The sequence below is a fragment of the Streptomyces sp. V3I7 genome (assembly GCF_030817495.1).
Taxonomy (GTDB): domain Bacteria; phylum Actinomycetota; class Actinomycetes; order Streptomycetales; family Streptomycetaceae; genus Streptomyces.
On the sequence record NZ_JAUSZK010000001.1, the window covers coordinates 4198699 to 4423118 of the forward strand.

The following is a 224420-nucleotide window of genomic DNA, read 5'->3' on the forward strand; positions in this document are numbered from 1 at the left end:
CCCCGCCGCCATCGCCGGCGACACCGCCACCTCCGAGGCCGCCGTCCTGCACGCCATGGACGCCCACGAGGCGCGGCACGGCGCTCCGGTGGACGCCGTCCTGCTGGTGCAGTGCACCAGCCCCTTCCTGATCCGCGAGGACGTGGACGCGGTCGCGGCGGCCGTCGTCGAGAACGGTGCCGACACCGCGCTGACCGTCGCGCCCTTCCACGGCTTCGTCTGGCGGGACGCCGACGACGACCCGGCGGTCGCCGAGGCCCGCGCCACCGCGGCCGTCGGCGGCTCGCTCACCGTCGCCAACTCCACGGAGAACGACGGTGGTTACGGCGTCAACCACGACAAGTCCTTCCGACCGCGCCGCCAGGACCGCCCCCAGGACCTGCTGGAGACCGGCGCCGCGTACGCCATGGACGCGGCCGGCTTCCGTGAGCACCGGCACCGCTTCTTCGGGCGGACCCAACTCGTGCGCACCGACCCCGCGCGGGTCCTGGAGATCGACGACCCGCACGACCTCGCCCGCGCCCGCGCCCTGGCCCCGCTCTTCGACGCGGCCCGGCCCGGCGCGCTGCCGACCGCCGCCGACATCGACGCGGTCGTACTCGACTTCGACGGCACCCAGACCGATGACCGGGTGCTGATCGACGCCGATGGACGGGAGATCGTCTCCGTGCACCGCGGGGACGGACTCGGCATCGCCGCCCTGCGTGACAGCGGGCTGAAGATGCTGATCCTGTCCACGGAACAGAACCCTGTGGTCGCCGCCCGCGCCCGGAAGCTGAGGCTTCCCGTGCTGCACGGCATCGACCGCAAGGACCTCGCCCTCAAGCAGTGGTGCGAGGAGCAGGGCATCGCGCCGGAGCGCGTGCTCTACGTCGGCAACGACGTCAATGACCTCCCGTGCTTCGCCCTCGTGGGCTGGCCCGTGGCGGTCGCGAGCGCCCACGACGTCGTGCGCGGCGCCGCGCGCGCGGTCACCACCGTCCCCGGTGGCGACGGCGCGATCCGAGAGATCGCCAGCTGGATCCTCGGCCCCTCTCTCGATTCCCTCACCAAGTAAGGAAATCTCTGCCATGAGCACCAACTCCCGCCTGCGCCAGTTCGGTTCGAAGACCGCCGGCCCCGGTCAGCCCGTCTACGTCTGCGGCGAGATCGGCATCAACCACAACGGTGAGCTGGAGAACGCCTTCAAGCTGATCGACGTGGCCGCCGAGGCCGGCTGCGACGCCGTCAAGTTCCAGAAGCGCACCCCCGAGATCTGCACCCCGCGCGACCAGTGGGACATCGAGCGCGACACCCCCTGGGGCCGCATGACCTACATCGACTACCGCCACCGCGTGGAGTTCGGTGAGGACGAGTACCGCCAGATCGACGAGTACTGCAAGACCAAGAACATCGACTGGTTCGCCTCCCCGTGGGACACCGAGGCCGTCGCCTTCCTGGAGAAGTTCGACGTCCCGGCCCACAAGGTCGCCTCCGCCTCGCTGACCGACGACGAGCTGCTGCGCGCCCTGCGCGCCACCGGCCGCACGGTCATCCTCTCCACCGGCATGTCGACGCCGAAGCAGATCCGCCACGCCGTCGAGGTCCTCGGCTCGGAGAACATCCTGCTCTGCCACGCCACGTCGACCTACCCGGCCCAGGCCGAGGAGCTCAACCTGCGCGTGATCAACACCCTGGAGCAGGAGTACCCCAACGTCCCGATCGGCTACTCCGGCCACGAGACCGGCCTGCAGACCACGCTCGCCGCCGTCGCCCTCGGCGCCACCTTCGTCGAGCGCCACATCACCCTCGACCGCGCCATGTGGGGCTCGGACCAGGCCGCCTCCGTCGAGCCGCAGGGCCTGACCCGCCTCGTCCGTGACATCCGCACCATCGAGTCCTCCCTCGGCGACGGCCTCAAGAAGGTCTACGAGTCGGAGCTCGGCCCGATGAAGAAGCTGCGCCGCGTCACCGGCGTCGTCGCCGAGGCCGAGATCGCCGCCGCCGCGGGCGAGCCGGTCGCGGTCTGAGCACCCCCTGACGGACGGGACGGTCGTACGCCGATGAGCCCCCGCGCCGGATCCACCGGCCCCCACACGCTCGCCTTCGTCGAGAGTCCGGTACAGCTCCTGAACGTGCTGGAGTGGGCGCACTCGCCCGCCCGCGGCGCCGCGGCGCCCGGCGCGGGGCTCACCCTCGTCGTCCTGTCCCCCAACGACCCGATGACCCGCGGCCAGCTGCGCCGGATGGCCGAGCTGGCCCGCGAGGAGGGTCACCAGGTCCGCTGGGAGGAGGCGCGCGGCGGCACCGTCGCGCCCTTCCGCACCATCGCCGGCCTGGCGCCGCTGCTGCGCCGGGCCCGGCGCGTGGTCATGGGGGACCCGTTCTCCCGCTACGTACAACTGCTGCTGACCATCACCCGCGCCCCGGACCTGGTGGTGGTCGACGACGGCACCGCGACGATGGAGTTCGTCGCCCAGCTCGCCCGGGGCGAGCGCCTGGTGCGCTGGCACCGCACGGGCGGCCGCCCCGGCCCCCGCGACCTGCTCTTCGCGCCCGTCTCCGGCGCGGCCCGGCGCCGTCTGACACCGAGCCCCGGCCGCAGCGTCGAGATCTTCTCCTCCATACCGGTCCGCGAGACGCCGGACGGCGTCACGGTCACCGCCAACGACTTCGCCTGGACCCGCTCCCGCTTCGGCCCGCCGCGCATCACCAAGGGCGCGGACCTCGTCGGCACGTCCCTCGTCGAGACCGGCGTGGTGGACGGCGACCGCTACCTGGAGGCCGTCCGCGCCCTGGCCCGCACCCACGGCACCACGCGCTACTTCGCGCACCGCCGCGAGAGCACCGACAAGCTCCACCGCCTCGCCGTCGAGACGGGCCTGGAGATCGTGCGCCCCGACCTGCCCCTGGAACTGATCGCCCGCCGCGGCCCCATCGGCCAGACGGTGCTCAGCTTCCCCTCCACGGTCGTCCACACTCTCCCGCTGGCCCTGGCCGGCACGGGCGTCCGCGTCGCCGTCTGCGACATCGACCCCTCCTGGCTCACCGACCACGCCTCCCCCCGAGCCCAGGGCTTCCTCTCGGGCGTCACGGGCTCGGCCCGCGAAGCGCACCGGCTGGCCACGGTGACGCCGGGCTAGCCCGCGGGGGAGGGACCGGGCTTGCGCGCCAGGACGGAACCACGGGGCAGCTTCTCCTCGCCCCGGGGCTCGCGCACCGTTGTGGAGCGGGGTTCCAGGTCTGCCTCGGCCAGGAGGCCGGCGACCTGGTCCGGGGTGCGCCAGTGGTAGGCGAGGTCGATCTCGTGGCCGTAGCGCTCCGTGAGGTGGAGGCCTGGGGTCTCGCTGCTCCACTGGAAGCCCAGCAGGACGTGGCCGCCGGGGACGAGGGCGCGGTGGAACTCCGCGAGCGCGGTCGGCAGGTGGTCGTCGGGGACATGGATGATCGAGTAGAGGGCGAGGACGCCGCCCAGCGTGGCGTCCGGGAGGTCCAGGGCCGTCATCGAACCCACGTGGAAGCGCAGGTGGGGATGGGTGCGGCGGGCCATGTCGACCATGGCGGGGGAGAGGTCCACGCCGAAGACCGGCACCCCGAGGTCGTGCAGGCGGGCGGTCACGTGGCCGGGGCCGCTGCCCACGTCGGCGACGGGAGCGGCGGCGGCGCGCGCCAGCTCCGCGAAGGCGGCGAGCAGCCCGCGCTCCAGGGGGCTGTCGGCCAGATGGTCCGCGTGCTCGCCCGCGTACTCCTTGGCGATGGCGTCGTACGAGGCGCCGGTGGTCCGGAGGAAGTCGGCGGCCGGGGCTGCTGCGGTGCGGGGATCGGTCACGTCGGCGCACCCTAGCGGCGCGATCCCCCGGAGGGAGACGTTCCGGAAGGTGGACAGCGCGGGCGGCTCCGGGCCGGGCGTGGTATCCGTGGAGGAAGAGCAGGAGAACTGGAGAGCAGGAGAACACAGAGAGAAGCGGGGCGGGTGCCGGGGTGCGGCGGTGGTCACGCTCCGTGGATCTCGTGATCGACTCGGTCGGAAACGGGCGAGTTTACCCATCTCCGTCGACAGCTATGCGCCCGGTCGTCAGATTTTCTTCCCCTAACGGGCTGAACTTTTGTTGATCGAGGGTCAGTTGACCGTCCAGGCGTCCTACCCTTCAGAGGGTGAACCAATTGACGTCCCGAGAGTCCGAGGTCGATCAACCCCGGGAAGCCGCGCTCCCCGGCACGCTGAGTGAGGCGCTGCTCGCCGAACTCGTGGCGTTCCGACGGGACTTGCACATGCATCCCGAACTCGGCAACCAGGAGTTCCGCACCACCGCAGCGATCAGGGCGCGGCTCGAGAAGGCCGGGCTACAGCCCCGTGTCCTCGCCACCGGAACCGGGCTCGTCTGCGACATCGGCGTGGAGGAGGGAGCCGACCCCTCCGGCCCCCTGTTCGCCCTGCGGGCCGACATCGACGGGCTGCCCATCCCGGACGCCAAGACCACCTGCCCCTACCGCTCGACCGTGCCCAACCGCGCCCACGCCTGCGGGCACGACGTCCACACCGCCGTTGTGCTGGGCGCCGGGCTCGTGCTGGCCGAGATGCACCGCGAGGGCCGGCTGCCGCGCCCGGTGCGGCTGATCTTCCAGCCCGCCGAGGAGGTGCTGCCCGGCGGCGCCACCGACGTCATCGAGTGCGGCGTGCTCGACGGGGTGGGGCGGATCGTCGCCGTGCACTGCGACCCCCGGGTGGACGCCGGCCGCATCGGTCTGCGCGCGGGGCCGATCACCAGCGCCTGCGACCGGCTGGAGGTCTCGCTGGACGGCCCCGGCGGGCACACCGCGCGGCCCCACCTGACCACGGACCTCGTCACCGCCGCCGCCCGCGTCGCCGTCGACGTCCCCGCGCTCGTCGCCCGCCGGGTGGACAGCCGCGGCGGGCTCGCGGTGACCTGGGGGCGGGTCGAGTCGGGGCACGCGCCGAACGTCATCCCGCAGCACGCCGAACTGTCCGGCACCGTGCGCTGCCTGGACCTGGACGCCTGGCGGCACGCCCCCGACCTGGTGCACGCGGCGATCGACGAGGTCGCGACCCTGCACCGGGCCAAGTCCGAGATCAACTACGTGCGCGGCGTGCCGCCCGTCGTCAACGACCCCGTGACCACCGAGCTGCTCCGGGACGCCATGATCGCGCGGCGCGGTCCGGACTCGGTCGAGGGGACCGAGCAGAGCCTGGGCGGCGAGGACTTCTCCTGGTACCTCGAACACGTCCCCGGCGCCATGGCCCGCCTCGGCGTGCGCACCCCCGGCGAGCGCACGGTGCGCGACCTGCACCAGGGGGACTTCGACGTCGACGAGTCCGCCATCGCGGTCGGCGTCGAGCTGTTCACCGCCGCCGCCCTGCTCGACATCCTGCTGTAGCAACCGCTGCCGCCCGCCCCGGCCCGGCCTGCTGGCCCCCGGTCGGGGGAGCGGACTTGTGCACGCAGGCGGCACGAATCGATAACAGCCAGGAAAAACCCCGTTCCCCTCCCCTTCTACGCGCGTTACTGTGCGCCGCATCGCCACCAGAGGCGGCACATTGAGGAAGCGGGCCGGTGACGGTGCCGTGGGGACGAAGGGGTCTTGCTGTGCGTCTGAACTCTCGAATGACGAGGTTCTCCCAAGTTGCGGTGGCCGTCTCGGTCCTCGCCCTCGCGGCCGCCGGTTGCGGCAAGTCCAGCAGCGAGTCCGTCGGCCAGTCCAAGGACGGCAAGTACGCGGGCAAGGGCATCGGCCTGGCGTACGACATCGGCGGCAAGGGCGATCAGTCCTTCAACGACGCCGCGTTCGCCGGCTACGACAAGGCCCGCAAGGAATTCAAGATCGGCGGCAACGACGTCTCGCCGCAGGACGGTGAGTCCAACGCGGACAAGACCCAGCGCCTGGCGACCCTCGCCAAGGCCGGCTACAACCCGGTCATCGGTGTCGGCTTCGCCTACGCCCCCGCGGTGAAGGAGGTCGCCGCCAAGTACCCGAAGGTCACCTTCGGCATCATCGACGACGAGACCATCCAGGCGAAGAACGTCGCCGACATGGTCTTCCACGAGGAGCAGGCCTCCTACCTCGCCGGTGTCGCCGCGGCCAAGGCCTCCAAGAAGCACCACATCGGCTTCATCGGCGGTGTGGACATCCCGCTGATCCACAAGTTCGAGGCGGGCTACGTCCAGGGCGCCCAGTCGGTCGACCCGAAGATCAAGATCGAGAAGCAGTACCTGACCGAGACCCCGCAGGAGGGCGGCTTCGCCAGCCCCGACAAGGGCGAGGCCGCGACGAACGGCCAGATCGAGTCCGGTGCCGACGTCGTCTACCACGCCGCCGGTCTCTCCGGTCAGGGCGTCATCAAGGCCGCCGCCACCCACAAGGTGTGGGCGATCGGTGTCGACTCCGACCAGTACCAGCAGGCCCCGCTGGCCAAGTACAAGAACTACATCCTCGGTTCGGCCCTGAAGAACGTCGGCGGCGCGGTGTACGACCTCGCCAAGTCCGTCGTCGACGGCAAGCCGCTCAGCGGCGAGGTGCGCGGCGACCTGAAGTCCGGCGGTGTGGGCTTCGCCGACACCAACCCGAAGTACCAGTCGATGAAGGACGTCGTCGACGCCGTCGCGAAGGCCAAGCAGGACATCATCGACGGCAAGATCACCGTCAACACCAAGTGATTCCGCGTCAGGTCCGCGTCGGATGACCTGAGGCTCCGCGCGGGCCGTTCCGGACCGCGGTCAGCCGTTGCGCCCCTTGCCTACCGCAAGGGGCGCACTGCTGTCCGTAACGGTCGCAGTGATAGTCGCCACAGACGGGTAACGGACCGGACAGAAAGGGTTTTCCGGCCCGTCTACGCGCGTTACGCTGCCGCGGAACCAGCGCCTCCTCCATGGCGCTTGCACGAAGGAGTCTCGTTCCATGCGCCGGGTGTCCCGACTCGCGATTGCAGGCGTTGCAACTGCAGCCCTCGCCGTCACTGTTTCCGCTTGCGGTAATTCGTCCACGTCGGCCGCGGGCGGTGGCACGTCCAAGGGCATCGGCCTGGCCTACGACGTCGGCGGCCGCGGTGACCAGTCCTTCAACGACGCGGCCTACGCCGGTCTGGAGAAGGCCGCGAAGGAGTTCGGCGTCACCGGCCGCGACCTGGAGCCGCAGGACGGCGAGTCCGACGCGGACAAGATCCAGCGCCTGGAGACCCTCGCCAAGGCCGGGAACAACCCGATCATCGGCGTCGGCTACTCCTACGCCCCGGCCGTGAAGGAAGTCTCCGCCAAGTTCCCGGACGTCACGTTCGGCATCGTCGACGACGAGACCATCCACGCGAAGAACGTCGCCGACCTCGTCTTCCACGAGGAGCAGTCCTCGTACCTGGCCGGTGTCGCCGCCGCCAAGGCTTCCAAGAAGCACCACATCGGCTTCATCGGCGGTGTGGACATCCCGCTGATCCACAAGTTCGAGGCGGGCTACGTCCAGGGCGCCCAGTCGGTCGACCCGAAGATCAAGATCGAGAAGCAGTACCTGACCGAGACGGCCCAGGAGGGCGGCTTCGCCAGCCCCGACAAGGGCGAGGCCGCCACCAACGGCCAGATCGACGCCGGCGCGGACGTCATCTACCACGCCGCCGGTCTCTCGGGCCAGGGCGTCATCAAGTCCGCCGCCGCGCACAAGGTGTGGGCGATCGGCTGCGACTCCGACCAGTACCAGCAGCCCGCGCTGGCCAAGTACAAGAAGTACATCCTGACCTCGGCCCTGAAGAACGCCGAGGGCGCGGTCTACGAGCTGTCCAAGTCGGTCATCAAGGACAAGAAGCCGGCCACCGGCGAGATCCGCGGCTCCCTCGCCAACGGCGGTGTCGGCCTCTCCGACGCCAACCCGGCCTTCAAGAACGACGCCGGCATCCAGGCCGCCGTGAAGAAGGCCACCGAGGGCATCGAGAACGGCAGCATCAAGGTCAAGACCTCCTGACCGACAGCGTCGGACGACCGGGACATCACGGTCGTAGACCTTGTTCAGGGCATGGCCAAAAGCGCGCCGTAATGGCAGCGTTGACGGCCACGGAACGGGGTGCGGGAAGGAAGCCGACCCGCACCCCGTTCGCGCGGCAGAATGCTCGGACCGGATCGAGCGCGACCCGGTTCCGGGCACTATTCACAGCAGGGGCGCTACGCGCATAGAGTGGCCCCTTCCCCAAGGAGAGTGCGCCATCGACGCGTCCAGCAGCCCTCCGCCCACCGCTCCTTCGACCGTCGCGGTGGAGCTCGCGGGTATCACCAAGCGATTCCCCGGTGTCGTCGCCAACCACGACATCCGTCTGACCGTCCGCAAGGGCACCGTGCACGCCCTGGTCGGGGAGAACGGTGCCGGCAAGTCGACCCTGATGAAGATCCTCTACGGCATGCAGAAGCCGGACGAGGGCACCATCACGATCGACGGCGAGCAGGTCAGCTTCCACAGCCCCGCCGACGCCATCGTCCGCGGCATCGGCATGGTCCACCAGCACTTCATGCTGGCGGACAACCTCACCGTCCTCGAGAACGTCGTGCTCGGCAGCGAGAAGCTGTACGGCATCGGCGGCGGCGCCCGCAGGAAGATCAAGGAGATCTCCGAGCGCTACGGCCTGGGCGTACGCCCGGACGTGCTCGTGGAGGACCTCGGCGTCGCCGACCGGCAGCGCGTGGAGATCCTCAAGGTCCTCTACCGGGGCGCCCGCACCCTGATCCTCGACGAGCCGACCGCCGTCCTCGTGCCGCAGGAGGTCGACGCGCTCTTCGACAACCTGCGCGAGCTCAAGTCCGAGGGCCTGTCCGTCATCTTCATCTCGCACAAGCTGGGCGAGGTGCTGTCCGTCGCCGACGACATCACCGTCATCCGGCGCGGCACGACGGTCGGCACGGCCGTCCCCGCCGAGACGACTCCCCGTCAGCTCGCGGAGCTGATGGTCGGCAGCGAGCTGCCCACCCCGGAGACCGCCGAGTCGACGGTCACCGACCGGCCCGTCATCTCGGTGCGGAACCTGACCGTCCACGCCAGCGGCGGCGCCTCCCTCGGTGACTTCGACGAGCCGGCGGCCGGCGGCCTCACCGACTTCGCGGGCGGCGGCGAGACCAAGCGCGTCCTCGACGACGTCTCCTTCACCATCCACGCCGGCGAGGTCATGGGCATCGCGGGCGTCGAGGGCAACGGCCAGACCGAGCTCATCGACGCGCTGATCGGCGTCAAGCACGCCGACTCCGGTGTGATCGAGTTCCTCGGCGAGGACATCACCGGCTGGCCCACCCGCAAGCGCCGCGAGCAGGGCGTCGGCTACATCCCCGAGGACCGCCACCGCCAGGGCCTGCTCCTGGAATCCCCGCTGTGGGAGAACCGCATCCTCGGCCATGTCACCGAGAAGCCCAACGCCAAGGGCTTCTGGCTCGACCCCAAGAGCGCCCAGGACGACACCCGCCGGATCGTCGAGCAGTACGACGTCCGCACGCCCGGCATCGACGTCACCGCGGCCTCCCTCTCCGGCGGCAACCAGCAGAAGCTGATCGTCGGCCGCGAGATGAGCCACGACCCCAAGTTCCTGATCGCCGCCCACCCCACCCGCGGTGTGGACGTCGGCGCCCAGGCGCAGATCTGGGACCGCATCCGCGAGGCCCGCCGCGAGGGCCTGGCCGTGCTGCTGATCTCCGCCGACCTGGACGAGCTGATCGGCCTGTCCGACACCCTGCGCGTGATCTACGACGGCAAGCTGGTCGCGGACGCCGACCCGGCCACGATCACGCCCGAGGAGCTGGGCACCGCCATGACGGGCGCCGCGTCCGGTCACCTCGAACACATAGAGACCACCGACGAAGACGCAGGCCCGGAGGACGAGGCCCGATGAAGAAGTTCGACAAGGAGCGCCTGCTCCTCGGCGTGGCCGGACCGGTCATCGCCCTCCTCCTGGCGATCGCGCTGACCTCGGTCGTCCTGCTCGCCTCGGGCAAGAACCCGTTCGAGCCGTACCAGCTGATGCTCGAGCAGCTGCCGTACTCGGACATCCAGGTCCTCATCGTCAACCAGGCGTCGATGTACTACATCGCCGCCATCGCGGTCGCCCTCGGCTTCCGGATGAACCTGTTCAACATCGGCGTCGACGGCCAGTACCGGCTCGCCGCCGTGATGACCGCCGTCGTCGGTGCGCACCTCGCGCTGCCGGGCTTCCTCCAGATCCCCGTGCTCCTGCTGGTCGCCATGGCCACCGGCGCCTTCTGGGCCGGCATCGCGGGCGTCCTGAAGATCACCCGCGGCGTCAGCGAGGTCGTCGCGACGATCATGCTCAACGCCATCGCCACCAGCGTCATCGGCTACGTCACCCTCGCCGACGTCTGGGGCGTCCAGGTCGGCAACAACATGACGACCGGCACGATGGCCGAGTCCGGCTGGGTCCCCGGCATCAACCTCGGCTCGGACGTCGGCGAGATCTACGGCCTGGTCTTCCTCGCCGTCCTGCTCGGCGTCGCGTACTGGGTCGTCCTCAACCGCACCCGCTTCGGCTTCGACCTGCGCGCCACCGGCGCCTCCGAGACCGCGGCCCGCGCCTCCGGCGTCAACGCCAAGCGCATGGTGCTCACCGCCATGCTGATCTCCGGCGCGGTCGCCGGGCTCTCCGGCCTGCCGCTGCTGCTCGGCGACACCCACACCTACAGCCTGAGCTTCCCGGCCGGTCTCGGCTTCACCGCCATCGGCATCGCCCTGCTCGGCCGCAACAACCCCGGCGGCATCGCGCTCGCCGCCCTGCTGTGGGCCTTCCTCGACAAGGCCTCGCCCGCCCTCGACTACGCGGTTCCGGAGCCGTACGAGAAGGAGATCGCGACGATCATGCAGGGCCTGATCGTCTTCTCCGTCGTCATCTCGTACGCCGCCGTACGCCAGTGGGGCCTGCGCCGCCAGCAGCGCCGGGTCGGCGCCGAGCTGGCCGCCGCGGCCGCCGCCCCGAACACCAAGAAGGAGGTGGCGGCGGCATGACCACCGCGACCGTCGCGAAGCCGAAGGCGAGCGCCCCCGCCAAGGGCCGCCGCCGCATGTCGCTCCCGGTGCTCCTGCTGATCATCGCGGGCGTCCTGGTGCTCACCTCCGCCGTCCGGCTCATCACCGGCGCCGACGGCATCACCTCCACCGGCCAGATGTCCACCGCCCTGCGCCTCGCCGTGCCGATCGGCCTCGCCGGCCTCGGCGGCCTGTGGTCCGAGCGCGCGGGCATCGTCAACATCGGCCTCGAGGGCATGATGATCCTCGGCACCTGGTTCGGTGCCTGGGCCGGCTACCAGTGGGGCCCCTGGGCCGGTGTCGCGCTCGGCATCATCGGCGGCGCTCTCGGCGCGCTGCTGCACGCCATCGCCACCGTGACCTTCAACGTCAACCACATCGTCTCCGGTGTGGCGCTGAACATCCTGGCGCTCGGCACGACCCGCTACCTGTCGAAGTTCACCTTCGAGAACGTCCCGCAGGGCTCCTCCAAGCAGTCCCCGCCGGTCGACTCGCTCGGCACCTTCGACATCCCCGGCCTGTCCGGCTGGCTGGAGACCCTCAACGAGAAGCACTGGTTCCTCGTCTCCGACCTCGCCGGCCTGATCGGCGGTCTGGTCACCGACCTGTCGCCGCTCACCGTCATCGCCGTCGCCCTGGTCCCGGTCAGCTGGTGGGTGCTGTGGCGCACCGCCTTCGGTCTGCGCCTGCGCTCCTGCGGCGAGAACCCGGTGGCCGCCGAGTCCCTCGGCGTCAACGTCTACAAGTACAAGTACCTCGCGGTGCTCATCTCGGGCGCCTTCGCCGGCCTCGGCGGAGCCTTCCTGTCGATCGTCGCCTCGAACGTGTACCTGGACGGCCAGACCGCCGGCCGCGGCTACATCGGCCTCGCCGCGATGATCTTCGGCAACTGGATGCCGGGCGGACTGGCGCTCGGCGCGGGCCTGTTCGGCTACACCGACAGCCTCAACCTGCGCGGCGGCACCGTGAACGTCCACGCGCTGATCCTGCTGCTCGCGATCCTGCTGGTGTTCGGCGCCGGGTACCTGCTGTGGAAGAAGAAGTACGTCAGTGCCGTGATCACGGTCGGGATCTCGGCGGCGCTCTTCCTCTGGTACCTCGGCACCAACGAGGTCCCGCGCCAGCTGGTCACCGCGACGCCGTACATCGTCACCCTGCTCGTGCTGTCGATGTCCGCGCAGTCGCTGCGGATGCCGAAGGCGGACGGCCTGCCGTACCGGAAGGGACAGGGCAAGTGACCACCCCAGCCGCCGGATTCGACTGGGAGACGCTGCGCGCCGTGGCGCGGGACGCCATGTCCCACGCCTACGCGCCCTACTCCGGCTACCCGGTCGGCGCCGCGGCCCTCGTCGAGGACGGGCGCACGGTCGGCGGCTGCAACGTCGAGAACGCCTCGTACGGACTCGGCCTGTGCGCCGAGTGCGGCCTCGTCTCCGAGCTCCAGCGCACCGGAGGCGGTCGGCTCACGCACTTCACCTGCGTCGACGGAACGGGCGCCCTGCTCGTGCCGTGCGGCCGGTGCCGCCAGCTGCTCTACGAGTTCGGCGGGCCGGACCTGCTCCTCGACACCCCGGCGGGCATCATGCCCCTGTCGGAGATGCTCCCCCAGGCCTTCGGCCCGGAGCATCTCACCAAGTAACGCCCTGCGGCCCCTGCGGCCCGCTCACCGAGCGGATCGCAGGGGCCGCGGTTTCTCGATCCCCGGAAGGAAACGCCAGCCATGGCCATGGACGCCATCTCCGTCATCCGCACCAAGCGCGACCGCGGTGAACTCGGCGACGACCAGATCGACTGGGTCATCGACGCGTACACGCGCGGCGAGGTCGCCGACGAGCAGATGTCCGCGCTCGCGATGGCCATCCTGCTCAACGGCATGAACCGCCGTGAGATCGCCCGCTGGACCGCCGCGATGATCGCCTCCGGCGAGCGCATGGACTTCTCCTCGCTCTCCCGCCCCACCGCCGACAAGCACTCCACGGGCGGCGTCGGCGACAAGATCACCCTCCCGCTCGCCCCGCTCGTCGCCGCGTGCGGCGCGGCCGTCCCCCAGCTCTCCGGCCGGGGCCTCGGCCACACCGGCGGCACCCTCGACAAGCTGGAGTCCATCCCCGGCTGGCGCGCGCTGCTGTCCAACGAGGAGATGCTGGACGTCCTCGACACCGTCGGCGCGGTCATCTGCGCCGCGGGCGACGGCCTCGCCCCGGCCGACAAGAAGCTGTACGCGCTGCGCGACGTCACCGGCACCGTCGAGGCCATCCCGCTGATCGCCTCCTCGATCATGTCCAAGAAGATCGCCGAGGGCACCGGCTCCCTCGTCCTGGACGTGAAGGTCGGCTCCGGCGCCTTCATGAAGAACCTGGACGACGCCCGCGAACTCGCCTCCACCATGGTCGGCCTCGGCACCGACCACGGCGTGAAGACGGTCGCCCTGCTCACCGACATGGCGACCCCGCTCGGCCTCACCGCGGGCAACGCGCTGGAGGTCCGCGAGTCGGTCGAGGTCCTCGCCGGCGGCGGCCCCGCCGACGTCGTCGAGCTGACCCTGGCCCTCGCCCGCGAGATGCTCGACGCCGCCGGCATCAAGGACGCCGACCCGGCCAAGGCCCTCGCCGACGGCTCCGCCATGGACGTCTGGCGCCGGATGATCGCGGCCCAGGGCGGCGACCCCGACGCCGCGCTGCCCACCTCCAAGGAGCAGCACGTGGTCACCGCCGCCTCGTCCGGCGTCCTGACCCGCCTCGACGCCTACGACATCGGCCTCGGCGCCTGGCGCCTGGGCGCCGGCCGCGCCCGCAAGGAGGACCCGGTGCAGGCGGGTGCGGGCATCGAGATGCACGCCAAGCCCGGCGACACCGTCACCGCCGGCCAGCCGCTGCTCACCCTGCACACCGACACCCCCGAGCGCTTCGCGTACGCCCTGGAGGCGATCGAGGGCTCCTACGACATCGCACCGGCCGGCACGGCGTTCACCGCGTCGCCGGTCGTGCTCGGACGCATCGCCTGACCGACCGATGAGTTGGCGCGGCCCGGCCGGTCTACAGCACGTGGACGCCAGGGCACCCGCCGTACTCGTACTGGACGGCCCCGTCACCCAGGACGCGGTGAGGGGGCTGTGCGACGACGTGACGCTCCTGCTGGAGGCCGCCGGCGCACCGGTCGTCGTCTGCGACGTCCGCGCGCTCGGCCCGCCCCGGCTCGGGACCGTCGACCTGCTCGCGCGGCTGGAACTGGCCGCGCGGCGGGCCGGCGGCCGGATACGGCTGCGCCGGCCCGACCGCGGCCTACTCGCCCTGCTCGACCTCGCCGGACTGCGCTTCGAGGTGGAGGGGCAGACCGAACAGCGGGAACAGCCGCTTGGTGTCCAGGAAGAAGTGGAACCCGGTCAGGCGCCCGTCTGAGATCTCCAGCACCTGGATCGACCACGGCGACAGACCGCCCGTCTGCGGGTCCGGCTTGTAGTGGGCGAAGCCCGGCAGGCCGTTCACCTCCACCGGCAGCAGACGCGAGCCCTCGCACTCGTGGCCGATCGACGTCATGAAGCCCGCGATGTCCGCCTGGCCGGTCAGCCACATCTCGAACGGCGGCATCGTCATGATGGCGTCCTCGTGCAGCAACGCCGTCAGCGCCGTCATGTCGTACCCCTCGAACGCCGCCACATAGCGCTCCAGCAGCTTCCGCTGCTCCTCGTCCAGGGGGTCGGAGACGGCCGCCCGCGCACCCTTCTCGTCCCGCTCCGAGAGCGTCGCCCGGGCCCGCTGCAGGGCGCTGTTGACCGATGCGACCGAGGTGCCCAGCAGCTCCGCGACCTCGCTCGCCCGCCAGGCCAGCACCTCACGCAGGATCAGCACCGCCCGCTGCTTGGGCGGCAGATCCTGAAGGGCGGCCATGAACGCCAGCCGCACCGACTCCTTCGCGACCGCCGCCTCCGCCGGATCCTCAAGCGACGGCAGCACCCGGGCGTCGGGCATCGGCTCCAGCCACGTGTGGTCGGGGCGCGGGGACAGGGCGTACTGCGCCAGCGGCGTGGACTCCGACAGGTCCACCGGCCGCGCCCGCTTGTTGCCCGCCGACAGCATGTCCAGGCAGACGTTCGTCGCGATCCGGTACAGCCAGGAGCGGATGCTGGAGCGGCCCTGGAAGTTCTCGTAGCCGCGCCAGGCGCGGACCAGGGTGTCCTGCACGGCGTCCTCGGCCTCGAAGGACGAGCCGAGCATCCGGTAGCAGTAGCCGGTCAGTTCGGTCCGGTGCTTCTCCAGTGCGACATCGAGTTCCGTCGTCGCCGTGCCGTTGCCCATCGTCCGCCCACCCCTGTGGCCGTTGTGTCGCGCGTCTTCGCGCCCCAGCACTTCGGAAGTTACCGCAGTGCACTGACATCGGTCCCCGAAGTGAGCGAAAGCCCTGACTTGGGCAGGGCTTTCGCTCACTTCGAAGAAAGGGGGGACGGGGGCTCAGGCCGCGGTGACCAGCTCCCGCCGCGCCGCCACCCGGGCCGCGCGCGTACCGAGCACGGTGATCGTCACGACGCCGAGGACCGCGAGCACGCCGACCGTGACCGTCCCGGCCCAGCCGCCCGCGTGGAAGGCCATCGCGCCCACCGTGCTGCCCACGCTGGAGCCGACGTAGTACGCCGACTGGTACAGCGCCGACGCCTGCGCGCGGCCGCTCGTCGCCGTCTTGCCGACCGCCGAGGACGCCACCGCGTGACCCGCGAAGAAACCGGCCGTGATCAGCACCAGGCCCAGCAGCACCGGGGGGAGGGAGTCGGCCAGGGAGAGCAGCAGGCCCGAGGCGGTCGTCCCGCCGGCCAGGTACAGCGCGCCGCGCCGGCCCAGCCGCCCGACCAGCCGGCCCGCCGCCGACGCCGAGACCGTCCCCACCAGGTACACCAGGAAGATCGAACCGACGATGCCCTGCGGCAGACCGAACGGAGCCGCCGTCAGCCGGTAGCCGATCACCGTGTACACGCCGCCGAACACCGTCATGAACAGCGCGCCGATCGCGAACAGGCGCCGCAGCAGCGGGTTCGCCAGATGACCCCGGACCGTACGCACCAGCACACCCGGGCGCAGCGAACCCGGCCGGAAGTGGCGCGGGGTGGGCAGCAGCAGCCGGAACGCCACCGCGCAGGCCACCGCCAGCACGCCGATCACACCGACCGCGATCCGCCAGCCCCACTCCTGCGCGACCCAGCCGGTGATGACCCGGCCGCTCATCCCGCCGACGCTGTTGCCCGCGACGAACAGACCGATCGCCGTGACCAGCGCCCGCGGCCTGACCTCCTCGGCCAGATACGCCGTCGCCGACGCCGGAAGCCCGGCCAGCGCCGCGCCCTGCACCGCGCGCAGCACCACCAGCGCGGGCAGCGAGGGGGCGAAGGGGACCAGCAGACCGACCGACACCGCGACCGCCAGCGAGGCCGTCATCACCGTACGGCGGCCGAAGCGCTCCGACAGGGCGCTCATCGGCAGGACGAACAGCGCCAGACCGCCGGTCGCCGCCGCCACCGTCCAGCTCGCCTCGCTCGCGGCCACCTGGAACTCGCCCGAGATCAGCGGCAGCAGCGCCTGCGTCGAGTAGAGGAGGGCGAAGGTCGCGACACCGGCGAGGAAGAGGGCGAGGCTCATCCGGCGGTAGCCGGGGCCGCCCGGAGTCATCCGGGTGTCGGGGACGTCGGAGGCGTCGGGGGAGGTGGCGGGGACAGCGGGGTCGGCGCCCATGAGGGTGGGCGCCCCGGTACTGGCAGGCATGCTTCGACGTTAGTGAGCGGCCCCTCATGCGTCCAATGCATGGAATCGCCATAATCGTTCCCATGGTGCATCAGCAGAGGTCAGCGGATCGACTGTCACGGTCCGGTGACACAGAAGACATGGCGATGTCGCTCGCTCCCCGGCTCGCGTACTTCGCCGGGGTCGCCCGCACCGAGCACGTCACCCGGGCCGCCCACGAACTCCAGGTCCCGCAGTCCACCCTCTCCCGGGCCATGGTCCGGCTGGAGGACGACCTCGGCGTCGAGCTCTTCGCCCGCCGCGGCCGCACCGTCTCCCTCACCCGCGCCGGCCGTACGTTCCTCACCTCCGTCGAACGCGCCCTCGCCGAGATCGAGCGCGCCGCCGAGGAGGTACGCGCCGACGCCGACCCCGCCGCCGGCAAGGTCGCCTTCGGCTTCCTGCACACCATGGGCGCCGAGACCGTACCCGGCCTCATCCAGGCATTCCGCGCCGACCATCCGCGGATCCGCTTCAGCCTCGTCCAGAACTACGGCGAGGCCATGCTGGAACGGCTGCGCGCCGGCGAACTGGACCTCTGTCTGACCTCACCCGTCCCCGACGCCCCCGACCTGGTCGCCCGCCGCCTCGACGAGCAGAAGCTGCGCCTGGTCGTCCCCGCCGACCACCGCCTCGCGACCCGGCGCCGCATCCGGCTGGCCGAGGCCGCCGAGGAGGCCTTCGTGACCCTCGAACCCGGCTACGGGCTGCGCCGCATCACCGACGACCTGTGCGCGGAGGCCGGCTTCCGGCCCCGGGTCGCCTTCGAGGGGGAGGAGACGGAGACCCTGCGCGGCCTGGTCGCCGCGGGCCTCGGCGTCGCCCTCCTGCCCCCGCCGGTCTGGCCCCGCCCCGGCGTCAGGGAACTCACGGTCACCGCGCCGCGCGCCGTCCGCGAGATCGGCGTCGCCTGGCTGGACGGTCACCCGGACACACCCCCGGTCGCGGCCTTCAAGAAGTTCCTGCTGTCGAGAAGGGGCAACCTGCTCGCCTGACCCTCAAGAAGGGGCAACCTGCTCGCCTGACCCCGTACGTCAACTCCCGCGCAGCGACCGCCCGAAGCCCGCCGCCAACGGCATCCGCAGCCCGATCGGCGGCGGCGCGGCCAGCGCGTCCTCCAGGGGCCGTGCCAGGGAGTGCCCGAACAGCGCGCCCCGCACGAAGTCCGCGGTGAGCGCGAGGACTTCGTCGCGGTGCTGGTGCAGCCCGTGCCCGTCGGAGTGCACCTCGAACCGGCACACGTCCCGGTTCGCCTTCTTCGCCCGCGCCGCCAGCCGGAACGACAGCTCCGGGTCGGCCCGCTCGTCGTTCGTACCGTGCACGATCAGCACCCGCCGCCCCGCCAGCTGCCTGACCGGCTCCGGCGTGGCCGCGGCATCCTCCTCAGGCAGCCAGGGGGCCACCGCCACCACGGAGTTGACGGCCTCGTGCCCGGCCGCCCGCAGCGCCGCCCGGCCCCCCATGCCGACCCCGACCAGACACACGGGCACGTCCCCGTACCGCCGTACGACCTCGTCCGCGGCCCAGGTCGCGTCCGCCGCGGGATGCGCCTCGCCGCCGTTCCACCCGCGGTACCGGTAGTGCACGACATGCGTGACCAGACCCTCTCCCCGCCCGGACCGCCCCACGGCCCGCCCGAACGCCCGCACGGAAGCCGCCGCCCACACGGCCGACGGTCTGCGCGCGGAGACCTCCTCGCCCCCGGGGAGCAGCAGCACCGCCCCGCACACCGCTGTCGGCCCCTGACCGACCGCCCTTCCCAGCCTGGCCGTTCGCATCGGCGTCGCTTGCTGTGGAGTCACAGCAGAACAGTGTCAGAAGGAACGGCGCACGCCACCCTTCCGTGCGGTCACCGTTGCGTATCGGCGGAACGGTTCGGCGGGGTGGTGGGGCGCGGGACTAGAGTGCGGAAATGACGAGCCAGACCGCACCGAACGGGAAGAACCAGACCGCACCGAACGGGACGAACCAGGCCGCGCCGAGCGGGGACGGCCAGGCGCCGGCGGGGGGCCTCAAGGCCGGGCCGGTGGCGCACGCGCCGACGGTGGAGCAGATCCGCCGGGCGCCCAAGGTGCTGCTGCACGACCATCTCGACGGGGGCCTCAGGCCCGGGACCGTCGTCGAACTCGCCCGGGAGACCGGGTACGACCAGCTGCCCGAGACCGACCCCGACAAGCTCGGCGTCTGGTTCCGGGAGGCCGCCGACTCCGGATCTCTTGAGCGGTACCTGGAGACCTTCACGCACACCGTCGGCGTCATGCAGACCCGCGACGCGCTGATCCGGGTCGCCCGCGAGTGCGCCGAGGACCTCGCCGAGGACGGGGTCGTCTACGCCGAGGTGCGGTACGCGCCCGAGCAGCACCTGGAGGGCGGGCTGAGCCTCGAAGAGGTCGTCGAGGCCGTCAACGAGGGCTTCCGGCAGGGGGAGCGGCTGGCCCGCGCGAACGGGCACCGCATCCGGGTCGGCGCCCTGCTCACCGCGATGCGGCACGCCGCCCGCGCACTGGAGATCGCCGAACTCGCCAATCGGTACCGGGACCTGGGCGTCGTCGGCTTCGACATCGCCGGCGCCGAGGCCGGCTACCCGCCCACCCGGCACCTGGACGCCTTCGAGTACCTGAAGCGGGAGAACAACCACTTCACCATCCACGCCGGGGAGGCCTTCGGGCTCCCGTCCATCTGGCAGGCGCTGCAGTGGTGCGGCGCCGACCGGCTCGGGCACGGGGTGCGCATCATCGACGACATCCAGGTCCAGGGCGACGGCTCGGTCAAGCTCGGGCGGCTCGCCTCGTACGTACGGGACAAGCGCATCCCGCTCGAGCTGTGCCCCAGTTCCAACCTCCAGACCGGGGCGGCCGCCTCGTACGCCGAGCACCCGATCGGGCTGCTGCGGCAGCTGCACTTCCGGGCCACCGTCAACACGGACAACCGTCTGATGTCGCAGACGAGCATGAGCCGGGAGTTCGAGCATCTCGTCGACGCGTTCGGTTATACGCTCGACGACCTCCAATGGTTCTCCGTCAATGCGATGAAATCAGCGTTCATTCCTTTCGATGAACGGCTGGCCATGATCAATGACGTCATCAAGCCCGGATATGCGGAATTGAAATCCGAATGGCTGTTCCAGCAGACGGCCGTGACCAGCAGTTCTCCGGAAAAGGGAGAGTGAACAGGCGTACGGCGAGCGCGCGTTGCATGAACGGGCTTCACGTGTCGTCCGCATTTCGGTGTTTGCGGCGGGAGGTCCACCGTGTTTACGGTCGAGGACCGCTCAAAGTCCCCCCGACGTCGCAATTCAAGGACGCATTCACGATGAAGCAGTCTGCTGCCAAGACCCTCGGTGTCGCCGCTCTCGGTGCCGCCTTCGCCGCCGCCGGCGCGGGCGCCGCGACCGCGGCCCCGGCGCTCCCGGACACCTCCCAGGCGCTGGACACGGTCACCCAGACCCTGCCCGCGCAGAACGTCGCGCAGGCGCTGCCGGGCGCCGGCCAGGCGCTCAGCCAGGGGCAGGGCGCCGTCGGCACCGGGCTCGCCGCCGCTCAGCCGGCCGTGCAGCAGGCGCTCTCCGACGGGCCCGCCAAGCCCGTCGCCGGGCTGCTCGGCGGCCTGCCGGTCCAGGGCCTGTCCGCGCACGGCCTGCCGGTCAACGGGGTCCCGCTCGGCTGACCGGGCCCCGCACGCATCGCGCCGTTGGGGCGCACCCCCTCGTCCCGGGGTGCGCCCCAACGGCGTTCGTGTACGGGCAGATCGCGACGTCTACCAGGCGGTGCGGGGGTTCTTCTCCGAGGGGAGCAGGATCCACAGCGCGATGTAGATGAGGAACTGCGGGCCAGGCAGCAGACAGGACAGCAGGAAGATCACGCGCATCGTCGTCACGGAGGTACCGAAGCGCCGTGCCAGCGCTGCGCACACTCCGCCGATCATGCGGCCTTCGGTGGGGCGGGCAAGGGCGGTCATCTTTTGTGGCTCCTTCGCGGACGATGCTCGGAGGCGACTCCGTGTGGCCGCCCCCGTCTGTCTTCCACAGTACGAACCCGCGAACCGTCCCGGCGTCGCTCTACGGGGCGATGCCGACCCTGGGAATCGTCGGGGTCCGTCCCTGAGACGCCTCTTCCTGGGGGCCGGGGCGGCGCAGGCCTCGCCGGCGGAGCCAGGAGCGGCCCGCCGGGACGACGGCGACGTGGGCCAGGGCCACGCCCGTGGTGTTCAGCAGCAGCGAGTCGATGTCGACGACGCGGCCGGGAACGCCGGTCTGGAGCAGGGCGATGCCCAGGGAGAGGAGGGCGCCCGCGGTGGCGGTACGGATCAGGGAGCCGAGCGGGGAGACGTTGAGCCGGCCCTGGGTCATCGGCAGCAGCACGCCGAGCGGGGCGAGGAGCGCGAGGCCCTCGCCGATCCGCCGGGCCGCCTCGGGCCAGCCCAGCGCCAGGTCGGCGCGGATGCCGGCGAGCGGGCGCAGATTGGCGGGCATCACCCAGGGCACGTCCAGGGGTCGCAGCATCAGCCAGGCGACGAACGCGAGATGCGCGACGAGGAGGACGCCCCCTGTCACCCGGATGCGGAACGCGGCGCTGCCGCCGATGGAGCCTTGACGCTGCACGCCCCCCTAGACGCGCCCGTGCGCGCCGACGGTTCCGGATCGCTCACCCGTACGGAAGAGGCGTACGGCACATCCCGCCCGGGTGCGTCGGTGTCTCAGCCCGCGGCCACGCTGCTCGAGGGGGGCCGGGCGGTGCCCGGCCTGGAGCGGACGTCGTCGGTGCACTCGTAGCGGCGGGGCGGTTCGTCGCCCGGGCCGCCGAGGATCACCGAGCCGTCGCCCTCGGCGGCCGCCGAGTCGGAGAAGGTGCAGACGATCTGGGCGAGGGCGTACGGGGTGAGGCGGTCCGGCGCGGTGCTGAGCCGCAGGGTGTCCTCGGGGTCGGTGCGCCGCGGTCCGCCCACGCCGATGCCGCCGCGGATGTACGTCGTGTAGCCCGCCGCCTTCTCGCTCGGTGACGGGTTCTCGGCGAGCTGGTCCAGCAGGCCGAGGGCGACGATCACGCGCCGCTTGGCGTCCGGGGTGCCCTCGGGGACGCGCACCGAGCGGTCGACGGTCACCAGCGAGGAGCGGCACAGCAGGAAGACCTGGACGGGCACGCCGTGCGCGGTCTGGGACGGTACGGCGGGCTCGGACAGGGAGCACGGCATCCGCGAGGGCGCCCCGCCGAAGTCGGTGGGCACCTCGGTGGCCCGGATCCCGCAGCCCGTGAGCAGGGCGGCGAGGGCCGGCAGGGCCGCCAGCGGGGCCAGCAGTCGTCGTACGCTCATCGCGCCTCCCCCTGCGCGCCGTCGGCCCCGGCGTCCTTGCCGCCGCGGCCGGTCTTCTCGCGGTCGCCGTCGCCCTCGCGGTCGCCGTCGCCCTCGCGGTCGCCGGTCTCCCGTGTCAGCTCCGAGGCGTCCAGGGGCAGCCGCAGCGTGAACACCGCACCGCCCTCAGGAGAGTTGGCCGCGGTGATCTCGCCGCCGTGGATGTGGGCGTTGGCCAGCGCGATGGACAGGCCAAGACCGCTGCCCTCGGAGCGCGGGCGGGAGGCGCTGGCCTTGTAGAAGCGGTCGAAGACGTGCGGCAGGACCTCCTCGGGGATGCCCGGGCCGTGGTCCCGCACCGCGATGACGAGCGCGTCGCCCTCTATGCGCACCGACACCCGGACCGGCGAGCCCCCGTGCTTGAGGGCGTTGCCGATCAGGTTGGCGAGTATGACGTCCAGGCGGCGCGGGTCGAGGCGGGCGTGGATGCCGCGCTCGGCGTCCAGCTCCACCGCGTCCAGCCAGGCGCGGGCGTCGATGCAGGCGGTGATCTGGTCGGCGAGGTCGACGTCGTCGAGGACGAGCCGGGCGGTGCCCGCGTCGAAGCGGGTGACCTCCATGAGGTTCTCGACCAGGTCGTTCAGGCGGCGGGTCTCGCTCACCACCAGCCGCACGGCGGGCTCGATCATGGGGTCGATGCTGCCGGACTCGAACTCCAGCTCCTCCTCCAGCACCTCCGTCACGGCGGTGATGGCGGTCAGCGGGGTGCGCAGCTCGTGCGACATGTCGGCGACGAAGCGGCGGGAGGCCTCGTCGCGGGCGGCCATGTCGGCGACCCGCTTCTCCAGCGCGGCCGCCGCGTTGTTGAACGTCACGGACAGATCGGCGAGTTCGTCGGTGCCCGAGACGCGCAGCCGGGTGTCCAGCCTGCCCTCGCCGAGCCGCCGGGCGGCCACACCGAGCCGGTGCACCGGCTTCAGGACGGTGGTCGCGGCGGCCTGGGCGAGCAGCGCCGAGCCGATCAGCGCGAGTCCCGTGGCGATTCCCAGCGACCAGGCAAGGGAGTTGAGGTCCTTGGCCTCCGGTTCGAGCGACTTGACCATGTAGCCGGTCGGGCCGCCGCCGATCACCTTCGTGCCGGCCACCAGATAGGGGGTGCCGTGGTCGACGACCCGCTGCCAGTACAGGTGGTACGGCGCCTTGTCGGCGCCGGTCTCCTTCTGCCGCTTGTCCACGGCCGTGCGCAGGGCCTGGGGCACGTCCTCCATCGAGAACCCGTTCAGGGCACCGGAGTTGCCGTACACCGTCTTGCGGTCCGCGTCCTCGGCGACCAGCAGCACGCTGAAGCGCTGACTGCTGCCGGCCATCTGGCCCGCGGTGCGCTGGAGTTCGTCCTGGGTGGGGTGCAGGGGCAGGGCGCCGGCGCGGTTCTGCATCTCCTGCCGGAAGTCGCGCAGCACCGCGTCCTGGGCGCGGGTGAGGACCGCCTCCCGGTTCAGCCAGTAGGCGATGCCCGACGCCGTCACGGCGGTGGTGAGGGCGACCAGTCCGAAGACCACGACCAGACGCAGGCGCAGGCTTGTGAAACGCAACCGCGACACAGCTCCCTTGCGGCCCGCGGCCCAGCCGCGCAGCCCCCCTTGCGATTCCGTCACTGGGGCGCGTCCAGCCGGTAGCCGACACCGCGGACGGTACGGATGAGCGTCGGCGACGACGGCACGTCCTCCACCTTGGCGCGCAGCCGCTGCACGCAGGCGTCGACGAGCCGCGAGTCGCCGAGGTAGTCGTGCTCCCAGACCAGGCGCAGCAGTTGCTGACGGGAGAGGGCCTGCCCCGGGCGCCGGCTCAGTTCGAGCAGCAGCCTGAGCTCGGTCGGCGTCAGCTGGAGGTCCTCGCCGTTCTTCGTGACCGTCATCGCCGAGCGGTCGATGACGACGTTGCCGAACGTCGCCGAGTCGGTGGACTCCCGCTCGCCGCGCCGCAGCACGGCCCGGATCCGGGCGTCGAGCACCCGGCCCTGCACGGGTTTGACGACGTAGTCGTCGGCGCCGGACTCCAGGCCGACCACCACGTCGATGTCATCGCTGCGTGCGGTCAGCAGGATGATCGGGAGCTGGTCCGTGCGCCGGATGCGGCGGCACACCTCGAAGCCGTCGATGCCCGGCAGCATCACGTCCAGCACGATCAGGTCCGGCCGCTGCTCGCGCAGCATCTTCAGACCGTCCTCGCCGGTGGCAGCGGTGGCAACCCGGTGTCCCTGGCGCGTCAGTGAGAGCTCCAGGGCCGTACGGATGGCGTCGTCGTCCTCGATCAGCAACAGGGAAGGCACGGGGCTCATTCTGGCCCATGCGGGGTCGGTCCCACGACCTCTGCGACGGCGCCCCGGCCTGTGACAGGTCTGTGACAGTCGGCGGACATGGCGATGAAGTCGCGGCGGCAAGCTGTTCGGCACAGGCACGGCAGCACGACGGGCCGGAACAACGGAAGTCCACGACGGGAGGCGCGAGATGAACACCCTGCACGGTATGAGCACCAGCGCAGTGGTCACGCGTCTGCACGACGTGCACCGGGGGAGTGAGAAGTCCGGCGCCGTGAGCCCGCGGGGGTGCGCTCGCGGCGCCGGGCGTCAGCACACCACGTACATGTCGGTGGTTGACGCGTGTACCGGGGGGAGCACGGGGGTCCACGGAAGTCACGGGGGCCACGGGGGAGCCGCGTACCGGGAGGACACGGGGGAGCGCCGCTCGCTGACGGAGGCGGAGTTCACCGCGTACGTCCAGGAGCGCCGCGCCTCCCTGTACGCGACCGCCTACCACCTGACCGGCGACCGCTTCGAGGCCGAGGACCTGCTGCAGAGCGCGCTGTTCTCGACCTACCGGGCGTGGGAGCGGATCAGCGACAAGGCGGCGGTCGGCGGATACCTGCGCCGCACCATGACCAACCTGCACATCAGCGCCTGGCGGCGCCGCAAGGTCAACGAGTACCCGACCGAGGAGCTGCCGGAGACGCCCGGCGAGACGGACGCGATGCGCGGCACCGAGCTGCGCGCGGTCCTGTGGCAGGCGCTCGGCCGGCTGCCCGAACTCCAACGCACCATGCTGGTCCTGCGCTACTACGAGGGCCGCACGGACCCGGAGATCGCGGACATCCTCGGCATCAGCGTCGGCACGGTGAAGTCGAGTATCTGGCGCTCGCTGCGCCGGCTGCGCGAGGACGAGGTCCTCAGCTTCGACCGTGACCGGGAGAACTCCTTCGGCGAGCTCGTCGCCTGAGGGGCAGGGGACGGGGGAACAGGGGGCTCCGCCACGGGGGAAGCGGCGGGGAGCACGGGGGAGACGGGGGAAAGGAACGGGACTGGAGGGCCGGGGGGGCCGTCCAGTCCCGCTTCCATGTGTACGGGGACACTCGTCCGCGTACGAGTGCAAGAGGCGGGAGCGGTACGGGCGCTACGCCGCTGTCCGGGTCCGCCGCGGGTGTCCGGTCGCGGCGGCCGCCAGTCGGCCGAGCGCCTCGTCCCGGTCGCAGGGGTGGGCGCCCAGCGACACCTGGCGGGCGACGATCGTCCGCTCCGCGCGCATCAGCCGCCAGCCGCGGCGCAGCAGGAACGGCACCGACTTACGGCCCTCCTTGAGGTCCCGCAGGAAGCGGCGGCGGAAAGTGGCGAGCGGGCCGCGGCTCAGACACAGCGCGTCGGCCAGCACGCCCCGATCGCGGCAGCGCTCCACGATCTCGGCCGCGAAGACCCCCTCCGCGATGAACAGCGGGGTGCGGCCTATGTGCAGCGTCTCCTCGCCGGTGCGGGCGCTCCTGGCGATGTCGTACACCGGCACGCTCGCCGACCCGGTGGCACACAGCCGGGCGATGGCCTCGACCGCGACGTCCGCGTCCCACGACAGCGGATGGTCCCAGTCGATGTCCGAACTGCCGGCCACCAGGGGCAGGGTCGGATCGTCGCCCTCCTTGTAGAAGTCGTCGAGACGCAGGACGGGCAGCCCGGAACGGGCGGCGACGAGTGACTTGCCCGAGCCCGAGGGGCCGCACAGCAGCACGACTCGGGCGGGGGACGGCGGATGAATGCTCACGGAACACCAGTTTGAGGCATCCCGCGGCCGTTGCCGACCCAGCGGGTCGGCTTTGGTACGTGCGTCACACCTCAACTACCCTGTGCGTCGACATCATTACCCTGTGCATCAGAAGGCGGCTCCCGTCATGGCCCGACACGCGTCCCCTCAAGCCCGCACCGCGCAGCGCGCCCTGATCGCCCTCGTGACCGCCGGGGCGGCCCTGGGCGCGGGCGCGGCGACGGCGTCCGCGGACAGCGCCCCGCTCGTCGACGTGCCGTCCCGTGCCGGGTCGGCGGGCAAGATCGACCCGCAGGCGGGCCTCGAGGGCCTGACCGGCTCGGTGGGGTACGTCACGGGGCCGCTCGCCGGCCTCAAGCCCAACCCGCTCGCGGGCACCGGCGTCGACCCGCTCGACAACGGCATCGGTACCCAGGTCGCCGACTTCAAGCCGCTGACGTCCAAGATGCTCACGGGCCCGGTCGCCCAGGCGTCGTCCATCGGGTCGGTCCCGGTGGTGGGGCAGGTGACGGGGCTGCTGGGCGGCGCCTAGGGTCTGTCGTTTGGATCAGGCCGGCTGTGAGGTGCGGTACTTCTCGACCGACCCGAGCGGGGTCTGGTGCGTGCAGCTGCAAGGCGGAGGAGGGCGTCGACGCGATGGGGGTCCCCCCCCCGCGCGAGCGGAGCCGAGCGTGGGGGAGTTGGCAACCGACGACAACGCGGCAGATGTGCGTGCCAGACCCCGCGACGCCGGGATGATCCAAACGACAGGCCCTAGGGCTGAAGCCGCCACCAGGGCTCCAGCAGGCCTCCAGCGCGCCGAGCCGCGCCGCCCGTTGCCGGGGTGGCGCGGCTCTCGTGCGTCGGGATCCGTCAGTACGACGAGCCGGACGCGCCCAGTGAACCCGTCGGGTGCCAGACGGTCTTCGTCTCCAGGAACGCCGTCATGCGGTCGATGCCCGGCGTCGCCGACCAGTCGACTTCATCCACAGGCTGTGGACGCAGAACGCGCTTGAGGTTGTCCGCCGCCGCGATCTCCAGCTCCTTCGCCAGCACCTCGTCGGCGCCCGCGAGGTCGATCGCGTTGACGTCCTGGTGCGCGGCCAGCGGGGCCGCGATCTCCGCCGTACGACCGGAGAGGACGTTGACGACACCGCCCGGCAGGTCGGAGGTGGCCAGCACCTCGCCCAACGACAGTGCCGGGAGCGGGGACTTCTCGCTCGCGACGACGACCGCCGTGTTGCCGGTGGCGATCACCGGGGCGATGACGGACACCAGGCCCAGGAAGGACGACTCCTGCGGCGCCAGGACCGCGACCACGCCGGTCGGCTCGGGGGAGGAGAGGTTGAAGAACGGGCCCGCGACCGGGTTGCCGCCGCCCACGACCTGGACGATCTTGTCGGTCCAGCCCGCGTACCAGACCCAGCGGTCGATCGCGGCGTCGACGACCGCGGCCGCCTTCGCATTCGACAGGCCCTCGGCGTCGGCGACCTCGCGGACGAACTGCTCCTTGCGGCCCTCCAGCATCTCGGCGACGCGGTAGAGGATCTGGCCACGGTTGTACGCGGTCGCACCGGACCACGCGCCGAACGCCTTGCGGGCGGCCACCACGGCGTCACGGGCGTCCTTACGGGAGGAAAGGGGCGCGTTCGCCAGCCAGTTGCCCTTCGAGTCCGTCACCTCGTACACCCGGCCGCTCTCGGAACGCGGGAACTTCCCGCCGACGTACAGCTTGTAGGTCTTGAAGACACTCAGTCGCTGCTGCTCGGACTTCTCAGACATCGAGGTACGCCTCCAGGCCGTGGCGGCCGCCCTCGCGGCCGAAGCCCGACTCCTTGTAACCGCCGAACGGCGAGGTCGGGTCGAACTTGTTGAACGTGTTGGACCAGACGACACCGGCGCGCAGCTTGTTGGCGACGGCCAGGATCCGGGAGCCCTTCTCGGTCCAGATGCCCGCCGAGAGGCCGTACTGCGTGTTGTTCGCCTTGGCGACCGCCTCGTCCGGCGTACGGAAACTGAGGACCGACAGCACCGGGCCGAAGATCTCGTCGCGGGCGATGGTGTGCGCCTGGGTGACGTTCGTGAAGAGCGTCGGGGCGAACCAGTAGCCGTTCTCAGGGAGTTCGCAGGCCGGGGACCAGCGCTCGGCGCCCTCCGCCTCGCCCGCGTCGGCGAGCGCGGTGATCCGGGCCAGCTGCTCGGCGGAGTTGATCGCGCCGATGTCCGTGTTCTTGTCCAGCGGGTCGCCGAGACGCAGCGTCGACAGGCGGCGCTTGAGGGAGTCGAGCAGCTCGTCCTGGATCGACTCCTGGACCAGCAGGCGCGAGCCCGCGCAGCAGACCTGGCCCTGGTTGAAGAAGATGCCGGTGACGATGCCCTCGACGGCCTGGTCGATGGGGGCGTCGTCGAAGACGATGTTGGCGCCCTTGCCGCCCAGTTCGAGCGTGAGCTTCTTGCTCGTGCCCGCGACCGTACGCGCGATCTCCTTGCCGACGGCCGTCGAGCCGGTGAACGCGACCTTGTTGACGTCCGGGTGCGCGACCAGCGCGGCGCCCGTGTCGCCGTACCCGGGAAGGATGTTGACGACACCCTTGGGCAGGCCCGCCTGGCGGCAGATGTCCGCGAAGAACAGGGCGGAGAGGGGGGTCGTCTCGGCCGGCTTGAGGACGACCGTGTTGCCGGTCGCCAGCGCCGGGGCGATCTTCCACGCCAGCATCAGGAGCGGGAAGTTCCAGGGGATGACCTGGCCGGCCACGCCCAGGGGCTTCGGCGCGGGGCCGAACCCGGCGTGGCCGAGCTTGTCGGCCCAGCCCGCGTAGTAGAAGAAGTGCGCGGCGACCAGGGGGAGGTCGGCGTCGCGGGTCTCCTTGATCGGCTTGCCGTTGTCCAGCGTCTCCAGGACGGCCAGCTCGCGGCTGCGCTCCTGGATGATCCGGGCGATGCGGAACAGGTACTTGGCGCGCTCGGAGCCCGGCAGCGCCGACCACTTCTCGAACGCCTTGCGCGCGGCCTTCACCGCACGGTCGACGTCGGCCTCGCCGGCCTGGGCGACCTCGGAGAGGACCTCCTCGGTGGACGGGGAGACCGTCTTGAAGACCTTGCCGTCGGCGGCCTCGGTGAACTCGCCGTCGATGAACAGGCCGTAGGACGGCGCGATGTCGACGACCGCGCGGGACTCGGGCGCCGGCGCGTACTCGAAGAGAGATGCCATGGTGATCAGTCCACCGTCACGTAGTCGGGGCCGGAGTAGCGGCCGGTGGCCAGCTTCTGACGCTGCATCAGCAGGTCGTTCAGCAGCGAGGAGGCGCCGAAGCGGAACCAGTGGTTGTCCAGCCAGTCCTCGCCCGCGGTCTCGTTGACCAGGACCAGGAACTTGATGGCGTCCTTGGTGGTGCGGATGCCGCCGGCCGGCTTCACGCCGACCTGGACGCCGGTCTGGGCGCGGAAGTCGCGCACGGCCTCCAGCATCAGCAGGGTGTTCGCCGGGGTCGCGTTGACGGCGACCTTGCCGGTCGAGGTCTTGATGAAGTCGGCCCCGGCCAGCATGCCGAGCCAGCTCGCCCGCCGGATGTTGTCGTACGTCGACAGCTCACCGGTCTCGAAGATGACCTTCAGGCGGGCCGACGTCCCGCAGGCCTCCTTCACGGCGACGATCTCGTCGTACACCTTCATGTAGTTCCCCGCGAGGAACGCCCCACGGTCGATGACCATGTCGATCTCGTCGGCGCCCGCGGCGACGGCGTCCCGCACGTCCGCCAGCTTCACCCCGAGGGCGGCGCGGCCGGCCGGGAAGGCGGTGGCGACCGAGGCGACCTTCACACCGGAACCGGCGACGGCCTCCTTGGCGACGGCCACCATGTCGGGGTAGACGCAGACCGCGGCGGTCGTCGGCGTCGTACGGTCGGTGGGGTCGGGATGGACCGCCTTGGCGCCGAGCGCCCGGACCTTGCCCGGGGTGTCCGCGCCTTCCAGCGTCGTCAGGTCGACCATCGAGATGGCGAGGTCGATGGCGTACGCCTTCGCGGTGGTCTTGATGGAACGGGTACCCAGGGAGGCGGCGCGCGCCTCCAGGCCGACCGCGTCGACGCCGGGCAGCCCGTGGAGGAAGCGGCGCAGCGTGCTGTCGGACACGGTGACGTCAGCGAGAGCCTGCGCTGTGAGGGCATTGGTGGGCATGGTCACCAGCCGAGCATATCTACGCGCGTAGCGGCTGTACACCCCGGGGACCTGTCACAGCACCCATGTGATGTCGGCAACCGGACCTCGGTGTGTCCGGGGACGTCGGGCAGAATCGGCACCATGACGACCCCGGACCACCAGCCCTCCGCGCAGCCCCCCTCGGGGCCCACCGCCGGGGACCGGATCTACCGCTCCCCCATGGCACTCGTGGGCGGCGCGCTGCTGCTCGCCATCGTGCTGTGGCTCGGCCTCGACGCGCTGTTCAGAGGAGAGGGGCGGACCCCGTGGCTGGCGCTCGCCTCGCTTGTTCTCGTCGTACCGCTCGCGGTCGCCTTCACCCTGCGCCCGGCCGTCTTCGCCAACGACGACCGGCTGCGCGTGCGCAACCCGTTCCGCGTGATCGTGCTGCCCTGGGGCGAGGTCGCCACCCTGCGCTCCGGCTTCTCCAACGAGGCGGTCGCCGAGTCCGGCGCCAAGTACCAGCTCTGGGCGATCCCGGTCTCCCTGGGCGCCCGCAAGAAGGCGGCGCGCCGGCAGGCCCGGGCGGAGGCGCAGAGCCGCGGCGGCGCGAAGCCCGGCCGCCGGGGTCTCGGCGGACTGGGCATGCTGGGCGGCGGCCTGTCGGCACCGGACCCGCAGACCGGTCAGGTCGACGTGGACAGCGGCCCGATCCGCGCGGAGACCGACAAGGTCATGGACGAGCTGCGCGAACTGCGGGAGCTGCGCGGACCGGCGAGGAAGTCCCAGGGCGAGGTCACGGTCCGCTGGGCGTACGAGATCGTGGCACCGGCGGTGGCGGGCGCGGTCCTGCTGGCCGTCCTGCTGGCCATCGGGTGACCGACTCGCCGACGCCGGCACGGCTGACGTAGGAGGGGTGGGGTCTACCGGGATCCCGGTAGACCCCACCCCTTCCGGCTGTCAGATTCCGGCGGCGGCCGACAGGTCCCGCTTGATGGCGGCGAGTAGCTCGGCGGCCTTAGTGCGGGCCGCCGGCAGGTCGGCGTGCGCGGTGACCGGCACGACGACCTCCAGGTAGCACTTCAGCTTGGGCTCCGTGCCGCTGGGGCGGACGACGACACGGGCGCCGTCGAGGGCGTAGCGCAGGCCGTCGGTGGGCGGCAGGGTGTCCGTGCCCCGGGTCAGGTCCTCGGCGCGGGTGACGGCGAGGCCGGCCAGCTCGGTCGGCGGCTGCTCGCGCAGGCGGCGCATGGCGTCGGCGATGAGCGACAGCTCCTCGACCCGGACCGGGAGCTGGTCGGTGGCGTGCAGTCCGTGCTCCACGGCGAGGTCGTCGAGGAGGTCGAGCAGGGTGCGGCCCTGCTCCTTCAGCTCGGAGGCGAGCTCGGTGATCAGGAGGGCGGCGGTGATGCCGTCCTTGTCGCGGACGCCCTCGGGGTCCACGCAGTAGCCGAGGGCCTCCTCGTAGCCGTAGCGCAGCCCGTCCACGCGGGCGATCCACTTGAAGCCGGTCAGGGTCTCCTCGTACGGCAGCCCGGCCTTCTCGGCGATCCGGCCCAGCAGGGACGAGGACACGATCGACTCGGCGAACGTGCCGCGCGCGCCGCGCCGTACGAGGTGGGCGGCGAGCAGCGAGCCGACCTCGTCCCCGCGCAGCATCCGCCACCGCTCCCCGTCCTTGACGGCGACGGCGCACCGGTCGGCGTCGGGGTCGTTGGCGATGACCAGGTCCGGCTCACTCGCGCGGGCCTGCGCGAAGGCCAGGTCCATGGCGCCGGGCTCTTCCGGGTTGGGGAAGGCGACGGTCGGGAAGTCCGGGTCGGGCTCGGCCTGTTCGGCCACGAGCACCGGCTCCGGGAAGCCCGCCCGTGCGAAGGCGGCGAGCAGGACGTCCTTGCCCACGCCGTGCATCGCCGTGTAGACGGTGCGGGCGCCGCGCGCGGAGCCGGGGGAGAGGACGGCGTCGGTACGGGCCAGATAGGCGTCCAGGACGGAGTCGTCGAGGATCTCCCAGCCCGCGTCCGGACGCGGCACGTCGTCGAGGGAGGCGATGGCGTCGATCTCGGCGGCGATCCCCGCGTCGGCGGGCGGCACGATCTGGGAACCGTCGCCCAGGTACACCTTGTAGCCGTTGTCACGGGGCGGGTTGTGGCTGGCGGTGACCTCCACGCCCGCGACCGCGCCGAGGTGCCTTATGGCGTACGCGAGGACCGGGGTGGGCAGCGGCCGCGGCAGTACGGCGGCCCGCAGCCCGGCGCCCGTCATCACGGCGGCGGTGTCGCGCGCGAAGTCGGCCGACCTGTGCCGGGCGTCGTAGCCGATGACGACCAGGCCCCCGGCCTGACCGTTCTTCTTCAGGTACGCGGCGAGACCGGCGGCGGCGCGGATGACGACGGAACGGTTCATCCGCATCGGCCCCGCGCCCAGCTCGCCGCGCAGCCCCGCGGTGCCGAACTGGAGGGTGCCGCTGAATCGCGCGGCGAGCTCCGTGGCGTCCCCGGCGTCGATGAGCTTGCCGAGCTCCTCACGGGTCTCCGCGTCAGGATCCTCGGCCAGCCACGCCGCGGCCCGTGCGATGAGATCGTCGTGCACGTTGGGTCAACCTCTCGTGTGTTCGTACCTGGGGGCTGTGCCCCGGCGCTTGCCCATCCGTCCGACAGGGGACCAGGGGCTCAGGGTAGGGGGAGCGTGATGCGGGGGCGGAGGCTCCCGCAAGGGGTGCGGACGGGGGCGGCGCCGTCGGGTACGGGCTGGGCGGAACCGTCGGGGGCAGGGGCGGAGCCCCGCGAGGGGTGCAGGGGACGCAGTCCCCGCCGGGGTCCGGGGCGGAGCCCCGGGGCGTCACCTTCCAACTAGCCGAGTCGAACGGGTGGGTGGGCGAACCCCCGGTGCCCCCGGCGGAGCCGCGCGTGGGCGAACCCCCGGTGCCCCCGGCGGAGCCGCGCGTGGGCGAACCCCCGGGCCCCCGGCGGAGCCGCGACCCCCCCCGTCACAGCCGCCCAAGCACCCGTGCCAACAGCTCACCCATCCGCGCGGCGGAGTCACGCCCGGCCTGCAGAACCTCCTCGTGGTTGAGGGGCTCACCCGTCATCCCGGCGGCGAGGTTCGTCACCAGCGAGATACCCAGCACCTCCGCGCCGGCCTCACGCGCGGCGATGGCCTCCAGCGTGGTCGACATGCCCACCAGGTCCGCGCCCAGCACCCGCGCCATGCGGATCTCGGCCGGCGTCTCGTAGTGCGGGCCGGGGAACTGGGCGTACACGCCCTCCTCCAGCGACGGGTCGACCTCCTTGCACAGCGCCCGCAGCCGCGGCGAGTACAGGTCGGTCAGGTCCACGAAGTTCGCGCCCACGATCGGCGAGGTCGCCGTCAGGTTCAGGTGGTCGCTGATCAGCACCGGCTGCCCGGGCCGCATGCCCTCGCGCAGACCACCGCAGCCGTTGGTCAGCACGACGGTCTTGCAGCCGGCGGCGACGGCGGTACGCACACCGTGCGCGACCGCGGCGACGCCCCGGCCCTCGTAGTAGTGCGTACGGCCGAGGAAGACCAGCGCGCGCTTGTCACCGATGGCGTACGAGCGGACCTTGCCGCCGTGCCCCGCGACGGCCGGCGGCGGGAAGCCGGGCAGCTCGGTGACCTGGAACTCGGCGTCGGCAGCGCCCAGGGCGCCGACGGCCGGAGCCCAGCCGGAGCCCATCACGAGGGCGACGTCGTGGGACTCGGCGCCCGTGAGCTCGCGCAGGCGCGCGGCGGCCGCGTCGGCGGCGGCGTAGGGGTCGCCCTGGATGTCGTCCGGAAGAAGAGATGCGTTCACGCCGTCGAGGGTAGCCGCTCTCGGCCTACGCGCGTAGATGACGGTGCTCACGCGTTTGCGATCGTTGTCCTGTCGTTTCCGACGAGTCCGGGGCGAAAGAAGCCCCTCAGCAAGGCCGCTTCCGCAGCTCCATCACGTAGTCGTGGGGCGCCCCGGCCGACTCGGCGGCGTCGGCGATCTCGCCCAGATAGCGGGCCGACGGCAGGCCGCCCTCGTAGCCGTTCAGGACGTACGCCCAGGCCGGCTCCTCGCCGTCGAGGGTGTGCACACGCATCCTGGCGCGGCGGTAGATGCCGAGGCCCACGCCCTCCCAGCGGTCCAGGGAGTCCTCGTCCGGGGGAGCGAGGTCGTACAGCCCGACGAAGACCTGGGAGCCGGGCTCCTCGACGAGTGTCACCAGCGCCCCCTCCCAGCCGAGCTGCTCGCCGCCGAAGGTCAGCCGCCATCCGTTCAGCCAGCCGGTGGCGCGCAGCGGGGAGTGCGGGGCGCGGCGGGACATCAGCCGTGCGTCGAGATTGCCGGCGTACGCGGCATAGAGCGACATGGACCGAGGGTACGGCAGCCGGAACTCCAGCTCGTTCCGGCCCCGAGGGCCACCCGTGCCCCCGCCGCGCCGTCACTTGGAGGCGTGCGGGACAATGGAGTACGTGACTCGGATCGTGATCATCGGTGGCGGACCCGGCGGATACGAGGCGGCCCTGGTGGCCGCTCAGCTCGGCGCGGAGGTGACCGTCGTCGACTGCGACGGCCTGGGCGGAGCGTCGGTGCTGACCGACTGCGTGCCCTCGAAGACCCTCATCGCGACGGCCGAGGTGATGACCAACTTCGACTCCTCCTACGAGGAGCTCGGCATCATCGTCGCCGACGACACCCCGCACATCGAGCAGGCGGCGCGCGTCGTCGGGGTCGACCTCGGCAAGGTCAACCGGCGGGTGAAGCGCCTCGCGCTCGCGCAGTCGCACGACATCACCGCCGCCGTCACCCGGGCCGGCGCCCGCGTCATGCGCGGCCGCGGCCGCCTGGAGGGCATGCAGGCCCTCGACGGCTCCCGTACGGTCGTCGTCACCGCGGCCGACGGCACCGAGGAGCGGCTCACCGCCGACGCCGTCCTCATCGCCACCGGCGGCCACCCGCGCGAGCTGCCCGACGCCCAGCCCGACGGCGAGCGCATCCTCAACTGGACCCAGGTCTACGACCTCACCGAGCTCCCCGAGGAACTCATCGTGGTCGGCTCCGGTGTCACCGGCGCCGAGTTCGCCGGCGCCTACCAGGCTCTCGGCTCCAAGGTCACCCTCGTCTCCTCCCGCGACCGCGTGCTGCCCGGCGAGGACCCGGACGCCGCCGCCGTCCTGGAGGACGTCTTCCGCCGCCGCGGCATGAACGTCATGTCCCGCTCGCGCGCCTCCGCCGCCAAGCGCGTCGGGGACCGGGTCGAGGTCACGCTCTCCGACGGCCGCGTCATCAGCGGCACGCACTGCCTGATGGCCGTCGGCGCCATCCCCAACAGCGCGGGCCTCGGCCTGGAGGAGGCCGGCGTCAAGCTGCGCGACTCCGGCCACATCTGGACCGACCGGGTCTCCCGCACCTCCGCGCCGGGCGTGTACGCCGCCGGCGACGTGACCGGCGTCTTCGCACTGGCCTCGGTCGCCGCGATGCAGGGACGTATCGCCATGTACCACTTCCTCGGCGACACGGTGAGCCCGCTGAACCTCAAGACGGTCTCCTCCAACGTCTTCACCGACCCCGAGATCGCGACCGTCGGCTACAGCCAGGCCGACGTCGACGCCGGCAAGATCGACGCTCGTGTGGTGAAGCTGCCGCTGCTGCGCAACCCGCGCGCCAAGATGCAGGGCATCCGCGACGGCTTCGTCAAGATGTTCTGCCGCCCGGGCACCGGGATCGTGGTCGGCGGCGTCGTGGTGTCGCCGCGCGCCTCGGAGCTCATCCACCCGATCTCGATCGCCATCGACAACAACCTGACGGTCGAACAGATCGCGAACGCCTTCACCGTGTACCCCTCCCTTTCGGGGTCGATCGCCGAGGTGGCGCGTCAGCTCCAGACTCGCAAGACGGCCGGCGAGGCCTGACGAGGCACGGTGAAGAGGACCCCGGCACGGGCGTCGTGCACTCCGGGTGAGGTGGGGCGATTCCTATACCACTTCGCACCCGCCCCTGCGAACAACATCTGTTATTCGGCGCAAACTGCTGAAACCAGACGATCGTTGGGGTTACTGTCAGTTTCGTGTTCGCTGCAGAACGTCGCCAATTGATCCTCGAAATGGTGCGAGCGAATGGAGCGGTGTCGCTCCGTGAGCTCGCCCGCGTCGTCCAGACCTCCGAAGTGACCGTACGGCGGGACGTGCGCGCACTGGAGGCAGAAGGACTCCTCGACCGCCGGCACGGCGGTGCGGTACTGCCGGGCGGATTCACGCGGGAGTCCGGCTTTCCGCAGAAGTCACATCTCGCGACCGCCGAGAAGACGGCCATCGCCGATCTCGCCGCGGGGCTCGTCGAAGAGGGCGAGGCCATCGTGGTCGGGGCGGGGACCACCACGCAGGAGCTGGCCCGCCGGCTCGCGCGGGTGCCCGGGCTGACCGTCGTCACCAACTCCCTGCTGGTGGCCCAGGCGCTGGCGCACGCCAATCGCGTGGAGGTCGTGATGACCGGCGGCACGCTGCGCGGCTCCAACTACGCCCTCGTCGGCTCCGGTGCCGAGCAGTCGCTCCAGGGGCTGCGGGTCTCCAAGGCCTTCCTCTCCGGGAGCGGCCTGACCGCCGAACGCGGGCTGTCCACGTCCAACATGCTCTCGGCGTCCGTCGACCGGGCCCTGGTCCAGGCGGCCGCGGAGGTCGTGGTCCTCGCCGACCACACCAAGCTCGGTACGGACACGATGTTCCAGACGGTGCCGACGGACGTCATCACCCGCCTGGTCACCGACGACCCGCCCGCGCACGACGACCGCGCCGCCACCGAGCTGCAGGCTCTCGCCGATCAGGGGGTGCAGATCGCCGTGGCGGGGGCGACCGGAAGCCCGGGGGGTGACCATGCCCCCGCGGCGCGTCAGCGGGCTTCCCTGCCGGGGCCCCGACGGGGGCAGTTGTCCGGGGGCGGGCTTCGGTCGGCCGCGACGCTGGCCGACCAGCCGGCCCCGGGCGGCGAACGGGGGCGGGTCGCAGACCTGCGCCGTCGTTAGCCTGCCGGCTGGGGGCGGTTCGGCGCCTGCCCGCCGTGGGGGCTGTGCTTTCGTGGCGGCTGCGGGTGGGGTGTGGCTTGTGGCTGGGCGCGCCCCACGCGGCGGAGCCGCATATCGGATACAGTCCCGCGCCCCTGGGGTGGTCCGGCCGGCCTATGTCGCAGGGCTCGCGTGGATTCGCCGTCAGGTTCTGCCGGCGGCCGGCCGCCGGGTGGGTCGTGGCTGGGCGCGCCCACGCGGCGGGGCCGCATATCGGATACAGTCCCGCGCCCCTGGGGTGGTCCGGCCGGCCTATGTCGCAGGGCTCGCGTGGATTCGCCGTCAGGTTCTGCCGGCGGCCGGCCGCCGGGTGGGTCGTGGCTGGGCGCGCCCACGCGGCGGAGCCGCATATCGGATACAGTCCCGCGCCCCTTTGGGGCGGCTGCCCTCGGGTGTCGGAAAAGCGTGACGCCCAGTAGACCGGAAGTCGGTCCACCGGGCGTCAGCGGGAATGGTGCCGTCAGTCCTTGATCTCACAGATCGGGGCGCCCGAGGTGAGGGACGCGCCTACTTCGGCGGTCAGGCCCTTGATGGTGCCGGCCTTGTGGGCGTTCAGGGGCTGTTCCATCTTCATGGCCTCGAGGACGACGATCAGGTCGCCCTCCTTGACCTCCTGGCCCTCCTCGACCGCGATCTTGACGATCGTGCCCTGCATCGGGGAGGCGAGGGTGTCGCCGGAGGCGACGGGGCCGGACTTCTTGGCCGCGCGGCGCTTCGGCTTGGCGCCGGCCGCCAGGCCCGTACGCGCCAGGCTCATGCCGAGGGACGCGGGCAGGGAGACCTCGAGACGCTTGCCGCCGACCTCGACGACGACGGTCTCACGGCCGCCGTCCTCCTCCGCCTCGGCGTCGGCCGGAGCGGCGAACGGCTTGATGTCGTTGACGAACTCGGTCTCGATCCAGCGCGTGTGCACCGTGAACGGGTCCTCCGAGCCGGTCAGCTCGGGCGCGAACGCCGGGTCCCTCACCACCGCGCGGTGGAACGGGATGGCCGTGGCCATGCCCTCCACCTGGAACTCCTCCAGCGCACGGGCGGCCCGCTCCAGGGCCTCCTTGCGGGTGCGGCCGGTGACGATCAGCTTGGCCAGCAGCGAGTCCCAGGCGGGGCCGATCACGCTGCCTGCCTCCACGCCCGCGTCCAGGCGTACGCCCGGGCCGCTCGGCGCGTCGAAGCGGGTGACGGTGCCGGGAGCCGGGAGGAAGTTGCGGCCCGGGTCCTCGCCGTTGATGCGGAACTCGAAGGAGTGGCCGCGCAGCGCCGGGTCGTCGTAGCCGAGCTCCTCGCCGTCGGCGATACGGAACATCTCGCGCACGAGGTCGATGCCGGCGACCTCCTCGGTGACCGGGTGCTCCACCTGGAGACGGGTGTTGACCTCCAGGAAGGAGATCGTGCCGTCCGCGCCGACGAGGAACTCGACGGTGCCGGCGCCGACGTAGCCGGCCTCCTTGAGGATCGCCTTCGAGGACGAGTACAGCTCCGCCAGCTGGGCCTCGGAGAGGAACGGCGCGGGCGCCTCCTCGACGAGCTTCTGGTGACGGCGCTGGAGGGAGCAGTCACGGGTCGAGACGACGACCACGTTGCCGTGGCTGTCGGCCAGGCACTGGGTCTCCACGTGCCGCGGCTTGTCCAGGTAGCGCTCGACGAAGCACTCGCCCCGGCCGAAGGCGGCGACCGCCTCGCGGACGGCGGAGTCGTACAGCTCCGGGACCTCTTCGAGGGTGCGGGCGACCTTCAGACCGCGACCGCCACCGCCGAAGGCGGCCTTGATGGCGATCGGCAGGCCGTGCTCCTCGGCGAACGCCACGACCTCGTCGGCACCGGAGACCGGGTCGGGCGTACCGGCGACCAGCGGCGCGCCGGCGCGCTGGGCGATGTGCCGGGCGGCGACCTTGTCACCGAGGTCGCGGATGGCCTGCGGCGGCGGACCGATCCAGATCAGACCGGCGTCCAGCACGGCCTGCGCGAAGTCGGCGTTCTCGGAGAGGAAGCCGTACCCCGGGTGGATGGCGTCGGCGCCGGACTCGCGGGCCGCGTTCAGCACCTTGTCGATGTCCAGGTAGCTGGTGGCCGGAGTGTCACCGCCCAGGGCGAACGCCTCATCCGCCGCCCGGACGTGCAGAGCGTCCCGGTCCGGGTCGGCGTATACGGCCACGCTCGCGATCCCGGCGTCCCGGCAGGCCCGGGCAACGCGGACAGCGATTTCGCCACGGTTGGCGATGAGCACCTTGCGCACGATTGAGGCTCCCTCCTTGAAACAAGCCGAGTTTAGGGACTGCCGACACGGCACTTCGACCCGTCCCCAATGGTGACCTTGCCCACACGGAGCGTGATGCGCGGCTCACTCGACCCACGAAAGCCCTTGTCGCACCTCGGTACGCAGGACTCCTCCGGAAAACCCTAGCCCTGTCATGTGGCCAAGGTCTCTGTGAGAGCGTGCCGCGCCCCACTTCGTTTCTTTGTGGAGTCCCTACGAATGGCCCAATGATTCCTTGGCGGCGGCCGGACCCTTGCCCCCCGCTTTACCCGTTAGTAGCCTTCGCGGTGCTCGCACGTACTGCAGGTAACAGCAGCCCTTGCCGGGCTGGAGCGAAGGTGGTGGGGACCGGTGGTACGTAGACCGGTGGCAGGGATCCTGGCGGTCGTCCTCTTTGCTGAGGCGTTCGGCGTCGCGGCGCTGAACTGGTTCCTCGGCGTCGTCGTCGGCCGGCAGGACATGTCCCTGGCCGGGCTCGACCCGGACATGATGTCGACGTCGTCGAAGATCGGCGGGCTGGTCTTCGGGTGCTACTTCGCGCTCTGCGGCCTGGTCGCGCTGCTCGTCTGCATACGCGACCGCGCCCCCGCGGGCTTCGGCCGCGTGCTGCTGATCAGCGCCGCCGTGGTGCACGCAGTGCTGGGCGCGCTCGTGTGGGGGCTGGTGGGCTGGGCCGCGTTCCTGTTCATGGTCGTCGTGCTGGCGCTGATCGTGCTGCTCCTGATGACGTACGACGCCCAGAGTGGGGCGGCGGGGCAGGCGTCCGGCACGGGCCCCGGGGACGACGGCCGCCCCGGAGCCGGAGGCCAGGCAGGAGCCGCGGGACACGATCCCCGCTCCGCTCATTCCGCCGGCGTCCACAACTCCGTGATGCCGACGCCCAGTTCGCTCAGCAGCCGCCGGACGAGGGGCAGGCTGATGCCGATCACGTTGCCGTGGTCGCCGTCGATGCCCTCGATGAACGGCGCCGAGCGGCCGTCGAGGGTGAACGCCCCGGCGACGTAGAGGGGTTCGCCCGAGGCGACGTACGCCGCGATCTCCTCGTCGGTGGGCTCGCCGAAGCGGACCACGGTGGAGGCGGTCGCGGCGACGTACCGCTTCTGCTCCGTGTCCCAGATGCAGTGCCCCGTCTGGAGCGTCCCCGCCCGCCCGCGCATCGACTTCCAGCGGGCGGTGGCCTCCTCGGCGTCCGCGGGCTTGCCCAGCGCCTGTCCGTCCAGCTCCAGCACCGAGTCGCAGCCGATCACCAGCGCGCCCTGCACCTCCGGCCGGGCCGCCACGACCGAGGCCTTGGCCTCGGCCAGAGCCAGTGCCAGCTCGGCCGGGGTGGGCGCGGTGATCGCGTCCTCGTCCACCCCGCTCACGATCACTTCGGGATCCAGCCCGGCCTGCCGGAGCAGCCCCAGACGGGCGGGGGACTGGGAGGCGAGCACGAGACGCCTGCGCGGCTTTGCAGTCATGCGATCAGGTTAGCCGGGACGCCGCGCTCGCCTCGGCCGGTCCTCATCTCAGCCGGTCCTCATCTCAGGATCTCAGCCGGTCCTCACCTCAGGCCGATCGTGATCATGGTGAGGACCATGGCCAGGGCGACGATGAGGCCGAGCCGCCGGAGCATGTCCTGCGCTGCGCGCAGTTCCTCCGGCGGCTCGTTCTCGGGGTCGGACCACAGCATGTGGTCCAGCGTGCGGGTGCCTCCGGCGGTTTGCCTGAGTACGGGTACTTAAATCGGAGGCCGGGGTTCTAGACTAGGGCCTGTCGTTTGGATCATCCCGGCGTCGCGGGGCCTGGCACGCACATCTGCCGCGTTGTCGTCGGTTGCCAACTCCCCCACGCTCGGCTCCGCTCGCGCGGGGGGACCCCCATCGCGTTGACGCCCTCCTCCGCCTTGCAGCTGCACGCACCAGACCCGCTCGGGTCGGTCGAGAAGTACCGCACCTCACAGCCGGCCTGATCCAAACGACAGACCCTAGTGACGTGCGCGGTTCCTCGCGCCCCTGAGGGGAACTGTCGCTAGCTTGGCCAGTAGGTGCGGGTCCATGTCGCGGGCCCTGGCTGGGGTAGGCGGCGGGTTGCGATGCGGGCGGGGTCGGACCAGGAGTCTCTGGGGCCCGGGGCGCCGGGCGGCAGGGACGCTGCCGCCGCGGCGCGGGCCTGGACCACCGCCAGGGCGGCGGCGAGCTCCTCGGGGGTCGGATTTCCCCGTACGACCTTGATCGTCACAGTGGCTCCCGGGCGGCCTAGAGGGGAATGTTGCCGTGCTTCTTCGGAGGAAGGGATTCCCGCTTCGTGCGCAGCTGACGCAGCCCGCGGACGATGTGGGCGCGGGTGTCCGACGGCATGATCACCGAGTCGACGTAGCCCCGCTCGGCCGCGACGTAGGGATTGAGGAGCGCGTCCTCGTACTCCTGGATCAGCCGGGCGCGCACCGCCTCCAGGTCCTCACCGGCGGCCTCGGCCTCGGAGAGGGTGCGGCGGTGCAGGATGTTGACCGCGCCCTGGGCGCCCATGACGGCGATCTGGGCGGTGGGCCACGCCAGGTTGATGTCGGCGCCGAGGTGCTTGGAGCCCATGACGTCGTAGGCACCGCCGAAGGCCTTGCGCGTGATGACGGTGATCAGCGGGACCGTGGCCTCGGCGTAGGCGAAGATCAGCTTGGCGCCGCGGCGGATGATGCCGTCGTGCTCCTGGTCGACGCCCGGCAGGAAGCCGGGGACGTCGACGAAGGTCAGCACGGGCACGTTGAAGGCGTCGCAGGTGCGCACGAAGCGCGCGGCCTTCTCGCTCGCGGTGATGTCGAGGCAGCCCGCGAACTGCATCGGCTGGTTGGCGACGATGCCGACCGGCTGGCCCTCGACGCGGCCGAAGCCGGTGAGGATGTTCGGCGCGAACAGCGGCTGGGTCTCGAAGAACTCGCCGTCGTCCAGGACGTGTTCGACCACCGCGTGCATGTCGTACGGCTGGTTGGCGCTGTCCGGAACCAGGACGTCCAGTTCGCGGTCGGTGTCGTTGACGGCGAGGTCGGCCTCCTCCGCGAACACCGGGGGCTCGGAGAGGTTGTTGGACGGCAGGTACGACAGCAGCTGCTTGACGTACTCGATGGCGTCCTTCTCGTCCCCGGCCATGTGATGGGCCACGCCGGAGGTGCTGTTGTGCGTGCGCGCGCCGCCGAGTTCCTCGAAGCCGACGTCCTCGCCGGTGACCGTCTTGATGACGTCGGGGCCGGTGATGAACATGTGCGACGTCTGGTCGACCATGATCGTGAAGTCGGTGATGGCCGGGGAGTAGACCGCCCCGCCCGCACACGGCCCCACGACCAGGCTGATCTGCGGAATCACGCCGGAGGCATGGGTGTTGCGGCGGAAGATCTCGCCGTACGCGCCCAGCGAGGCGACGCCCTCCTGGATCCGCGCGCCACCGGAGTCGTTGATGCCGATGACCGGGCAGCCGGTCTTCAGCGCGAAGTCCATGACCTTGACGATCTTCTGGCCGTAGACCTCGCCGAGGGCCCCGCCGAAGACGGTGAAGTCCTGCGAGAAGACGGCGACGGGACGCCCGTCGACGGTGCCGTACCCGGTGACGACGCCGTCTCCGTACGGCCGGTTCTTCTCCAGCCCGAAGTTGGTGGAGCGGTGCCGGGCGAACTCGTCCAGCTCGATGAACGATCCCTCGTCCATCAGCAGCTCGATCCGCTCACGAGCCGTCAACTTGCCCTTGGCGTGCTGCTTTTCCACAGCGCGTGCCGAGCCGGCGTGTGTCGCTTCCTGGATGCGGCGCTGGAGATCAGCCAGCTTGCCCGCGGTCGTGTGAATGTCGATCTCTTCCGGCTCGGACATCGGGATGCGGCTCCCTGCCTGCTCAAAAGGGGGGACGGTTACTCAGCCGTAGAGTAGTGCTGTGCCTACCGATCGGCAGTGCGGCGTTTCCCACACTCCGATCCTCTTCACAGTGGGCGAGGGGGATGCCCAGAAGCAGCGGCGGCCGAGCGCCCGTGAACCTCAGCTTCCAGGGGCTGGAACCTAGGCTGGTTCGCATGACGCCGCGAGATGCCTCAGACGACAACAGCAGCCGATGGTCCGACCTCGACCGCCCGCCCCTCGACGCCGCCGCGCTGCGGCGAGGCCTGGTGCGCGAGGGCGGACTGTGGTCCGAGGTGGAGGTGGTGCGGCGCACCGGCTCCACCAACATCGACCTGGTGGCACGGGCCCGGGAGGGCAAGGCCGCCGAGGGCGCGGTGCTCGTCGCCGAGGAGCAGACCGCGGGCCGCGGGCGGCTCGACCGCCAGTGGACGGCACCGGCCCGCTCCGGCCTCTTCTTCTCCGTACTGCTCCGGCCCGCCGAGGTCCCGGTGGAGCGCTGGGGCTGGCTGCCGCTGCTCACCGGTGTCGCGGTGGCGACCGGCCTGGCGCGCGTCGCCGGCGTCGACACGGCACTCAAATGGCCCAACGACCTGCTGGTGACCGTCGGTGACGAGGAGCGCAAGGCCGGCGGCATCCTGGCCGAGCGCGCCGGGGACGACGCCGTCGTCGTGGGCGTCGGCATCAACGTCACCCTCCGCGCCGACGAACTCCCCGTCCCGCAGGCCGGTTCGCTGGCCCTGGCGGGAGCCGGGAACACCGACCGCGACCCGCTGCTGCGGGCCGTCCTCCGCTCCCTGGAGGAGTGGTACGACCGCTGGCGCGCGGCCGGCGGCGACCCGCTGGCCAGCGGCCTCCAGGAGGCGTACGCCGCGGGCTGCGCCACCCTCGGCCGCACGGTCCGCGCCGAACTCCCCGGCGACCGCTCGCTCACGGGCGAGGCGGTGGCCATCGACGGCGACGGCCGCCTGGTCCTCGCCACGGAGAACGGCGTGCAGCAACCGGTGGGCGCGGGCGACATCGTGCACCTGAGGCCGGCGTGAGCCGTGGCCGTGCGGCCGGCAGCGGCGGTCACGGTCCCAGGGGGCTCCGCCCCCGGGACCCGGCCTAGGCCCACCCGCCACCGACTCGGTGGGTTCGAATCGCGCGGTGGGCCTGAAACGCTCACTTCTTGGCCGACCGTAAACGGGTGGTGGGTGGGCATGGCCCGGAGGTCTGGGGGCGGAGCCCCAGGTCGGCCACACCGACGCTGGGTGACATGACGACGCTGGACACCCCACCCATCCGCCAAACCCGACGGAGTGAGCTGGCGCACACCTGCCGTAGAGTTGAGGCCGGTCGATACGTGACCGCGGCAGATCGGAAGGGCAGCAGGCGTGACCGTCGACGACACGGGCTCCGGCGCGGACGCGGACGGCCGGGTGGACCCTCCCCTGCCCTCGGCTTCGGCCGAGGGGGAGGACGCTCCCGCCGCCGAGTCCGGCGACGACCCGCTCGCCCTGCGGCTCGAAAGCCTCATCCTGGGCGCCGAGCGCCGCTACACCCCCTTCCAGGCGGCCCGCAGCGCCGGCGTCTCCATGGAACTCGCCTCCCGCTTCTGGCGTGCCATGGGCTTCGCCGACATCGGGCAGGCCAAGGCCCTCACCGAGGCCGACGTCCTCGCGCTGCGCCGCCTCGCCGGCCTGGTCGAGGCGGGCCTGCTCAGCGAGGCCATGGCCGTGCAGGTGGCCCGGTCCACCGGGCAGACCACCGCCCGTCTGGCCGAGTGGCAGATCGACTCCTTCCTGGAGGGGCTGACCGAGCCGCCCGAGCCGGGCATGACGCGCACCGAGGTGACGTACCCCCTGGTCGAGCTGCTCCTGCCCGAGCTGGAGGAGTTCCTCGTCTACGTCTGGCGCCGGCAGCTCGCCGCCGCGACCGGCCGCGTCGTCCAGGCCGTCGACGACGAGGAGATGGTCGACCGGCGGCTCGCGGTCGGCTTCGCCGATCTCGTCGGGTTCACGCGGCTGACCCGCCGGATGGAGGAGGAGGAGCTCGGCGAACTCGTCGAGGCCTTCGAGACCACCGCCGCCGACCTGGTGGCCGCGCGCGGCGGACGCCTCATCAAGACCCTCGGCGACGAGGTGCTCTACGCCGCCGACGACGTGGGCGTCGCCGCCGAGGTCGCCCTCCGCCTCATCGAGACCATGGCGAACGACGAGACCATGCCGGAACTGCGCGTGGGCATGGCCTTCGGCACGGTCACCACCCGGATGGGCGACGTCTTCGGTACGACCGTGAACCTCGCCTCCCGGCTGACGTCGATAGCGCCCCGCGACGCCGTCCTCGTGGACAGCGCCTTCGCCCAGGAGCTCATCCGCACCGGTGAGGCACCCGCTTCGGAGGCGGAGGCGGCCGAGGCCGTCGCCGCCGCGGAGAAGGAGGGCGAGGACCCGCCGACGTACCGCTTCGCGCTGCGCCCGATGTGGCAGCGGTCGGTCCGCGGGCTCGGCGTGGTGGAGCCCTGGCTGCTCACCCGCCGCAACGGGGAGTCCTGACCCGGCTCGGACCGGATCCGGCGGGACCGCCCCCGGCGTTCTGCCTCAACGTTCCTGCACGGCGGGCAGCCGCAGCGGGCCGACGCACAGCCCGATGACGGGTACGCACACCGTTCCGGGCGAGGCCGGCCTCGGCGCGGGCGCGGGCGTGCTGTGACTCGGAGCGGTAGCCGGAGGCGGAGTCGACGGGCGAGCGGACGAGGTGGCCGAGGGCCGGGGTGCCGCACCGGTCGTCGCCGGGGCGCCGGGCGTCCGTACGACGGCCGTCGGGATGGTGGTCGGAACCCTCTCCGCGCCGCCGGGAAGGAAAGCGGGCAGCGAGGTGGCCGTGGCCGCCGGGGCGGTGGTGCCGGTGGTGGTCGGCACGGGTGCGCTCGCCCCGCCCATGACGGACGTGGCCGAGGGCCGGGCCGCGCCGACGGTGGCCGCCGCGTTCGCCGGCAGCTCGGTGACGCCGCCCCGTTCGTTCAGCCGGGGCTCGGCCTCCGCGGGACCCGGGCCACCGACACCGGACTCGGGGGCCGAGCGGACGAGGCTCAGCGCGCCCGCGGCGAGCGCGAGCCCTCCGGCGGCCAGCAGCGCCCGGCGGGGCCGGGGCCGGCGATGCCGTCCGCGGCGGGCGCCGGGCGCCGCCACGACATCGGCGCGTCCGCTCGCGGCACGGCCCTCGGATATGTGCTTCACGACGATCCCTCCCCTCGCGTGCCCCCGACGGGGCCCTGGCGGGCGCGGCGGACGGCACGGCGAGGGCACGCTATGCGCTCCCGTGGGCGGTGGGCGGGGAGTTGTCCCGGATGTCACTCGAACGGGGACACCCCGGCCGCCTCTTTTCCCGGCCGCTGCCGGCTGCGATGATCGGAGCCGAAGAAGTTAACCCGCGTTAACGCGTCGACCGGAGGATGTCATGAGCGAGGAGCGGTTCGGGGAGTTCGTGCTGGTGCGGCGGCACGGACATGTCGCGGAGCTCGTGCTGGACCGGCCCAAGGCCATGAACGCCGTGTCGACGGAGATGGCCCGCTCCATCGCCGCCGCGTGCGACGCGCTCGCCGCCGACCGGGACGCGCGCGTGGTCGTCGTGACGTCGACGCACGAGCGGGCGTTCTGCGTCGGCGCCGACCTCAAGGAGCGGAACTCCTTCACGGACGCGGAGCTGGTCCGGCAGCGGCCGGTCGCGCGGGGCGCCTACACCGGGGTGCTGGAGCTGCCCATGCCGACGATCGCCGCCGTGCACGGCTTCGCGCTGGGCGGCGGCTTCGAACTGGCGCTGGCCTGCGACCTGATCGTGGCCGACCGGACGGCCGTGGTGGGCCTGCCCGAGGTGTCCGTCGGCGTCATTCCGGGCGGCGGCGGTACGCAGTTGCTGCCGCGCCGGGTCGGGGCGGCGCGGGCGGCCGAGCTGATCTTCTCGGCGCGGCGGCTGGAGGCGGCCGAGGCGCGGGAGCTGGGGCTGGTGGACGAGCTGGTGGAGGAGGGGCGCGACCGCGAGGAGGCGCTGGCCCTGGCCGCCCGGATCGCCGGCAACTCCCCGGTCGGACTTCGGGCGGCGAAGCGGGCGCTGCGGCTCGGGCACGGGCTCGACCTGCGGGCCGGGCTTGAGGTCGAAGATGCTGCCTGGCGGTCGGTGGCGTTCTCCGGGGACCGGGCGGAGGGTGTGGCGGCGTTCAACGAGAAGCGGAAGCCCGAGTGGCCCGGGGAGTGAGCCGCGGGGGCGCGTGATCGGCCGGCCCGAGGGGCACCTGATCGCCGCACCGATGTCCCGAATCGCCCGGAATCTACCTAACCTGGAGTAATGGGTGAGGACGAGCGGCTCGCGGCTGTGGTTGCGCTGGCGCGGGGGATGGCGGCGGCGCACGACCCGCGTGCGTCGTGGCGCGCCGCGGCGGTCGGCGCGTGCCGGGCGCTGGACGGGACCTTCGCCGCGCTGTCGGTGTGGGAGCGGGGCCTCGGGCGGCTGCGCGTCCTCGTGAACGTGGGGGAGCGGGCCGAGGACGAGGAGGAGTTCCCGGACGCCGAGACCTACCCCGTCCACCGGTTCCCCGAGATCACCGAGTTCCTGCACGAGCGGTGGGTGGGCGGCGGCGGCCCCAACGCCTGGGTCGAGACCGCCGCCGGTGCCGCCGCGGGCCGCCCCGGCTACTCGCATCAGCGCGTCGACGCCCTGCGCCGGCGCGGGCGCGGCTGCTGCGTGGTCGCGCCGGTCGTGCTGCACGGCCTCGCCTGGGGCGAGTTGTACGTCGCGCGTGCGGCCGGGGCGCCCGTCTTCGGCCCGGCCGACGCCGACTTCGCGACCGTCCTCGCCGCGGTCGTCGCGGCCGGGATCGCGCAGACCGAACGGCTGGAGGAGGTCGAGCGGTTGGCATACACCGACGCGCTCACCGGGCTCGCCAACCGCCGCGCCGTCGACACGCGCCTCGACGAGGCCATCGAGCGGCACCGGACCGAGGGCGTGGTGGTCAGCCTCGTCGTCTGCGACCTCAACGGGCTCAAGCGGGTCAACGACACCCGGGGGCATGCCGTCGGCGACCGGCTCCTCGAACGCTTCGGCTCCGTGCTGTCGCTGTGCGGGGCGATGCTGCCGGGCGCGTTCGCGGCCCGCCTCGGCGGCGACGAGTTCTGTCTGCTCGTGGTGGGCGCCGCGGCCGACGACGTGGTCAAGGCGGCGGACGAACTGTGCCGCCGCGCCACCGACTTGGAGCTCGGCGAGGGGGTCGCGTGCGGTGTCGCCTCGACCGAGGACCTGGTCGGCCCGGTCCGCTCGGCCCGGCGGCTGTTCCGGCTCGCTGACGCCGCGCAGTACCAGGCCAAGGCCGTCCGCGCGGACCGGCCGGTGATCGCCGGCCGCGAGGGTCCGGACGATCCGGTCGTCCGGCTCGCGGACGCACCCGCGCCCGAGGCCCCGGCGGAGCGCCGCAGGTTCCGGGGACGGCGCCCCTGACGGGTAAGGGTCAGACCCGCCTCCCACTAGTGACATCGCGACATTCAGTGCGTACGCTCCCTGAATATGAATATGCACACTGTGGTGGTGGGGACGTCCGGGGTCACCGCGTCCGACGTTCTCGCCGTGGCCCGCGGCGGCGCGCGGGTCGAGCTGTCGGAGGAGGCGGTGGCGGCCCTCGCGGCGGCCCGGGAGATCGTGGACGCGCTCGCGGCCAAGCCGGATCCGGTCTACGGCGTCAGCACGGGCTTCGGCGCCCTGGCGACCCGGCACATCAGCCCGGAACTGCGTGCCCAGCTCCAGCGCAACATCGTCCGCTCGCACGCTGCCGGCATGGGCCCGCGGGTCGAGCGGGAGGTCGTACGGGCCCTGATGTTCCTGCGCCTGAAGACCGTCTGCTCGGGGCACACCGGCGTACGGCCCGAGGTTGCGCAGACCATGGCCGACCTGCTCAACGCCCAGATCACCCCGGTCGTGCACGAGTACGGCTCCCTCGGCTGCTCCGGCGACCTGGCCCCGCTGTCCCACTGCGCGCTGGCGCTGATGGGGGAGGGCGACGCCGAGGGCCCCGACGGGACCGTGCGCCCCGCCGGTGAACTCCTCGCCGAGCACGGCATCGCGCCGGTGGAGCTGCGCGAGAAGGAGGGCCTCGCCCTCCTCAACGGCACCGACGGCATGCTCGGCATGCTGGTCATGGCCCTCGCCGACCTGGAGAGGCTGTACAAGTCCGCCGACATCACCGCGGCCCTCAGCCTGGAGGGACTGCTCGGCACGGACAAGGTGCTCGCCCCCGAGCTGCACGCCATCCGGCCGCACCCCGGACAGGCCGCCGCGGCCGCCAACATGCTGGCCGTGCTGAAGGGTTCGGGCCTCACCGGGCACCACCAGGACGACGCGCCCCGCGTCCAGGACGCCTATTCCGTACGGTGCGCCCCGCAGGTCGCCGGCGCCGGCCGGGACACGCTCGCCCACGCCCGCCTGGTCGCGGAGCGGGAACTGGCCGCCGCCGTCGACAACCCCGTGGTGCTGCCCGACGGACGTGTGGAGTCCAACGGCAACTTCCACGGCGCCCCGGTCGCCTACGTGCTCGACTTCCTCGCGATCGCGGCCGCCGACCTCGGCTCCATCGCCGAGCGGCGCACCGACCGCCTCCTCGACAAGAACCGCAGCCACGGCCTGCCGCCGTTCCTCGCGGACGACGCAGGGGTCGACTCCGGGCTCATGATCGCCCAGTACACGCAGGCCGCCCTGGTCAGCGAGATGAAGCGGCTGGCCGTACCGGCGTCCGCGGACTCCATCCCGTCCTCCGCCATGCAGGAGGACCACGTCTCGATGGGCTGGTCGGCCGCGCGCAAGCTGCGCACCGCCGTCGACAACCTCACCCGGATCATCGCCGTCGAGCTGTACGCCGCCACCCGCGCCGTCGAGCTGCGCGAGGGCCTCACCCCGGCGCCCGCCACGCGGGCCGTCATCGAGGCCGCACGGGCCGCGGGCGTCCAGGGCCCGGGCCCCGACCGCTTCCTGGCCCCCGACCTGGCGGCCGCCGACGCCTTCGTGCGCGACGGGCGGCTGGTCGCGGCGGCGGAGACGGTGACCGGCCCGCTGCGCTGAATGGACTCGGGGCCCCGCGCGCGGTGCGGGGCCCGGGTCTCACGAACGTGCCGCCCGACTCAAGTCACGTACGAGCCGGGGCCGTTCAGAACTCGAGGCGCTCCCGGCGCACCGAGTAGACGACGAACCCCGCGCCCACGCCGAGGAGGAGTACTCCGATGGCGACGTACGGGGTGGTGTCGAAGCTTCCGGTGTCGGCGAGCCGGGTGCCGTCCGTTGCGGACTCGGCGGTGGTCCCGGCGGTCCCTGTGATCCCGGTCACCCCCGCGTCCTGGGCCGACTCTGCGCTGACCTGCGACATCGCTCTGGCCTGCTGGGTCACCTGGGGCGCGGAGGCCGCCGAGGACACCGCCTGTGCCGTGGCGTCCTGGGTCGCGTTGGCGGACGGGACGAACCACAGGGCGGCCAGGAGAGTTCCCGCGGCGGTGGCGGTCAGCAGCGGGCGGCGCGCGGATGACACGGAAGATCGATCCCCTTGTGACGCTGGCGAATTGGCCGTGTGAGGCGATGTTAGTGAAAGTCGCGGGTCACGGGAAAGTCACGGGAGGTTTCAGCCGTACTCTCCGGTCATGAGCACTCCAGAGACAACGCGTTTTGTGCGCCTTCGCGTCGAGCTGGTCCTCGAGGTGGAGGACGAGAAGGCTGTGACCAAGGCCGCACTGAGTCGACTTGCGGAGGAATCCGCCGATCCGGACCTGCCGGAGGAGGAGCGGGCCCAGGTCGAGGCCACTGTGACAGAGGACACAGCCGAGGCGCTGGCCTACCTCGTCGATCCGTTCGACCTGCTCGCCGAGGTGCCGGGCGTCGAACTCCACCAGGCTTCCTGGTCCAGCGAGCACATCGAGTACGACCCCGATTCGCCTGATGGGGACTTCGACGACGATGATGTCGAGGACGACGACGAACAGGGCGGCATCGGCTGAGCGTTCCGGGGAATCCGTGACCCCTGGCGGCAACCGCCGCCCGGGGTTTCGTCGTCTCAGGGGGCGCACGGATCGACCACTCATCACCCGTCGGCAGACGTGGCGTGTCCCACATCTCCGAGGAATGCGGAACGGGATGAACCGGTCTTGGCGTTGAAAGTTCTCAACGGGGATATCTCGTGTCTTTTCGGATTTCCGGCAACGATGGAGAAGCGTGTGATGACGAACAGTAAGCGGCGCAAGGGCCTGACGGCCGCGTCCGCACTGCTCGGCGGCGTGCTGGTGCTGACGGCTTGCTCCGGCGCCGACGCCGAGCAGTCGGGCGACAGCTCGCAGGCCCAGGTCGACGAGGCCGCTGCCAAGAAGTCCTCCGAGGCACAGATCACGATCACGCCCAAGGACGGGTCGACCAACGCGTCCATCAACAACTCGGCTTCCGTCACCGTGAGCAAGGGAACGCTCACGAACGTGACGATGGCGACCGCCGACGGCGACTCGGTCTCCGGAACCCTCTCCGCGGACAAGAAGACCTGGAAGCCCGACGCCCAGCTGGAGCGGTCCACGACCTACAAGGTCGCGGCGGCCGCCAAGGACTCCGAGGGCCGTGTCGCGCACGAGAACGCCTCGTTCACCACGGTCTCCCCGGCGAACAGCTTCATAGGCAGCTTCACGCCGGACGACGGTTCCACCGTGGGTGTGGGCATGCCCGTGTCGATCAACTTCGACAAGGCGATCACCAACAAGGCCGCGGTCCAGAAGGGCATCACGGTCAGCACCAGCAGCGGCCAGGAGGTCGCCTGCCACTGGTTCAACGCCAACCGCATGGACTGCCGCCCGGAGAAGTACTGGCAGGAGAACTCCACCGTCACGCTGAAGCTGGCGCTCGACGGCGTCGAGGGTGCCCCCGGCGTCCAGGGCGTGCAGCAGAAGACGGTGACGTTCCACATCGCGCGCAACCAGGTCAGCTACGTCGACGCCAAGACGAAGCAGATGAAGGTCACGCACAACGGCAACGTCATCAAGACCATCCCGATCTCCGCCGGTTCGCCCGAGAACAAGACGTACCAGGGCCAGATGGTGATGGCCGAGAAGTTCAAGGAGACGCGCATGAACGGCGCGACCGTGGGCTTCACCGACGACGACGGCAAGGGCGAGTACGACATCAAGGACGTGCCGCACGCCATCCGCCTCACCAGCTCCGGCACGTTCATCCACGGCAACTACTGGGGCGGCCCGGGTGTCTTCGGCCACGTGAACACCAGCCACGGCTGTGTGGGCCTGCAGGACAAGAAGGGCGCGAAGGACCCGAACACGCCGGCCGCGTGGTTCTTCGACCACTCGATGGTCGGTGACGTCGTGGTCGTCACCAACACGGGCGACAAGACCGTCTCGCCCGACAACGGCTTCAACGGCTGGAACATGGACTGGGCGCAGTGGAAGGCCGGTTCGGCCGTCTGACCCCACTCCCGCTCAGCGCATCGGTGCCGCCTCTTCGGGGGCGGCACCGCTGTTTCCGGTCGAGTGCGTCCCATCCTTGGTCGATCCCTTGAGCGCCGCCATCACTCCCTGCATACTGCGTACTCCGGGGGGTGATCGACGCACGCGTGTACGAGACTTCCCCCGGCCGGGCGAACGGGGAATTCGCCCGGTCTCTCATCTCCAGGGGGAGTCTTGCGCAGACAACTGAAGAGATCGGCCGCGACAGCCGTCGCCACCGCCGCAGCCGTGGCCCTCGCCGCCGGCATGACCAGCCCGGCGTCGGCGAAGCCCGAGCCGGGTGCCCGTTCCGCGGCCGCGTCGTTCGCCGCCCCGCACCACGTCACCCTGATCACCGGCGACCGGGTCGCCGTCGACGCCAAGGGGAGGGTGACCGGCCTGAAGCGGGCCGAGGGGCGTGAGCACATACCCGTCCAGGTCCGCCGGGCCGACGGCCACACCCTCGTCGTCCCCGCCGACGCGGCCCGCCTGGTCGCCTCCGGCAAGATCGACCGGCGGCTGTTCGACGTCACCGAGCTGGCCAAGGCCGCCACCCGCAGGTCCCAGAAGCACGGCCTGAAGGTCATCGTCGGCTACCAGGGCGCAGCCAGGGCCGCCAAGGCCAAAGTCCGCGACTCCGGCACCCTGCGCCGCAGCCTCAAGGCCCTCAACGCCGACGCGGTGCAGACCCCGGCCGGGGAAACCCCCGAACTGTGGAACGCGGTGACCGACCACGGCAAGGCCGCTTCCGGCATCGCGCACATCTGGCTGGACGGCGTCCGCAAGGCCAGCCTCGACAAGTCCGTGCCGCAGATCGGCGCCCCCACGGCGTGGGCGGCCGGCTACACCGGCAAGGGCGTGAAGATCGCCGTCCTGGACACCGGCGTCGACACGAGCCACCCGGACCTCAAGGACCAGGTGGTCGAGTCCCGGAACTTCTCGGGCGCCGACGACGCCGGCGACCACTTCGGTCACGGCACCCACGTCGCCTCCATCGCGGCCGGCACCGGCGCCGGGTCCGGCGGCAGGTTCAAGGGCGTCGCCCCCGACGCGAAGATCCTCAACGGCAAGGTCCTGGACGACTCCGGCTCCGGCGACGACTCCGGGATCCTCGCCGGCATGGAGTGGGCGGCCCAGCAGGGCGCCGATGTCGTCAACCTCAGCCTCGGCGGCTACGACACCCCGGAGACCGACCCGCTCGAGGCCGAGGTGAACAAGCTCTCCGCCGAGAAGGGCATCCTGTTCGCCATCGCCGCGGGCAACGAGGGCCCGCAGTCGATCGGTTCGCCCGGCAGCGCGGACGCCGCCCTCACCGTCGGCGCCGTCGACGGCAAGGACAAGCTGGCCGACTTCTCCTCCACCGGCCCCCGGGGCGGCGACGGCGCCATCAAGCCCGACGTCACCGCGCCCGGCGTGGACATCACCGCCGCCGCGGCCAAGGGCAGCGTCATCGACCAGGAGGTCGGCGAGAATCCGCCCGGCTACCTGACCATCTCGGGTACGTCGATGGCGACCCCGCACGTCGCCGGCGCCGCCGCCCTGCTGAAGCAGGAGCACCCCGGCTGGGGTTACACGGAACTGAAGGGCGCGCTGACCGGCTCCGCCAAGGGCGGCGACTACACGCCGTTCCAGCAGGGTTCGGGCCGTATCCAGGCCGACAAGGCCATCACCCAGTCCGTGGTCGCCGACCCGGTGTCGCTGAGCTTCGGCGTCCAGCAGTGGCCGCACAGCGACGACAAGCCGCTCACCAGGCAACTGACGTACCGCAACCTCGGTGACAGCGACGTCACGCTCGGCCTGACCAGCACCGCCACAGGACCCACGGGCCAGGCCGCCCCGGCGGGCTTCTTCACGCTCGGTGCGAGCAGCGTGACGGTCCCGGCGCACGGCACGGCCTCCGTCGCCCTCACGGTGAACACCAAGCTCGGCGGCACCGCCGACGGCGCCTACTCCGCGTACGTGACCGCGAGGGGCGGCGGGCAGAGCGTCCGCACGGCGGCCGCGGTGCAGCGCGAGGTGGAGTCGTACGACGTCACGCTGAAGTTCATCGGCCGCGACGGCAAGCCGGCCCCGTACTACAACACCGACCTGACCGGCGTCGCGGGCCTGGCGAACGGCACCTGGCTCGAGCCGTACGACCCCTCCGGCACGGTCAAGGTCCGCGCGCCCAGGGGCACGTACATCCTCAACACCTCGGTCTTCGGGGACCCGATGGACGCCGCCAAGGGCATCGACTGGATCGCGCAGCCGAAGCTGAGCCTCACCCGGAACACCACGCTCACCGTGGACGCCCGCAAGGCCAGGCCGGTGGACATCACCGTCCCCGACGCCGGCGCCGTGTCGGAGTTCGCCTCGCCCGGGTACGACATCACGGTGGGCGGCGGGAACAGCTACGGCTTCGGGTGGTTCCTGGACTCGTACCGCAACTTCCGCACCGCGCACCTCGGTCCGCAGATCACCGACGGCTCGCTGTACCAGCAGTGGGACGGCCACTGGAGCAAGGGCCGCACCCAGGAGTTCGACACCACGGCCGGCACCCACGTCAAGCAGCTCGCCACCGGTTACACCAAGCACTACAAGGCCGCCGACCTCGCCACGGTGAAGGTCGCCATGGGCGCGGCGGCGAGCGGCAAGAGGGGCTCGGTCAACGCGGTCGGCTGGCTGCCCGAGGGTTCCGGTGCCTCCTCCATCGGCATCAGCCAGTCCCTTCCCGGCACCCGCACGCTGCACCTGTCCGCGCAGGGCGGGGTGCGCTGGGCGCTCGAATTCGAGCAGGACGGCGGGACCGACGAGGACGGCTTCCCGATCGCCGACGCCGCCTACACGCTGGGTGCGCCGCAGTCCTTCGCGGCGGGCAAGAGTTATTCGAAGACGTTCAACACGGCCGTCTTCGGCCCGCACCTCAACTCCGTCTTCGGTCTGTACCGCGAGGGCAACGACCTCTACGGCTCGCTGCCGCTGTTCGCCGACGCCCACAAGCACGCCGGCTGGTCAGAGTTCACCTCGGCCACCACGACCCTGTACCGCAACGGAACCAAGGTGGGCTCCACCGACGACCCGCTGTTCGGCGTCAAGCCCTTCAAGGTGCCCTCCGGTGACGCCGAGTACAAGCTGACCACCTCGGTGAAGCGCAGCGCCGCGGTCGCCGCGGCGTCCACCCGGATCGACGCGAGCTGGACCTTCCGCTCGAAGGCCGCCTCCGGCTCCGCGCCGGTCAGACTCCCGGCGTCCACCGCCCGCTTCAACGCCCGCACGGGCCTGGACGGCCGGGTCCCGGCCGGCCGCATGACCACCTTCCCGGTCACCGTCGAGGGCGCCGCCGCGGGCGGCAACCTGGGCTCGCTGGGCGTGTGGGTGTCGTACGACTACGGGCAGACCTGGAGGAAGGCCGAGGTTCGTAACGGCCGGATCACCGTCCGGAACCCCGGTCGCGGCAAGGCCATCTCTTTCCACGCGAAGATCGCCGACAAGAAGGGCAACAAGTCGACGATCTCGATCTACAACGCGTACTACGGCAAGTAAGGCCTACGGCAAGTAAGGCCTACTGCAAGTAGGACGCAGGCGCGGAGTCTTCGTCGGACGGTCTGCCGGGAGCCCCGCTTCCGGCAGACCGCCGTGCGTCCGCGCCCCAGCTCGCCAGCAGGCGCAGGGCCTCGGCCGAGGCCGAGCCGGGCTCCGCGTGGTAGACCACCAAGCCCTGGTCGGCGTCGTCCGCCGTCCTCAGCGACTCGAAGTTCAGGGAGAGTTCGCCGACCAGCGGATGGTGCAGCCGCTTGATCCCGTGACTCTTCTCCTTGACGTCGTGCGTCGCCCACAGCCGCCTGAAGTCCGGGCTCTTCACGGACAGTTCGCCGACCAGCGCGGCCAGCCGCGGATCGTCCGGAGAGCAGCCCGCGTCCATGCGCAGGGCGCACACGATGTCGATCGCCTTCTGCTCCCAGTCGACGAACAGATCGCGGTAGTCCGGCCGCAGGAACACCAGCCGCGCCCAGTTGCGCTCCGCGTCCGGCAGCTCGCCCCAGTCGCCGAACAGCGCCACCGCCAGCCGGTTCCAGGCAAGGATCTCCGAGCGCCGCCCCACGACGTACGCCGGCACCCCGTCCATCGCGTCCAGCAGCTGCCGCAACGACGCCCTGACCTGCTGCGGCCGCCCTGCCAGCCGCTTCTTGTGCTGCTTGGGCCGGGCGAGATGCGTCAGATGCGCGTGCTCGGCGTCCGTCAGCCTCAGCGCCCGGGCGATCGAGTCCAGCACCTCCGCCGACACGTTCCGCCCGTTGCCCTGCTCCAGCCGCGTGTAGTACGCCACCGACACCCCGGCGAGCTGCGCCAGCTCCTCGCGGCGCAGCCCGGGGACCCGGCGGGCCCGGCCGAACTCCGGCAGCCCCACGTCCTGCGGCTTCAGCCGGGCCCGCCTGCTGCGCAGGAACTCGCTGAGCTCGGCGCGCCGGTCCAGGGCGCCGCCGACGGATGCGGGGCGTATGTCCATGCGCCCAGTATCGGTCGCGTCCGCCCGTCGCACGCCCGTCGTACGCACAGGAGCCTGACCCCGCCAGTGGTAGGACCGGCGGACGTAGGAAGCGGGGTGGTCTGGGTGGGCGCCGCCGCATGAGGCAGGCTGGACCATGTACCCGGTCAGAGGCGGCCGGGCACGCGTGAAAGCCTGCAAGGAGAACCCGCGCATGACCACTGTTGCTGCGTACGCCGCGCCCGCCGCGAAGGCCCCGCTGGAGCGGACCACCATCGAACGGCGCGAGGTCGGCGAGTTCGACGTCCAGATCGACATCAAGTACGCCGGCATCTGCCGCTCCGACATCCACCAGGCCCGCGAGGGCTGGGGCACGGCGATCTTCCCGATGGTGCCCGGCCACGAGATCGCGGGCGTCGTCACCGAGGTCGGCCCCGGCGTCACCAGGTTCGCCGTCGGCGACCGAGTGGGCGTCGGCTGCATGGTCGACTCCTGCCGCGAGTGCGACAACTGCCGGGCGGGCCTGCAGCAGTACTGCGAAAAGGGCGGCCCCGTCTGGACGTACAACGCCGTCGGCAAGGACGGCGAGCCCACCTACGGCGGCTACTCCGAGAGCGTCGTGGTCGACGAGAACTACGTCGTCCGCGTCCCCGACGGCCTCGGCCTCGACGTGGCCGCACCCCTGCTGTGCGCCGGCATCACGACGTACTCCCCGCTCAAGCACTGGAACGCCGGCCCCGGCAAGAAGGTCGCCGTCGTCGGCCTCGGCGGCCTCGGCCACATGGGCGTCAAGATCGCGCACGCGCTCGGCGCCGAGGTGACCGTGCTGTCGCAGTCCCTGCGCAAGAAGGATGACGGTCTGCGCATGGGCGCCGACCACTACTACGCCACCAGCGACCCGAAGACCTTCGAGGAGCTCGCCGGCACCTTCGACCTGATCCTCAACACGGTCTCGGCCCCGCTCGACTTCGACGCCTACCTGTCGCTGCTGCGCACCGACGGCGCCCTGGTCAACGTGGGCATCCCCGAGGAGCCCGTCCCGGTCCTGCTCTCCTCGGTCTTCGGCAACCGCCGCAGCCTGAGCAGTTCCGGCATCGGCGGCATCCCCGAGACCCAGGAGATGCTGGACTTCTGCGCCGAGCACGGCCTGGGCGCCGAGATCGAGCTGATCAGCGCGGACCAGATCAACGAGGCGTACGAGCGCGTCCTGGGCAGTGACGTCCGCTACCGGTTCGTGATCGACACGGCGACGATCTGACCCACGCGCCGGGCGGTCTAGCGGCCCTCACCTGGGGAAAACCTCCTCCGGTGGGGGCCGCTGTACGTTGGGTGGGAGGAGGTCACACGATGACTGTGCAGCTGAACCACACCATCGTCGCCGCGCACGACAAGCACGCCTCGGCCCGGTTCCTCGCCGACATCCTCGGCCTCGACGTGAGCCCCGAGTACGGCCCGTTCGTTCCCGTTCAACTGCCGAACGGCGTGACGCTCGACTACATGGAGACGAGCGAGGACATCGCGCCGCAGCACTACGCCTTCCTGGTCTCCGAACACGACTTCGACGAGATCTTCGGCCGCATACAGGACGCCGGGCTGCGTTACTGGGCCGACCCGTACCACGACCACCCGGACGAGATCAACCGCAACGACGGCGGCCGCGGCACCTACTTCGACGACCCCGACGGCCACCGGCTGGAGATCCTCACCCGGCCGTACGGGAGCGGCGGCTGACGCGACGGCTGCGGACGCGAGCGCAGGGATTTCCTGGGAGATTGGAGGCGTGGACGTTCTGGCAGACGGGGGTGCGAGCGACAGCCTGTTCTCCGCGTACCGGACGGTCGGGGTGGTGGGGGTGGACGCCGAGGGCGTGATCTCGGCCTGGGCCGGTGCGGCGCGGCACCACCTCGGATACACCGTCGAGGAAGCGGTGGGCATGCCCGCCGAGCGGCTGCTGGCCTCCCCCGGCGAGCGGGCGGCCGTACGCAGGGCCGTGGAACGCGCGGCCGCCGGGGCCGGGGCGAGCTGCTCGCTGGTCCTGCGGCACCGGGACGGCCGCCGGGTGACCCTCGGCGTGTGGGGCTGCCCGCTGCGCGACGTGTCCGGATCGCACGGCTGGATCGCCCTGCTGACCACGCTGGACGACCTGCGCTGGCGGGACGTGGAGGGCGCCGTCGTGGACGCGCTGTTCAGCCAGGGGCCGATCGGCCTGGCCGTCCTGGACGGCGACCTGCGCTACATCGCCGTCAACGCAGCCCTGGAGCAGATGTAGGGCGTCCCCAGCGGCGAGACGCTCGGGCGGCGCATGACCGACGGCTTCTCGGCCCCCGACGCCGCCGTCATCGAGGCCAGGCTGCGGTCCGTACTGGAGAGCGGCCGTACGGTGACCACCGAGCACCGCGGGCGTACGCCGGCCGACCCCGGCCACGACCACGTGTGGGCGACCTCCTCGTTCCGGCTGACCGACCGGACCGGCCGGACCCTCGGCGTGGCCTCCTCCGTCCTCGACATCACCGACCAGTACCGCAGCCGCGAGCGGCTGATGCTCCTCGACGAGGCCAGCGGCCGGATCGGCACGACCCTGGACGTGACGCGCACGGCCGAGGAACTGACCGAGGTCGCGATCCCGAGCGTGGCCGACTACATCGCCGTCGATCTGCTGGAGGGCCTCGCCCGCGGGGAGGAGTACATCGCCGGGTCGGTCGGCAGCGGCGCGCCGCTGCGCCGCGCGGCCATCCGGTCCGTCATCGCCGACGCCCCCGAGGCGAGCTACCGGGTCGGCGAACTGATCACCTTCCCGCCGGCCTCCCCGCAGGCCGAGAGCATGGCCACGGGAAAGTCCGTCCTGCTGCCGACGCTGGAGCACTCCCAGGAGTGGCTGGCCTACGACCCCGTGCGCCGCGACAAGATGCGCGCCGCCGGGATCCATTCCGTCGTCATCGTGCCGCTGCGCGCGCGGGACGTCACCCTGGGCGTGGTCCACTTCTACCGCTGGCAGAACCCCGACGCCTTCGACCACGACGACCTCCTCATCGCCGAGGAACTCGCCGCGCGGGCCGCCGTCTGCCTCGACAACGCCCGCCGCTACACCCGCGAGCACCACGCCGCCCTGACGCTCCAGCGGCGCATGCTGCAGGGGTCACTGCCCGAACAGACCGCCATCGAGGCCGCCTGCCGCTACCTGCCCGCCCGGGCGCACGCCGGGATCGCCGGCGACTGGTTCGACGTCATCACCCTCTCCGGCGCCCGCGTCGCCCTGGTCTCCGGCGACGTCCCGGGCCGGGGGGTCGCCGCCGTCGCCGGGGCGGGCCGACTGCGCCTGGCGATCCAGACGCTGGCCCAGCTCGACGTACCCCCCGACGAACTGCTCAGCCAGCTCGACGACACGGTCGCCCGCGCCGCAAGCGGACAGCCGGACTCCGAGGACCTGGCCGAGGAGGTCGGCACCACCTGCCTGTACGCGATCTACGACCCCGTCTCCCGGCAGTGCACCGTGGCCAGCGCGGGCCATCTGCCGCCGGTGATCGTCGACTCCCAGGGCAAGGCGGAGTGCGTCGAACTGCCCGTCGGACCGCCGCTGGGTCTGGGGGGCCACCCGTTCGAGACCATCGACGTGGAGGTCGCGGAGGGCAGCATCCTGGCCCTGTTCACCAACGGGCTGCTGGACGGCTACCGGGGCGACCTCATCGCCGGACTGGAGCTGCTGGGCCGGGTCCTCGGCGATCAGCGCGACCGCCCCCTGGACGAGATCTGCGACGCAGCCGTCGCCGTGCTCCAGCCCGACCGCGAACCCGAGGACGACGCCATCCTGCTGCTCGCCCGCACCCGCGCGCTGGGGGAGGACCGCGTCGCCTCCTGGGAACTGTCGGACGACCCCGCCGTCGTCGCCGAGAGCCGCTCCCTCGTCACCCGGCAGGTGCAGGAGTGGGGGCTCGACGAGGCCGCGTTCGAGGCGGAACTGGTGACCAGCGAACTGGTCACCAACGCCATCCGCTACGGCCGCGCGCCCATCCAGCTGCGCCTCATCCGCGGCCGCACCCTCATCTGCGAGGTCTCCGACGCCAGCAGCACCTCACCCCACCTGCGCGACGCCGCCAGCACGGACGAGGGCGGCCGCGGGCTGTTCATGGTCGCCCAGATCGCCGAACGCTGGGGCACCCGCTACACCCCGACGGGCAAGACCATCTGGGCGGAGTGCTCGGTCTGACCCGCCGCCGCTGACCGCCGTCGCTACTGGTCCGCGCCGCCGGGCGCGGGCGCCACGCCGATCGGGCAGGAGACACCGGTCCCGCCGATCCCGCAGTAGCCCGCCGGGTTCTTGTCCAGGTACTGCTGGTGGTACGGCTCGGCCGGGTAGAAGGGGCGGCCCTCGGCCGGGAGGATCTCCGTGGTGATCGTGCCGTGGCCCGAGTCGCTCAGCACCTTCTGGTAGGCGGCGCGGGACGCCTCGGCCGCGGCGGCCTGTTCGGGGGTGTGGGTGTAGATCGCCGAGCGGTACTGGGTGCCGACGTCGTTGCCCTGGCGGAAGCCCTGCGTGGGGTCGTGGGACTCCCAGAAGGTCTTCAGGAGACGGTCGTACGAGATCACCGCCGGGTCGTAGACCACGCGGACCGCCTCCGTGTGGCCGGTCAGGCCCGAGCAGACCTCCTCGTACAGGGGGTTCTCGGTGGAGCCGCCCTGGTAGCCGACCAGAGTGGTGTGGACGCCCGCCGGGAGCTGCCAGAACTTGCGCTCGGCGCCCCAGAAGCAACCGAGGCCGAAGTCGGCGGTCTCCAGGCCCTCGGGGTAGGGGCCGGCGAGCGGGGTGCCGAGGACCGTGTGGCGCTCGGGGACCTCGAAGGCGGGCTCGGGCCGGCCCTTGAGTGCCTGCTCAGGGGTGGGAAGCTGGGGCGTACGGCCGAAGAGCATGGGGTCTCCCTGTCGGTCTCGGGCGGAGCAGGTGGAGCACTCGGGACAACGTCCTCACGGGCGGGCGCATTCCGGTCGGACGCCCGGTACGTCAGCTGAGCAGCGTCGCCGGGCTGCCGCCGTTCGCCTCGTAGCCCGCCACCGCCAGCGCGCGGTAGACGGCGAACGCGGCGGCCGGGTCGCCGGACAGCGTCCAGGGGAGCGCGCCCACGTGGCCGTCGACGTGTATCAGCTGGCCCATGGCCTCCGTCCAGCGCTCGGCGCGGACCAGGAAGAAGACCAGCAGATGGCGGACATGCGCGAGCATCGGGTCGTCGTGACGCGCGGAGTGCGCCGCGTGGAGCGCCCCGTGGATCGCCTTGGTGACGACCTCGCTCTGGTAGAAGCCGCGCACCAGATTCACCTCGGGCAGGTGCTCGAAGACCGCGAACAGGGGCATCGCCGCCAGCAGGGAGCCCTCGGGGGCGCGGGCCGCGGCGGCCTCCGCGAAGGAGTACGCCTGCTCGCGCGAGCCGTGCCACTTCTCGCACCAGTGGTGCAGCGCCGCCAGATGGGCCCCCATGTGGTGCGGGGCGCGGTCCAGGATCTTGGCCCAGAGCCGGTCGAACTCCGGCTGCGGATAAGCCAGTCCGCGGGCCACCGACAGCTCGGTGATGTACGGGACCGGGTCGCCGGGAGCCAGGAGCGCCGCCTGCCCGCAGACGTCCCTGGCCTCCTCCATGATGATCCGGAAGTCGTCCGTGCCCGGCGTCGACGTACGCCACGCCTGCTGGGCCAGGAACTCGGCGTGCACCGCCGCGGCGCCCGCGTCCTTCGGCTGCTCGGCCCGCCACACCCGCAGCCACTGCCCGCCCGGGGTCTCGCTGACCCCGCCGGGCCGCTGCTGGAGCTCCAGCGCGGCCGCGCCCGCGAAGGCCTGCACCCGCTGCCAGCGCAGCTCGCCCTCGGCCTCGGTGCCGGCCAGCAGCTGCGCCGCCGCCCGGTAGTCCTGCGTGCGCTGCACCAGCTCCAGGACGTCCACCAGGTCCTGGTCGGGGCCGGGCATCCGCAGGTCCAGCTCCTCCTCGCGCACGAATCCGTACGCGGCCGGGTCCGCCGCGTCCGGGTGGCCCGGCGCGACCCGCTCGATCATCCCGCGCCTGCGCCGCAGGACGGGGAGCAGCACGAAGCTCAGCATGAGCAGTGCCATCAGGCCCCAGAGAATCTCCATGCCCCCAGCGAACCAGACGCCGCCGACAATTGGCCAACTCCGCCCGGCATCCTGTGGATAACCCCGCCCGGCGCCGCTGCGCGGCCGCTCCGGCCCGGTCCGCGAAGCCCCCTGCCGGCGCCCTGGACGACCGTGCCGTCCGACACGAGTCCCGCGGGCGCATTACGCTCGGTGCCCATGAGCGACACCCATAACAGCCAGCATTTCGAGACCCTTGCGATCCACGCGGGCAACACCGCCGATCCCCTCACCGGCGCGGTCGTCCCGCCGATCTACCAGGTCTCGACCTACAAGCAGGACGGCGTCGGCGGCCTGCGCGGCGGCTACGAGTACAGCCGTAGCGCCAACCCGACCAGGACCGCCCTGGAAGAGAACCTCGCCGCCCTCGAGGGCGGCCGACGCGGCCTCGCGTTCGCCTCCGGCCTCGCGGCCGAGGACACCCTGCTGCGCGCGCTGCTCAGCCCGGGCGACCACGTGGTCATCCCGAACGACGCGTACGGCGGTACGTTCCGTCTGTTCGCGAAGGTCGCCACCCGCTGGGGCGTGGAGTGGTCCGTGGCCGACACCAGCGACCCGGCATCCGTGCGGGCCGCCATGACCCCGAAGACCAAGGTCGTCTGGGTGGAGACCCCCTCCAACCCGCTGCTCGGCATCACCGACATCGCGGCCGTCGCTCAGATCGCCCACGACGCGGGCGCCAAGCTCGTCGTGGACAACACCTTCGCCACGTCCTACCTCCAGCAGCCGCTCTCGCTCGGCGCGGACGTCGTCGTGCACTCCCTGACCAAGTACATGGGCGGTCACTCGGACGTCGTCGGCGGCGCCCTGATCGTCTCCGACCAGGGCCTCGGCGAGGAGCTGGCGTACCACCAGAACGCGATGGGCGCGGTCGCCGGTCCGTTCGACTCCTGGCTGGTGCTGCGCGGCACCAAGACGCTCGCCGTGCGCATGGACCGGCACAGCGAGAACGCCACGAAGATCGCCGACATGCTGAGCCGGCACCCGCGCGTGACGCGCGTGCTGTACCCGGGTCTGCCGGACCACCCCGGTCACGAGATCGCCGCCAAGCAGATGAGGGCGTTCGGCGGCATGATCTCCTTCCAGGTCGCGGGCGGCGAGGAGGCGGCCGTCGAGGTGTGCAACCGCGCCAAGGTGTTCACCCTCGGTGAGTCCCTGGGCGGCGTCGAGTCGCTCATCGAGCACCCGGGCCGCATGACCCACGCCTCCGCGGCCGGTTCGGCCCTGGAGGTCCCCTCCGACCTCGTGCGCCTGTCCGTGGGCATCGAGAACGTCGACGACCTGCTCGAGGACCTTCAGCAGGCCCTCGGCTAGTCGGCTCAGCCGGTCACGGTTCACCAGCCGGTGACGGGTGGGGTCGTCCGGGAGGGCGGCTCCACCCACGGGCGTACGGTCAGCGCCCACACGGCGAACGCCACGGCCGCGGCGCCCAGCAGCAGCCAGAGCAGGAGCCGGACGGTGGCGCGGCGGCGCAGCATGCGGGCGCCGCGGCGCAGGGCCTCGGCGTACAGGTCCGGCGGCACCGGCGGCGGCGCCTGCTCCATGATCCGCCGCGCGGCGGCCTCCCGCTGGGGCCGGTTCACACGGGCCTCCGTCCTGCGGCCGGCAGGACCGCGCGGGCCGTTCTCCGCGGCCTCACGAGGAGGCCGCCTTCACTCCCGTCACCGCCGATGGGCGCCCCGGTGACGGATGCAGCAGTGTGGCCGTCGCCCGGTCGCACACGGTGTGTACCCTCTCCCTCGGCAGGCCGAGCAGCGCCGCGGCCTGCTCCTCGGCGACGCCCTCGTACAACCTCAGGACGAGGATCAGCCGCTCCTGGGGCGTGAGCGGGGCCAGCGGGCTCGCCGCGTGCGGGCGGGCGCGGCCGAAGCCGCCGTACTGGTGCCACGTCCCGCGCGCGAAGCGCGTCGCGAGGTACCGGCGGGCGCGGTCGTACGGATCGTCGCCGCGCAGCCGGTCCCAGGAGGCGTAGGTGTGGGCGAGCGCCAGGACGAGGAGCCGCCGCGCGCGCGGGTTGTCGTCCGGCGCCTCCGCGGTCAGCAGGGTCGCGGCATGCAGCAGCCGCCCTGCCGCGCCCGCGACGAACGCCTCGAACTCCCGGGCCCGGCGGGCTTCCTGGGACGCTCGCCGTTCACGCACCGCGCCTCCCGCCTGAGGCCCGCCGGCGTTCGGCACGGGATGTGGAAACGCGAACGACGGGGACCCGGTCTCATATGAGGCCAGCGGCGGCCCGGGGTCAAGGGCCCGGAACCAGGAGGCGGCCCGACCGGCGGCCCGGGTTTCCGGAGGGGCGCGCTCAGGAGGTGGGCGGCGTCTCCGGCCCGGGCACGCCCTGGACCGTCATCCGGGCGGAGAGCGCGCCGTTGAAGCGCGTGAGGAGCGTGCAGAACGACTCGCGCTCCTCCGGTGTCCATTCCCGCGTCAGCTCGGCCATCAACTGCCGCCTCGACGAACGTACTTCCTCCAGCCGGGCCAGCCCGCGCGGGGAGAGCTGAAGCACCACCGCCCGGCCGTCCTCGGGGTGCGAGGTGCGCTTGACCAGCCCGGTGTCGACCAGCGGAGCCACCTGCCGGGTGACCGTCGAGGAGTCGATGCCCATGCTCGACGCGAGGGCCTTCACACCCATCGGGCCCTCGTTGTCGAGCCGGTTGAGCAGCAGGTACGCGGCGCGGTCCATGGAGTTGCGCACCTGCCCGATGCCGCCGAGCCGGGTCTGCTCGGCACGGCGGGCGAACACGGCCACCTCGTGCTGGAGGGCGTCGAGGAGTCCGGTGTCGCCGACTGTCGTCATGTCCGTCGACATGTCAGGAGTGGTGGGCATGGCCGGAGGCTCACTTCACAGAAGAGTGCTGGATGGGGGACAGGGTACGCGGCCCGGGGGCGCCCCGTACCGGCCCTGCGCAAACCCGTTCCCGGGCTTCGTCACACTCCTCGCGCGGGACGGTGAACTGCGAGACTGGAGACATGAGCTACGGCACGGCTGACTCATGGGGCCCCGTCACTCTCGACGACGTACGAGGCGCCCAGAAGATGCTCACGGGCGTGGCGCGGGTGACCGCCATGGAGGGCAGCAGGCACCTGTCCCAGCTGGTCGGCGCCCCGGTCCACCTCAAGTGCGAGAACCTCCAGCGGACGGGATCGTTCAAGCTGCGCGGCGCGTACGTGCGGATCGCCGGGCTGCTGCCCGAGGAGCGGGCCGCCGGCGTGGTGGCCGCGAGCGCGGGGAACCACGCGCAGGGCGTGGCGCTGGCCTCGTCGCTGCTCGGCGTGCACTCCACCGTGTTCATGCCGAAGGGGGCGCCGCTGCCGAAGATCAGCGCCACCCGGGAGTACGGCGCGGAGGTGCGCCTGCACGGTGACGTGGTCGACGAGACGCTGGCGGCGGCGCGGGAGTACGCGGACCGGACCGGTGCGGTGTTCATCCACCCCTTCGACCACCCCGACATCATCGCGGGACAGGGCACGGTCGGCCTGGAGATCCTGGAGCAGTGCCCGGAGGTCGGCACGATCGTCGTCGGCATGGGCGGCGGGGGACTGGCGGCCGGGATCGCCGTCGCGGTGAAGGCGCTGCGGCCGGACGTGCGGATCGTGGGCGTGCAGGCGGCGGGCTCGGCGGCGTATCCGCCCTCGCTCGCGGCGGGGCGCCCGGTGTCCATCGAGCACCCGGTGACGATGGCCGACGGCATCAAGGTGGGGCGGCCCGGCGACGTGCCGTTCGGGATCGTCGAGTCGCTCGTCGACGAGGTCCGCACGGTCACCGAGGACGAACTGTCCGCCGCGCTGCTGCTGTGCCTGGAGCGGGCGAAGCTGGTCGTCGAGCCGGCCGGAGCGGGCCCGGTCGCGGCGCTGCTGATCGATCCCGGCGCGTTTCCCGGGCCGGTCGTCGCGGTGCTGTCCGGCGGCAACGTCGACCCGGTGCTGCTCCAGCGGGTCCTGCGGCACGGCATGGCCGCGCAGGGCCGCTACCTGGCCGTACGGCTGCGGCTGCCCGACAGTCCGGGGGCCCTCGCGGAAATGCTCGGGGTGTTGTCAGTGGCTGACGCTAACGTCCTCGACGTGAGCCATGTACGGACCGATCCGCGGCTCGGGCTCACGGAGGCGGAGGTGGAGCTGCACCTGGAGACGAAGGGGCCGGAGCACTGCACCGAGGTCGCCCACGCCCTGCGCGAGGCCGGCTACACGGTCATCGACTGATCCACCACGGTCACTCGTTCGAGTAAATCCGTTGTGAGACGCGATACATCGCGTTACTGTGTGTCGTGTGCTCGTCGCCGACGTGTCTCGGCTCCTCACCGCACCAACTCAGCTCTGTCAACGAATCCCTGACGACGTGGAGACTTATATGCCAGGCGCCATCTATGCCGAAGGTCTGGTGAAGACCTTCGGTGACGTAAGGGCACTGGACGGCGTCGACCTCGATGTCCCCGAGGGCACGGTCCTCGGCCTGCTCGGGCCGAACGGCGCGGGCAAGACGACGACCGTCCGCTGTCTGACGACCTTGCTGCGCCCCGACAGCGGCCACGCCGTCGTCGCGGGTGTCGACGTCCTCGAGCATCCGGACGCCGTGCGCCGTTCGATCGGCCTGTCCGGCCAGTTCGCGGCGGTCGACGAATACCTCACCGGCCGGGAGAACCTCCAGATGGTCGGCCGGCTCTACCAGATGAAGACGAAGCGGGCGAAGGCCCGCGCGGCGGAGCTGCTGGAGCAGTTCAACCTCACGGACGCCGCCGACCGCCCCACCAAGACCTACTCCGGAGGCATGCGCCGCCGCCTCGACCTCGCGGCCGCCCTCGTGGTCTCCCCGCCCGTGATGTTCATGGACGAGCCCACGACCGGCCTCGACCCGCGCAACCGCCAGCAGTTGTGGGAGGTCATCAAGCAGCTGGTCTCCGGCGGTACCACGCTGCTGCTCACCACCCAGTACCTGGAGGAGGCCGACCACCTCGCCCACGACATCGCGGTCGTCGACCACGGCCGCGTCATCGCCCAGGGCACCTCCGACCAGCTCAAGGCCCGCACAGGCGGCGAGCGCGTCGAGGTCGTCGTGCACGAGCGGGAGCACATACCGGTCGCCGCCGAGGTGCTGCGCGGCTTCGGCAAGGGCGAGACCACGGTCGAGGAGCACACGCGCAAGCTGACCGTTCCCGTCACCGGCGGTGCCAAGCTGCTCGCCGAGGTCATCCGCGAGCTGGACACCCGCGGCATCGAGATGGACGACATCGGCCTACGCCGCCCCACCCTCGACGACGTCTTCCTGTCGCTGACGGGGCACGTGGCCGAGGCGAAGGACGAAGAGGGCGGCGGCCAGGGCGGCCGCACCGACAGTGGCAAGGACAGCCGCAAGGAGGCCGTGAAGTGAGTGCCGTCACCGAGACCGCGCGGGTGGCGGCGCCCGCCAACCCCGTCAGCCAGCTCGTCCGCGACTCGCTGATCGTGGCCCAGCGGAACCTGATCCGCATGTCACGGATTCCGGATCCTGTTCGCTCGTCTCGGCGAGGTTCCATCTCGCCGCGCATCCAAGACCAGCGGTCCAACGCCTCGAAGGAGCAGGTGAAGTGAGCGCCATGAGCGATTCCCTGGTCGTCGCCCATCGGAACTTGATCCGCATGGGCCGGATTCCCGAAATGCTTATTTTTGGGCTGATCCAGCCAATCATGTTCGTGGTGCTGTTCACCTACGTGTTCGGCGGCTCGATCCAGGTCGGCTCGTCCAACGCCACCCAGGCCTACCGCGAGTTCCTGATGGCCGGCATCTTTGCCCAGACCGTCACGTTCGCCACGGCGGGCGCGGGTGCGGGCATCGCCGACGACATGCACAAGGGTCTCATCGACCGCTTCCGCTCCCTGCCGATGGCACGTGGTGCGGTGCTGACCGGCCGGACCATCGCCGACCTGGCTCAGACGGCGCTTACGCTCGTCGTCCTGGCGGTCGTCGCCCTGATCGTCGGCTGGCGCACGCACGAGAACTTGGGCAAGGCGCTCGCCGGATTCGGCCTGCTCCTGCTCCTCGGGTACGCGTTCTCGTGGATCGGCGCACTCATAGGCCTGTCCGTGCGCACTCCTGAAGCGGCGACCTCGGGCGGTCTGATCTGGCTGTTTCCGCTGACGTTCATCTCAAATGCGTTCGTCGACGCGAACCAGATGCCGTCCTTCCTGCGGCACATCGCGGAGTGGAACCCGTTCAGCGCCACCGTGCAGGCGTGCCGCGAGATGTTCGGCAACCTTCCCCCGGGCTTCCGGACGCCCGACGCCTGGCCCATGCAACACCCCGTGTGGGCCTCGCTGATCTGGTCGATCGTGATCATCCTGATCTTCCGCACCCTCGCGGTCCGCAAGTACCGCCGGGCGGCCGGTTGATGACTCCGCCTTCCCGGATCCTGTTCGCCAAGGTTGGCTAGGTGGCAATTGGCCCGCATACGGCGCTGACCAGGGACAGCAACATGCAACGGAGCCCCCTCCAGGGCGGAGGGGGCTCTTCTTGTACCTCGGGGTGCTGTCACCAGCACTACCTTTCGGACACCAAAAACCCGAACGGGTACTGCAGGCTGGGCGGGACGGGGGCCAAGCTACTGACCTTGAATGCGTGATGTCGTCATGGTGGCGGGCGTCGGAGGCCGGTGCTGGTGAGGCAGCCGTCGAGGACGTCATGGCGGTACTGGAGCTGGCGGAGGCCGCGTCGGACGGCAGTGATCAAGTCATCGGGGTCGGCGAAGGCGCGATTGGCCACGGTGGTGTGCCGTAGGACGGACCAGATGCCCTCGACCGGGTTGAGGTCGGGTGCGTAGGGCGGCAGTTGGAAGACGGTGAGCCAGTCGCGGTCGGCGATGTAGCGGCGCATGCCGGCGGTGAGGTGGGTGTTGAGGTTGTCTCAGACCAGCACCATCGGGCCGCCAAGCTGCTGGTGGGCGGTCTGGATCAGGTCGCGGTAGTCCTTCCAGGAGAAGCTTTTGCGCCCATCGGGCCGGGCGTCCGGGCAGGGATGGTAGATCAGCTTCGAGGGTTTGCCGGCCTTGTAGCAGGCCAGGGCGGCCACCGATAAGCGGCGGCGGGAGCGGCCCCGAACGCGGACCACGGGGGTGTGGCCGCGGCGGGACGAAGTGCGGGTGGTCGGCGGCGTCATCGAGAATCCGGCCTCGTCCTCGAAGACGAGCCAGGCGTCGAGCGCCGCCACGGTCCTTCCACCTGGAGCCAGGTCTCCTTCATCCAGCCGGCCACCGCGTTCTCGTCCCGCTCGATCGCCCGCCGGGCGGGGACCTGGCAGCTCCAGCCGTGCCGCTTGAGCAGGGCGGCCACCCCTTGCGGGGTGTAGCTCTTGTGGAAGCGGCGCCCGATCAGCGTCTTGATCCGCGACAGGGTCCAGGTCTGGTCCGGCCACCCATGTGCCACTGGCCCCTTGGCCAGCTCACGCTCCACCACGGCGAACAGTTCGTCGCTGAGCAGAGGCAGCGATGCCGGGCCCTTCGAGGCCAGGGCTCTCGGCCCGTCCTGCGACCAGGCCTTGCGCCAGCGCTGTACCGACCGGACGCTGACCCGCAGGTTGTGAGTGATGACCCTGTTCTCGTCGCCCTGCTGGAAGCGCTCGGCCGCCTCCAACCGCAACTCCTCGCGGAAGGCCCGCCGTTCGTCGGTCAGCCCGCCCCCTTGCGCATACCTCATGCACTTGGCGTACCGCAGGGATCACGGACCGTCAGCCCTACCGACACCACGCTTTGAAGGTCAGTGAGCCCTTTCCATCCTGGGTGAGCTGGCATGTGTGGTTGCCAGGTACTCGTGGCCGGCGGTTGCCCGTTCGCCATGGCGCTGGGTGGCGTTGTCGCCTTCAGGCACACGGGACGCCCATCTCGATGACGACTCCGGCAGTGCATGGCATCATGCGCAGGATGATCACTGAACGGGGGCTGCGGTGCCGGGTGTCTATCTGATGGGGTACATACCCTCGCTGGCCATTCTGGTGTTTGCCGTGGCGGCCAACTGGCCGCGTTTCATCCTCAAGCGGCGTGGCGTGCGCACGCAGGGGCAAAAGGGCGGCGACAGCTGGGGGTCCGGGATTCTCTCGGTGGACGTCATCTACCGAGACCACGAGGGGAAGCGCCACTACGTAACCGTAGCTCCCGAGTACCTACCCACAGGGGGGCGCTCGTCCGTCATCGAGGTCGTTTACGATCCACGGAATCCCAAGAGGGCGATGTCGGCGGGAGAGTTTGAGCGGCCCGCCTGGAAGACCACCGACGGCGGGATCCTCTTCGTCGCGGTCGGCATCGCCCTGCTCTATACGGTGTTCGTTTTGCTCCTGACGTGAAGGGACAGCCCCTCGCGGTCAGTCTCAGCTTCGCGGTGCACTTGAGGTTTGAGGGTAGCGACCACCCTGGATGAGGCTGGTGATCCAGGGTGGTGCACCGCAGCCTGCATAACAGGCGCCAGGTTTTCAGGACGGCTATGGCCTGTTCGCTGGGCGCGCGGATTTTCGCGGCGCCGTTCACAGCCTGCTGGCCTGCGGACAGCCTCTCCTGGCAGTGCCAACCTGCCAGGTAGCGACGGAATTGGGCTGACGACCAGGTGAAGCCCCTGGTAGATGGGATTTCGACCAAGAAATCCGTCTCCACCAGAGGCTTCGCATGCTTATCTACCGATCCGGGCTGGACCTGTCCAGCGCCGCCCTGCGCTTCCTCACCTCCCGGCTGCGCGCACACCGCCGGGTCCTTGGCACCCGATGGCGCCGCCTGAGCGCGGGCCGCCAGGCCCTGCTCACCCTCGCCCATCTGCGCAACGGACACCCCTACGCCCAACTCGCGGCCGGGTTCGGCGTCAGCACCACCGCCTACCGCTACATCACCGAAGCGGTGGACATCCTGGCCGCCCTCGCTCCGACCCTCGCCGAGGCAGTCCGGGTGGCGTCGATGAAGGCGTTCGTCCTGCTGGACGGGACGCTGCTGCCCATCGACCGGATCGCCATTGACCGGCCCTTCTACTCGGGAAAGCACAAGAAACACGGCATGAACGTGCAGGTCCTCGCTGACCCGTGCGGCCGCCTGCTGTGGGCCTCGCCAGCTCTGCCCGGGGCCCGCCCACGACGTCCGGGCGGCTCGCGATCACGGCATCATCGATGCCCTCGCCGAGGCTGGCATCGCCTGCTGGGCCGATAAGGGTTACCAGGGCGCCGACGGCACGGTCCGTGTCCCCCACCGCGGACGGTGGAAGACCCTTTCCGCAGGCCAGCAGGCTGCCAACCGGTCCCATGCGAAGATCCGGGCCCTAGTTGAACAAGCCGTCGCCGCCCTCAAGTCCTGGCGACTCCTCCGCAAGCTCCGCTGCTCGACCACCCGCATCACGAGCCTCGTCCAGGCCGTCCTCTCCCTGCATCTGGCCAGTTCAGATTGAGGATGGAAAACGCTCACTGGCGCGCTGTTGAGTGGGGGCGAACGCCAAGAGCAGCGCCTAGCGGACCTGTTGTTCGGTCATCTGCCCAACAAGCATAAAAATGGCGGAATTTGTCAGAGAGCGCCTGTCGAGTAGCAAGTGGGGCGGCTACCCTGAGGGGGATTCACATGGAGACCCCAGGGGGCGGCTACCCCCTGGGGCCAGGCCAGTCGTGGACCGGCCTGCCAGTCACGGAGGGACTGACATGGGGAAGGGTACCGTCATGCGCGGGCGTCGGACCGCTCGGGGCGTGATTCGGGTAGCCGTCTACCTTCGCGTATCTACCGCGAAGCAGGTCGAGGGATACGGCCTCGACACTCAGAAAAAGCAGTGCATGGCATGGCTGAACTACAAGCTCGGCCCTGGCAAGTACAAGATTCACAAGGTTTACGTCGACGGCGGAGAGTCCGGAAAGAAGGACTCGCGACCTGACCTCGACGAGATGACCGAGGCCATTGAGAAAGGCCTGATCGACCTCGTCGTGTTCGGCAAGCTGGACCGCATTGGGCGGACCATGGAGGACATCCACCTCTGGGTGTTCAACGCCACCAAGCACCACAAGATCAGGGTTGCTACGGCGGATGGTCGCCTGGACAGTGACGACGAGCTATTCGGCATCATGCTCAGCCTGTTGTCGTACATGGCGGAGCTGGAACACACCCTGATCCTTGAGCGAACCGCGGGCGGTCGGGATCAGAAGTTGGCCGCTGGCGGTTGGCCACTTGGCCAGCCTCCGTACGGCGTGATGCTCAGCGGTAAGGGCAGTAAGGCCGTTCCGGTCCTCTGTGAGGACGAGGTTCAGGTGATCGATATTGCCGCGAGTCTGCTTGTGGACCTCGGCTACTCGCGCGATGAGGCTGCCGCGCACCTGAACAATCTAGGCTCCCGCACTCGTAAGGGCCTGTCGTGGACAGGCGCGAACCTTGCCAAGCGTCTCAACTCCACAGCCCTTGACGGATACGTGGAGTTCCGCATCGAGCGCACCACCGAAGAAGACGAAGAGGAGACCTTTGAGGTCTTCCGGATCGAGGTTCCTCGGCCGATCAGTGATCCGAAGCGGGTGGAAGCTCTCCGAAGGGCTCTCAACCGGCGTTCGTTCAAGAAGAAGAACCTCACTCACTACCTGTTCACCGGTCGCCTGCACGCACTGTGCGGCGGCTACTACACAGGTGGAAAGCCTGCCGAGTCTCCCATCGCCTACTACCGGTGCATGGGAAAGCGGCTGGGACTGAAGTGCGAGTGCACGGAACTCCCCGCACCCGACGTAGAAAAGGCCATCTGGACTGAGGTTGAGGCTCTGCTCTCGGAGGTGGACAAGTTCAGGGCACTCGCCGCCAAGTGGTTGGGAGCGATCCCGGCACGCGCTGAGACGTACCGGAAGCGTCTCGCTGAGCTGGACGCGCAGATCGAGAAGAAGAGGGCCAGCCGCAAGGGTCAGCTCCTCGAAAAGCTCACCCAGATCTTCGAAGACGAGTTGGGTGAGGGCGCCGGAGACGGCATCGATGAGGAGACCATCCGAGAGGTGAAACAAGCCCTCCAAGCGAAGGAAGACGAACTGATCGCCGAGCGTGACCGTTTGGCTCGCTGGCTCAGGGAGGCCGAAGAACAGCAGCAACGGGCGGACGAGATCGTTTCCTTGGTGGAGGAGCGGGCGACCGAGATGGACTCCTTCACTCCTGTACAGCGCCGGGACCTTCTTGACCTCCTGGACATCCGCGTACAGGTAACCGGCAAGGGGCAGCCGCACCGGAAGGGGATCGCCGACCCCCTCACGGAGTGGCACAGGGAGACGGGCACGCTGGTGCCGCTCAAGATCAGCGATGGGGAGTGGGCCAGGGTTGACGCGGTCCTTCCCGACTTTCGCCAGACCGGGACGCCGAAGCGCGAGATGTTCGAGGCGATCTTGTGGAAGCTGCGGACCGCCGCGGGGTGGAGTGATGTGAGGATGTCCGGGAACTCCTGGGGTGCTGCGAGGAGGCGTGCGGAGGCCTGGCGTACCTCGGGCGCCTGGGAGGCCGCCATGGAGGCTCTGAAGCGCTGCGGTGGCGTTCCTGTGCCCCCGCTCATGGTCCTGCCACCCATGGAAGTTTGGGGCAGCATCGATCCGAGGTTCACGGCGCTGGAGCTGGAGGCCTGCGAGAGTGAGGGGGACGGCTGCAACCAGAACCACACCCACGCACAGTCTTCGGGCTCATCCAGCCGATCATGTTCGTGGTGCTGTTCACCTACGTGTTCGGCGGATCCATGCAGATCGGAGGCAGCACCAGCTCGGCCGCCTACACCAACTTCCTGATGGCCGGCATCTTCGCGCAGACCGTCACGTTCGCCACCGCCAGCTCCGGCGCGGGCATCGCCGACGACATGCACAAGGGCCTCATCGACCGCTTCCGCTCCCTGCCGATGGCGCGCGGAGCGGTGCTCACCGGGCGCACGCTGGCCGACCTGGTCCAGACGGCGCTGACCCTGCTCGTCCTCGCCGTCGTCGCCCTGCTGGTCGGCTGGCGCGCCGGCTCGGACGGCAGCACCGACGCCGTGAAGGTCGCGGCCGGCTTCGGCCTGCTGCTCCTGCTCGGTTACGCGTTCACCTGGATCGGCGCCCTGATCGGCCTGTCGGTGCGGACGCCGGAGGCGGCGACCTCGGGCGGCCTGATCTGGCTCTTCCCGGTGACGTTCATCTCCAACGCCTTCGTCGACACCAGCCACATGACCCCGTGGCTGCGGCACATCGCCGAGTGGAACCCGTTCAGCGCCACGGTCCAGGCCGCCCGTGTCCTGTTCGCCAACCCCGGCCAGTCGCAGTCGCAGGCCTGGCCGATGGAGCACCCGATCTGGGCCTCGCTGATCTACTCCGTGCTGATCGTCGTGATATTCCGGACGCTGGCGGTCCGCAAGTACCGCTCGGCCACCGCCTGACGCCGGCGGGCATGACGATGCCCTCGGTGTCCGCAGTGGACGCCGAGGGCATCGCCCGTGATCAGGGGCGGGGCTCAGCCCGAGTACGGCTCGGCCTTCAGGATCCGCACCGAGGCCATCTTGCCGTTCGGCAGCTCGTACTCCACGTCCTCGCCGACCTTGTGGCCGAGGACACCGGAGCCCAGCGGGGACTGCGGCGAGTACGTCTCGATGTCGGCGCTCGCGTACTCGCGCGAGGCGAGCAGGAACGCCAGCGTGTCGTCCTCGTCGCCGTCGAAGGCGATCGTCACGACCATGCCGGGCGCGACCGCCCCGTCGGCCGAGACCGGAGCCTCGCCCACCTTGGCGTTCTCCAGGAGCTGGGTCAGCTGGCGCACACGGAGCTCCTGCTTGCCCTGCTCCTCCTTGGCCGCGTGGTACCCGCCGTTCTCGCGCAGGTCGCCCTCCTCGCGCGCTGCCGCGATCTTGGCTGCGATCTCCGTGCGCGCAGGACCAGACAGGTACTCCAGCTCGGCCTTGAGCTGGTTGTACGCCTCCTGGGTCAGCCAGGTGACGTTCTCGCTGGTCTGGGTCACAGGTGCTCCTCGTCGGTACTGGGAATACAAAGCATCGCCCTACCCAGAAGAATGTTCCTTCACGGAAGGGCGAAACCACGAGCCTAACAATTCAATGGCCAAAGGGGGAGGACATAAGCCGCCAGAATCTCGTCCACGCAGGTCAGACCCTACGTATGGCGGATGTCCTCAGCGGGCGTGGCAGCCGAGCAGTTCGGCGGTCGTCCCGCGGGCCGTCGTACGGAGCGTGACGACCTTGTCGATGCGCGTGGCCGCTCCGGAGAAGGAGAAGTCCGCGCGGCCCACCTCGGCGCCCTCGCCGGTCTGGGAGCGCAGTGTGCAGTAGCCGGAGACGCCGGCGTCCTTGTGGACCTCCAGATGCGCCTCGACCGCGTCGTCCGAGACGGCCTTGAAGGCGATCACCTGGGCGTTGATCTCGTTCTGTCCGACGTAGTGGTAGGCGAAGAAACCGACCAGTGCGATCAGGACCGCGCCGAGCACCGCTCCGGCGGTCCTGAGCCGACGGTCCGTGCGCGCGTCCGCGTCCGGGGAACGGCCGTAGCGCCCCTCGGGCGGCCGCGTGCTCGCCGTACTCATGATCGTCCTCTCGGCCGAAGCGGGGACGAGTGTCCCGAAAGGGGCCTTTGGCGCCGGGCCCGGAATTATTCGCCCCCCGATTGGGTCACTATAGAAGCCGCCGAACGCACCCCCGGAAGTGGGGCGCCGACTTGCTGAGGATTGAGTCTTGACTGACCAGCTGCGACTGATGGCCGTTCACGCGCACCCCGACGACGAGTCGAGCAAGGGCGCGGCGACCATGGCGAAGTACGTGTCCGAGGGTGTGGATGTGCTGGTCGTGACCTGCACCGGCGGGGAGCGCGGCTCCATCCTCAACCCCAAGCTGCAGGGCGACACCTACATCGAGGAGAACATCCACGAGGTGCGCCGCAAGGAGATGGACGAGGCCCGGGAGATCCTCGGCGTGAAGCAGGAGTGGCTCGGCTTCGTCGACTCCGGCCTGCCCGAGGGCGACCCGCTGCCGCCGCTGCCGGCCGGCTGCTTCGCCCTGGAGGACGTCGACAAGGCGGCCGGTGAGCTGGTGCGGCAGATCCGCTCCTTCCGCCCGCAGGTGATCACCACCTACGACGAGAACGGCGGCTACCCGCACCCCGACCACATCATGACCCACAAGATCTCGATGGTGGCGTTCGAGGGCGCGGCGGACGCGGAGAAGTACCCGGAGAGCGAGTACGGCCCGGTGTACCGGCCGCTGAAGCTGTACTACAACCAGGGCTTCAACCGCCCCCGCACCGAGGCCCTGCACCGCGCGATGCTGGACCGGGGTCTTGAGTCGCCGTACGGGGAGTGGCTCAAGCGCTGGGACGAGTTCCAGCGCGCCGAGCGCACGCTGACCACGCACGTTCCGTGCGCCGACTTCTTCGAGACCCGTGACAAGGCGCTGATCGCGCACGCCACGCAGATCGACCCCGACGGCGGCTGGTTCAAGGTCCCCATGGAGATCCAGAAGGAGGTCTGGCCGACGGAGGAGTACGAGCTCGCCAAGTCCCTCGTCGATACCTCCCTCCCCGAGGACGACCTCTTTGCGGGCATCCGCGACAATGCCTGACATGAGCGCGAGCCTGGCACTGACGCATCTCCTCCCCCTGGCCAAGGAGGTCGACGAGAACAAGGTCACCCCCGGCGTCCTCGGCTTCATCGTCTTCGCGGTGATGGCCGTGGCCGTATGGGGCCTGATGAAGTCGATGAACAAGCACATGCAGCGGGTCGACTTCAAGGAGACCGACTCCTCCGGCGAGAAGGCCGGCACGGCGGGCGAGTCCTCCCGCCAGGAGTGACGCGGGAGTGACGGCGGCGTCATGTCCAACGCCTCACTCCGCCGAGGGCACGGGCACGCCCAGCACCTCGCGGGCGTGGCGGCTCGGTACCATGCCCAGCCGCCATGCCGGCCAGCCTGCCTCCAGCCTGCCTCCAGCCCGCCTCCCGGCCGGTCCGCGTTCCAGTACCAGAGCTCGATCCGGGGGCGTCCCCCCAGGAGTGGTTCGGGAACGAGCTGCGCAGACTGCGCTTGGAGCAGGGACTGTCGGCCAAGGAGCTGGGACGGTTAGTGCAGGTCAGCGACGACATGATCTTGTCGATCGAGAAGGGCAAGTACCCGAGCCGCCGTCGCGATGTCGTTCAACGGCTCGATGATGTCCTCCGCACGGGAGGGCTGCTTGACCGCGCGTGGCCGATGGCCTTCGGCAATCGCGATGCCGATAAAAAAACGGGCTGATGCCGATAAGGCTTCCACGCGCAGGGGGGGACACGTTCAGGCGCCGACAGGCCGCATCCTGGGCAGAGACGAACCGACTCTTCGCCCTGGGAGCCATGAGCCCGTGATTCGACGCTCGTTCCTCCAAATCAGCGGCATCGCCGCCATAGCCACTTTCGACCTCACCGACGTCTTCGCCCCCTCCGATCTGTCTCTCCCGACGACCGTCAACCCGAGCCACCTCGACCAGGTCTTGGCCGCGGCCACCGCCATCAGCGGCATGGACAACGAACTGGGTGGCGGTGGCATGGTGCGTGACGTAGCCAGTCGCTCGATGCAGTGGTCGGCCGGCCTGCTGCAAGCCCAGTGCCCCGAGCACCTGCGAACCGAACTGTTCGCCGCCGTATCGCGGCTCGGCATCGTGGTGGGTCAGGAGACCGCCTTCCGGAAGTGGCCCCGGTGAAAGGCTTCCGCAGTGGTCAATATGATGTCGTTGGCTTGGGGTTCTCCTATCGTGATGCGGACGCCTTCGGTGCCGTAGGGGCGGACGGACACCCCAGCCCGTTGGCACGCCGCGGCGAAGGCACTGGTGTGCTCACCCGGGCGCAGCCACAGGAAGTTGGCCTGGCTGTCGCAAACCGTCCAGCCCTGTTCGAGTAGTGCTGCGCGTACGCGTTCACGTTCGGCGACAAGGCGCTCAACCCGCGCCATCAGCTCGTCCTCGCGCCGCAGCGAGGCGATCGCGGCGTCGTGGGCGACGGTGGAGACGCCGAACGGGACGGCTGCTTTGCGGAGTGCTGTGATGACCGGCGGGTGGGCGACGGCGTATCCAACACGTAGCCCGGCAAGGCCGTAGGCCTTGGAGAAGGTGCGCAGCACGACGAGGTTGGGCCGGTGCCGGTACAGCGCCAGGGCGTCGGCGCAGTGCGGATCGCGGACGAACTCCGCGTAGGCCTCGTCGACGGCCACCAGCACGTCGGCAGGCACGCGGTCCAGGAAGCGTTCGAGTTCGCCGTGGTGCAGCGCACGACCAGTGGGATTGTTCGGTGTGCATACCAGGACAAGCCGGGTGCGGTCGGTGATAGCACGGGCCATGGCGTCCAGGTCGTGGGCTTCGTCGTGGGTGAGGGGGACCTGGATGGGCCGGGCACCGGTGAGACGGGTGACGATCCGATAGGACTCGAAGGACCGCCAGGGGTAGACGACCTCGTCGCCCGGTTCGGCGGTGATGTGCAGAAGCTGCTGCAGCAGTCCGCTGGAGCCGGTGCCCACGGCGATATGCCCGGCCGGGACGTTCAGCCGGGTGGCGAGTTCGTCGGTCAGGGCGCCGCAGGCCATGTCGGGGTAGCGGTTGAGCTGCTCGGATGCGGTCGTCACCGCTTCGAGCACGCCGGGCAGCGGTGGGAAGGGGTTTTCGTTCGAGGACAGCTTCCAGCCCGCCGCGGTGCCGGTTGCGGCGGCGGGGCCGGGCACATAGGCGGGCACGTCGTCCAATGCGGCACGCAACCGCAGTGACGGCTGTCCGGCTGTCGTGCAATGCAGCTCGCCCGGCGTGCGAAAGGTCATACCAGGAATCCATTCTGTGTCGTGGGCTCTACGCCCGTTCGGTCTGCTGTTCCCGATCCGCGTCCGGCACCACTGCCCACGGCGCCGCTCGGGCGCAGTAGCACACGGGCGTGCTGTACGGGGCCGCGCGGCGCGTACCGCCAGCGCTCGGAACGGTCACATGTCGGCAAGCAAGGTGGTCGGCCGTTCGACGCAGTCGGCGATGTAGCGCAGGAAGCCTCCGGCCGCGCCGCCGTCGCAGACCCGGTGGTCGAAGGTCAGCGACAGTTGGGTGACCTTGCGGACCTCCAGGGATCCGTCCACGGCCCAGGGTTTGTCGAAGACGCGGCCCACACCCAAGAGGGCGGCTTCGGGGTGGTTGATGATGGGGGTGGATCCGTCAACGCCGAAGATGCCGTAGTTGTTGAGGGTGAATGTTCCGCCGGTGAGAGCATCGGGGGGCAGGGGACCTGTTCGTGCCAGGCCGGTCAGCCGGGCCAGTTCGGCGGCGATCTGGGCGGTGGTCATGCGGTGTGCGTCGCGTACGACGGGGACGACCAGGCCGCGCTCGGTCTGCGCCGCGAAGCCGAGGTTGATGTGCGGGTAGCGGACGATCTCGCCGGCTGCGGTGTCGACGCTGGAGTTCAGCTCGGGGAAGCGCTTCAGGCCGGCGACGCAGATGCGGGCGAGGATCGCGAGCAGTCCGATGCCGAGGTCTGGGTGAGCTGCCTTCAGCGTGTTCTTCGCCTCCAGCAGTCCGGTAGCGTCGACGTCGACCCAGGTGGTGGCGTCGGGGATCTCTGTGCGGCTGCGGGAGAGCTTGTCGGCCACCGCGCGTCGCAGCCCGCGCAGCGGGATCCGCTCGACTGCCTCCCGGGCTGGGTAGGAAGGCGCGCCTTGGGGTGCGGGGCGGGCGGAGCGGGCGATGGCCTGTTCCACGTCGCGGCGCCGGGCCACACCGTGGGGCCCACTCGTCGGCAGCGCCGTGATGTCCACACCGTGGTCGCGGGCCAGTTTGCGCACCAGCGGGGAGATCGCTCGCGGTGCTTCGCCGACCATGGTCGGCCGGTTGGACGTGACTGAAGCTGCTGGCGTGGTGGCGCGGCGGCGCCGTCGGGCGGAGGGCCCGTGGCCGGTGCCGTATCCGATCAGGACGTTGCCGGAGCCGCCCTGTTCCTCTTCTCGGTAGCGGGTCGCCGCCGGATCCTCGGCCACCCCCGGGTTCTCGCCCGGGGCGCCGGTCTCGGGTGCCGGTGGCTCGGAGGGCGCCGGTGCTCCGACGGAGATGAGGGGTGCGCCGACGGCGAGTGGGGAGCCGGCATCGGCATGGAGGGTGAGCACAGTTCCGGCGTAGGGGACGGGTACCTCGACGGCGGCCTTGGCCGTCTCGACCTCCACGATGATCTGGTCGACGGTGACGGTGTCTCCGACGGCCACTTTCCACTCGACGATCTCGGCGTCGGTGAGACCCTCGCCGAGGTCGGGCAGGCAGAAGACCTGCTCTCGGGTGTTGTCGGTCACGATGCCTCCCGGGCCAGGTGCAGAAGGTCGGGTTCGTCGTCGAACTGCAGGCGGTCGACCGCGTCCAGGACACGGTCCACACCGGGCAGGTGCGCGTGCTCCAGCTTGGGTGGGGGATAGGGGATGTCGAATCCCGTGATTCGCAGAACGGGGGCGGCCAAGGAGTGGAAGCAGCGTTCCTGTACCCGGGCGACGATCTCGCCTCCGATCCCGGCGAAGCCCTGGGCCTCGTGGACGACGACGCAGCGGCCGGTGCGCCGCACGGAGGCGGCGACGGTCTCGTCGTCGAAGGGGACCAGGGACCGCAGGTCGACGACCTCCAGGCTGCGGCCCTCGCTCGCGGCGGCCTCGGCCGCCTCCAGGGCGACGGGGACGCTGGGGCCGTAGGCGACCAGTGTCGCGTCGGTTCCCTCGCGGCGTACGACCGCCCGGCCGAACGGCTCGGCGCGGCGTGTGGCGAGGTCGGTTTCCTGCTTGGACCAGTACAGCCGCTTGGGCTCCATGAAGACCACTGGGTCGGGATCCGCGATCGCGTCGCGCAGCAGCCAGTAGGCGTCCTCCGCGGTCGCGGGGGTGACGACTTTCAGGCCGGGGGTGTGGGCGTAGTACGCCTCGCTGGAGTCGCAGTGGTGTTCCACGCCGCCGATGCCGCCCGCGTAGGGAATGCGGATCACCATGGGCAGAGCGAGTTGCCCGCGCGTGCGGTTGCGCAGTTTGGCCACGTGGGAGGCGATCTGCTCGAACGCGGGGTAGGCGAAGGCGTCGAACTGCATCTCCACCACGGGGCGGAAGCCGCCCATGGCCATGCCGACGGCCAGCCCGACGATGCCGGACTCGGCCAGCGGGGTATCGAAGCACCGCTGGTCGCCGAACTCCTTCGTCAGTCCGTCGGTGATGCGGAAGACTCCACCGAGGGGGCCCACGTCCTCGCCGAAGACCAGCACCCGCTCGTCCTCGCGCAGGGCGTCGCGCAGGGCGGCGTTCAGCGCCTGCGCCATCGTCACCGTGGTCATGGTCAGTTCTCCTGGGCGTCGAGCTCGGATGCCAACAGCGCACGCTGCTCGCGTAGTTGAGGGGTGGGTTCGGCGAAGACATGCTCGAACAGCTCAAATGCGTCCGCCTGCACGTCGGCGTTCATGCCCGCGCGTACGGTCGCGGCCAGCGCCTCGGCCTCCTCCTGGACGGCGTCGACGTCTGCGTCGGTGATCACGCCCTGGGCGCGCAGATGGGTCTCCAGCCGGGTCAGCGGGTCGGCCGCCGCCCAGGTCTCCACTTCGTCGGCCTGGCGGTAGCGGGTGGCGTCGTCGGCGTTGGTGTGCGCGTCCATGCGGTAGGTGTGCGCCTCGACCAGGAAGGGGCCCTGTCCGGAGCGGGCGTGCTCGACCGCGGCGGTCAGCACGGACAGCACCGCGAGCAGGTCGTTGCCGTCGACCTGCTCCGAGCGCATGCCGTAGCCGATGCCCTTGTAGGCCAGGGCCGGGGCCGCGCTCTGCCGGGCAAGCGGCACGGAGATGGCGTACTTGTTGTTCTGGACGAAGAACACCACGGGCGCGCGCAGTACGGCGGCGTAGTTCAGCGCCTCGTGGAAGTCCCCCTCGCTGGTGCCGCCGTCGCCGATGAACGCCATCGCCACGCCGTCCTCGCCGTTGCGGCGCAGGGCCTCGGCCATGCCGACGGCGTGGATGGTCTGGGTGGCCAGCGGGGTGCACTGGGGGGCCACCCGTACCGCTGCCGGGTCGTAGCCGCAGTGCCATCCACCCCGCAGCAGGGTGAGCACCTGCATGGGGTCCAGTCCTCGGGAGACCAGGGCGACGGAGTCACGGTAGGTGGGGAAGAGCCAGTCCTGCGCGCGCAGTGCGAGGACGCCCGCGATCTGGCAGGCCTCCTGTCCGCGGCTGGAGGGATAGACAGCGAGCCGGCCCTGCTTGGTCAGCGCGGTGGCCTGGGTGTCGAAGCGGCGCCCGATCACCATCCGGCGCCACGCCTCGCGCAGCAGGTCGTCCGGCGGGCGGGTGTAGCCGGCCGGGGCCTTGACGGCGGTGCCGTCCTCGGCCACGAACCGCACCGGGGCAAGGGACGGCAGAAGGCCGTCGACTGCCTGGCGAAGGGCCCTCACGGACATGGCGACGCTCGCTTTCTGTGGACACTGAGTACACGGATGCTCGCCTGTGCTACATATGTGTTCAAGCCTTCGCGAAAAGCGGCGACGTATTGCCGTACATGCGACTTGATTGGGGAAAAGTGTCGACCGAAGAGGAGTCCGAGGTCGTTGGCGCCGGACGTTTTGCCGCCCATCTGGATCCGATCGACCGGGCGATCATCGCGGAGCTGCAGGGTGACGGGCGGATCTCAGTCCGGGCGCTGGCCGACCGGGCCCACATCTCGCGCGCCAACGCCTACACGCGGATCGCGCGGATGGTCGACGACGGCCTGATCTCCGGCTTCACCGTGCAACTGAACCCGGCCAAGGCGGGCCTGGGCACGACCGCCTATGTCTCGGTGACCATCGACCAGACGGCCTGGCGCACGGTGTCCGCCAAACTCCAGGAGATCCCGTTCGTCGAGCACATCGCCCTCATGGGTGGCGACTACGACGTCATGGTCCTGGTCCGCGCCCCGGACAACACTGCACTGCGGCACGTGGTGCTGGAGCGCATCCAAGGCACCCCCGGTGTGCGCGGCAGCCGCACCTGGCTGGTGTTCGAGGAAGCGCACGGACGTGGCGCCCCATGGGAGACCGCGGGCGTGTGAAAAGGCGCTTCACACCTGGCGGGACCGCATGCGGGCTTGCCGCACAGGGCCCTCATCGGCCCAGCCTGCCGAAGTCATCCCTCCTCGACCTTGGTGGTGTCCTCCCGGGCCCGGGGCTCAGCAGTGCCGCGCAGGCCATCGAAGAGGACGGTCACCAGGGCGTCGGCCAGGACCGTGACCGGTACTTCGCCGTCCGGGCGGTACCACTCGATGAGCGAGTTGACGCATCCGAACAGCAGACGACTGGCGAGGTGGGGGTCGATGTCGGCGCGCACACCACCCTCGGCCGCCGCGTCCGCCATCAGCACGGCGACACGGTGGTCGAACTCCCGGCGTCGCTCCAGCGCCCGCCGTTCGACCGGGCTGTTGCCACGGATTCTCAGCATCAGGGTCACGTAGGGGAGCTGAGCCGCCAGGACCTCCACGCTGCGGTGGACGATGTGCCGCAGACGGGCGGTCGCGCTGGTGGCCGACTCTTCATCTTCCTCGTCCAGGACGGCGAACAGGGCGTCCAGAGCGCGGGCGACGGCAAGGTCGAGGAGTTCCTCCTTGCCCGAGACATGGTGGTAGATGCTCGACTTGCTCAGGCCCAGAGCCTTGGCCAGGTGTTCCATGCCGGCGCCGTCGTAGCCGCGCTCGTTGAAGACGGCGACCGCGATCTCCAGGACGGAGTCGCGGTCGTAGACGGGGCGGCTGCGACGCTCGTTGCTCGGTGCGGGTATGGGGCTCATAGGGCCATTGTGGCAAGCAGGTCGTCAGGACCGGCGCAGGTCCCTGATCCGCTGGATCTTGCCGAGCGAGCGTTCGAGTGTCTCCGGTCCCACGATCTCCACTTCGACGCTCACGCCCACCCCGTCCTTGACGCCGCGGGCGATGGCACGGGCCGCCTCCTCCCGCTGCTCGGGCAGGGCGCCGGGACGAGCCTCCACGCGTACGGCCATGTGGTCCATGCGTCCGCGCCGGGTCAGCTGCACCTGGAAGTGCGGCGCCATGCCTTGCGTAGCCAGCACGATCTCCTCGATCTGGCTGGGGAACACGTTCACCCCCCGCAGGATGATCATGTCGTCGCTGCGTCCGGTGATCTTCTCGATCCTGCGGAAAGCGGGACGGGCCGTGCCCGGTAGCAGCCGGGTGAGGTCGCGTGTGCGGTAGCGGATGACCGGCAGGGCTTCCTTGGTGAGCGAAGTGAAGACCAGTTCGCCGCTCTCGCCGTCGGCAAGGACCGTGTCGGCGAGGGGGTCGACGATCTCGGGGAGGAAGTGGTCCTCCCACACGTGGAGCCCGTCCTTGGTCTCCACGCACTCCTGCGCCACTCCCGGCCCCATGACCTCGGACAGGCCGTAGATGTCGACGGCATGGATGCCGAGCCGGTCCTCGATCTCTCGGCGCATCGCCTCGGTCCACGGCTCGGCGCCGAAGATGCCCACCTTCAGGGATGTCGTACGGGGGTCGATGCCCTGACGCTCGAACTCGTCCAGCAGGGTCAGCATGTAGGAGGGGGTGACCATGATGATCTCGGGCCGGAAGTCCTGGATGATCTGCACCTGACGCGCGGTCATACCGCCCGACGCGGGAATGACCGTGCAGCCGGCCCGCTCGGCCCCGTAGTGGGCACCCAGGCCACCGGTGAACAGCCCGTAGCCGTAGGAGACGTGGACCTTGTGGCCGGGACGCCCGCCGGCGGCGCGGATCGACCGGGCCACGACGTCCGCCCACACGGACAGATCGCCCTCCGTGTAGCCGACCACGGTGGGCCGCCCGGTGGTGCCGCTGGAGGCGTGGACGCGCCGCACCTGCTCCATCGGAACGGCGAACATCCCGAACGGGTAGCTGTCGCGCAGATCGGCCTTCGTGGTGTACGGGAACCGGGCCAAGTCCTCCAGCGTGCGGCAGTCGCCCGGAGCGACCCCTGCCTGGTCGAACTTGCGTCGGTACAGTTCCACGTTCTCGTAGGCGTGGTGCAGGGTCTGCTTCAGGCGGGCGAGCTGGAGCTCGCGCAGCGCTTCGCGGTCCATCCGCTCGGCGTCGTCGCGCAGTCCGTCGGGCAGCGGTGCGCCCAGGCGCGGAGCGGGGGCAGGGGCGGTGGGCAGGGCTTGGCTCATGACGACTCCTTCGTCGTGGCGTGGGAGAGGGTGCGGCTGCGTCCGCGGAACTCCGCGGTCGGTTCCTGGCCGCGCAGCACGCGCACGTCATAGATGCCGCTGCGCCCGTACCGGGCCCGCTCGCGGGCCTCGGCATGGAGGACGTCGCCCTCGTGGGCGGGGCTGACGAAGTCGATGTCGGCTGCCGCTGCGACCGTGATGGGTCCGTAGCTGTTGCAGGCGCAGGCTGTCCGCGAGCAGGAAGAGATGGCCGCCGTGCGCGATGCGGTGCCCGTTGACCATGGCCGGTGTCACCGTCATCCGCACCACGGCCGTGCCCTCGCCGTGCTCCGGCAGTTCGATTCCCAGGCCGCTTGACGCCCGGTCGGCATCCAGCATCCTTCGCACCGGATCCGGGCCGGTCTGCGTGTTCTGCCTCACGTTGCTCACCCCCTTGCCTCCCGACCGAACGTTCGGTTAACGTGCGGCGGAGTCAAGTAATCAAGCAACGCCGCTGCCTGTCAAGAGGTGGAACGCATGCCATACGCCCCGTCCGCGTCGCCCGACTTCTTCGCCCGCCACAGTGATCTGCTGCAGCGGGCCGTCGAGGCGACGGCCCGCCGCGACTACTGGACGCCGTTCAAGGAGTCGCCGAGCACCAAGGCCTACGGCGAGCAGGCCCCCGCCGAGGGCGAGGCGGCCTTCCAGGCACACCTGGGCAAGCCGTTCGCGTTGGACGGCCACCCCGGCGAGGGCCTCGTCGAGGTCGCAGAAGTGTCGCCGTACGGGATGGAACTCCGCGTGTCGTACCCGAAGGTCACCGTCGAGCAGGCCCTGTCCGCGGCCGCTGCGGCGGCCGACACCTGGAGGGGAGCCGACCCCGATGTCCGCGTCGGTGTCGCGGCCGAGATCCTGGTGCGGCTGAACGCGGCGAGCTTCGAGATCGGCCATGCCGTGCACCACACCACCGGCCAGCCCTTCGTGATGGCGTTCCAGGCGGGCGGTCCTCATGCCCAGGACCGCGGCCTGGAGGCCGCCGTCTGCGCCTGGGCGGAGCAGAAGCGCCACCCGTCCTCGGCGCGCTGGAGCAAGCCGCAGCGCAAGGGCGGCGACCTGGCGATGCAGAGCCGGTACACCCCGGTGGGTCGAGGCAGCGCGCTCTTGGTCGCCTGCAACACCTTTCCGACGTGGAACGGTTATCCGGGCCTGTTCGCGTCGCTGGTGACCGGCAACCCGGTGATCGTCAAGCCGCATCCGGGCGCGGTGCTGCCGCTGGCGATCACGGTGCGGATCGCGCGGGAGGTCCTGGCTGAGGCGGGCTTCGACCCGAACGTGGTGGTCCTGGCCGCGGAGGCGGCGGGCGGCCGGGCGGCGGCCGAGTTCGCCCTCGACCCACGGGTGCGGATCGTGGACTTCACCGGCTCGACGCAGTTCGGCGACTGGCTGGAGGACAACGCCCGCCAGGCGAGCGTCTACACCGAGAAGGCCGGTCTGAACACGGTCATCGTCGACTCCACGGACGACTACCAGGGGTTGCTGCGCAATCTGGCGTTCTCGCTGTCCCTCTACAGCGGCCAGATGTGCACCACCCCGCAGAACCTCCTCGTTCCCCGGCACGGCTTCCCGACGGACCAGGGCCGCAAGAGCGCCGATGAGTTCGCCGCCGACTTGGGCGCCGCGCTGGACAAGCTGCTGGGCGATCCGGCCCGGGCCGCCGGCACTCTCGGAGCGCTCGCGAACGCGGACATCCTCAAGCGCCTGGAGGCGGCTGCCGGCCTCGGCACCACCGTCCACCCGTCGGCCGAGATCGCGCATCCCGAGTACGAGGGCGCCGCCCTGCATACTCCGTTGATCGCCCGCCTGGACGCGGCCGACCACGACACGTACACCCGCGAGTGGTTCGGCCCCATCTCCTTCGTCATCGGCGTCGACGACACCGCACACGCGCTGGAGATCTTCCGGCAGACGGTGGGTGCCCACGGTGCGCTGACCACCGCCGTTCACTCCACCAGCGAAGACGTGCTGGCCAAGGTGGAGCGTGCGGCGCTTCAGGTCGGTGTGCAGCTGTCGGAGAACCTGACCGGCGCGGTGTTCGTCAACCAGACGGCCGCGTTCGCCGACTTCCACGGCTCGGCCGCCAACCCGGCCGCCAGCGCCACGCTTACCGACGCGGCGTTCGTCACCGGCCGCTTCAACATCCTTCAGTGCCGCCGCCCGGCCACGAGCCAGGAGAACAGCCGTGTCTGACGAGGTCTACCTGATCGACGGGGTCCGAACCCCGCAGGGCCGCTACGGCGGCGCTCTCGCCGCGGCGCGGCCCGACGACCTGGCCGCCTTGGTGGTCGGCGAGGCGGTAAGCCGCGCCGCGATACCCGCCGAAGCGGTCGACGAGGTGATCCTGGGGGCGGCCAACCAGGCCGGTGAGGACAACCGTGACGTGGCCCGGATGGCGGCGCTGCTGGCGGGCCTGCCGCACACCGTGCCCGGCTACACCGTCAACCGCCTGTGCGCTTCGGGGCTGACGGCCGTCGCCTCGGCCGCGCAGGCGATCCGCTCCGGAGAGGCGGACCTGGTCGTGGCGGGCGGTGTGGAGTCGATGACCCGCGCCCCGTGGGTGATGGCCAAGCCCGGCACCCCGTGGGCCAAGCCGGGCGAGGTGGCCGACACCGCGCTCGGATGGCGGTTCACCAACCCCCGGTTCGCCGCCCGGGACACCCTCTCCATGGGGGAGACCGCGGAGGAGGTCGCCGCCCTGGACGGCATCACCCGCAGCGACGCGGACGCGTTCGCGCTGCGCAGCCACCAGCGCGCGATCGCCGCCCAGCAGGCGGGTCGCTTCGCGGGCGAGATCGTCCCCGTGGAGGTCACCGGCCGCAAGGGCACCACCACGGTCACCACCGACGAGGGCCCCCGCCCGTCCACCACCATCGAGCAACTGGCCTCCTTGCGCACCGTTTTCCGTGACGGCGGCATCGTGACGGCGGGCAACTCCTCGCCGCTGTCGGACGGCGCCGCCGCCCTGGTCGTGGCCGGTGCCGCCGCCGTGAAGAAGTACGGACTGACCCCGCGGGCGCGGATCACCGCCTCCGCCTCGGCGGGTGTCGAGCCGCATCTGATGGGCCTGGGGCCCGTCCCGGCCACCGAGAAGGTCCTCGCCCGCACCGGCCTGACGGCGGGCGAGGTGGACGCGGTCGAACTCAACGAGGCCTTCGCCGCCCAGGCCCTGGCCGTGATGCGCCGCCTGAAGCTGGATGAGGACAAGGTCAACGCGGACGGCGGGGCGATCGCGCTGGGCCACCCGCTGGGCTGCTCCGGTGCCCGCATCCTGCTCACCCTGCTGGGCCGGCTGGAGCGCGAGAACGGCCGGCGCGGTCTTGCCACCCTGTGCGTGGGCGTCGGGCAGGGCGTCGCGATGCTCGTGGAGCGCATGCGATGAGCGACTTCGAAACCCTTGACGTCGAAGAGCGAGCAGACCGCGTCGTGGTCACCCTGCGCCGCCCCGAGGCCCGCAACGCCATCAACGCGAAGATGATCGGCGAACTGCACCAGGTGTGCGAGCTGTTGGAGCGCCGGCCGCGGCTGCTGCTGCTCACCGGGCACGGTGGTGTCTTCGCCGGTGGCGCGGACATCGCCGAGCTGCGCGAGCGTGGCCGCGACGAAGCGCTGCAAGGGATCAACAGCCGGCTGTTCGAGCGGGTTCGCCGCCTGCCGATGCCGAGTGTCGCCGCGGTGGACGGCTGGGCGCTGGGCGGCGGCGCGGAACTCGCCTACGCCTGCGACCTGCGCATCGCCGGCCCTGATGCGGTGTTCGGCAACCCCGAGCCCGTTCTGGGCATCCTGGCCGCGGCCGGGGCGTGCTGGCGGCTGCCCGAACTGGTCGGCGAGTCGGTGGCCAAGCAGGTCCTGCTGGCCGGCCGCCGACTGGACGCACAGGCATCGCTCGCCTGCGGGCTGGTCCTCGACGTCGTCTCGGCCGGGCAGCTGCTGGAGGCCGCGCATGCCTTGCTGGACCGGATGGCCCGCTCCTCGGCGGCGGCCCTGCGCCTGACCAAGCTCGTCGTGGACCACCCCGGCGCCCATCCGGTCGCCGACGACCTGGCGCAGGCGGTGCTGTTCGAAGGGCCGGACAAGCAGGACCGGATGAGCCGGTTCCTGGCCAAGAGCACCCGAGGGAGCACCACATGACCAGCGCAGCACCCGCCCGCGTCGGCGTCATCGGCGCAGGTCGAATGGGCGGTGGCATCGCCCAGACCTTCGCGCAGGCAGGCTCCCGCGTCACCCTGGTGGACAACGGCGAGCAGGCCGCCCGGCAGGGGCTCGCCCGGATCACCGACTCGCTGCAGCGCGCCGCCGATCGGGGGCTGCTGAGCGAAGCGGCCGAGACCGTCGCGGCCCGCATCACCCCGGCCGCGTCCCTCTCCGACCTGCCCGCGGACACCGTCCTGGTCGTCGAGGCGGTTTTCGAGGACGCCACCCTGAAGGCCGGCATCCTCGCGGACGTCGAGAAGACGGTGGGGCCGCAGACGCTCCTGGCCACCAACACCAGCTCCCTGTCCGTCACGGAACTGGCCGCGGCCCTCGACCGCCCCGAACGCTTTCTCGGCATGCACTTCTTCAACCCTGTCCCGGCCTCCGCCCTGGTCGAGCTGGTCACCGCCCCGGCCACCGCCCGGGACACGCTCGAACGGACCCTGGATTTCGTCCACGCCTTGGGCAAGAAGGACGTGGTCGTCAAGGACTCGCCCGGATTCGCCTCCAGCCGCCTGGGCGTGGCCCTCGGACTCGAGGCGATCCGCATGGTCGAGGAAGGCGTCGCCGAACCCGAGGCCATCGACGACGCCATGACGCTCGGCTACAAGCACCCCATGGGCCCACTGCGCCTGACCGACCTGGTCGGCCTGGACGTGCGCCTGTCCATCGCCGAATACCTGCACGCCACCCTCGGCGAACGGTTCGCCCCGCCCCGGCTGCTGCGCGACAAGGTCGCCCGCGGCGAGCTGGGCCGCAAGAGCGGAAAGGGGTTCTACACATGGCAGTGAGCCAACGTGGTGCGACTCTTCGCCACCAGGACGGCGTGGCCGTCGTCGAGCTGCTGCGGCCCGCGCTGAACGTGCAGGTCAAGCAGGAACTTCTGGAAGCCGTCCGCCAGGCCGGTCAGGACGGCGCAGCGCGCGCGGTGCTGATCGCGGGCGGTACGAAGGCGTTCTGCGTCGGCCAGGACCTCGCCGAGCACGCGGCCGCCTTGGCCAAGGGCCCCGAAGCCGCGTTCGCCACCGTCCGCGCGCACTACAACCCGCTGATCGAAGCCGTACAGGCCATCCGGGTACCGGTGGTGGCCGCCGTCGAAGGCGCCTGCGTCGGCGCGGGACTCGGCCTCGCACTCGCTGCGGACCTGCGGGTGGCGGCCGAAGGCGCGAAGTTCGCCACCGCGTTCACCGGCATCGCCCTGGCCGCGGACAGCGGGCTCAGCGGCACCCTGGCCCGGCTGGCCGGCCCCTCCCGTGCGGCAGGGCTGATGCTGCTCGGGGAGCGCTTCACCGCGGCCGACGCCGAACGCTGGGGACTCGTCCACCAGGTCGTCGCCGACGGCACGGCCACCGAGGCCGGCCTGGCCATGGCCAACCGTCTGGCCCACGGGCCGACCCAGGCGTACCGAGAAGTGAAGGCACTACTGAAGGACGCCGCTACGGCGGACCCGGCCGAGATCCTTCAGCGCGAGGCCGACGCACAGACACGGCTCGGTGCCACCCGCGACCACCAGGCCGCCGTGCACGCCTTCCTCGCCAAAGAGCAGCCCCGCTTCAGCGGCCGCTGAACCACGACGTCTCCGGGCCAAGCCCGAACCCACACCCCCATCACACCAAACGACTGGCCCCGAAGGCCGGTCAGGAGGCTGATACCGATGACCACACCCGCATCGCCGCCGGATGCCGCTGAACCCCAGTTGCAGGAGGAGTTCGAGGCGACCATTGCCCACGACCAGCGGATCGAGCCGCGCGACTGGATGCCCGAGGGCTATCGCAAGACCCTGATCCGGCAGATCGCCCAGCACGCCCACTCCGAGATCATCGGCATGCAGCCCGAGGGCGAATGGATCACCCGCGCCCCATCGCTGCGCCGCAAGGCCATCCTGTTCGCCAAGGTCCAGGACGAGGCCGGCCACGGCCTGTACCTGTACTCCGCGGCCGAGACCCTCGGCGCCGACCGCGCCGACCTGACCGAACGGCTGATCTCGGGCCGCCAGAAGTACTCCTCCATCTTCAACTACCCCACCCCCACCTTCGCCGACGTCGGCGTGATCGGCTGGTTCGTCGACGGCGCCGCGATCTGCAACCAGGTCCCGCTGTGCCGCAGCTCGTACGGGCCCTACGCCCGCGCCATGGTGCGCGTGTGCAAGGAGGAGTCCTTCCACCAGCGCCAAGGCTACGAACTGCTCATGACGATGATGCGCGGCACCCCCGAGCAGCGCGACATGGTGCAGGACGCGGTGAACCGCTGGTGGTGGCCGTCCCTGATGATGTTCGGCCCGCCCGACGACAACTCCCCGAACTCCGCGCAGTCGATGGCGTGGAAGATCAAGCGGCACAGCAACGACGAACTGCGCCAGCGCTTCGTCGACATGACCGTGCCCCAGGCCGAGAAGCTCGGAGTCACCCTGCCCGACCCCGAGCTGCGCTGGAACGCCGAGCGAGGCCGCCACGACTTCGGCACCCCCGACTGGTCCGAACTCCAGCGCGTCATCGCCGGCGACGGGCCCTGCAACACCGAACGCGTCGCCCGCCGCCGCACGGCCCACCAAGAGGGCGCCTGGGTACGCGAGGCCGCGACCGCCCACGCCGCCAAGCGCGCCGACCGCTGCCGTAACGCGCAGGAAGGAACTGCCGCATGACCTCCGCCAACTCGACCACCACCGACGGCTGGCCGCTGTACGAGATCTTCGTGCGCGGCAAGCGCGGACTCAACCACGTCCACGTCGGCTCCCTGCACGCCGCCGACGACACCATGGCCCTCACCCACGCCCGCGACCTGTACACCCGCCGCAACGAGGGCGTGTCCATCTGGGCCGTGCGCTCGGACGACATCGCCGCCACCACCCGCGGTGAGAAGGACCCGTTCTTCACCCCCAGCGCGGACAAGGTCTACCGCCACCCCACCTTCTACGACATCCCCTCCGATGTCCCGCACATCTAGGAGCGCCGCGGCATGAGCGAGCACAGCGACGACCACGTCTACGCCTCCCTGACCGAAGACCACGGCGACGACGCCCGCTGGGCGTTCGGCACCGGCTTCGAGGACCCGCTGCACGGCGTCGACACCGCCGTGCCCGCCGGCACCGACACCACCGAACTGGCCGCGCTCTGCCTGGCGCTGGGTGATGACGCCCTCGTCGCGGCGCAGCGCCTGGCCCAGTGGTGCACCCGCGCCCCCGAACTGGAAGAGGAGGTCGCCCTGGCCAACATCGGCCTGGACCTGCTCGGCCAGGCCCGCCTGCTGTACGCCCGGTGCGGGCAGATCGACGGCAGCAAACGCGGCGAGGACGCCTACGCCTACTTCCGCGACGCGGCCGACTTCCGCAGCGTCACGCTCGCGGAACTGCCCAACGGCGACTTCGCCTTCTCCACCGTGCGCCTGCTGGTTCTCTCCTGCTGGCGGCTGGCCCACTTCACACGGCTGGCGGCCTCGGCGCCCGACCCGGTCGTCGCCGCGATCGCCGCGAAGGCGGTCAATGAACTCGCCTACCACCGGCAGTTCGCCGCCGACTGGACGCTGCGTCTCGGGGACGGCACTCCCGAGTCCCACCGCAGGATGCGTATCGCGCTGAACGACATCGCGCCGTACGTTCCTGAACTGTTCGTCTCCAGCCCCGGGTTCGGTGTCGCCGCGGCGGAGGTCGAGGATGAAGTTCGCGAAGTGCTGCGGCAGGTTCTGGAAGCCGCCACCCTCGCTCTGCCTGCGCTGCCACAAACGGCCGCGCGGGGCCGGGCCGGTGCTCACACCGAGCATCTCGCCCCGCTCCTGGAGGAGTTGCAGAGTGTCGCTCGCGCGCATCCGGAGGCGGCGTGGTGAGCACCGCCGACCTTGTGGAGCGCGCCCGGCAGGCGGCAGAACAGGTCCCCGACCCCGAACTGCCCATGCTCACCCTGGCCGACCTCGGAGTTCTGCGCGACGTCCTTGTCGCAGCGGACGGAACGGTCGTCGCCCGTCTGACGCCGACCTACTCGGGCTGCCCCGCGATGGCGGAGATGCGCACCGACGTCGCGAGGCGGCTGCGCGCGGCCGGGTTTCAGAAGGTGGAGATCCGCACCGTGCTGAACCCTGCCTGGACCACCGACTGGATCACTCCGGAGGGGCGGCGCAAACTCGCCGACGCCGGCATCGCACCCCCCTCCCCCGCACCGAAGCGGACCACGGGCCCCGTGGCGCTGGTGCTGTCGGCGACCCGCCCGGCCGTGGTCTGCCCGCGGTGCGGGTCGGCCGACACCGTCGAGACCTCACGCTTCTCCGCCACCTCCTGCAAGGCCCTGTGGCGCTGCGAGGCCTGCCTGGAGCCGTTCGAGTACCTCAAGGAGATCTGATGCCGCCCACCTCCACACGCGCTCCCCGAGCGGCGGTCGACGCCCCGGCGCCGCCCGCCTCTGCCCGGCGCCGCCCCGTCTTCCACCAGCTGCGCGTGGCGGCCATCACGCCCCTGTGCCCGGACGCGGCCGCCATCAGCTTCGAGGTGCCCGACGAACTGGCTGCCGCATTCGCCCACCGGCCCGGCCAGTCGCTCACCGTGCGCCGCACCGTCGACGGCCGCGACGAGCGCCGCTCCTACTCCCTGTGCTCGCCCGCGGGCGAGCCGCCGCGCATCGGCGTACGCGTGGTGCCAGGCGGCCTGTTCTCCTCCTGGCTTGTCCACGAGGTCCGCCCTGGCGACACCGTGGAGGTCATGACCCCCACCGGCACGTTCACCCCCGACCTGGGCGAGCCGGGCCACCACGTACTGATCGCGGCAGGCTCGGGCATCACCCCGATGCTGTCCATCGCGGAATCCGTCCTGGCCGCTCACGCCGACTCCCGTGTCACCCTGTTCTACGGCAACCGCAGCAGCGACACCGTGATGTTCGCCGACGAACTCGCCGACCTGAAAGACCTCTACCCCACGCGGTTCCAGCTCGGGCACGTCCTGTCGCGCGAACCCCGCGAGGCCGACCTGATGACCGGCCGCCTGGACGGCAAGCGGTTGACCGCCCTGATCAACGGTCTGATCGACGCCCACAGCGCGGATCACTGGTGGCTGTGCGGCCCGCACGGCATGGTCCAGGACGCCCAACACCTGCTGGCCGAACTCGGCGTCTCCGACGAACGCGTGCACCAGGAACTGTTCTTCGCCGACGACGCCCCCGATCCCGCCCCGCGCCGCGAAGAGGCCGCCGTCGACGGCCCCGTCAGCGAGGTCACCCTCGTCCTGGACGGCCGCACCACCACCGCTGCCCTGCCCCGCACCACGACGGTCCTGGACGCCGCCTCGCGCATCCGCCCCGACCTGCCCTTCGCCTGCAAGGGCGGGGTCTGCGGAACCTGCCGCGCGAAGGTCACCGACGGGGAAGCGGACATGCGCCGCAACTACGCCCTCGAACTCGCCGAAGTCGACGCCGGCTACGTGCTGACCTGCCAGACCTTCCCCGTCTCCGACACCCTCACCGTCGACTTCGACAGCTGAAAGCCCCCATGACACCCCGACTCGACATCGCCGACGGCGTGGCCACCCTGCGCCTGGACCGCCCGCCGCTCAACGCCCTCGACAGCGCTGTCCAGGACCGCATCAAAGAACTCGCCATCGAAGCCACGTCCCGCACCGACGTGCGCGCGGTGATCCTCTACGGCGGCGAGAAGGTCTTCGCCGCCGGCGCCGACATCAAACAGATGCAGGCCATGGACCACGCCACCATGACGGCACGCGCCCGCGACCTGCAGGACTGCTTCACCGCGGTCGCCCGCATGCCCAAACCAGTCGTCGCCGCCATCACCGGCTACGCCCTCGGCGGCGGCTGCGAACTGGCCCTGTGCGCCGACTATCGCATCGCCGCCGAGAACGCCAAGCTCGGCCAGCCCGAAATCCTGCTCGGCTTGATCCCCGGCGCAGGCGGTACCCAGCGTCTGGCCCGCCTCATCGGCCCGTCCAAAGCCAAGGACCTCATCTTCACCGGACGCCACGTCACCGCCGAAGAAGCCCTCACCCTCGGCCTGGTCGACCGCGTCGTACCCGCCAACGAGGTCTACGCGCAGGCACACGCCTGGGCGTCCCGGCTCGCCCGAGGCCCCGCGATCGCGCTGCGCGCCGCCAAGGAAGCCGTCGACACCGGCCTGTCCACCGACCTCGACACCGGCCTCACCATCGAGCGGGCGTGGTTCACCGGCCTGTTCGCCACCGAGGACCGCGAGATCGGCATGCGCAGTTTCGTCGAGGACGGGCCGGGGAGAGCCGAGTTCCGCTGAGCAGCCGGAGCGTGCGGTCATGCGGAAACCGGGCCCCGTCGGCCGTACAGGGGCAGGGGCAGGGGCGGGCTGCGGGCAGGCGCGCCCGCCTCCTCTCAGTGTTGAGCGACTCTCTGTGTGAGTACGGCGGCGGGGGCCGGCGACACTCTCGGTGTGCATGAGTGTTGATCTTGGTGGGGAGTGTGATCTCTGCTCGTGCGCGACGACACCGTGAGCACGGGCGGGGAGGCTGTACGTGCTCGTCGTCGATATCAGATGTCGTTCAGGTGGAACAGCAGCTGCAGCGTTGAGCTGCCCGTCATGCGGGGCGGTGTTGGCGCCGTGGGGACATGGCCGTCCGCGGGAGATACGGGGCGATCTGGCCTCGCGCGTGTTTCTGTGGCCTCGCCGTACGCGCTGCTCGTCCTCGCACATACTGCTCGCCCGTCCTTCGGGGCGGGCGGCAGCGCGAGAGGCTGCCGATCACGCCGGACACAGGGCGCACGCGTCCCCGGCGCGCCGCACGGGTGGGGCAGGATGGAGGTATGCCGAACCGCCTGGCTCATGAGACGTCCCCCTACCTCCTCCAGCACGCCGACAACCCGGTCGACTGGTGGCCCTGGTCGGACGAGGCCTTCGAGGAGGCGCGCCGGAGCAACAAGCCGGTCCTGCTGAGCGTGGGCTACTCCAGCTGTCACTGGTGCCATGTGATGGCGCACGAGTCCTTCGAGGACCAGGCCACCGCCGACTACCTCAACGAGCACTTCGTCAGCATCAAGGTCGACCGCGAGGAGCGGCCCGACGTGGACGCCGTCTACATGGAGGCGGTCCAGGCGGCCACGGGGCAGGGCGGCTGGCCCATGACCGTGTTCCTCACGCCGGAGGCCGAGCCGTTCTACTTCGGCACGTACTTCCCGCCGGCCGCCCACCACAACCTGCCGTCCTTCGGCCAGGTGCTGGAGGGCGTCCAGCACGCCTGGGCCGAGCGGCGCGACGAGGTCAGCGAGGTCGCCGGGAAGATCGTGCGGGACCTGGCCAGCCGCGAGATCGCCTTCCGGGCCGAGCAGGTCCCCGGCGAGGAGGAGCTGGCCCAGGCCCTCCTCGGCCTGACCCGGGAGTACGACGCGCAGCACGGCGGATTCGGCGGCGCGCCGAAGTTCCCGCCGTCCATGGTCCTGGAGTTCCTGCTCCGCCACCACGCGCGCACCGGCTCCGAGGGCGCGCTCCAGATGGCCCGGGACACCTGCGAGCGCATGGCGCGCGGCGGCATCTACGACCAGCTCGGCGGCGGCTTCGCCCGCTATTCCGTCGACCGCCACTGGGTCGTGCCGCACTTCGAGAAGATGCTGTACGACAACGCCCTGCTGTGCCGGGTCTACGCCCACCTGTGGCGGGCCACCGGCTCCGAGCTGGCGCGCCGCGTGGCCCTGGAGACCGCCGACTTCCTGGTCCGTGAACTGCGCACCTCCGAGGGCGGGTTCGCCTCCGCGCTCGACGCCGACAGCGACGACGGGACCGGCCGGCACGTCGAGGGCGCGTACTACGTCTGGACGCCGGAGCAGCTCACCGAGATCCTCGGCGCCGAGGACGCGCGGCTGGCCGCCCAGTACTTCGGGGTCACCGAGGAGGGCACCTTCGAGCACGGCGCGTCAGTCCTCCAACTCCCGCAGCAGGAAGGTGTGTTCGAGGCCGAGCGGATCGAGTCCATCAAGCGGCGGCTGCTGGAGGCGCGTGCCGCCCGGCCCGCGCCCGGCCGCGACGACAAGATCGTCGCCGCGTGGAACGGCCTCGCCATCGCCGCGCTCGCCGAGACCGGCGCGTACTTCGACCGCCCCGACCTGGTCGAGGCCGCGGTCGGCGCCGCCGATCTCCTCGTACGCCTGCACCTCGACGAACACGCCCACCTCTCGCGCACCAGCCGGGACGGCCAGGCCGGCGCCAACGCGGGCGTGCTGGAGGACTACGCCGACGTCGCCGAGGGCTTCCTCGCGCTCGCGTCCGTGACCGGCGAGGGGGTGTGGCTGGAGTTCGCCGGGCTGCTGCTCGACCAGGTGCTCACGCGCTTCGCCGACGCGGAGACCGGCGCGCTGTACGACACCGCCGCCGACGCCGAACAGCTCATCCGCCGGCCGCAGGACCCCACCGACAACGCCACCCCGTCCGGCTGGACCGCTGCCGCGGGCGCCCTGCTCGGCTACGCCGCGCACACCGGCTCGGCGGCCCACCGCACCGGGGCGGAACGGGCACTCGGCATCGTCAAGGCGCTCGCGCCGCAGGTCCCGCGGTTCATCGGCTGGGGTCTGGCCTCCGCCGAGGCGCTGCTCGACGGCCCGCGCGAGGTGGCGGTCGTCGGACCGCGCCTCGACGACGAGGGGACGCGGGCCCTGCACCGCACGGCACTTCTGGGCACCGCCCCCGGCGCGGTCGTCGCCGCGGGCGCCGAGGGCAGCGACGAGTTCCCTCTCCTCGCCGACCGCCCCCTGCTCAACGGCGAACCGACCGCGTACGTCTGCCACAACTTCACCTGCGACGCCCCGACGACGGACGCAAGCCGTCTCGGAACGGCGCTGAGCTGAGCCGAGCGGCGCCGGGGGATCGGTGGTGCGGAAGGGTTCGGCGAGCGCTCCGTGACTGTCCGGTGAGGTGGGTCGTGTCGGCGCGCGGCGCGGCGTCCTGTGCGTGCGGCTGCCCTGGGCGGGCGATGCCGCGTCTGTGGACGGTGCTGAGTGGCGCGGCGAGGGTGGGGACGGTCGCTGTGCGCCGGGCAGGCGGCGGGGATTCGGTGGTGCGGCTCCGGCGAGCGCTCCGCGGCGTGCCTGTGCGTGTGGCTGCTCGGTGCCGGACGATGCCCCGCTCCGGACGGCGCTGGGCTGAGCGACGCGAATCTCCGCGGCCGGCCCGTTCGTGCCACGCGTGCCACGGGGCGTAGGGCGAGTGTGCCGGGTGGGGCCTCCGTCGGTGCCTCGCAGGGCGCGGTGACGAGCAGGCCGTGGCCCGTGGCCTCGCGTCATGGGTGGGGGCTGAACTCCGTCAGGGCGCGTTCCACGATGGTCTCCAGTTGGTCGTGGTGCGCCCCCTTCCAGTAGGCGCGGCCGCACTGCGCGCACTGGGCGAAGACGTCGTACGAGCGCTGGGTGCCGCCCTTGAGGCGGTCCGCCACCTCCTCCTTGGTGGCCGGTCTCAGCAGGCCGTTGCAGGCGGTGCAGCGGCTCCAGGGGCGCAGTTCGGGGGTGAACCGGGCGAGGACGTCGCGGAGTTGGTCGTCGGGGCGGGTGCTGTAGACGTAGGCGCCCGCCCACAGCTCGCGGCGGCGCAGCAGGCCGCGGTCCCGGCTGAGCATGACCCGCCTCTCGGCCGCCGAGCGGGCGGAGAGCGCCGGGTCGCCGATGTCCGTGGACTCGTACGCCGTGTCGACGCCGAGCAGTCGCAGCCGGCGGGCGAGCGTGCCGAGGTGGACGTCGAGGAGGAAGCGGAGCGGGGCGCCGGGGACCCGCTGGGGCCGCTCGACGGCGCGTACGCGGACGGACTCGCCCGCGGCCGGGATGTGCGACACGGGCACCTCGCGGCCGTCCACGAGCAGTGCCCCGACCTCGGTCAGCGGCACGCCGAGGGACTCGACGGCATGGCCGAGCGTCGAGGCGCCGTCGGTCGCGAGCGCGGTGGCGCCGCGGCGCCGGGCGGGCGGGACGAACAGGCTCAGCTCGGCGTCGACTTCGACGAGGATCTCGGGACCGTCCACCCGGTCAGGATGCCATGGGAGGGCGGCGTCGGCTCAGGGGTTTTCCGTCGCCCCGGTCGCGGTGCACGGGCCGTGACCGGGTGTCGGCGTGGAGTGACGTAGGGGGGTACCTGAGCGGCGGGGCCGCTACCCATGCTGGTAGGCCACCAGCGAGATGCCGACGTAGTGGACGACGAAGGCGGCCAGGGTGAAGGAGTGGAACACCTCGTGGAAGCCGAACCAGCGCGGGGAGGGGTTGGGGCGCTTCATGCCGTAGACCACGCCGCCCATGCTGTAGAGGACGCCGCCCACGATCACCAGGACCAGCACGGCGATGCCGCCCGCGCGCATGAAGTCCGGCAGGAAGAAGACGGCCGCCCAGCCCATGGCGATGTAGCAGGGGGTGTAGAGCCAGCGCGGGGCGCCGACCCAGAAGACGCGGAAGATTATGCCCGCGGCCGCGGCGGCCCAGATGCCCCACAGCAGCCACTTCCCCTTGGCGCCGGGCAGGAGCAGCAGGGTCAGCGGCGTGTAGGTGCCCGCGATGATCAGGAAGATGTTGGCGTGGTCGAGCCTGCGCAGGACGCCGTCCATGCGGGGGCTCCAGTTGCCCCGGTGGTACAGCGCGCTCACGCCGAAGAGCAGGCACGCGGTCAGGGCATAGATCCCGCACGCCACCCGCCCTCGGGCGGAGTCGGCGAGGGCGGTGAGCACCAGGCCCGCGACGAGGACGGTCGGGAACATGCCGAGATGCAGCCAGCCACGGAGCTTGGGCTTGACGGGGTGCGGCAGGGAGAGCGCGACGGAACGGCGGTCGGCGGCCGGCGTGTCCGTGGGCGCGTCGGATGCGGACGCAGTCATGCGCCGCATCGTACCTACGTCACCGTAAGTTGCGGGTCAACGGGGGGCGGTGACGGAATGCCAGAAATGGGGCGCGATCGTCCGCCGTGTCGCCGTCAGGCAAAAGGGCTTCCAGGTGAACGCTATACGTACGCAAAGAATCACGGCGAGTCGCCGTAATCGTGGCCTTCCTCACGCTGCTCACCTGTGCGGTCCTCTGGACAGATGGGCGCAGGCGTCGGATGATCAAATGAGTGCGGTCGACACCGGATGAGCGGCTACGCGGATACGCGGCTACGAAGCATCCGGGTCGTAGCCCCCACGGGGCCAAGGGACACAATCCGTCGATCCATCGATTAGGAGCGATCGTGGCGCGCGACATCGCGGCTCCCCCCGTCATCCCCACCGACCATCAGGAACTGATCTCGTGGGTCAACGAGATCGCCGAACTGACGCAGCCGGACCGGGTGGTCTGGTGTGACGGGTCCGAGGCCGAGTACGAGCGGCTGTGCGAGGAACTGGTCGCCAGGGGCACCTTCAAGAAGCTGGACCCGGTCAAGCGCCCCCACTCCTACTACGCCGCCTCCGACCCGACCGATGTCGCGCGTGTCGAGGACCGGACCTTCATCTGCTCCGAGAAGGAGGAGGACGCCGGTCCCACCAACCACTGGATGGATCCCGCCGAGATGCGCGAGATCTTCACCGGTGAGCAGGGCGTCTTCCGCGGCTCGATGCGCGGTCGCACCATGTACGTCGTCCCGTTCTGCATGGGCCCGCTGGGCTCGAAACTCTCCGCGATCGGTGTGGAGATCACCGACTCCGCGTACGTCGCCGCCTCGATGCGCACGATGACGCGCATGGGGCAGCCCGTCCTGGACGAGCTCGGCTCCGACGGCTTCTTCGTCAAGGCCGTTCACACGGTCGGCGCCCCGCTGGCCGAGGGCGAGGAGGACGTCCCCTGGCCCTGCAACTCGACCAAGTACATCTCGCACTTCCCGGAAAGCCGCGAGATCTGGTCGTACGGCTCCGGCTACGGCGGCAACGCCCTGCTCGGCAAGAAGTGCTACGCGCTGCGTATCGCCTCCGTCATGGCGCGTGACGAGGGCTGGCTCGCCGAGCACATGCTGGTCCTGAAGCTCACCCCGCCCACCGGCGAGCCGAAGTACGTCGCCGCCGCCTTCCCGAGCGCGTGCGGCAAGACCAACCTCGCCATGCTGGAGCCCACCGTCTCCGGCTGGACCGTGGAGACGATCGGCGACGACATCGCGTGGATGCGGTTCGGCGAGGACGGCCGGCTCTACGCGATCAACCCCGAGGCGGGCTTCTTCGGGGTCGCGCCCGGCACCGGTGAGCACACCAACGCCAACGCGATGAAGACGCTGTGGGGCAACGCGGTCTTCACCAACGTCGCGCTCACCGACGACGGCGACGTGTGGTGGGAGGGCATGACGGAGGAGCAGCCGGCCCACCTCACGGACTGGAAGGGCAACGACTGGACGCCCGCGTCCGGGACCCCGGCCGCGCACCCCAACGCCCGCTTCACCGTGCCGGCTTCGCAGTGCCCGATCATCGCGCCGGAGTGGGAGGACCCGAAGGGCGTGCCGATCTCGGCGATCCTCTTCGGCGGACGCCGGGCCACGGCCGTCCCCCTGGTGACGGAGTCCTTCGACTGGAACCACGGCGTGTTCCTCGGCGCCAACGTGGCCAGCGAGAAGACCGCGGCCGCCGAGGGCAAGGTCGGCGAGCTGCGCCGCGACCCCTTCGCGATGCTGCCCTTCTGCGGCTACAACATGGGCGACTACATGGCCCACTGGATCGAGGTGGCCAAGGACAAGGACCAGTCCAAGCTGCCGAAGATCTACTACGTCAACTGGTTCCGCAAGAACGACGAGGGCAAGTTCGTCTGGCCCGGCTTCGGCGAGAACAGCCGCGTCCTGAAGTGGATCGTGGAGCGCCTGGACGGCAAGGCCGAGGGCGTCGAGACCCCCATCGGCATCCTCCCGGCCAAGGCGGCCCTGGACACCGAGGGCCTCGAACTGTCCGACGCCGACCTGGACTTCCTCCTCACGGTCGACCAGGACGTCTGGCGCGAGGAGGCCGCCCTCGTCCCCGAGCACCTCAACACCTTCGGCGACCACACCCCGAAGGAACTCTGGGACGAGTACCGGGCCCTGGTGCGCCGCCTGGGCTGACCCCGGCCCCGCCACGAACAACACAAGACCCCACGGCCGGTCGGGATGCCCTGACCAGTGATCGTCACGCCCGGCCGTGGCACTCGTCGGACCCCCGCACAACGGCGTGCGGGGGTCCGGTTGTTGAGCGGCGGCAGCGTCGTCAGCGGCCCGCGCCCACCTGCGTCGGTCCGGCCAGGGTGGCCGCGTGGGCGTCCATGCGCTGGGCGGAGAGGATCGCGGCCGCCGTGTCGGCGCGGGAGGCGGCGACGACCAGGGCGCGGCCGGCGAGCGCGTGCGCCCGCTGGTGCAGGGCCGCCGTGCGGGGGCCGGGGCCGGGGCCGGTGCCGGACGCGCGGACCGGCGGGTGCCCGGAGCGCAGCCGGGTCACCTGCTCGGCGAGGTGTGCGGCCGCCGCGTCCAGCTCGGGGGACGGATCCAGCGCGCGCAGCTCGTCCGTGACCTGGAGGAGGGCGGCGAGGTGGCCCGCGAGCTGGATGTCCAGCTCCTCCTCGCGCGAGCGGTGGGGGAAGTCCGAGGCACGGGCCATCGTGCGGTGGACCGACTTGCCGCGGATCGGTTCGTACATGGGATGGCCTCCTGTGCTCTGACAGGAAGCCATCCTAGCTTGGATTTCGTCTAAAGTTGAGCCCTGTCGCGGAACGTGGTCCGGCCGCTACGGCTGGCTGTAACCGTCCAGAAAGGCGCCGATGCGGGTGACCGCGTCGCGCAGGTCGTCGACCGTCGGCAGGGTCACCACGCGGAAGTGGTCGGGCTCCGGCCAGTTGAAGCCCGTGCCCTGGACGACCATGATCTTCTCCTGGCGCAGCAGGTCGAGCACCATCCGCCGGTCGTCCTTGACCTTGAAGACCTTCGGGTCCAGGCGCGGGAAGAGGTACAGCGCGCCCTTCGGCCGGACGCATGTCACGCCCGGGATCTGCGTGAGCAGTTCATGGGCGACGTCCATCTGCTCCTTCAGCCGCCCGCCCGGCAGCACCAGGTCCTGGATCGACTGGCGTCCGCTCAGCGCGGCCACGACGCCGTGCTGGCCCGGCATGTTCGCGCACAGGCGCATGTTCGCCAGGACCGTCAGGCCCTCGAGGTAGGAGTCGGCGTGGGAGCGCGGACCGGAGACCGACATCCAGCCGACCCGGTAACCGGCCACCCGGTACGCCTTCGACATGCCGTTGAAGGTGAGGGTGAGCAGGTCGGGGGCGACCTTGGCGGTCGGGGTGTGCGTGGCGCCGTCGTAGAGGATCTTGTCGTAGATCTCGTCCGAGCAGACCAGCAGGTTGTGGCGGCGGGCGATGTCCGTCAGGCCGCGCAGGACCGCCTCGTCGTACACCGCGCCCGTGGGGTTGTTCGGGTTGATGATGACGAGCGCCTTGGTGCGGTCGGTGATCTTCCGCTCGATGTCGGCGAGGTCGGGCATCCAGTCGGACTGCTCGTCGCAGCGGTAGTGCACGGCCGTGCCGCCGGCCAGGGAGACGGCCGCGGTCCACAGCGGGTAGTCCGGCGCCGGTACGAGGACCTCGTCGCCGTCGTCCAGCAGGCCCTGCATCGCCATGACGATCAGCTCGGAGACGCCGTTGCCGATGAAGACGTGCTCGACGTCCGTCTCGATGCCGAGGGTCTGGTTGTGCATCACGACCGCCCGGCGCGCGGCCAGCAGCCCCTTGGCGTCGCCGTAGCCGTGCGCCGTCGACACGTTGCGGAGGATGTCCTCCAGGATCTCCGGCGGGCACTCGAAGCCGAAGGCCGCCGGATTGCCGGTGTTCAGCTTGAGGATGCGGTGGCCGGCCGCCTCCAGCCGCATCGCCTCCTCGAGCACCGGGCCGCGGATCTCGTAACAGACATTGGCGAGCTTGGTCGACTGGATCACCTGCATAGGCGTGAGCTTAGGGCCAGGTCGTACCCGCTGGGCCGTGTTTTCCACCACGTGGACGACAGCGCACTTTGGGGTGGTATCGCCCACGACTGTTTCACGGGTCCCTCACGTCCCTACAATTCCCGGTCATGTCCATGCACCCTCAGCATCGGGACGGGGCGTCCGAAGAGCCCCAGGGGTCACCGAACGTCTACCTCCCGCAGGCCGTACCGGCTCCGGCGTACGAGGAGTACACCGACCCGGCGGCCGCGCACGGCTGGCAGAACGCCTACGACGCGACGGCGGAGCTGTCGTCCGTGCCGCACGACGACACGGCCCCCCTGCCGGTCGCCGAGCCGGCCGGGCCGGGGCGCGCCGCCGAGCGCCGCGCCCGGCGGCAGGCTCCGGCTCGCTCGCGCCGGATCGCGGTGACCGCCGGTGCCGTGGGTGTTGTGTCCCTCGCCGCCGTGATCGCCGGGTTCGCCCTCCCGGGCTCCTCGTCCGACGCGCCGCAGGGCAAGGGGAAGGGTGCGGACTCCGGGACGAGCGCCGAGGTCTCCGCCGAGCCGACGGCCCCGGAGTCGTCCGGCGCCACCTCCGCCCCCGGTTCGTCCACGGGCGGGCTGCCGGCTCCCACGGCTCCGGCGAGTACCGCATCCGGGGGGAGCGCCTCGGCGACGGCGACGACGGCCAAGGAGGACCGCTCGTCAGGAGCGAGCGGCGCGCCCTCGGCCGCGCCCTCCGCGGCCCCCACCAGCGCCGCTCCTTCGGCCACCACCACGGCCAGTGTCCCGGCCCCCAGCGACTCCGGCTTCACCACGGGTCGGGGGAGGGGGAACGGCAGGCATCCCAAGTAGCGGCTTCGAATGGTGAGTTGAGCGTGCGGCCCGATCCGAAGGGGCCGTATACGCCTTCTTGCCCGCGCCCCTCGCGCGCTTCAGAATGCGCATGACAAGACGGCGGCCGGAAGATCTCCGGTCGCTCACGTCCGCAGAGGGGACCCCCACGTGAACAAGCCTCTCCTTGCCGCACTCGCCGCCCTGGTGGTCACCGGGGCGGGTGCCGCTCCCGCGGCCGCCGCGACGGCCACCGACAGCAGCGCCCCCGCCAGAGCCGCCGCTCCTTCCCTGAAGGCGGTCAACTTCGCCGGTACGGTCTCGCTCAGCAACTGCTCCGGCTCCGTCATCCGCTTCCCCAACTCCGTGGACAGCGACCCCGCGTTGGTGATGACCAACGGCCACTGCCTGGAGACCGGCTTCCCGCAGCCCGGCCAGGTCATCGTCAACCAGCCGTCCAGCCGCAGCTTCGGACTGCTCAACGCCTCGGCCACCCGGGTCGGGACGCTGCGCGCCAGCAAGGTCGTCTACTCGACGATGACCGACACCGACGTCACGCTCTACCAACTCACCACCACCTACGCGCAGATCAAGAGCACGTACGGCATCAACGCCCTCACCCTCAACGACACGCACCCGGTCGCCGGCACCGCCATCACGGTCGTCTCCGGCTACTGGAAGCAGACCTACAGCTGCAACGTCGACGGCTTCGTCTACCGGCTGAAGGAGGGCGGCTGGACCTGGAAGGACTCCGTCCGCTACACCGACGCCTGCCACACCATCGGCGGCACCTCCGGCTCGCCCGTCGTCGACAACGCCACCGGCAAGGTCGTCGCCGTCAACAACACCGGCAACGAGGACGGCCAGTCCTGCACGGTGAACAACCCCTGCGAGGTCGACGAGAGCGGCAACGTGACCGTCCGCCAGGGCATCAACTACGCCGAGGAGACCTACCAGATCCCGGCCTGCTTCGGAGCCGGCAACAAGCTCGACCTCGCCGCCAGCGGCTGCGTGCTGCCCAAGCCGTAGGGGCGCGCGGGGCGGGTGGTCACGCGCCCAGGACGGGAGTCCGGCGCACTGCCCGCCCCGCCATTACGTCCGTGCGGCGCCCGTCCTCGATGACGAACCGGCCGTCGATCAGGACGTACGGGATGCCCGTCGGAAGCGTGCGCGGGTGCTCGAAGGAGGCGCCCGCCGCGACCGTGGCCGGGTCGAAGAGGACCAGGTCGGCGCGGTACCCCTCGCGGACCAGCCCGCGGTCCGGCAGCCGCAGCCGGGCCGCCGGACGCGAGGTGAGGTGCGCGACGCACTCCTCCAGCGACAGCACCCCCAACTCCCGTACGTAACGGCCGAGATAGTGCGGGAAGGTGCCGTACGCCCGCGGGTGGGGCTTCGCGCCCTGGAGGATGCCGTCGGAGCCGCCGGTGTGGACGCGGTGGCGCATGATCTCCCGCACGTTCTCCTCGTGGCCCACGTGCTGGAGGATCGTCGGGCCGAGCCGGTCCTCGACCAGCAGACGGCGGGCGGTCGTCCACGCGCTCTCGCCGCGCAGCTCCGCCGACTCCTGGACCGTCCGGCCCACGTACGGAGCGAGCCCGGGATCGCCCACCCCCGAGATCTCGATCGTGTCCCACGCGACGGGCACGCCGTGGCAGCCGTCGGCGCCGGTGACCTCCAGGTCGTGCCGGATCCGCTCCGCGGTCCCCTCGTCGGCCAGGCGCCGCAGGATCTCCTTCGGCCCGCCCTCGCCCGCCCAGCTCGGTAGCAGCGCGGCCAGCGTCGTGCTGCCGGGCGTGTACGGATAGGCGTCGAGGCTGATGTCGGCGCCGGCGGCGAGCGCGTCGTCCAGCAGCGCCAGCAGCTCGCCCGCCCGGCCCTTGTTCGGGCCGAAGTTCAGAGTGGCGTGGGCCAGATGCAGCGGGCAGCCCGACTCCCGGGCCAGCCGCACCATCGCGGCGTACGCCTCCAGCGCGCCCGCGCCGTACGAGCGGTGGTGCGGGCAGTAGTAGCCGCCGTACGCGGCCACCACCCGGCACAGCTCGGTGAGTTCGGCGTCCGAGGCGTACATGCCGGGCGTGTAGGTGAGCCCGGACGACAGGCCGACCGCACCCTGCTCCAGGCCCTCGGCGACCAACTGGCGCATCCGGTCCAGTTCTTCGGGCGTGGCCGGATGGTCCTCCCAGCCGACGGCCAGCGCGCGCACCGTGCCCTGCGGGATCAGATAGGCGGCGTTCACCGCGATGCCGCGCCCCCCGAAGCCGTGGTCCAGCCGGTCCAGGTACGCGCCGACCGAGCGCCAGTCGAGGTCGAGGTCGTCGCCGTGACCGTTCCACCCGGCGATCGCGCGGCGCACCTCGCCGAGCGTGCGGTCGTCGACGGGGGCGTACGACAGCCCGTCCTGGCCGAGCACCTCCAGCGTCACGCCCTGCGCGACCTTGGCGCTGTGGTCGGGGTCGCGCAGCAGGGCCAGATCGGAGTGGGCGTGCATGTCGACGAAGCCGGGGGAGAGGACCAGCCCCTCGGCGTCCAGTTCGCGGCGGGCCCGCGGGCGCTGGCAGCCGGCCGCCGCGGCCTCCTTGACGATGGCGACGATCCTGCCGCCGCCGACGACCACGTCGGCCCGGTAGGAGGGCTCCCCGCTGCCGTCCACGACGTCCACGTCCCGGAAGACCACCTCGTCCACACCGCACCTCCCGCGTCCAGCCTCCCACGACGGTCCCACGACGGGACGAATCCGGGTGAACACGGGCCGTGGGAAGGCTGGTTGGTCCGCGCACAGGATCTTCGTCCATACTTCCCGCGTGGAGCAGCGCATAGGATCGAGCAGCCAGCCCCTGGAAGGCGCCGGATTCGACCCGGCTTTCATCCCCGGGCTCACCTCACCCGCGTCCGCCGAGCCGGAGAAGCCCCCGGTGCCCCAGGCGCCGGACACGGCGGCGGTCGAGGACGCGGCGCCCGCGAAGCCCGCCGCCGGCACGGACGACGCCGACGGGCCCGAACCGGAGTCCGAGGCGGAGGGCGAGAAGGCGGCGGACGACGACGAGGAGAGCGCGGAGACCGCGAGGAGCACCGAGGACGACGCGGCCCCGGGCCCCGTCTTCGAGGCCGCCGACCGCCGCGCCCGGATCGTGGCCGACCGCGACGGCGTACGCCTCAGCCTCGACGAGGAGTCCTGCGAGTTCCGCTGGGACGAGATCGGCGCGGTCGAGACGGAGAGCGCCCGCTTCGGCAAGCGGTTCACCGTCACGGTGCACACCCCCGACCGCCGCTGGTACCCGATCGAGATCGAGGCGGCGGCCAGGAGCAGCTTCGCCGAGTGGGAGACCCGGCTCGACGAGGTGCTGGACGCCTACTTCGAGGAAGCGGGCTGAGCCTTACCGCTCCTGAACCACCTCGGGTCCAGAGCGATGGCCTCCAGCTGCTTCATGGTGAGCGCGGGGGTCGCGCGGGTCGCCGCGGTGTGCTGGGTGCCGGAGTTGAAGGCGCTGATCACCACGCGGCGGCCGTCGGTGCGCAGGGTGTCGACGGTCCACCACACGATGCCCTTCACGCCCTTCTCGCCGGGGCGCCGGTGCCAGGCGACCAGGGTGCCGTCGGACAGCTTCTTCGCCTTGGCGTCGAAGAGCTCCTTCGCGTCGTCTGACATGTCCCGCTGCACGTTGACCTGGACCAGGCTCGTGCCCTTGCCGTCGTCGAGGACGACATAACCGAACTCGGGATCCGTCGCGCTGCCCTTGGTGGCGACCTTCGGGCCCTTGGGCAGAAGCCTGGTGAGCGTCGACGTCACCGAGCCGCCCGGGACGAGCCCCTGCGCCGGCCGCGGGTCCCGCTGCGGCGCGTTCGGATCCGCCGGGATGGCGTCGGCGGCGTCCCGCCATGCCCGCGCACTCACCAGTGACCTCAACTGCTTCGGGGAGAGCGGCGGCGTGTCACGGCTGATGGGCGCGTCCTTCTCGGCGGCGGCGTTCCACTCCATGGCGGTGACGTGCTGCCCCTTGGGCGTCACCAGCTCGGCGGTCCACAGCTTCGTGTCGACGCGGCGGTCGGGGAACTCGTACCCCTTCACGATCATCAGCGCCGACCCGTCGGCGAGCTTCTCCGTGAGGCAGGCGTCGTAGGGGATGAAGGTCTTGTCGGGGCACGTGGTGGTCTCGGTGGTCTCCCTGCTGCCGGGCTCGACCCGGTTCACGGAGACGGAGACGGCCGCCTTCCCCTTGCCGTCGTCGTACACGACCTGGGCGTACGGCACCTGCGGCTCTTCTTCGCTGCCGCGCCCCTCCTCGCCGCTGAACTCGCCTTCGGGGAGCAGCTTCTTGAGGGTCCCGATGACCTCGTCGGCGGTCACCGGCCGGGCGCCGGCCGCACCGGGGGGAGCCCAGCCCCGGGCCGGCGCGTCCGCGGCCACGGAGCGCTGCGCTCCGCCCTGATGCTGGAGGACGGGCAGGGCGAACGTCCCGCCGAGCCCCACGAGGGCGACCGCGGCCGCTCCTGTCACGACGGCGGCCCGGCGCCGGCGCAGGGTCCGGCCCCGCTCCTCACCGCGGGCGGCGAGGCCGAGCCGGTGGCTATCGAAGGTGCCGCCGACCTGGTGGAGGGCCGAGATGATCCGGTCCTCGAACGGGTCGTGCTCTTCAACGGACATGGCGAAACCGCCGTTTCTGCGAGTCGGTCAGTGGGCGAGGTGCGGGTGGTCCCGGCCGGTCAGGGGCGGGATGCGGGTGCTGGCACGGGCGCGGGTCAGGTGGGCGCGTACTCACTGAGCGCGTCGCCGAGCAGGCCGCGCAGCCGGGCGAGCGCGCGGACGCAGCGGGTGCGCACGGCCGCCGAGCTGGTGTCCATCGCCGCGGCCGTCTCCTCGATGCTGCGGTCCTCCCAGTACCGCAGGACGATCACCGCCCGGTCCTTGGCCTGCAGTTGTCCGAGCGCCTGAAGGAGCGTGAGCCGCAGCGGGGCGTCGGCCGAGGTGTCGGAGCCGGGCAGGTCGGGGAGGACGTCGGTGGCGCGTTCCCTGCGGCTGCTGTGGCGCCGCTGATGGGCGAGGAAGGTACGAGTGAGGACGGTCTGGGCGTATCCGGCGGGGTTGTCCGCGCGGGAGACCCTGCCCCAGTGCAGGTACACGCGGCCGAGGGTCTCCTGGACGAGGTCCTCCGCGAGGTGGGTGTCACCGCCGGTCAGCAGGCAGGCCGACCGGTACAGATGCCCGGCGCGCGTGGAGGCGAACTCCGGATAGCCGTCGCCGCGCCGTTGTCTCATGCGTGCCTCGTTTCGCGATGTGCGTGGTGGCCGGCCGCCCCTGCGCCCCGCCCTCACCCCTTTGATGCCGCGGACCCCCGGAAATGTTTCACCCAGGTCCGGGAGGGGATCCAACCTGCCCCGGTTTGACGGCTGTTGTGCGTAAAACAGTTCCCTGTGGGCTGCGCGAACGCTGTTCTCCGGCCACAGGGGCGTGGATACAGTGCTGAGGTAGTCACGCGGTGAAGTCGTCCCGGCGCACGGGAGTGGTGCCGGTGGGCCGGCGGGGGTCGAGGAGCGGGGAGCTGCGCGTGCCAACTGCCATTGCCGTGACCAGCGCCGACATGGCGTTGCCGGCGCAGGACCGACGGACCATGCCTGCCGTCGTGCTGAACGATCTCGACCACCAGCCGCTCGAACACGCGCTGACCCGGCTCCACACGCTGATCGAGCAGCACGGCCATCTGATCGTGGTGTGCTCCACAGCCGTCCCGGTGGCCGTGACCCGGCGGCTGCACACCCTCCGCTCGCTGCTGGAGAGCGACCGCATCGCCCTGTTCCAGCCGGACCTCCCGCCGCTCGGAGTCGCCGTCCTGGCCCGGCAGTTGCGCCAGCTCGCCTCCTGCGACCTCGGCCCCGGCGTGCTCGCCTGCGCGGGCCGGCTGCTCACCCACTACATCCACGCCGGCGCCGTCCTCGGCTCGGTCGCCCGGCTGGACCGCGTCCCCGTCGGCCTCAAGGCGCACGCCCGGTCCTGGGTGCCCGGCAGCCAGTTCGCGGTGGCCGCCCACCCCCAACCGCAGCTCGTGCGCGTGGGGCCCGAAGCCACCCTGGACGGACCGGAGTTCGGCACCTGGATGCTGGTCGCCAAGGGTCAGCTGCCGTCGGACTGGGCCGGCTCGCTGGCCAAGTCCTGGAACGTGCACGGCCTGCGCGAGACCCCGCTGCCGGCCGAGTCGCCGCAGTGGTGGGGGACCGGCCGGATGGTGGAGTTCTGCGCCCATCTCGCCGACCTCTCGGTCCTCTACCAGCTGGTGACCTCGGTGCGGAAGGGCGCCTGCCACTGGTGCGGCATGGACGTCATCGGCGACCGCTGCGTCTTCTGCTCCGCCACCCCGCCCGTCTACGAACCACCTGCCCCACTGGCCCTGGAGCAACGCACGCCCGCCTGACCCACCGCCACAGCCACTGCCCGTCCCGTCCGACCGACACCCCCCATGAGGTTGCAGGGTTCATGAACTCCCGTCAGCGCCGCGGCGTGATACTCCTCGTCCTGTCGGTTCTCTGCGCGCTCGGCGCGTTCGCCGGCGTGCTCTCCGTCATCGACGACGTGAAGTCCGAGGTCGGCCCCGAGGTCACCGCGTACCGGGTCGGCTCCGACGACGTGGCGCCGTACCAGAAGCTGGACGCGGGCCAGTTCGAGCGGGTCCGGATGCCCCGGCGCTGGCTGTCGCCCAACGCGGTCACCGACCTGCGGCAGATCCAGGGCAAGATCGCCGTGACCACCCTGCGCAAGGGCTCCCTGCTCCAGACCGACATGATCGTGGCCCGGCCCGCGCTCCAGGCCGGCCAGCAGGAGGTCGCGATCATGATCGACGCGGCCACCGGGGTGGCGGGGAAGATCACCCCCGGTGCGCGGGTCAACGTCTACGCCACCTTCGAGGGCCGGCGGCAGGGCGACCCCGACCAGTCCCGGATCATCGTGACGAACGCCCGGGTCATCGACGTCGGCAAGCCCACCCAGGAGTCGGACAACCGTACGCAGCGGCCCACCGACGTCGCCCCGATCACCTTCGCGCTGTCCACCGTCGACGCCCAGCGCCTCACGTACGCCGAGTCGTTCGCCCAGCGGGTGCGGCTCGCCCTCGTGGCGCCCGGCAGCGAGACCGCCGTCCCGGACAAGGACCGCACCTACGAACTCGCCACGGACAAGTGAGAGGCGGCCCGCATGCCCACCAGAATCCTCGCGGCCGCCTCGGACCCGGACGCCGTACGCTCCCTCACGACGCTGCTCAGCCAGCTCCCGGACGCCGAACCGCTCGTCCCCGTGAGCGACTCCACCCAGCTGATCGACACCCTCGCCCGGCTCGCCGCCGAGTCCACGGACGAGCTGCCCGAGGTCGTCGTCGTCCACGAGGGCATCGGCCCCGTCCCCGCGCTGGAGCTGATCCGCGAGATCGCCCTGCGCTTCCCGGCCGCGGGCGTCATCCTCGTCACCTCCGACCCCGGCCCCGCCCTCTTCGCGGCTGCCATGGACTCCGGCGCCCGCGGCCTGGTCGCCCTGCCGCTCGGCTACGAGGAACTGGCCAACCGCGTCCAGGCCGTGGCCCAGTGGTCCGTCGGCGTACGCCGGCACCTCGGCCACGGCCCCGAGGCGCTCGCCGGGAGCGGCGGCACCGTCGTCACGGTCAGCGGAGCCAAGGGAGGCGTCGGCGCCACCCTCACCGCCATCCAGATCGCCCTCGCCGCCCAGGCCTCCGGCCGCGCCACCGCCCTGGTCGACCTGGACCTCCAGACCGGCGACATCGCCTCCTTCCTGGACGTGCAGTACCGCCGCTCGGTCGCCGACCTCGCCGCCATCACCGACCTCTCCCCGCGCGTCCTCGCCGACGCCGTCTTCCGTCACGACACCGGGCTCGCCCTGCTCCTCGCCCCCGGCGAGGGCGAACGCGGCGAGGAGGTCACCGACCACGCCACCCGCCAGATCCTCGGCGTCCTGCGCTCCCGCTACGAGGTCGTGGTCGTCGACTGCGGCGCCCAGCTCACCGGCGCGAGCGCGGTCGCGGTCGAACTGGCCGACACCGCGCTGCTGCTGACCACCCCCGACGTGGTCGCCGTCCGCGCCGCCAAGCGCACCGTCCGGATGTGGGACCGGCTCCAGATCCGCAAGGCCGAGGAGACCACGTCCGTCGTCAACCGCCTCGGCCGCGGTACGGACATCCAGCCGTCCCTCGTCCAGCGCATCACCGGCACCGCCCTGGCCCGCACCGCCATTCCCGCCCACTTCAAGGAACTCCAGGCCGTCGTGGACGCGGGCCGGGTGCACGAGCTGGACGGCAAGAGCACCGTGCGGCAGGCGATGTGGGCGCTCGCCGCCGAACTCGGTCTGGTCCAGCCGCCCGAGGCGGGCCGGCGGGGCCACGGCGGCCGGCCGCGCGGCGACCGGGGGGCGGTGAGCCTCAGGTGGCGCAAGGACACGGGCGGATGAGGCGGCCCGGAAGGGACGCGGGCCAGGTCAGCGTCGAGTTCCTCGGCATGACCCCGCTGATCCTGATCACGCTGGTGGTGGTGTGGCAGTGCGTGCTCGTGGGGTACACCTTCACCCTCGCCGGGAACGCTGCCGACGAGGCCGTGCGCGCGGGGACGGCGGCGTCGCCGGGGGAGCGGCAGGGCGCGTGCAGACAGGCGGGACTGCGGAACCTGCCGGGGGCCTGGCGGGGGGACGCGGCGGTGGACTGCACCACGGGCGGCGGCTATGTGCGCGCCGAGGTCGGCCTCAAGGTGCCCGTCCTCTTCCCGGGCGCGCTCGCCTTCCCGTTCACCGTACGGGGCCATGCGGGCGCCGTGGAGGAGGCGAGGGACTGAGATGCCGTACGGACGCGAGCGGAAGGCGTACGGGCGCAAGCGGAAGCGGTACGAGCGCGGGCGGAAGGCGTACGGGCGCGGGCGGAAGGCGTACGGACGCGGTCGCCGCAGCCGGGCCGACGCCGGGCAGGTCGCCATCGAGTACCTCGGGTTCGTGCCGATCCTGATCCTCCTCGCCCTGGCCGGGGTGCAGATCGGGCTGATCGCGTACGCCGGGCAGCAGGCGGGCACGGCGGCCCGGGCCGGGGCGCGCGCCGCCTCCCTCGGGGACAGCTCCGAGACGGCGTGCGGACAGGCGGTCAGCGGCTGGCTCGCCGGCGGGACGGGATGCCCGTCGGCGTACTCCGGCAAGGAGGTCACCGTCACCGCCACCGTCGCCATCCCGTCGGTCGTCCCCGGCTGGGACTTCGGTGGCGCCCGCAAGTCCGCCACCATGCCGCTCGACCACTGACCCGACCGAGGAGCAGCCGAACCCATGAGCCTGCGCTCACGCATCAACTCCCCCGAGGAGCAGGGCAGCCGGGGCGAGGACGGTCACCTGGTCGCCTCGTACCGGGCCAAGCTCCTGGAGGAGATCGACCTCGCGGAGATGAGCACGCTCGCCGCGACCGAACGCCGGGTGCGCCTGGAGCGGGTGCTCGGGCACATCATCAGCCGCGAGGGCCCGGTCCTGTCGACGGCCGAACGCGCCCAGCTGATCCGCCGGGTGGTCGACGAGGCACTCGGCCTCGGCATCCTCGAACCGCTCCTGGAGGACGCGTCCATCACCGAGATCATGGTGAACGGACCGGACGCGATCTTCGTCGAACGCGGCGGCCGCGTCGAGCAGTTGCCGCTGCGCTTCGCCTCCGCCGAGCAGCTGATGCAGACCATCGAGCGGATCGTCTCGACGGTCAACCGCCGGGTCGACGAGTCCAATCCGATGGTCGACGCCCGCCTGCCCTCCGGCGAGCGCGTCAACGTCATCATCCCGCCGCTGTCCCTCTCCGGGCCCATCCTCACCATCCGCCGCTTCCCACGCTCCTTCACCCTCCACGAGCTGATCGGCTTCGGCTCGCTCGACGAGCACATGGTGTTCCTGCTCGCGGCCCTGGTGCAGGCGAAGTTCAACATCATCGTCTCGGGCGCCACCGGCACCGGCAAGACGACCCTGCTCAACGCCCTGTCCGGGCTGATCCCGGCGCACGAGCGCATCATCACCATCGAGGACTCCGCCGAACTCCAGCTCCAGCAGCAGCACGTCGTCCGCCTGGAGTCCCGGCCGCCGAACGTCGAGGGCAAGGGCCAGATCACCATCCGCGACCTGGTCCGCAACTCGCTGCGCATGCGTCCCGACCGCATCGTCGTCGGCGAGGTCCGCGGCGGCGAGTCCCTGGACATGCTCCAGGCCATGTCGACGGGCCACGACGGCTCGCTGGCCACCGTGCACGCCAACAGCGCCGAGGACGCCCTCACCCGGCTCCAGACCCTCGCGTCCATGTCCGACGTCGAGGTCCCCTTCGTCGCCCTGCACGACCAGATCAACAGCGCCGTCGACGTCCTCGTCCAGCTCACCCGCTTCGCCGACGGCGCCCGCCGCATCACCGAGATCGCCCTGCTCGACAGCCACGGCGGCGAGCCCTACCGGCTGGCGACGGTGGCCCGCTTCCACGCCCGGCCCATGAGCCCCGACGGCCGGATCCACGGCACCTTCGAGCACTTCCCCCTGCCGCGCCGCACCGCCGACCGCCTCCACATGGCGAGCCAGTCCCTGCCGCAGGCCTTCGGCGTCGCCCGGAGCGCGGACCAGCTCGCCACCCGAGAAGCCAGGTAGGCAGGAAACTTCATGGAACTCAAGCCCCTCATCACGCTCACCACCGGCGTCGCCCTGCTGACCTGCGTCCTGGCCGTGGCCGGCCTCCACACCTACGCCGCGGGCCGCGCCCAGCGTGCCGCCCTCGTCGACCGCCTCACCCGCGCCGGCGAGGTCCCCGTCACCGGCCGGCGGCGCCACTTCAGCGACCTCGACCGCCGGCTGCGCCGCACCCGGTTCGGCCGACACCTCGAACTCCGCCTGGCAGCCACGGGCTTGGACATCACCCCGGGCGAGTTCACCGCCGGTATGCTCGCCGTCGTCGCCGCCCTGTGGCTCATCGGCCAGGCCGCCCTCGCCCCCTTCTTCGGCCCCCTCGCCGGACTCCTCGGTATCTGGGCCGCCTTCCAGTTCCTCAACTGGCGGCGGGACAAGCGCATCGAGCGGTTCATCAACCAACTTCCCGAACTGGCCCGCATCCTGGCCAACGCCACCCACGCCGGACTCGCCCTGCGCACGGCGATCGGCATGGCGGCGGAGGAGCTGGAAGCCCCGGCGGGCGAGGAACTGGCCAAGGTCGCCGACCAGTTGGCCATCGGCCACTCCATGGACGACGCCCTCGGTGAACTGGCCGAGCGCCTCCCCTCACGCGAACTGGTCGTCCTGGTCACCACCCTGGTCCTGTCCCACAAGGCGGGCGGCCAGGTCGTCGGCGCGCTGCGCAACCTCACCGAGACCCTGGAGGAGCGCAAGGAGACCCGGCGCGAGATCCGAACCCAGCTCTCCCAGGTGACGATGACCTCGTACGCCGTCCCCGTCATGGGCGTCGGCGCCCTCTTCCTCATGGACGGCGTCAAGCAGGGCGCCCTGGAACGCATGACGGGCTCGGCCATCGGCCAGGCCTGCGTGATCACCGCGTTCGCGCTGTACGTGGTCGGCTTCGTCCTCATCCGCCGGCTGAGCCGGATCGACGTCTGAGAAGCGGGAAGGGAGCCGACTGATGGCACTGCTGCTGGCACTCCTCATGGGCCTCGCCGTCTGGGGCGTCTTCGCGGGCATCCGCATGTACCGGTCGGAGACCAAGCTGCCCTCCGACCTGGCGCTGGCCCTGGAGGTCGGCGCCACCCGCACGGGCGCGGTGGACTCGCTGATCGACCGCATGGGCATGCGCTGGGCCCCCGCCGTCCTGCGCCTCATGGGCCCCCAGCGGGTGGCGAGGTACCGCCGCAGGATCGACCTCGCCGGGAACCCCGGCGGCCTGACCATCGACCGCTACGCCGCACGCCGGGCGGTGTACGGCGCGCTCGGCGGCGTCGGCTGCCTGGTGATGCTGCTGCGGGGCGACTACTTCGTCGCGCTGCTCCTGCTCGCCTTCGGCGCGTTCTGGACCGAGGTCGGCATCTGGTCGGCCGTCCGCATCCGCAAGGACGTCATCGAGCGGACCCTGCCCGACTTCCTGGACGTACTCGCGGTCGTGGTCAGCGCCGGCCTCGGCTTCCGCCAGGCCCTGGACCGCGTCGCCGACCGCTACGAGGGCCCGTGGGCCGACGAACTGCGCATCACCCTGCGCCAGATGGACCTCGGCATGAGCCGCCGCGAGGCCTTCGCTGAGCTGAGGCGGAGGAACGACTCCGAGCAAGTGGCCATGTTCGTCTCGGCGTTGCAGCAGGGCGAGGAACTGGGCGCGCCGATCGTCGACACGCTCGTCTCCCTCGCCAAGGACATGCGCCGCACCGACGCCCAGAACGCCCGCCGAAAGGCCGCCCGCGCGGTGCCCAAGGCCACGCTGATGATCACCACGTTCATGGTCCCGGCGACGATGCTCCTGCTCGCCGCGGGCCTGCTGCTCGGCTCCGGGGTGGACTTCGGCACGATCACGGGGAAGTAGGGGGTTTGGTGTGTGTGCAGCTGCACAGCAGAGTCCTCAACTTCCCTTTGTTCATGGCGTATTGCGTGACCGAGTCTTTCGCAACTGCAATCGCGTGTGGGACAGTTCGTTGAGGTCGCGGAGGGGAAGGAAGTCAGGTCCAGAGGTGGCGTGAAATAACCCGTTGGGGGAGGTTGGACGTGGCTCGAGAGCCAGCACCCTTTGGGAGACAGGGTATTGCTGCATACGTTGGACTCGCTGACAGCCGCGCCGGCAAGGTGCAGGCTGGACGTGTGACCCACGGAGGGGGACAGGATGAGCAACTGGATCAACACCACCGTCGCGTACCTGCAGGCCCGCGTCGCCCGCAACGACAAGGGGCAGACCGCTGTGGAGTACCTGGGCATCATCGCGGTGGTGGTGGCGATCGTGCTGGCGATCACGGGGACGAGCATCGGGCAGACGATTTTCGATGCCATCACGTCCAAGATCGCAGAGGTCACCGGCATCTGACACGCCCCCGTACACACCGCGACGCAGGGCAGGCCTTCCCCATCTACATCACGGTGGTGGCGGGTCTGCTCTTTCTCGCGTTCGCCTATCTCGCGGTCGGCCAGGCGGCGGTCAACCGGAACGGCGCCCAGACCGCCGCGGACGCGGCCGCGCTGGCGGCGGCCCAGAAAACCCGTGACCAACTCGCGGGCGCCTGGGTCGAGGACGTCCTCGACCCCACCAAGTGGCGGGACATCTTCGAGGGCCATGGGGGTCTCGACTCGTGCTGGCGCGCCGACGAGTTGGCCGCCCGGAACGATGCCGCGGTGACCAACTGTGCCTGGGACGGCGTCCTCCGCTACACGGTCGACGTCCGGACGAACAAGCCGGTCGGGAACTCCATCGTCCCCGGTACGGAGAGCATCAGGTCGAAGGCGTCCGCCACGGCCGTGATCGAGCCGCTGTGCACCTTCGAGGACCCGGGCGAGGACGCCGGTGACGACGTACTGCCCCAGCTCAACTGCAAGGACAGGGACTGGGATCTGGATCCGCACGACCCCGAGGACCTGCCCGGACCCGAGGACCTCTTCGACGTCCACCTGGCCGACTGACAAGCGAACGACGAGCAAAGAAGGAAGCAGAGCCATGAGCATGCGGTTCACTGGCAAGGCCGGCAGGGGGATGGTCGCGCTGACCGTGGTGGCCGGTCTGGCCCTGGGTGCGGCCGGCTGCGGTGGTGGCGACGACGAGAAGCCCGCCGGTTCGGCGTCCGCTTCCCCCGCCGACGACGGCTCCGACCCGAAGGCCCAGGAGGGGCAGTCGGACGAGCCCTTGGCGGAGCTGAAGGGCTCGGACGGCCTGTTGCTGCGGATCACCTCCGCCCAGCGTGACTCCGGTGGCTTCGTCACGGTGAACGGCACGCTGATGAACGAGGGGGCGAAGGGCCTCGTCATCCCGTCCGCTCTGAGCGGCAACGAGACGGAGATCATCAGGAACGGCAAGTCCCTGGGCGGGGCCACGCTGATCGACCCGCACGGCAAGAAGCGGTACTACGTCCTGCGCGACACGGAGGGCCGTCCACTCACGACCACGGGTTTCTCGACGCTCAAGGCCGGTGACGACCTCGCCGTCTTCATGCAGTTCCCGGCGCCCCCGGCGAGCACGAGCGAACTGGACTTCCAGCTACCGACATTCGCGGCCGCCACCATCAAGATCTCCGGGTGAGGCCCCAGTGACCACCACACCCCGCCTCCCCCTCGCCGCCGCCACCGCGGCCGCCCTCCTGTTCGCCACGGCGACGGTCGCCCACGCCGACGACGACCCCGCCGTCCCGCCGGGCACCGAGGCCTCGCCCTCCGCCCCGGTGAAGGTCGACCCCACCGACCCTGATCTGAAGCTCCCGGAGGGGGCCACCCTCGCCGAGGCCAAGGTGCTGGACATCAAGTCGGTCGTCGAGGAGCAGAGCGGGGACGAGCGCCGTGAGGACACCAACGCCGACGTGAAGTTCGCGCTGCAGGCCGAGGTGCTGTTCGGCAAGGACAGCGCCAAGCTGAGCGGCGAGGCCAAGGCGCGGATCGAGACGATCGCGGAGGAGATCAAGAAGCAGAACGCGACCCGGATCCGTGTCTTCGGCTTCACGGACAACCTGGGTTCCTCGGCCCACGGCGACGTCCTGTCCAAGCGGCGGGCGAACGCCGTGCAGGCGGTCCTGGACCAGGATCTGAACGATCCGGACGTCACGTTCGAGGTGCGGGGCTACGGCGAGCAGTACCCGATCGCGGACAACTCCTCCGAGGCGGGCCGGAAGAAGAACCGAAGGGTGGAGGTCTCCTTCCCGCGCTCGGACGGCTGAGGACGTCGCGAACAGCCGGCCGGCGCACCCGGGTTCCGGGGACCGCGGTTCCGGGATGTCACGGACGGCGGCGCTGTCCCGTCGTACGAGGCGCAGGCATCTCTCGACCAAGGAGCGACACGATGGACCTTGCGCTGTGGATCGCCGCCGGACTGCTGGCCGTGGTGGCGCTCGTCGGTGGCGTCAGTAAGACGTTCGTGCCCGTGGAGAAGCTCGCGGCGGCCCCTGGAGGGGGCTGGACGGAGGACCGCGGCGCCGGGTTCGTCCGGACGCTCGGCATCCTCGAACTCCTGGCCGCGGCGGGCCTGATCCTGCCCGCCGCCCTCGGCATCGCCCCGGTCCTGATGCCGGTGACCGCCGTCTGCTGGGTGCTGCTCATGATCGGCGCGGTGATCACCCACGGCCGGCGCGGCGAGTCCGCGTTCGTGGCGCTGAACGTGGTCTACCTCGTGATGGCGGCGTTCATAGCGTGGGCCGGCTTCGCCGCCTAGCCCGCCCATGCTCAGAGGCGCCCGGAGACACCAGTTCAATACGACTTGCCCGTCTCGATCGACACCCGGGCCCCCACCCCCAGCCCCCACCCCGCCATCGCCCCCGCCTCCGCCTCCAGTACGTGGCGGGAGCGGAGGCGGGGGCGGCCGAGGCGGCCCGGGGGCATGGTGCGGACGGCGATGACGGTGAGGTGGCGGTCGAGGTAGGCGACGTCGATGGGGATGCGCATGCGAAAGGTGTGGATGCTGTTGGCGGGGGAGAGGAGCATCGCGCCGTCGATGCTGTCCCGACCCAGGAGCCCCTTCGTGCGGGCCCGGTACGAGGACGCGATCTCCAGGGGAACGGTCCCGTCCCTCCCGTCGATCACGAGCACTCCGTTGCCGTCCGTCCAACGCCCCACGCCCCGCCCCCTGTTACCGCTCCCGTCGGCTCTCTCGTCGCCATGCTCCCGTGCGCCGCGTCCCTGGGTCCAGCGTCCCTAGGTCCAGCGGCCGTTCGGCTGGCGGCGGTCGGGGGGTTGTTCGCGCTTGGCGGGCGGCTGGCTCTTCGCCTGGCGGGGATCTGCCTGAGGGGCCTGCGTGTGGTAGTAGAGCAGCTTGCCCTGGCCACGGGCCCCGAGGCCGTGGTGGCCCTTCACCGGTGAGTTCTTGCGCATGGCTCGGCTCCTCGCGTTCTCGCGACAGCTACGGCTCCGTGCGTTCGGAAGAGCACAATCATACCTATTAGGCCATTTGTGTGCTTCTTGTCCGCTCCGCTCGCCCCGCTTCAGTGCTTCAGTCCGTGAAGCGCCAGCGGGTCTGGCTGAAGCCCTCGTCCCGGCCGAAGCCGAAGGCGGTACGGGGGTCCACGCGGAAGACCACGGCCCGGCCCGCGTCCTCCGATTCCTCGGTCGGCGGCGGGGCCGACGTCGTCCCGGCCGTGCCGAAGCCCCCGTCCCGCACCTCGAAGTGCCAGCCGGGGCCGTACTTCGCCTCCCAGGCCGCCGCCAGCTCGGCCAGCCGCTTCTCGTCGGTGACCCGGACCGCCTCGCCCTCGATCACCAGGTCGCAGCCCTCGCCGTAGGTGTTGGTGCCGGTGGAGAGGACGACGTGCGGGTTGGCGGCCAGGTTGAGTCCCTTGCGCTCCCGCGCACCGGTCGAGAAGTGGAGCGCGCCGTCCAGCCAGACCGCCATCAGCGGCGTCACATGCGGGCGCCCGTCCGGACGTACCGTCGACAGCCAGAAGATCTCGGCGTTCTCCAGCCGGGGGACGGCCTCCGACCAGGGCATCGCGGTGGCTCCGGGGGAGCTGTAGCGCGCGTCCAGATCGGTCCGGGGTTCCTGGGCGTGCGGGTGCGGGTGCGGGTGCGGATGCGGCTGTGGCTGCGACGCCGGCATGGCGGACTCCTCTCGGCTGCCGGTCCCCCACCCCATGCTTTCCCCGATGTGCCGCCTCCGCCCGGCGACCTGGTCGCCCTCGCCCCACAGTGGAGACATGAACCCAGGCGACAGCCACAGGAACAGCGACAGGAACCCGCTGGCACACGCACGCGTGGCGCCCCGGCTCCCCGCCCAGGACCTCGACCGGGCGCGGCGCTTCTACGCCGAGAAACTCGGCCTGGAACCCGTCGACGAACGGCCCGGCGGGCTGCTCTACCGGTGCGGCGGCGTCGACTTCGTGGTGTTCCGGTCGACGGGCGCCTCACCCGGCACCTTCACCCAGATGGCGTGGGAGGTCGACGACATCGAGGCATCCGTGGCCGAGCTGAAGCGGCGCGGCGTGGTCTTCGAGGAGGTCGACGCCCCCGGCTTCCGTACGCGGGACGGCATCGCCGACATCGAGGGCAACTACCCGAGCAAGGGCGCACGGGGCGAGCGCGGCGCCTGGTTCCGCGACAGCGAGGGCAACCTGATGGGCATCGGCCAGCCGGTGGTGTGAGGACCCGCCGACGGCGCCCGGCCGCTGGCCGGTCGGCGGTCTCTCTCCTGCGAGCCCCGCGGATCGGTGCGAACCTGACTTCGTGCATACCTCTGATCTGACTCCCGAAGTCCGGGCCGCTCTGAGCAAGCCGCGCCCGTATCCCGCGATCACGCTGGTCATGCCGACCGACCCGGACTTCCCCTTCAGCGAGAAGGACCGGATCCTGCTGCGCGACCTCGTCACGGAGGCCAAGCGGCGGCTGGCGGACGACCCGGGCGTGGACCGGGACGCGAGGTTGGAGTTGCGGGACCACCGGCTGGATCCCGCGGCGATCGAGGAGGCGGGCGACCCCTTCCACCCCGACGACGCCATGGTCGTCTACGTCGCCGCCAACGAGCCGGTCCAGGTGTGGCGGATGACGTCCCTGGCCGCCGTGGAGCCGCGGGTCGAGTTCGCCACGTCGTTCCTGACGCGGTACCTGGTGGCCGCGGAGCAGCGGTCGAAGCCGTACCTGGTCCTTGTCCTCGATCAGGAGATGTGCAGGCTGTACCACGGGTCCGTGCGGCGGCTGGAGCAGGTGCAGAGCGACGGCTGGCCGGACGCCCCGCGCATCCCCTCGCCCGAGGACGCGTTGCCCGGGCTGATTCCGCACTCGGCGCCGTACGAGGGGCACGAGGAGCGGGTCGAGCAGTATCTGCGCACCGTCGACAAGCGGCTGGGCGAGACGCTCCGGGAGCACGACGGGGTGCCGCTGTTCGTCGTCGGCGGCGACAAGATCCTCTCGGCGTTCAAGAACATCACCGGTTACGGCGACCGGATCACCGGGACGCTGCCGCTGACCGGCATGGACCACGTCCCGGCGAAGGACCTGGCCAAGCGGCTGCAACCGGTGCTCGACGAGTACCGGCGCGGCCAGGTCGCCGATGCGGTCTCCGCGCTGGACGAGGGGCTCGGACAGGGCAAGTACGTCGGCGGCCCGGCGGAGGTGTGGACGGCCGTCGCCGACAAGCGCGTGGACCGGCTGGTGGTCGAGGAAGGGCTGTTCCTGGCGGGCAAGATCACCGGCGACGGCCGGGAACTGGAGCTCGTCGAGGTGGAGAAGCCGGTGACCCTGCCGGACCCGAAGCCGGACGTCCAGCCGCCGGCGCACACCTACGGCGTCGCCACCGACATCGTCGAGCAACTCGTGGACCGGGCCATCGAGTCCGGCTCCCGCGTCGTGTTCGTACCCGACGGGACGCTGCCGAGCGCGGGCGGAGTGGCGGCGGTGACGCGGTACTGAGCTGCGGACGGGGTCAACACACCTGCTGAACAAAGCAGTTGTGGTCTCCACCGGCGCCGGGGTAGGAAGGCGGCATGACCGAACTCGGTGCCGTGTTCCGTCCGCAACTCCCGCCCGAGCGGCTGCGCGCCGTGACCCGGCTCGCCGACGCGAGCGGCCTCGAACAGCTGTGGCTGTGGGAGGACTGCTTCCGGGAGGGCGGGATCTCGACGGCCGCGGCGGCCCTCGCCTGGACCGAGCGGGTCCGCGTCGGCGTGGGTCTGCTGCCCGTCCCGCTGCGCAATGTCGCCGTCACCGCGATGGAGGTCGCCGCGCTGCACCGGATGTTCCCAGGGCGCGCGATCGTCGGCGTCGGGCACGGGGTGCAGGACTGGATGGGCCAGGTCGGGGCGCGGGCCGAGTCCCCGCTGACGCTGCTGCGCGAGCATCTCGAGGCGCTGCGCGCCCTGTTGCGCGGCGAGCGGGTCAGCGTCGCCGGCCGGTACGTCACCCTGGACGACGTCGCCCTCGACTGGCCGCCGGACGCCGCCGTCGAGGTCCTCGCGGGCGCGACCGGCCCCCGCACGCTCCGCCTCACCGGCGAGGCCGCCGACGGCACGGTCCTCACCGCCGCCACCCCACCCGAGGGCGTACGCCGGGCCCGGCGACTCATCGACGAGGGCCGCGCGTCGGCGGGGCGCACCGCCACCCCGCACAAGGTCGTGGTCTACCTCCTCGCTGCCACCGGCCCCGACGCGGAGTCCCGGCTGCGCGCCGACCTGACGGCGGAGGGCCTCGCCGACGTCCCGGGCCTGGGCGCCGCCGGAGACGCCGCGACGGTGGCCAAGGCGGTCCACCGCCTGACGGAGGCCGGCGCGGACGCGGTGATGCTCCAACCAACCGCGGACGAACCCGACCCGGAGGGCTTCGTGCGGTTCGTGGCGGAGGAAGTCCGACCGCTGGTGTCGTAGCCGCGGGGACGAACGCCCGGGCGCGCGGCGGCAGCCCGGACACTCCGGCGTTGTCAGTGCCCCCTGCCAGACTCGGGCCCATGGCAGAGGTGACGGAGACCGGTGGAGCACAGGTACGGCTGCGGGACGTGACCGAGGACGACCTCCCGACCCTCCTCGCCTACGAGCACGACCTGGAGGCGGTCCGGCGGTCGGGATTTCGCCCCCGGTCGCGCGAGGTCTTTCTGGCGCACTGGCGGGAGCGGGTGCTCGGGGATCCGGGGTGTCTGGCGCTCGCGGTGACCGTGGACGGTGAGACCGCCGGGAACGTCGGCTCCTGGTGGGACGGCGACCGCCGCCTCCTCGGGTACTGGCTCGGCCGCGCGTACTGGCGGCAGGGCATCGGCACCCGCGCCCTGGGCCTCTTCCTCGAGCGGGAGCGCACCCGGCCCCTCCACGCCGAGGTCCTCGACGGCAACACGGCGTCCATACGCCTCCTGCGGCGGCACGGCTTCGTGCATGCCGGACCGGCCCCGGACGCCCCGGGCGAGGACGACGGTCGCCATCTCCTGCTCGTCCTCGGGGCGTCACCCGAAAAATGGGGAGCGCCGGTGACACCGGCTCTGGAACGATCAACTCATGGATGAGAAACGCTCGTTCGAGAGCCTCGTCGCCGAGGGAGCGGCCGTTCCCACCGACGGGTGGGACTTCTCCTGGTTCGAGGGAAGGGCCACCGAGGCGCGGCCCTCGTGGGGGTACGCCCGCGCCGCCGGCGAGCGGCTGGCCCGGGCCGGTGCCGCGCTCGACATCCAGACGGGCGGCGGCGAGGTCCTCGACGTGTCCCTGGGCGTGGCGGGTGCGAACCGGCCCGGGCTGATCGCCGCCACCGAGGGCTGGCCGCCGAACGTCGCCAAGGCCACCGAGCTGCTGCGGCCGCGCGGGGTCGTGGTCATCGCCGCCGGGGAGAACGATCCGCTCCCCTTCGCCGACGGCGCCTTCGACCTGGTGCTCAGCCGGCACCCCGTCGCGCCGCACTGGGGCGAGATCGCGCGGGTGCTGCGGCCCGGCGGGACGTACTTCGCCCAGCACGTCGGGCCGAGCAGCGTCTTCGAGCTCGTCGAGCACTTCCTCGGCCCGCTGCCGCAGGAGGTACGGGCCGGCCGTCACCCCGAGCGGGAGCGCGCCGGTGCCGAGGCGGCGGGGCTCGAGGTCGCCGACCTGCGGGCGGAGCGGCTGCGGATGGAGTTCCACGACATCGCCGCCGTCGTCCACTTCCTGCGCAAGGTGGTCTGGATGGTCCCGGACTTCGGTGTCGAGCGGTACGACAAGGAACTGCGCACCCTGCACGAGCGGATCGAGCGCGAGGGCCGCTTCGTGTCCCACAGCGCGCGCCAGCTCTTCGACGTGCGCAAACCGGAACGGTGACGACCGTCCGCACAGGGTTTCCACATTGTTATCGCAGAGGGCTCGCATCCTCCGCCGCGCGTGCCTTAGGTTCAGACCAAGGTAATTCGCGCCAGCAAAGCTGCGCGTCCGGTGTCGCGCAGTGGAGGGGGCTGCGTGGTCCCGAATGCGCCCTTGCGCCCGTCAAGCTCCGGTTCGCGACCGGGGTCGCCCGTCGGAGGGACGGGCTCGACCGCCGGTTCGGACGCCGGGATGACGCGAACTCTCGCCGCCTTCTTCGCGCACAGGCCGTCTGCCTGGGATTTCGCCGCGAAACGGCGATCCGGAGGCCCTTGAGGAAAGGGTTCCGCATCTGCCGAGGCGTCGCCGCGTAACTCCGGAGAGTAATTGTGGCACGCCGATGCACGCAGCATCACTCACAAAGGGTTATGGTGGAAACCCCCCCCTCGGGCCGGTCCGTCTCCCCCCCCACGGACCGGCCCGTTTTTCTTGCCCGGACATACGGCTCCGCCGCGCCCCCTCCAGGCCACCCGCACGAACCATCCCGAACGCCGCGCAGCCCCCTCACGCCCCCGAACCCGCAACAAGCCCCCAGAACAACCCACGCCGCCGCCCCAGCCCCCGGCAGGGGTAGGCTTCGGGACCGGACCGCCACACGGGCAGGGTCCGTCCGCGGCCGAGTCCGGGGGGCCTGCCCGATCCGTACGGAGGGGCTGACAATCACGTGAACCTGCGCGACAAGCTGCGCGGCCTGCTGGTCAGGCTGTACGCGCGCCGGGTGGAAGGTCACCTGGACCACGCTCAGGTGCCCAAGCACATCGGCGTCATCATGGACGGCAACCGCCGCTGGGCGAAGGCCGCCGGTTCCAGCACCGTCCACGGCCACCGGGCCGGCGCCGACAAGATCGGCGAGTTCCTCGGCTGGTGCAGCGAGACGGACGTCGAGGTCGTCACCCTCTGGCTGCTGTCCACGGACAACTTCGACCGCCCCAAGGAGGAGCTGGGCCCGCTCCTCGGCATCATCGAGGACGTCGTACGCTCCCTCGCCGAGGACGGCCGCTGGCGCGTGCACCACGTCGGCACCCCGGACCTGCTTCCCGCCGACATGCAGCACACGCTGAAGGAGGCCGAGGAGTCCACGGCCCACATCGACGGGATAATGGTCAACGTCGCCATCGGCTACGGCGGCCGCCAGGAGATCGCCGACGCCGTGCGCTCGATGCTGCTCGACGCCCAGGACAAGGGCATCTCCATGGACGACCTCGCCGAGTCCGTCGACGTCGACATGATCGGCCGCCACCTCTACACCGGCGCCCAGCCCGACCCCGACCTCGTGATCCGCACCAGCGGAGAGCAGCGGCTGTCCGGATTCATGCTCTGGCAGACCGCCCATTCGGAGTACTACTTCTGCGAGGTCTTCTGGCCGGCCTTCCGCAAGGTCGACTTCCTGCGCGCCATGCGTGACTACGCGGCGCGCCACCGCCGTTACGGCGGCTGAGCGTCTCGCCGTACCCCCGTTCGAGACGGACGTAACAAGGAGTTCACCAGCGCGTCGTGCTGTGCGTTTGCATGGCTCCGCGTGTTCGAGGGCATAACGCAAGCAGGTCGACGCCCGAACCACGGGCGTCGGATCTCAGCGGGCGGCTCGGGGCCGTCCGCCCGGGAGGCCCCTTGCACCAGCCCGACCGTGCGGTCGCTGCACGGACGAAGAGGCGGAGGGCCGGTTCTCGGCCCGCGCAAGGCGGCCGGAAACCGGTCCAGCTCCTTCTCGTCGCTCCCCGACCTCATCCGAGGGGGTACGTCCTTCCGTGGTGACCAGCACAAAGCGCTACAAGTCAGACCGGCGCACCTATGTTCTCGACACCAGCGTCCTGCTGGCCGACCCCAGCGCCCTGACCCGCTTCGACGAGCACGAGGTCGTGCTCCCGATCGTCGTGGTCACGGAACTGGAGGCCAAGCGGCACCATCCGGAACTCGGCTACTTCGCGCGCCAGGCCCTGCGCCTGCTCGACGACTGCCGGGTGCGGTACGGCCGACTGGACGCGCCCATCCCGATCGGGGAACTGGGCGGAACGATCCGTGTCGAGCTCAATCACTCGGACCCCAGCGTGCTGCCCACCGGCTACCGCCTGGGGGACAACGACTCCCGCATCCTCGCGGTCGCCCGCAATCTCCAGGCCGAGGGCTTCGACGTCACCGTCGTGTCGAAGGACCTGCCGCTGAGGATCAAGGCCTCCTCCGTCGGACTCCTCGCCGAGGAGTACCGCGCGGAGCTCGCCATCACGGACGCCTCCGGGTGGACCGGCATGTCCGAGCTGCCGCTGGCCGCCGAACAGGTGGACCTCCTGTTCGAGGAGGGGCACGTGTACGTGCCCGAGGCGGCCGACCTTCCCGTCCACACGGGCCTGACGATCCAGTCGGAGCGGGGCAAGGCGCTCGGCCGGGTCACGCCCGAGGGCAACGTCCGGCTGGTGCGCGGCGACCGGGAGGCGTTCGGCATCAAGGGCCGCAGCGCCGAGCAGCGGATCGCGCTCGACCTCCTCCTCGACCCGGACGTGGGCATCGTCTCCATGGGCGGCCGGGCCGGCACCGGCAAGTCGGCGCTGGCGCTGTGCGCCGGCCTGGAGGCGGTCCTGGAGCGCCGCCAGCACCAGAAGGTGATGGTCTTCCGTCCGCTGTACGCGGTCGGCGGGCAGGATCTGGGCTATCTGCCCGGCACCGAGGCCGAGAAGATGGGCCCCTGGGCGCAGGCGGTCTTCGACACGCTCTCCGCGGTGACCAGCCGCGAGGTCATCGAGGAGGTCACCGCGCGCGGGATGCTCGAGGTGCTGCCGCTGACCCACATCCGCGGCCGCTCCCTCCACGACGCGTTCGTCATCGTGGACGAGGCCCAGTCCCTCGAACGGAACGTCCTGCTGACCGTTCTGTCCCGGATCGGCGCCAATTCGCGGGTGGTTCTGACCCATGATGTGGCGCAACGCGACAATCTGCGGGTCGGACGATACGACGGAGTCGTCGCCGTCGTGGAGAAACTGAAGGGCCATCCGCTGTTCGCGCACGTCACGCTGAACCGGTCCGAGCGGTCCCAGATCGCGGCACTTGTGACCGAAATGCTGGAGGACGGCCACCTCTGAACCGGGTGCCCCGAGTGCCCCGGATGCTCAACCTGGGGTGATTGCTTATCCGTTGGCGCCGTTCGGCAAAGGCCCCGAGCCTAGTCGGGCGGCGCCGTAACTTGTGCGGATTCCTTGAAATACCCAGGGGCAAACAGGATGTGAGCTTTCACACGCAGGATGGAATTGCCTTGCGATGGCGGGGTACGGCAGAGTCTCACTCCTGTCAGGCCCCGCATACGACACAGCTGTGCCCCCAGCGGTACGGCACCACAACAGCACCAGGATCAACTCCATAGCGACGTCGTATGCCGCCCGAGCATCACGCGGCGCTCCCGTCACGGGAGTTGCCCATCGGGTCCGTGCCTCCCGTGACCCCTCAGTTGGGAGGCCAGTGCCAGGGGCACGATTGCGTCCGCCAGGGTCACCGAAGCGGGCGATGCTGGAAGGAAACCGTGTGAGCCGGATTTCGGTCCGGGGATTCGCAGTGGCCTCGGCCACCGCGGTCACCGCTGTCGGAAGCGTCGTCGGCGTTGCCTCGGGCAGTGTTGCCCAGAACAACGACGCCGCCGAGGCGACGGCAGACAACGCGACGCTCCTCGCGGACATCCCCGCAGGTCAGCAGGCCCAGGTACAGACCGCGTCCCTGGCGCAGCAGGCCGATGCCCAGGCCATCGCGGCCGACGCGAGCGCCAAGAAGGACGCCGAGGAGGCGGCCCGCAAGGCTGCCGCCGAGACCGCGATCGCGAAGAAGGCTCAGGCCGAGCAGGCGGCCAAGGAGGCCAAGGAGCGCGCCGCGGCGAAGGAAGCGGCCAGCCGTGACGCCGCCCGTCCCGACGCCTCCAGCTTCGCTCCCCAGAGCTCGTACTCCGTCGCGCAGATCCAGGCGATGGCGCGTCAGATGGTGGGCGCCGGCCAGTTCCAGTGCTTCAGCAACATCGTGAACCACGAGTCGAGCTGGAACTACCGCGCCGTCAACGCCTCTTCGGGTGCCTACGGTCTCTTCCAGGCACTGCCCGGCTCCAAGATGTCGTCTGTCGGCGCCGACTGGCAGACCAACCCGGCCACGCAGATCAAGTGGGGCCTCAACTACATGGACGGCCGCTACGGCAGCCCGTGCGAGGCCTGGTCCTTCTGGCAGGCCAACAGCTGGTACTGAGACGCCCGGCGGGCCACCGCCGCTCTCAACCCCGCGCAGCCCCTCCCCGTCCTAGGGGAAGGGGCTGTTGCCATGTACGGTCGTCGGAACGACTCCGGCTCCACGGAACGAACCCAGGCAGCAGGGGCGGACCGGGAGTGTACGGAGAGACCGGGGGAAGAGGGCGGATCATGTCGCGAGTGCCAGGGTGGCTCAGCCGGCTCGGTGCCGGACTGCACGAGATCGGTGAGCGCTGGGAAGAGCGCCGCGCCGAGGCCGAGAAGGAACTCGCCGAGCCCGGCGCCGGGCCCGAACCCGTTTCCAGGGTCACCGTGCCCAAGTCACTGCCCGGCCACGCGCCCCCGGCGCCGGCCGCTGCCGCGCCCCGTCCCGACCCCGCGCACGCCGTGCCGTGGGGTGTCCGGGTCGCGGCCGAGGCGGGATGGCGGCTGCTGGTGCTCGCCGGGACCCTCTGGGTGCTCATGCGCATCATCAGCGCCGTCCAGTTGGTGGTGCTCGCGTTCGTGACGGCGCTGCTCTTCACCGCGCTGATGCAGCCCACGGTGGCGCGACTGCGGCGCCACGGGGTGCCGCGCGGCCCGGCCACCGCGCTGACCGCGGTCCTGGGCTTCGTCGTCATGGGACTGATCGGGTGGTTCGTCACCTGGCAGGTCATGGAGAACATCGACCACCTCTCCGACCAGGTCCAGGACGGCATCGACGACCTGCGCCGCTGGCTCCTGAACAGCCCCTTCCACGTCACGCCCAAGCAGACCAACGCGATCGCCAAGAACCTGCGCGAAGCGGTCGGGGCGAACACGGACCAGATAACGTCCGCGGGCCTGGAGGGAGTTCAGGTCATCGTCGAGGCGCTCACCGGCATCCTGCTGACGGTCTTCTCGACGCTGTTCCTGCTCCACGACGGCCGGCGCATCTGGGAGTGGACGCTGAAGCTGGTGCCGTCGGCGGCCCGGCCGGGCGTGGCGGGCGCCGGTCCGCGGGCCTGGCAGACGCTGACCGCGTACGTGCGGGGGACGGTGGTGGTCGCCCTGATCGACGCCATCTTCATCGGCCTCGGCATCTACTTCCTGAACGTCCCCATGGCCGTGCCGCTGGCCGTCTTCATCTTCCTGTTCTCCTTCATCCCCCTGGTGGGCGCGGTCGCCTCGGGTGCGCTGGCCGTGGTGGTCGCGCTGGTGACGCAGGGGGTCTTCACCGCGGTGATGACGCTCGCGGTGGTGCTGCTGGTGCAGCAGATCGAGGGCCACGTCCTCCAGCCGTTCATCCTCGGCCGGGCCGTACGGGTGCACCCCCTCGCGGTGGTGCTCTCGGTCGCCGCCGGCGGCATGGTGGCCGGCATCGGCGGCGCCGTGGTGGCCGTGCCGCTGGTGGCGGTGACGAACACGGTGGTGGGGTACCTGCGCCAGTACTCGTTGCAACAGGCCGTGCCACCATCAGCCCGTCCGGCGATCGAGGACGAGGCCGTCCAGGCCGATGGGGGGTCTGGGGGCGCGGCCTCCAGGGAGGTTCAGGCGAACGCCGGAGGCCTCGCCCACCAGGAGTGAGCGAGGCCCCCGTACAAGCGGCAGCGATTACGCGGAGAGAACCGCTTCCGCCTCCAGCGTCGTACCGACGGCCTGGATCACCGAGGCGATCTTGAAGGCCTCCTGGATCACGTCACGGTCGAGGCCAGCCTTGCGGAGGACCTGCTCGTGGGAGTCCAGGCACATGCCGCAGCCGTTGATCGCGGAGACCGCGAAGGACCACAGCTCGAAGTCGACCTTGTCGACACCGGGGTTGCCGATGACGTTCATCCGCAGGCCCGCGCGCAGGGTGCCGTACTCGTGGTCCGACAGCAGGTGGCGGGTGCGGTAGAAGACGTTGTTCATCGCCATGATGGCGGCTGCGGCCTTGGCCGCGTCGTACGCCTCCGGCGTCAGGTTCGCCTTCGCCTCCGGCTCCAGCTCACGCAGGACGATGGGGGAGCGCGAGGCGATGGCGGTCGCCAGCACGGTGCCCCACAGCTGCTGCGCGGGAAGGTCGGAGTTGCCGATGACCGAGCCCAGGTTGAGCTTCAGGTCCTTGGCGTAGTCCGGGACGCGGGACTTCAGCGAGTCGAGCGACATGGTCACTCACCGGCCAGCAGCGCGACCGGGTCCAGGGTGTCCTCGCCCTTGCTCCAGTTGCACGGGCACAGCTCGTCCGTCTGGAGGGCGTCGAGGACCCGCAGGACCTCCTTGGGGTTACGGCCGACGGAGCCGGCGGTCACCATCGTGAACTGGATCTCGTTGTTCGGGTCCACGATGAAGACGGCGCGCTGGGCGAAGCCGTCCTCGCCCTCGATGCCGAGGTCACGCATGAGCTCGTGCTTGGAGTCGGCGAGCATCGGGAAGGGCAGGTCGGTGAGGTCCGGGTGGTCCTTGCGCCAGGCGTGGTGCACGAACTCGGAGTCGCCGGAGAAGCCGAGGATCTGCGCGTCACGGTCGGCGAACTCGTCGTTCAGCTTGCCGAACGCGGCGATCTCGGTCGGGCACACGAAGGTGAAGTCCTTGGGCCATGCGAAGACGACCTTCCACTTGCCCTCGTAGGTCTTGTGGTCGATCGTCGCGAACTCCTTGCCCTTCTCCAGCGAGACGCAGGCAGTGAGTTCGAACTCGGGGAACTTGTCACCGACAGTGAGCACGCGCTCTCCTTGCAGCGAAGGATCCCCCGCGGAGTGGGCGGATCCCAGTGGGTTGGACGGTCCCGATGGTGGCACAGGGTGCATTGATTACGGAAATAGCTACACTGGGTCGGGTTGATCGAGGGTGGTTATGAGTGACGGCGGGTGATTCCATGGCGCAGAGCGGCAAGAAGAGGCAGCCCAGCCTCGCCCAGCTGCGTGCCTTCGCCGCCGTCGCCGAGCATCTGCACTTCCGTGACGCGGCCGCGGCCATCGGGATGAGCCAGCCTGCCCTGTCCGGCGCGGTCTCGGCGCTGGAGGAGACCCTCGGCGTCACGCTCCTGGAGCGTACGACCCGCAAGGTGCTCCTCTCGCCCGCGGGTGAGCGTCTCGCCGTACGGGCGAAGGCGGTGCTGGACGCGGTCGGGGCGCTGATGGAGGAGGCCGACGCGGTCCGGGCGCCGTTCACCGGCGCGCTGCGGCTCGGGGTGATCCCGACCGTCGCGCCGTATCTGCTGCCGGCCGTCCTGCGGCTCGTCCACGACCGGTACCCGGACCTCGACCTCCAGGTGTACGAGGAGCAGACCGCCAGCCTGCTGGACGGGCTCGCCGCCGGACGCCTGGACCTGCTGCTGCTCGCCGTGTCCTCCGAGGCACCGGACGGCCCCGGCCGCGGACCGGCCGCCGGTCTGCCCGGTGTCGTCGAACTCCCGCTCTACGATGAGGACTTCGTGCTCGCCACCCCGCTCGGCCATCCGCTGGGCGGCTGTGAAGGCGTCCCGCGCGGGGCGCTGAAGGGCCTCGACCTGCTCCTCCTCGACGAGGGCCACTGTCTGCGCGACCAGGCCCTCGACATCTGCCGGGAGGCGGGCCGCGCGGACGCCCCGGTCACCACCACGGCCGCCGGGCTGTCCACCCTGGTCCAGCTCGTCGCCGGCGGCCTCGGCTGCACCCTCCTCCCGCGCACCGCCCTGGAGGTCGAGACGGCCCGCGGCAGCCGCCTGTGCACTGCCTCCTTCGCCACCCCGGCCCCCAGCCGGCGCATCGCCCTGGCCATGCGCACGGGCGCGGCCCGCGCCGCCGAATACCACGAACTGGCCTCCGCCCTACGGGAGTCACTGCGGGGGCTGCCGGTGCGGGTACTGGACGGCGAGGGCTCTGAGGCCTGAGGGGCTCCGGGACCTGAGGGCTCCGAGACCCCGGGGGCTTCTCTCCTGCTCCGTCACTCCGTTCGCAGGCCGTCCGGGCGTATCAGCCGCAGCAGCGGCGGCAGGCTGAGCAGGGTCACCGTGATGACGACCGCGCCCCCGGCGCCGGCCATCGACAGCACGGCCGTCCAGTCCACCGTCACCGACGTGTTGGTCATCCGCAGCAGTACGGCGCCCAGGAGCAGGCCGATCGACGAGGCCAGGAGCAGGCCGAGGGCGACCGGGATCGCGGTCTGCCACAGCACCGACAGGCACAGCGTGCGGCGCCGGGTACCGAAGGCGACCAGGACCGACAGCAGCTTTCTGCGTTCACGCAGCTGCTCCAGCTGGGAGACGAGCAGGCTCGCGCCGATCAGCATCAGCACGCAGACCGCGCCGATGAACAGGCCGGTGCGGATGGCGGTGAACCGGTGGGATTCCACGTCGGCCGTCAGGAGGAACAGGTCCGCGAACGGGTCGAGCGACGCCGCCGTCGTGCGCACGTACTCGTACACGTCCGGCACGGACTCGTCGACCGACAGATAGGCCACCGCGTCGGTCAGGGCCGCGGCCCGCGCGGGCAGCGCCCCCGGCGTCACCAGGAAGCCGCCCCGGCGCTCGCCCATCAGGTCCGGCGCCGACCGCGCGTGCTTCATGCCGGCCGGTACGGTCCAACTGGTCTGCCTGTGAAGGCCCGTTCCGTAGGACGGGTCGAAGTACAGCTTTCTGCCGGGCTCGGCGAGCTTCGCGGTGCCGGCGTCGAACTCGCTGCCGCTCACCGTGAACACGTCGCCATTTCTGCAGGAGGGCAGCCGCGCCACCTCCCGCAGGGCCGCGCAGTCGCCGACGGTCAGCTGGGTGGAGTCCTTCGGCGGCAGGCTCCCCGGCCGCGTGCTCCACGGCGTGTCTCCGAGGAAGCCGTGGGACAGTGCCGTGACCTTGCGTACGCCCTTGGTGTAAGCCAACTCCCTTGCGGAAGAGGCGCGTTCGACGCCCGCCGACAGGGAGATCTTCATCTGGGTCCGGTCGGGGTCCCAGCGTGCGCCCTTCGTGTACTCGTCCTGCACTCCGGCGAACAGCATCTGCAGGGCGATCGCCGCGGCCACCGCCACCGCGATGCCGTTGACCATGCGCGCCGCCGCTCCGCTGCTCAACTGCAGCCGCCGTACCGCGAGTTGCCAGGCGACGCCGCCGTGGCCGAGCCGGGCGGCGAGCCGCTCCACCGCCCACGGCAGCAGCGCGGTGACGCCGACGAGCAGGAGAATGACGCCGCCGCCGACCAGGAGCCGGTTGAAGCCTCCGTTGTTCGGGCCTTGGCCGATCATCGGGTACAGCATGGCCAGTCCGGCCGGCGGCAGCAGCAGCCGCCACCACAGGCGCCGCCGCACGGGACGTGCCGTACGGACCACTCCCAGCGGCTCGATGACCACACGCCGCAGGGCGAACAGGGTGACCAGGACGGCGGCCACCGGCACCGCGAGGGCCACGACCGCCGTCAGCGTGGCGGACGGGGTCAGATCGCCGGGGAGGACGCTGGTGCCGGCGATCTGAACGGAGCCCGCGAGCCGGCGGCCGACCAGGAAGAAACCGGCGCCGAGGACCAGGCCGAACAGCGACCCCGCCAGCGCCTCGCCCGCGGCGATCCGCAGCGTCGTCCGGCGGTCGGAGCCGACCAGCCGCAGCGCCGCCAGCCTCCGGTCGCGCCGCTCACCGCCGAACCGTACGGCCGTCGCGATGAACACGGCGACCGGCGCGAGCAGGGCGACGAAGACGACGAGGACGAGCAGGACCAGCACCGGGTCCGTCCGCTGGGGCACCGGCTGCGGCGCCCCGAAGGCGTTGATCCGCCCCACCTTCCAGCCGTCGATTCTCGCGGCGAGCCCCTCGGCGCCCGCGTAGTAGGCGAGTTCGCGCGAGCCGATCAGCCCGCTCGCCCCGATGGTCCCGGTGATCCGGTACGGGATCCGCTCCCGCAGCAGCCCGGCGCCGTCGGAGGCGAGCAGCTCCTTCAGCGCGGGGGAGACGAGCATGTCGCCCTTCGCCGGGTATCGCTCCACTCCCGGCGGCAGCGGCGCCCGCGCCCCCTCCGGCTCGACCAGCCGGCCTCGGACGTCCCCGCCCCGGTAGACCGTGTCGGTGTCGGCGATGACGAGCGTGTCGTCGGCCCGGGGCCTCGCCTCCGGGGCGTACGTGTAGTCCAGGCGCGCCTGCTCACGCTCGTTCCGCTCCGCCAGCGCGGTCGGTATCGACGCCGTGAGCAGCAGCAGCGCCACCCCGAGTCCCACCCCCACCCCGGTCAGCAGGGTCCGGGCCCAGCCCTCGCGCCCGCCCGTCACGGCGAATCTGACCCCCATGGCCAGATCGGCCGACGCCCTCATCCGGCGCGCTCCATGCCCAGCGCCCGGGACCGGCCGTCCCGTACGACGACCTCGCGGTCGGACCAGGCCGCCACGCGCGCCTCGTGCGTGACAAGGACGACGGCGGCATCGGTCGTACGGGCCGCGTCCGTCAGCAGCTCCATCACGCGCTCGCCGTTGAGCGAGTCGAGCGCGCCGGTCGGCTCGTCGGCGAACAGCACCCGAGGACGGGAGACCAGCGCACGGGCCACCGCGACCCGCTGCCCCTGGCCGCCGGAGACCTCACCGGGCCGCTTGCCCTTCAGGTCGTCGGCCTCCAGCCGCTCCAGCCAGGAGAGCGCGGTCCGCTCGGCCTCCTTGCGCGGGGTGCCGTTCAGCCTGAGCGGCAGCGCGACGTTCTCCACACAGGTCAGCTCCGGCACGAGCTGCCCGAACTGGAACACGAAGCCGAACTCGGACCGGCGGAGCGCGCTGCGCCGGGCGTCGTTCATCGTGGCGAACTTCTGCCCGTCGTACGTGATCGACCCGGAGTCGGGCCGCACGACCCCGGCGAGGCAGTGCAGCAGCGTCGACTTGCCGGAGCCGGAGGGGCCCATCACGGCCACGATCTCGCCGGGGTGGAGCGAGAGCGAGGCGTCCTCGAGCGCGACGGTCGGCCCGTACGTCTTGCGCAGCCGCTCGGCGGTGAGCAGGGGAGCGGGAGAAGAGGAGTACGAGGCGGTGGTCATCGGGTCACCGCCTCGCGGAGCCGGTCCAGGCGTGCGGCGGTCAGTTCCAGCCAGCGCAGGTCGGCCTCCAGATGGAACAGGGCGTGGTCGCAGATCAGCTGGTCCGCGAGGTCGCCCCGGCGCTTGCGCTCGGTCAGGACCCGCATGCTGCGCAGGTGCTCGGCGCGCTGGGTGTCGAGGATGCCGGACGCGTCCCGGTGGGTCAGGAGGGCCAGCACGATCTTGGTGTAGAGCGTGGACTGGAGGTACGGCTCCGGCTTCTCCGGCGTCACGAGCCACTGTTCGACGTCGGTGATCCCGGCGTCGGTGATGGCGTACCGCTTGCGCTCGGGGCCGCCGTCCGACTCGATCCCGTCGACCTCGACGAGACCGTTCTTCAGCAGCCGGGACATCGTCGCGTAGACCTGGCCGTAGTGCAGCGGCCGGTCGTGACCGAACTGCTCGTCGAAGGCCCGCTTCAGGTCGTAGCCGTGCCGGGGACCGGACTCCAGGAGCCCGAGAAGTGTGTGACCGATGGACATGTCAAGCACACTACACGCTGTGTATACGCGGGGTGTATAGCTGCGGGTGAGAAAGGCGGCGCCGATGAATTCCGGCCTCGCGGCGAGGGCCGGAAGGTGCTCGATCCGGACATCATTTGCCGTTCCGGGCAACTCTTTGCGGCCGTCGGTCGTCGGTTCCGGTGGGGCAGGTGCTGATTCTCACGTCCGTAAAAGAGCGGATCGTGGCCCCTTTGTCGCGTGCGGCGGTGTTAGCTTTCTGAGCTGATCTGATCCACGCACGATGTGACAACCGAGGACGAAGCGGAGTAGACGGACTCATGGGACGAGCGGAAGACAGACGGGCGCGCCAGCGCGGTGGCCACCGCGCCGCACCGGGGCGCCGCTCGGAGCCGGGCGCGGGTGGCGGGTCCGGCCGCAGCGGCATACGCAGGCTGTTCACCTGGCGCAAGATCCTCGGCACGATCCTCGGCGCCTGCCTGCTCGGCATCTGCTCCTTCATCGTGCTGTACCTGGTGGTCGACGTCCCCGAGGGCAACGCGGCCGCGAAGAGCCAGAGCAACGTCTACAAGTACAGCGACGGCTCGATCCTGGCCCGCAAGGGCACGGTCAACCGGGAGATCGTGGACCTGTCCAAGGTCCCGAAGCCCGTCCAGCTCAGCTTCGTGGCGGCCGAGAACAAGACCTTCTACAAGGACGCCGGCGTCGACCTCAAGGGCACCGCCCGCGGCCTGCTCACCACCCTCTCCGGGCGGGGCAAGGCCGGCGGTTCGACGATCACTCAGCAGTACGTCAAGAACTACTACCTCAACCAGGACCAGACCGTCAGCCGCAAGCTGAAGGAGCTGGTCATAGCGTTGAAGGTGGACCGCCAGCAGTCGAAGAGCGACATCCTCGCGGGCTACATCAACACCAGCTACTACGGCCGCGGCGCCTACGGCATCCAGGCCGCCGCCCAGGCCTACTACCACGTCGACGCCCAGGACCTCGACGTCCAGCAGGGCGCGTACCTCGCCGCGCTGCTCCAGGCGCCGAGCCAGTACGACTGGGCGGCCGCCTCCGCCACCGGCAAGCGGCTGGTCAAGAACCGCTGGAACTACGTCCTGGACAACATGGTCGAGGAGGGCTGGCTGCCCAAGGCGGAGCGCGACGCCATGAAGTTCCCGGTGCCCAAGGAGCCCAAGGGCGCCCCCGGTCTGGAAGGCCAGAAGGGCTACCTGGTCGAGCTCGCCAACAAGCAGCTGGAGAAGCAGCTGATGCGGCAGCAGGACCTCACCCAGTCCCAGGCGGAGGCCGCGGTCCTCGACCAGGGCTGGACCATCACCCTCAACGTCGACAAGAAGAAGCAGCGGCAGCTGGAGCAGGCCGTCCGCGGCCAGCTGACCTCCAAGCTCGACCCGAAGCAGCGCAAGGTCGACGGCAGCGTCCAGGCCGGCGCCGTCTCCGTCGACCCGAAGACGGGCGGGATCGTCGCCCTGTACGGCGGCCAGGACTACTACGACCACTACACCAGCAACGCGACGCGCGCGGACTTCCAGCCGGCGTCGACGTTCAAGCCGCTGATCCTCGCCGCCGGCCTGGAGGAGAGCGCGACGACCCAGGACGGCCGGCCGATCAACCCGAACACGATCTACGACGGCACCAGCCGCCGCCCCGTCCAGGGCAGCGCCATCGGCTTCGCGCCGCCGAACGAGGACGACCACGACTACGGCCGCATCAACGTCCAGACGGCGATGAACAAGTCGGTCAACTCCGTCTTCGCGCAGATGGGCGTGGACGTCGGCATGAAGAACGTGCTCGGCGTCGCGGGCGACCTCGGCATGGAGACCAAGGGCCTGCAGGCCGTACCGGCGCAGACCCTCGGCACCATGGGCGCGAGCCCGCTGGAGATGGCCGGGGTGTACGCCACCCTCGACAACCACGGCCGCAAGGTGACGCCGTCGATCATCAAGTCGGCGGAGAAGCAGAACACCAGCGTCGACATGCCCGACCCGATCGGCGACCAGGTCATCAGCCGCAACGCCGCCGACACGGTGACCTCGGTGCTCACCGGCGTGGTCGACGACGGCACGGCCCGCGAGTCCGTCGCCAACAACCCGCTGCGCGACGGCCAGCAGGTCGCCGGCAAGACGGGCACCTCCGACGAGAACCGCTCGGCCTGGTTCACCGGCTACACGCCCGACCTGGTCACCTCGGTCGGCCTGTTCGGCGAGGACCCCAAGACGAACCATCACACCTCGCTGAGGGGCGCGACCGGCCTGATCCCGGGCAGCGGCCGGATCAACGGCGGCGGCTACCCGGCGCAGATCTGGGCGGCGTACACCTTCGGTGTCACAGGCGGCGCCCCGTTCGACCTGGAGACCACCCAGGGCGCGGCCGTCCAGCCGACCGACACGCCGACGACCTCCGCGCCGCCGTCCGACACGCCGACCAGCGAGCCGCCGACCTCCGAGGCGCCGACGTCCGAGGCGCCGAGCGAGAGCGCGACGCAGAGCCCGAGCACCTCGGCGCCGCCGTCGCAGAGCTCGCCGCCCGGCAGGCCGACCGCGCCGACGACCTCGCCGACGCTCGACGTCACGGAGAACCCGCTGCGGCCGAAGTCCAAGACGCAGGAGGAGCAGCAGTAAGCGAGAGAGAGGGGCCGTGCCACCCGGCGCGGCCCTTCCTCATGTGCCGTTCAGCTCGAACCAGACCACCTTGCCGGTGCTCAGCCGGGTCGCGCCCCAGCGCCGGGCCAGCCGGTTCACCAGATACAGCCCGCGGCCGCCCTCGTCGGTGGCGCGGGCCTGCCGCAGCCGGGGCAGCTGCGGCACGTCGTCACCGACCTCACAGCGCAGCACGTCGGTGCGCAGCAGCCGGAGCGTGATCGAGCGCGACGCGTAGCGCACCGCGTTGGTGACGACCTCGCTGACCAGCAGCTCCACCGAGTCGCTCAGCTCCTCCAGGCCCCACTCGGCCAGCGCGCCCCGGGCCAGGCGCCGGGCGCGGCCGGGCGCCGTCTCCTCCGGGTCCAGCGACCAGTACGCCACGTCGCTCGGCGCGATCCCGTCGAAGCGGGCGGCGAGCAGCGCGATGTCGTCGTCCCGGTCGCCCGGGCCGAGCATGTCGAGCACCTCGTCGCACAGCGCCTCCAGCGGCGGCGGATGGTCCGGCCCGGTCAGCCGGGCGGTCGCCGCGAGCCGCTCCCGCAGCTGCTCTATGCCGGTCCACACGTCCCGCAGCCGGGACTCCACCAGGCCGTCGGTGTACAGCAGCAGCGTGGCCCCGGCCGGGGCGTCCAGCTCGACCGCCTCGAAGTCGACACCGCCGACGCCGATCGGCGCGCCCGCCGGCACCCGCAGCACCTCGGCCTCGCCGCTCTGGTGCAGCAGGACGGGCGGTGGGTGGCCGGCGTTGGCGATCGTGATGCGGTGCGACACCGGGTCGTACACGGCGTACAGGCAGGTCGCCATGCGGTCGGTGCCCAGGCGCTGCGCCTGCTCGTCGAGGTGGTGCAGCACCTCCTGCGGGGGCAGGTCGAGCCCCGCGAGGGTCTGCGCCGTCGTACGAAGCTGGCCCATGATCGCGGCCGAGGTCATGGAGTGGCCCATGACGTCGCCGACGACGAGCGCGACCCGGCTGCCGGGCAGCGGTATGGCGTCGTACCAGTCGCCGCCCACGCGGGCCGTCTCGGCGGCGGGCAGATAGCGGGACGCCAGCCGCACGCCCGTCGGGCGGGGCAGCGTTTCGGGCAGCATGGTGCGCTGGAGCTCGTCGGCGATGTAGGCCTCGCGGCCGTAGAGCACGGCCTTGTCGATGCCGAGCGCGGTGTGGGTGGCGAGCTGGGCGGCCACCAGCAGGTCGTCAGACTCGAACGCGTGGCGCTCCGGGCGGCGCAGGAAGACCGCCGCGCCGATGACTCGGCGGCGCCCGCGCAGCGGGGCGAGGATCGCGTGCTGCCCGTCGGGGATCAGCGACTGGGCACCCTCGCCGATCAGTTCGGGCAGGGCGGCGCGCGCGGCGGGCGCGTCGGCGAACACGGGCCGTACGCCGCGCAGCACCTCGCCCAGGGCGCCGCCGGGGCGCACCTCGCACAGCTCGGCGGTCAGGGCGGACAGCCCCGAGAGCGCCGCGGGATCGGCGGGCTCCGGCTCGGCGGCCGCCTGCGTGGGCAGGAAGCCGCCGTCGGTGTCCCGCTCCTCGGGTATCCGGTCGGTGCGGCGCAGCCGCAGCACCACGGGTCCGGTGGGCCGCTCGTCGCCGACCGGCAGCGGGTCGCGGAGATAGACGAGGATCGCGTCCGAGAACGTCGGTACGGTGGCCCGGCACAGGCCCATCACGATCTCGTCGAGGTCGATGCCGCGGGCGATCCGCCGGGTCGCGGCGCCGACGAACCGCAGCCGGTCACCGACCCGCCGCATCGGCATCGGCCGCCCGGGCGGCAGTCCCCGCCCGGTCCTGCGGTCCTCGTCGGGGGCAGGCTGGACGGGTATCTCCTCCGAGGCGGGCGCGGGCCGCGGACGGTGCGCGTCGGTCTCGGCGGCGGCGGGCTGCGCGTGCTCGGGGCCGTTGACGGGGGACTCCTTCTCCGTGCCGCGGGGCGTGGTGGCGCCGGGTGCGGCGGGCGTGTCGCCGGTGCGCGCCTGTGCGGGCAGGGCGGCGGTACCGCAGGGCTGCGGGGCGTGCGAGGGGTACGGAGCGTGGGGGGCAGGTGCGAGCGCCCCGCGGGGGTCCGCGGGGTCGACGCCCGGCTGGGGGCTGTCGTAGGAGGTGGGCTGCTCCGTCACGCGCGTCGAATCCGTCCGTCCGGGGCCGCGTGCCGAGCGCACGGTTCGGCCCGCAGAATTCCCGATACCCGCGATACGTGCCCCGGGAACGGAATTTCCGCGTGGTCAGGGGCCGTTCCTGTGCCACCGGCGAACCGTCCGCGGTGTGTACCGGTGTCGCCCTCGTACCCGTCGCTCACGAACTGCCGCCCCTTTGTGACGTTCGGTCAAGCCCGGCACCCGGTCCGGGAGTTGTTGATGTCTACCCTTGCGGAGGACGATCCTACGGTTGTGGACCGGGGGCGCATCAAGGGTCTCATGAGGACACGCGCGTGGGCGTACGGTCCCAGTCGCCCGGCAGCGGCGGTACCGGCCAGGACGGATCGGGGCGCCAGCGCGGCCAGGCCTCCGAGAACGGCGGCCCCCAGGCGTGGATCACGTCCACCGCGGCCCGCCCGGCCTCCCGCACCCGCTCGGCGAGCCGGGCGTCCATCAGGCCGTCCCGCTGTGCCTGCGCGAACTCGTCCTCGTCGCGCCAGTGCCAACTGCGGTCCGGGTTCACGGAGATGTCCAGGAAGTGGTCCTCGGAGTCGACGCCGCCCGCCCAACGCCTCAGCGGCTCCTCGAGATTGACGTACCAGTTCTTGAACCGCCAGCCCGGTTCCCAGAACAGCCACACCGACCAGGGCTCACCGGGCCGGGCCAGCTTCAGCACGCCCGTGCCGAACCAGCGGTCGCGCTGCACGGCGCGGGGCTTGGTGTAGCGGGACTCCAGCGGCTCGACGTGCACGGGGGTGCCGTCGGCGAGGACCGGGCGTACGCACTCGGTGCCGGGCGCCATCCACACGGCCAGCACTTCCGGGTCGTCGCGGACGACGGTGACGGGGCGCGCGATGTGGATGTGCTCGCCGGCGTTCTCCCGGTATCGCCACAGGATGTGACTCCCGGGCGCCCAGAAGCCCGTCGATCCGCCCGCTCCCCCGCGTTCTTCGCGCCGCACTGCTCCGCCGTCTGCCATGGAGAGATATTAGGTGCCGCAGGCACCTGACGCTGCGGCACACGTCACGGTGACCGGTGGCTCCGGAGGCGTCCGAGGCCGCGGGAGCGTGTCACCGGTGCGCGTCGACGCCGCGTGTCATGAGTGCGCGTCATGGGTGCGTCATACGGAGTACGTCCAGGGCCTCGTCGAGCTGTTCGAGCGTGAGGACGCCGCGTTCCACGTAGCCGCCGTCGAGGACGGCCTGCCGGATGGTCGTGCGCTCCGCGAGGGCCTTCTTGGCCACCTTGGCGGCCTCCTCGTACCCGAGGTACCGGTTGAGCGGGGTGACCACGGACGGCGAGGACTCGGCGTACTCGCGGGTCCGCTCCCGGTCGGCGGTGATCCCGTCGACGGTGCGGTCGGCGAGGAGGCGGGTGGCGTTCGTCAGCAGGCGGACGGATTCCAGGACGTTCTTCGCGATCACCGGGAGCATCACGTTCAGCTCGAAGTTCCCGGCGGCGCCGGCCGTGGTGATGGTGACGTCGTTGCCGATGACCTGCGCGCAGACCATGAGCACGGCCTCCGGGACGACCGGATTGACCTTGCCCGGCATGATCGACGACCCCGGCTGGAGGTCGGGCAGCCGGATCTCGGCGAGTCCCGTGCGCGGCCCCGACGCCATCCAGCGCAGGTCATTGGCGATCTTGGTCAGCCCGACGGCGATGGTCCGCAGCTGCCCGCTGGTCTCCACGATCCCGTCCCGCGCCCCCTGCGCCTCGAAGTGGTCGCGCGCCTCGGTCAGCGGCAGCCCCGTCGCCCGCGCGACCTCCTCGATCACGGCGGCGGAGAACCCCGGCGGCGTGTTGATCCCGGTCCCGACGGCGGTCCCGCCCAGCGGCAGCTCGGCGAGCCGGGGGAGCGAGGCGCGCAGCCGCTCGACCCCGTACCGCACCTGGGCGGCGTACCCCCCGAACTCCTGCCCCAGGGTCACCGGAGTCGCGTCCATCAGATGCGTTCGCCCGGACTTCACGACGTCGCCGAACTCCTCGGCCTTGCGTGCCAGCGCGTCGGCGAGGTGCTCCAGCGCCGGGATCAGATCACGGCTGACGGCGGCGGTGGCGGCGATGTGGATCGACGACGGAAAGACGTCGTTGGACGACTGCGACGCGTTGACGTGATCGTTGGGATGCACGTCCCGCCCGAGCCGCTCGCTCGCCAGCGTCGCGATGACCTCGTTGGCGTTCATGTTGGACGACGTGCCGGACCCCGTCTGGAAGACGTCGACGGGAAACTCCGCGTCCCACTTCCCCTCGGCCACCTCGGCCGCCGCGTCCTGGATGGCCTCGGCGGCCTCCCCGTCGAGCACCCCGAGCCCGGCGTTCACCTTCGCCGCCGCCCCCTTGATCCGCCCGAGCGCCTCGATGTGGGCCCGCTCCAGCCGCTGCCCGGACACGGGAAAGTTCTCGACGGCCCGCTGCGTCTGCGCCCGCCACTTGGCGTCGACGGGGACGCGGATCTCGCCCATGGAGTCGTGCTCGATGCGGTATTCGCTCATGCCGGGTACAGCGACGGGGACGGTGGGGATGTTCCGCGCCTGGGCCGTTCGGGTGCGTTCGGCGTCGGCGAGAGCACCGGGCTCGGGCTCGGGCTCAGTGCACGGAGAACCCGCCGTCGACGAAGACGGACTGCCCGGTGACGTAGGCGGAGGCGGGGCTCGCGAGGAAGACCGCGGCGCCGGCGAAGTCGTCGGCCAGGCCGTTGCGGCCGACCAACGTGCGCGCGGCCAGGGCCGCGACCTTCTCGGGGTCGGAGGACAGCTGGGTGTTGAGCGGCGTCATCACGAAGCCCGGGACCAGCGTGTTGCAGGTGACGCCGTACGGCGACCAGGCCTCGGCCTGCGAACGGGCCAGCGACTCCAGCGCCCCCTTGGAGACGCCGTAGGCGCCGCTGTGGACGAACGCCCGGTGCGCCTGCTGCGAGGTGATGTGGATGATCCGCCCGAAGCCCCGCTCGGCCATCCCGGGCCCGAACCGCTGTCCCAGCAGGTACGGCGCCTCCAGGTTCACCGCCATCGTGGCGTCCCACTCCGCCTCGCTCAACTCGCCCATCGGCGGACGCACGTTGATCCCGGCGGAGTTGACAAGGATGTCCGGCTCCCCGAACACCCCGACGGCCTCCTCGGCCGCCGCCCGCATCCCGGCACGCGTACTCAAGTCCCCACTCACCCAGCCCGCCTGACACCCGTCGCCGACCAACTCATCGACGGTGGCCTTCAGTTCCCCCTCCCTGCGTGCCACCACGACAACCCGTGCCCCGGCCCGGGCGAGCGCCCCGGCAATACCCCGGCCGATGCCGGAACTCCCCCCGGTGACCAGGGCCGTTCGACCGTCCAGGGAGAACAGCTCGGAGAGGTACGTCTGCGTCTGAGAGGTCATGGACCGCACATTAGGCGATGGCCGACACCACTCAGCACGTGGGAGCGGGCATGATCGATGCGGGCGACAGACGCCACGGAGCGGCGCCCCGCCCGCCCGGCCGCCCACCCACCCGGTCCGCGACCAACTGGCGCGTACGGCCGCTCACCCATCTGGCCCGGCCTCACCCAGCCCGTCCCGACCGCCGACTCACCTGGTCCGGCCTCACCCAGCCCGTCCCGGCCCCGCCCACCCACCTGGCCCGGCCCACCCATCTGGCCCGGCCCACCCACCCGGTCCGGCCCACCCACCCGGTCCGGCCCGCCCACCCGGTCCGGACCCACCCATTTCGTCCGGCCGCTCACCCCGGTGGCCCGGCCCACCCAGCCCGTCCGGCGTTTGAGGACGAGGCCGTTCAGGCCGATGCGGGGTCTGGGGCGGGGCCCCAGCGGGGTGCAGGGGCGGAGCCCCGCAGGGGTCCAGGGGGCGGAGCCCCCGGCGGGGTCGAAGGGGCGGAGCCCCTGGGGATGGGACGGGTAGGGGCGGCGGGGGCGAGATCCCCCCACCCCACCGCCCGGCAGGGCTAGGCCAGCCCGGGCCCCCGCACCGGAATCGACGTGAACGTCGGCTGCGGCGCCGGATCCTGGAAGAAGTCGTTGCCCTTGTCGTCCACGACAATGAACGCCGGGAAGTCCTCGACCTCGATCTTCCAGACCGCCTCCATGCCGAGCTCCTCGTACTCGACGACCTCGACCTTCTTGATGCAGTCCTGGGCGAGCCGCGCGGCCGGGCCGCCGATGGAACCGAGGTAGAAGCCGCCATGGGCCCCGCACGCGTCGGTGACCTGCTTGCTCCGGTTGCCCTTGGCCAGCATCACCTTCGAGCCGCCCGCCGCCTGGAACTGCTCGACGTAGGAGTCCATGCGTCCGGCCGTCGTCGGCCCGAAGGAGCCCGACGCGTAGCCCTCGGGGGTCTTCGCGGGGCCGGCGTAGTACACCGGGTGGTCCTTCAGGTACTGCGGCATCTCCTCACCCGCGTCGAGCCGCTCCTTGATCTTGGCGTGCGCGATGTCGCGCGCCACGACCAGCGGACCGGTCAGTGAAAGCCGCGTCTTGACCGGGTACTTCGTCAGCTCGGCCAGGATCTCGTCCATCGGCTGGTTCAGGTCGATCTTGACGACGTCCGAGGACTCGTCGGAGAGGTGCTCGTCCGTGGTCTCCGGCAGGAAGCGCGCCGGGTCCGTCTCGAGCTGCTCCAGGAAGACGCCCTCGGCCGTGATCTTCGCGACGGCCTGCCGGTCGGCCGAGCAGGAGACGGCGATGGCGACCGGGCAGGACGCACCGTGCCGCGGCAGCCGCACCACACGCACGTCGTGGCAGAAGTACTTGCCGCCGAACTGCGCGCCGATGCCGATCTTCTGGGTGAGCTCGAAGACCTTCTCCTCCAGCTCCTTGTCCCGGAAGCCGTGTCCGAGCTCCGAGCCCTCCGCCGGGATCTCGTCCAGGTAGTGCGCGGAGGCGTACTTCGCCGTCTTCAGCGCGTACTCGGCGGACGTACCGCCGACGACGATCGCCAGGTGGTACGGCGGGCAGGCGGCCGTACCGAGCGAACGGATCTTCTCCTCCAGGAACTTCATCATGGAGGCCTCGTTCAGGACGGCCTTCGTCTCCTGGTACAGGAAGGACTTGTTGGCGGAGCCGCCGCCCTTGGCCATGAACAGGAACTTGTACGCGCCGCCGTCGGTGGCGTACAGCTCGATCTGGGCCGGCAGGTTGGAGCCGGTGTTCTTCTCCTCCCACATGGTGAGCGGAGCCATCTGCGAGTAGCGCAGGTTCAGCTTGGTGTAGGCGTCGTAGATGCCGTGGGAGAGGGCCTTCTCGTCCTCACCTTCGGTGAGGACGTTCTGGCCGCGCTTGCCCATGACGATCGCTGTGCCGGTGTCCTGGCACATCGGGAGCACGCCCGCCGCCGCGATGTTCGCGTTCTTCAGCAGGTCCAGGGCGACGAACTTGTCGTTGCCGGAAGCCTCGGGGTCGTCGACGATCCGGCGCAGCTGGGCGAGGTGAGCCGGGCGCAGGTAGTGCTGGATGTCGTGGATCGCCTCTTCGGCGAGCTTGCGCAGCGCCTCGGGCTCGACCTTGAGGAACGTCCGCCCGTCGGCCTCGAAGGTGGAGACACCCTCGGAGGTCACCAGCCGGTACGGGGTGGTGTCCCTTCCCTGGGGGAGCAGATCGGTGTACGCGAACTCAGGCATGGGTGCCCATTCCTCACTCGGCAGACGGCGGCTGGCCTCCGTTGGCAGCGCGGCGTCCACCAGCGTAGAACCTGCCGTCGGGGGCGGGCTTGTGAGGTAAGGCTCAGTCGGCGGAGAGCCGTTGTCCACAGGCGTCCCGGGAAGGTTGTCCACACCCCCTAGTCGCGATCTATCGCGTTTCGGTACGCTGCTGCCGTGGACCTTCAGAAGCACGCCCAGAAGCCGGACACGGCACGGCCCGCCGTCGAGCTGCGCGCCTCGGACGCCGACCGCGACCGCGTCGCCGACCTCCTGCGCGACGCCCTCGCCGAGGGGCGTCTGACCGCCGTCGAGCACGCCGAGCGCGTGGAGGGGGTGCTGAGCGCCAAGACGGTCCGTGAGCTGGAGGTCTTCATCGAGGACCTGCCCGCCGCCCACCAGCGCCGCGCGACCCCCGCCTACGCGCCGGTGCCGCCGCGGCCCATGGCCGGCGCGATACCGGCCGAGGCCGACGCCAGCGTGGTCGCGGTGTTCAGCAGCGCCATGCGCAGGGGCCGTTGGCGCGCCGGGCGCCGGCTGCACGCGTACGCCGTCTTCGGCAGCGTCGAGATCGACCTCAGCGAGGCGATCTTCGAGTACCAGCAGGTGGTCATCAAGGCCGTCTCGGTCTTCGGCAACGTCGAGATCCGCGTTCCGGAGAACGTGTCGCTGCGCGGCACCGGCGGCGGCGTGCTGGGCAACTTCGAGGTGGACACGCTGGATTCGGCCGAGTCCGACGCGCCCGTCGTCTACGTCGACGGCTGGGCCGTGCTCGGCAACGTCGAGGCGCGGCCGAAGCGCGGCAAGCGGGTCGCGGACATCCTCGACCGCGTCCAGGACAAGGTCGACCAGGCTTTGCGCAAACACCTGGACCGTTGACGCGGGCGAATCGGGCCGCCATCCGAAACGGATCGATCCGTCGTTCACAGAGCACGTGACGTCGTGAACCGGCCGTTGCCCGCTTGCCGTTCGGAACGCTGTGCATAGGCCCGCGCACAGCGGGTAGGGCTTGCTGCATCGTCTCTCGCTCGCGAAGCCGTCGTCAGGAGTAGACCGTGCTGCAACCGCCGCGTTCGTCCCTGCAGGTCGCTGTCGTTCCGGCGCAGCGGACAGCGCGAGACAGGGACCAAGACGCCCCCTGGCACACCGAGGCGGTGTGCCGGCGTGACGAGGCTGGCCTGTTCTTCGCCCCGTCCAAGGAACCCACCGCCGCCCGGCTGTCGCGCGAGGAGGCCGCCAAGCGCGTGTGCGCACGCTGCCCGGTGATGGTCGAGTGCCGCGAGCACGCCCTGCTCCAGCCCGAGCCCTACGGCGTCTGGGGCGGCCTCACCGCCGCCGAACGCCGCGTGGTCCTGGCCCGGCGCCGGCGCCGCGACATGGAGCTGAAAAAGGCGCCCCGCACCACGGTCAGCCCCATAGCGGCGGCGGGCTAGCACCGCGAGCAGGCAGGAAAAAGGGACGCCCCCTTCCGCACAAGGGGGCGTCCCTTTTCGACCCGCGGTGAGGTCACTCACTTAAGGGGCGCGGGGAACTGCGCGACAAGCCGCAACGGACGCGCACCAGACCACCGGCCGCAGTCATCCGGCTGAACCGACGGAGTCACTTGGCCCGGTCGAAGTCCACGGCGCTGTAGGCCCGTAGCTTGCTCAGCCGGTGCTCGGAGTCGATGCGCCGTACCGTGCCGGACCGCGAGCGCATGACGATCGAGTCGGTCGTGGCGGTCTCGGAGCCGTAGCGCACGCCCCGCAGCAGCTCGCCGTCGGTGATGCCCGTGGCGACGAAGAAGACGTTCTCGCCGGTGACCAGGTCCTCGGTCGTCAGGACGCGGTCGAGGTCATGCCCGGCGTCGATCGCCCGCTGCCGCTCCTCGTCGTCCTTGGGCCACAGCTTGCCCTGGATGGTGCCGCCCAGGCACTTCACGGCGCAGGCCGAGATGATGCCCTCGGGCGTGCCGCCGATGCCGAGCAGCAGGTCGATGCCGGTGCCCTCGCGCAGCGCCAGGATCGAGCCGGCCACGTCACCGTCGGAGATCAGCTTGATGCGCGCGCCGGTCTCCCGGATCTCCTGGATGATGCCCTCGTGCCGCGGCCGGTCCAGGATCACCACGGTGACGTCCTCGGGCGCGCAGCGCTTGGCCTTGGCGACCCGGCGGATGTTCACGGACACGGGCGCGTCGATGTCGACGAAGTCGGCGGCCTCGGGACCGGTGACCAGCTTGTCCATGTAGAAGACGGCGGACGGGTCGAACATGGACCCGCGCTCGGCGGCGGCCAGTACCGCGATCGCATTGGGCATGCCCTTCGCGGTCAGCGTGGTGCCGTCGATCGGGTCGACCGCGATGTCGCACTCGGGGCCGCTCCCGTCGCCGACGCGCTCCCCGTTGAAGAGCATCGGGGCCTGGTCCTTCTCGCCCTCCCCGATGACGACGACGCCGTTCATCGAGACGGTGGAGACGAGGGTGCGCATGGCGCGCACCGCGGCACCGTCGGCGCCGTTCTTGTCGCCGCGGCCGACCCAGCGGCCCGCGGCCATCGCCGCGGCTTCGGTGACCCGGACGAGTTCGAGCGCCAGGTTCCGGTCGGGAGCCTCGGCGGGAACATCGAGTTCGGACGGCAATTGATGATTCTCGGTCATCGGAGCGCACCTTTCTGATACGGCGACGGCCGGATGAGGGTGTAAGCCCTGACTCTATCGCTGGGCCGACAAAATGAGCAGGGGCCCCCACGGATGAGCGCGCCGGACACCTGCGACGATAGGGGACGTGGCAGGTTCGAACGGAAAGCAGAAGACGGTCCGGGACATGGTTCTTTCCCTGGGCCTGATCGGGATAGCGGCGGGTTTCATCTACCTGTTCATCCCGCACGACGACCACCCCACGCAGCTCAAGCGGGTCGACTACCGCGTGGAGCTCCTCACCGCGCGCCGGGCCGCTTCCTACCCGGTGGCGGCGCCCGAGGGCCTGCCCCGCACCTGGAAGGCGACCTCGGTCCGCTACCAGGGGGAGAAGGCCGACCGCTGGCACCTGGGCTTCCAGCTCCCCGACGGCCAGTACGTCCAGGTCGAGCAGTCCGCCCGCAAGCGTGCGGAGTTCATCGACGAGGCCAGCCAGGGCGGCAAGGCCACCAAGGTCACCGAGAAGATCGGCGACCGCACGTGGACCCGCTACACCGGCGGCCGCTACGACGCCCTCGTCCTGGAGAACACCCCGGGCTCCACGACCGTGGTGGCGGGCACGGCGCCGTTCACCGAGCTGGCGAAGATGGCCGGCGCCCTGAAGCTGGCCTGAGCGCCCGCCCGGCGCACACCGGCCGGGCGCCCGCCGTCACTCGGAGCCCCCGGCCTCCTCGGTGGTCGCGGACCCCGTCTCCTCCTCGGCCAGCGCGGCGTCCAGCCGGGCCCGCGCGCCCTCCAGCCAGCGCCGGCACACCTTGGCCAGCTCCTCGCCGCGCTCCCACAGGGCGAGGGACTCCTCCAGGCTCGTACCGCCGGTCTCCAGCCGCCGTACGACCTCGATCAGTTCGTCCCGCGCCTGCTCGTACGAGAGCGCCTCTTCCGTCCTGCCGGTCATCCACTCATCCTCAGCATCGGTTTGTACGGGCTCAACCCTCGACCCGTACCGTGAACTCGCCCTCGGCCACCCGCGCGCGGAGCGCCTCGGCCTCCGCCACCTCGTGCGGACCGCGCACCACGTGCCCGTCGCCGCGCTGGAGCACCGCGTAGCCGCGCTTCAGCGTCGCCGCGGGCGAGAGCGCCACCACGCGCGCGTGGGTGTGGCCCAGCTCGGAGTCGGCGCGGTCGAGCAGATGCCCGAGCGTGCGCCGCCCGCGGTCGAGCACGGAGGCGACATCCTCGGCCCGTACGTCGATCATCCGGTGCGGGTCCTCGATCGAGGGCCGCGCGAGGGCATGGGCGAGCCCTCGCTCCTCCCGGTCGAGCAGTGCCCGTACGCAGCGCCGCGAGCGGTCCCGCAGCATCCGCATCCGCTCCAGCTCCTCGCTCACGTCCGGTACGACCTTCTTCGCGGCGTCGGTCGGTGTGGAGGCGCGCAGGTCGGCGACGTAGTCGAGGAGCGGGGTGTCGGGCTCGTGCCCGATGGCGGAGACGACGGGCGTACGGCACGCGGCGACGGCGCGGATCAGCTGCTCGTCGGAGAACGGCAGCAGGTCCTCCACGCTGCCGCCGCCGCGCGCGACGACGATCACGTCGACGTCCTCGGTCGCGTCGAGCTCCTTGACCGCCTGCACCACCTGCGGCACCGCGTGCACGCCCTGCACCGGCACGTTGCGCACCTCGAAGCGCACGGCGGGCCAGCGGTGGCGGGCGTTCTCCAGCACGTCGCGCTCCGCGGCCGAGGCGCGTCCGCAGACCAGGCCGATGAGCTGGGGAAGGAAGGGGAGCGGCTTCTTCCGCTCGGGTGCGAAGAGGCCCTCCGCCGCCAGCGTCTTCTTCAGCCGCTCCAGCCGGGCCAGCAGCTCGCCGACACCGACCGGCCTGATCTCGGCGGCGCGCAGCGACAGCTGCCCGCGCGGGGCGTACCACTCGGGCTTGGCGTGCACCACCACGCGCGCGCCCTCGCCGACGACGTCGGCGACCGCGTCGAACACCTGCCGGTAGCAGGTCACGCTCACCGAGATGTCGTGCGACGGATCGCGCAGGGTCAGGAACACCACGCCCGCGCCGGGCCGGCGCGACAACTGGGTGATCTGCCCCTCGACCCAGATCGCGCCGAGCCGGTCGATCCAGCCCCCGATGAGCCGCGACACCTCCCCGACGGGCAAGGGGGTGTCCGCGGACGTGTTCACAGCCATGCGCCCGAGCGTAACGGCCGGTTGTGACAATGCGGCCCACGGCGACGGCTCCCCGCGCGCGGGGACACACGCGACCCGCGAACCGATGGGGCGGCCTGCGTACCGATGGGGCGGCCTGCGTACCGATGGGGCGGCCTGCGTACCGATGGGGCGGCCTGCGTACCGATGGGACGGCCCGCGTACCGATGGGACGGCCCGCGTACCGATGAGACGGCCCGGCCCGTGTATCCGACCGGACGGCCCGTGTATCCGACCGGACGGCCCGCGAATCCGACCGGACGTGTGATCTTCGGCCGCGCGGTGCGGCCTTACGATGGGTGCCATGACTGCTTCGCCTGGCCGCCGTGTCCTGCTTGCCGCCCCCCGAGGCTACTGCGCGGGTGTGGACCGCGCCGTGATCGCCGTCGAGAAGGCCCTGGAGCAGTACGGGGCCCCGATCTACGTCCGCCACGAGATCGTCCACAACAAGTACGTCGTGCAGACCCTGGAGAAGAAGGGCGCCATCTTCGTCGAGCAGACGGAGGAGGTGCCACCGGGCAACATCGTGATGTTCTCGGCGCACGGCGTGGCCCCCGTCGTCCACGAGGAGGCCGAGAAGGGCCGCCTCGCCACCATCGACGCGACCTGCCCCCTGGTGACCAAGGTCCACAAGGAGGCCGTCCGCTACGCCGGCGACGACTACGACATCCTGCTGATCGGCCACGAGGGCCACGAGGAGGTCATCGGCACCTCCGGCGAGGCCCCCGACCACATCCAGCTCGTCGACGGCCCCGAGGACGTCGCCAAGGTCGAGGTCCGCGACCCGTCCAAGGTCGTCTGGCTCTCCCAGACCACCCTCTCCGTGGACGAGACCATGGAGACCGTCGACGCCCTGAAGACGAAGTTCCCCGGACTCGTCTCCCCGCCCAGCGACGACATCTGCTACGCCACGCAGAACCGCCAGCTCGCCGTGAAGCAGATGGGCGCCGAGGCCGACCTGGTCATCGTCGTCGGCTCCCGCAACTCCTCCAACTCCAAGCGGCTCGTCGAGGTCGCCAAGCTCGCCGGTGCCCGCGACGCCCACCTCGTGGACTTCGCGAGCGAGATCGACGCGGCCTGGCTGGAGGGCGTCACCACCGTCGGTGTCACCTCCGGCGCCTCCGTCCCGGAGGTCCTGGTCGAGGAGGTCCTCCAGTGGCTCGCCGAGCGCGGCTACGAGGACGTCGAGATCGTCAAGGCCGCCGAGGAGTCCATCACCTTCTCGCTGCCCAAGGAGCTGCGCCGCGACCTGCGCGACGAGGCGGCCGCCCTGGTCGCGGAGCGGGGCGGATCCGGGGCCGGGGCTTCCGGCGCATCCGGGGAGTGACCGTCAGTCCCGCGTCGTAACGTGGGGCCATGCAGATCTTCGGCGTGGACATCGGCGGATCCGGGATCAAGGGTGCCCCTGTGGACCTGGACCGCGGGGAACTGGCCCAGGAGCGCTGCAAGGTGCTCACTCCGCACCCGGCGACGCCCGACGGCGTCGCCGAGGGCGTGCGTCAGGTCGTCCAGCACTTCGGCTGGACGGGCCCGGTCGGCCTGACCTTCCCGGGCGTGGTCACCGACGGATCCACCATCCGCACCGCGGCCAACGTCGACAAGAGCTGGATCGACACGGACGCGCGGGCGCTGTTCAGCGAGCGGCTGGACGGGCTGCCGGTGACCGTGACCAACGACGCGGACGCGGCGGGCGTGGCCGAGATGCGGTACGGCGCGGGCCGCGGCCACCGGGGCACGGTCATCGTGCTCACCCTCGGTACGGGCATCGGCAGCGCCGTCTTCGTCGACGGCGCCCTCGTCCCCAACACCGAGCTGGGCCACCTGGAGCTGCACGGCCACGACGCCGAGAAGAAGGCCTCCAGCAAGGCCAAGGAGGACGAGGACCTGTCGTGGGAGCACTGGGCCAAGCGCCTCCAGAAGTACCTCGCCCACCTGGAGATGCTGTTCTCCCCCGAGCTGTTCATCCTCGGCGGCGGGGTCAGCCGTAAGGCCGACAAGTTCCTGCACCTGATCCACGGCATCCGGGCCGAGATCGTCCCCGCGCAGCTCCAGAACAACGCGGGGATCGTGGGCGCGGCGATGCTGGCGGCGCGGGACGAGCAGGCGGCGTAGCTACTTCGGAGCGTCCGGGGCCGGGGCCGGGAGCCCCGCTCGGGCCCCGGGGTCAGCCGGCCGCGTTCCGCAGCCGCCGCCTGCGCCGCACCAGCCGGATCCGGCGCACGAGCGCGATCGTGCCGGCGGTGAGCGTCCCGGCGTACAGCCACAGGGCCTGGGTGGCCAGGGCGGTCGCCAGGCCCATCAGACGGCCCGCGAAGCCCCCGCCGCCGTCCGCGACGGGGACGAGGCCCACCGCGAAGGCGATCGGCGCCACGATGGGCGCGGTCATCAGGTCGCTGCCGCGCAGCCACAGCGCGGTCAGCACGCACACCGGCAGGAACAGCACGTCGTACGCGGTCAGGGATGCTCCGAACAGCAGCGCGTCCAGGCAGCCGAGCAGCAGCATCAGCACGATGCCGAACAGGCCTCCGCCGAGTGCGGTGAGCCGGGGGTTCGGGAGCCGCCGGGCGGGCGGCCGCGCCACGCGCACCGGACCCGCGGCGGACGGCCGCACGCCCGCCGGACGGCGTCTGGCCTGCGACGGCAGGGACGCCGGCGGCCTGTCGCGTCGCGGTCCGGACTGCGGAGGTCGGGTCCTGTGCTGCTCCATTGGACCAACTTAGGTCGGTTTATGTGCCCAGTCGCTCCTCAGACACGCCGTTGACCGGAGCCGACCCCCTGGGTTCCGAGCGGCCGCCGAGCTTGCACGCCTCACGCCGTAAACTGGTGGATCGGCCAGTCCGCTGGCCGTGGCCCTCTCGCCCAGCCCTCTGGCCCTCTCACGTACGGGAAGTCGCAACGTGTCGCTCACGATCGGAATCGTCGGTCTGCCGAATGTCGGCAAGTCGACCCTGTTCAACGCCCTGACCAAGAACGACGTGCTGGCGGCCAACTACCCGTTCGCCACGATCGAGCCGAACGTCGGCGTGGTCGGCGTCCCCGACGCCCGCCTGACCGAGCTGGCCGGGATCTTCTCCTCGCAGCGCGTCCTGCCGGCCACCGTGGACTTCGTCGACATCGCGGGCATCGTGCGCGGTGCGAGCGAGGGCGAGGGCCTGGGCAACAAGTTCCTCGCGAACATCCGCGAGTCCGACGCGATCTGCCAGGTCATCCGCGCCTTCAAGGACGAGAACGTCGTGCACGTCGACGGCAAGGTCTCGCCCAAGGACGACATCGAGACGATCAACACCGAGCTGATCCTCGCCGACCTCCAGACGATCGAGAAGGTCCTGCCGCGCCTCCAGAAGGAGTCGCGCATCAAGAAGGACATCGCCCCGAAGGTCAAGGCCGTCGAGGAGGCGAAGGAGATCCTGGAGAAGGGCGACACGCTGTTCTCCGCGGGCATCGTCCAGGGCTCCGGCAACGAGGAGCTCCTCCACGACCTGCACCTGCTCACCACCAAGCCGTTCCTCTACGTCTTCAACGTCGACGAGGACGAGCTGACGGACGAGGACTTCAAGAACGAGCAGCGCGCCCTGGTCGCCCCCGCCGAGGCGATCTTCCTCAACGCCAAGCTCGAGGCGGACCTCGCCGAGCTGGACGAGGAGGACGCCATGGAGCTCCTGGAGTCCGTCGGCGCCGAGGAGCCCGGCCTCGCCACCCTCGCCCGCGTCGGCTTCGACACCCTCGGCCTCCAGACCTACCTCACGGCCGGCCCCAAGGAAGCCCGCGCCTGGACCATCAAGAAGGGCGCCACCGCCCCCGAGGCCGCCGGTGTCATCCACACCGACTTCCAGAAGGGCTTCATCAAGGCCGAGGTCATCTCCTTCGCCGATCTCGTAGAAACGGGCTCGGTCGCCGAGGCCCGCGCCAAGGGCAAGGCGCGCATGGAGGGCAAGGAGTATGTGATGCAGGACGGGGATGTGGTGGAGTTCCGGTTCAACGTCTGAGCGTGTGAAGCAACACCACGTCGGGGATGGGGTCGGCTCTTCTGGGAGCCGACCCCATGCTGTTTCCCGTACTGGGATGGCGCCCGTAATGAGTGGTACGTCTTCGGTACCACTTGAGGTAGGGAGGCAGCCCATGTCGATAACCGCGAGCGAAGCCCGCAAGGCTCTCTTTCCGCTGATCAAGAAGGTCAACGACGATCACGAGGCCATCGAGATCGTCTCCAAGCACGGCAACGCCGTGCTCGTCTCAGCCGAGGACTACGCGGCTCTGCGCGAGGGTGCGTGCCTGCTGCGTTCGCCCGCGAACGCGCGGCGACTGCTCAAGGCGTACGAGAACGCCTTGGAGAACACCAACGTGTCGGAGCATGAGTTGATCGATCCGAACGCGGCGGACCCAGCTGCGGGTGCTGCGTGAGGCTTGTCTTCGAGGATCAGGGCTGGGAGGACTACACGTCCTGGCTCAGGAACGACCGCAAGATGCTCGCTCGGATCAACAAGCTCATCGAGGACGTCAAGCGCGACCCTTTCACGGGGATCGGTAAGCCGGAGCCGCTGAAGTACCACTTGCCTGGGGCGTGGTCGAGGCGGATCGACGACGAGCACCGCCTCGTGTACTTGGTCACGGACAAGGAGATCGTGATCCTCGCGGCTCGCTATCGCTACTAGTGCCGCATCAGGCAACGTTCGCCCTGTTGTCGGCCCTGCCCGTCGGGAGCTTCGGTCGATGGCGATAATCGACTGATGAGCGCCATCGAACGCCCCATGCCGCCGCTGAATGCCGACGAGCGCATCACGCTCGAAAGCTGGCTCGACTTCCACCGGACCACCCTCGCCATGAAGTGCGAGGGCCTGGACGACGAGCAGGCCGCTGTCGCGTCCGTGCCACCATCCGGCTTCACATTGACCGGCCTCGTTCAGCACATGGCGGAGGTGGAACGGAACTGGTTCCGTCGCGTGTTCGCCGGAGAGCAGGCCCCGCCGATCTACGACCCGCAGGCCGACCCGGATGCCCCCGACGGCGGCTTCGAACTCGCCACGGGCGCCACCCTGCGCGACGCCCTCGCCACTTGGCACGCGGAGATCGCCAGCGCCCGGGAGCACTGCGCCGACCGTGCGCTGGCCGACACCGGTCGCTTCATGGAGCAGGACGTGAGTCTCCGCTGGATCTACGTCCACATGATCGAGGAGTACGCCCGCCATAACGGCCACGCGGATCTGCTCCGGGAACGCATCGACGGGATCACTGGCGTATAGCGCGGGTCAGGGTCGTTCTGCCACGAGAACAGCATGGCGTGTCCGCGCCGTCCGGGCCGCGACCCGGACGGCGCGTCACATCACAACAGGGCGAACGTTGCCTGATGCGGCACTAGTTAGGCGGCTCCGCCTTTGGGCGCCGTAGCCGACGCTGTCGGGTGCGCCACGCGGCCCCGCGTGTCGGTCAACGCGCAGCTTCGGCAGGGCCGGCCCCGTACGGCCCCGCCGGCGCCCGTTACGCCAGCGTCTTCAGCGCGCTCTCCGCTGCTGCCACCACCGTGCGGGTCTGGTGTTCGATCTGGTGGGGGATCGGGACCCAGCGGACCTGGAGGGCTTCCGTGAAGGTTGCGCACCAGGTGGTGAAGAGGTCGTCCAGTTCGCGGTGGAGGGATGGGGCGTCAGCGGTCTCCAGCAGGCGCAGGAGGAGGCCCGCCGCGCGGAGGGGCTGGCGGCGGGCGACGATGTCCAGGGCGGCGACCTGGGCCGTCGTCAGCTGGGGGACAGCGGGGTCGTGCGCGGCGGTGGCCGCCTGGCGGGCGAGGGGTTCCCAGGAGGCGGCTACCAGGTCGTAGAGGCCGTCGGCCATCCACTCCACCACGCGCCGGAACGGGTCGTCCTTCGCCGGGGGCAGGAATCCGCGCGCCTTTTCGAGGACGGCGGTGACCTGGCGGCCGCCGTCCAGCACCAGGCCGGCCAGGTCGCGCAGGGCGTCGGCGGCCCTCGGATGCGGGGTGAGGTCCTCGGCCAGGTCCGTGGCGAACATGGGGACTTCGACGATCGCCGTGACGCCGCCGTACCGCTGCGGTGCGCACCAGGTGGACAGGCCGATGTTCTCCGAACCGGCCGCCAGGCGGGCGGTGCTGTCCGGCGGCGGCAGGACGTAGACCGCGGGAGCGGGGTTCTCCCAGTACAGGGCGTCGTAGGTGCCGTACTGGAGCGGGATGTTGAGCTCGTCGGCCGACGTCCCGAAAGGGGCGGCCAGTTCGGGCAGATCGCGGGTCAACTGGACCCAGCTGCCGCCCACATCGGTGCTGTGCAGGGAGCACTGGAGGAAGGGCTTCAGTTCCTCCATCACGTCGAACAGCGCCTGGCTCTCCGGTAGTTGACGTCCCGCGATCGGGGCCCACTCCGGCTGTTCCGCCGCGATCGGGCGGTAGGCGCCGCGGTAGTAGCTCCGGAGGGTGTGCGCGGACGCCGCCCCGCCGGTTCCGACCTCGCTCAGTGCCGCGCCGTCCGGGTCCAGGCACAGCACGATGTCCCAGGTGACGAGGCCGGGGTCGGTCGCCGCGGACAGCCGGTCGCCGCGGGCCACCCGCTCCGCCAGCGCGAGCGCGGTCGCGCCGCCGACCGGCTCGTCCGGGTGCGGTCCGGCCACCACCAGGACGTGGCGCGGCCCGTGTCCCACGGACAGCATCTCGATCGGCCGGCCCGCACGGGACGTCCCGATCCGGCGCAGCCGGCCGGCCCCGGGGAACCCGGAGACCAGCCGACGCGCCGCCTCGGTGACCTCCGCGACCGTGGGGTAGCGGTGCACCATTCGAGTCCGATCAGGCGCCGCCGTTGCCACCGCTGTCGCCGGTGGTCTCCTTCTTGTCCAGCGGACGGATCTCGATCCTCTTCGGCATGTCGCGTCCTTCCGATGGGGTTGCGCGCGCTTTTTGACGCGCTCTTGTCAGAATTCGTGTACCGGATCAGTGTTGTCAATGACTGGTGCCGACCAGCGGATCGGGTGCTGACGAGATTGGCGCGAAGATGACGGTGCAAGCGATGCGGCTGCCTCGGATCAAGCCGGAACACCGGGCCTACCGGACGGTGGACGGCCACGTCAGGATCGGCAGCGTCGTCCACGGCATCGGGTCCGAGGTCAAGGATCCCGACGGCTGGGTGTGGACGCTCGTGCAGGCCATGGACGGTACGCGGGGCGTGTCGGAGATCGTGGCCGAGGTCGCCCGCCGCCATCCGGAGACGGATCTGACGGCTCCCGACATCGCCGAGGCGATGACGGACCTCGCGCTGGCCGGGTTCGTGGAGGACGCCGGCGTCGCGCCGCCGGCCGAGCTGTCCGAGCGGGAACGGGAGCGGTACGGCCGGAGCATGACACTGCTGCGCTGGATGGACCTGCGGCCGCGGGAGAGCGCCTGGGAGCCGCAGGTACGGCTGTGCCGCGCGCGGGTGCTGCTGATCGGCGTCGGCGGTACGGGCGGCGCCGCCGCGCGGGACCTGGTGGCGTCCGGGGTGGGGCTGCTGCACTGCGTCGACCCGGACGTCGTCGAGCTGTCCAACCTCAACCGGCAGACCCTCTATCGCGAGGACGACCTCGGGACGCCCAAGGTGGACGCGGCGCTGGCGGCGCTGCGCGCCCTGAACTCCGACACGACGGTCACCGGCGAGCGCTGCGAGGTGCGGGGGCCGGCGGACCTCGAAGCCCTGCTGACCGGCGGCTCCGGCCCCGCCCGCTCCGGCTCCGCCGCCCCCGGCCGCTCCGGCGGCCCGCCAGGCCGCTCGGCCCCCGCCTCCGACCACCCCACCCCCGCCTACGACGCCCTGCTGCTCGCCGCCGACCGTCCCGCCACGATCCGCCGCTGGGCCAACCAGGCCTGCCTGGCCACGGGTACGCCGTGGGCCGAGGCCGGTTACCGTGGCCCGCGGGTGAGTGTCGGGGTGTTCACGCCCGGGCGGGGCGCGTGCTGGGAGTGTCTGCGTCTGGCCGAGGCCGAGCGGCGCGATTTGCGGCTGCCGCCAGGTCAGGACGAGGACGTCGCCTCGCCCCGGATGCCGTGGAATCCGGTCAACGCCGTCACCGCAAGCCTGTCGGGCAGTCTGCTGGCCCACGCCGCCATCGCGCTGCTGTGCGGTGTGCCGCCGATCGACCCCGGCTGCCGGTTCGGCGTCAACCTCATGCTGCCCGGCGACCCGGTCATGGAGCGCTCGGAACGGCGTACCGACTGCCCTGCCTGCCAGGGCGAACCGGCCCCGCGACCGGCGGGCGCCCGGTGACGGACACCGCCGCCCGGATCGACCCGTCGGCGTGCGTGCTGCTGCACGACCTGGCGGTGCGGCGGGACCGGGACGAGTGGATCGTCGGCCGCATGGCGACCCGTACCTTCGTCGCCCTGCCGGAGGCCGGGGCGCGGGCGGTGCAGCTGCTGGGCGACGGGCTGAGCGTGGGCCGGACCGCGGAGGCGCTGCGGGCCGAGACCGGCGAGGAGTTCGAAGTCGCGGATTTTGTACGTGACTTGGCGGCGCTCGGGTTCGTGGCGCGCATCGGCGACCGGCTGGTTCCGGATGATCAGTCGCCGTCCGCCTCCCTGTCGTGGCTCCGCCCGCACCATGTCCGGCTCGCCCTGCATCCCGCGCTCCCCGTGCTCGTCGGGCTGCTGCTGGCGGCCGCCGTCGTCGTCCTGGTCCGCCGGCCCGACCTCGTGCCGGGCTACCGTGACCTGCTGTGGAGCCCGCACGGCAGCCTGGTCGTGCTGAGCGCGGCGGCAGCCGGGTGGGTGCTGCTGCTGGCCCACGAACTGGCGCACCTGGTCACCGCCCGCGCCGCGGGGGTGCCGGGGCGGATGCGGCTGGGCACCCGGCTGCAGTTCCTCGTCATGCAGACCGACATCAGCGGCATCGAACTCGCGCCCCGCCGCCACCGGTTGACCGCCTACCTGGCCGGCATCGCCCTCAACCTCTCCGTCGCGTCGGCCCTCGTCCTGACCCTGGCCGTCACGGACACCGGGACGACGGCCCATCGGCTGGAGTCCGCCGCACTGCTGCTGGCCCTGCTGCCGCTGCCGTTCCAGCTGATGGTGTTCACGCGCACGGACCTGTACTTCGTCCTCCAGGACCTCACCGGCTGCCGCAACCTGTACGGCGACGGGCTCGCCTACGCCCGGTACGTCGCCCGGTGCGCGGTGCGCCCGCCCCGTTCCGGCCGGACCGCCCGGTCCGAGGACCCCAGCACCCGACTGCCCCCGCACGAGCGCGCGGCCGTACGCCTCTACAGCGTCGTCCTCGTGGCCGGCACCGTGGTCTGTCTCGGCTTCATGGCCGCCGTCACGCTGCCCGTGGACGTCACCCTGCTGGTCCGCGCGGTACGGGGCCTCGGGCCGGGGCACGGCCTCGCGCGCAACGCCGACGCGGCGGCCGTACTGATCACCCTGGGCGGTGCCAACGTGCTCTGGGCGGTCACCTGGTGGCGCAACCGCTGACGCGGCACGCCGTCGCTCGGTCACCCCCGCCCAACTGCCCTACCATCGTTCTCTTCTGGCTTGCGAAGGACGGGTGTTGGGCCATGGTGAGTATGAGTTCGCTGCGGACTCTGCAGGAGCTGAGACGGCAGGGGTCGGTGCACGCGGCGGCCCAGTCGATGCACTTGGCCCCGTCGTCGGTCTCGCACCGCATCAAGGGGCTCGCCGAGGCGTGCGGCATGGCGCTGTACGAGCGGGACGGCCGGGGCGGACGCCTCACCGACCAGGGCGAGATGGTGGCCGAACTGGCCGAGGAAGTAACCAGGTTGTGGGACCGCGGGCTGACCGGGGTGCGCAACGGCGGCGGTCCGCTGCCCCGGCGCACGATACGCATCGGCGCGTTCCCCTCCGCTCTGGGCGAGTGCGTGCTGCCGGCCGTCGAACGGCTCAGGGACACAAGGAACTTCCGCATCGAGGTGCTGGAGGTGGACCCGCGCGAGGCGGCCAGCCTGGTGGAGCACGCGCAGCTCGACATGGTCGTCACGCTGCGGGAGATCCTCGACACCGACCTGGCCGGCGACCCCCGGCTCACCTCGTACGGCCTGTGGCGCGAGCCGTTCGCGCTCGTCATGCCCAAGGGGTTCATCGCCACCGGCAAGGAGTACGACTCCGCGCGCAACTACGCCGATCTGCCCTGGGTGTTGCCGCGCCGTGGCTCCGCGTGCGACCAGATGGTCGGGCGCTATCTCGCGCGGCTCGGCATCCGCCCGCGCGCGGCGGCCCGCTCCGACGACTGGTCGATCGTCCAGCGGATGGTCCGGGCGGTCCAGGCCGTGACCCTGGTGCCGGTCTCGTGTCTGCACCCGGCCGACGACGGCGTACGGGTGGTGGCCCTGCGCGAGGGCGAGGTGCTGGAGCGCACCGCCGTCCTGCTGGAGTCCGCGGACACGGCCGGCTCGCGCTGGCTTCCCGCCGTACGCCGTGAACTGATGGACTCCGTCGGGCGGATGGCGGACCGGGTGGCGCGCTCCGCCCAACCGAAGCTGGGCGGAGTCGTGCCCTACTCGCCGAAGGGGGCCGGCGCCGAGGCGCCGTCGTTCGGCTGACGGGGGAGGATGCCCTCGTACTCGGGCTTGAGTTTCCAGTCGGGTGTGGGTGGTCGGTAGTCGGGGCGCGGGCAGTGCGCCGAGTGGGTTCCCGCGGCACGGTCGTGCAGATAGCGCGGGCAGTTCTCGAAGACCTCCCGGATCGCGACGCGCAGCACCGCCTCCGCGCCCGGATGCCCGTCGAGGGACTCGGGGCCGGTGTACAGCTCGCACCGCCCGTTCACCCGGAGCTTGGCCTTGCGCCCGGGGAAGAGGAAGAGCAGGCCGACCTCGGGGGAGGACCGGGCGTTGCCGAGCGTCCGGTACATCCCGTTGCCGTCGTAGCTGGGGATCTCCAGGGTGCGCGGGTCGTGCACCCGGATGAAGCCGGGCAGCCCGCCCTTGTACGAGCACTCCGGGTGGCCGTCCGGGGAGACCGTCGCGAGGTACACCTCGTCGGCCTCCCCGATCCACTCGACGTGCTCGGGGGAGAGGTGGTCCTCCACGTAGTTCGCCGCGATGTGGTCGGCGAGCCTCTCGGTGCCGAAGGTGCCCTGAAGGCGCCGGCTGTCCTCGTGGTAGAAGTCGTCCGGCTTCACGGGCGCTCCATCAGGGCCCGGCAGACGGACCAGTAGAAGGCCGGGTAGGTGCGGGTGACGTACACCGCGCGCCGCTCGACCTCGGGGTGGCGCTCCCGCAGCCGGTTGATCGGCACCGTCATGGCCGCGTGGTGCTCGACGTGCAGGTTGTTGCCGTTGGTGAACCAGGTGCTGAACCAACTGCCGCTGATCGAGCGGGTGTTGCGCAGTACGTCCGCGCTCTCCGTCTCGCACAGCAGGTGTTCCGGCAGCTCCACCAGGAAGTGCAGCGGCACCGCCACGGCCAGCGGCAGCAGCCACAGCCTGAGCACCTCCTCGCCGCCGCCCAGGAGGCTCACGCAGACGAGGCCCAGCAGGGCCGCGCCGAAGAAGCGGTACTCGGCGACGATGTCCTGGCGCATCCGCTCGGAGCTCTGCCCGTCCGTGTAACGCCAGGTGTTCCGCCAGGAGAGCCAGATGTCGCGGAGCGTCCGCGCCACCCGCGGGTAGTCGAAGAGCCCCCCGAGCATGCCGCGCCAGGTGACGCCCTGCCGGGTGTCGAAGCCGAAGAACTCGGTGTCGTTCGGCGTGCCCAGGTAGCGGTGGTGCTGGAGGTGGCGGACGCGGTAGTGGGAGTAGGAGACGAGCAGGGGGAGGCCGAGCGGGACGCCGAAGAAACGGTTCACGGCGGACCGGCGGAAGGCCGAGTGGTGCAGGCACTGGTGCTGGAGCTCCACCCCGTGGGTGTAGCCGGCGGCCAGGAGCACGACGCCGGGTGCCGCGAGGAGGAACGAGTCCTGGAGCGCCAGCCAGGCGCCGGTCGCGAGGATCGTGGCGAGGACCGCGAGCTTGCCGACGAACACGCGCTCGTCGCGTAAGGAGACGCGGCATCTCTCGAAGAGCGGGTCGGATGCGCGTCCGACCCGCTCCGTCAGCTCGGTCATGGTCAGCGCACGCCCTTCATCTGCTGCCAGATGCGCTCGTAGTAGGCGTTGGCGACCCGCACCCGGGTGAGCACCCCGAGGCTGATCTCCCGCAGCAGTTCGGGCGACTCCTGCACGAGGGGGACGAAGACGCCCTCGAACCACTCCGCGCCGTGGTCGGCGTCGACGTGCACGTGGATGCGCTGGTAGTGGATGACGTCCTCGGGGACGCCGAGCCGGGCGCAGCCGTCGACCATGGCCTGGAAGCGGGGCGAGGCGCTCTGCTCCAGTACGCCCATGGCGCCCAGGGCGCGCGGGACGAGGTGACGGTGGATGCCGTACATCAGCAGCAGGCAGGCGTTCTCGTACACCTCGGAGCAGTAGAGCTCGACGTCGTCGATCCGGAGTTCGGCGAGCTGTTTCCGCATGTATTGGGCGGAGTGCTCGAAGAGGCGCGTGTGCATGTCCTCGAGCTTTCCTTCGCCCATCTCGTCCCAGTAGTTCTCGGCGATGGTGAGCTTGGTGTTTCCCTGGGTGCCGATCTGCACCATGGCCATGAGATCGTCGAACTTCGAGTCGACGAGTTCCTCGGCCATGAAGAAGAGCGCGATCTCGCCCAGCGTCGCCTCGTCGGCCAGGTATTCGCAGAATTCCGGCTGTACGTGGTTGTCCGCGACCTCCAGGAACCAGGTGCGGAACTCCTCTGCCGAGCGGGGGAGGGTGGCGGGGTCGACCTGGCGGTCCTCCCAGGCGAGCCAGGCGTCCTCGATGGCTGTGATCTGCGGGTCGGCGTTCAGCCGGGGTATCGAACCGAACGTCTCGGGGCCGCCCATGTAGGCGAGGTAGTGCTCGTGGAGCCGGCGCAGCAGGGCGAACCGGATCTCCAGGTCGGGCTTGGCATCCACTTCCCGAGGGAAGGCCTTCACTATGTCGGCGTCAGTGAAGGCCCGTGCCGCTTTCGCCCCACCGCATATCGGATCGGACACTGGAATTTCTCCGTTCGGGTTCAGAAGTATTTCCCGAGGTGCATTTTCCGTAAGGTCAACAACATGGTCGAAGCAATTCCCGTCCCCGGGCGCGGCGTTGCCGTCGCCCGAAGCGTCTGGGCGAGATTCTGCGGCATCATCGTGTTGTTTTCAACGACTGTTCGAAAAGCCCGTCGGCCGGCGGGATTTCAGTCGCGACGGGTGATGACGGCGATGAAGGTGTCCCGATGGCCCACTATGTCCTCGCTTGTCGGCGTGACCGGGGTGACCCCGTGCATCGTCCGTTCGTCATCGTTGAACAGAAACTGGCCGGGCGGCTGCAGCGCGACGCTGACCACGCGCTTGCCGTGTCGGCCGTCGCCCAGCGGCTCGTACAGGCCGCTGACTCCGCCGTCGACGGCGTGCCGGCCGACGACGACGGTGAAGACGTAGTCGACGCCGTCCCGGTGCACGCCCTCGGGCGCCGGCTTCCCGGACCGGCCGGCGCGGGCGAGTATGCGGTTCTGGAAGACCTGGGCGTACCAGGTGGCTCCACCGCGCCCCTCCGTCTCGTCCAGTTGACGGGCGCACCAGGACAGCAGGGTGTGGACGACGGGGCCGTTCGCCACCTCGTCCTCGAAGGGCTCGAAGAGCCGGTCCACGCCGCCGTTCAGGTAGTTGATGTCCTTGGCCTGGGTGTACGGCACGTGCGGCAGCAGGCGTACGGAGTCGGCGGTGCAGTCGAACTCCGAGTAGCGGCGCAGCCGGTAGTCACCGCCGTCGGCCATGAACGGGTCGAGCGCCAGCCGCTCCCAGGAGCTGAGGAACCGCTGCCACTCGGGGCCGCGCGTCAGCTCCTCCCCGAACTCCTCGTCGAGGTCTCCCGCCGCCCAGCCCTCCTCCCGCAGTCCTGCCGCGATCGTCGTGCTCGCCTTCACGTTCACTGCCGTCATCCCTTCTTGGTCTCGCCCGCCGGTGCGGCGGATGCCGCCTTGGGCGTGGTGTCTGTACGGTCGGAACTCGCCGCGTCCGGGCCCTGGTTCGCCGTGGGGCGGTCGCCGGTGATCCGGCCCGGTGCCTTGAAGGCGTCGGGGCGGATGACGGCGACGACGCCGCCGAGGATCAGCGCGCCGCCGATCCAGTCGGCCGTGGTGGGCACCTCGCCGAGCGCCAGCCACGCGGTGGCCATGCCGACCACGGGCACGAGCAGGGAGAAGGCGCTGACGGAGGAGGCCGTGTTCGACCTGAGCAGCGAGGCCCAGATGCCGAACGCGACGATCGTGGACAGCACGACGGTGAACGCCAGCGCGCCGACCCCCTGCCAGTCCAGCGAGGCGAGCGCCGCCCGGTCCCGCTCCGGGCCCTCGAAGACGAGCGAGAGCAGCGTGAGCGGCACGGGCGCGGCCAGCGCGGACCAGATCGTCAGCTTGAAGCCGTTCTCGGGCTTGGCGATACGGGTGGTGATGTTCGCCGCCGCCCAGCAGGCACCCGCCGCCACCACCACGAGCAGGGCGCCGAGCGAGACGGAGCCGGTGCCGAGCGCGATGACGGTCAGGCCGGCGACCCCGGCGAGGACGCCCGCCGCGACGATCGGGCCCGGCCGCTCGCGCAGCACCAGGAAGGCGAAGAGCACGGTGAACGCCGCCTGCCCCTGGAGCACGAGCGAGGCCAGCCCCGGCGGGACGCCCAGGTTCATGCCCACGAAGAGCAGCCCGAACTGGCCCGCGCCCTGGAGGATCCCGACCAGCGCGACCAGCTTCCAGGGCGCCCCCGGCCTGCCGACGAAGAACACCGCGGGCAGGGCGACGAACGTGAACCTCAGCGCCGCGAAGAGCAGAGGCGGGAAGGAGTCCAGCCCGACGTCGATGACGACGAAGTTCGTGCCCCAGATGAAGACGACGAGCAGGCCCAGGAACATATGGCGGCGCGGCACGGGCAACCCCTAGTGCAGAAGTGCGGAGCATCCAGTGTCGAAGTGGCGGCCCGCATCCCCAAGGGGCGGTCGACAACTTCGAACACCGTCTCAACTCCCGGTGACGTTCTGCTGCCAAAACCTCTCATAAGGGGTGTGATCGCAGCCCGGGACGCGCTGACTCTGCGACGCCGTCGAACGGTCGGCCCGGTGCGCTTACCATGCGCTTATTCGTACGTCCGTTCAGCGCTGTCCCCGCCCGAATCCAGGAGCACGGTGCCCGTGTCCATACCTCCGCCTCCCGGCCCCCAGCAGCCCGCGCCGCAGGGCCCGTACGCGCAAGGCCCCTACGGGCAGCCGGGATACGGACAGCCGGGATACGGGCAACAGGCCTACGGGCAACAGGCCTACGGGCAACAGGCCTACGGACAACCGGCATACGGACCCCCGGTGCACGGGCAGCCGGCGTACCAGCCCTGGGCGCAGGGATACAGCCCCTACAACCGGCCCGCGTCCGTCAACGCGCTCGCCGTCGCCTCCCTCGTCCTCGGTGTCCTGTGCTGTGTGCCCGGCCTGGGGCTGGTGCTCGGGATCGTCGCCCTCGGCCAGATCCGCAGGCGGGGCGAGCGCGGCAGGGGGATGGCGATCGGCGGCAGCGTGCTGTCCGGGATCGGGCTCGCGCTGTGGGTGCTGGCGCTCGCGACGGGCGGCGCGACCGCGTTCTGGCAGGGCGTCAAGGAGGGAGTGGACGACGGCGCGAGCATCTCGCTGGCCAAGGGTGAGTGCTTCGACGCGCCCGGCGGCGCGCTGGAGGGCGACACGTACGACGTCGACAAGGTGCCGTGCTCCCGCGGCCACGACGGCGAGGTGTTCGCCTCCTTCCGGCTGACCGGCAGCGCCTACCCGGGCGACACGAAGGTCGCCGACCTGGCGGACCAGCGCTGCTACGGGCTGCGGGACGGCTACGCGATGGACACCTGGGCCGTCCCCGGCGACGTCGACGTCTACTACCTCACCCCCACCCGCGACAGCTGGTCCGTCGGCGACCGCGAGGTCACCTGCGTCTTCGGCAACACGGTCGCGGGAGCGGACCTGACCGGCTCGCTGCGCAACGACCAGACCGTCCTCGACGCCGACCAGGTCGCCTATCTGAAGGCCGCTCACGTCCTCAACGCCGTCATGGAGAACGCGCCCGAGGCGGACTACGTCGAGGACGACCTGCCCGGACACAAGGCCTGGGCGGGCCAGGTCGCGGCCGCGATCACCCGGCAGTCCGAACTGCTGCGCGCCCACACCTGGCCGGCGGACGCGCGCGGGCCGGTCACCGTCGTCGTGGACGGGCTCGGCAGGGCCCGCGAGGAGTGGGCCAAGGCCGCCGACGCGTCCGACGCCGACGCCTTCTACGCCCACTACGAGAAGGGCCTGGAACTCCTCGACCCGAGCCGGGCGGTCACCGCGCGCGAGGCCCTGGGTCTGGAGACGACCCCGCCGTCCGACGAGCGCTCCGGCGGGGCGGGGCGAGGCGGCGCGGGGATGGAGGTGTGACCGCGCCCATTAGCGGGGAGAAAGTGCCTGCGTGAAGCCCTCTCCCGGCCGAAGTCATCACTTCGAGTGATTCCCTGGCCTTTGCTTGCACGTCTCAACCAACGGTTGCCACGCTGTTGCTGTCTGTAAAACCTGAGGGGGGAGCGGCCAGTGACATTCGGTGAGCAGCCGGCGTATCTGCGTGTCGCGGGTGATCTCCGCAAGAAGATCGTCGACGGTTCGCTGCCACCCCACACCCGGCTCCCCTCCCAGGCCCGCATCCGCGAGGAGTACGGCGTCTCCGACACCGTCGCGCTCGAGGCCCGCAAGGTGCTGATGGCCGAGGGCCTGGTCGAGGGCCGCTCCGGTTCGGGGACGTACGTACGTGAGCGGCCCGTGCCGCGGCGCGTGGCGCGCTCCGGATACCGGCCGGACGGTGGCGCCACACCCTTCCGTCAGGAGCAGGCCGAGGCCGCGGTGCGCGGCACCTGGGAGTCGAGCAGCGAGCAGGCCGAGGCGAGCGCCGCCATCGCCGACCGGCTCGGCATCCGCTCGGGCGACCGCGTGATGTGCACCAAGTACCTGTTCCGGGAGGCCGGTGAGCCGATGATGCTCTCCACTTCCTGGGAGCCCCTCACGGTCACCGGCCGTACGCCCGTGATGCTGCCCGAGGAGGGCCCCCTCGGCGGCATGGGCGTCGTCGAGCGCATGCGGGCCATCGACGTCATCGTCGACAACGTCACCGAGGAGGTCGGCGCGAGACCCGGCCTCGCCGAGGAACTCGTCGTCCTCGGCGGCGTACCCGGTCATGTCGTCCTCGTCATCCAGCGCACGTACTACGCCTCGGGCCGCCCCGTGGAGACGGCCGACGTGGTGATCCCCGCCGACCGGTACCGGGTCGCGTACCACCTGCCTGTGAAGTAGCGCACGCCCGCGGCCCGTTGACGCCGCGCCCACCGCGATCCGCCTCTGATCATGGGTTGTCGGCGATGCGCGGTCGTACGCCCGTTCCCGCAGGTGAGCCCGGCCGCCCTCGCGTGCCCTCGCTCGAACGCGCCCCCGAGTGCGCGGCGGCGCATCCGTTTCCGTGCGCCCCGATGTTTCCGCAGGTTGTGTACCTCTTTGTGAAAAGCCGTACTCGCAGCGTAAAGGTTGGGCGTACGCTCGGGCATATGCGGAGTGCGGTTTCCTCAGCGGGTGGGGCGACGGGCAGCGGAGGGGCGAGATGAGCGACGGCACGGTCTCTCTTCCCTGGCTCGTCATACGGCAGGACGACAACGGCCATCGCTACCGCGTGGGCAGATACGCGACCCGGGCCGAGGCCCAGAAGATCGCCGACACCCTCGACGGCCGCGGCCACCGGCAGCTCTACTGGGTCGAGCGCGTCGGCCGTACCGGGGCCAACGCCCAGAACTGACCCCGGCCCGGCTCCCGTAGGCTCCGCCGTATGACGGAACGGATCGTGGTGGTCGGAGCCGCCCTGCTCGATGACGGCCGCCTGCTCGCCGCGCGCCGCAGCGCTCCCCCCGAGCTGGCCGGCCGCTGGGAGCTGCCCGGCGGCAAGGTCGAACCCGGCGAGACGCCCGAGGACGCCCTGGTGCGCGAACTGCGCGAGGAACTCGGCGTCGACGCCGAGGTCGTGGAGCGCGTTCCGGGGGAGTGGCCGCTGAAGTCCCCGTACGTCCTGCACGTGTGGACCGCCCGGCTGCGTCCCGGCTCCGCCGCACCCGAACCGCTCCAGGACCACGACGCGCTGCGCCGGCTCACCCCCGCTGAGATCTGGGACGTGGACTGGCTCGACCAGGACGTCCCCGCCGTGCGCGAGGTCGTGAGCCGTCTCGAAGCCGGGGCCGTCTGAGTTCGGCAGTACGCCGTTCGTGCCACAGTGCGCCGTCCCAGGCGGTACTGCCTCCGGGATATCGGGTATGTGCCCATTAACCCCACGAAACCGGACATGGGTGAGTTCGCTGCCTGGGAAGTGATCGGCGTGATCGACACCGAAGGCGACTGCGCCGAGTGGACCTTTCCCGCGGACCCGGGTGCCGTACGCACCGCCCGCGCGGCGGTCCGCACCCAGCTGCGCGGCTGGGAACTCGACAGTCTCGCCGACGTCACGGCGCTCCTGGTGAGCGAGCTGGTGACGAACGCTCTGCGGCATGCCACGGGACCCATCGGCGTACGTCTCGTCCGTCCCGCCGAGCTCGACGACGGGCTGCGGGTGGAGGTCTCCGACCCGCTGCCCGATCTGCCGCGCGAGCGCGCCCCCCGCCCCGACGACGAGAGCGGCCGCGGCCTCCAGCTCGTCGCCATCTCCTCGCGCAGCTGGGGCACCCGGCCCGGGGACGCCGGCAAGACGGTCTGGTTCGAGCTCGCGGTCCCCGGATAGACCCCTCGGAGGGTCCGCCGCCGCCCCGTGGCCGGTTCGCGGCGGTGGCGGTTGCCGTGGCGGGTGATTCGACGGCGTGTTCCCTGGTTAGAAGACGGGAAGTGTTGTGTGAGTCCGGTCGCAGGCAGGTCCAAAAGTCACCTGGTCCATGCTGTGATCGTGAACACCGTGTTGCGCGGCGTCGTAGTGCTGGATACTGCGGGCAGCCGCCTTTCGGTGACCGGTGCCGGACGCGGTGAGCTGGAGGGGACGGTTCGCGTGAGCGAGATACCAGCGAAGGCCACGGAGTCCGAGGACCCGTCGGACGGCGAGAGGAGGGAGCTCGCGGAGGGTGCCGCGGCACCCGGCTACGCCCTGTGGCAGAGCAGCCCGCCCGGCTCCATCTACGACTACATCCGGGTCGCCTCCTTCTCCATCGGCCCCAGCGGTCTCGTCGATCAGTGGAGTCTGCGCGCCGAGCAGATCTTCGGCGTCCCCGCCGCGCGGGCCGTCGGCATGGATCCCATCGAGGCGTTCATCGACCCCGACCTGCGCGAACGCGGCCAGCGGAAGATGGCCGAGATCCTCGACGGGCGCGAGTGGACCGGCGTCGTCCCCTTCCGGATGCCGGACCCGCTGGACGGCGGGCGCGGTGAGGACGGGATCGCCGAGGTCTACGTCATGCCGACCCGGACCGTGGAGGGCGAGCGCGCCGCCGTCTGCATCGTGGTCGACTTCCGCACCCTGCGCGGCATGGAGACCGACCTCGCCGCCTCGCAGTCGATTTTCGGCCAATCTCCCTTCGGTTTCCTGCTGATCGACCCCGACCTGCGGATCCGCCGTGCCAACGAGCGGTTCGCCTCCACCTTCGGCGGCAGTCCCGACGACCACCGCGGCCGCGGCGTCAACGACTATCTGCCGCGCGGCGAGGCCGAGCGGCTCGACGCCACCATGCGCCGTGTCCTGGAGACCGGCGAGTCGGTGACGGACATGCACGTCACCGGCTTCGTGCCCGGTCAGGACGAGCGCAGGCACTGGTCCATCAACCTCTACCGCGTGCACAGCGGCAGCGGCCGCCCCATCGGCATCGCCTGGCTCGGCACCGACGTCACGGCCCGCCGCGCCGCCGCCCGCGAGGCCGCCGCCGCCCGGCGGAATCTCGCCCTCCTCAACGACGCCGGCGCCCGCATCGGCAACTCCCTCGACCTGGAGACCACGGCCCGCGAACTCCTCGACGTCGTCGTCCCCGGCTTCTGCGACCTGGCGACCGTCGACCTCTACCAGGGTCTGCTGGCCGGCGACGAGGCCCCGCCCGGGCTCGCCGACGGCAGCGCCGAACTGAGGCGCGTCGCCTTCGCCAGCGCGGTCTCCGACACCCCGCTCGTCGGCGGCGGCCCGCCGGTCCCGGTGGGCGCGGTCCACCACTACGCCTTCAACTCGCCCTGCGCGGACGCCCTGCGCACCGCGCGCCCCAAGAGCGTCCCCGCCGCGGACGGCGGCCTCGTCCAGTGGACGCTGGCCGTGCCGATGGTCGCCCACGACACGGTTGTCGGACTCGCGCAGTTCTCCCGGACCAAGGGCAGCGAGCCCTTCGGCGACCGCGACCGGGACCTCGCGGTGGAGCTGGCGGCCCGCGCGGCCGTCTGCATCGACAACGCCCGCCTGTACCGCCGCGAGCACGAGCGCGCGCTGATACTGCAGCGGTCCCTCCTCCCGCCCGGCGACCCCGAGGCCTCCGGCCTGGACATCGCCTGCCGCTATCTGCCGGGCAACGCGGCGACGGAGGTCGGCGGCGACTGGTTCGACGTCATCGAACTCCCCGGTCACCGCACTGCGTTGGTGGTCGGCGACGTCATGGGTCGCGGGCTGCGCGCCGCCGTCGCCATGGGTGAACTCCGTACGGCCGTACGCACCCTGGCCCTGCTGGACCTCGAACCGGCGGAAGTCCTCTCGGCGCTGGACGAGATCGCCCGCGGCCTCGGCACCCCCGGCGGCATCCAGCAGGCGACCCGCACCGCCCGCCAGCCCCGCGCCGCGGACCTGTCCGAGGTCTACCTCGCCACCTGCGTGTACGCCGTGTACGACTCCGTGACCCGGCGGTGCACCTTCGCCAACGCCGGCCATCTGCCGCCGGTGCTGATGGAACCGGGCGAGGCGGCGCTGATGCTCGACGTGCCGCCCGGGATGCCGCTCGGCGTGGGCGGCGAGCCCTTCGAGGAGGTCGAGGTGGAGCTCCCCGAGGGCGCCCTCCTCGCCCTCTACACGGACGGCCTGGTCGAGTCACGGGACCACCCGCTGGACGAGGGCCTCCAGGCCTTCGTCGGCGCGCTCACCGACCCGACCCGGCCGCTGGAGGACGTCTGCGACCACGTCCTCAACACCCTCGACACCCATCACGGCGAGGACGACATCGCCCTGCTCATGGCCCGCGTCCAGGGCCTGCCCGCCGAGTCCGTCGGCGACTGGACCCTGCCGCGTGAGCCGCGCAGCGTGGGCCGCGCCCGCGAGTACGCCCGCGCCCAGCTGCTGAGCTGGGACCTGGAGCCGCTGGTCGACACCGCGGAGCTCCTGGTCAGCGAGCTGGTCACCAACGCCCTGCGCTACGGCGAGGGCGAGATCCGGCTCCGCCTGCTCCTGGACCGTACCCTGGTCTGCGAGGTCTGGGACTCCGGCCTGGTCCAGCCCCGCCGCCGCCGGGCCCGCGACACCGACGAGGGCGGCCGCGGCCTGCAACTCGTCGGCCTCCTCAGCGCGGCCTGGGGCTCCCGCCGCACCCCCCAGGGCAAGACCGTCTGGTTCGAACTCCCCCTCCCCGACGGCGAGAACGGCCTGACGGACCCGGCGGAGGCGTTGCTGAGCCTGTTCTGACGGGGTGGGGTCGGCGAGGGCGTCGTCGCTCGAGGTCGCGCTGCTTCTGGTTCGTTGAGTCGGTGGCCGGGGCGCGCGTTCCGTCGGCTCGGGCTTTGCCGACGACGTGCCCATCCGCGTCGGTCGTCGCCGGGACGGCGCGTCCGCGTCGCCCCACCCCGTACGTAGGGCTACCCCTGCGGCATCCGCAGGCGCGCCCGCGTCGTGGGGCCGCCGAAGGAGGCCGGGGGGCCTCCGTCGGGTTCGTCGGCGAGGAGGACGCCGCCGAGGACCGCGCCGGCCAGACCGCTCGCGTGCTCGGCCGTGCCGGCGTACGGGTTGCCGTGCGTCCGTACGTCCCGTTCCGCCAGCTCACGGGCCTCGCGCGCCAGGTCGTCGGCGGTCGCGGCGTCGCCCTCGGCGAGCAGTCGCACCGCTTCGGCGAGCCGGGTGCGGGCCTGAGCGCCCACCGCTCCCCGGTGCGTGGCGACGAAGTCCTCCGCGGCGCCCGTGGCACTGCGCGCGGCGAGCCGGGCGCCGGCCGGCACCTCACCGACGGCCGCCACCCCCAGCGGCTCCACCGCCCGGGCGACGCGCCGCAGCGCCTCCACCGGGTTGTACGACCCCCGCGCCGACTCCTCCCGTACGGCGGCCAGGACGGCGTCCGCGTGCGCGAGGCGGGCGTGCAGCTCACCGGCCGGCATCCGCGCGGGCGGCACCGCCGTGGTACCGCCGGTCAACCATGCCCGCGGCACGGCCACTTGAGCCTCCGCGTCGGTGAGCACGGCCGGGATGCGCTCGGCCGCCGCCCTCAACTCCGTCCCCAGTCGTTCCACTCCGCTCACGAAGACGTCAGCCTGGGCGAGGGCCCCCTCGGCGGCCCGCAGGTGCCGTACCGCCCGGCGCTCGTCGCCCGAACCGGCCCGCTGCCGGGCCGCGTTGAGCTGCGTCGTCGCGAACACCAGCCGGTTCTTGGCCTGTTCGACGAAACCCAGCACCGGCGCCACCGCCGAGGAGGCGAACCGCTCCCTCAGCGCGCCCAGTGACTCCTCCGCCCACCCCGTCCGCCCCGCAAGCTCCTGGAACCGCGCCTCCGCGGTCTCCAGCGCCCCGCCCGTTCCCCGCTCCAGCCCCCGCATCCGGTCGAAGGCGTCCGCCTCCGCGTCCAGCCGCCGCCCCGCCTCCGCGCACCGCCCGACGACCCCCACGAGCGCCTGCCGTCGCGCCGCCTCGTCCTCCGGCACCCCCTGTTCGTACCGCAGCCGTATCGCGAACGCCGCCGACAGTTCGGCCTGAGCCGCCCGCAGGGCCCGCGCGAACGGCTCGACGGCCTCCGCTCCCAACTGGGCCTCGGCTGCGGCGATTTCCTCGCCGCTCGTCCGCACGCAGTCGTCCGCCGCGACCAGCGCGGCCCGCGCCTGCCGCTCCGACTCCGCCGGTGACGCCACCGGCGGACGGGCGGACACCTCACCGCCGGGCGTCGTACGGGTCCGGGCCCGCCGGGTGCGGCGCAGATACGCGTAGCCCGCCAGCGCCGCCGTCGCGCCCGCGACGGCGATGGGCAGGATCAGATCGACGGGGGAGGGCTCCTGCCGCTCCTGCGCGGTGGGCGCGACGGCCGCCGGACCCGGGGGCACGGGAACCGGATCCACGTCGCTGATCGTCCCCCCTGGCAACACCAGCCACGCCAGCCCGACCGCACCGCCCAGCAGGGCGTGAACCACCCGCACGGATATGTGCGACCTGGCACGCCTCGGCCGGCCCCGGATCAAGGATGACGTCACATTTCGGAGCGTATGGGCGGGTGAGCGGCCGCGCGAGCGGGGTGAATGCGCGCGGGGGACGGCTTCGACCTGGGCCGCGACCACCAACCACCCCAAGTGGTGGTCGCAGAAGTTCTTCGGGCAGGTGGCCCGCCGTGTCGACCAGATCGCCGTGATGTCGTACGACACCATGCAGCCGCTGGAGAGCCTGTACGGCGGCTACGTCGCCCAGCAGACGGCACTCGCCCTGGAGGTCACCCCGCCTCCACCGACCTCCTCATGGGCCTGCCCTTCTATCACGAGAACCGCTTCGGACACTGGGCGCACGCCGAGACCGTCCCGGCCGCTGTCCGGGGCGTCCGCCTCGGCCTGTCCCGCACGAACGCGGACCGCGCCCGCTTCGGCGTGGCCCTGTACGTGGACTTCGCGGCCACGGAGGCCGACTGGTCGGCCTACCGGAAGGGCTGGGTGCAAGCGCGCTGACGCGGTGCGCCGGACCCTTGTGCCCGACGCGGAAGCGCTGTCGATGGCGGTACGCGGCGACGGGGGGATGATGGCGCTGATCAAAGCCGCGCCGGACCGTGATGTCGAGATCGTCACGTCGGCACTCACCACGATCCAGGCCTGGGACCCGCAAGTGGGAAGGGCGGCATGAGCCTGTGGGACTGGGCGCTCTCCCGGATTCGGGTGGTCCACACGGGTCGAAGAGGCGGAGCGTCGAAGAGGACTGGGGCTCAACCTCGTCGCGGGCCCGCTCCGGCTGCTCGACGGGGACTTTCCCTTTACGGAAACCATGCGAGGTATTGCGGAACACAACATGGTCCAGGCGCTGGATCTGGTGGCACGCTGATCATCATGCACATGATCTTGGTGGGGGGCGCATGAATACCGTGGATATGGTCGTGGACGTGCTGGGGGCGGTGCTCGTGGCGCTGCTCGTGGTGAGCGGTGTCGCGGCCATCGCGTCCGGATGGATCCTGCCGATCGGCCGGCAGCGGTACCGGGTCCGGATTCTCAGGCCGAGGCTGTGGGGGTGCGCCACGCTGGTGTTCGGGATCGGGGCGGCCGTGATGATCTTCAGGCCCTTCGGCTTCCCTTATGACCTCGTCGGGTTGGCCATGTTCCTGTCGGGCCTGGCGCTGCGGACGAGGAGTGAGCGCCCCGGCCCCACCGCCTGACCCTGTCAGGAAGACCGCCTCCGGATCTTCGAACCGAGCCACACCAACGGGTCGTACTTCCGGTCCACGGCCCGTTCCTTCAAGGGGATCAAGGCATTGTCCGTGATCTTGATGCCCTCCGGGCAGACCTCCGTGCAGCACTTGGTGATGTTGCAGTAGCCGAGGCCGTGTTCCTCCTGGGCCGCGGTCTTGCGGTCCAGGCCGGTCTCGGCGGCCGCGTCCAGGGGGTGCATGTCCAGCTCGGCCACGCGCATCAGGAAGCGCGGTCCGGCGAACGCCTTCTTGTTCTCCTCGTGGTCGCGGACCACATGGCACGTGTCCTGGCACAGGAAGCACTCGATGCACTTGCGGAACTCCTGCGAGCGCTCGACGTCCTCCTGCATCATCCGGTACTCGCCCGGACCGAGTCCGGCAGGCGGCACGAAGGACGGAACCTCCCTGGCCTTCTGGTAGTTGAAGCCGACGTCGGTCACCAGGTCACGGATCACCGGGAACGCGCGCAGCGGCGTGACCGTGATCGTCTCGTCCTGGGTGAACACCGACATCCGCGTCATGCACATCAGCCGGGGCCGCCCGTTGATCTCGGCGGAGCACGAACCGCACTTGCCCGCCTTGCAGTTCCAGCGCACGGCGAGGTCGGGCGCCTGGGTGGCCTGGATGCGGTGGATGATGTCGAGGACGACCTCGCCCTCGTTCACCTCGACCTTGAAGTCCTCCAGGCCGCCGCCCTCGTCGTCGCCGCGCCACACCTTGAAGCGGGCCTCGTAGCTACTCAATCGTAGAGCTCCTCTTCGGCCAGGTACTTGACCAGCTCCTCCTTCTCGAAGAGGGCGAGCAGGTCGGGGCGGACGGGTTCGGTGGTCTCGCGGCTGAGCCGGATCTGGCCGCGGACCGGGTCGGTGGCCGCCAGGCCGCCCGTGGGGTCGGCGAGCGCGCACAGCAGGTTCACGTTGCGCCAGCGCCGGTCCATCGTCGGATGGTCCTCGCGGGTGTGGCCGCCGCGCGACTCGGTGCGCTCCAGCGCCGCCCGGGCCACGCACTCGCTGACCAGCAGCATGTTCCTGAGGTCCAGGGCGAGATGCCAGCCCGGGTTGAACTGGCGGTGCCCCTCGACCCCGGCCCGCCGCGCCCGCACACGCAGCTCGGCCAGCTTCTGCAGGGCCTGCTCCATCTCCCCCTCGCGGCGGATGATGCCGACCAGGTCGTTCATGGTCTGCTGGAGTTCCTGGTGGAGGGTGTACGGGTTCTCCGGCGGCCGCCCCTCCTCCTCGCCCTCGACCGGGCCCTCCGCCGAGAACGGCCGCAGCGCCTCCGCCGCCGCCGTGTCGACCTGGACCTCATCCACGGCAGGGCGTCCCGTGAGCCCCGTCGCGTACTCCGCCGCGTGCCAGCCCGCCCGGCGTCCGAACACCAGCAGGTCGGAGAGCGAGTTGCCGCCGAGCCGGTTGGAGCCGTGCATGCCGCCCGCGACCTCCCCGGCCGCGTACAGCCCGGGCACCCCGCGGGCCGCCGCCGTGTCGGAGTCGACCGCGATGCCGCCCATCACGTAGTGGCAGGTCGGCCCGACCTCCATCGCCTCCGCCGTGATGTCGACGTCCGCCAGCTCCTTGAACTGGTGGTACATCGACGGCAGCCGGCGCCGGATCACCTCGGCGGGCATGCGCGTGGAGACGTCGAGGAAGACACCGCCGTGCGGGGAGCCGCGGCCCGCCTTCACCTCGGCGTTGATGGCGCGGGCCACCTCGTCACGGGGGAGCAGCTCCGGGGGACGCCGGTTGTTGTCCGGGTCGTCGTACCAGCGGTCGCCCTCCTCCTCGGACTCGGCGTACTTCTCCTTGAAGACGTCCGGGATGTAGTCGAACATGAACCGCTTGCCCTCGGAGTTCCGCAGGACACCGCCGTCGCCGCGGACGGACTCGGTGACCAGGATGCCCTTCACCGACGGCGGCCAGACCATGCCCGTCGGGTGGAACTGCACGAACTCCATGTTCAGCAGCGGCGCCCCGGCGAGGAGCGCCAGCGCGTGGCCGTCGCCCGTGTACTCCCACGAGTTCGACGTGACCTTGAAGGACTTGCCGATCCCGCCCGTCGCGACCACGACGGCGGGTGCTTCGAGCACGAGGAAACGGCCCGACTCGCGCTCGTACGCGAAGACGCCGCTCACCCGCGAGCCGTCCTTCAGGATCCGGGTGACCGTGCACTCCTGGAAGACCTTCAGCCGGGACTCGTAGTCCCCGGTCTCCGAGAAGTCCTCCTGCTGGAGCGCCACGATCCTCTGCTGGAGCGTGCGGATCAGCTCAAGGCCCGTGCGGTCGCCGACGTGGGCGAGGCGCGGGTACTCGTGGCCGCCGAAGTTGCGCTGGGAGATCTTCCCGTCCTTGGTGCGGTCGAACAGCGCGCCCCAGGTCTCCAGCTCCCACACCCGGTCCGGGGCCTCGCGCGCGTGCAGCTCGGCCATCCGCCACTGGTTGAGGAACTTGCCGCCGCGCATGGTGTCGCGGAAGTGGACCTGCCAGTCGTCGTGCTCGTTGACGTTGGCCATCGCCGCCGCGATACCGCCCTCGGCCATCACGGTGTGCGCCTTGCCGAACAGCGACTTGCAGATCACGGCCGTACGGGCGCCGCGCTCGCGTGCCTCGATGGCGGCACGCAGCCCGGCGCCACCGGCGCCGACCACGACGACGTCCCATTCCTGCCGGTCGACCACGGACATCAGAAGGTCCCACCCCATCTAGAAGAAGCGCGGATCGGCGAAGACGCCGGACGCCAGCAGGTATACGTAGAAGTCGGCGAGCGCCACGCTCACCAGCGACGCCCAGGCGAGCTGCATGTGCCGGGCGTTGAGCGCGCTGACCCACTGCCACAGCCGGTAGCGCACCGGGTGCCGGGAGAAGTGCTTGAGCTTCCCGCCGACGATGTGCCGGCAGGAGTGGCAGGAGAGGGTGTACGCCCAGATCAGCACGATGTTGGCCAGGAACACCAGGGTGCCCAGGCCCATGTGGCCCCACCGGTAGTGCTCGTCACGGAAGGCGAGCACGGTGTCGTAGGTCAGCACGCCGGCGACCAGGAGAGCGGCGTAGAAGAAGTACCGGTGGACGTTCTGCAGGATCAGCGGGAAGCGGGTCTCGCCGGTGTACTTCTGGTGCGGCTCGGCCACCGCGCAGGCGGGCGGGGACGCCCAGAAGCTGCGGTAGTAGGCCTTGCGGTAGTAGTAGCAGGTCAGGCGGAAGCCCAGCGGGAAGATCAGGATGATGATCGCCGGGGAGATCGCCCACCAGCTGCCGAAGAGGTCGGCGTTCGGGCCGCCGTGCATGGTCGCGCAGTTCTCCGCCAGACAGGGCGAGTAGAACGGCGAGACGTACGGCGCCGCGTAGTAGTCCGCGTCGGCGAAGGCCCGCCAGGTCGAGTAGACGACGAAGGCGAGCAGACCGGCCGCGGTGACGGCGGGCGCCAGCCACCAGCGGTCGGTGCGCAGGTTCGAAGCGGCGATCTCGGCGCGTGCGGGGGCGTGGACACCCCCGCTGTTCTGTTGAGGTTCCGTACCAGTGGCCAATTGACGACTCCGGTCGGGATCGGGTTACGGGGCGTGCCGGTCGCGGGCGCCGAGGCCCTCGTCGTCCGAGTCCGTCCACAGGGTGATGTCGTAGGGGGTGTCGGAGATGGTCACGAGCTCGGGGCTGCGCTGCTGGGACAGCCGGGGCGCCGCCTCCCGCAGCAGCGCGAGGCTCTCGCGCAGGTGGTCGGCGTCGGCTCGGACGCGGCGCATCTCCAGTCCGCCGCTTCCGAGCCGCTGCTCCAGGCGGTCGACGGACCGGGACAGCTCGTCGACGCAGCGCTGTACTGATGTCAGGTCGTCGTTCACGGACATGACGTGACCTCACTTCCGCGGACCTCATGGTCCAAGGCGGCAACGTTCATGCGCCTGCGAGTGTTGCGCGTCACACCTGTCGATGTGAAGGCGTGTGCAGCGATTGGCGGATCGTGCCCCTGTGCCGTGCGCCCGCACACCCACATGCGCGCTGTGTGTGCGCCGGGGCGCGTGTTGCGCCGCACGGGTGGGCTTGGGAGCCCCCGTCGCCGTGTCGCCCCCGGCGGGCGAACCATTTCCTCTTCAGTGGGTCCGTAGATCTGATCAGCTCCAAAATACCGCCAAATGTGAACAGACCACACCCACGTCACCGGGCTCCCCGGAGGTAGCAGAGATGTCCCACGACGGCGTCGGACTCCGCGCGGTCATGCGCGCGGTCGCCTTCCTCTCCGCCGGCGCGCTCGCGGCCGGCTTCCTCGCCGGCTGCAGTTCCGACGAAGAGGCGAGCCACCCGCTGGCCGGCCAGGACATCGCGCCCGCCGGCCGCGCCCAGGTCGCCGACGGCGGCACCCTGCACTGGGCCGTGGACGCGATGCCGGAGACCCTCAACGCCTTCCAGGCCGACGCCGACGCGGGCACCACCCGGGTCGCCCAGGCCGTCCTGCCGTCGATGTTCCGGCTCGACAAGGCCGGGCGTCCGGTGCGCAACCCCGACTTCCTGGAGAGCGCCAAGGTCGTCGCGACCGAGCCCCGCCAGGTCGTCCTGTACAAGCTCAACCAGCAGGCCGTCTGGAGCGACGGCCGGGAGATCGGCGCCGCCGACTTCGCCGCCCAGTGGCGCGCCCTGGCCGGCAAGGACACCGCCTACTGGACCGCCCGCAACGCCGGCTACGACCGCATCGAGAAGATCGAGCGCGGCGCCAACGACCTGGAGGTACGGGTCACCTTCAGCCGCCCGTACGCCGACTGGAAGTCGCTGTTCTCCCCGCTGTACCCGAAGGACGTCACGGGCACCCCGGACGCCTTCAACGACGGGGCGCGCCGCAAACTGGCCGTCACCGCCGGCCCCTTCCAGGTGCAGAAGGTCGACACGGCCGGCAAGGACATCGTCCTCGCCCGCAACCCCCGCTGGTGGGGCCACCCGGCCAAGCTGTCCGAGATCGTGCTCCAGGCCGTGCCCCGCGACCAGCGCACCGCCGCCCTCACCGCCGGCACCGTCGACCTCGCCGACGTCGACCCGGCCGACGCCGAGCGCATCTCCTCCGCGCCCAAGGGCAACGGCGGCCCGGTCCAGGGCGGCGGGCGCACCTCCGTCAAGAAGCTGCTGCGGGAGCAGGCCCTCAGCGGCTTCGAGCTCCGCAAGTCCCTGGAGCCCGCCTACACCCAGCTCGCGCTCAACGGCTCCAGCGGCCCGCTCACCGACGAGCGCGTGCGCCGCGCCGTCGCCCGCGCCCTCGACCGGGAGCAGATCGCCAAGGCCGTCCTCACACCGCTCGGCCTGCCCGCCAAGCCCGTCGGCAGCCACCTCGCCCTGTCCGGACAGGACGCCTACGCCGACAGCAGCGACGCCCTCGGCGGCCAGGACACCGAGGAGGCGCAGGCCCTGCTCGCCGACGCGGGCTGGGTGCCCGGCGGCCCCGTCAAGGCGGAGAAGAAGCCCGAGAAGGCGGCCGGTCCCGAGGCGGGCGCGGACCAGGAGAGCGGGCAGCCCTCCGAGGACGGCGACGACGGCACGTACATCGTCGGCGAGGACGACAACAAGGCGCCCGCCGACGAGGGCGGCGCGCACCTCGCGCAGGACGGCAAGCAGCACACCGACAAGCACCCGCCGCAGGGCGGCGCCCCGGGCGCGTACGCCCCCAAGGGCACCGCGGCCCCGGCCGGCGCCGTGAAGGGGCCGCTCGCCAAGGACGGCAAGCCGCTCATGCTGCGCTTCGTCCTGCCCTCAGGCCCCGGCTCGGAGAACCTGCGGGCCGTCGCCGACCGGATCTCCGGGATGCTGGAGAAGGTCGGCATGCAGACCGAGATCACCAAGGTCGCCGACCAGAGCTACTTCAAGGACCACATCGCGGCCGGCCAGTACGACCTCGCCCTGTACTCCTGGCCGTCCTCGGCCTTCCCCGCCACCGACGCCCGCCCGATCTACGCCAAGCCGGTCCCGGCCGCCGACGGTTCGCTGAACATCGAGCAGAACTACACGCGCGTCGGCACCGACCAGGTCGACCAGCTCTTCGACCAGGCCGCCGGCACGCTCGACGAGGGCGAGTCGCGGGACCTGATCCGCAAGGCCGACGCCCGCATCTGGGCCGCCGCCGCCTCCATCCCGCTCTACCAGCGCCCCCAGCTCGTCGCCGCCAGGACCAACCTGGCCAACGCGGGTGCCTTCGGCTTCCAGACCCCCGTCTACGAGGACCTGGGATTCCTGAAGAAGGGCGCGAAGGTTCCGGCGAGCCCGTCGGCCGGCTGAGGCCCCGTGGCCCTGCGGAGGCCGCTTCCCGCGGGGCCACGTAACATGGGGTGAGGCCGTGGCGTGTCAAGCCCGGCAGGGCCCGCGTCCAACGGACGCACGCACAGGCCTTCCTCACACTCCGGGAGTACGTCGCAATATGGCCACGCGCCACGACATTCGCAACGTCGCCATCGTCGCCCACGTCGACCACGGCAAGACGACCATCGTCGACGGCATGCTGAAGCAGGCCGGCGCCTTCGCCGCTCACCAGCTCGAAGGCGTCGACGACCGCATGATGGACTCGAACGACCTGGAGCGTGAGAAGGGCATCACGATCCTCGCCAAGAACACGGCGGTCAAGTACCACCCCAAGGACGGCGGGGACCCGATCACGATCAACATCATCGACACCCCCGGCCACGCCGACTTCGGTGGCGAGGTCGAGCGCGGTCTGTCGATGGTCGACGGCGTCGTGCTGCTGGTGGACGCCTCCGAGGGCCCGCTGCCGCAGACCCGCTTCGTGCTGCGCAAGGCCCTCCAGCAGCGCCTGCCCGTCATCCTGTGCATCAACAAGACGGACCGGCCGGACTCCCGGATCGACGAGGTCGTCAACGAGACGTACGACCTCTTCCTCGACCTGGACGCGGACGAGGACCAGATCGAGTTCCCGATCGTCTACGCCTGCGGCCGTGACGGCATCGCCTCGCTGACCAAGCCCGACGACGGCACGGTCCCCTCGGACTCCACCAGCCTGGAGCCGTTCTTCTCCACGATCCTGGAGCACATCCCGGCCCCCACGTACGAGGAGGACGCGCCGCTCCAGGCCCACGTCACCAACCTCGACGCGGACAACTTCCTCGGCCGTATCGCGCTGCTCCGTGTCGAGCAGGGCGAGCTGCGCAAGGGCCAGACCGTGGCCTGGATCAAGCGCGACGGCTCGGTCAGCAACGTGCGCATCACCGAGCTGATGATGACCGAGGCCCTCACCCGCAAGCCCGCCGAGGTGGCCGGCCCGGGTGACATCTGCGCCGTCGCCGGTATCCCCGACATCATGATCGGTGAGACGCTGGCCGACCCGGAGAACCCGGTCGCCCTCCCGCTGATCACGGTCGACGAGCCCGCGATCTCCATGGTCATCGGCACCAACACCTCGCCGCTGGTCGGCCGTGGCGGCACCGGCAAGGGCGCCGAGGCCAAGGCCGCGGTCAAGGACCGCAAGGTCACCGCCCGCCAGGTCAAGGACCGCCTCGACCGCGAGCTGATCGGTAACGTCTCGCTGCGCGTGCTCGACACCGAGCGTCCCGACGCCTGGGAGGTGCAGGGCCGCGGTGAGCTGGCGCTGGCCATCCTGGTCGAGCAGATGCGCCGCGAGGGCTACGAGCTGACCGTCGGCAAGCCCCAGGTGGTCACCCGCGAGATCGACGGCAAGGTCCACGAGCCGGTCGAGCGCATGACGATCGACGTGCCCGAGGAGCACATGGGCGCCGTCACGCAGCTCATGGGCGTCCGCAAGGGCCGTATGGACAACATGTCCAACCACGGCTCCGGCTGGGTCCGCATGGAGTTCGTCGTCCCGTCCCGTGGTCTGATCGGCTTCCGGACCGAGTTCCTGACGCAGACCCGCGGCACCGGCATCGGCCACTCCATCCACGAGGGCCACGAGCCGTGGTTCGGCGCGCTGCAGACCCGCAACAACGGCTCCCTGGTCGCCGACCGCTCCGGCGCCGTCACCGCGTTCGCGATGACGAACCTCCAGGAGCGCGGCGTGCTCTTCGTGGAGCCGGGCACCGAGGTGTACGAGGGCATGATCGTCGGCGAGAACTCGCGCGCCGACGACATGGACGTCAACATCACCAAGGAGAAGAAGCTCACGAACATGCGGTCGTCCTCGGCCGACTCGTTCGAGGCGATCGTCCCGCCGCGCAAGCTGTCGCTGGAGCAGTCCCTGGAGTTCTGCCGCGACGACGAGTGCGTCGAGGTGACCCCGGAGGCCGTCCGCATCCGCAAGGTGAACCTGGACGCCCGCGAGCGCGCCCGCGCCGCGAGCCGCGCCAAGCACGGCTGACGTACCCCCGGGCCACGCCCGAGCGACATCGAGCCCGGTTCCTCCCGTCGACGGGAGGGGCCGGGCTTTGTCGTATCCGTGAACGGCGTCGGAAGTCCTGCCCGGAGTCACTGCCGAGGTGTTCGCATATCGGTGATCTGGTGATCAAGTTTCGGGCAGGTAAACACAATTGGTGCCGTATATGTCCGACATGACGGACCGTCACCTCGGCTGTCAAGCGCGCCCAGGTGTCAATCGCTGCAATTTTTGCTCAAAATATTGCCGTTAGGGATATCCCTATGTCTTCCTCCCTTGACGCGCGTTGAACGCGTTGGCGAAAGTTCCCCCAAACCGCAGAACCTGCCGGTATCTGCCCTGCGCTGAACTCTCGAACCCCCCGGGGGAAGAAAACACATGACCAGTCCAGTCGCCTTGGACCCCGAGCTCGAGTCGGAGCCCGAGCCCGTCAAGGCAGCAGTGAAGCTCGAGGGCCGTTCCCCCGGTCAGTTGATGTGGCAGCGCTTCAAGCGAGACCGTAACGGTGTCATCTGCGCGTGGGTAGTGATTTCCTACTTCGTGATCGCGCTCGCCGCGCCGCTTCTGGTGAAGCTGAGCGGCACCGACCCGTACACGCTGTACGGCCAGGACCCGACCTACATGGACAAGCCGGTGCTGGACGACTTCGGGCTTCCGCTCGGCTGGTTCGGCGGAGTCTCCGGGGCCCACTGGTTCGGTGTGGAGCCGCAGTACGGCCGTGACGTGTTCGCCATGCTGGTGTTCGGCATGCGCACCTCGCTGTTCATGGCTCTCGGCGTCACCACGCTGCTCATGGTCACGGGCATCGTCATCGGCCTGATCGGCGGCTACTTCGGCGGCCGCACCGACTACTGGATCGGCCGGGTCACCGACTTCTTCCTCGCGTTTCCGCAGCAGCTGTTCTTCATCGCCTTCATGCCGGTGGTGACCGCGTTCTTCGTCGATCCGCGGGAGGAGACCCCCACGTACTTCCGCGCGCTCGCCATGCTGATCGTGCTGTGGCTGCTGGGCTGGATGGGCATGGCCCGTCTGGTGCGCTCCACCGTGCTGTCGCTGCGCGAGCGGGAGTTCGTCGAAGCCGCCAAGGTCTCCGGCGCCTCGCCGTGGCGGATCGTCCGCAAGGAGATCCTGCCCAACGTGGTGTCGCCGATCCTGGTGCAGTTCACGTACCAGCTTCCCAGCACCATCCTCACCATCGCCTTCCTCTCCTTCGCCGGCGTCGGCTTCGTCGAACCGACTCCGGACTGGGGTCGACTGTTCGCGGCCGGTTCCGCTTATGCGCAGCAGGACCCCGCGTTCATCTTCTTCCCCGGCGTGGCGCTGGTGATCTTCGTTCTGGCCTTCAACCTCCTCGGAGACTCGGTCCGGGACGCCTTCGACCCCAAGTCCGGGCGGTAGATCGTCCGTTGGTGGGGGGTGACTGCCGCCCCCGCGTCGGCCTGCCAGCCGCGTCAGGCAGTACTCACGGATAACAACCGACAGGTAGGTGCATTCGCCAACATGAAGTCGTTCACCACGCGCAGAGCTCACGCCATCGTCGTCGCGATAGCGGCCGGCTCCCTCGTGCTCACGGGCTGCTCCCAGAACACGGGCGGCAACTCCGGCACCGACTCCAAGAAGGACCAGAAGGAAGCCTCGGCCCAGTCGAAGCCGGTCGCCTACCTCGACGCCGCCGCCTCCACCGGCCCGGCCAAGGAGATCCCCGGTGCCAAGAGCGGCGGCACCGTCCAGGTCTACCAGGAGGCGGGCCTGTCCCACCTCGACCCGGGCCAGATCTACGTCTCGGACGCCGGTCAGGTCGCCAACCTGCTCTTCCGTCGCCTGACCCAGTTCCAGGAGGACGACAAGGGCAACGTCTCGATCGTCGGCGACCTCGCCACCGACTCGGGCAAGTCCTCCGACGGCGGCAAGACCTGGACCTTCACCCTGAAGGACGGCGTCAAGGACGCGAAGGGCAACGCCATCACGTCCAAGGACGTGCGTCACACGGTCGAGCGCCAGTTCGCGAAGTTCATCTTCGACGGCCCGCCCTACCTGCAGACGTGGCTCGCCGGTGAGAAGTACGCCTCGAACTACCGCAAGCTCCTGCCCGGCGGCGGCTTCGACGGCAAGCACCTGCCCGCCTCCGTCCTGGACACCCCGGACGACAAGACGGTCGTCTTCCACTTCGACCAGCCGCGCCCCGACCTGCCGCAGACGCTGGCCATGGCCGGCTACGCGGTCGTCCCCGAGAAGGCGGACACCAAGGAGCGCTACGACAAGGCCCCGCTCGCCACGGGCCCGTACAAGGTCGCTTCGTACAAGCTCGGCAAGTCCCTCGTTCTCACCAAGAACACCAACTGGGACCCGAAGACCGACTCGGTGCGCCACCAGTACGTGGACGGCTTCAACTTCGACTTCGGCGTGACCGAGTCGACCCAGACCAAGCGTCTGATCGCCGACCAGGGTGACGACAAGAACGCCATCCAGCTGACGGGTGCCGTCGAGGCCACCCAGATCCAGGACGTCATCAGCAACCCCGTGGTCAACAAGCGCACCACGAAGGGCTACCAGCCCTACGTCATGCAGCTCTCCTTCAACCTCGACCGGGTGAAGGACAAGAAGGTCCGCGAGGCCATCGCCTACGCCGTCAACTCCAAGTCGCTCATCGCCGGTGAGGGCGGTGCCTACGGCGGCGACGTGGCCCCGAACTACTTCGCCCCGACGCTGCCCGACTACGAGGCCAAGTACGACCCGTACGGCCGTCTGAAGACGCCGCAGGGCAACATCGCGAAGGCCAAGGAGATCCTGAAGAGCGTCCCGGCCTCCGAGAAGAAGGTCGTCTTCGCCTACGGCAACAACGAGGCGGGCCAGAAGCGCAAGGTCGCCATCGAGGACGCCCTCACCAAGGTCGGCCTCCAGGTCGTCTCCAAGGAGGTCGACAGCGCGAGCTACTACGAGCAGATCGGCAAGCTCGACAACCCGTACGACATGTACATCACGGGCTGGGGTCAGGACTGGCCGTCCGCCGGCACCGTGATCACGCCCGTCTACGACCCGGCCCAGGTCTCCGACGGTTCGCCGAACTACTCGCACGTCAAGGACCCGAAGGTCGGCGAGCTCATCAAGAAGGCCATGACCCAGCAGCCGGCCGAGGCCGCCAAGACCTGGAAGGAAGCCCAGCACTACCTGCTGGAGCAGGTCATCCCGGGCGCCCCGCTCTGGTACACCAAGGTGTTCCAGCTCTCCGGTTCGAACATCGGTGGCGCTCGCTACGGCTCGGTGTCCAGCCTCATCGACATCAACCACCTGTACCTGAAGAAGTCGTAACTCTCTACGGCTGATCGCGGGGGCGTGCACCAGGCGGAGCACGCCCCCGCACCTCCGTGACACTTCCCATCATCTCCGCAGAGAGCAGCCTTCCCGCCATGTTTCAGTTCATCATCCGGCGCTCAGTCGGTGCCGCACTCACCCTGTTCCTCCTCGGTGCCGCCACGTTCTTCCTGTTCGTCGCCGCCCCCTCCGACTACGCCTCCCTGGCCTGCGGCAAGGACTGCTCTCCTCAGAGACTGGAGGACATCCGCTCGGCACTGGGCCTGGACCTCCCGCTGTACCAGCAGTTCTGGGACTTCATGTCCGGCATCGTGCTGGGACGTGACTTCCCGACCGGTCACTGCGCGGCCCCGTGCCTGGGCATGTCGTTCTACTCGGGCGACCCGGTCTGGGACACGATCATGGACCGCTTCCCGACGACGCTGACGCTCACCGTCGGCGGCGCGGTCGTGTTCCTCCTCGTCGGCGTCGGCGCGGGCATGATCGCCGCGTACAAGAGGGGGTCACTGACCGACAGGATCGCCACCGGCGCCTCGATGGTCCTCAGTTCGTTCCAGATCTACTTCCTCGGCCCGATCGTCCTGATCATCTTCGTGTACAGCACGGGCTGGATGGAGAACCCCCGGTACGTCCCGATCACCCAGGACCCGTTCGGCTGGTTCATGGGCATGCTGCTGCCGACGCTCGTGATGGCCACCATCTTCACCGCGCAGTACACGCGTATGGCGCGCGCGTCGATGATCGAGCAGCTCGCCGAGGACCACGTCCGCACCGCCCGCGCCAAGGGCATGGGCCGCAAGTACGTGTTCTTCCGTTACGCCTGGCGCGGCGCGATGATCCCCATCGTCACCGTTCTCGGTATCGACGTCAGCAGCATGCTCGGCGGTGCCGTCGTCACCGAGATCACCTTCTCCCTCCAGGGGATCGGCCGCCTCGCGGTGCAGGGTGCGCAGACGAAGGACCTCCCGCTGACCATGGGCGTCATGATGTTCGGCGCCTTCTTCATCCTGCTGACGAACATCCTCACCGACATCGCGTACGCGTACATCGACCCGCGCGTCCGGCTCTCCTAGGAAGAACGAACCACCGTGACCACACTGACCAAGACCGAGGACGCACCGGCCCCTTCGGGCTCGGAGAGCTTCCTGTCGGTGCGCGATCTGAAGGTGCAGTTCTCCACCGAGGACGGCATCGTCAAGGCCGTCGACGGCCTGTCCTTCGACGTCGAGCGCGGCAAGACCCTGGGCATCGTCGGCGAGTCCGGATCGGGCAAGTCCGTCACCAACCTGACGATCCTGGGCCTCCACAACCCCCGCACCACCACCATCGACGGCGAGATCGTCCTCGACGGCAAGGAACTCGTCACCGCCAACGAGAAGGAGCTGGAACGGCTCCGCGGCAACAAGATGGCGATGATCTTCCAGGACCCGCTGACCGCGCTGTCGCCGTTCTACTCGGTGGGCCGCCAGCTGTCCGAGCCGTACATGAAGCACACCGGCGCCTCGAAGAAGGAGGCGAAGGACCGGGCGGTGCAGATGCTGGAGAAGGTCGGCATCCCGCAGCCCAAGACGCGCTTCGACGACTACCCGCACCAGTTCTCCGGCGGTATGCGCCAGCGCGCGATGATCGCCATGGCGCTGATGTGCGACCCCGACCTGCTGATCGCCGACGAGCCGACCACCGCGCTGGACGTCACCGTGCAGGCCCAGATCCTGGACCTGCTCAAGGACCTCCAGCAGGAGTTCGGCTCCGCGATCATCTTCATCACGCACGACCTCGGCGTCATCTCCAACATGGCCGACGACCTGCTCGTGATGTACGCCGGCCGGGCAGTTGAGCGCGGCAGTGTCCGCGAGGTCATGCGCGAGCCGAGCCACCCCTACACCTGGGGTCTGCTCAGCTCCATGCCGCGCCTGGACAGCGACGTCGACGAGGAGCTCGTGCCGATCCCCGGCTCGCCGCCCTCGCTGCTCAACCTGCCCTCGGGCTGCCCGTTCCACCCGCGGTGCGCCTTCAAGGACGAGGTGCCCGGCACGCTGTGCACCGACAAGCGCCCGCCGCTCGCCGAGGGCCGGGCCGCCGCGTGTCACCTGACGGCCGAGCAGAAGCAGGCCATCTTCATCGACAAGATCCAGCCCCGGCTGCGCTAGGGAGAACCGAGACATGAGCGACAACGTCACCCTCCCCGCACCGCAGGACACCGCCGGAGCCTCCGCGCGCGAGGCACTGCTGGAGGTGCAGGGTCTGACCAAGCACTTCCCGATCTACGGCGGCTTCCCGATCAAGCGCAAGGTCGGCGCCGTGCAGGCCGTCGACGGCGTGGACCTGACGGTCGGCGTCGGCGAGGCCGTGGGCCTGGTCGGTGAGTCGGGCTGCGGCAAGTCGACCACCGGCCGCCTGATCACCCGGCTGCTGGAGCCCACCGCCGGAACGATCACGTACGCCGGCAACGACATCACGCGTGCCTCGCGCAGGCAGCTCGCGCCCGTGCGGTCCGAGATCCAGATGATCTTCCAGGACCCGTACTCCTCGCTGAACCCGCGGCAGACCGTCGGCACGATCATCAAGTCGCCGATGGAGGTCAACGGGATCGAGCCGCAGGGCGGCCGGGAGAAGCGGGTGCGGGAGCTGCTGGAGCTCGTGGGCCTCAACCCCGAGCACTACAACCGCTTCCCGCACGAGTTCTCCGGCGGCCAGCGCCAGCGCATCGGCGTCGCCCGCGCGCTGGCCCTGAACCCGAAGCTGATCGTCGCCGACGAGCCGGTCTCCGCGCTCGACGTGTCGATCCAGGCGCAGGTGGTCAACCTGCTCAAGCAGGTCCAGGACGAGCTGGGCATCGCGTTCCTGTTCATCGCCCACGACCTGGCCGTCGTACGGCACTTCTCGCAGCGCGTCGCGGTCATGTACCTCGGCAAGGTCGTCGAGGTCGGCGACCGTGACTCGATCTACAACCGGCCGCGGCACCCCTACACGCACGCCCTTCTGTCGGCCGTGCCCGAGGTCGAGGTCGGCGACGACACCGAGCCGCGCGAGCGCATCCGGCTCTACGGTGACGTGCCCTCGCCGATCGCCCCGCCGTCCGGCTGCCGGTTCCGCACCCGGTGCTGGAAGGCGCAGGACAAGTGCGCGACCGACGAGCCGCCGCTGGTCCAGCTCTCCGGCAACCGCGCGGGCCACCTGACGGCCTGCCACTTCCCGGAGGACCCGACCACGGAGGCGCGTGACGAGGACGTCGTCATGGACCCGGCGCTGAAGGCCCTGGAGGCCGCCGCCGAGTCCGGCGACGAGAGCACCGAGGACTGACACCGGTCCAGGGGATCGTGCCCGACGGCCGGGCGCGGAGGCGGCTTTCTGCCTCCGCGCCCGGCCGTTTCCGTTGTGCGGCGCGGTGAACGGGGCCGCTCCGCGTGCCTGCATCCGGATGACCCGGGCCGGCGCAGCGCTGTTTCATTTGGCCGGCGAGGTGGCCCCGGGGGCCGCGGCGCCGTTCGCGGCCCGGGCGCCGACGCAGGCGATCGCGCGGCGGGACCAGTCCTCCGCGGCGCCGGGGGAGTCGAGCTCGGCGAGGACCGCGCGCTGGAGCCTCGCCCACACCCGGTCCCCGCTCCACTCGGCGAAACGCCGGTAGACCGTCGGCCAGCTCGGGCCGAACACCGGCGGGAGCTGCCGCCAGGTGCAGCCGGACGTGGCCACGAAGACGATCGCGGCCAGCGTCTCGCGATCGCCCGCCCGGCGCCGGCCCCCGCCCTGCGGTCGCCGCACCTCGACCGGTGGCACCACCTGCCGGAAGAGCACCCACAACTCGTCCGGCACCAGCCGCGTGACCAGGTCCGTCATGCTTCGCCCAACGACCGTCGGCACCAAAGGAAACGGCGGCCCGGTTCTCCCTCCGCGGGTGGCGCTTACATGGAATATGTGCCGATTAGCCCAATATTTACCGGTAAGGGTTCGAGGGATCGGCCAGCACGGAGGAGGCGCGCCATGCGTGGAGCCAGGAGGCACGCCCGGCGGCGGGCGGCGCGCGCCGGAGGGGCCGCCGTCACGGTGCTGGTGGCGCTCGCGGCGACCGCCTGCGGAACCGGCACTACCGCAGGCGGCGAGCGCGCCGTGCTCACCTCCTCCTGGGGTGACCCCCAGAACCCGCTGGAGCCGGCCAACACCAACGAGGTGCAGGGCGGCAAGGTCCTCGACATGATCTTCCGGGGGCTGAAGAAGTACGACCCGCGGACCGGCGAGGCCAAGGACATGCTCGCCGAGAGGATCGAGACCTCGGACTCGCGGAACTTCACCATCACCGTCAAGGACGGCTGGCGGTTCAGCAACGGCGAGAAGGTGACCGCTCGGTCCTTCGTGGACGCCTGGAACTACGGCGCGAGTCTGCGGAACAACCAGAAGAACGCGTACTTCTTCGGCTACATCGAGGGCTATGAGAAGGTCCACCCCGAGAGCGGCGCGCAGAGCGCCGACACGCTCTCCGGGCTGAAGGTGACCGGCCCGCGCACCTTCACCGTCCGGCTCGGCCAGAAGTTCTCCGGCTTCCCCGACACCCTCGGCTACGCCGCCTTCGCCCCGCTGCCGCGCGCCTTCTTCACCGATCACGCGGCCTGGGTGAAGAAGCCGGTCGGCAACGGGCCGTACAGGATCGAGTCGTACCTCAAGGGCTCGCAGATGAACCTGAAGAAGTGGAACCGCTACCCCGGCCCCGACAAGGCGCAGAACGGCGGGGTGACGCTCATGGTCTACACCGACGGCAACACTGCCTACACCGACCTGATGGCCGGCAACCTCGACCTCGTCGACGACGTCCCCGCCGCCCAGTTGAAGAACGTGAGGACCGACCTGGGCGACCGGTACATCAACACCCCGGCCGGCATCATCCAGACGCTGGAGTTCCCGTTCTACGACAAGAAGTGGAACAAGCCCGGCTCGGAGAAGGTCCGTACCGGCCTGTCCATGGCGATCAACCGCAGGCAGATCACCGACACGATCTTCCGGCAGACCCGCACCCCCGCCACCGACTGGACCTCGCCCGTCCTCGGCCCCGACGGCGGCTACAAGAAGGGGCTGTGCGGGAAGGCCTGCGACTACGATCCCGCCGCGGCCAAGAGGCTCGTCCGCGAGGGCGGCGGCATCCCCGGCGGCCAGGTCAGGATCAGCTACAACGCGGACACCGGCTCGCACCGCGAGTGGATCGACGCCGTGTGCAACTCCGTCAACAACGCGCTCGGCAGCGACAGGGCCTGCGTCGGCAACCCGGTCGGCACCTTCGCCGACTTCCGCAACCAGATCGGGCGGCACGCGATGCCGGGGCCGTTCCGGGCCGGCTGGCAGATGGACTACCCGCTCATCCAGAACTTCCTCCAGCCGATGTACTACACCAACGCCTCCTCCAATGACGGCAAGTGGTCCAGCAAGGACTTCGACCGGCTCGTCGACCAGGCCAACGCCCAGTCGGACCCCGCGAAGGCGGTGCGGCTCTTCCAGCAGGCCGAGGAGGTCGTACGGGACGACATGGCCGCCATCCCGCTCTGGTACCAGAACGGCAGCGCCGGCTACTCGCAGCGGCTGTCCCACGTGGCGCTGAACCCCTTCAGCGTCCCCGTCTACAACGAGATCAAGGTCGGCTGATCCCATGGGTCGCTACGTCCTGCGGCGGCTGCTGCAGATGATCCCGGTCTTCGTCGGGGCCACGCTGCTGATCTTCCTGATGGTCAACGTGATGGGCGACCCCGTGGCCGGCCTGTGCGGCGAGCGGGCCTGCGACCCGGCCACCGCCGCGCAGCTGAAGAAGGAGTTCGGCCTCGACCAGCCGGTGTGGCAGCAGTACGCCACCTACATGGGCAACGTCTTCACCGGCGACTTCGGTACGGCGTTCAACGGGCAGCCGGTCACCGAGCTGATGGCGGCCTCGTTCCCCGTCACCGTCCGGCTCACCATCGTGGCGATCGTCTTCGAGGTCGCCGTCGGCATCACCCTCGGCGTGGTCACCGGACTGCGGCGCGGGCGGCCCGTCGACACGGCGGTGCTGCTGCTCACCCTCGTCGTCATCTCCGTGCCGGTCTTCGTCACCGGCCTCGTGCTCCAGCTGCTGCTCGGCGTCGAGTGGCACTGGATCCAGCCGTCGGTGTCACCGGCGGCCCCCTTCGACGAGCTGATCGTGCCGGGCCTGGTCCTCGCCTCGGTCTCCCTCGCCTACGTCACCCGGCTCACCCGCACCTCCATCGCCGAGAACAAGCGGGCCGACTACGTCCGTACGGCCATCGCCAAGGGACTGCCCCGCCGCCGGGTCGTCACCCGGCATCTGCTGCGCAACTCCCTCATCCCCGTGGTCACCTTCATCGGCACCGACGTCGGCGCGCTGATGGGCGGCGCCATCGTCACCGAGCGGATCTTCAACATCCACGGCGTCGGCTTCCAGCTCTACCAGGGCATCCTGCGGCAGAACACCCAGACCGTCGTCGGCTTCGTGACGGTCCTCGTCCTCGTCTTCCTGGTCGCCAACCTGCTCGTCGACCTGCTGTACGCCGTACTCGACCCGAGGATCCGCTATGCCTGAGCAGTCCTACGAATCCGAGGGCGCCATCGCCGGCACCGGCATGGGCGGCGGGATGGACCTGGCGGCGAGCGAGGCCGAGACGCTGGAGCGGGGCCCGGCCCCGCCGCAGGGCCCCGGCGCCGGACCGCCGTACCCGCCGGCCGCCGCCGAGGGGCGCCCGCGCAGCCTGTGGTCCGACGCCTGGCGGGACCTGCGCCGCAACCCCGTCTTCGTGGTCTGCGCGCTCATCATCTGCTTCCTCGTCCTCATCTCGGTCTGGCCCTCGCTGATCGCCTCCGGCAACCCCCTGAAGTGCGACCTCGCCAAGGCCCAGGAGGGCTCCCAGCCGGGCCACCCCTTCGGCTTCGACGGCCAGGGCTGCGACGTCTACACGCGGACCGTGTACGGCGCCCGTACGTCCGTCACGGTCGGCGTCCTCGCCACGCTGGGGGTCGCGGTCCTCGGGTCCGTCCTCGGCGGGCTCGCCGGGTACTTCGGCGGGCTGTGGGACGGGATCCTGTCCCGGATCACCGACGTCTTCTTCGCCATCCCCGTCGTCCTCGGCGGGCTCGTCCTGCTGTCCGTGGTGACCAGCAACACCGTCTGGCCCGTCATCGGGTTCATGGTGCTGCTCGGCTGGCCGCAGCTGTGCCGCATCGCACGCGGCGCGGTCATCACCGCCAAGCAGAACGACTACGTCCAGGCCGCCCGCGCCCTCGGCGCCTCCCACACCCGCATCCTGCTGCGGCACATCGCGCCCAACGCCGTCGCGCCGGTCATCGTCGTGGCCACCATCGCGCTCGGCACCTACATCTCGCTGGAGGCGACCCTGTCGTACCTCGGCGTGGGCCTGAAGCCGCCGAGCATCTCCTGGGGCATCGACATCTCCGCCGCCTCCCCCTACATCCGCAACGCCCCGCACGCCCTGCTGTGGCCCTCCGGCGCACTGGCGATCACCGTCCTGGCGTTCATCATGCTCGGCGACGCGGTGCGCGACGCCCTCGACCCGAGGCTGAGGTGAGCCGCCGTGCTGCTCGAAGTGCGCGATCTGCACGTGGAGTTCGGAACTCGGGACGGCACCGCCAGAGCCGTCAACGGGGTCACCTTCGGCGTGGACGCGGGGCAGACGCTGGCCGTGCTCGGCGAGTCCGGGTCGGGCAAGTCGGTGACCGCGCAGGCCGTGATGGGCATCCTCGACACCCCGCCCGCGAGGATCACCGGCGGCGAGATCCTCTTCCAGGGCAGGGACCTGCTGAAGCTGAAGGAGGACGAGCGCAGGCGGATCCGCGGGGCCGAGATGGCCATGATCTTCCAGGACGCGCTGTCCGCCCTCAACCCCGTGCTCACCGTGGGCGACCAGCTCGGCGAGATGTTCGTCGTGCACCGCGGGATGTCGCGCAAGGACGCGCGGGCCAGGGCCGTCGAGCTGATGGACCGGGTCCGGATCCCGGGCGCCGCACAGCGCGTCCGCGACTTCCCGCACCAGTTCTCCGGCGGCATGCGCCAGCGCATCATGATCGCCATGGCGCTGGCGCTGGAGCCCGCGCTCATCATCGCCGACGAGCCCACCACCGCCCTCGACGTCACCGTGCAGGCCCAAGTCATGGAGCTGCTGGCCGAGTTGCAGCGCGAGTACCGCATGGGGCTCATCCTGATCACCCACGACCTGGGCGTCGTCGCCGACGTGGCGGACCGCATCGCCGTGATGTACGCCGGACGGATCGTCGAGTCGGCCCCCGTCCACGACATCTACAAGGCGCCCGCGCACCCGTACACGCGCGGCCTGCTGGAATCCATCCCGCGCCTGGACCAGAAGGGCCAGGAGCTGTCCGCCATCAAGGGCCTGCCGCCCAGCCTCACCCACATCCCGCCCGGCTGCGCCTTCCACCCCCGCTGCCCGATGGCCCGCGACGTGTGCCGCACCGACGAGCCCCCGCTGTACGCGGTCGACGAAGAGCGCGCCAGCGCCTGCCACTTCTGGAGGGAGTGCCTCAATGGCCTCGACCACTGAGCCGATCCTGGAGGTCAGCGGGCTGGTCAAGCACTACCCGCTCACACGTGGCGTGCTGTTCAGGAAGCAGATCGGCGCCGTGAAGGCCGTCGACGGCGTCGACTTCAGCCTCGGGCGAGGTGAAACCCTCGGCGTCGTGGGCGAGTCCGGCTGCGGCAAGTCGACGCTGGCCCGGCTGCTGTGCCACCTGGAGCGGCCGACGGCCGGGACGATCCGGTTCAAGGGCGAGGACGTCACCCGCCTGTCCGGCCGGGCGCTCAGGGCCGTACGCCGCAACATCCAGATGGTCTTCCAGGACCCGTACACCTCCCTCAACCCCCGCATGACGGTGGGTGACATCGTCGGGGAGCCGTACGAGATCCACCCCGAGGCGGCCCCGAAGGGCGAGCGGCGCCGCAAGGTGCAGGAGCTGCTGGAGGTCGTCGGCCTCAACCCCGAGCACATCAGCCGCTATCCGCACCAGTTCTCCGGCGGCCAGCGCCAACGCATCGGCATCGCCCGGGGGTTGGCGCTGCGGCCCGAGGTGATCGTCGCCGACGAACCGGTGTCGGCGCTGGACGTGTCGGTACAGGCCCAGGTGATCAACCTGCTGGACCGGCTGCAGAGCGAGTTCGATCTGAGTTACGTCTTCATCGCGCACGACCTGTCGATCGTGCGGCACATCTCCGACCGGGTCGCGGTGTGTACCTCGGGCGGATCGTGGAGACCGGCACGGACGCCGAGATCTACGACCATCCGACCCACCCCTACACCCAGGCGCTGCTCTCCGCGGTGCCCGTGCCCGACCCGGAGGCCCGCGAGCACCGCGAGCGGATCATCCTGAGCGGTGACGTCCCCTCGCCGACGAACATCCCGTCGGGCTGCCGCTTCCGCACCCGCTGCTGGAAGGCCCGGGAGCGGTGCGCGCAGGAGGTGCCGGCGCTGGCGGTGCCCGCGGCGTTCCGGGACCGGTCCGGGCCCGCGGCTCACGACTCGGCGTGCCTGTTCGCGGAGGAGAAGCGGGTCGTCCCGGCGGAGCCGCAGGGCAACGGGCCGGGGTGAGACGCGTGACCCCGGCCCGCTCGTGCGCTGTTGCGTCTGCCCTCTTACGTCACAGCCCCAGGGACCGCTTGAGGAAGTCCAGTTGGAGCAGCAGCAGGTTCTCCGCGACGGCCTCCTGCGGGGTCATGTGGGTCACGCCGGACAGCGGCAGCACCTCGTGCGCGCGGCCGTCGGCCAGCAGGGCCGAGGACAGGCGCAGGGAGTGGGCCACCACCACGTTGTCGTCCGCCAGCCCGTGGATGACCATCATCGGGCGGTGCGGCTCGGCCGCGTCGACCAGCCCCGCGTCGTCGATCAGCGAGTTGCGGCGGTAGACGTCCGGCTGCTCGGCCGGGTCGCCGAGGTAGCGCTCCTGGTAGTGGGTGTCGTACAGCCGCAGGTCGGTCACCGGCGCGCCGACCACGGCCGCGTGGAAGACGTCCGGGCGGCGCAGAGCCGCGAGCGCGGAGAGGTAGCCGCCGAAGGACCAGCCCCGGATGGCGACCCGGCTCAGGTCCAGCGGGAACTCCTCGGCGAGGGCGTGCAGGGCGTCGACCTGGTCCTGGAGGACGACGTCCGCCAGGTCGTCCCGGATCGACTTCTCCCACGCCGGCGAGCGGCCCGGCGTGCCCCGGCCGTCGGCGACGATCACGGCGAAGCCCTGGTCGGCGAACCACTGCGAGGTCAGATACGGGTTGTGCGCGGCTACCACACGCTGACCGTGCGGGCCACCGTAAGGGTCCAGAAGGACCGGAAGGGGAGTGTCGGAGTCGTAGTCCCGAGGCATAAGCACGGCGCATGGAATTCGGCGTGCGCCCCCCTCGGTGAGGGTCACGCGGGGGGACAAACCGGGGACTTCGGCGTACGACGGGACAGTGAACGCCGGTTTTCCGTCACGCAGGATCTGCACCCGCGCGCCGGGGCGGTCGAGCGTGGCGGACACCAGCACGGTGACGCCGCCCGAGCGCACGGCCGTGTGCACGCCCGGCTCCTGCGACACGCGCTCCACGCCCAGTTCGTTCACCCGGTACACGTGCACCTCGCCGGTCTCCGGCGCCGCCGCCTCCTCGCCCGCCGAGGCCGACACCAGGACGTCGTCGGCGGACACGTCCAGCACCGAGCGGATGTGCAACTGGGCGCCGGTCAGCGGGCGGTCGCCCACCGCGAGCACGCGCGCACCGCCTTCGTCCGCGATCCGTACCAACTGCCCGGAAGGAGTCCAGGCAGGCACCCCGGCGAAAAGTTCCAGCCATGTTGGATCTTCGTCGGCATGCACCATCCGGGTCGCCCCCGTGTCCGGGTCCACGGCCAGGATCACCTCGCCGCGCTGGTCCCGCGACTGCACCAGGAGCAGCGGCGCACCCGCCTGTGACCAGTGCACTCGCGCCAGATACGGGTAACGCTCCCGGTCCCAGGCGACCTCCGTGCGCGTCCCGTCGAGGCCCATGACGAAGAGCCGTACGTCCGCGTTGGGGGTGCCGGCCGCCGGGTAGGCGACGTGCTGTGGGTCACGCTCCGGGTGAGCCGGGTCGGAGATCCACCAGCGCTGCACCGGCGTGTCGTCCGCGCGCGCGACCAGCAGCCGGTCCGACTCCGGAGCCCACCAGAAGCCGCGCGTACGGTTCATCTCCTCCGCTGCGATGAACTCGGCCGAGCCGTAGGTCACTTCGGCCGATTCCGGCTCCGCCAGCGCCCGGTCGCCCTCGCCCTCGGCGCCGATCACCCTCAGCGCACCGCCCGCGACGTACGCGACATGGCGGCCGTCGGGGGAGGGGCGCGGGTCGATCACCGGCCCGGAAACGGGGAGTTCACGGGCCGTGCCGGCCTGGAGCTCCGCCGTGAACAGCCGCCCTGACAAGGCGAAGGACGCCAACTCCACGGCCGCGTCGGTCGCGTAGCCGACGATGCCGGCGCCGCCCTCGCGGCTGCGCTCGCGCCGCGCGCGCTCCTCGGGCGACAGGTCCTCCTCGGCGCCGCCCAGCAGCACACCCGGGTCGGCCGCCACGCGCTCGGAGCCGTCCGTCATGTCGAGGATCCACAGGGAGTTGGCCCGGTCCGTACCGGACGAGGAGCGCAGGAACGCGACACGCGAACCATCGGGCGCCACGGTGAACGAACGCGGCGCGCCGAGCGTGAACCGCTGGGTACGGGCGTGCCGTCGGGGGAATGACTCAGCTTCGGTCGTCATGCCCTGACCATATTGGCCATGCGCCCCCTTGTGCGGCTGTGCGCCGATCGATGCGCGAGACCGGATAGTTATGATCGCTGTCGGTACGTGGGTATGACCCTGCTGGCTCACGTACCGGTGTGCTTAACCGATCTACAACCCCCATAGTCCGAACCCCCCGTGTCCCCGGGATCTTTGGAGGTGAACCGCCGTGGCACTCTCGATTTCGGCGGTGGTGCTGCTGGCGATCATCGTCTTCCTGCTGATCAAGAAGTCGGGACTGAAGGGCGGCCACGCGTTCGTCTGCGTCCTGCTCGGCTTCTATCTCGCCTCGTCGACGGTTGCTCCCACGATCAGCGAACTCACGACGAATGTCGCCAGCATGATCGGAAGCATCAAGTTCTGACGTACGACACGAACTCGGCCCAGGCCTCCGGCGTCAGCGCGAGTTGGGGGCCGGCGGTTTGCTTGGAGTCGCGGACGTGGATGGTGGCGGGGGTTTCGGTTTCGGCGACTTCGACGCAGGAGTCGCCCTCGCTGCTGCTGCTGTAGCTGCTCTTGAACCACGACAGGTCCGTCTTGCGGGTCATGTGTCCCCCAGCAACTGTTCGATAAAGGCGATCGACTCACGTGGTGTGAAGGCCTGAGCCCGGATGATGCCATACCGCAGTTCAAGGATACGGAGCTGCTTGGGTTCCGAGACCGGTCGACCGTTGGACACGGCGGGTGAGCGCCCGACGGCGGAGCCGTCTTCGAACTTCAGTACCTCGATACCGCCGGCCAAACCGGCGTGCTCCTCGCGGTCCATCGGCATCACCTGCAACTCGACATTCCTCAACTGAGCGGCTTCCCGCAAGCGTTCGAGCTGGCGGCGCAGGACCTGTCTGCCGCCGAGCGGACGTCGCAGCGTCCATTCCTCCAGGACGAAGCTCACCTCGGGCGCGGGGTCCCGCTCGAAGAGCGACTTGCGTGCCACGCGGGCGGCGATGAACCGCTCCACCTCGTCCTCCGTGTAGGCGGGGCGCCGCATCAGGAGCAGTCCGCGCGCGTACTCCGGTGTCTGAAGCAGCCCATGGATGTTCAGCGGGTCGTACAGCTGAAGCTCGACCGCCTTCGCTTCCGCCTGCGCCAGATCCCGAACCTTCTTCGGATACCGGACCTTGGCCACGTCCTCCTTCATCGCCGCGAGCAGCCCACCCGCCCCCAACACCTCGTCCGCCTTGTCCAGATACTCGGGCCGGGGGATCCGCTTGCCGCCCTCGATCTTGTAGACCATGTCCTCGCCGTACCCGACCGCCACCCCGAAGTCGGGTGCCCGCATTCCCACCGCCTCGCGCCGCAGCTTGAGTTGGCGGCCCACCGTGGCGATGACGGCGATGCCCCAGTCGTCGTCCGGGTCCACTTCCCAGCCCGGCTCGTCCGCCTCGCTCCTGAGTTGCTCCAACGTCATCCCGCACCCCTCCCCGACAGCCCGGACACGGCTGGACAAGCTCCGGACAGTGACCGTACGTAGCGGCATCATCACTGTTCAGAGTAGGTGGACATGGCCACTCTGAGTGACGTGATCCACGAAACCGCCGTCCGGAACTTCACCCTGCGCCTGTCGTCCACGCCGCGTGGGGCCCGCCTGGCCCGTCTGCTGGCGGTTGAGCAACTGCGCGCGTGGGGCCTGCCGTTGGACCCGGCACGCCAACTCGTCGCCGAACTCGCCGCCAACGCGGTCACGCACGGCCGTGTCCCCGGCCGTGACTTCCAGCTCACCCTGTACGCGGTCGCGGACACCCTGCGCATCGAGGTGACCGACACCCGCGGGGACCGCTCGCCCTGCCTTGAGGGGCCCGCCGGCGACGCCGAGTCGGGCCGGGGGCTCGTCGTCGTCGAAGCGCTGGCCGACCGGTGGGGCGTAGCCCTGGAGCGGCATCCGCGCAAGACGGTCTGGGCGGAACTGAATACGGGGGCACCGGCATCCACGTTCCTGAACTCCGGTGCGACGGGCGGCCTTTCCCACGGAACACGAGAGAGAAAGAACCCGTACCAAGCCCCTCCCCTCCCGCCCGCGGCGTGTCCTCACTCGGGGGAGTGAACATCGCCAACTCGACTGGATTTGTGTCCGGTTGCCTGCCTTACGCTCAGGCGCAACAACACAACCGCAAACATGCGACGGCCCCCGCAGGGACTGGCATCCCAGTGCGAGGGCCTGACCACCGAGGAAGGCATGAACTTCCCAGATGGATACCCAGAACCCTAGCGCGCCCGCGCGCGCCAAGTCCCGTATTACCGCCGACAAACACCCGAACCGGCGGCCTTCGCGCTCTGGTCCCGGCGGCGGCCTCACGCACGACAACTCCCGCCACACCGCCCGCTTCACGGTGATCGGCAACCATCTCGCCCAGCACCCGGAACTGTCGGGCCTCGCGATCGGGCTGGGCGTCCACATCCAGTCGCTGCCCGCAGGAGCCCGCGTCGACATCAAGACCCTCGCCGCCCGCTTCCCCGAGGGGACGACCCGTATCGCGGCCGCGCTGCGGGAGCTGGAGACCCACGGTTATCTGCGTCGCGTCCGCGAACGTGTGCCCGGTGGCCGCATCGTCACCCGCACGATCTCGTGCAACCAGCCCGGACGGCACCGCGAGGACGACGAGGCCGACTGCCCGGCCCGCGCCCAACCGGTGCAGGCCCCGAGGAAGCGCGTCCCCCGCAAGCCGCTGCCCGCGGTCCCGCAGCCCGCGTACCCCGCTCCCGCCCTCCTCCAGAAGGCCGCGGATCTCCTCGCCGACCTGCGCCGTCACGATCCCCGCCTCCTCCTCTCGGCCTGCGATGCCGCGCACCTCGCGCCGGGCGTGGCCGCCTGGCTGGAGCGCGACGTCAGCGCCACCGCCGTACGACAGGCACTGACCGCCGACCTGCCGCCCGAGGGACCGCGCCGCCCCGCCGCCCTCCTGGCCCACCGCCTCCGCGCCCAGTTGCCACCCCCGCCACCGTTCCGCGCGCCGGCGACGTCACCGGCCGTACGGCAACCGCTCCAGACATGCGACGGCTGCGATCGCGCCTTCCGGGCTCCGGTGCCAGGCCGGTGCCGCGACTGCCGAGCCCGGTCGCTCGGGCCCACTTGACACTCGTCCACGAGTAACGAATCGCATGGTCAACTCGTCCCACGAGGCGATGCACCGCATCTTCCAGGAGTACCCGGGCCTGTTCACCGGCGTCTCCAAGGTTCTCGGTGTCCCGTTCGTCCCGACCACGTCCGTGACCGTTCTGTCGACCGACCTCACCGAAACCCAGCCCATCGAACGCCGTGTCGACACACTGCTGCGCTTCGACGGCGAGGAGCCGATGCTGCTGGCCGTCGAAGCGCAGAACGCGAAGGACTCGAACAAACCAGCCAGTTGGGCTTACTACCTGTCCTTCTTCTACGCGAAGTACAAGACGGCGCCCCTGCTGCTGGTCGTCTGCCAGGACAAGGCCACGGCCGAGTGGGCCGCTCAGCCCGTACCCATCGGCCCTCGAGGGTGGGCCTCCCTCGTCGTGCACCCGCTTGTCGCAGGTCCGCACAACATGCCCGTGATCACTGACCCCGACGAAGCTCGGGCCGACCTGGCGCTGACCACGTTGTCCGCCATCACTCACGCGAAGAATCCGGACGTGGGTGGGATACTGAAGGCCCTGTCCACCGCTCTGCAGGGCGTACCCGACGCCGTAGCCGAACTCATCATCGAATTCACCGCACAGGGCCTGGGCGGCAGCCGCCGGGCCGCAGAAATCTGGAGGAACCTGGTGGCCGTGGACCTTTCCTTCTACAAGTCGTACCTCGTTGAGGAGATCCGGGACGAGGCACGCAAGCAGGGCCTCGAGCAGGGCCTCGAACAGGGCCTCGGGCAAGGTCTCGATCAAGGTCGAGCCGAGGGCCAGGTCCAGGCGGCTTCCCATGACGTGCTGCTGGTCCTCGATGCGCGTGGGGTTCAGGTGCCCGCCGATGTCCTTGACCGGATCACCGACTGCACCGACCCCGACGTCCTGCGCCGCTGGCTCGTCCGCGCCGCCACAGCGTCGTCCGCCGGAGAGATCTTCAGGGACGACGACGCCTGAGTCGTTTACGGGTTGCCACTGCACAGGCAGCCAGGAAGGTGACCGGCGGCAGCCGCCTCGTAGGGTGGGGGCATGACGGAGATGCCCTCCCCCAACCTTCGGCCGGGGGGACCCCCACCTCGCTACGCTCGGCGGCTGTTGCTGGTGCACGCGCACCCGGACGACGAGTCGATCAACAATGGCGCGACCATGGCCAAGTACGCGGCCGAGGGAGCGCGGGTCACGCTGGTCACCTGCACGTTGGGGGAGGGCGGTGAGGTCATTCCGCCCGAGCTGGCGCACCTCACCGGCGACGCCCTGGGGGAGTACCGGCTGGGTGAGCTGACCGCCGCCATGCACGCGCTCGGCGTCGAGGACGTCCGGCTGCTCGGCGGACCGGGCGCCTTCCGTGACTCCGGGATGATGGGCACCGCCGACAACGACGACCCCGGCTGCTTCTGGCAGGCAGACGTCGACGCGGCCGCCGCCCTGCTCGCCGAGGTGATCCTCGACGTACGTCCCCAGGTCCTCGTCACCTACGACGACAACGGCGGCTACGGCCACCCCGACCACATCCAGGCCCACCGCGTCGCCATGCGCGCCGTGGAGCTGGCCGCCGAGGCGGGGCACCGGATCGCCAAGGTCTACTGGAACCGCGTCCCGCGCGGCGTCGGCGAGGAGGCCTTCGAGCGGCTCGGGCGCGAGCTGCCGGGCCTGCCCTTCGCCAAGTCCGCCGCCCTGGAGGACGTACCGGGCGTGGTGGACGACGCCCGGGTCACCACCGCCGTCGACGGCACCGCCCACGCCGCCGCCAAGGCTGCCGCGATGCGCGCGCACGCCACCCAGATCGAGGTGGCCGAGCCCTACTTCGCGCTCTCCAACGAGCTGGCCCAGCCGCTGTTCACCACCGAGTACTACGAGTTGGTGGGCGGCGCGCGTCCGGACGTACGGGAGAGCGATCTGTTCGCCGGCGTCGACACCGAGGAGGCGTCATGAGTACGCCGACGGGACGTGGCTCCCTGCTCGCGCAGCCGGTGAAGCCGCCGTCGGCCGGGCGGATCGCGGCGTACACCGGGCTGTTCGTGCTCGGTGCCGTGGTCGGGCTGGCCGGGGCGCTCGTGCAGGCCGGCTGGTTCCCGGGCGGGCTGCTGCTCGCGCTGGCAGGCGCCGCGGGGATCTTCCTCGGCGGATGCCGGGCCGCGGGGAGCCGGGCCGGGGCGGTCGCGCCCGCCGCGGGCTGGGTCGTCGCCGTCATCCTGCTCACCGCCAGCCGCCCCGAGGGGGACTTCCTGTTCAGTGCGGGAGGCGGATCCTATCTCTTTCTGCTCGGCGGCATGGCCCTCGCTGTGATCTGTGCCACTGTCGGTTGGGGGCGCTCGTCCGGCGCCCGTGACGTCCGACTTGGCAAGTGACGTACTACTTCGCCCGCACGCGCGCGTGCGGGTCCGGTGTGGGATTCCCCGGCGGGCGTGGGATACCGGCCAGGCGTGGCCAGTATGGTGGTGCGCGCCGCCGAGCCGCCCGAGCAAGGCCGTGATGTGCGGCGGAGCCAATCGGGAGAACCTGCCTTGAGTCGTGAAACTGACACTCCGTCCTCCGGTCCCAACGGTCGCGGGGGAGCCGCGGAGGACCGCAAGACCGAGACCACGCTGACGACCCGGGTCCGCATCAACATCCCCGGATCGCGGCCCATCCCGCCGGTCGTCGTACGCACCCCCGTCGCGGACGGCGAGAGTCCCGACGACGCCGCGGGCACGGGCACGGGCCGTAGGGCCGCGCAGTCCGAGGCCGCCGCGTCCGCCGCCGATGCCCCCGCCCCGTCCCCGGCTCCCGCCGAGGAGCAGGTGAGCGGCTGGTTCGCGCCCCGCAAGGGCGGCGCGCCCAAGGGCGGTGGCAGCAACGGGGCTGGGATGCCCGGCGGTTCCGCCGCCGGCGGCGGTGCCCCCAAGAGCGCGGGTCCCTCTGGCGCCGGCCGCTCCGGACCGCGTCCGGGTGGCGCGCGTCCCGGCGGTGTCGTCGGCTCCATGAGCGCGCCGGGCGCCTCCCGCCCCGGCGGCCCCGGCGCCCCCGGCGGGACGAACGGGTCGGGACTCCCCGGCGGCGCCACCGGCGGCCCCGTGGCGCCCGGCCACGGCGGCGGCACCGGTTCCTTCGACGTCACCGAGGCGCTCTCCGCGGGCCCGCGTCCGGGCGGCGCGCGCCCCGGTCCGACGGGCGGCGCCGACGCGCGCCGCGACGACCTCCCGTACTTCTCGGAGAACGACCGGAACCCCCGTGGCGGCTCCGGCGTTCCCGGCGGCCCCGGTGGCAAGGGCGGCCCCGGTGCGCCCGGCGGCTTCAGCGGAGCGGGCGGCCACAGCGGCCCCACCGGTCCGAAGGGCCCCGCCGGTCCGACCAGCGGTCCGGTCACCGGCGACAGCCCGATGGCACCGCCCATCGGCGTCGGCCCCGGCAGCGGCGGCCCGCAGTCCGGCGAGCCGTTCCCCGGTCCCGGCGCCCCGAAGAAGGGCCCCGCGGTCGGCGTCGGCCCCGGTGGCGGCCTGAGCGACGACACCGCGATCCTCACCCCGCAGAAGCTGGCCCCCGAGCCGCCCCCGGGCGTGCCCGGCACGCCGGGCTACACCCCGCCGGCCAACATCTCCGGACACACCGTCACCAGCGGCATCCCGGTCGTCCCGTCCGCCACGGGCTCGCCGTTCGCGGGCGCGGGCGGCGGCGCGTCCTACACGCCGCCGAAGCTGCCCGACCCGGGCTCGCAGAGCGGGCCGCAGGGCAAGCAGAAGAAAAAGAAGGGCCGCAGCAAGCTGGTCCTGATCGCCGTCGGCGTGGTCGTCCTCGTGGGCGGTGTCTACGGCGCCGGCCTGCTGATGAACCACTCCGACGTGCCCAAGGGCACCACCGTGCTCGGCGTCGACATCGGCGGCGGCACCCGCGACGAGGCCGTCAACAAGCTCGACAACGCCTTCGGGCGCCAGGTGAACCTGCCGCTGAAGCTGTCGGTGGCCGGCAAGACCGTCGCGCTCAAGCCGGACCAGGCGGGCCTGCAGTTCGACATGCAGGCGACGGTCGACGTGGCCGCGAAGAGCGACTACAACCCGATCACCGTCGTCGGCTCGCTGTTCGGCAACCACCGCGAGGTGGACCCGAACATGCCGATCGACAAGGAGAAGCTCCAGGCGGCCCTCCAGGCCGCGGGCGGCGGCTCCGGATCGGTCACCGAGGGCACCATCGCGTTCCAGGGCGGTAAGGCCATTGCCGTGTACGGCAAGCCGGGCAAGGGCGTCGACGCCGCCAAGGCGACCACGGCGATCGGACAGGCGTACCGCACCCTGCTGGAGACCGGAACCTCCACGCCGGTGGTCGTGCCCACGACTCTCCAGCAGCCGACGGTGTCCAACGCCGAGGTCGACCGGGAACTGAAGGCCGTCGCCGCACCGGCGATGTCCAACATCGCCATCGTCCAGACCGACGCGGCGCACAGCATCAAGTTCGGGGCCCGCTCGCTGCCGAAGATCCTCGGTTTCAAGGCCATCGACGGCAAGCTCGTGGAGACGTACGACCTCAAGGCGCTCCAGGCGGCCTACGGCACCACCTTCCAGGGCGTGCAGATCGAGGGCGCGACCGGCAAGCGCGCGGTCATGCCGCAGGACGTCGTCGGCGCCCTGCGCCAGGCCCTGCGCGGTACGACGCCGGCCCAGCGCGTCGGGGTCATCGACACCACCCCGAGCTAGGCGCCGAGTTGAGCGGAGGGCGCCCGGTTCCGCACCGGGCGCCCTCCGCGCGTTCGTGGGGGCGGGTCACCCCGGGCGCGTGACATCTGTCATCCGGCAGTCAGGACCGACGGCACTGCCCCCGGCCCCCTCTCGCCGCCAGCATGGTGGGCATGACGACGACAGCGGCACCCGCCATCACCGCCCCGGTGGTGGGGTTCGACCAGGTGAGCAAGACGTACGGGAGCGTGCGGGCCGTCGACGGCCTCTCGCTCCGGCTGTACCCGGGGGAGACCGTGGCACTGCTCGGGCCCAACGGGGCCGGCAAGTCCACCACGCTCGACCTGCTGCTCGGCCTCAAGCAGGCCGACGCCGGCACGGTCAGCGTCTTCGGGACCGGCCCGCGCGAGGCGATCGTCGCCGGGCGAGTGGGCGCCATGCTGCAGAGCGGCGGGCTGATGGACGAGGTCACCGTCGCCGAACTGGTCAAGCTGGCCTGCGATCTGCACCCGCGGCCGCCCTCGCCGACGGCGCCAACCCCCTCACCGACCGCGAGCGCGAGGTCCTGCGCGCCGCGGCCGACGGCGCCACCAACGCGGAACTGGCGGCGACCCTGCACCTCTCGCAGGGCACGGTACGCAACTACCTCTCCACGGCGATCCAGAAACTGGCGGTACGCAACCGGGCGGAGGCGGTGCGGACGGCTCGGGAGAAGGGGTGGCTGTAGCCACGACGAACGAACGGCTCGTGCCGAACTGCTAGTTGAGCTTGGCGCGGGCCGCGTGGGCCTGGTGGCGCAGGAGTTCGGCGGCCGGTTCGTCCACCGCTCCCAGTACCTCGGCGTAGGCGTCCAGTTCGGCCGCGCCGGCGAGGAAGTCGCCGCTTTGGACGAGGAGTTGGGCCCGTTCGTAGCGCAGCCGGGCCGGGTGTGACGGCAGCAGCAGGGACAGCTCCACCGCCCACAGCGCCACGTCCGAGCACTCGGGCCGGGGCGCCGCCCATGCCCGGATGTTGTTCAGGATCCGCTGGACGACGTCGAGCGGATCGGCGGGCACCAGCATCGACTGATGCAGCGGCGCGCCCGTGGCCCCCGCGACGAGCAGCTCGGCGTCGGTGCCCGTGAGCACCCGGCCCCCGTCGAAGGGGTCGGCCAGCACCTGCTCCTCGGGCGGGCCGAACCCGACCACGAAGTGGCCCGGCAGCGCGACCCCGTGCACCGGGGCTCCGGCCCGCCGCGCCACCTCGATCCACACCACCGACAGCAGGATCGGCAGCCCGCGCCGCCGCCGCAGCACCTCGTGCAGCAGCGACGACTCAAGGCGCCGGTAGTCCGCGGGCGAGCCGGAGAACTCGCCGCGCACACCGAGCAGCTGGTGCAGCGCCCCGGCCCAGGCGGACGGGCCGCCGGGGCGGTAGGGCAGTCGCCCGGCCAGCTCGTCCAGCTCGATCTGCGCGGCGTCCATGCCCGCCTCGTCCAGCGAGCCGTCGGCCACCGCGCCGATCAGCAGGCACAGCGCCGACAGGTCGGGCCGCCCGGAGCGCGCCTCCTCGGCGAACCGCTGTCGCAGCTCGGTGGAGCGTTCCGGGGGCGGGGGATCGAGGGGGTGCATCGCAGGCCCGTGCCCTTCCACGGCGGCCTTCAGGACCCGCCGGAGCCGGCCGGCCCCGCGTCCTGGCCGGGCCGCAGCTCGCGGTAGTGGTGGTAGGCGTGGTGCGGCGCGAAACCCAGCTCCGTGTACAGCGCCCGCCCGTCGCCGTTGTCCGACTCGACCTGGAGCCAGCCGGCCGAGGCGCCCTCGGCCAGCGCCTGGCGGGCCAGCGCGGTCATCACGTCCGTCGCCAGCCCCCGGCGCCGCAGCGCGGGATCCACCTCGACGGCTCCGAACCCGGCCCAGCGTCCGTCCACCACGCAGCGCCCGATCGCGGCGGGTCCGCCGCCGCTCTCGCCCGGCACCGTCGCGAACCACACCGAGGGTCCGCCGCTCAGCACCCGCAGGGCCACATCGCTCACCCCGGATCGCTGGTATCGCGCCAGCCATGTCTCGTCCGCCTCCCGGGACAGCACCACCTCGGCGGTCTCGGCCCGGTCGGCGACCGGCGCCAGCGCCCCGATCCACAGCTCGGCACTCGTCTCACGCACCCACCCGCGCCGCTCCAGCTCCGCGCACAGCAGCTCCTGCGTGCCCGCGGCACCGGTCGCGGTCTGGACGTACGCGGGCAGACCGCGCGCCTCGTACCAGCGTCGTACGGTATCCAGCGCCGCGTCGAGCGGAAGGCCCGGATCGCCGAGCGGCAGCACGCTGTTGGCCCGGCGCGTGAACCCGCCGGCCGCGCGCAGCTCCCACTCGCCCAGCCGCTCGCTCTCCACCGGCCGCCAGCCCCGCGACGACACGTGCGCGAGCTCCTCGTACGTGGCCGACGGACCGCGCCGACGCGCCGGAGCCGCCGGGATCACTTTGCCCGCAACGACCGTGGATTCCGGGATATGAACGGTCTGTCCGTCCCGCTGTGTGATCAACAGCACTCCGTCGTCCCACGATGCGAGAACACCCACCGTGTCAGTGAACTTCTCGCCCGGCGTTTCGCGCTTGCTCAGGCGTCGTACGGAGACCCGTTTGCCCACGTCAGCAGCGGAGATGCGGACCTCGAAGCGTCCGGCGCCAGAGATTTCCACAGGTCAGTTCACCCCTCCTGTTCGGATCATGCCCAGGAACGGAGATACTAGGGGCGGGCATCGACGACGCCGCGCTCCCGCGCGCCAGGCGGCGGAGCCTGAGGTGGCCCGCCAGCGCCCTATCAAGGAGGAACGACAGCGTGACCTACGTCATCGCGCAGCCTTGTGTCGACGTCAAGGACAAGGCGTGCATCGAGGAGTGCCCGGTCGACTGCATCTACGAGGGCCAGCGGTCCTTGTACATCCAACCGGACGAATGCGTCGACTGTGGTGCCTGTGAGCCGGTCTGCCCGGTCGAGGCGATCTTCTATGAGGACGACACTCCGGAGGAGTGGAAGGACTACTACAAGGCGAACGTCGAGTTCTTCGACGAACTCGGCTCTCCCGGCGGGGCCAGCAAGCTCGGCCTGATCGAGCGTGACCACCCGTTCATCGCCGCGCTGCCGCCGCAGGGCGAGTAACACCCACAGCGGCCCGCACAGCGTGCCGCCTCGGTCCCGTACGGCCTGATCACCCTGGAGATCGGCGCCGTACGGGACCGAGGCGTTTGCCGGACCGGGCCGCGTGGCCGTCTGCGGCGCCGTACCGAAGAAAGTGAGCCCGATACCCGTGTCCGCCGTAACCGACCGGCTGCCCACCTTCCCCTGGGACAAGCTGGAGCCGTACAAGAAGACGGCCGCCGCGCACCCGGACGGCATCGTCGACCTCTCCGTCGGCACCCCGGTCGACCCGGTCCCCGAGCTGATCCAGAAGGCCCTGATCGACGCGGCCGACTCCCCGGGCTATCCGACGGTCTGGGGCACCCCGGCGCTGCGCGACGCGATCACCGGCTGGCTGGAGCGCCGCCTGGGCGCCCGCGAGGTCACCCACCGGCACGTCCTGCCGATCGTCGGATCCAAGGAACTGGTCGCCTGGCTCCCGACCCAGCTGGGCCTCGGCCCCGGCGACAAGGTCGCCTTCCCGCGCCTGGCCTACCCGACCTACGAGGTCGGCGCCCGCCTGGCCCGCGCCGACGCCGTGGTCTACGACGACCCGACCGAGCTGGACCCCGCGAACCTCAGGCTCCTGTGGCTGAACTCGCCGTCCAACCCCACCGGCCAGGTCCTCTCCAAGGAGGAGCTGACCCGGATCGTGGCCTGGGCCCGCGAGCACGGTGTCCTGGTCTTCTCCGACGAGTGCTACCTCGAACTGGGCTGGGAGGCCGACCCGGTCTCCGTCCTGCACCCGGACGTCAACGGCGGCTCGTACGAGGGCATCGTGGCGGTCCACTCGCTGTCGAAGCGCTCGAACCTGGCCGGCTACCGCGCCGCCTTCCTGGCCGGCGACCCGGACGTCCTCGGCCCGCTGCTGGAGATCCGCAAGCACGGCGGCATGATGACGTCGGCGCCCACCCAGGCGGCGGTCGTCGCGGCCCTGTCCGACGACGCCCACGTCCGCGAGCAGCGGGAGCGCTACGCCGCCCGCCGCACAGCCCTGCGCGAGGCGCTCCTCGCTCACGGCTTCCGCATCGAGCACAGCGAGGCCAGCCTCTACCTGTGGGCGACCCGCGGCGAGTCCTGCTGGGAGACCGTGGCCCACCTGGCCGACCTGGGCATCCTGGTCGCCCCGGGCGACTTCTACGGCGAGGCGGGCGAGAAGTTCGTACGCGTGGCGCTGACGGCGAGCGACGAGCGGGTCGCCGCGGCGGTGGCGCGGCTTACCAAGTAGACGTACGTGGAGGGGGGCCCGTAGACGTACGCGGAGGGGCCCGGGGAGCGTGTGGTGGGCTCTCCGGGCCCCTCCGGTGTCCGCCGGGGGTGTCAGCCCAGCGGGAGTCCCTGTACGGGCAGCGAGGAGGTCGGCAGGCCTCCCTTGGTGAGGGAGCCCGTGGGCAGGCCGCCCTTCGTCGCCGACGAGGCCGTGTCGCCGAGCACGTCCGCGGCGGAGCCGGCCGCGTCGCCCGCGGTGCGCTGCGCCGCCGGGGCCGCCTTCTTCACGGCCTTGCCGCCGGTCTTGCCCGCGGCGGGCACCGCCTTCTTGACCGCCTTGCCGCCCGTGTCGCCCGCGACATCGGTGACGTTCCGGGCCACGCCGTCGACCGTGTTGCCGACGCTCGCCCCGTCCAGGGCGGTCAGCCCGCCGACGTTCGGGGTGGCCGGGAGACTCGGTGCCGCGCTGGCGGAGCCGGCCGCACCGACCCCGGCGGCCGCTCCCGCCGCGACGAGCAGCGCTGCACGGGCGATCCGGCGGGTCAGAGGGAGGGACATGATGCTCCATTCGACGGGAGTGACGATGAACTGTCCTGTGAAGCCCGGCCGTTGAGGCTTCATCTGTTGTTCGGCCGACCGGGCTCGGACGCAGTGACTACCGCTCGAAGTCCGGGAAGGTTGCGGAGCCCAAAGGTAAAGAATTGATAACGCGTCGCATTATCGGTTGTGGATAAAAACGGGCAAAGAGCGTCCGTCGGACGGGACCGCAGGATCCTTACGCCTCTGTGCTCCCAAGGGGTTTCGCGCCCGCGAGAGTGACCACACGAAAACCTGCGCACCCCCGGGACCGGCCTGGGCGCCGTAACTCCCGGGGGTGACCCGTCGCACTACTGCGCGGTGAGGATCCGGACCGCCCCCGCGGAGCGCTCCGCGCCCCCGGTGCCCTTCGGGACGGTCGACTGCCACGTGCTCTCGGTCCGCCCCGCGATCCACTCCCGCCCGGCGTACGTCACCCGCTGGATGTGCAGCGCCGAGGAGTTGGCCACCGCCCAGTGCGCGAGCTGCCAGCCGCGCTCCTCCTCGCTGCGCCCCGACGCGTCGATCCGCGTGCCCTCGGGCACCGGCACGGTCACGGTCCGGCCGTGCGACTGGGCGGTCACGGTCGGGTGCGGACTCGGGGCGGGGGTCGACACCGGCTTCGGCGCTCCGCCGATCTCCGCGCCCGTCTCCTCGAACGCGTCGCGCCCGAAGTCCCGTACCAGGGCGGCCCGTACCGCGTCGGTGGGCGCGGCGGCGGCGACCGGGGCCGTGGCCGGAGTGGCGGCGGCGCTGGTCACCGGGCGGCCCTCGCAGGTCAGCGTGGCGGCCGACTGGCCGGTCAGCGCGGCGGCCAGCAGCGTGGCGTCCGGCTCGTGCTTGGCGTAGGCCTCGGGGTAGCCGCTGCGCTGCACGCGCTGCGCGGCCACGGTGAGCGGCAGCTCGGCGTAGTCGGGCACCCGGGCCAGGTGCTCGTAGAAGATGCCCGCCGCGTACGACGGGTCCATGATCTGCTGCTCGGTGCCCCAGCCCTGCGAGGGGCGCTGCTGGAACAGACCCAGTGAATCCCGGTCGCCATGCTGGATGTTGCGCAGTGCCGACTCCTGCAGCGCGGTGGCCAGCGCGATGGCCACGGCCCGTTCGGGCATCCGGCGCCCGGTGCCCACGGCGGCGATGGTCGCCGCGTTCACCGCCTGCTCGGGCGTGAACTCGTACGACGTCCCGTCACCTTGCTGACCGGACACGACCTTGCAGCCGGGAGCTCCCGTGCCTCCGGTGACGTACTGGACCACGAGATAGCCCGCGACGGCGCACAGCACCACGAAGGCCGCAGCGAGCCGGACGAGACGGCCGCGACGCTTGGGAGTGGGGGTCGACTCTGGCACTCGTACAAGGTACTGGAGGCCGTTGAGGCGTCCGAGCCGGGTGCTGTGCGGGGCGTGAAGCGCTGATGAACAGCGTCGGAACGGGCGCCGCGTTAGGGTCGGAGTCATGGCCGACACCTCGCTTGACCTCACGCTGGACGCCGCCGCGCTCACCGCGCGGCTCGTCGACCTCCCCTCGGAGAGCGGCACGGAGAAGCCCCTCGCCGACGCGATCGAGGCCGCCCTGCGCGCCCTGCCGCACCTGACGGTCGACCGGTACGGCAACAACGTGATCGCCCGGACGAACCTGGGCCGGCCCGAGCGCGTGATCCTGGCCGGCCACATCGACACCGTGCCGATCGCGGACAATCTCCCCTCGCGCCTCGACGAGGACGGGGTCCTGTGGGGCTGCGGCACCTGCGACATGAAGGCCGGGGTGGCGGTGCAGCTGCGCATCGCGGCCACCGTGCCCGAGCCCAACCGCGACCTGACCTTCGTCTTCTATGACAACGAGGAGGTCGCCGCCGAGCTGAACGGACTCAAGCACGTCGCCGAGGCCCATCCCGAGTGGCTCCAGGGCGACTTCGCGGTGCTGCTGGAGCCTTCCGACGGCGAGGTCGAGGGCGGCTGCCAGGGCACCCTGCGGGTCCTGCTGAAGACCAAGGGCGAGCGGGCCCACTCGGCGCGCGGCTGGCTGGGCGCCAACGCGATCCACGCCGCCGCCCCGATCCTGGCCCGCCTGGCGTCGTACGAGCCGCGCTACCCGGTGATCGACGGCCTGGAGTACCGCGAGGGCCTGAACGCCGTGGGCATCTCCGGCGGGGTGGCGGGCAACGTGATCCCCGACGAGTGCGTCGTCACGGTCAACTTCCGCTACGCGCCCGACCGTACGGAGGAGGAGGCGCTCGCCCACGTCCGCGAGGTCTTCGCGGACTGCGGCGTGGAGGAGATCGTCGTCGACGACCACAGCGGCGGCGCGCTGCCCGGACTGTCCCACCCCGCCGCCGCGGCCTTCATCGAGGCGGTCGGTGGCGCCCCGCGCCCCAAGTACGGCTGGACGGACGTCTCCCGCTTCTCCGCCCTCGGCGTCCCGGCGGTCAACTACGGCCCCGGCAACCCGCACTTGGCCCACAAGCGTGACGAACGGGTCGACACGGGGAAGATCCTCGCCGGAGAGGCCCGGCTGCGCGCGTGGCTGACGAGCTGACCCGGGCGCGTCGATGCACGGACGCGACGGCGCCGTGCCCGGATGCGACGGCGCGCGGACGCGACGGCGCCGCGTGGCGGACATACGCACGTCCCCCGTCCGTCACACGCATCGATCTACGCTGAGCTGGAACGTCTCGCCCGCCCGGGCCCCGGTCCGGGCGGGGGAGGTCCCGATCCCCGATCGCGGAGGGAGCGCACATGGCTACTGGCAACCCCGAGGGCAAGAAGAAGCCACCGGAGGAGCAGCGCCTGGGACCGGTCCTCCGACGGCGCGCGCAGGTGACTCCGGGCACCACGGACCAGCGGCTGCTGGACGAGCGTGCTCCCTCCGACTGGGTCCACACCGACCCCTGGCGGGTCCTGCGCATCCAGTCGGAGTTCATCGAGGGCTTCGGCACGCTGGCCGAACTGCCGCCCGCGATCAGCGTGTTCGGCTCCTCGCGTACGCTCGTGGGCTCGCCCGAGTACGAGACCGGGGTGCGGCTGGGCCGGGCGCTGGTCGAGGCGGGCTGGGCCGTGATCACCGGCGGCGGCCCCGGCGCCATGGAGGCCGCCAACAAGGGCGCCCTGGAGGCGGGCGGCATCTCGGTGGGCCTCGGCATCGAGCTGCCCTTCGAGCAGGGGCTGAACCCCCACGTCGACATCGGCCTGAACTTCCGCTACTTCTTCGTCCGCAAGATGATGTTCGTGAAGTACGCGCAGGGCTTCGTGGTCCTGCCCGGCGGCCTCGGCACGCTGGACGAACTCTTCGAGGCCCTCACCCTGGTCCAGACCGAGAAGGTCACCCGCTTCCCCATCGTGCTGTTCGGCACCGAGTACTGGGGTGGCTTGGTCGACTGGCTGCGCAACACCCTGGTCGCCCAGGGCAAGGCCTCCGAGAAGGACCTGCTGCTGTTCCACGTGACGGACGACGTGGACGAGGCGGTCGCCCTGGTGTCGAAGGAAGCCGCCCGCTAGGGGCGTGCGTCGTGCACGCGGGTCCGCGTCCGGGAGACCGGGCGCGGGCCCGCGCGCAGCTACCGCTGCCTCACGCCAGGCCGCGGCGGGCCACCGCCGGCGGCCGGTGGCCCGCGATGGACGCCACCATGTCCAGGACCTGGCGGGTCTCCGCGACCTCGTGGACGCGGTAGACCTGCGCCCCCAGCCACGCCGACACCGCGGTCGTCGCCAGCGTTCCGATCACCCGCTCCTTCACGGGGCGGTCCAGCGTCTCGCCGACGAAGTCCTTGTTGGACAGCGACACCAGCACCGGCCAGCCGGTCGCCACCATCTCGTCCAGCCTGCGGGTCGCCTCCAGGCTGTGCCGCGTGTTCTTCCCGAAGTCGTGCCCGGGGTCGATCAGCACCGACTCCCGCGGCACGCCGAGCGCGACCGCCCGCTCGGCCAGGCCCACGGTCACGTCGAGGATGTCGGCCATGACGTCGTCGTACGTCGTCCGGTGCGGCCGGGTCCGCGGCTCCACGCCGCCCGCGTGCGTGCAGACGAGGCCCACCTGGTGGCGGGCGGCGACCTCCGCGAGGCCCGGGTCGACGCCGCCCCAGGCGTCGTTCAGCAGGTCGGCGCCGGCCTCGCACACGGCCTCGCCGACCTCGGCCCGCCAGGTGTCCACGCTGATGATCACGTCGGGGAAGCGCCGCCGGACCTCGGCCACGAAGCCGACGGTGCGGCGCGCCTCCTCCTCGGCGGTGACCTCCTCGCCGGGGCCCGCCTTCACCCCGCCGATGTCGATGATCGCGGCGCCCTCGGTCACCGCCTGCTCCACGCGCGCGAGCGCCGGCTCGTCGCGGAAGGTGGCTCCCTGGTCGTAGAAGGAGTCCGGGGTCCGGTTGACGATCGCCATGATCACCGGCTCGTGCGGCTCGAATTCCCGCCTGCCCAGCCTGAGCATCCCCTGTGACCTCTTCCTCGTGCGTCGTTCGTCGCGGCTTACGGTTGCCTGCGACTCCGACTGTCAGCCTCGCATGGCACGATCGGAGCCTGACACATTCGACAATGAGCACAACGAGCATTGAGCGTGGGGGCCCAGCGATGGTGATGTTCTTTTTCCTGGTCGTCGCGCTCGCCGTGGTGGTCGCCGCGGTGACACTCGCCGTGGTGGGCGGCGGCGAGAGCGGTCCGCTGCCGGAGGCGGTGCCGGAGCGGCTCCATGGTCCGCTGCCGCCGGACCGGCCGGTGGGCCGGGCGGACGTGGAGAGCCTCCGCTTCCCGCTCGCCGCGCGCGGCTACCGCATGGCGGACGTGGACGACGCCCTCGGCCGCCTCGGCGCCGAACTGGCCGAGCGGGACGCCCGGATCGCCGACCTGGAGGCGGCGCTGGCCGGAGCCCGGGACGCCTCACAGGGCCGGCCGGGCAAGCCCGCGCAGGAGGACGAGCAGTGAGCGTGGAACGACCCCGCGCGGCCGTGGCCGGGGCGGACGGCGCGCTGCGCTGCCCCTGGGCGCTGTCCACCGAGGACTACGTGGCGTACCACGACGAGGAGTGGGGCCGCCCCGTCCACGGCGACGACGCCCTCTTCGAGCGCCTCAGCCTGGAGGCCTTCCAGTCGGGCCTGTCCTGGATCACGATCCTGCGCCGCCGGCCCGGCTTCCGCGCGGCCTTCGCCGGGTTCCGGATCGCCGAGGTCGCGGAGTTCACCGACGCCGACCGCGAGCGGCTGCTCGCCGACCCCGGCATCATCCGCAACCGCGCGAAGATCGACGCCACGCTCGCCAACGCGCGCGTGCTGGCCGACTGGTCCCCGGACGACCTGGACACCCTGATCTGGTCCCACGCGCCGGCCTCGCTCCCGGCCCCGAAGAGCCTCGACGACGTCGCGGCGGTCACCTCCGAGTCCACGGCCCTCTCCAAGGCCCTCAAGAAAAAGGGCCTCCGCTTCGTAGGCCCCACCACGGCCTACGCCCTCATGCAGGCATGCGGCCTGGTCAACGACCACCTGGCAGACTGCACGGCCCGCGAGAACGGGGCCAGCTGAGCGGTTTGTACGTTCAGGGTGCCGGTTCGGTGGGCGCGGGGCGGGGGCCGGCGGGGCCGGGCCCCGATTAGTCGGCGGTTGCGGGGCAGATGGCCGGACTGGCCGGACTGGCTGGCACGGCACGGGTGAAAGAAGCCCCTGTGTCTGGTGGCGAAGGGCCGTCGGGGCTGCGGGGCCGCCGTTCGGGTGGGCGTCGAGCCGTGGGGCCATCGGGCTGGTCCCCCTTGATCCGGCGGTTGCGGGTCGGCGGCTGCGCCCTCGGTCGGCCGTCCGGCCCCGCAGATGGCGGGACTCGCCGGCACGGCGTTGGCGAAGAAAGCCCCTCTGCACGCGTGCTGAGGGCGAGCCAGGGCCCGCGGGGGCCTGGGCCGCTCGCCCGGCGAGGGCAGAGACGCCCCGCGGGGGCCGGGGCCGCTCGCCCGGGGCGTCGAGGCGCCTCCGCTCCCCGGAAGTGAGAAGCGCCGGGCTTGCTGAGAGCTCGCCCGGCGCTGCTCGGAGGGGTCAGCGGCCCAGGTACTTCGGCTTTTCCTTGTTGACGAAGGCCTGGACCGCGATGGCATGGTCCTCGGACTGGCCCGCCCGAGCCTGGAGTTCGTCCTCCTTCTCCAGGGTCTCGGTGAGGGAGTGGGTGAGGCCGTAGGCCACCGATTCCTTCAGGGCGGCGTACGCCACCGTCGGGCCCTGGGCGAGCTTGCGGGCGATCTTCTCCGCCTCCGTGCGCAGGTCGGTCGAGGGCACCACGCGCTGGGCGATCCCGAGGTCGTACGCCTCCTGGGCGCTGATGGTGCGCGGGAAGAGCAGCAGGTCGGTGGCGCGGGCCGGGCCGATGATCCGGGGCAGCGTCCACGAGATGCCGGAGTCGGCGGTCAGGGCGACCCCCGCGAACGACGTGTTGAAGGACGCCGTGTCCGCCACCACCCGGTAGTCCGCCGCGAGCGCGAAGCCGAAGCCCGCCCCGGCCGCGACGCCGTTCACCGCGGCGACGACCGGCTTCGGCGCCCCGACGAGGGCCCGGGCGATCGGGTTGTAGTGCTCGCTGACCGTGCTCATCGTCTGTCCGGAGCCCGACTCCCGGTCGGCCGCCAGCAGCCCGATGTGCTCCTTGAGGTCCTGGCCCACGCAGAACGCCCGGTCCCCGGCCGCCGTCAGCAGGATCGCCCGCACCGCGTCGTCGGTGGCGGCGGCCTCGGCGGCCTCCCGGAGGGCGACCTTCGTCGCGATGTTCAGCGCGTTCATCGCCTCGGGGCGGTTCAACGTGATCGTCGCGAGCCCGTCGCTCACCTCGTAGAGCACGGTGTCGGCCATGGCGCGTCCCTCCGGTTCACAGCTCTGACGTACCGCTCGGTACGTCGTTGTCTGAGGACAGCATGGCGGAGATCCCCGCCCCTGGGCCGACCCCTTCATGTGACCTGCGTCAAACAAATCCCGCACGGATCGGCTCCAGGGGCGTGCGCGCGGTCGCGCAGTATCGCAGTCACATCCCCGAATTGAGTGGTTTTGCTCGCGCGCGTTGCGCAAGCGATGCCGACTGATGTTGGTCATCGGGTCCTGGGATGCGGGATAATGGCCTGGAAGCAATGTGTTCGATGCCGGTGTCGTGTGTCCGTCTCACGGACAGCGGGTGCCCTTTCCCGGGCCGTCGGCAGACGATGAGCTGGTTTCAGGAAGGGGAACGAGCATGGCGGCCATGAAGCCGCGGACGGGCGACGGCCCGCTCGAGGTGACCAAGGAGGGGCGGGGCATCGTCATGCGCGTTCCGCTCGAAGGCGGCGGTCGACTCGTCGTCGAGCTGACCCCGGACGAGGCCGAAGCGCTCGGCGACGCCCTCAAGAAGGTCGTCGTCTGACGCGCGGGCGACCAGCCTTTCGGCTGCCCCGGCACCATGAGTCATCGGTGCCGGGGCAGCCGCGTTTCCGGCGCGGGTAGTCCGTGAGCCGGGCCGTCGGTCGGGCCGCCGGCCCGGCGCCATGTCACGTCAGCGCTTGACGGCGCACAGCAGCCCGTCGCCCACCGGCAGCAGCGACGGCATCAGCTCGTCGCTCTCCCGCACCGTGCGCAGCAGCTCCCGCACCCGCAGCACCTCGGTCGGCTGCGGCCCCGAGTCCACGGTCCGGCCGTTGGTGAAGACGCCCTCGAAGACCACCAGGCCGCCCGGTCGCAGCAGGCGCAACGATTCAGCTAGATAGTCGGGGTACTCCAGCCGGTCGCCGTCGCAGAAGACGAGGTCGTAACCGGCGTCCGCGAGCCGGGGCAGCACGTCCAGGGCGCGCCCCGGGATGAAACGGGCCCGGTTGCTGGCGAAGCCGCAGGCCCGGAAGGCCTGCCGGGCGAACTGCTGGTGCTCCGGCTCGGGGTCCACGGTGGTCAGCACGCCGTCCGGACGCATCCCGCACAGCAGATGCAGCCCCGACACGCCGCAACCGGTACCGATCTCCGCCACCGCCTTCGCGTCCACGGTCGCGGCGAGCAACCCGAGCGCGGCGCCCGTGCTGGGCGACACCGAGCGCAGCCCTGCCTCCCGGGCCCGGTCGCGGGCCCAGTGCAGCGCCTCGTCCTCGGCGACATAGGCGTCGGCGAACGCCCAGCTCGTCTGCCGGTTGGCGGTAATGACCCTCTCCCGTCCCCTGATTGCCTCGGCGTGACTGTATCCGTTGGCCTCGGGAACCCGCAGATGGGACCGGGCGTTTAGAGGGTTGGAGGAGATACAGGGGACGCGACGGGGGGTAAGAGGTGGGACAGGACGCGGAGCAAGTGCTGACGCAGACGCACCAGCCGGGCGCGCCCGGATCAAATTCTGGTAAAACCGCTTATCCGGAGCTAACGGACGAGGTGGCTATGGTAGGGGCTCCACTGGACACCACCAGAGCCGACAGGGGAGGTGCGGCTGCGCCCGTGGGCCGAGGAGGAGTGCTACGGCGCTTCCTCGGATCGCCGGGCAGGCCGAAATCCGTGAACGACACCGCTGACCACAGCCACGCCACCGCCGACGCCGACGTCGCCCAGACCGCGACCTTCGCCAGCGACGCCGATGCCCAGGCGTGGACTCCGCCCTCCTGGGAGGAGATCGTCAGCACGCACAGTGGCCGCGTCTACCGCCTGGCCTACCGCCTCACGGGCAACCAGCACGACGCCGAGGACCTCACCCAGGAGGTCTTCGTCCGCGTCTTCCGCTCCCTGTCGACCTACACGCCGGGCACCTTCGAGGGCTGGCTGCACCGCATCACCACGAACCTCTTCCTGGACATGGTCCGGCGCAAGCAGCGCATCCGCTTCGACGCCCTCGGCGAGGACGCGGCGGAGCGGCTGCCGAGCCGTGAGCCCACCCCGCAGCAGGTCCTCAACGACGCGCACTTCGACGCCGACGTCCAGCAGGCCCTCGACACCCTCGCGCCCGAGTTCCGCGCCGCCGTCGTCCTGTGCGACATCGAGGGACTGTCGTACGAGGAGATCGCCGCGACCCTCGGCGTGAAGCTCGGCACGGTCCGCTCCCGCATCCATCGTGGCCGCTCCCAGCTCCGCAAGGCGCTCGCGCACCGTTCGCCCCAGGCCCGGGCCGCCGAGCGGCGCTCCCGCTCCTTCGTGCCCCGCGTGCCCGTCCTGGGAGGAGGGGGCGCGCCCGCGTGAGTGGATCATGGCCGAAGCCTGCGCTGGGACACCTCGCAGAGCAGCACCTGGGAGACCGGCTCTCCGCGCTCATCGACGGAGAGCTCGGTCATGACGCCCGCGACCGCGTGCTGGCCCATCTGGCCACCTGCGCCAAGTGCAGGGCGGAGGCGGACGCACAGCGCCGTCTGAAGAACGTCTTCGCGGAGGCGGCACCCCCGCCGCCCTCCGAGAGCTTCCTCGCCCGCCTCCAGGGCCTGCCCGGCGGCGGCTCGGGCGAGCCGGGCGGCGGCTCGCCGCTGGGCGGTGCCGCGTTCTCCGACCGGCTCTCCGGGCCGGGCACCGGCGTCTTCGGCGTGGGCCGGGAGGACCGCTTCGAGTTCGGCTACGTCCCCGCCCGCCCGCACGACCCCGCCGCCGACCGCGGTTTCCGTATCCACCCCGTCGGACGCCCGGACGCCGACCGCCCCGCCTCGCGCGGGATGCGGTT

Annotated in this window: 216 protein-coding genes and 12 pseudogenes (2 of these 228 only partly in view); 140 read left to right on the plus strand and 88 right to left on the minus strand. The window is 71.1% G+C overall.

Annotation, left to right across the window (positions count from 1 at the left end):
* The 3 genes in view from QFZ74_RS19665 to QFZ74_RS19675 are tightly spaced (at most 33 nt apart) and all read left to right on the plus strand, a layout consistent with a single transcriptional unit that may run on beyond the window.
* Window positions 1-1057 carry the 3' portion of an N-acylneuraminate cytidylyltransferase gene (locus tag QFZ74_RS19665; protein WP_307622110.1) on the plus strand. Its footprint begins 242 nt before the window's first position, so only the last 1057 of its 1299 coding nucleotides appear in the window; the start codon falls outside the window, past its left edge; the stop codon is at window positions 1055-1057.
* Between the two features lie 13 nt (window positions 1058-1070).
* Complete coding sequence (locus tag QFZ74_RS19670) at window positions 1071-2009, plus strand: N-acetylneuraminate synthase family protein (protein WP_307622111.1); 939 nt, start codon at window positions 1071-1073, stop codon at window positions 2007-2009.
* Window positions 2010-2042: 33 nt separating this feature from the next.
* Complete coding sequence (locus tag QFZ74_RS19675) at window positions 2043-3122, plus strand: hypothetical protein (protein ID WP_307622112.1); 1080 nt, start codon at window positions 2043-2045, stop codon at window positions 3120-3122.
* Here QFZ74_RS19675 and QFZ74_RS19680 read toward each other — a convergent pair.
* Window positions 3119-3808, minus strand: a complete 690-nt coding sequence (locus QFZ74_RS19680) for a class I SAM-dependent methyltransferase (protein WP_307622113.1) — start codon at window positions 3806-3808, stop codon at window positions 3119-3121. The genes QFZ74_RS19675 and QFZ74_RS19680 overlap by 4 nt on opposite strands.
* 326 nt (window positions 3809-4134) lie before the next feature.
* Between QFZ74_RS19680 and QFZ74_RS19685 the strand changes: the two genes are divergently transcribed.
* The 9 genes from QFZ74_RS19685 (at window position 4135) to QFZ74_RS19725 (ending at window position 14387) form a co-directional block, all read left to right on the plus strand.
* Window positions 4135-5376 carry a M20 family metallopeptidase gene (locus QFZ74_RS19685; RefSeq protein ID WP_307622114.1) on the plus strand — a complete coding sequence of 414 codons (1242 nt, stop codon included), beginning with the start codon at window positions 4135-4137 and terminating at the stop codon, window positions 5374-5376.
* A 227-nt stretch (window positions 5377-5603) separates the two neighbouring features.
* Window positions 5604-6653, plus strand: a complete 1050-nt coding sequence (locus QFZ74_RS19690; protein ID WP_307622115.1) for a BMP family protein — start codon at window positions 5604-5606, stop codon at window positions 6651-6653.
* A 241-nt stretch (window positions 6654-6894) separates the two neighbouring features.
* On the plus strand, window positions 6895-7941 hold the full coding sequence (locus tag QFZ74_RS19695; protein ID WP_307622116.1) for a BMP family protein: 1047 nt from the start codon (window positions 6895-6897) through the stop codon (window positions 7939-7941).
* 238 nt (window positions 7942-8179) lie between these two features.
* Window positions 8180-9844, plus strand: coding sequence for an ABC transporter ATP-binding protein (locus QFZ74_RS19700; RefSeq protein WP_307624210.1), 1665 nt, complete (start codon window positions 8180-8182; stop codon window positions 9842-9844).
* Complete coding sequence (locus QFZ74_RS19705; protein ID WP_307622117.1) at window positions 9841-10968, plus strand: ABC transporter permease; 1128 nt, start codon at window positions 9841-9843, stop codon at window positions 10966-10968. The genes QFZ74_RS19700 and QFZ74_RS19705 overlap by 4 nt, the downstream gene beginning before the upstream one ends.
* Window positions 10965-12227 (plus strand): ABC transporter permease, encoded by a 1263-nt coding sequence (locus QFZ74_RS19710; protein WP_307622118.1) that lies wholly within the window; start codon window positions 10965-10967, stop codon window positions 12225-12227. Before QFZ74_RS19705 ends, QFZ74_RS19710 begins: the two co-directional genes overlap by 4 nt.
* A complete protein-coding gene (locus QFZ74_RS19715) occupies window positions 12224-12628 on the plus strand; it encodes a cytidine deaminase (protein ID WP_307622119.1) in 405 nt (134 codons plus the stop codon). Before QFZ74_RS19710 ends, QFZ74_RS19715 begins: the two co-directional genes overlap by 4 nt.
* A gap of 81 nt (window positions 12629-12709) precedes the next feature.
* Complete coding sequence (locus QFZ74_RS19720; protein ID WP_307622120.1) at window positions 12710-13993, plus strand: thymidine phosphorylase; 1284 nt, start codon at window positions 12710-12712, stop codon at window positions 13991-13993.
* A gap of 7 nt (window positions 13994-14000) precedes the next feature.
* Window positions 14001-14387 carry an STAS domain-containing protein gene (locus tag QFZ74_RS19725; protein ID WP_307622121.1) on the plus strand — a complete coding sequence of 129 codons (387 nt, stop codon included), beginning with the start codon at window positions 14001-14003 and terminating at the stop codon, window positions 14385-14387.
* Here the strand turns inward: QFZ74_RS19725 and QFZ74_RS19730 are convergent.
* Together QFZ74_RS19730 and QFZ74_RS19735 are read right to left on the minus strand one after the other, a co-directional pair.
* Window positions 14271-15284, minus strand: coding sequence for a sigma-70 family RNA polymerase sigma factor (locus tag QFZ74_RS19730; protein ID WP_307622122.1), 1014 nt, complete (start codon window positions 15282-15284; stop codon window positions 14271-14273). The two genes, QFZ74_RS19725 and QFZ74_RS19730, sit on opposite strands and share 117 nt — an antisense overlap.
* Before the next feature lie 153 nt (window positions 15285-15437).
* Window positions 15438-16736, minus strand: a complete 1299-nt coding sequence (locus QFZ74_RS19735) for an MFS transporter (RefSeq protein WP_307622123.1) — start codon at window positions 16734-16736, stop codon at window positions 15438-15440.
* Between the two features lie 62 nt (window positions 16737-16798).
* Between QFZ74_RS19735 and QFZ74_RS19740 the strand changes: the two genes are divergently transcribed.
* Window positions 16799-17749, plus strand: coding sequence for a LysR family transcriptional regulator (locus QFZ74_RS19740; RefSeq protein ID WP_307622124.1), 951 nt, complete (start codon window positions 16799-16801; stop codon window positions 17747-17749).
* Window positions 17750-17788: 39 nt separating this feature from the next.
* Here QFZ74_RS19740 and QFZ74_RS19745 read toward each other — a convergent pair whose 3' ends face one another.
* Window positions 17789-18532 (minus strand): alpha/beta hydrolase, encoded by a 744-nt coding sequence (locus QFZ74_RS19745; RefSeq protein ID WP_307624211.1) that lies wholly within the window; start codon window positions 18530-18532, stop codon window positions 17789-17791.
* A gap of 134 nt (window positions 18533-18666) precedes the next feature.
* On the opposite strand from QFZ74_RS19745, the gene QFZ74_RS19750 reads away from it, so the two are divergent.
* Entirely contained in the window at window positions 18667-19923 is a 1257-nt protein-coding gene (locus tag QFZ74_RS19750) for an adenosine deaminase (protein WP_373462413.1), read from the plus strand.
* A 143-nt stretch (window positions 19924-20066) separates the two neighbouring features.
* The gene (locus QFZ74_RS19755; protein ID WP_307622125.1) at window positions 20067-20420 is read left to right on the plus strand and encodes an ATP-binding protein; all 354 of its coding nucleotides are present in this window, start codon (window positions 20067-20069) and stop codon (window positions 20418-20420) included.
* Window positions 20421-20510: 90 nt separating this feature from the next.
* Here the strand turns inward: QFZ74_RS19755 and QFZ74_RS19760 are convergent, their stop codons facing one another.
* From QFZ74_RS19760 to afsQ1, 5 genes are all read right to left on the minus strand, one after another.
* A complete protein-coding gene (locus tag QFZ74_RS19760; protein ID WP_307622126.1) occupies window positions 20511-20711 on the minus strand; it encodes a PspC domain-containing protein in 201 nt (66 codons plus the stop codon).
* 100 nt (window positions 20712-20811) lie between these two features.
* The gene (locus QFZ74_RS19765) at window positions 20812-21354 is read right to left on the minus strand and encodes a VanZ family protein (RefSeq protein ID WP_307622127.1); all 543 of its coding nucleotides are present in this window, start codon (window positions 21352-21354) and stop codon (window positions 20812-20814) included.
* A gap of 95 nt (window positions 21355-21449) precedes the next feature.
* Entirely contained in the window at window positions 21450-22064 is a 615-nt protein-coding gene (locus QFZ74_RS19770; protein WP_307622128.1) for a hypothetical protein, read from the minus strand.
* A complete protein-coding gene (locus tag QFZ74_RS19775) occupies window positions 22061-23698 on the minus strand; it encodes a HAMP domain-containing sensor histidine kinase (protein WP_307622129.1) in 1638 nt (545 codons plus the stop codon). Before QFZ74_RS19775 ends, QFZ74_RS19770 begins: the two co-directional genes overlap by 4 nt.
* Window positions 23695-24372, minus strand: a complete 678-nt coding sequence (gene afsQ1 / locus QFZ74_RS19780) for a two-component system response regulator AfsQ1 (RefSeq protein ID WP_307622130.1) — start codon at window positions 24370-24372, stop codon at window positions 23695-23697. The genes QFZ74_RS19775 and afsQ1 overlap by 4 nt, the downstream gene beginning before the upstream one ends.
* A gap of 178 nt (window positions 24373-24550) precedes the next feature.
* On the opposite strand from afsQ1, the gene QFZ74_RS19785 reads away from it, so the two are divergent.
* Window positions 24551-25315: a SigE family RNA polymerase sigma factor gene (locus QFZ74_RS19785; protein WP_307622131.1), complete on the plus strand. Its 765-nt coding sequence runs from the start codon at window positions 24551-24553 to the stop codon at window positions 25313-25315.
* 174 nt (window positions 25316-25489) lie between these two features.
* On the opposite strand, the gene QFZ74_RS19790 is transcribed toward QFZ74_RS19785, so the two are convergent.
* Window positions 25490-26125 carry a uridine kinase gene (locus tag QFZ74_RS19790; RefSeq protein ID WP_307622132.1) on the minus strand — a complete coding sequence of 212 codons (636 nt, stop codon included), beginning with the start codon at window positions 26123-26125 and terminating at the stop codon, window positions 25490-25492.
* A gap of 127 nt (window positions 26126-26252) precedes the next feature.
* Here QFZ74_RS19790 and QFZ74_RS19795 point away from each other — a divergent pair, with 127 nt between their 5' ends.
* Window positions 26253-26657: a hypothetical protein gene (locus QFZ74_RS19795; protein WP_307622133.1), complete on the plus strand. Its 405-nt coding sequence runs from the start codon at window positions 26253-26255 to the stop codon at window positions 26655-26657.
* 320 nt (window positions 26658-26977) lie between these two features.
* Here QFZ74_RS19795 and QFZ74_RS19800 read toward each other — a convergent pair whose 3' ends face one another.
* From QFZ74_RS19800 to deoC, 3 genes are read right to left on the minus strand one after another with little or no spacing between them, the layout of a single operon-like run.
* On the minus strand, window positions 26978-27886 hold the full coding sequence (locus tag QFZ74_RS19800; protein WP_307622134.1) for an aldehyde dehydrogenase family protein: 909 nt from the start codon (window positions 27884-27886) through the stop codon (window positions 26978-26980).
* Window positions 27879-29315: an aldehyde dehydrogenase family protein gene (locus QFZ74_RS19805; RefSeq protein WP_307622135.1), complete on the minus strand. Its 1437-nt coding sequence runs from the start codon at window positions 29313-29315 to the stop codon at window positions 27879-27881. Before QFZ74_RS19805 ends, QFZ74_RS19800 begins: the two co-directional genes overlap by 8 nt.
* A gap of 5 nt (window positions 29316-29320) precedes the next feature.
* Complete coding sequence (deoC, locus tag QFZ74_RS19810) at window positions 29321-30280, minus strand: deoxyribose-phosphate aldolase (RefSeq protein ID WP_307624213.1); 960 nt, start codon at window positions 30278-30280, stop codon at window positions 29321-29323.
* Window positions 30281-30403: 123 nt separating this feature from the next.
* On the opposite strand from deoC, the gene QFZ74_RS19815 reads away from it, so the two are divergent.
* Window positions 30404-31120 carry a PH domain-containing protein gene (locus QFZ74_RS19815; protein ID WP_307622136.1) on the plus strand — a complete coding sequence of 239 codons (717 nt, stop codon included), beginning with the start codon at window positions 30404-30406 and terminating at the stop codon, window positions 31118-31120.
* A gap of 81 nt (window positions 31121-31201) precedes the next feature.
* Here QFZ74_RS19815 and QFZ74_RS19820 read toward each other — a convergent pair whose 3' ends face one another.
* The 3 genes from QFZ74_RS19820 to QFZ74_RS19830 form a co-directional block, all read right to left on the minus strand.
* Window positions 31202-32833: a phospho-sugar mutase gene (locus QFZ74_RS19820; RefSeq protein ID WP_307622137.1), complete on the minus strand. Its 1632-nt coding sequence runs from the start codon at window positions 32831-32833 to the stop codon at window positions 31202-31204.
* 397 nt (window positions 32834-33230) lie between these two features.
* Window positions 33231-34055 carry a purine-nucleoside phosphorylase gene (locus QFZ74_RS19825; RefSeq protein WP_307622138.1) on the minus strand — a complete coding sequence of 275 codons (825 nt, stop codon included), beginning with the start codon at window positions 34053-34055 and terminating at the stop codon, window positions 33231-33233.
* A gap of 106 nt (window positions 34056-34161) precedes the next feature.
* A complete protein-coding gene (locus tag QFZ74_RS19830; protein ID WP_307622139.1) occupies window positions 34162-34599 on the minus strand; it encodes a gamma-glutamylcyclotransferase in 438 nt (145 codons plus the stop codon).
* A 94-nt stretch (window positions 34600-34693) separates the two neighbouring features.
* Here QFZ74_RS19830 and QFZ74_RS19835 point away from each other — a divergent pair, with 94 nt between their 5' ends.
* Both QFZ74_RS19835 and QFZ74_RS19840 read left to right on the plus strand, forming a co-directional pair.
* Window positions 34694-36142: an NAD(P)H-quinone dehydrogenase gene (locus QFZ74_RS19835; protein ID WP_307622140.1), complete on the plus strand. Its 1449-nt coding sequence runs from the start codon at window positions 34694-34696 to the stop codon at window positions 36140-36142.
* 179 nt (window positions 36143-36321) lie between these two features.
* Complete coding sequence (locus tag QFZ74_RS19840; protein WP_307624214.1) at window positions 36322-37248, plus strand: DeoR/GlpR family DNA-binding transcription regulator; 927 nt, start codon at window positions 36322-36324, stop codon at window positions 37246-37248.
* 499 nt (window positions 37249-37747) lie between these two features.
* Here QFZ74_RS19840 and QFZ74_RS19845 read toward each other — a convergent pair whose 3' ends face one another.
* Window positions 37748-39520, minus strand: a complete 1773-nt coding sequence (locus QFZ74_RS19845) for a biotin carboxylase N-terminal domain-containing protein (protein WP_307622141.1) — start codon at window positions 39518-39520, stop codon at window positions 37748-37750.
* A gap of 372 nt (window positions 39521-39892) precedes the next feature.
* On the opposite strand from QFZ74_RS19845, the pseudogene QFZ74_RS19850 reads away from it, so the two are divergent.
* Window positions 39893-40412 (plus strand): annotated as a pseudogene (locus tag QFZ74_RS19850) (hypothetical protein).
* On the opposite strand, the gene QFZ74_RS19855 reads toward QFZ74_RS19850, so the two are convergent.
* The 4 genes from QFZ74_RS19855 to QFZ74_RS19870 form a co-directional block, all read right to left on the minus strand.
* Window positions 40384-41001 carry a nucleoside triphosphate pyrophosphatase gene (locus QFZ74_RS19855; protein WP_307622142.1) on the minus strand — a complete coding sequence of 206 codons (618 nt, stop codon included), beginning with the start codon at window positions 40999-41001 and terminating at the stop codon, window positions 40384-40386. The pseudogene QFZ74_RS19850 and the gene QFZ74_RS19855 overlap by 29 nt on opposite strands.
* Before the next feature lie 83 nt (window positions 41002-41084).
* Window positions 41085-41213, minus strand: a complete 129-nt coding sequence (gene mmpB, locus QFZ74_RS19860) for a morphogenic membrane protein MmpB (RefSeq protein WP_307622143.1) — start codon at window positions 41211-41213, stop codon at window positions 41085-41087.
* Window positions 41214-41551: 338 nt separating this feature from the next.
* Window positions 41552-41761 (minus strand): acyl-CoA carboxylase epsilon subunit, encoded by a 210-nt coding sequence (locus QFZ74_RS19865; protein ID WP_307622144.1) that lies wholly within the window; start codon window positions 41759-41761, stop codon window positions 41552-41554.
* Between the two features lie 17 nt (window positions 41762-41778).
* The gene (locus tag QFZ74_RS19870; protein ID WP_307622145.1) at window positions 41779-43374 is read right to left on the minus strand and encodes an acyl-CoA carboxylase subunit beta; all 1596 of its coding nucleotides are present in this window, start codon (window positions 43372-43374) and stop codon (window positions 41779-41781) included.
* A 197-nt stretch (window positions 43375-43571) separates the two neighbouring features.
* Between QFZ74_RS19870 and QFZ74_RS19875 the strand changes: the two genes are divergently transcribed.
* Both QFZ74_RS19875 and QFZ74_RS19880 read left to right on the plus strand, forming a co-directional pair.
* Window positions 43572-44438: a biotin--[acetyl-CoA-carboxylase] ligase gene (locus QFZ74_RS19875; protein ID WP_307622146.1), complete on the plus strand. Its 867-nt coding sequence runs from the start codon at window positions 43572-43574 to the stop codon at window positions 44436-44438.
* Window positions 44439-44771: 333 nt separating this feature from the next.
* Window positions 44772-45932, plus strand: coding sequence for an adenylate/guanylate cyclase domain-containing protein (locus tag QFZ74_RS19880; protein WP_307622147.1), 1161 nt, complete (start codon window positions 44772-44774; stop codon window positions 45930-45932).
* Between the two features lie 45 nt (window positions 45933-45977).
* Here QFZ74_RS19880 and QFZ74_RS19885 read toward each other — a convergent pair whose 3' ends face one another.
* Window positions 45978-46616 (minus strand): hypothetical protein, encoded by a 639-nt coding sequence (locus QFZ74_RS19885; protein WP_307622148.1) that lies wholly within the window; start codon window positions 46614-46616, stop codon window positions 45978-45980.
* Between the two features lie 220 nt (window positions 46617-46836).
* Here QFZ74_RS19885 and QFZ74_RS19890 point away from each other — a divergent pair, with 220 nt between their 5' ends.
* The 3 genes from QFZ74_RS19890 to hutH all read left to right on the plus strand — a co-directional run bounded on the left by QFZ74_RS19890 (window position 46837) and on the right by hutH (window position 50478).
* Entirely contained in the window at window positions 46837-47631 is a 795-nt protein-coding gene (locus QFZ74_RS19890) for an enoyl-CoA hydratase/isomerase family protein (RefSeq protein WP_307622149.1), read from the plus strand.
* A 90-nt stretch (window positions 47632-47721) separates the two neighbouring features.
* On the plus strand, window positions 47722-48867 hold the full coding sequence (locus QFZ74_RS19895; protein WP_307622150.1) for a GGDEF domain-containing protein: 1146 nt from the start codon (window positions 47722-47724) through the stop codon (window positions 48865-48867).
* 72 nt (window positions 48868-48939) lie between these two features.
* The gene (gene hutH / locus QFZ74_RS19900) at window positions 48940-50478 is read left to right on the plus strand and encodes a histidine ammonia-lyase (protein ID WP_307624215.1); all 1539 of its coding nucleotides are present in this window, start codon (window positions 48940-48942) and stop codon (window positions 50476-50478) included.
* A gap of 85 nt (window positions 50479-50563) precedes the next feature.
* Here the strand turns inward: hutH and QFZ74_RS19905 are convergent, their stop codons facing one another.
* Window positions 50564-50938 carry an LPXTG cell wall anchor domain-containing protein gene (locus QFZ74_RS19905; protein ID WP_307622151.1) on the minus strand — a complete coding sequence of 125 codons (375 nt, stop codon included), beginning with the start codon at window positions 50936-50938 and terminating at the stop codon, window positions 50564-50566.
* A 109-nt stretch (window positions 50939-51047) separates the two neighbouring features.
* Here QFZ74_RS19905 and QFZ74_RS19910 point away from each other — a divergent pair, with 109 nt between their 5' ends.
* The 3 genes from QFZ74_RS19910 (at window position 51048) to QFZ74_RS19920 (ending at window position 56399) form a co-directional block, all read left to right on the plus strand.
* Window positions 51048-51401 carry a hypothetical protein gene (locus QFZ74_RS19910; RefSeq protein ID WP_307622152.1) on the plus strand — a complete coding sequence of 118 codons (354 nt, stop codon included), beginning with the start codon at window positions 51048-51050 and terminating at the stop codon, window positions 51399-51401.
* A 219-nt stretch (window positions 51402-51620) separates the two neighbouring features.
* Window positions 51621-52859, plus strand: a complete 1239-nt coding sequence (locus QFZ74_RS19915) for an Ig-like domain-containing protein (protein ID WP_307622153.1) — start codon at window positions 51621-51623, stop codon at window positions 52857-52859.
* Between the two features lie 285 nt (window positions 52860-53144).
* Entirely contained in the window at window positions 53145-56399 is a 3255-nt protein-coding gene (locus tag QFZ74_RS19920) for a S8 family serine peptidase (RefSeq protein ID WP_373462487.1), read from the plus strand.
* Between the two features lie 19 nt (window positions 56400-56418).
* Here QFZ74_RS19920 and QFZ74_RS19925 read toward each other — a convergent pair whose 3' ends face one another.
* Window positions 56419-57363 carry a helix-turn-helix domain-containing protein gene (locus QFZ74_RS19925; protein WP_307622154.1) on the minus strand — a complete coding sequence of 315 codons (945 nt, stop codon included), beginning with the start codon at window positions 57361-57363 and terminating at the stop codon, window positions 56419-56421.
* Between the two features lie 193 nt (window positions 57364-57556).
* On the opposite strand from QFZ74_RS19925, the gene QFZ74_RS19930 reads away from it, so the two are divergent.
* From QFZ74_RS19930 to QFZ74_RS30455, 5 genes and pseudogenes are all read left to right on the plus strand, one after another.
* Complete coding sequence (locus QFZ74_RS19930; protein WP_307622155.1) at window positions 57557-58600, plus strand: NAD(P)-dependent alcohol dehydrogenase; 1044 nt, start codon at window positions 57557-57559, stop codon at window positions 58598-58600.
* 89 nt (window positions 58601-58689) lie between these two features.
* Window positions 58690-59073, plus strand: coding sequence for a VOC family protein (locus QFZ74_RS19935; RefSeq protein ID WP_307622156.1), 384 nt, complete (start codon window positions 58690-58692; stop codon window positions 59071-59073).
* Between the two features lie 49 nt (window positions 59074-59122).
* Window positions 59123-59611 (plus strand): PAS domain-containing protein, encoded by a 489-nt coding sequence (locus QFZ74_RS19940; protein ID WP_307622157.1) that lies wholly within the window; start codon window positions 59123-59125, stop codon window positions 59609-59611.
* Window positions 59612-59623: 12 nt separating this feature from the next.
* Window positions 59624-59854: pseudogene (locus QFZ74_RS30450) on the plus strand (PAS domain-containing protein); the annotation flags it as partial.
* A gap of 27 nt (window positions 59855-59881) precedes the next feature.
* Entirely contained in the window at window positions 59882-61546 is a 1665-nt protein-coding gene (locus tag QFZ74_RS30455) for a SpoIIE family protein phosphatase (RefSeq protein ID WP_373462488.1), read from the plus strand.
* 23 nt (window positions 61547-61569) lie between these two features.
* Here the strand turns inward: QFZ74_RS30455 and msrA are convergent, their stop codons facing one another.
* Window positions 61570-62247, minus strand: coding sequence for a peptide-methionine (S)-S-oxide reductase MsrA (msrA, locus tag QFZ74_RS19955; RefSeq protein ID WP_307622158.1), 678 nt, complete (start codon window positions 62245-62247; stop codon window positions 61570-61572).
* A 91-nt stretch (window positions 62248-62338) separates the two neighbouring features.
* Window positions 62339-63457, minus strand: coding sequence for a hypothetical protein (locus QFZ74_RS19960; RefSeq protein ID WP_307622159.1), 1119 nt, complete (start codon window positions 63455-63457; stop codon window positions 62339-62341).
* A gap of 177 nt (window positions 63458-63634) precedes the next feature.
* On the opposite strand from QFZ74_RS19960, the gene QFZ74_RS19965 reads away from it, so the two are divergent.
* Window positions 63635-64789 (plus strand): cystathionine gamma-synthase, encoded by a 1155-nt coding sequence (locus QFZ74_RS19965; protein ID WP_307622160.1) that lies wholly within the window; start codon window positions 63635-63637, stop codon window positions 64787-64789.
* Window positions 64790-64809: 20 nt separating this feature from the next.
* On the opposite strand, the gene QFZ74_RS19970 is transcribed toward QFZ74_RS19965, so the two are convergent.
* From QFZ74_RS19970 to QFZ74_RS19980, 3 genes are all read right to left on the minus strand, one after another.
* Complete coding sequence (locus QFZ74_RS19970; protein WP_307622161.1) at window positions 64810-65058, minus strand: hypothetical protein; 249 nt, start codon at window positions 65056-65058, stop codon at window positions 64810-64812.
* 52 nt (window positions 65059-65110) lie between these two features.
* Window positions 65111-65614, minus strand: a complete 504-nt coding sequence (locus QFZ74_RS19975) for a sigma factor-like helix-turn-helix DNA-binding protein (RefSeq protein ID WP_307622162.1) — start codon at window positions 65612-65614, stop codon at window positions 65111-65113.
* 157 nt (window positions 65615-65771) lie between these two features.
* Entirely contained in the window at window positions 65772-66278 is a 507-nt protein-coding gene (locus QFZ74_RS19980) for a MarR family winged helix-turn-helix transcriptional regulator (protein ID WP_307624218.1), read from the minus strand.
* Between the two features lie 161 nt (window positions 66279-66439).
* Between QFZ74_RS19980 and ilvA the strand changes: the two genes are divergently transcribed.
* The 4 genes from ilvA (at window position 66440) to QFZ74_RS20000 (ending at window position 69831) form a co-directional block, all read left to right on the plus strand.
* Window positions 66440-67669, plus strand: a complete 1230-nt coding sequence (ilvA, locus tag QFZ74_RS19985) for a threonine ammonia-lyase (RefSeq protein WP_307622163.1) — start codon at window positions 66440-66442, stop codon at window positions 67667-67669.
* Between the two features lie 148 nt (window positions 67670-67817).
* Window positions 67818-68834 (plus strand): ATP-binding cassette domain-containing protein, encoded by a 1017-nt coding sequence (locus tag QFZ74_RS19990; RefSeq protein ID WP_307622165.1) that lies wholly within the window; start codon window positions 67818-67820, stop codon window positions 68832-68834.
* On the plus strand, window positions 68831-69034 hold the full coding sequence (locus tag QFZ74_RS30460; RefSeq protein WP_373462414.1) for an integral membrane transport protein: 204 nt from the start codon (window positions 68831-68833) through the stop codon (window positions 69032-69034). Before QFZ74_RS19990 ends, QFZ74_RS30460 begins: the two co-directional genes overlap by 4 nt.
* Before the next feature lie 5 nt (window positions 69035-69039).
* The gene (locus QFZ74_RS20000; protein ID WP_307622166.1) at window positions 69040-69831 is read left to right on the plus strand and encodes an ABC transporter permease; all 792 of its coding nucleotides are present in this window, start codon (window positions 69040-69042) and stop codon (window positions 69829-69831) included.
* Window positions 69832-70066: 235 nt separating this feature from the next.
* Here QFZ74_RS20000 and QFZ74_RS20005 read toward each other — a convergent pair.
* Together QFZ74_RS20005 and QFZ74_RS20010 are read right to left on the minus strand one after the other, a co-directional pair.
* A pseudogene (locus QFZ74_RS20005) lies at window positions 70067-70594 on the minus strand (transposase).
* On the minus strand, window positions 70591-71130 hold the full coding sequence (locus QFZ74_RS20010) for a winged helix-turn-helix domain-containing protein (RefSeq protein ID WP_307622167.1): 540 nt from the start codon (window positions 71128-71130) through the stop codon (window positions 70591-70593). The pseudogene QFZ74_RS20005 and the gene QFZ74_RS20010 overlap by 4 nt, the downstream one beginning before the upstream one ends.
* Window positions 71131-71395: 265 nt before the next feature.
* Here QFZ74_RS20010 and QFZ74_RS20015 point away from each other — a divergent pair, with 265 nt between their 5' ends.
* Window positions 71396-71773 carry a DUF3592 domain-containing protein gene (locus QFZ74_RS20015; RefSeq protein ID WP_307622168.1) on the plus strand — a complete coding sequence of 126 codons (378 nt, stop codon included), beginning with the start codon at window positions 71396-71398 and terminating at the stop codon, window positions 71771-71773.
* Window positions 71774-71797: 24 nt separating this feature from the next.
* On the opposite strand, the pseudogene QFZ74_RS20020 reads toward QFZ74_RS20015, so the two are convergent.
* Window positions 71798-71978, minus strand: a pseudogene (locus QFZ74_RS20020) (hypothetical protein); the annotation flags it as partial.
* Between the two features lie 111 nt (window positions 71979-72089).
* On the opposite strand from QFZ74_RS20020, the pseudogene QFZ74_RS20025 reads away from it, so the two are divergent.
* The 3 genes and pseudogenes from QFZ74_RS20025 to QFZ74_RS20035 all read left to right on the plus strand — a co-directional run.
* Window positions 72090-72852: pseudogene (locus QFZ74_RS20025) on the plus strand (IS5 family transposase).
* A gap of 262 nt (window positions 72853-73114) precedes the next feature.
* Entirely contained in the window at window positions 73115-75184 is a 2070-nt protein-coding gene (locus QFZ74_RS20030; protein ID WP_307624219.1) for a recombinase family protein, read from the plus strand.
* Window positions 75073-75804: pseudogene (locus QFZ74_RS20035) on the plus strand (ABC transporter permease); the annotation flags it as partial. The gene QFZ74_RS20030 and the pseudogene QFZ74_RS20035, both read left to right, overlap by 112 nt.
* Window positions 75805-75878: 74 nt before the next feature.
* On the opposite strand, the gene greA reads toward QFZ74_RS20035, so the two are convergent.
* Together greA and QFZ74_RS20045 are read right to left on the minus strand one after the other, a co-directional pair.
* A complete protein-coding gene (gene greA, locus QFZ74_RS20040; protein ID WP_307622169.1) occupies window positions 75879-76379 on the minus strand; it encodes a transcription elongation factor GreA in 501 nt (166 codons plus the stop codon).
* A gap of 168 nt (window positions 76380-76547) precedes the next feature.
* On the minus strand, window positions 76548-76955 hold the full coding sequence (locus QFZ74_RS20045; protein WP_307622170.1) for a DUF4307 domain-containing protein: 408 nt from the start codon (window positions 76953-76955) through the stop codon (window positions 76548-76550).
* Window positions 76956-77124: 169 nt separating this feature from the next.
* Here QFZ74_RS20045 and mca point away from each other — a divergent pair, with 169 nt between their 5' ends.
* The 4 genes from mca (at window position 77125) to QFZ74_RS20065 (ending at window position 79093) form a co-directional block, all read left to right on the plus strand.
* Entirely contained in the window at window positions 77125-77985 is an 861-nt protein-coding gene (gene mca, locus QFZ74_RS20050) for a mycothiol conjugate amidase Mca (RefSeq protein ID WP_307624220.1), read from the plus strand.
* A complete protein-coding gene (locus QFZ74_RS20055; RefSeq protein ID WP_373462415.1) occupies window positions 77978-78214 on the plus strand; it encodes a hypothetical protein in 237 nt (78 codons plus the stop codon). Before mca ends, QFZ74_RS20055 begins: the two co-directional genes overlap by 8 nt.
* Window positions 78215-78444: 230 nt before the next feature.
* Entirely contained in the window at window positions 78445-78651 is a 207-nt protein-coding gene (locus tag QFZ74_RS20060; RefSeq protein ID WP_307622172.1) for a helix-turn-helix transcriptional regulator, read from the plus strand.
* Window positions 78652-78754: 103 nt separating this feature from the next.
* Window positions 78755-79093, plus strand: coding sequence for a hypothetical protein (locus tag QFZ74_RS20065; RefSeq protein ID WP_307622173.1), 339 nt, complete (start codon window positions 78755-78757; stop codon window positions 79091-79093).
* On the opposite strand, the gene hisC is transcribed toward QFZ74_RS20065, so the two are convergent.
* From hisC to pdhA, 4 genes are all read right to left on the minus strand, one after another.
* Complete coding sequence (hisC, locus tag QFZ74_RS20070) at window positions 79060-80196, minus strand: histidinol-phosphate transaminase (RefSeq protein ID WP_307622174.1); 1137 nt, start codon at window positions 80194-80196, stop codon at window positions 79060-79062. The genes QFZ74_RS20065 and hisC overlap by 34 nt on opposite strands.
* A 156-nt stretch (window positions 80197-80352) precedes the next feature.
* Window positions 80353-81699, minus strand: a complete 1347-nt coding sequence (locus QFZ74_RS20075) for a dihydrolipoamide acetyltransferase family protein (RefSeq protein WP_373462489.1) — start codon at window positions 81697-81699, stop codon at window positions 80353-80355.
* Window positions 81693-82709, minus strand: a complete 1017-nt coding sequence (locus tag QFZ74_RS20080) for an alpha-ketoacid dehydrogenase subunit beta (RefSeq protein ID WP_307622176.1) — start codon at window positions 82707-82709, stop codon at window positions 81693-81695. Before QFZ74_RS20080 ends, QFZ74_RS20075 begins: the two co-directional genes overlap by 7 nt.
* A 2-nt stretch (window positions 82710-82711) precedes the next feature.
* Window positions 82712-83818, minus strand: coding sequence for a pyruvate dehydrogenase (acetyl-transferring) E1 component subunit alpha (gene pdhA, locus QFZ74_RS20085; RefSeq protein WP_307622177.1), 1107 nt, complete (start codon window positions 83816-83818; stop codon window positions 82712-82714).
* 119 nt (window positions 83819-83937) lie between these two features.
* Here pdhA and QFZ74_RS20090 point away from each other — a divergent pair, with 119 nt between their 5' ends.
* The gene (locus QFZ74_RS20090; protein ID WP_373462490.1) at window positions 83938-84447 is read left to right on the plus strand and encodes an Lrp/AsnC family transcriptional regulator; all 510 of its coding nucleotides are present in this window, start codon (window positions 83938-83940) and stop codon (window positions 84445-84447) included.
* 74 nt (window positions 84448-84521) lie between these two features.
* Here QFZ74_RS20090 and QFZ74_RS20095 read toward each other — a convergent pair whose 3' ends face one another.
* From QFZ74_RS20095 to paaI, 3 genes and pseudogenes are all read right to left on the minus strand, one after another.
* Window positions 84522-85178 carry a TetR/AcrR family transcriptional regulator gene (locus QFZ74_RS20095; RefSeq protein WP_307622179.1) on the minus strand — a complete coding sequence of 219 codons (657 nt, stop codon included), beginning with the start codon at window positions 85176-85178 and terminating at the stop codon, window positions 84522-84524.
* Window positions 85179-85202: 24 nt separating this feature from the next.
* Window positions 85203-86549 carry a phenylacetate--CoA ligase PaaK gene (paaK, locus tag QFZ74_RS20100; RefSeq protein WP_307622180.1) on the minus strand — a complete coding sequence of 449 codons (1347 nt, stop codon included), beginning with the start codon at window positions 86547-86549 and terminating at the stop codon, window positions 85203-85205.
* Window positions 86546-86927, minus strand: a pseudogene (paaI, locus tag QFZ74_RS20105) (hydroxyphenylacetyl-CoA thioesterase PaaI). The gene paaK and the pseudogene paaI overlap by 4 nt, the downstream one beginning before the upstream one ends.
* A gap of 138 nt (window positions 86928-87065) precedes the next feature.
* Here paaI and paaN point away from each other — a divergent pair.
* From paaN to QFZ74_RS20165, 12 genes are all read left to right on the plus strand, one after another.
* Window positions 87066-88775, plus strand: coding sequence for a phenylacetic acid degradation protein PaaN (gene paaN / locus QFZ74_RS20110; RefSeq protein WP_307622181.1), 1710 nt, complete (start codon window positions 87066-87068; stop codon window positions 88773-88775).
* Window positions 88768-89964, plus strand: a complete 1197-nt coding sequence (locus QFZ74_RS20115) for an acetyl-CoA C-acyltransferase (RefSeq protein ID WP_307622182.1) — start codon at window positions 88768-88770, stop codon at window positions 89962-89964. Before paaN ends, QFZ74_RS20115 begins: the two co-directional genes overlap by 8 nt.
* Window positions 89961-90713, plus strand: a complete 753-nt coding sequence (locus tag QFZ74_RS20120; protein WP_307622183.1) for an enoyl-CoA hydratase/isomerase family protein — start codon at window positions 89961-89963, stop codon at window positions 90711-90713. The genes QFZ74_RS20115 and QFZ74_RS20120 overlap by 4 nt, the downstream gene beginning before the upstream one ends.
* Complete coding sequence (locus tag QFZ74_RS20125) at window positions 90710-91567, plus strand: 3-hydroxyacyl-CoA dehydrogenase family protein (RefSeq protein WP_307622184.1); 858 nt, start codon at window positions 90710-90712, stop codon at window positions 91565-91567. The genes QFZ74_RS20120 and QFZ74_RS20125 overlap by 4 nt, the downstream gene beginning before the upstream one ends.
* Window positions 91558-92343, plus strand: a complete 786-nt coding sequence (locus QFZ74_RS20130) for an enoyl-CoA hydratase/isomerase family protein (RefSeq protein WP_307622185.1) — start codon at window positions 91558-91560, stop codon at window positions 92341-92343. The genes QFZ74_RS20125 and QFZ74_RS20130 overlap by 10 nt, the downstream gene beginning before the upstream one ends.
* 87 nt (window positions 92344-92430) lie before the next feature.
* Window positions 92431-93417 (plus strand): 1,2-phenylacetyl-CoA epoxidase subunit PaaA, encoded by a 987-nt coding sequence (gene paaA, locus QFZ74_RS20135; RefSeq protein WP_307622186.1) that lies wholly within the window; start codon window positions 92431-92433, stop codon window positions 93415-93417.
* Window positions 93414-93719: a 1,2-phenylacetyl-CoA epoxidase subunit PaaB gene (gene paaB, locus QFZ74_RS20140; protein ID WP_307622187.1), complete on the plus strand. Its 306-nt coding sequence runs from the start codon at window positions 93414-93416 to the stop codon at window positions 93717-93719. The genes paaA and paaB overlap by 4 nt, the downstream gene beginning before the upstream one ends.
* A 12-nt stretch (window positions 93720-93731) precedes the next feature.
* The gene (paaC, locus tag QFZ74_RS20145; protein ID WP_307622188.1) at window positions 93732-94595 is read left to right on the plus strand and encodes a 1,2-phenylacetyl-CoA epoxidase subunit PaaC; all 864 of its coding nucleotides are present in this window, start codon (window positions 93732-93734) and stop codon (window positions 94593-94595) included.
* Window positions 94592-95104 (plus strand): 1,2-phenylacetyl-CoA epoxidase subunit PaaD, encoded by a 513-nt coding sequence (gene paaD, locus QFZ74_RS20150; protein ID WP_373462416.1) that lies wholly within the window; start codon window positions 94592-94594, stop codon window positions 95102-95104. The genes paaC and paaD overlap by 4 nt, the downstream gene beginning before the upstream one ends.
* A complete protein-coding gene (gene paaE, locus QFZ74_RS20155; protein WP_307622190.1) occupies window positions 95104-96234 on the plus strand; it encodes a 1,2-phenylacetyl-CoA epoxidase subunit PaaE in 1131 nt (376 codons plus the stop codon). The genes paaD and paaE overlap by 1 nt, the downstream gene beginning before the upstream one ends.
* A gap of 8 nt (window positions 96235-96242) precedes the next feature.
* On the plus strand, window positions 96243-97010 hold the full coding sequence (locus QFZ74_RS20160; protein WP_307622191.1) for an enoyl-CoA hydratase/isomerase family protein: 768 nt from the start codon (window positions 96243-96245) through the stop codon (window positions 97008-97010).
* Window positions 97011-97534: 524 nt separating this feature from the next.
* On the plus strand, window positions 97535-99565 hold the full coding sequence (locus tag QFZ74_RS20165; RefSeq protein ID WP_307622192.1) for a thioredoxin domain-containing protein: 2031 nt from the start codon (window positions 97535-97537) through the stop codon (window positions 99563-99565).
* Window positions 99566-99996: 431 nt separating this feature from the next.
* On the opposite strand, the gene QFZ74_RS20170 is transcribed toward QFZ74_RS20165, so the two are convergent.
* A complete protein-coding gene (locus tag QFZ74_RS20170; protein ID WP_307622193.1) occupies window positions 99997-100728 on the minus strand; it encodes a Mut7-C RNAse domain-containing protein in 732 nt (243 codons plus the stop codon).
* Between the two features lie 126 nt (window positions 100729-100854).
* Window positions 100855-101568, minus strand: a complete 714-nt coding sequence (locus QFZ74_RS20175) for a hemolysin III family protein (RefSeq protein ID WP_307622194.1) — start codon at window positions 101566-101568, stop codon at window positions 100855-100857.
* 347 nt (window positions 101569-101915) lie between these two features.
* On the opposite strand from QFZ74_RS20175, the gene QFZ74_RS20180 reads away from it, so the two are divergent.
* Window positions 101916-103739: a phosphoenolpyruvate carboxykinase (GTP) gene (locus tag QFZ74_RS20180; RefSeq protein WP_307622195.1), complete on the plus strand. Its 1824-nt coding sequence runs from the start codon at window positions 101916-101918 to the stop codon at window positions 103737-103739.
* A 142-nt stretch (window positions 103740-103881) separates the two neighbouring features.
* Here the strand turns inward: QFZ74_RS20180 and QFZ74_RS20185 are convergent, their stop codons facing one another.
* Both QFZ74_RS20185 and QFZ74_RS20190 read right to left on the minus strand, forming a co-directional pair.
* Window positions 103882-104307, minus strand: coding sequence for a hypothetical protein (locus QFZ74_RS20185; protein WP_307622196.1), 426 nt, complete (start codon window positions 104305-104307; stop codon window positions 103882-103884).
* 87 nt (window positions 104308-104394) lie between these two features.
* On the minus strand, window positions 104395-105606 hold the full coding sequence (locus tag QFZ74_RS20190) for a pyridoxal phosphate-dependent aminotransferase (protein WP_307622197.1): 1212 nt from the start codon (window positions 105604-105606) through the stop codon (window positions 104395-104397).
* A 128-nt stretch (window positions 105607-105734) separates the two neighbouring features.
* On the opposite strand from QFZ74_RS20190, the gene QFZ74_RS20195 reads away from it, so the two are divergent.
* Together QFZ74_RS20195 and QFZ74_RS20200 are read left to right on the plus strand one after the other, a co-directional pair.
* Window positions 105735-106442 (plus strand): hypothetical protein, encoded by a 708-nt coding sequence (locus QFZ74_RS20195; RefSeq protein ID WP_307622198.1) that lies wholly within the window; start codon window positions 105735-105737, stop codon window positions 106440-106442.
* A 150-nt stretch (window positions 106443-106592) separates the two neighbouring features.
* Window positions 106593-107450 carry a serine protease gene (locus tag QFZ74_RS20200; RefSeq protein WP_307622199.1) on the plus strand — a complete coding sequence of 286 codons (858 nt, stop codon included), beginning with the start codon at window positions 106593-106595 and terminating at the stop codon, window positions 107448-107450.
* Between the two features lie 19 nt (window positions 107451-107469).
* Here QFZ74_RS20200 and QFZ74_RS20205 read toward each other — a convergent pair whose 3' ends face one another.
* Window positions 107470-109104 carry an amidohydrolase family protein gene (locus QFZ74_RS20205; protein WP_307622200.1) on the minus strand — a complete coding sequence of 545 codons (1635 nt, stop codon included), beginning with the start codon at window positions 109102-109104 and terminating at the stop codon, window positions 107470-107472.
* A gap of 118 nt (window positions 109105-109222) precedes the next feature.
* Between QFZ74_RS20205 and QFZ74_RS20210 the strand changes: the two genes are divergently transcribed.
* Window positions 109223-109792: a hypothetical protein gene (locus QFZ74_RS20210; protein ID WP_307622201.1), complete on the plus strand. Its 570-nt coding sequence runs from the start codon at window positions 109223-109225 to the stop codon at window positions 109790-109792.
* Here the strand turns inward: QFZ74_RS20210 and QFZ74_RS20215 are convergent.
* The 3 genes from QFZ74_RS20215 to QFZ74_RS20225 form a co-directional block, all read right to left on the minus strand.
* Window positions 109771-111063: a hypothetical protein gene (locus QFZ74_RS20215; protein ID WP_307622202.1), complete on the minus strand. Its 1293-nt coding sequence runs from the start codon at window positions 111061-111063 to the stop codon at window positions 109771-109773. The genes QFZ74_RS20210 and QFZ74_RS20215 overlap by 22 nt on opposite strands.
* Window positions 111064-111158: 95 nt before the next feature.
* Window positions 111159-111674, minus strand: coding sequence for a SigE family RNA polymerase sigma factor (locus tag QFZ74_RS20220; RefSeq protein ID WP_307622203.1), 516 nt, complete (start codon window positions 111672-111674; stop codon window positions 111159-111161).
* A 214-nt stretch (window positions 111675-111888) separates the two neighbouring features.
* On the minus strand, window positions 111889-112029 hold the full coding sequence (locus QFZ74_RS20225) for a hypothetical protein (protein WP_307624332.1): 141 nt from the start codon (window positions 112027-112029) through the stop codon (window positions 111889-111891).
* On the opposite strand from QFZ74_RS20225, the gene QFZ74_RS20230 reads away from it, so the two are divergent.
* The 13 genes from QFZ74_RS20230 (at window position 111998) to QFZ74_RS20290 (ending at window position 121732) form a co-directional block, all read left to right on the plus strand.
* Entirely contained in the window at window positions 111998-112825 is an 828-nt protein-coding gene (locus tag QFZ74_RS20230; RefSeq protein ID WP_307624221.1) for a hypothetical protein, read from the plus strand. The genes QFZ74_RS20225 and QFZ74_RS20230 overlap by 32 nt on opposite strands.
* A gap of 62 nt (window positions 112826-112887) precedes the next feature.
* Window positions 112888-113589, plus strand: coding sequence for a Flp pilus assembly protein CpaB (gene cpaB, locus QFZ74_RS20235; RefSeq protein WP_307622204.1), 702 nt, complete (start codon window positions 112888-112890; stop codon window positions 113587-113589).
* A gap of 12 nt (window positions 113590-113601) precedes the next feature.
* Entirely contained in the window at window positions 113602-114861 is a 1260-nt protein-coding gene (locus QFZ74_RS20240) for a P-loop NTPase (RefSeq protein WP_307622205.1), read from the plus strand.
* A complete protein-coding gene (locus QFZ74_RS20245) occupies window positions 114858-115238 on the plus strand; it encodes a TadE/TadG family type IV pilus assembly protein (RefSeq protein ID WP_307622206.1) in 381 nt (126 codons plus the stop codon). The genes QFZ74_RS20240 and QFZ74_RS20245 overlap by 4 nt, the downstream gene beginning before the upstream one ends.
* 1 nt (window position 115239) lies before the next feature.
* Complete coding sequence (locus QFZ74_RS20250) at window positions 115240-115689, plus strand: TadE/TadG family type IV pilus assembly protein (protein WP_307622207.1); 450 nt, start codon at window positions 115240-115242, stop codon at window positions 115687-115689.
* A 24-nt stretch (window positions 115690-115713) separates the two neighbouring features.
* Window positions 115714-117051, plus strand: a complete 1338-nt coding sequence (locus QFZ74_RS20255; protein WP_307622208.1) for a CpaF family protein — start codon at window positions 115714-115716, stop codon at window positions 117049-117051.
* Window positions 117052-117063: 12 nt separating this feature from the next.
* A complete protein-coding gene (locus tag QFZ74_RS20260; RefSeq protein WP_307622209.1) occupies window positions 117064-118008 on the plus strand; it encodes a type II secretion system F family protein in 945 nt (314 codons plus the stop codon).
* A gap of 22 nt (window positions 118009-118030) precedes the next feature.
* Window positions 118031-118918: a DUF5936 domain-containing protein gene (locus QFZ74_RS20265; protein WP_307622210.1), complete on the plus strand. Its 888-nt coding sequence runs from the start codon at window positions 118031-118033 to the stop codon at window positions 118916-118918.
* A 294-nt stretch (window positions 118919-119212) separates the two neighbouring features.
* Entirely contained in the window at window positions 119213-119410 is a 198-nt protein-coding gene (locus QFZ74_RS20270; RefSeq protein ID WP_307622211.1) for a Flp family type IVb pilin, read from the plus strand.
* Complete coding sequence (locus QFZ74_RS20275) at window positions 119407-120000, plus strand: pilus assembly protein TadG-related protein (protein ID WP_307624222.1); 594 nt, start codon at window positions 119407-119409, stop codon at window positions 119998-120000. Before QFZ74_RS20270 ends, QFZ74_RS20275 begins: the two co-directional genes overlap by 4 nt.
* A 34-nt stretch (window positions 120001-120034) precedes the next feature.
* Window positions 120035-120613 (plus strand): hypothetical protein, encoded by a 579-nt coding sequence (locus QFZ74_RS20280; protein WP_307622212.1) that lies wholly within the window; start codon window positions 120035-120037, stop codon window positions 120611-120613.
* Window positions 120614-120620: 7 nt separating this feature from the next.
* Complete coding sequence (locus QFZ74_RS20285; protein ID WP_373462417.1) at window positions 120621-121241, plus strand: OmpA family protein; 621 nt, start codon at window positions 120621-120623, stop codon at window positions 121239-121241.
* Window positions 121242-121363: 122 nt separating this feature from the next.
* Window positions 121364-121732, plus strand: coding sequence for a DoxX family protein (locus QFZ74_RS20290; protein WP_307622213.1), 369 nt, complete (start codon window positions 121364-121366; stop codon window positions 121730-121732).
* A gap of 35 nt (window positions 121733-121767) precedes the next feature.
* On the opposite strand, the gene QFZ74_RS20295 is transcribed toward QFZ74_RS20290, so the two are convergent.
* From QFZ74_RS20295 to QFZ74_RS20305, 3 genes are all read right to left on the minus strand, one after another.
* The gene (locus QFZ74_RS20295; protein ID WP_307622214.1) at window positions 121768-122133 is read right to left on the minus strand and encodes a DUF192 domain-containing protein; all 366 of its coding nucleotides are present in this window, start codon (window positions 122131-122133) and stop codon (window positions 121768-121770) included.
* A gap of 78 nt (window positions 122134-122211) precedes the next feature.
* Window positions 122212-122388, minus strand: a complete 177-nt coding sequence (locus QFZ74_RS20300) for a hypothetical protein (protein WP_307622215.1) — start codon at window positions 122386-122388, stop codon at window positions 122212-122214.
* Window positions 122389-122506: 118 nt separating this feature from the next.
* Entirely contained in the window at window positions 122507-123109 is a 603-nt protein-coding gene (locus QFZ74_RS20305) for a pyridoxamine 5'-phosphate oxidase family protein (RefSeq protein ID WP_307622216.1), read from the minus strand.
* 97 nt (window positions 123110-123206) lie between these two features.
* Between QFZ74_RS20305 and QFZ74_RS20310 the strand changes: the two genes are divergently transcribed.
* From QFZ74_RS20310 to QFZ74_RS20350, 9 genes are all read left to right on the plus strand, one after another.
* The gene (locus QFZ74_RS20310) at window positions 123207-123650 is read left to right on the plus strand and encodes a VOC family protein (protein ID WP_307622217.1); all 444 of its coding nucleotides are present in this window, start codon (window positions 123207-123209) and stop codon (window positions 123648-123650) included.
* Between the two features lie 82 nt (window positions 123651-123732).
* Entirely contained in the window at window positions 123733-124914 is a 1182-nt protein-coding gene (locus QFZ74_RS20315) for a hypothetical protein (protein ID WP_307622218.1), read from the plus strand.
* A gap of 74 nt (window positions 124915-124988) precedes the next feature.
* Window positions 124989-125864, plus strand: coding sequence for an LLM class flavin-dependent oxidoreductase (locus tag QFZ74_RS20320; protein WP_307622219.1), 876 nt, complete (start codon window positions 124989-124991; stop codon window positions 125862-125864).
* Window positions 125865-125944: 80 nt separating this feature from the next.
* Window positions 125945-126490 carry a GNAT family N-acetyltransferase gene (locus QFZ74_RS20325; RefSeq protein WP_307622220.1) on the plus strand — a complete coding sequence of 182 codons (546 nt, stop codon included), beginning with the start codon at window positions 125945-125947 and terminating at the stop codon, window positions 126488-126490.
* A complete protein-coding gene (locus QFZ74_RS20330) occupies window positions 126483-127268 on the plus strand; it encodes a methyltransferase domain-containing protein (RefSeq protein ID WP_307622221.1) in 786 nt (261 codons plus the stop codon). Before QFZ74_RS20325 ends, QFZ74_RS20330 begins: the two co-directional genes overlap by 8 nt.
* Before the next feature lie 703 nt (window positions 127269-127971).
* Complete coding sequence (locus QFZ74_RS20335; RefSeq protein WP_307622222.1) at window positions 127972-128745, plus strand: isoprenyl transferase; 774 nt, start codon at window positions 127972-127974, stop codon at window positions 128743-128745.
* 310 nt (window positions 128746-129055) lie between these two features.
* On the plus strand, window positions 129056-130381 hold the full coding sequence (locus QFZ74_RS20340) for a PhoH family protein (RefSeq protein ID WP_307622223.1): 1326 nt from the start codon (window positions 129056-129058) through the stop codon (window positions 130379-130381).
* A gap of 436 nt (window positions 130382-130817) precedes the next feature.
* A complete protein-coding gene (locus QFZ74_RS20345) occupies window positions 130818-131519 on the plus strand; it encodes a lytic transglycosylase domain-containing protein (RefSeq protein ID WP_307622224.1) in 702 nt (233 codons plus the stop codon).
* A gap of 170 nt (window positions 131520-131689) precedes the next feature.
* Entirely contained in the window at window positions 131690-133063 is a 1374-nt protein-coding gene (locus QFZ74_RS20350) for an AI-2E family transporter (RefSeq protein WP_307622225.1), read from the plus strand.
* A 27-nt stretch (window positions 133064-133090) separates the two neighbouring features.
* Here the strand turns inward: QFZ74_RS20350 and QFZ74_RS20355 are convergent, their stop codons facing one another.
* Together QFZ74_RS20355 and QFZ74_RS20360 are read right to left on the minus strand one after the other, a co-directional pair.
* The gene (locus QFZ74_RS20355) at window positions 133091-133624 is read right to left on the minus strand and encodes an alkyl hydroperoxide reductase (protein WP_307622226.1); all 534 of its coding nucleotides are present in this window, start codon (window positions 133622-133624) and stop codon (window positions 133091-133093) included.
* 2 nt (window positions 133625-133626) lie between these two features.
* Window positions 133627-134181: a peroxiredoxin gene (locus QFZ74_RS20360; protein ID WP_307622227.1), complete on the minus strand. Its 555-nt coding sequence runs from the start codon at window positions 134179-134181 to the stop codon at window positions 133627-133629.
* Between the two features lie 152 nt (window positions 134182-134333).
* On the opposite strand from QFZ74_RS20360, the gene QFZ74_RS20365 reads away from it, so the two are divergent.
* Complete coding sequence (locus tag QFZ74_RS20365) at window positions 134334-135329, plus strand: LysR substrate-binding domain-containing protein (protein WP_307622228.1); 996 nt, start codon at window positions 134334-134336, stop codon at window positions 135327-135329.
* A 53-nt stretch (window positions 135330-135382) separates the two neighbouring features.
* On the opposite strand, the gene QFZ74_RS20370 is transcribed toward QFZ74_RS20365, so the two are convergent.
* Genes QFZ74_RS20370 through QFZ74_RS20380 form a run of 3 tightly spaced genes read right to left on the minus strand, consistent with a single transcriptional unit; the run spans window position 135383 to window position 138953 of the window.
* On the minus strand, window positions 135383-137725 hold the full coding sequence (locus QFZ74_RS20370) for an ABC transporter permease (RefSeq protein WP_307622229.1): 2343 nt from the start codon (window positions 137723-137725) through the stop codon (window positions 135383-135385).
* On the minus strand, window positions 137722-138432 hold the full coding sequence (locus QFZ74_RS20375) for an ABC transporter ATP-binding protein (protein ID WP_307622230.1): 711 nt from the start codon (window positions 138430-138432) through the stop codon (window positions 137722-137724). Before QFZ74_RS20375 ends, QFZ74_RS20370 begins: the two co-directional genes overlap by 4 nt.
* Window positions 138429-138953: a PadR family transcriptional regulator gene (locus QFZ74_RS20380; protein ID WP_307622231.1), complete on the minus strand. Its 525-nt coding sequence runs from the start codon at window positions 138951-138953 to the stop codon at window positions 138429-138431. The genes QFZ74_RS20375 and QFZ74_RS20380 overlap by 4 nt, the downstream gene beginning before the upstream one ends.
* Window positions 138954-139252: 299 nt before the next feature.
* On the opposite strand from QFZ74_RS20380, the gene QFZ74_RS20385 reads away from it, so the two are divergent.
* Window positions 139253-141559: a transglycosylase domain-containing protein gene (locus tag QFZ74_RS20385; protein ID WP_307622232.1), complete on the plus strand. Its 2307-nt coding sequence runs from the start codon at window positions 139253-139255 to the stop codon at window positions 141557-141559.
* A 39-nt stretch (window positions 141560-141598) separates the two neighbouring features.
* On the opposite strand, the gene QFZ74_RS20390 is transcribed toward QFZ74_RS20385, so the two are convergent.
* The 5 genes from QFZ74_RS20390 to QFZ74_RS20410 all read right to left on the minus strand — a co-directional run bounded on the left by QFZ74_RS20390 (window position 141599) and on the right by QFZ74_RS20410 (window position 149324).
* On the minus strand, window positions 141599-143698 hold the full coding sequence (locus QFZ74_RS20390) for a SpoIIE family protein phosphatase (protein ID WP_307622233.1): 2100 nt from the start codon (window positions 143696-143698) through the stop codon (window positions 141599-141601).
* A 295-nt stretch (window positions 143699-143993) separates the two neighbouring features.
* Entirely contained in the window at window positions 143994-144695 is a 702-nt protein-coding gene (locus QFZ74_RS20395; RefSeq protein ID WP_307622234.1) for a DUF402 domain-containing protein, read from the minus strand.
* A gap of 130 nt (window positions 144696-144825) precedes the next feature.
* Window positions 144826-146211 carry an aspartate ammonia-lyase gene (locus QFZ74_RS20400; protein WP_307622235.1) on the minus strand — a complete coding sequence of 462 codons (1386 nt, stop codon included), beginning with the start codon at window positions 146209-146211 and terminating at the stop codon, window positions 144826-144828.
* Window positions 146212-146305: 94 nt separating this feature from the next.
* Window positions 146306-147091, minus strand: coding sequence for an SDR family NAD(P)-dependent oxidoreductase (locus QFZ74_RS20405; RefSeq protein ID WP_307622236.1), 786 nt, complete (start codon window positions 147089-147091; stop codon window positions 146306-146308).
* 562 nt (window positions 147092-147653) lie between these two features.
* Window positions 147654-149324: a fumarate hydratase gene (locus QFZ74_RS20410; protein WP_307622237.1), complete on the minus strand. Its 1671-nt coding sequence runs from the start codon at window positions 149322-149324 to the stop codon at window positions 147654-147656.
* A gap of 195 nt (window positions 149325-149519) precedes the next feature.
* On the opposite strand from QFZ74_RS20410, the gene QFZ74_RS20415 reads away from it, so the two are divergent.
* Both QFZ74_RS20415 and QFZ74_RS20420 read left to right on the plus strand, forming a co-directional pair.
* Entirely contained in the window at window positions 149520-150221 is a 702-nt protein-coding gene (locus QFZ74_RS20415; RefSeq protein WP_307622238.1) for a DUF1707 domain-containing protein, read from the plus strand.
* A gap of 176 nt (window positions 150222-150397) precedes the next feature.
* Window positions 150398-150775, plus strand: coding sequence for a WhiB family transcriptional regulator (locus QFZ74_RS20420; protein WP_307622239.1), 378 nt, complete (start codon window positions 150398-150400; stop codon window positions 150773-150775).
* A 166-nt stretch (window positions 150776-150941) separates the two neighbouring features.
* Here the strand turns inward: QFZ74_RS20420 and glpX are convergent, their stop codons facing one another.
* Window positions 150942-151976, minus strand: coding sequence for a class II fructose-bisphosphatase (glpX, locus tag QFZ74_RS20425; protein ID WP_307622240.1), 1035 nt, complete (start codon window positions 151974-151976; stop codon window positions 150942-150944).
* A gap of 127 nt (window positions 151977-152103) precedes the next feature.
* On the opposite strand from glpX, the gene QFZ74_RS20430 reads away from it, so the two are divergent.
* Window positions 152104-152628: a DUF4245 domain-containing protein gene (locus tag QFZ74_RS20430; RefSeq protein WP_307622241.1), complete on the plus strand. Its 525-nt coding sequence runs from the start codon at window positions 152104-152106 to the stop codon at window positions 152626-152628.
* Window positions 152629-152664: 36 nt separating this feature from the next.
* On the opposite strand, the gene QFZ74_RS20435 is transcribed toward QFZ74_RS20430, so the two are convergent.
* Together QFZ74_RS20435 and xseA are read right to left on the minus strand one after the other, a co-directional pair.
* Window positions 152665-152910 (minus strand): exodeoxyribonuclease VII small subunit, encoded by a 246-nt coding sequence (locus tag QFZ74_RS20435; protein WP_307622242.1) that lies wholly within the window; start codon window positions 152908-152910, stop codon window positions 152665-152667.
* A gap of 31 nt (window positions 152911-152941) precedes the next feature.
* Window positions 152942-154150: an exodeoxyribonuclease VII large subunit gene (xseA, locus tag QFZ74_RS20440; protein ID WP_307622243.1), complete on the minus strand. Its 1209-nt coding sequence runs from the start codon at window positions 154148-154150 to the stop codon at window positions 152942-152944.
* Between the two features lie 313 nt (window positions 154151-154463).
* Between xseA and QFZ74_RS20445 the strand changes: the two genes are divergently transcribed.
* A complete protein-coding gene (locus tag QFZ74_RS20445; protein ID WP_307622244.1) occupies window positions 154464-155495 on the plus strand; it encodes a 4-hydroxy-3-methylbut-2-enyl diphosphate reductase in 1032 nt (343 codons plus the stop codon).
* 29 nt (window positions 155496-155524) lie between these two features.
* The gene (gene ppgK / locus QFZ74_RS20450) at window positions 155525-156280 is read left to right on the plus strand and encodes a polyphosphate--glucose phosphotransferase (protein ID WP_307622245.1); all 756 of its coding nucleotides are present in this window, start codon (window positions 155525-155527) and stop codon (window positions 156278-156280) included.
* 52 nt (window positions 156281-156332) lie between these two features.
* Here the strand turns inward: ppgK and QFZ74_RS20455 are convergent, their stop codons facing one another.
* Complete coding sequence (locus QFZ74_RS20455) at window positions 156333-156875, minus strand: DUF6542 domain-containing protein (RefSeq protein WP_307622246.1); 543 nt, start codon at window positions 156873-156875, stop codon at window positions 156333-156335.
* 190 nt (window positions 156876-157065) lie between these two features.
* Between QFZ74_RS20455 and ychF the strand changes: the two genes are divergently transcribed.
* The 4 genes from ychF (at window position 157066) to QFZ74_RS20475 (ending at window position 159408) form a co-directional block, all read left to right on the plus strand.
* Window positions 157066-158154 carry a redox-regulated ATPase YchF gene (gene ychF / locus QFZ74_RS20460; RefSeq protein ID WP_307622247.1) on the plus strand — a complete coding sequence of 363 codons (1089 nt, stop codon included), beginning with the start codon at window positions 157066-157068 and terminating at the stop codon, window positions 158152-158154.
* Between the two features lie 133 nt (window positions 158155-158287).
* Window positions 158288-158569, plus strand: a complete 282-nt coding sequence (locus QFZ74_RS20465) for a type II toxin-antitoxin system Phd/YefM family antitoxin (RefSeq protein WP_307622248.1) — start codon at window positions 158288-158290, stop codon at window positions 158567-158569.
* Complete coding sequence (locus QFZ74_RS20470; RefSeq protein ID WP_307622249.1) at window positions 158566-158820, plus strand: Txe/YoeB family addiction module toxin; 255 nt, start codon at window positions 158566-158568, stop codon at window positions 158818-158820. The genes QFZ74_RS20465 and QFZ74_RS20470 overlap by 4 nt, the downstream gene beginning before the upstream one ends.
* Before the next feature lie 75 nt (window positions 158821-158895).
* On the plus strand, window positions 158896-159408 hold the full coding sequence (locus QFZ74_RS20475; RefSeq protein WP_307622250.1) for a DinB family protein: 513 nt from the start codon (window positions 158896-158898) through the stop codon (window positions 159406-159408).
* 235 nt (window positions 159409-159643) lie between these two features.
* Here QFZ74_RS20475 and QFZ74_RS20480 read toward each other — a convergent pair whose 3' ends face one another.
* The gene (locus QFZ74_RS20480) at window positions 159644-160942 is read right to left on the minus strand and encodes a M14 family zinc carboxypeptidase (RefSeq protein ID WP_307624224.1); all 1299 of its coding nucleotides are present in this window, start codon (window positions 160940-160942) and stop codon (window positions 159644-159646) included.
* 218 nt (window positions 160943-161160) lie between these two features.
* Between QFZ74_RS20480 and QFZ74_RS20485 the strand changes: the two genes are divergently transcribed.
* The 3 genes from QFZ74_RS20485 (at window position 161161) to QFZ74_RS20495 (ending at window position 164692) form a co-directional block, all read left to right on the plus strand.
* Window positions 161161-162405 (plus strand): ThiF family adenylyltransferase, encoded by a 1245-nt coding sequence (locus tag QFZ74_RS20485; protein WP_307622251.1) that lies wholly within the window; start codon window positions 161161-161163, stop codon window positions 162403-162405.
* The gene (locus QFZ74_RS20490; protein WP_307622252.1) at window positions 162402-163607 is read left to right on the plus strand and encodes a hypothetical protein; all 1206 of its coding nucleotides are present in this window, start codon (window positions 162402-162404) and stop codon (window positions 163605-163607) included. Before QFZ74_RS20485 ends, QFZ74_RS20490 begins: the two co-directional genes overlap by 4 nt.
* An 83-nt stretch (window positions 163608-163690) precedes the next feature.
* A complete protein-coding gene (locus QFZ74_RS20495) occupies window positions 163691-164692 on the plus strand; it encodes a LysR family transcriptional regulator (protein ID WP_307622253.1) in 1002 nt (333 codons plus the stop codon).
* On the opposite strand, the gene QFZ74_RS20500 is transcribed toward QFZ74_RS20495, so the two are convergent.
* The 5 genes from QFZ74_RS20500 to QFZ74_RS20520 all read right to left on the minus strand — a co-directional run bounded on the left by QFZ74_RS20500 (window position 164647) and on the right by QFZ74_RS20520 (window position 169070).
* A complete protein-coding gene (locus QFZ74_RS20500) occupies window positions 164647-165270 on the minus strand; it encodes a pyridoxamine 5'-phosphate oxidase family protein (protein WP_307622254.1) in 624 nt (207 codons plus the stop codon). The two genes, QFZ74_RS20495 and QFZ74_RS20500, sit on opposite strands and share 46 nt — an antisense overlap.
* Window positions 165267-166193, minus strand: coding sequence for a fatty acid desaturase (locus QFZ74_RS20505; protein ID WP_307622255.1), 927 nt, complete (start codon window positions 166191-166193; stop codon window positions 165267-165269). Before QFZ74_RS20505 ends, QFZ74_RS20500 begins: the two co-directional genes overlap by 4 nt.
* Before the next feature lie 2 nt (window positions 166194-166195).
* Entirely contained in the window at window positions 166196-167077 is an 882-nt protein-coding gene (locus tag QFZ74_RS20510) for an iron-containing redox enzyme family protein (protein ID WP_307622256.1), read from the minus strand.
* A gap of 269 nt (window positions 167078-167346) precedes the next feature.
* Window positions 167347-168090, minus strand: coding sequence for a 2OG-Fe dioxygenase family protein (locus QFZ74_RS20515; RefSeq protein ID WP_307622257.1), 744 nt, complete (start codon window positions 168088-168090; stop codon window positions 167347-167349).
* On the minus strand, window positions 168087-169070 hold the full coding sequence (locus QFZ74_RS20520) for an EamA family transporter (RefSeq protein WP_307622258.1): 984 nt from the start codon (window positions 169068-169070) through the stop codon (window positions 168087-168089). Before QFZ74_RS20520 ends, QFZ74_RS20515 begins: the two co-directional genes overlap by 4 nt.
* A 261-nt stretch (window positions 169071-169331) precedes the next feature.
* Between QFZ74_RS20520 and QFZ74_RS20525 the strand changes: the two genes are divergently transcribed.
* The 6 genes from QFZ74_RS20525 to QFZ74_RS20550 all read left to right on the plus strand — a co-directional run bounded on the left by QFZ74_RS20525 (window position 169332) and on the right by QFZ74_RS20550 (window position 175806).
* Window positions 169332-170594, plus strand: a complete 1263-nt coding sequence (locus QFZ74_RS20525) for a DUF4190 domain-containing protein (RefSeq protein ID WP_373462419.1) — start codon at window positions 169332-169334, stop codon at window positions 170592-170594.
* A gap of 150 nt (window positions 170595-170744) precedes the next feature.
* A complete protein-coding gene (locus QFZ74_RS20530; RefSeq protein ID WP_307622260.1) occupies window positions 170745-171497 on the plus strand; it encodes a GntR family transcriptional regulator in 753 nt (250 codons plus the stop codon).
* 301 nt (window positions 171498-171798) lie between these two features.
* Window positions 171799-171990 carry an SPOR domain-containing protein gene (locus QFZ74_RS20535; RefSeq protein WP_307622261.1) on the plus strand — a complete coding sequence of 64 codons (192 nt, stop codon included), beginning with the start codon at window positions 171799-171801 and terminating at the stop codon, window positions 171988-171990.
* 30 nt (window positions 171991-172020) lie between these two features.
* Window positions 172021-172431, plus strand: a complete 411-nt coding sequence (locus QFZ74_RS20540) for a (deoxy)nucleoside triphosphate pyrophosphohydrolase (RefSeq protein ID WP_307622262.1) — start codon at window positions 172021-172023, stop codon at window positions 172429-172431.
* Window positions 172432-172527: 96 nt separating this feature from the next.
* Window positions 172528-172959: an ATP-binding protein gene (locus tag QFZ74_RS20545; RefSeq protein ID WP_307622263.1), complete on the plus strand. Its 432-nt coding sequence runs from the start codon at window positions 172528-172530 to the stop codon at window positions 172957-172959.
* A 258-nt stretch (window positions 172960-173217) separates the two neighbouring features.
* Window positions 173218-175806: a SpoIIE family protein phosphatase gene (locus tag QFZ74_RS20550; protein ID WP_307622264.1), complete on the plus strand. Its 2589-nt coding sequence runs from the start codon at window positions 173218-173220 to the stop codon at window positions 175804-175806.
* Between the two features lie 170 nt (window positions 175807-175976).
* On the opposite strand, the gene QFZ74_RS20555 is transcribed toward QFZ74_RS20550, so the two are convergent.
* The gene (locus tag QFZ74_RS20555) at window positions 175977-177437 is read right to left on the minus strand and encodes a hypothetical protein (RefSeq protein ID WP_307622265.1); all 1461 of its coding nucleotides are present in this window, start codon (window positions 177435-177437) and stop codon (window positions 175977-175979) included.
* Between the two features lie 202 nt (window positions 177438-177639).
* Between QFZ74_RS20555 and QFZ74_RS20560 the strand changes: the two are divergent.
* The 4 genes and pseudogenes from QFZ74_RS20560 to QFZ74_RS20575 form a co-directional block, all read left to right on the plus strand.
* Window positions 177640-178031, plus strand: a pseudogene (locus QFZ74_RS20560) (hypothetical protein); the annotation flags it as partial.
* A 19-nt stretch (window positions 178032-178050) separates the two neighbouring features.
* Complete coding sequence (locus tag QFZ74_RS20565) at window positions 178051-178203, plus strand: hypothetical protein (protein ID WP_307622266.1); 153 nt, start codon at window positions 178051-178053, stop codon at window positions 178201-178203.
* A 78-nt stretch (window positions 178204-178281) separates the two neighbouring features.
* Window positions 178282-178398, plus strand: a pseudogene (locus QFZ74_RS20570) (aminoglycoside phosphotransferase family protein); the annotation flags it as partial.
* A 31-nt stretch (window positions 178399-178429) separates the two neighbouring features.
* Complete coding sequence (locus QFZ74_RS20575; protein ID WP_307622267.1) at window positions 178430-178726, plus strand: hypothetical protein; 297 nt, start codon at window positions 178430-178432, stop codon at window positions 178724-178726.
* A 5-nt stretch (window positions 178727-178731) separates the two neighbouring features.
* Here the strand turns inward: QFZ74_RS20575 and QFZ74_RS20580 are convergent, their stop codons facing one another.
* From QFZ74_RS20580 to QFZ74_RS20595, 4 genes are read right to left on the minus strand one after another with little or no spacing between them, the layout of a single operon-like run.
* Window positions 178732-179502, minus strand: a complete 771-nt coding sequence (locus QFZ74_RS20580; protein ID WP_307622268.1) for a succinate dehydrogenase/fumarate reductase iron-sulfur subunit — start codon at window positions 179500-179502, stop codon at window positions 178732-178734.
* The gene (locus QFZ74_RS20585) at window positions 179499-181439 is read right to left on the minus strand and encodes a fumarate reductase/succinate dehydrogenase flavoprotein subunit (RefSeq protein ID WP_307622269.1); all 1941 of its coding nucleotides are present in this window, start codon (window positions 181437-181439) and stop codon (window positions 179499-179501) included. The genes QFZ74_RS20580 and QFZ74_RS20585 overlap by 4 nt, the downstream gene beginning before the upstream one ends.
* A gap of 18 nt (window positions 181440-181457) precedes the next feature.
* On the minus strand, window positions 181458-182279 hold the full coding sequence (locus tag QFZ74_RS20590) for a hypothetical protein (protein ID WP_307622270.1): 822 nt from the start codon (window positions 182277-182279) through the stop codon (window positions 181458-181460).
* A 24-nt stretch (window positions 182280-182303) separates the two neighbouring features.
* A complete protein-coding gene (locus QFZ74_RS20595; protein WP_307622271.1) occupies window positions 182304-182594 on the minus strand; it encodes a hypothetical protein in 291 nt (96 codons plus the stop codon).
* A 334-nt stretch (window positions 182595-182928) separates the two neighbouring features.
* On the opposite strand from QFZ74_RS20595, the gene QFZ74_RS20600 reads away from it, so the two are divergent.
* From QFZ74_RS20600 to QFZ74_RS20630, 7 genes are all read left to right on the plus strand, one after another.
* Entirely contained in the window at window positions 182929-185001 is a 2073-nt protein-coding gene (locus tag QFZ74_RS20600; RefSeq protein ID WP_307622272.1) for an ABC transporter family substrate-binding protein, read from the plus strand.
* A gap of 139 nt (window positions 185002-185140) precedes the next feature.
* On the plus strand, window positions 185141-187048 hold the full coding sequence (gene typA / locus QFZ74_RS20605) for a translational GTPase TypA (RefSeq protein ID WP_307622273.1): 1908 nt from the start codon (window positions 185141-185143) through the stop codon (window positions 187046-187048).
* Between the two features lie 393 nt (window positions 187049-187441).
* On the plus strand, window positions 187442-188461 hold the full coding sequence (locus QFZ74_RS20610; protein WP_307622274.1) for an ABC transporter permease: 1020 nt from the start codon (window positions 187442-187444) through the stop codon (window positions 188459-188461).
* 102 nt (window positions 188462-188563) lie between these two features.
* The gene (locus QFZ74_RS20615; protein WP_307622275.1) at window positions 188564-190372 is read left to right on the plus strand and encodes an ABC transporter substrate-binding protein; all 1809 of its coding nucleotides are present in this window, start codon (window positions 188564-188566) and stop codon (window positions 190370-190372) included.
* Between the two features lie 98 nt (window positions 190373-190470).
* Complete coding sequence (locus tag QFZ74_RS20620) at window positions 190471-191448, plus strand: ABC transporter permease (protein WP_307622276.1); 978 nt, start codon at window positions 190471-190473, stop codon at window positions 191446-191448.
* Between the two features lie 15 nt (window positions 191449-191463).
* The gene (locus tag QFZ74_RS20625) at window positions 191464-192525 is read left to right on the plus strand and encodes an ABC transporter ATP-binding protein (protein WP_307622277.1); all 1062 of its coding nucleotides are present in this window, start codon (window positions 191464-191466) and stop codon (window positions 192523-192525) included.
* 13 nt (window positions 192526-192538) lie between these two features.
* Complete coding sequence (locus QFZ74_RS20630) at window positions 192539-193678, plus strand: ABC transporter ATP-binding protein (RefSeq protein WP_307622278.1); 1140 nt, start codon at window positions 192539-192541, stop codon at window positions 193676-193678.
* 144 nt (window positions 193679-193822) lie between these two features.
* Here QFZ74_RS20630 and QFZ74_RS20635 read toward each other — a convergent pair whose 3' ends face one another.
* Window positions 193823-194212, minus strand: coding sequence for a transposase (locus QFZ74_RS20635; RefSeq protein WP_373462420.1), 390 nt, complete (start codon window positions 194210-194212; stop codon window positions 193823-193825).
* A gap of 144 nt (window positions 194213-194356) precedes the next feature.
* On the opposite strand from QFZ74_RS20635, the gene QFZ74_RS20640 reads away from it, so the two are divergent.
* From QFZ74_RS20640 to QFZ74_RS20660, 5 genes and pseudogenes are all read left to right on the plus strand, one after another.
* Window positions 194357-196003: an ABC transporter substrate-binding protein gene (locus QFZ74_RS20640; protein WP_307622279.1), complete on the plus strand. Its 1647-nt coding sequence runs from the start codon at window positions 194357-194359 to the stop codon at window positions 196001-196003.
* A gap of 4 nt (window positions 196004-196007) precedes the next feature.
* Window positions 196008-196931, plus strand: a complete 924-nt coding sequence (locus tag QFZ74_RS20645) for an ABC transporter permease (protein ID WP_307622280.1) — start codon at window positions 196008-196010, stop codon at window positions 196929-196931.
* Window positions 196924-197931: an ABC transporter permease gene (locus QFZ74_RS20650; RefSeq protein WP_307622281.1), complete on the plus strand. Its 1008-nt coding sequence runs from the start codon at window positions 196924-196926 to the stop codon at window positions 197929-197931. The genes QFZ74_RS20645 and QFZ74_RS20650 overlap by 8 nt, the downstream gene beginning before the upstream one ends.
* A 6-nt stretch (window positions 197932-197937) precedes the next feature.
* On the plus strand, window positions 197938-198921 hold the full coding sequence (locus QFZ74_RS20655; protein ID WP_307622282.1) for an ABC transporter ATP-binding protein: 984 nt from the start codon (window positions 197938-197940) through the stop codon (window positions 198919-198921).
* Window positions 198905-199962: pseudogene (locus QFZ74_RS20660) on the plus strand (ABC transporter ATP-binding protein). Before QFZ74_RS20655 ends, QFZ74_RS20660 begins: the two are co-directional and overlap by 17 nt.
* Before the next feature lie 49 nt (window positions 199963-200011).
* Here QFZ74_RS20660 and QFZ74_RS20665 read toward each other — a convergent pair.
* Window positions 200012-202129: a S9 family peptidase gene (locus QFZ74_RS20665; RefSeq protein WP_307622283.1), complete on the minus strand. Its 2118-nt coding sequence runs from the start codon at window positions 202127-202129 to the stop codon at window positions 200012-200014.
* A gap of 190 nt (window positions 202130-202319) precedes the next feature.
* Between QFZ74_RS20665 and QFZ74_RS20670 the strand changes: the two genes are divergently transcribed.
* The gene (locus QFZ74_RS20670; protein ID WP_307622284.1) at window positions 202320-202514 is read left to right on the plus strand and encodes a hypothetical protein; all 195 of its coding nucleotides are present in this window, start codon (window positions 202320-202322) and stop codon (window positions 202512-202514) included.
* Here the strand turns inward: QFZ74_RS20670 and QFZ74_RS20675 are convergent.
* Window positions 202504-202698: a DUF397 domain-containing protein gene (locus tag QFZ74_RS20675; protein WP_307622285.1), complete on the minus strand. Its 195-nt coding sequence runs from the start codon at window positions 202696-202698 to the stop codon at window positions 202504-202506. The genes QFZ74_RS20670 and QFZ74_RS20675 overlap by 11 nt on opposite strands.
* Complete coding sequence (locus QFZ74_RS20680) at window positions 202695-203558, minus strand: helix-turn-helix transcriptional regulator (RefSeq protein ID WP_307622286.1); 864 nt, start codon at window positions 203556-203558, stop codon at window positions 202695-202697. The genes QFZ74_RS20675 and QFZ74_RS20680 overlap by 4 nt, the downstream gene beginning before the upstream one ends.
* Before the next feature lie 93 nt (window positions 203559-203651).
* On the opposite strand from QFZ74_RS20680, the gene QFZ74_RS20685 reads away from it, so the two are divergent.
* From QFZ74_RS20685 to QFZ74_RS20720, 8 genes and pseudogenes are all read left to right on the plus strand, one after another.
* Window positions 203652-204191 (plus strand): ATP-binding protein, encoded by a 540-nt coding sequence (locus QFZ74_RS20685; RefSeq protein ID WP_307622287.1) that lies wholly within the window; start codon window positions 203652-203654, stop codon window positions 204189-204191.
* A gap of 145 nt (window positions 204192-204336) precedes the next feature.
* Window positions 204337-205221: a helix-turn-helix domain-containing protein gene (locus QFZ74_RS20690; RefSeq protein ID WP_307622288.1), complete on the plus strand. Its 885-nt coding sequence runs from the start codon at window positions 204337-204339 to the stop codon at window positions 205219-205221.
* 25 nt (window positions 205222-205246) lie between these two features.
* Window positions 205247-206194 carry a hypothetical protein gene (locus QFZ74_RS20695; protein WP_307622289.1) on the plus strand — a complete coding sequence of 316 codons (948 nt, stop codon included), beginning with the start codon at window positions 205247-205249 and terminating at the stop codon, window positions 206192-206194.
* Window positions 206195-206266: 72 nt separating this feature from the next.
* Window positions 206267-207169: an N-acetyl-1-D-myo-inositol-2-amino-2-deoxy-alpha-D-glucopyranoside deacetylase gene (gene mshB, locus QFZ74_RS20700; protein ID WP_307622290.1), complete on the plus strand. Its 903-nt coding sequence runs from the start codon at window positions 206267-206269 to the stop codon at window positions 207167-207169.
* Entirely contained in the window at window positions 207166-207585 is a 420-nt protein-coding gene (locus tag QFZ74_RS20705) for a DUF6113 family protein (RefSeq protein ID WP_307622291.1), read from the plus strand. Before mshB ends, QFZ74_RS20705 begins: the two co-directional genes overlap by 4 nt.
* A gap of 156 nt (window positions 207586-207741) precedes the next feature.
* The gene (locus tag QFZ74_RS20710; protein ID WP_307622292.1) at window positions 207742-209904 is read left to right on the plus strand and encodes a hypothetical protein; all 2163 of its coding nucleotides are present in this window, start codon (window positions 207742-207744) and stop codon (window positions 209902-209904) included.
* Window positions 209905-210056: 152 nt separating this feature from the next.
* Window positions 210057-210401: pseudogene (locus QFZ74_RS20715) on the plus strand (ATP-binding cassette domain-containing protein); the annotation flags it as partial.
* A pseudogene (locus tag QFZ74_RS20720) lies at window positions 210395-210610 on the plus strand (response regulator transcription factor); the annotation flags it as partial. The pseudogenes QFZ74_RS20715 and QFZ74_RS20720, both read left to right, overlap by 7 nt.
* Before the next feature lie 31 nt (window positions 210611-210641).
* Here the strand turns inward: QFZ74_RS20720 and QFZ74_RS20725 are convergent.
* Both QFZ74_RS20725 and QFZ74_RS20730 read right to left on the minus strand, forming a co-directional pair.
* Complete coding sequence (locus tag QFZ74_RS20725; protein WP_307622293.1) at window positions 210642-211493, minus strand: transglutaminase-like domain-containing protein; 852 nt, start codon at window positions 211491-211493, stop codon at window positions 210642-210644.
* Window positions 211494-211522: 29 nt separating this feature from the next.
* Window positions 211523-212557, minus strand: a complete 1035-nt coding sequence (locus tag QFZ74_RS20730) for a GNAT family N-acetyltransferase (RefSeq protein ID WP_307622294.1) — start codon at window positions 212555-212557, stop codon at window positions 211523-211525.
* 140 nt (window positions 212558-212697) lie between these two features.
* Here QFZ74_RS20730 and fdxA point away from each other — a divergent pair, with 140 nt between their 5' ends.
* Both fdxA and QFZ74_RS20740 read left to right on the plus strand, forming a co-directional pair.
* Window positions 212698-213018, plus strand: a complete 321-nt coding sequence (gene fdxA / locus QFZ74_RS20735; RefSeq protein WP_307622295.1) for a ferredoxin — start codon at window positions 212698-212700, stop codon at window positions 213016-213018.
* A gap of 148 nt (window positions 213019-213166) precedes the next feature.
* Entirely contained in the window at window positions 213167-214264 is a 1098-nt protein-coding gene (locus QFZ74_RS20740) for a bifunctional succinyldiaminopimelate transaminase/glutamate-prephenate aminotransferase (protein ID WP_307622296.1), read from the plus strand.
* A gap of 92 nt (window positions 214265-214356) precedes the next feature.
* Here the strand turns inward: QFZ74_RS20740 and QFZ74_RS20745 are convergent, their stop codons facing one another.
* The gene (locus QFZ74_RS20745; protein WP_307622297.1) at window positions 214357-214803 is read right to left on the minus strand and encodes an ATP-binding protein; all 447 of its coding nucleotides are present in this window, start codon (window positions 214801-214803) and stop codon (window positions 214357-214359) included.
* Between the two features lie 329 nt (window positions 214804-215132).
* On the minus strand, window positions 215133-216167 hold the full coding sequence (locus QFZ74_RS20750; RefSeq protein ID WP_307622298.1) for a heavy metal transporter: 1035 nt from the start codon (window positions 216165-216167) through the stop codon (window positions 215133-215135).
* A 106-nt stretch (window positions 216168-216273) separates the two neighbouring features.
* On the opposite strand from QFZ74_RS20750, the gene dapE reads away from it, so the two are divergent.
* Window positions 216274-217353 carry a succinyl-diaminopimelate desuccinylase gene (dapE, locus tag QFZ74_RS20755; protein ID WP_307622299.1) on the plus strand — a complete coding sequence of 360 codons (1080 nt, stop codon included), beginning with the start codon at window positions 216274-216276 and terminating at the stop codon, window positions 217351-217353.
* Window positions 217354-217553: 200 nt separating this feature from the next.
* Complete coding sequence (locus QFZ74_RS20760) at window positions 217554-218312, plus strand: TIGR00730 family Rossman fold protein (protein ID WP_307622300.1); 759 nt, start codon at window positions 217554-217556, stop codon at window positions 218310-218312.
* A 70-nt stretch (window positions 218313-218382) separates the two neighbouring features.
* Here the strand turns inward: QFZ74_RS20760 and folP are convergent, their stop codons facing one another.
* Entirely contained in the window at window positions 218383-219243 is an 861-nt protein-coding gene (gene folP, locus QFZ74_RS20765) for a dihydropteroate synthase (RefSeq protein ID WP_307622301.1), read from the minus strand.
* A 140-nt stretch (window positions 219244-219383) separates the two neighbouring features.
* Between folP and QFZ74_RS20770 the strand changes: the two genes are divergently transcribed.
* Window positions 219384-219734, plus strand: coding sequence for a DivIVA domain-containing protein (locus tag QFZ74_RS20770; protein ID WP_307622302.1), 351 nt, complete (start codon window positions 219384-219386; stop codon window positions 219732-219734).
* Window positions 219731-220327 carry a DNA-3-methyladenine glycosylase I gene (locus tag QFZ74_RS20775; RefSeq protein ID WP_307622303.1) on the plus strand — a complete coding sequence of 199 codons (597 nt, stop codon included), beginning with the start codon at window positions 219731-219733 and terminating at the stop codon, window positions 220325-220327. The genes QFZ74_RS20770 and QFZ74_RS20775 overlap by 4 nt, the downstream gene beginning before the upstream one ends.
* Before the next feature lie 501 nt (window positions 220328-220828).
* Here the strand turns inward: QFZ74_RS20775 and QFZ74_RS20780 are convergent.
* Window positions 220829-221632, minus strand: a complete 804-nt coding sequence (locus QFZ74_RS20780) for an enoyl-CoA hydratase/isomerase family protein (RefSeq protein WP_307622304.1) — start codon at window positions 221630-221632, stop codon at window positions 220829-220831.
* A gap of 373 nt (window positions 221633-222005) precedes the next feature.
* Here QFZ74_RS20780 and QFZ74_RS20785 point away from each other — a divergent pair, with 373 nt between their 5' ends.
* Window positions 222006-222173: a DUF3117 domain-containing protein gene (locus tag QFZ74_RS20785; protein WP_018544333.1), complete on the plus strand. Its 168-nt coding sequence runs from the start codon at window positions 222006-222008 to the stop codon at window positions 222171-222173.
* 129 nt (window positions 222174-222302) lie between these two features.
* Here the strand turns inward: QFZ74_RS20785 and QFZ74_RS20790 are convergent, their stop codons facing one another.
* Window positions 222303-222956: an O-methyltransferase gene (locus QFZ74_RS20790; protein ID WP_307624225.1), complete on the minus strand. Its 654-nt coding sequence runs from the start codon at window positions 222954-222956 to the stop codon at window positions 222303-222305.
* 278 nt (window positions 222957-223234) lie between these two features.
* Between QFZ74_RS20790 and sigE the strand changes: the two genes are divergently transcribed.
* Together sigE and QFZ74_RS20800 are read left to right on the plus strand one after the other, a co-directional pair.
* Window positions 223235-223951, plus strand: a complete 717-nt coding sequence (sigE, locus tag QFZ74_RS20795) for an RNA polymerase sigma factor SigE (protein WP_307622305.1) — start codon at window positions 223235-223237, stop codon at window positions 223949-223951.
* Window positions 223948-224420, plus strand: the 5' portion of a protein-coding gene (locus QFZ74_RS20800) for an anti-sigma factor (RefSeq protein ID WP_307622306.1). 463 nt of this gene lie beyond the right edge of the window; only the first 473 of its 936 coding nucleotides appear in the window; its start codon is at window positions 223948-223950; its stop codon lies beyond the right edge, outside the window. The genes sigE and QFZ74_RS20800 overlap by 4 nt, the downstream gene beginning before the upstream one ends.

Coding starts and splice junctions, on each gene's coding strand:
- QFZ74_RS20600 (WP_307622272.1), top strand. CDS start 182,929: ATGTCCCACGACGGCGTCGGACTCCGCGCGGTCATGCGCGCGGTCGCC.
- QFZ74_RS20610 (WP_307622274.1), top strand. CDS start 187,442: ATGACCAGTCCAGTCGCCTTGGACCCCGAGCTCGAGTCGGAGCCCGAG.
- mca (WP_307624220.1), top strand. CDS start 77,125: ATGGCCGTTCACGCGCACCCCGACGACGAGTCGAGCAAGGGCGCGGCG.
- QFZ74_RS20260 (WP_307622209.1), top strand. CDS start 117,064: ATGGAACTCAAGCCCCTCATCACGCTCACCACCGGCGTCGCCCTGCTG.
- msrA (WP_307622158.1), bottom strand. CDS start 62,247: ATGCTCTTCGGCCGTACGCCCCAGCTTCCCACCCCTGAGCAGGCACTC.
- QFZ74_RS20220 (WP_307622203.1), bottom strand. CDS start 111,674: ATGAGACAACGGCGCGGCGACGGCTATCCGGAGTTCGCCTCCACGCGC.
- QFZ74_RS19920 (WP_373462487.1), top strand. CDS start 53,145: ATGACCAGCCCGGCGTCGGCGAAGCCCGAGCCGGGTGCCCGTTCCGCG.
- QFZ74_RS20190 (WP_307622197.1), bottom strand. CDS start 105,606: ATGCAGGTGATCCAGTCGACCAAGCTCGCCAATGTCTGTTACGAGATC.
- QFZ74_RS20250 (WP_307622207.1), top strand. CDS start 115,240: ATGCCGTACGGACGCGAGCGGAAGGCGTACGGGCGCAAGCGGAAGCGG.
- QFZ74_RS20380 (WP_307622231.1), bottom strand. CDS start 138,953: ATGTCCATCGGTCACACACTTCTCGGGCTCCTGGAGTCCGGTCCCCGG.
- QFZ74_RS20745 (WP_307622297.1), bottom strand. CDS start 214,803: ATGTCCCTCCCTCTGACCCGCCGGATCGCCCGTGCAGCGCTGCTCGTC.
- QFZ74_RS20410 (WP_307622237.1), bottom strand. CDS start 149,324: ATGCCTGAGTTCGCGTACACCGATCTGCTCCCCCAGGGAAGGGACACC.
- typA (WP_307622273.1), top strand. CDS start 185,141: ATGGCCACGCGCCACGACATTCGCAACGTCGCCATCGTCGCCCACGTC.
- QFZ74_RS19795 (WP_307622133.1), top strand. CDS start 26,253: ATGGCCCGACACGCGTCCCCTCAAGCCCGCACCGCGCAGCGCGCCCTG.
- QFZ74_RS19785 (WP_307622131.1), top strand. CDS start 24,551: ATGAACACCCTGCACGGTATGAGCACCAGCGCAGTGGTCACGCGTCTG.
- QFZ74_RS20270 (WP_307622211.1), top strand. CDS start 119,213: ATGAGCAACTGGATCAACACCACCGTCGCGTACCTGCAGGCCCGCGTC.
- mshB (WP_307622290.1), top strand. CDS start 206,267: ATGACGGAGATGCCCTCCCCCAACCTTCGGCCGGGGGGACCCCCACCT.
- QFZ74_RS20395 (WP_307622234.1), bottom strand. CDS start 144,695: ATGGCAGACGGCGGAGCAGTGCGGCGCGAAGAACGCGGGGGAGCGGGC.
- QFZ74_RS19965 (WP_307622160.1), top strand. CDS start 63,635: ATGAGCGACACCCATAACAGCCAGCATTTCGAGACCCTTGCGATCCAC.
- QFZ74_RS20455 (WP_307622246.1), bottom strand. CDS start 156,875: ATGGAGCAGCACAGGACCCGACCTCCGCAGTCCGGACCGCGACGCGAC.
- QFZ74_RS20725 (WP_307622293.1), bottom strand. CDS start 211,493: ATGCACCCCCTCGATCCCCCGCCCCCGGAACGCTCCACCGAGCTGCGA.
- QFZ74_RS19740 (WP_307622124.1), top strand. CDS start 16,799: ATGGTGCATCAGCAGAGGTCAGCGGATCGACTGTCACGGTCCGGTGAC.
- QFZ74_RS19915 (WP_307622153.1), top strand. CDS start 51,621: ATGACGAACAGTAAGCGGCGCAAGGGCCTGACGGCCGCGTCCGCACTG.
- QFZ74_RS19710 (WP_307622118.1), top strand. CDS start 10,965: ATGACCACCGCGACCGTCGCGAAGCCGAAGGCGAGCGCCCCCGCCAAG.
- QFZ74_RS19745 (WP_307624211.1), bottom strand. CDS start 18,532: ATGCGAACGGCCAGGCTGGGAAGGGCGGTCGGTCAGGGGCCGACAGCG.
- QFZ74_RS19910 (WP_307622152.1), top strand. CDS start 51,048: ATGAGCACTCCAGAGACAACGCGTTTTGTGCGCCTTCGCGTCGAGCTG.
- QFZ74_RS20165 (WP_307622192.1), top strand. CDS start 97,535: ATGCCGAACCGCCTGGCTCATGAGACGTCCCCCTACCTCCTCCAGCAC.
- QFZ74_RS20310 (WP_307622217.1), top strand. CDS start 123,207: ATGAACCCAGGCGACAGCCACAGGAACAGCGACAGGAACCCGCTGGCA.
- QFZ74_RS20630 (WP_307622278.1), top strand. CDS start 192,539: ATGAGCGACAACGTCACCCTCCCCGCACCGCAGGACACCGCCGGAGCC.
- QFZ74_RS20095 (WP_307622179.1), bottom strand. CDS start 85,178: ATGAGCCCCATACCCGCACCGAGCAACGAGCGTCGCAGCCGCCCCGTC.
- QFZ74_RS20400 (WP_307622235.1), bottom strand. CDS start 146,211: ATGAGCGAATACCGCATCGAGCACGACTCCATGGGCGAGATCCGCGTC.
- QFZ74_RS19890 (WP_307622149.1), top strand. CDS start 46,837: ATGAGCGAGGAGCGGTTCGGGGAGTTCGTGCTGGTGCGGCGGCACGGA.
- QFZ74_RS30455 (WP_373462488.1), top strand. CDS start 59,882: ATGCTCCTCGACGAGGCCAGCGGCCGGATCGGCACGACCCTGGACGTG.
- QFZ74_RS20045 (WP_307622170.1), bottom strand. CDS start 76,955: ATGAGTACGGCGAGCACGCGGCCGCCCGAGGGGCGCTACGGCCGTTCC.
- QFZ74_RS19870 (WP_307622145.1), bottom strand. CDS start 43,374: ATGTCCGAGCCGGAAGAGATCGACATTCACACGACCGCGGGCAAGCTG.
- QFZ74_RS20575 (WP_307622267.1), top strand. CDS start 178,430: ATGAATACCGTGGATATGGTCGTGGACGTGCTGGGGGCGGTGCTCGTG.
- QFZ74_RS20780 (WP_307622304.1), bottom strand. CDS start 221,632: ATGGCCGACACCGTGCTCTACGAGGTGAGCGACGGGCTCGCGACGATC.
- QFZ74_RS20195 (WP_307622198.1), top strand. CDS start 105,735: ATGTCCATGCACCCTCAGCATCGGGACGGGGCGTCCGAAGAGCCCCAG.
- QFZ74_RS20595 (WP_307622271.1), bottom strand. CDS start 182,594: ATGTCCGTGAACGACGACCTGACATCAGTACAGCGCTGCGTCGACGAG.
- QFZ74_RS20015 (WP_307622168.1), top strand. CDS start 71,396: ATGGGGTACATACCCTCGCTGGCCATTCTGGTGTTTGCCGTGGCGGCC.
- paaA (WP_307622186.1), top strand. CDS start 92,431: ATGACCACACCCGCATCGCCGCCGGATGCCGCTGAACCCCAGTTGCAG.
- paaC (WP_307622188.1), top strand. CDS start 93,732: ATGAGCGAGCACAGCGACGACCACGTCTACGCCTCCCTGACCGAAGAC.
- QFZ74_RS20475 (WP_307622250.1), top strand. CDS start 158,896: ATGAGCGCCATCGAACGCCCCATGCCGCCGCTGAATGCCGACGAGCGC.
- QFZ74_RS20305 (WP_307622216.1), bottom strand. CDS start 123,109: ATGCCGGCGTCGCAGCCACAGCCGCATCCGCACCCGCACCCGCACCCG.
- QFZ74_RS20495 (WP_307622253.1), top strand. CDS start 163,691: ATGGTGAGTATGAGTTCGCTGCGGACTCTGCAGGAGCTGAGACGGCAG.
- QFZ74_RS20325 (WP_307622220.1), top strand. CDS start 125,945: ATGGCAGAGGTGACGGAGACCGGTGGAGCACAGGTACGGCTGCGGGAC.
- QFZ74_RS19925 (WP_307622154.1), bottom strand. CDS start 57,363: ATGGACATACGCCCCGCATCCGTCGGCGGCGCCCTGGACCGGCGCGCC.
- QFZ74_RS20080 (WP_307622176.1), bottom strand. CDS start 82,709: ATGACCACGGTGACGATGGCGCAGGCGCTGAACGCCGCCCTGCGCGAC.
- paaN (WP_307622181.1), top strand. CDS start 87,066: ATGCCATACGCCCCGTCCGCGTCGCCCGACTTCTTCGCCCGCCACAGT.
- QFZ74_RS20000 (WP_307622166.1), top strand. CDS start 69,040: ATGAGCGATTCCCTGGTCGTCGCCCATCGGAACTTGATCCGCATGGGC.
- QFZ74_RS20505 (WP_307622255.1), bottom strand. CDS start 166,193: ATGACCGAGCTGACGGAGCGGGTCGGACGCGCATCCGACCCGCTCTTC.
- QFZ74_RS20485 (WP_307622251.1), top strand. CDS start 161,161: ATGACGGTGCAAGCGATGCGGCTGCCTCGGATCAAGCCGGAACACCGG.
- ilvA (WP_307622163.1), top strand. CDS start 66,440: ATGAGCTACGGCACGGCTGACTCATGGGGCCCCGTCACTCTCGACGAC.
- QFZ74_RS20685 (WP_307622287.1), top strand. CDS start 203,652: ATGGCCACTCTGAGTGACGTGATCCACGAAACCGCCGTCCGGAACTTC.
- QFZ74_RS20675 (WP_307622285.1), bottom strand. CDS start 202,698: ATGACCCGCAAGACGGACCTGTCGTGGTTCAAGAGCAGCTACAGCAGC.
- QFZ74_RS20515 (WP_307622257.1), bottom strand. CDS start 168,090: ATGACGGCAGTGAACGTGAAGGCGAGCACGACGATCGCGGCAGGACTG.
- QFZ74_RS19770 (WP_307622128.1), bottom strand. CDS start 22,064: ATGAGCGTACGACGACTGCTGGCCCCGCTGGCGGCCCTGCCGGCCCTC.
- dapE (WP_307622299.1), top strand. CDS start 216,274: ATGGCCGACACCTCGCTTGACCTCACGCTGGACGCCGCCGCGCTCACC.
- QFZ74_RS19935 (WP_307622156.1), top strand. CDS start 58,690: ATGACTGTGCAGCTGAACCACACCATCGTCGCCGCGCACGACAAGCAC.
- QFZ74_RS20680 (WP_307622286.1), bottom strand. CDS start 203,558: ATGACGTTGGAGCAACTCAGGAGCGAGGCGGACGAGCCGGGCTGGGAA.
- QFZ74_RS20175 (WP_307622194.1), bottom strand. CDS start 101,568: ATGACTGCGTCCGCATCCGACGCGCCCACGGACACGCCGGCCGCCGAC.
- QFZ74_RS20010 (WP_307622167.1), bottom strand. CDS start 71,130: ATGAGGTATGCGCAAGGGGGCGGGCTGACCGACGAACGGCGGGCCTTC.
- QFZ74_RS19720 (WP_307622120.1), top strand. CDS start 12,710: ATGGCCATGGACGCCATCTCCGTCATCCGCACCAAGCGCGACCGCGGT.
- QFZ74_RS20540 (WP_307622262.1), top strand. CDS start 172,021: ATGACGGAACGGATCGTGGTGGTCGGAGCCGCCCTGCTCGATGACGGC.
- folP (WP_307622301.1), bottom strand. CDS start 219,243: ATGCTCAGGCTGGGCAGGCGGGAATTCGAGCCGCACGAGCCGGTGATC.
- pdhA (WP_307622177.1), bottom strand. CDS start 83,818: ATGTCCGTGAGGGCCCTTCGCCAGGCAGTCGACGGCCTTCTGCCGTCC.
- QFZ74_RS19695 (WP_307622116.1), top strand. CDS start 6,895: ATGCGCCGGGTGTCCCGACTCGCGATTGCAGGCGTTGCAACTGCAGCC.
- QFZ74_RS20375 (WP_307622230.1), bottom strand. CDS start 138,432: ATGACCACCGCCTCGTACTCCTCTTCTCCCGCTCCCCTGCTCACCGCC.
- QFZ74_RS20215 (WP_307622202.1), bottom strand. CDS start 111,063: ATGTCCGTTGAAGAGCACGACCCGTTCGAGGACCGGATCATCTCGGCC.
- hutH (WP_307624215.1), top strand. CDS start 48,940: ATGCACACTGTGGTGGTGGGGACGTCCGGGGTCACCGCGTCCGACGTT.
- QFZ74_RS20255 (WP_307622208.1), top strand. CDS start 115,714: ATGAGCCTGCGCTCACGCATCAACTCCCCCGAGGAGCAGGGCAGCCGG.
- QFZ74_RS20055 (WP_373462415.1), top strand. CDS start 77,978: ATGCCTGACATGAGCGCGAGCCTGGCACTGACGCATCTCCTCCCCCTG.
- QFZ74_RS19895 (WP_307622150.1), top strand. CDS start 47,722: ATGGGTGAGGACGAGCGGCTCGCGGCTGTGGTTGCGCTGGCGCGGGGG.
- QFZ74_RS20405 (WP_307622236.1), bottom strand. CDS start 147,091: ATGACCTCTCAGACGCAGACGTACCTCTCCGAGCTGTTCTCCCTGGAC.
- QFZ74_RS19815 (WP_307622136.1), top strand. CDS start 30,404: ATGACGACCCCGGACCACCAGCCCTCCGCGCAGCCCCCCTCGGGGCCC.
- QFZ74_RS19830 (WP_307622139.1), bottom strand. CDS start 34,599: ATGTCGCTCTATGCCGCGTACGCCGGCAATCTCGACGCACGGCTGATG.
- QFZ74_RS20640 (WP_307622279.1), top strand. CDS start 194,357: ATGCGTGGAGCCAGGAGGCACGCCCGGCGGCGGGCGGCGCGCGCCGGA.
- QFZ74_RS20365 (WP_307622228.1), top strand. CDS start 134,334: ATGGCGCAGAGCGGCAAGAAGAGGCAGCCCAGCCTCGCCCAGCTGCGT.
- cpaB (WP_307622204.1), top strand. CDS start 112,888: ATGAACTCCCGTCAGCGCCGCGGCGTGATACTCCTCGTCCTGTCGGTT.
- QFZ74_RS19960 (WP_307622159.1), bottom strand. CDS start 63,457: ATGGAGATTCTCTGGGGCCTGATGGCACTGCTCATGCTGAGCTTCGTG.
- QFZ74_RS20355 (WP_307622226.1), bottom strand. CDS start 133,624: ATGTCGCTCGACTCGCTGAAGTCCCGCGTCCCGGACTACGCCAAGGAC.
- paaB (WP_307622187.1), top strand. CDS start 93,414: ATGACCTCCGCCAACTCGACCACCACCGACGGCTGGCCGCTGTACGAG.
- QFZ74_RS20760 (WP_307622300.1), top strand. CDS start 217,554: ATGGCTACTGGCAACCCCGAGGGCAAGAAGAAGCCACCGGAGGAGCAG.
- QFZ74_RS20185 (WP_307622196.1), bottom strand. CDS start 104,307: ATGTACGAACCGATCCGCGGCAAGTCGGTCCACCGCACGATGGCCCGT.
- QFZ74_RS19705 (WP_307622117.1), top strand. CDS start 9,841: ATGAAGAAGTTCGACAAGGAGCGCCTGCTCCTCGGCGTGGCCGGACCG.
- QFZ74_RS19735 (WP_307622123.1), bottom strand. CDS start 16,736: ATGCCTGCCAGTACCGGGGCGCCCACCCTCATGGGCGCCGACCCCGCT.
- QFZ74_RS20620 (WP_307622276.1), top strand. CDS start 190,471: ATGTTTCAGTTCATCATCCGGCGCTCAGTCGGTGCCGCACTCACCCTG.
- ppgK (WP_307622245.1), top strand. CDS start 155,525: ATGCAGATCTTCGGCGTGGACATCGGCGGATCCGGGATCAAGGGTGCC.
- QFZ74_RS20230 (WP_307624221.1), top strand. CDS start 111,998: ATGGCGTTGCCGGCGCAGGACCGACGGACCATGCCTGCCGTCGTGCTG.
- QFZ74_RS20330 (WP_307622221.1), top strand. CDS start 126,483: ATGGATGAGAAACGCTCGTTCGAGAGCCTCGTCGCCGAGGGAGCGGCC.
- QFZ74_RS20120 (WP_307622183.1), top strand. CDS start 89,961: ATGAGCGACTTCGAAACCCTTGACGTCGAAGAGCGAGCAGACCGCGTC.
- QFZ74_RS20240 (WP_307622205.1), top strand. CDS start 113,602: ATGCCCACCAGAATCCTCGCGGCCGCCTCGGACCCGGACGCCGTACGC.
- QFZ74_RS19760 (WP_307622126.1), bottom strand. CDS start 20,711: ATGACCGCCCTTGCCCGCCCCACCGAAGGCCGCATGATCGGCGGAGTG.
- QFZ74_RS20545 (WP_307622263.1), top strand. CDS start 172,528: ATGGGTGAGTTCGCTGCCTGGGAAGTGATCGGCGTGATCGACACCGAA.
- mmpB (WP_307622143.1), bottom strand. CDS start 41,213: ATGCTGTGGTCCGACCCCGAGAACGAGCCGCCGGAGGAACTGCGCGCA.
- QFZ74_RS20265 (WP_307622210.1), top strand. CDS start 118,031: ATGGCACTGCTGCTGGCACTCCTCATGGGCCTCGCCGTCTGGGGCGTC.
- QFZ74_RS19835 (WP_307622140.1), top strand. CDS start 34,694: ATGGAGTACGTGACTCGGATCGTGATCATCGGTGGCGGACCCGGCGGA.
- QFZ74_RS19675 (WP_307622112.1), top strand. CDS start 2,043: ATGAGCCCCCGCGCCGGATCCACCGGCCCCCACACGCTCGCCTTCGTC.
- deoC (WP_307624213.1), bottom strand. CDS start 30,280: ATGCCCACCAATGCCCTCACAGCGCAGGCTCTCGCTGACGTCACCGTG.
- QFZ74_RS20695 (WP_307622289.1), top strand. CDS start 205,247: ATGGTCAACTCGTCCCACGAGGCGATGCACCGCATCTTCCAGGAGTAC.
- QFZ74_RS20300 (WP_307622215.1), bottom strand. CDS start 122,388: ATGCGCAAGAACTCACCGGTGAAGGGCCACCACGGCCTCGGGGCCCGT.
- QFZ74_RS19670 (WP_307622111.1), top strand. CDS start 1,071: ATGAGCACCAACTCCCGCCTGCGCCAGTTCGGTTCGAAGACCGCCGGC.
- QFZ74_RS20785 (WP_018544333.1), top strand. CDS start 222,006: ATGGCGGCCATGAAGCCGCGGACGGGCGACGGCCCGCTCGAGGTGACC.
- QFZ74_RS20435 (WP_307622242.1), bottom strand. CDS start 152,910: ATGACCGGCAGGACGGAAGAGGCGCTCTCGTACGAGCAGGCGCGGGAC.
- QFZ74_RS20030 (WP_307624219.1), top strand. CDS start 73,115: ATGCGCGGGCGTCGGACCGCTCGGGGCGTGATTCGGGTAGCCGTCTAC.
- QFZ74_RS20290 (WP_307622213.1), top strand. CDS start 121,364: ATGGACCTTGCGCTGTGGATCGCCGCCGGACTGCTGGCCGTGGTGGCG.
- QFZ74_RS20465 (WP_307622248.1), top strand. CDS start 158,288: ATGTCGATAACCGCGAGCGAAGCCCGCAAGGCTCTCTTTCCGCTGATC.
- QFZ74_RS19730 (WP_307622122.1), bottom strand. CDS start 15,284: ATGGGCAACGGCACGGCGACGACGGAACTCGATGTCGCACTGGAGAAG.
- QFZ74_RS20645 (WP_307622280.1), top strand. CDS start 196,008: ATGGGTCGCTACGTCCTGCGGCGGCTGCTGCAGATGATCCCGGTCTTC.
- QFZ74_RS20245 (WP_307622206.1), top strand. CDS start 114,858: ATGAGGCGGCCCGGAAGGGACGCGGGCCAGGTCAGCGTCGAGTTCCTC.
- QFZ74_RS19725 (WP_307622121.1), top strand. CDS start 14,001: ATGAGTTGGCGCGGCCCGGCCGGTCTACAGCACGTGGACGCCAGGGCA.
- QFZ74_RS20370 (WP_307622229.1), bottom strand. CDS start 137,725: ATGAGGGCGTCGGCCGATCTGGCCATGGGGGTCAGATTCGCCGTGACG.
- QFZ74_RS19690 (WP_307622115.1), top strand. CDS start 5,604: ATGACGAGGTTCTCCCAAGTTGCGGTGGCCGTCTCGGTCCTCGCCCTC.
- glpX (WP_307622240.1), bottom strand. CDS start 151,976: ATGACCGAGAATCATCAATTGCCGTCCGAACTCGATGTTCCCGCCGAG.
- QFZ74_RS19930 (WP_307622155.1), top strand. CDS start 57,557: ATGACCACTGTTGCTGCGTACGCCGCGCCCGCCGCGAAGGCCCCGCTG.
- QFZ74_RS19805 (WP_307622135.1), bottom strand. CDS start 29,315: ATGGCATCTCTCTTCGAGTACGCGCCGGCGCCCGAGTCCCGCGCGGTC.
- QFZ74_RS20350 (WP_307622225.1), top strand. CDS start 131,690: ATGTCGCGAGTGCCAGGGTGGCTCAGCCGGCTCGGTGCCGGACTGCAC.
- QFZ74_RS19855 (WP_307622142.1), bottom strand. CDS start 41,001: ATGACTGCAAAGCCGCGCAGGCGTCTCGTGCTCGCCTCCCAGTCCCCC.
- QFZ74_RS20650 (WP_307622281.1), top strand. CDS start 196,924: ATGCCTGAGCAGTCCTACGAATCCGAGGGCGCCATCGCCGGCACCGGC.
- QFZ74_RS19800 (WP_307622134.1), bottom strand. CDS start 27,886: ATGTCTGAGAAGTCCGAGCAGCAGCGACTGAGTGTCTTCAAGACCTAC.
- QFZ74_RS20385 (WP_307622232.1), top strand. CDS start 139,253: ATGGGACGAGCGGAAGACAGACGGGCGCGCCAGCGCGGTGGCCACCGC.
- QFZ74_RS20130 (WP_307622185.1), top strand. CDS start 91,558: ATGGCAGTGAGCCAACGTGGTGCGACTCTTCGCCACCAGGACGGCGTG.
- QFZ74_RS20125 (WP_307622184.1), top strand. CDS start 90,710: ATGACCAGCGCAGCACCCGCCCGCGTCGGCGTCATCGGCGCAGGTCGA.
- QFZ74_RS19755 (WP_307622125.1), top strand. CDS start 20,067: ATGAAGCAGTCTGCTGCCAAGACCCTCGGTGTCGCCGCTCTCGGTGCC.
- QFZ74_RS20225 (WP_307624332.1), bottom strand. CDS start 112,029: ATGGTCCGTCGGTCCTGCGCCGGCAACGCCATGTCGGCGCTGGTCACG.
- QFZ74_RS19875 (WP_307622146.1), top strand. CDS start 43,572: ATGACGCCGCGAGATGCCTCAGACGACAACAGCAGCCGATGGTCCGAC.
- QFZ74_RS20615 (WP_307622275.1), top strand. CDS start 188,564: ATGAAGTCGTTCACCACGCGCAGAGCTCACGCCATCGTCGTCGCGATA.
- QFZ74_RS20635 (WP_373462420.1), bottom strand. CDS start 194,212: ATGACGGACCTGGTCACGCGGCTGGTGCCGGACGAGTTGTGGGTGCTC.
- QFZ74_RS19750 (WP_373462413.1), top strand. CDS start 18,667: ATGACGAGCCAGACCGCACCGAACGGGAAGAACCAGACCGCACCGAAC.
- QFZ74_RS20690 (WP_307622288.1), top strand. CDS start 204,337: ATGGATACCCAGAACCCTAGCGCGCCCGCGCGCGCCAAGTCCCGTATT.
- hisC (WP_307622174.1), bottom strand. CDS start 80,196: ATGACCTTTCGCACGCCGGGCGAGCTGCATTGCACGACAGCCGGACAG.
- paaK (WP_307622180.1), bottom strand. CDS start 86,549: ATGAGCCAAGCCCTGCCCACCGCCCCTGCCCCCGCTCCGCGCCTGGGC.
- QFZ74_RS20665 (WP_307622283.1), bottom strand. CDS start 202,129: ATGACGACCGAAGCTGAGTCATTCCCCCGACGGCACGCCCGTACCCAG.
- QFZ74_RS20160 (WP_307622191.1), top strand. CDS start 96,243: ATGACACCCCGACTCGACATCGCCGACGGCGTGGCCACCCTGCGCCTG.
- QFZ74_RS19980 (WP_307624218.1), bottom strand. CDS start 66,278: ATGTCGACGGACATGACGACAGTCGGCGACACCGGACTCCTCGACGCC.
- QFZ74_RS20535 (WP_307622261.1), top strand. CDS start 171,799: ATGAGCGACGGCACGGTCTCTCTTCCCTGGCTCGTCATACGGCAGGAC.
- QFZ74_RS20280 (WP_307622212.1), top strand. CDS start 120,035: ATGAGCATGCGGTTCACTGGCAAGGCCGGCAGGGGGATGGTCGCGCTG.
- paaE (WP_307622190.1), top strand. CDS start 95,104: ATGCCGCCCACCTCCACACGCGCTCCCCGAGCGGCGGTCGACGCCCCG.
- QFZ74_RS20705 (WP_307622291.1), top strand. CDS start 207,166: ATGAGTACGCCGACGGGACGTGGCTCCCTGCTCGCGCAGCCGGTGAAG.
- QFZ74_RS20445 (WP_307622244.1), top strand. CDS start 154,464: ATGGGTGCCATGACTGCTTCGCCTGGCCGCCGTGTCCTGCTTGCCGCC.
- xseA (WP_307622243.1), bottom strand. CDS start 154,150: ATGGCTGTGAACACGTCCGCGGACACCCCCTTGCCCGTCGGGGAGGTG.
- QFZ74_RS20585 (WP_307622269.1), bottom strand. CDS start 181,439: ATGTCCGTGGTCGACCGGCAGGAATGGGACGTCGTCGTGGTCGGCGCC.
- QFZ74_RS20770 (WP_307622302.1), top strand. CDS start 219,384: ATGGTGATGTTCTTTTTCCTGGTCGTCGCGCTCGCCGTGGTGGTCGCC.
- QFZ74_RS20320 (WP_307622219.1), top strand. CDS start 124,989: ATGACCGAACTCGGTGCCGTGTTCCGTCCGCAACTCCCGCCCGAGCGG.
- QFZ74_RS19990 (WP_307622165.1), top strand. CDS start 67,818: ATGCCAGGCGCCATCTATGCCGAAGGTCTGGTGAAGACCTTCGGTGAC.